The 166,493-nt window shown below is 62.2% G+C and carries 142 protein-coding genes, 1 tRNA gene, 1 pseudogene and 1 riboswitch; of the genes and pseudogenes, 57 read left to right on the top strand and 87 right to left on the bottom strand.

The genetic code is table 11. The features are described from left to right. Window positions 1-86 precede the first annotated feature (86 nt). On the bottom strand, window positions 87-1,454 hold the full coding sequence (ltrA, locus tag BCY88_RS12750) for a group II intron reverse transcriptase/maturase (RefSeq protein WP_120343410.1): 1,368 nt from the start codon (window positions 1,452-1,454) through the stop codon (window positions 87-89). Between the two features lie 1,054 nt (window positions 1,455-2,508). On the opposite strand from ltrA, the gene proP reads away from it, so the two are divergent. Next, window positions 2,509-4,011, top strand: coding sequence for a glycine betaine/L-proline transporter ProP (proP, locus tag BCY88_RS12740; RefSeq protein ID WP_259461373.1), 1,503 nt, complete (start codon window positions 2,509-2,511; stop codon window positions 4,009-4,011). A 141-nt stretch (window positions 4,012-4,152) separates the two neighbouring features. Here the strand turns inward: proP and BCY88_RS12735 are convergent, their stop codons facing one another. The 10 genes from BCY88_RS12735 to BCY88_RS12695 all read right to left on the bottom strand — a co-directional run bounded on the left by BCY88_RS12735 (window position 4,153) and on the right by BCY88_RS12695 (window position 12,127). Further along, entirely contained in the window at window positions 4,153-4,641 is a 489-nt protein-coding gene (locus BCY88_RS12735) for a metallophosphoesterase family protein (RefSeq protein WP_120344593.1), read from the bottom strand. Next, window positions 4,638-4,769, bottom strand: coding sequence for a hypothetical protein (locus BCY88_RS40325; RefSeq protein WP_259461372.1), 132 nt, complete (start codon window positions 4,767-4,769; stop codon window positions 4,638-4,640). Before BCY88_RS40325 ends, BCY88_RS12735 begins: the two co-directional genes overlap by 4 nt. A 2-nt stretch (window positions 4,770-4,771) precedes the next feature. Further along, window positions 4,772-5,347 (bottom strand): TMEM175 family protein, encoded by a 576-nt coding sequence (locus tag BCY88_RS12730; protein WP_120344592.1) that lies wholly within the window; start codon window positions 5,345-5,347, stop codon window positions 4,772-4,774. 148 nt (window positions 5,348-5,495) lie between these two features. After that, window positions 5,496-5,882: a DUF488 domain-containing protein gene (locus tag BCY88_RS12725; RefSeq protein WP_120344591.1), complete on the bottom strand. Its 387-nt coding sequence runs from the start codon at window positions 5,880-5,882 to the stop codon at window positions 5,496-5,498. A 143-nt stretch (window positions 5,883-6,025) separates the two neighbouring features. Further along, on the bottom strand, window positions 6,026-6,343 hold the full coding sequence (locus BCY88_RS12720; RefSeq protein WP_120344590.1) for a hypothetical protein: 318 nt from the start codon (window positions 6,341-6,343) through the stop codon (window positions 6,026-6,028). Between the two features lie 61 nt (window positions 6,344-6,404). Further along, complete coding sequence (locus BCY88_RS12715) at window positions 6,405-6,764, bottom strand: cupin domain-containing protein (RefSeq protein ID WP_120344589.1); 360 nt, start codon at window positions 6,762-6,764, stop codon at window positions 6,405-6,407. Window positions 6,765-6,884: 120 nt separating this feature from the next. Continuing rightward, window positions 6,885-8,285, bottom strand: a complete 1,401-nt coding sequence (locus tag BCY88_RS12710) for an FAD-containing oxidoreductase (protein ID WP_120344588.1) — start codon at window positions 8,283-8,285, stop codon at window positions 6,885-6,887. A gap of 190 nt (window positions 8,286-8,475) precedes the next feature. After that, window positions 8,476-8,664 (bottom strand): hypothetical protein, encoded by a 189-nt coding sequence (locus tag BCY88_RS12705; RefSeq protein WP_120344587.1) that lies wholly within the window; start codon window positions 8,662-8,664, stop codon window positions 8,476-8,478. 227 nt (window positions 8,665-8,891) lie between these two features. After that, window positions 8,892-11,201 (bottom strand): putative bifunctional diguanylate cyclase/phosphodiesterase, encoded by a 2,310-nt coding sequence (locus BCY88_RS12700; RefSeq protein WP_120344586.1) that lies wholly within the window; start codon window positions 11,199-11,201, stop codon window positions 8,892-8,894. A gap of 359 nt (window positions 11,202-11,560) precedes the next feature. Further along, the gene (locus tag BCY88_RS12695; RefSeq protein ID WP_120344585.1) at window positions 11,561-12,127 is read right to left on the bottom strand and encodes a DUF4865 family protein; all 567 of its coding nucleotides are present in this window, start codon (window positions 12,125-12,127) and stop codon (window positions 11,561-11,563) included. Window positions 12,128-12,222: 95 nt separating this feature from the next. On the opposite strand from BCY88_RS12695, the gene BCY88_RS12690 reads away from it, so the two are divergent. Next, window positions 12,223-13,089: a LysR family transcriptional regulator gene (locus BCY88_RS12690; protein WP_120344584.1), complete on the top strand. Its 867-nt coding sequence runs from the start codon at window positions 12,223-12,225 to the stop codon at window positions 13,087-13,089. A gap of 46 nt (window positions 13,090-13,135) precedes the next feature. On the opposite strand, the gene BCY88_RS12685 is transcribed toward BCY88_RS12690, so the two are convergent. Next, window positions 13,136-13,945, bottom strand: a complete 810-nt coding sequence (locus tag BCY88_RS12685) for an SH3 domain-containing protein (protein ID WP_120344583.1) — start codon at window positions 13,943-13,945, stop codon at window positions 13,136-13,138. Between the two features lie 174 nt (window positions 13,946-14,119). Between BCY88_RS12685 and BCY88_RS12680 the strand changes: the two genes are divergently transcribed. Further along, window positions 14,120-14,668: a lysozyme inhibitor LprI family protein gene (locus tag BCY88_RS12680; RefSeq protein WP_120344582.1), complete on the top strand. Its 549-nt coding sequence runs from the start codon at window positions 14,120-14,122 to the stop codon at window positions 14,666-14,668. Window positions 14,669-14,683: 15 nt separating this feature from the next. Here the strand turns inward: BCY88_RS12680 and BCY88_RS12675 are convergent, their stop codons facing one another. The 4 genes from BCY88_RS12675 to BCY88_RS12660 all read right to left on the bottom strand — a co-directional run bounded on the left by BCY88_RS12675 (window position 14,684) and on the right by BCY88_RS12660 (window position 18,446). Further along, window positions 14,684-15,232: a nucleoside deaminase gene (locus BCY88_RS12675; RefSeq protein WP_120344581.1), complete on the bottom strand. Its 549-nt coding sequence runs from the start codon at window positions 15,230-15,232 to the stop codon at window positions 14,684-14,686. A 43-nt stretch (window positions 15,233-15,275) separates the two neighbouring features. Then, window positions 15,276-16,415 carry a BMP family ABC transporter substrate-binding protein gene (locus BCY88_RS12670; protein WP_120344580.1) on the bottom strand — a complete coding sequence of 380 codons (1,140 nt, stop codon included), beginning with the start codon at window positions 16,413-16,415 and terminating at the stop codon, window positions 15,276-15,278. A 219-nt stretch (window positions 16,416-16,634) separates the two neighbouring features. Next, entirely contained in the window at window positions 16,635-16,940 is a 306-nt protein-coding gene (locus BCY88_RS12665; RefSeq protein WP_120344579.1) for a winged helix-turn-helix domain-containing protein, read from the bottom strand. Window positions 16,941-17,012: 72 nt separating this feature from the next. Beyond that, window positions 17,013-18,446, bottom strand: a complete 1,434-nt coding sequence (locus tag BCY88_RS12660; protein ID WP_120344578.1) for an aminotransferase-like domain-containing protein — start codon at window positions 18,444-18,446, stop codon at window positions 17,013-17,015. 170 nt (window positions 18,447-18,616) lie between these two features. Here BCY88_RS12660 and BCY88_RS12655 point away from each other — a divergent pair, with 170 nt between their 5' ends. Beyond that, complete coding sequence (locus BCY88_RS12655; protein WP_120344601.1) at window positions 18,617-20,935, top strand: FdhF/YdeP family oxidoreductase; 2,319 nt, start codon at window positions 18,617-18,619, stop codon at window positions 20,933-20,935. Window positions 20,936-20,974: 39 nt separating this feature from the next. Here the strand turns inward: BCY88_RS12655 and BCY88_RS12650 are convergent, their stop codons facing one another. The 10 genes from BCY88_RS12650 to BCY88_RS12605 form a co-directional block, all read right to left on the bottom strand. Then, complete coding sequence (locus BCY88_RS12650) at window positions 20,975-21,478, bottom strand: M48 metallopeptidase family protein (RefSeq protein WP_120344577.1); 504 nt, start codon at window positions 21,476-21,478, stop codon at window positions 20,975-20,977. Between the two features lie 97 nt (window positions 21,479-21,575). Beyond that, the gene (locus tag BCY88_RS12645) at window positions 21,576-22,220 is read right to left on the bottom strand and encodes a hypothetical protein (RefSeq protein ID WP_120344576.1); all 645 of its coding nucleotides are present in this window, start codon (window positions 22,218-22,220) and stop codon (window positions 21,576-21,578) included. A gap of 133 nt (window positions 22,221-22,353) precedes the next feature. Further along, window positions 22,354-23,724: a sensor histidine kinase gene (locus BCY88_RS12640; protein ID WP_183081352.1), complete on the bottom strand. Its 1,371-nt coding sequence runs from the start codon at window positions 23,722-23,724 to the stop codon at window positions 22,354-22,356. Beyond that, window positions 23,711-24,433, bottom strand: coding sequence for a response regulator transcription factor (locus BCY88_RS12635; RefSeq protein ID WP_259461371.1), 723 nt, complete (start codon window positions 24,431-24,433; stop codon window positions 23,711-23,713). The genes BCY88_RS12640 and BCY88_RS12635 overlap by 14 nt, the downstream gene beginning before the upstream one ends. Then, complete coding sequence (locus BCY88_RS12630) at window positions 24,423-25,979, bottom strand: alkaline phosphatase family protein (RefSeq protein WP_120344574.1); 1,557 nt, start codon at window positions 25,977-25,979, stop codon at window positions 24,423-24,425. The genes BCY88_RS12635 and BCY88_RS12630 overlap by 11 nt, the downstream gene beginning before the upstream one ends. Further along, the gene (locus BCY88_RS40705) at window positions 25,976-26,707 is read right to left on the bottom strand and encodes an energy transducer TonB (RefSeq protein ID WP_120344573.1); all 732 of its coding nucleotides are present in this window, start codon (window positions 26,705-26,707) and stop codon (window positions 25,976-25,978) included. Before BCY88_RS40705 ends, BCY88_RS12630 begins: the two co-directional genes overlap by 4 nt. A 1-nt stretch (window position 26,708) precedes the next feature. Beyond that, a complete protein-coding gene (locus BCY88_RS12620) occupies window positions 26,709-27,107 on the bottom strand; it encodes an ExbD/TolR family protein (protein WP_120344572.1) in 399 nt (132 codons plus the stop codon). A 2-nt stretch (window positions 27,108-27,109) separates the two neighbouring features. Next, the gene (locus tag BCY88_RS12615; RefSeq protein WP_120344571.1) at window positions 27,110-27,802 is read right to left on the bottom strand and encodes a MotA/TolQ/ExbB proton channel family protein; all 693 of its coding nucleotides are present in this window, start codon (window positions 27,800-27,802) and stop codon (window positions 27,110-27,112) included. Between the two features lie 15 nt (window positions 27,803-27,817). Then, on the bottom strand, window positions 27,818-29,989 hold the full coding sequence (locus BCY88_RS12610; protein WP_120344570.1) for a TonB-dependent receptor: 2,172 nt from the start codon (window positions 29,987-29,989) through the stop codon (window positions 27,818-27,820). Window positions 29,990-30,210: 221 nt separating this feature from the next. Beyond that, window positions 30,211-31,902 (bottom strand): glycoside hydrolase family protein, encoded by a 1,692-nt coding sequence (locus tag BCY88_RS12605; protein ID WP_147408514.1) that lies wholly within the window; start codon window positions 31,900-31,902, stop codon window positions 30,211-30,213. Between the two features lie 569 nt (window positions 31,903-32,471). Between BCY88_RS12605 and BCY88_RS12600 the strand changes: the two genes are divergently transcribed. Together BCY88_RS12600 and BCY88_RS12595 are read left to right on the top strand one after the other, a co-directional pair. Beyond that, the gene (locus tag BCY88_RS12600; RefSeq protein ID WP_120344568.1) at window positions 32,472-33,128 is read left to right on the top strand and encodes a peroxiredoxin; all 657 of its coding nucleotides are present in this window, start codon (window positions 32,472-32,474) and stop codon (window positions 33,126-33,128) included. A 36-nt stretch (window positions 33,129-33,164) separates the two neighbouring features. After that, window positions 33,165-34,235, top strand: coding sequence for an MBL fold metallo-hydrolase (locus tag BCY88_RS12595; RefSeq protein ID WP_120344599.1), 1,071 nt, complete (start codon window positions 33,165-33,167; stop codon window positions 34,233-34,235). Between the two features lie 22 nt (window positions 34,236-34,257). On the opposite strand, the gene BCY88_RS12590 is transcribed toward BCY88_RS12595, so the two are convergent. Both BCY88_RS12590 and phnA read right to left on the bottom strand, forming a co-directional pair. Next, on the bottom strand, window positions 34,258-35,547 hold the full coding sequence (locus BCY88_RS12590; RefSeq protein WP_120344567.1) for an MFS transporter: 1,290 nt from the start codon (window positions 35,545-35,547) through the stop codon (window positions 34,258-34,260). 51 nt (window positions 35,548-35,598) lie between these two features. Continuing rightward, the gene (gene phnA, locus BCY88_RS12585) at window positions 35,599-36,828 is read right to left on the bottom strand and encodes a phosphonoacetate hydrolase (protein ID WP_120344566.1); all 1,230 of its coding nucleotides are present in this window, start codon (window positions 36,826-36,828) and stop codon (window positions 35,599-35,601) included. A 98-nt stretch (window positions 36,829-36,926) separates the two neighbouring features. On the opposite strand from phnA, the gene BCY88_RS12580 reads away from it, so the two are divergent. Next, window positions 36,927-37,826 carry a LysR substrate-binding domain-containing protein gene (locus BCY88_RS12580; RefSeq protein WP_120344565.1) on the top strand — a complete coding sequence of 300 codons (900 nt, stop codon included), beginning with the start codon at window positions 36,927-36,929 and terminating at the stop codon, window positions 37,824-37,826. Window positions 37,827-38,037: 211 nt separating this feature from the next. Here the strand turns inward: BCY88_RS12580 and BCY88_RS12575 are convergent, their stop codons facing one another. Further along, window positions 38,038-38,943 (bottom strand): LysR family transcriptional regulator, encoded by a 906-nt coding sequence (locus BCY88_RS12575; RefSeq protein ID WP_120344564.1) that lies wholly within the window; start codon window positions 38,941-38,943, stop codon window positions 38,038-38,040. Between the two features lie 97 nt (window positions 38,944-39,040). On the opposite strand from BCY88_RS12575, the gene BCY88_RS12570 reads away from it, so the two are divergent. Beyond that, window positions 39,041-42,637: an indolepyruvate ferredoxin oxidoreductase family protein gene (locus BCY88_RS12570; protein ID WP_120344563.1), complete on the top strand. Its 3,597-nt coding sequence runs from the start codon at window positions 39,041-39,043 to the stop codon at window positions 42,635-42,637. Here BCY88_RS12570 and BCY88_RS12565 read toward each other — a convergent pair. After that, a complete protein-coding gene (locus BCY88_RS12565) occupies window positions 42,584-43,474 on the bottom strand; it encodes a LysR substrate-binding domain-containing protein (protein ID WP_120344562.1) in 891 nt (296 codons plus the stop codon). The two genes, BCY88_RS12570 and BCY88_RS12565, sit on opposite strands and share 54 nt — an antisense overlap. Before the next feature lie 132 nt (window positions 43,475-43,606). Between BCY88_RS12565 and BCY88_RS12560 the strand changes: the two genes are divergently transcribed. Further along, a complete protein-coding gene (locus BCY88_RS12560; protein ID WP_120344561.1) occupies window positions 43,607-44,827 on the top strand; it encodes an MFS transporter in 1,221 nt (406 codons plus the stop codon). Window positions 44,828-44,865: 38 nt separating this feature from the next. On the opposite strand, the gene BCY88_RS12555 is transcribed toward BCY88_RS12560, so the two are convergent. Next, window positions 44,866-47,316, bottom strand: a complete 2,451-nt coding sequence (locus tag BCY88_RS12555; RefSeq protein WP_120344560.1) for a penicillin acylase family protein — start codon at window positions 47,314-47,316, stop codon at window positions 44,866-44,868. A 67-nt stretch (window positions 47,317-47,383) separates the two neighbouring features. After that, entirely contained in the window at window positions 47,384-48,541 is a 1,158-nt protein-coding gene (locus BCY88_RS12550; RefSeq protein ID WP_120344559.1) for a porin, read from the bottom strand. A gap of 200 nt (window positions 48,542-48,741) precedes the next feature. Between BCY88_RS12550 and BCY88_RS12545 the strand changes: the two genes are divergently transcribed. After that, on the top strand, window positions 48,742-49,632 hold the full coding sequence (locus BCY88_RS12545; protein WP_120344558.1) for a LysR family transcriptional regulator: 891 nt from the start codon (window positions 48,742-48,744) through the stop codon (window positions 49,630-49,632). Between the two features lie 99 nt (window positions 49,633-49,731). Here the strand turns inward: BCY88_RS12545 and BCY88_RS12540 are convergent, their stop codons facing one another. From BCY88_RS12540 to BCY88_RS12450, 18 genes are all read right to left on the bottom strand, one after another. Next, complete coding sequence (locus tag BCY88_RS12540) at window positions 49,732-50,517, bottom strand: cyclase family protein (protein ID WP_120344557.1); 786 nt, start codon at window positions 50,515-50,517, stop codon at window positions 49,732-49,734. A gap of 88 nt (window positions 50,518-50,605) precedes the next feature. Further along, complete coding sequence (locus BCY88_RS12535) at window positions 50,606-52,228, bottom strand: indolepyruvate oxidoreductase subunit beta family protein (protein ID WP_120344556.1); 1,623 nt, start codon at window positions 52,226-52,228, stop codon at window positions 50,606-50,608. Beyond that, a complete protein-coding gene (locus tag BCY88_RS12530; RefSeq protein WP_120344555.1) occupies window positions 52,221-54,467 on the bottom strand; it encodes a thiamine pyrophosphate-dependent enzyme in 2,247 nt (748 codons plus the stop codon). The genes BCY88_RS12535 and BCY88_RS12530 overlap by 8 nt, the downstream gene beginning before the upstream one ends. Window positions 54,468-54,562: 95 nt before the next feature. Next, a complete protein-coding gene (locus BCY88_RS12525) occupies window positions 54,563-55,987 on the bottom strand; it encodes an FAD-binding oxidoreductase (RefSeq protein WP_120344554.1) in 1,425 nt (474 codons plus the stop codon). Window positions 55,988-56,001: 14 nt separating this feature from the next. Beyond that, on the bottom strand, window positions 56,002-57,336 hold the full coding sequence (locus tag BCY88_RS12520) for an MFS transporter (protein WP_120344553.1): 1,335 nt from the start codon (window positions 57,334-57,336) through the stop codon (window positions 56,002-56,004). Between the two features lie 88 nt (window positions 57,337-57,424). Beyond that, window positions 57,425-58,171 carry an HpcH/HpaI aldolase family protein gene (locus BCY88_RS12515; protein ID WP_120344552.1) on the bottom strand — a complete coding sequence of 249 codons (747 nt, stop codon included), beginning with the start codon at window positions 58,169-58,171 and terminating at the stop codon, window positions 57,425-57,427. A gap of 70 nt (window positions 58,172-58,241) precedes the next feature. Beyond that, window positions 58,242-58,943 carry a GntR family transcriptional regulator gene (locus BCY88_RS12510; RefSeq protein ID WP_120344551.1) on the bottom strand — a complete coding sequence of 234 codons (702 nt, stop codon included), beginning with the start codon at window positions 58,941-58,943 and terminating at the stop codon, window positions 58,242-58,244. 60 nt (window positions 58,944-59,003) lie between these two features. Beyond that, window positions 59,004-59,558 carry a flavin reductase family protein gene (locus BCY88_RS12505; protein ID WP_183081351.1) on the bottom strand — a complete coding sequence of 185 codons (555 nt, stop codon included), beginning with the start codon at window positions 59,556-59,558 and terminating at the stop codon, window positions 59,004-59,006. A gap of 11 nt (window positions 59,559-59,569) precedes the next feature. Further along, entirely contained in the window at window positions 59,570-60,667 is a 1,098-nt protein-coding gene (locus BCY88_RS12500) for an LLM class flavin-dependent oxidoreductase (RefSeq protein WP_220669666.1), read from the bottom strand. Beyond that, a complete protein-coding gene (locus BCY88_RS12495) occupies window positions 60,664-61,410 on the bottom strand; it encodes an ethyl tert-butyl ether degradation protein EthD (RefSeq protein ID WP_120344548.1) in 747 nt (248 codons plus the stop codon). The genes BCY88_RS12500 and BCY88_RS12495 overlap by 4 nt, the downstream gene beginning before the upstream one ends. Before the next feature lie 13 nt (window positions 61,411-61,423). Further along, window positions 61,424-62,842, bottom strand: a complete 1,419-nt coding sequence (locus tag BCY88_RS12490; RefSeq protein ID WP_120344547.1) for an amino acid permease — start codon at window positions 62,840-62,842, stop codon at window positions 61,424-61,426. A 49-nt stretch (window positions 62,843-62,891) separates the two neighbouring features. Next, complete coding sequence (locus BCY88_RS12485; RefSeq protein ID WP_120344546.1) at window positions 62,892-64,034, bottom strand: aminotransferase class V-fold PLP-dependent enzyme; 1,143 nt, start codon at window positions 64,032-64,034, stop codon at window positions 62,892-62,894. 60 nt (window positions 64,035-64,094) lie between these two features. Further along, window positions 64,095-65,180, bottom strand: coding sequence for a porin (locus tag BCY88_RS12480; RefSeq protein WP_120344545.1), 1,086 nt, complete (start codon window positions 65,178-65,180; stop codon window positions 64,095-64,097). A gap of 122 nt (window positions 65,181-65,302) precedes the next feature. Continuing rightward, window positions 65,303-66,691 carry an MFS transporter gene (locus tag BCY88_RS12475; RefSeq protein ID WP_120344544.1) on the bottom strand — a complete coding sequence of 463 codons (1,389 nt, stop codon included), beginning with the start codon at window positions 66,689-66,691 and terminating at the stop codon, window positions 65,303-65,305. 81 nt (window positions 66,692-66,772) lie between these two features. Continuing rightward, window positions 66,773-67,957, bottom strand: coding sequence for an acetylornithine deacetylase (gene argE, locus BCY88_RS12470; RefSeq protein WP_120344543.1), 1,185 nt, complete (start codon window positions 67,955-67,957; stop codon window positions 66,773-66,775). Between the two features lie 100 nt (window positions 67,958-68,057). Then, window positions 68,058-69,260, bottom strand: a complete 1,203-nt coding sequence (locus BCY88_RS12465; RefSeq protein ID WP_183081350.1) for a pyridoxal phosphate-dependent aminotransferase — start codon at window positions 69,258-69,260, stop codon at window positions 68,058-68,060. A gap of 905 nt (window positions 69,261-70,165) precedes the next feature. Next, on the bottom strand, window positions 70,166-71,440 hold the full coding sequence (locus tag BCY88_RS39845) for an EAL domain-containing response regulator (RefSeq protein WP_183081349.1): 1,275 nt from the start codon (window positions 71,438-71,440) through the stop codon (window positions 70,166-70,168). Beyond that, the gene (locus BCY88_RS12450) at window positions 71,437-74,184 is read right to left on the bottom strand and encodes an ATP-binding protein (protein WP_120344540.1); all 2,748 of its coding nucleotides are present in this window, start codon (window positions 74,182-74,184) and stop codon (window positions 71,437-71,439) included. Before BCY88_RS12450 ends, BCY88_RS39845 begins: the two co-directional genes overlap by 4 nt. 277 nt (window positions 74,185-74,461) lie before the next feature. Between BCY88_RS12450 and BCY88_RS12445 the strand changes: the two genes are divergently transcribed. The 4 genes from BCY88_RS12445 (at window position 74,462) to BCY88_RS12430 (ending at window position 78,171) form a co-directional block, all read left to right on the top strand. Beyond that, window positions 74,462-75,613: a LuxR C-terminal-related transcriptional regulator gene (locus tag BCY88_RS12445; protein ID WP_120344539.1), complete on the top strand. Its 1,152-nt coding sequence runs from the start codon at window positions 74,462-74,464 to the stop codon at window positions 75,611-75,613. 285 nt (window positions 75,614-75,898) lie between these two features. Beyond that, window positions 75,899-76,411 (top strand): AmiS/UreI family transporter, encoded by a 513-nt coding sequence (locus tag BCY88_RS12440; protein WP_120344598.1) that lies wholly within the window; start codon window positions 75,899-75,901, stop codon window positions 76,409-76,411. A gap of 104 nt (window positions 76,412-76,515) precedes the next feature. Beyond that, a complete protein-coding gene (fmdA, locus tag BCY88_RS12435) occupies window positions 76,516-77,748 on the top strand; it encodes a formamidase (protein ID WP_120344538.1) in 1,233 nt (410 codons plus the stop codon). 90 nt (window positions 77,749-77,838) lie between these two features. After that, window positions 77,839-78,171 (top strand): FmdB family zinc ribbon protein, encoded by a 333-nt coding sequence (locus BCY88_RS12430; protein WP_120344537.1) that lies wholly within the window; start codon window positions 77,839-77,841, stop codon window positions 78,169-78,171. On the opposite strand, the gene BCY88_RS39535 is transcribed toward BCY88_RS12430, so the two are convergent. Further along, entirely contained in the window at window positions 78,161-78,421 is a 261-nt protein-coding gene (locus BCY88_RS39535) for a hypothetical protein (RefSeq protein WP_147408513.1), read from the bottom strand. The genes BCY88_RS12430 and BCY88_RS39535 overlap by 11 nt on opposite strands. Before the next feature lie 807 nt (window positions 78,422-79,228). Between BCY88_RS39535 and BCY88_RS12425 the strand changes: the two genes are divergently transcribed. Next, complete coding sequence (locus BCY88_RS12425) at window positions 79,229-80,197, top strand: alpha/beta hydrolase (RefSeq protein ID WP_120344536.1); 969 nt, start codon at window positions 79,229-79,231, stop codon at window positions 80,195-80,197. 520 nt (window positions 80,198-80,717) lie between these two features. Here BCY88_RS12425 and BCY88_RS12415 read toward each other — a convergent pair. After that, on the bottom strand, window positions 80,718-81,617 hold the full coding sequence (locus tag BCY88_RS12415; RefSeq protein ID WP_120344535.1) for a LysR family transcriptional regulator: 900 nt from the start codon (window positions 81,615-81,617) through the stop codon (window positions 80,718-80,720). Between the two features lie 119 nt (window positions 81,618-81,736). Here BCY88_RS12415 and BCY88_RS12410 point away from each other — a divergent pair, with 119 nt between their 5' ends. Continuing rightward, window positions 81,737-81,922: a 4-oxalocrotonate tautomerase gene (locus BCY88_RS12410; RefSeq protein ID WP_120344534.1), complete on the top strand. Its 186-nt coding sequence runs from the start codon at window positions 81,737-81,739 to the stop codon at window positions 81,920-81,922. A gap of 132 nt (window positions 81,923-82,054) precedes the next feature. Here the strand turns inward: BCY88_RS12410 and BCY88_RS39840 are convergent, their stop codons facing one another. After that, entirely contained in the window at window positions 82,055-82,216 is a 162-nt protein-coding gene (locus tag BCY88_RS39840) for a hypothetical protein (RefSeq protein WP_183081348.1), read from the bottom strand. Between the two features lie 123 nt (window positions 82,217-82,339). On the opposite strand from BCY88_RS39840, the gene BCY88_RS12405 reads away from it, so the two are divergent. Further along, window positions 82,340-82,591, top strand: coding sequence for a hypothetical protein (locus BCY88_RS12405; RefSeq protein ID WP_183081347.1), 252 nt, complete (start codon window positions 82,340-82,342; stop codon window positions 82,589-82,591). A 64-nt stretch (window positions 82,592-82,655) separates the two neighbouring features. On the opposite strand, the gene BCY88_RS12400 is transcribed toward BCY88_RS12405, so the two are convergent. Next, window positions 82,656-83,024 (bottom strand): winged helix-turn-helix transcriptional regulator, encoded by a 369-nt coding sequence (locus BCY88_RS12400; RefSeq protein ID WP_120344533.1) that lies wholly within the window; start codon window positions 83,022-83,024, stop codon window positions 82,656-82,658. 113 nt (window positions 83,025-83,137) lie between these two features. Here BCY88_RS12400 and BCY88_RS12395 point away from each other — a divergent pair, with 113 nt between their 5' ends. The 6 genes from BCY88_RS12395 to BCY88_RS12365 all read left to right on the top strand — a co-directional run bounded on the left by BCY88_RS12395 (window position 83,138) and on the right by BCY88_RS12365 (window position 90,203). Next, window positions 83,138-84,328: an enolase C-terminal domain-like protein gene (locus BCY88_RS12395; protein WP_120344532.1), complete on the top strand. Its 1,191-nt coding sequence runs from the start codon at window positions 83,138-83,140 to the stop codon at window positions 84,326-84,328. A gap of 746 nt (window positions 84,329-85,074) precedes the next feature. Further along, window positions 85,075-85,932 carry a hypothetical protein gene (locus BCY88_RS12390; protein WP_120344531.1) on the top strand — a complete coding sequence of 286 codons (858 nt, stop codon included), beginning with the start codon at window positions 85,075-85,077 and terminating at the stop codon, window positions 85,930-85,932. A gap of 690 nt (window positions 85,933-86,622) precedes the next feature. After that, a complete protein-coding gene (locus BCY88_RS12385) occupies window positions 86,623-87,432 on the top strand; it encodes a hypothetical protein (protein ID WP_120344530.1) in 810 nt (269 codons plus the stop codon). Between the two features lie 716 nt (window positions 87,433-88,148). Continuing rightward, window positions 88,149-88,562 carry a hypothetical protein gene (locus tag BCY88_RS12375; RefSeq protein ID WP_183081346.1) on the top strand — a complete coding sequence of 138 codons (414 nt, stop codon included), beginning with the start codon at window positions 88,149-88,151 and terminating at the stop codon, window positions 88,560-88,562. A 755-nt stretch (window positions 88,563-89,317) separates the two neighbouring features. Continuing rightward, on the top strand, window positions 89,318-89,650 hold the full coding sequence (locus BCY88_RS12370) for a YciI family protein (protein WP_120344528.1): 333 nt from the start codon (window positions 89,318-89,320) through the stop codon (window positions 89,648-89,650). 277 nt (window positions 89,651-89,927) lie between these two features. After that, the gene (locus BCY88_RS12365) at window positions 89,928-90,203 is read left to right on the top strand and encodes a hypothetical protein (protein WP_120344527.1); all 276 of its coding nucleotides are present in this window, start codon (window positions 89,928-89,930) and stop codon (window positions 90,201-90,203) included. 199 nt (window positions 90,204-90,402) lie between these two features. Here BCY88_RS12365 and BCY88_RS12360 read toward each other — a convergent pair. Both BCY88_RS12360 and BCY88_RS12355 read right to left on the bottom strand, forming a co-directional pair. Then, window positions 90,403-90,592, bottom strand: a pseudogene (locus tag BCY88_RS12360) (Arm DNA-binding domain-containing protein); the annotation flags it as partial. A 227-nt stretch (window positions 90,593-90,819) separates the two neighbouring features. After that, window positions 90,820-90,904: transfer RNA gene (locus BCY88_RS12355), tRNA-Leu, on the bottom strand. Between the two features lie 183 nt (window positions 90,905-91,087). Here BCY88_RS12355 and BCY88_RS12350 point away from each other — a divergent pair. From BCY88_RS12350 to BCY88_RS12325, 6 genes are read left to right on the top strand one after another with little or no spacing between them, the layout of a single operon-like run. After that, window positions 91,088-92,158: a LacI family DNA-binding transcriptional regulator gene (locus BCY88_RS12350; protein WP_120344526.1), complete on the top strand. Its 1,071-nt coding sequence runs from the start codon at window positions 91,088-91,090 to the stop codon at window positions 92,156-92,158. A 59-nt stretch (window positions 92,159-92,217) separates the two neighbouring features. Then, window positions 92,218-93,297 (top strand): ABC transporter substrate-binding protein, encoded by a 1,080-nt coding sequence (locus BCY88_RS12345; RefSeq protein ID WP_120344525.1) that lies wholly within the window; start codon window positions 92,218-92,220, stop codon window positions 93,295-93,297. After that, window positions 93,294-94,118 (top strand): ABC transporter permease, encoded by an 825-nt coding sequence (locus BCY88_RS12340; protein ID WP_120344524.1) that lies wholly within the window; start codon window positions 93,294-93,296, stop codon window positions 94,116-94,118. The genes BCY88_RS12345 and BCY88_RS12340 overlap by 4 nt, the downstream gene beginning before the upstream one ends. A gap of 32 nt (window positions 94,119-94,150) precedes the next feature. Beyond that, complete coding sequence (locus BCY88_RS12335) at window positions 94,151-95,065, top strand: ABC transporter permease (RefSeq protein ID WP_120344523.1); 915 nt, start codon at window positions 94,151-94,153, stop codon at window positions 95,063-95,065. Beyond that, window positions 95,062-96,108, top strand: coding sequence for an ABC transporter ATP-binding protein (locus BCY88_RS12330; RefSeq protein ID WP_120344522.1), 1,047 nt, complete (start codon window positions 95,062-95,064; stop codon window positions 96,106-96,108). The genes BCY88_RS12335 and BCY88_RS12330 overlap by 4 nt, the downstream gene beginning before the upstream one ends. A 46-nt stretch (window positions 96,109-96,154) precedes the next feature. Further along, window positions 96,155-96,982, top strand: a complete 828-nt coding sequence (locus BCY88_RS12325) for a phosphodiesterase (RefSeq protein WP_120344521.1) — start codon at window positions 96,155-96,157, stop codon at window positions 96,980-96,982. A 21-nt stretch (window positions 96,983-97,003) separates the two neighbouring features. Here BCY88_RS12325 and BCY88_RS12320 read toward each other — a convergent pair whose 3' ends face one another. After that, window positions 97,004-97,489, bottom strand: a complete 486-nt coding sequence (locus BCY88_RS12320; protein ID WP_120344520.1) for a DUF2569 domain-containing protein — start codon at window positions 97,487-97,489, stop codon at window positions 97,004-97,006. Between the two features lie 186 nt (window positions 97,490-97,675). On the opposite strand from BCY88_RS12320, the gene BCY88_RS12315 reads away from it, so the two are divergent. Next, window positions 97,676-98,869 (top strand): MFS transporter, encoded by a 1,194-nt coding sequence (locus BCY88_RS12315; protein ID WP_120344519.1) that lies wholly within the window; start codon window positions 97,676-97,678, stop codon window positions 98,867-98,869. A gap of 837 nt (window positions 98,870-99,706) precedes the next feature. Here the strand turns inward: BCY88_RS12315 and BCY88_RS12310 are convergent. From BCY88_RS12310 to BCY88_RS12290, 5 genes are all read right to left on the bottom strand, one after another. Beyond that, window positions 99,707-100,138: a response regulator gene (locus BCY88_RS12310; RefSeq protein ID WP_120344518.1), complete on the bottom strand. Its 432-nt coding sequence runs from the start codon at window positions 100,136-100,138 to the stop codon at window positions 99,707-99,709. A 21-nt stretch (window positions 100,139-100,159) separates the two neighbouring features. After that, window positions 100,160-100,792, bottom strand: a complete 633-nt coding sequence (locus BCY88_RS12305; protein WP_120344597.1) for a response regulator — start codon at window positions 100,790-100,792, stop codon at window positions 100,160-100,162. A 171-nt stretch (window positions 100,793-100,963) separates the two neighbouring features. After that, complete coding sequence (locus BCY88_RS12300) at window positions 100,964-101,536, bottom strand: ferritin-like domain-containing protein (protein ID WP_120344517.1); 573 nt, start codon at window positions 101,534-101,536, stop codon at window positions 100,964-100,966. 115 nt (window positions 101,537-101,651) lie between these two features. After that, window positions 101,652-101,813, bottom strand: a complete 162-nt coding sequence (locus tag BCY88_RS12295; protein ID WP_006052455.1) for a DUF1328 domain-containing protein — start codon at window positions 101,811-101,813, stop codon at window positions 101,652-101,654. Between the two features lie 138 nt (window positions 101,814-101,951). Beyond that, window positions 101,952-102,128: a DUF1328 family protein gene (locus BCY88_RS12290; RefSeq protein WP_120344516.1), complete on the bottom strand. Its 177-nt coding sequence runs from the start codon at window positions 102,126-102,128 to the stop codon at window positions 101,952-101,954. A gap of 257 nt (window positions 102,129-102,385) precedes the next feature. Here BCY88_RS12290 and BCY88_RS12285 point away from each other — a divergent pair, with 257 nt between their 5' ends. Further along, window positions 102,386-103,831 (top strand): sensor histidine kinase, encoded by a 1,446-nt coding sequence (locus BCY88_RS12285; RefSeq protein WP_120344596.1) that lies wholly within the window; start codon window positions 102,386-102,388, stop codon window positions 103,829-103,831. A 232-nt stretch (window positions 103,832-104,063) separates the two neighbouring features. After that, the gene (locus BCY88_RS12280) at window positions 104,064-104,198 is read left to right on the top strand and encodes an entericidin A/B family lipoprotein (RefSeq protein WP_120344515.1); all 135 of its coding nucleotides are present in this window, start codon (window positions 104,064-104,066) and stop codon (window positions 104,196-104,198) included. A 256-nt stretch (window positions 104,199-104,454) separates the two neighbouring features. On the opposite strand, the gene BCY88_RS12275 is transcribed toward BCY88_RS12280, so the two are convergent. Next, window positions 104,455-105,252 carry a DUF4397 domain-containing protein gene (locus BCY88_RS12275; RefSeq protein WP_120344514.1) on the bottom strand — a complete coding sequence of 266 codons (798 nt, stop codon included), beginning with the start codon at window positions 105,250-105,252 and terminating at the stop codon, window positions 104,455-104,457. Window positions 105,253-105,452: 200 nt separating this feature from the next. Here BCY88_RS12275 and BCY88_RS12270 point away from each other — a divergent pair, with 200 nt between their 5' ends. Then, window positions 105,453-107,582: an NADPH-dependent 2,4-dienoyl-CoA reductase gene (locus BCY88_RS12270; protein WP_120344513.1), complete on the top strand. Its 2,130-nt coding sequence runs from the start codon at window positions 105,453-105,455 to the stop codon at window positions 107,580-107,582. Window positions 107,583-107,690: 108 nt separating this feature from the next. Here BCY88_RS12270 and BCY88_RS12265 read toward each other — a convergent pair whose 3' ends face one another. The 6 genes from BCY88_RS12265 to BCY88_RS12240 form a co-directional block, all read right to left on the bottom strand. Further along, on the bottom strand, window positions 107,691-108,620 hold the full coding sequence (locus tag BCY88_RS12265; RefSeq protein ID WP_120344512.1) for an EamA family transporter: 930 nt from the start codon (window positions 108,618-108,620) through the stop codon (window positions 107,691-107,693). Window positions 108,621-108,986: 366 nt separating this feature from the next. Then, complete coding sequence (locus tag BCY88_RS12260; protein WP_120344511.1) at window positions 108,987-109,235, bottom strand: pentapeptide MXKDX repeat protein; 249 nt, start codon at window positions 109,233-109,235, stop codon at window positions 108,987-108,989. Window positions 109,236-109,356: 121 nt separating this feature from the next. After that, window positions 109,357-110,160 carry a molybdopterin-dependent oxidoreductase gene (locus BCY88_RS12255; protein WP_259461370.1) on the bottom strand — a complete coding sequence of 268 codons (804 nt, stop codon included), beginning with the start codon at window positions 110,158-110,160 and terminating at the stop codon, window positions 109,357-109,359. A 42-nt stretch (window positions 110,161-110,202) separates the two neighbouring features. Beyond that, on the bottom strand, window positions 110,203-110,841 hold the full coding sequence (locus BCY88_RS12250) for a cytochrome b/b6 domain-containing protein (RefSeq protein ID WP_120344509.1): 639 nt from the start codon (window positions 110,839-110,841) through the stop codon (window positions 110,203-110,205). 45 nt (window positions 110,842-110,886) lie between these two features. Then, window positions 110,887-111,750: a DUF1223 domain-containing protein gene (locus tag BCY88_RS12245; protein ID WP_120344508.1), complete on the bottom strand. Its 864-nt coding sequence runs from the start codon at window positions 111,748-111,750 to the stop codon at window positions 110,887-110,889. Window positions 111,751-111,924: 174 nt separating this feature from the next. Next, complete coding sequence (locus tag BCY88_RS12240) at window positions 111,925-112,386, bottom strand: hypothetical protein (protein WP_120344507.1); 462 nt, start codon at window positions 112,384-112,386, stop codon at window positions 111,925-111,927. A gap of 520 nt (window positions 112,387-112,906) precedes the next feature. Between BCY88_RS12240 and BCY88_RS12235 the strand changes: the two genes are divergently transcribed. From BCY88_RS12235 to BCY88_RS12210, 6 genes are all read left to right on the top strand, one after another. Continuing rightward, entirely contained in the window at window positions 112,907-113,317 is a 411-nt protein-coding gene (locus tag BCY88_RS12235) for a GreA/GreB family elongation factor (protein ID WP_120344506.1), read from the top strand. Window positions 113,318-113,471: 154 nt separating this feature from the next. Continuing rightward, window positions 113,472-113,590, top strand: a riboswitch (TPP riboswitch). 90 nt (window positions 113,591-113,680) lie between these two features. Beyond that, on the top strand, window positions 113,681-115,612 hold the full coding sequence (gene thiC / locus BCY88_RS12230; RefSeq protein WP_120344505.1) for a phosphomethylpyrimidine synthase ThiC: 1,932 nt from the start codon (window positions 113,681-113,683) through the stop codon (window positions 115,610-115,612). 278 nt (window positions 115,613-115,890) lie between these two features. Beyond that, window positions 115,891-116,103, top strand: a complete 213-nt coding sequence (locus BCY88_RS12225; protein WP_120344504.1) for a glycine zipper 2TM domain-containing protein — start codon at window positions 115,891-115,893, stop codon at window positions 116,101-116,103. Window positions 116,104-116,294: 191 nt separating this feature from the next. Then, the gene (locus tag BCY88_RS12220) at window positions 116,295-116,798 is read left to right on the top strand and encodes a hypothetical protein (protein WP_120344503.1); all 504 of its coding nucleotides are present in this window, start codon (window positions 116,295-116,297) and stop codon (window positions 116,796-116,798) included. A 402-nt stretch (window positions 116,799-117,200) separates the two neighbouring features. After that, window positions 117,201-118,799 carry an L-lactate permease gene (locus tag BCY88_RS12215; RefSeq protein ID WP_120344502.1) on the top strand — a complete coding sequence of 533 codons (1,599 nt, stop codon included), beginning with the start codon at window positions 117,201-117,203 and terminating at the stop codon, window positions 118,797-118,799. Window positions 118,800-119,218: 419 nt separating this feature from the next. Further along, the gene (locus tag BCY88_RS12210; protein WP_120344501.1) at window positions 119,219-120,145 is read left to right on the top strand and encodes a DMT family transporter; all 927 of its coding nucleotides are present in this window, start codon (window positions 119,219-119,221) and stop codon (window positions 120,143-120,145) included. Between the two features lie 878 nt (window positions 120,146-121,023). Here BCY88_RS12210 and bamC read toward each other — a convergent pair. Beyond that, entirely contained in the window at window positions 121,024-122,256 is a 1,233-nt protein-coding gene (gene bamC, locus BCY88_RS12205; RefSeq protein ID WP_120344500.1) for an outer membrane protein assembly factor BamC, read from the bottom strand. 515 nt (window positions 122,257-122,771) lie between these two features. On the opposite strand from bamC, the gene BCY88_RS12200 reads away from it, so the two are divergent. The 3 genes from BCY88_RS12200 (at window position 122,772) to BCY88_RS12190 (ending at window position 126,580) form a co-directional block, all read left to right on the top strand. Further along, window positions 122,772-123,191, top strand: a complete 420-nt coding sequence (locus tag BCY88_RS12200; protein WP_404935689.1) for a DUF2844 domain-containing protein — start codon at window positions 122,772-122,774, stop codon at window positions 123,189-123,191. 63 nt (window positions 123,192-123,254) lie between these two features. Further along, entirely contained in the window at window positions 123,255-124,526 is a 1,272-nt protein-coding gene (locus tag BCY88_RS12195) for a DUF3443 domain-containing protein (protein WP_120344498.1), read from the top strand. A 182-nt stretch (window positions 124,527-124,708) separates the two neighbouring features. Then, window positions 124,709-126,580, top strand: a complete 1,872-nt coding sequence (locus tag BCY88_RS12190; protein WP_120344497.1) for a glycosyl transferase family 1 — start codon at window positions 124,709-124,711, stop codon at window positions 126,578-126,580. A gap of 102 nt (window positions 126,581-126,682) precedes the next feature. Here BCY88_RS12190 and BCY88_RS12185 read toward each other — a convergent pair whose 3' ends face one another. After that, entirely contained in the window at window positions 126,683-127,225 is a 543-nt protein-coding gene (locus BCY88_RS12185; RefSeq protein WP_120344496.1) for a hypothetical protein, read from the bottom strand. 289 nt (window positions 127,226-127,514) lie between these two features. Here BCY88_RS12185 and BCY88_RS12180 point away from each other — a divergent pair, with 289 nt between their 5' ends. The 3 genes from BCY88_RS12180 to leuA all read left to right on the top strand — a co-directional run bounded on the left by BCY88_RS12180 (window position 127,515) and on the right by leuA (window position 131,174). Then, window positions 127,515-128,159 (top strand): cadmium resistance transporter, encoded by a 645-nt coding sequence (locus BCY88_RS12180; RefSeq protein ID WP_120344495.1) that lies wholly within the window; start codon window positions 127,515-127,517, stop codon window positions 128,157-128,159. A 95-nt stretch (window positions 128,160-128,254) separates the two neighbouring features. Then, the gene (locus BCY88_RS12175; protein ID WP_120344494.1) at window positions 128,255-129,133 is read left to right on the top strand and encodes a class I SAM-dependent methyltransferase; all 879 of its coding nucleotides are present in this window, start codon (window positions 128,255-128,257) and stop codon (window positions 129,131-129,133) included. 322 nt (window positions 129,134-129,455) lie between these two features. Further along, window positions 129,456-131,174 (top strand): 2-isopropylmalate synthase, encoded by a 1,719-nt coding sequence (gene leuA / locus BCY88_RS12170; RefSeq protein WP_120344595.1) that lies wholly within the window; start codon window positions 129,456-129,458, stop codon window positions 131,172-131,174. A 408-nt stretch (window positions 131,175-131,582) separates the two neighbouring features. On the opposite strand, the gene BCY88_RS12165 is transcribed toward leuA, so the two are convergent. The 8 genes from BCY88_RS12165 to BCY88_RS12130 form a co-directional block, all read right to left on the bottom strand. Next, window positions 131,583-132,356: an amino acid ABC transporter ATP-binding protein gene (locus BCY88_RS12165; protein WP_120344493.1), complete on the bottom strand. Its 774-nt coding sequence runs from the start codon at window positions 132,354-132,356 to the stop codon at window positions 131,583-131,585. Further along, complete coding sequence (locus BCY88_RS12160) at window positions 132,356-133,033, bottom strand: amino acid ABC transporter permease (RefSeq protein WP_120344492.1); 678 nt, start codon at window positions 133,031-133,033, stop codon at window positions 132,356-132,358. The genes BCY88_RS12165 and BCY88_RS12160 overlap by 1 nt, the downstream gene beginning before the upstream one ends. Before the next feature lie 39 nt (window positions 133,034-133,072). Then, on the bottom strand, window positions 133,073-133,855 hold the full coding sequence (locus BCY88_RS12155; protein WP_120344491.1) for an amino acid ABC transporter substrate-binding protein: 783 nt from the start codon (window positions 133,853-133,855) through the stop codon (window positions 133,073-133,075). 353 nt (window positions 133,856-134,208) lie between these two features. Beyond that, on the bottom strand, window positions 134,209-135,660 hold the full coding sequence (gene hydA, locus BCY88_RS12150; RefSeq protein WP_120344490.1) for a dihydropyrimidinase: 1,452 nt from the start codon (window positions 135,658-135,660) through the stop codon (window positions 134,209-134,211). 80 nt (window positions 135,661-135,740) lie between these two features. Continuing rightward, window positions 135,741-137,252 carry an NCS1 family nucleobase:cation symporter-1 gene (locus tag BCY88_RS12145; RefSeq protein WP_120344489.1) on the bottom strand — a complete coding sequence of 504 codons (1,512 nt, stop codon included), beginning with the start codon at window positions 137,250-137,252 and terminating at the stop codon, window positions 135,741-135,743. 113 nt (window positions 137,253-137,365) lie between these two features. Further along, a complete protein-coding gene (gene preA / locus BCY88_RS12140) occupies window positions 137,366-138,694 on the bottom strand; it encodes an NAD-dependent dihydropyrimidine dehydrogenase subunit PreA (RefSeq protein ID WP_120344488.1) in 1,329 nt (442 codons plus the stop codon). Between the two features lie 93 nt (window positions 138,695-138,787). After that, the gene (locus BCY88_RS12135; protein WP_120344487.1) at window positions 138,788-140,137 is read right to left on the bottom strand and encodes an NAD(P)-dependent oxidoreductase; all 1,350 of its coding nucleotides are present in this window, start codon (window positions 140,135-140,137) and stop codon (window positions 138,788-138,790) included. Between the two features lie 130 nt (window positions 140,138-140,267). Beyond that, window positions 140,268-141,548 carry a Zn-dependent hydrolase gene (locus BCY88_RS12130; protein ID WP_120344486.1) on the bottom strand — a complete coding sequence of 427 codons (1,281 nt, stop codon included), beginning with the start codon at window positions 141,546-141,548 and terminating at the stop codon, window positions 140,268-140,270. Between the two features lie 302 nt (window positions 141,549-141,850). Between BCY88_RS12130 and BCY88_RS12125 the strand changes: the two genes are divergently transcribed. Next, complete coding sequence (locus tag BCY88_RS12125; RefSeq protein WP_183081345.1) at window positions 141,851-142,615, top strand: TetR/AcrR family transcriptional regulator; 765 nt, start codon at window positions 141,851-141,853, stop codon at window positions 142,613-142,615. Window positions 142,616-142,691: 76 nt separating this feature from the next. Here BCY88_RS12125 and boxA read toward each other — a convergent pair whose 3' ends face one another. From boxA to BCY88_RS12105, 4 genes are all read right to left on the bottom strand, one after another. Beyond that, entirely contained in the window at window positions 142,692-143,930 is a 1,239-nt protein-coding gene (boxA, locus tag BCY88_RS12120; RefSeq protein WP_120344485.1) for a benzoyl-CoA 2,3-epoxidase subunit BoxA, read from the bottom strand. A 58-nt stretch (window positions 143,931-143,988) separates the two neighbouring features. Continuing rightward, window positions 143,989-145,416: a benzoyl-CoA 2,3-epoxidase subunit BoxB gene (gene boxB / locus BCY88_RS12115; RefSeq protein WP_120344484.1), complete on the bottom strand. Its 1,428-nt coding sequence runs from the start codon at window positions 145,414-145,416 to the stop codon at window positions 143,989-143,991. 98 nt (window positions 145,417-145,514) lie between these two features. Then, window positions 145,515-147,191 carry a 2,3-epoxybenzoyl-CoA dihydrolase gene (boxC, locus tag BCY88_RS12110; protein ID WP_120344483.1) on the bottom strand — a complete coding sequence of 559 codons (1,677 nt, stop codon included), beginning with the start codon at window positions 147,189-147,191 and terminating at the stop codon, window positions 145,515-145,517. A 117-nt stretch (window positions 147,192-147,308) separates the two neighbouring features. Beyond that, window positions 147,309-148,301, bottom strand: a complete 993-nt coding sequence (locus BCY88_RS12105) for a helix-turn-helix transcriptional regulator (protein ID WP_120344482.1) — start codon at window positions 148,299-148,301, stop codon at window positions 147,309-147,311. Window positions 148,302-148,485: 184 nt separating this feature from the next. Between BCY88_RS12105 and BCY88_RS12100 the strand changes: the two genes are divergently transcribed. The 4 genes from BCY88_RS12100 (at window position 148,486) to BCY88_RS12085 (ending at window position 153,119) form a co-directional block, all read left to right on the top strand. After that, complete coding sequence (locus tag BCY88_RS12100) at window positions 148,486-148,977, top strand: DUF4863 family protein (protein ID WP_120344481.1); 492 nt, start codon at window positions 148,486-148,488, stop codon at window positions 148,975-148,977. After that, window positions 148,974-150,572: a 3,4-dehydroadipyl-CoA semialdehyde dehydrogenase gene (locus BCY88_RS12095; RefSeq protein ID WP_120344480.1), complete on the top strand. Its 1,599-nt coding sequence runs from the start codon at window positions 148,974-148,976 to the stop codon at window positions 150,570-150,572. Before BCY88_RS12100 ends, BCY88_RS12095 begins: the two co-directional genes overlap by 4 nt. A 103-nt stretch (window positions 150,573-150,675) precedes the next feature. Further along, window positions 150,676-152,280, top strand: a complete 1,605-nt coding sequence (locus BCY88_RS12090; RefSeq protein ID WP_120344479.1) for a benzoate-CoA ligase family protein — start codon at window positions 150,676-150,678, stop codon at window positions 152,278-152,280. An 8-nt stretch (window positions 152,281-152,288) separates the two neighbouring features. Further along, window positions 152,289-153,119 (top strand): alpha/beta fold hydrolase, encoded by an 831-nt coding sequence (locus BCY88_RS12085; RefSeq protein ID WP_120344478.1) that lies wholly within the window; start codon window positions 152,289-152,291, stop codon window positions 153,117-153,119. A 56-nt stretch (window positions 153,120-153,175) separates the two neighbouring features. Here BCY88_RS12085 and BCY88_RS12080 read toward each other — a convergent pair whose 3' ends face one another. The 3 genes from BCY88_RS12080 to BCY88_RS12070 all read right to left on the bottom strand — a co-directional run bounded on the left by BCY88_RS12080 (window position 153,176) and on the right by BCY88_RS12070 (window position 157,105). Continuing rightward, on the bottom strand, window positions 153,176-154,546 hold the full coding sequence (locus tag BCY88_RS12080; protein WP_120344477.1) for a GntT/GntP/DsdX family permease: 1,371 nt from the start codon (window positions 154,544-154,546) through the stop codon (window positions 153,176-153,178). A gap of 80 nt (window positions 154,547-154,626) precedes the next feature. Further along, on the bottom strand, window positions 154,627-155,745 hold the full coding sequence (locus tag BCY88_RS12075) for a porin (RefSeq protein ID WP_120344476.1): 1,119 nt from the start codon (window positions 155,743-155,745) through the stop codon (window positions 154,627-154,629). A 157-nt stretch (window positions 155,746-155,902) separates the two neighbouring features. Then, the gene (locus BCY88_RS12070) at window positions 155,903-157,105 is read right to left on the bottom strand and encodes an aminotransferase class V-fold PLP-dependent enzyme (RefSeq protein ID WP_120344475.1); all 1,203 of its coding nucleotides are present in this window, start codon (window positions 157,103-157,105) and stop codon (window positions 155,903-155,905) included. A 118-nt stretch (window positions 157,106-157,223) separates the two neighbouring features. Here BCY88_RS12070 and BCY88_RS12065 point away from each other — a divergent pair, with 118 nt between their 5' ends. From BCY88_RS12065 to BCY88_RS12040, 6 genes are all read left to right on the top strand, one after another. Continuing rightward, window positions 157,224-158,099 (top strand): IclR family transcriptional regulator, encoded by an 876-nt coding sequence (locus tag BCY88_RS12065; protein ID WP_120344474.1) that lies wholly within the window; start codon window positions 157,224-157,226, stop codon window positions 158,097-158,099. Between the two features lie 71 nt (window positions 158,100-158,170). After that, window positions 158,171-158,632, top strand: a complete 462-nt coding sequence (locus BCY88_RS12060; protein WP_120344473.1) for a RidA family protein — start codon at window positions 158,171-158,173, stop codon at window positions 158,630-158,632. Between the two features lie 137 nt (window positions 158,633-158,769). Then, window positions 158,770-159,108 carry a hypothetical protein gene (locus BCY88_RS12055; RefSeq protein ID WP_120344472.1) on the top strand — a complete coding sequence of 113 codons (339 nt, stop codon included), beginning with the start codon at window positions 158,770-158,772 and terminating at the stop codon, window positions 159,106-159,108. 81 nt (window positions 159,109-159,189) lie between these two features. Continuing rightward, window positions 159,190-161,301 (top strand): phosphocholine-specific phospholipase C, encoded by a 2,112-nt coding sequence (locus tag BCY88_RS12050; protein ID WP_120344471.1) that lies wholly within the window; start codon window positions 159,190-159,192, stop codon window positions 161,299-161,301. Between the two features lie 348 nt (window positions 161,302-161,649). Beyond that, window positions 161,650-163,449 (top strand): methyl-accepting chemotaxis protein, encoded by a 1,800-nt coding sequence (locus BCY88_RS12045; protein ID WP_120344470.1) that lies wholly within the window; start codon window positions 161,650-161,652, stop codon window positions 163,447-163,449. A gap of 21 nt (window positions 163,450-163,470) precedes the next feature. Further along, on the top strand, window positions 163,471-165,054 hold the full coding sequence (locus tag BCY88_RS12040; RefSeq protein WP_120344469.1) for a methyl-accepting chemotaxis protein: 1,584 nt from the start codon (window positions 163,471-163,473) through the stop codon (window positions 165,052-165,054). A 9-nt stretch (window positions 165,055-165,063) separates the two neighbouring features. On the opposite strand, the gene BCY88_RS12035 is transcribed toward BCY88_RS12040, so the two are convergent. Next, the gene (locus BCY88_RS12035) at window positions 165,064-165,444 is read right to left on the bottom strand and encodes a DUF5594 family protein (protein ID WP_120344468.1); all 381 of its coding nucleotides are present in this window, start codon (window positions 165,442-165,444) and stop codon (window positions 165,064-165,066) included. A gap of 321 nt (window positions 165,445-165,765) precedes the next feature. On the opposite strand from BCY88_RS12035, the gene BCY88_RS12030 reads away from it, so the two are divergent. Continuing rightward, window positions 165,766-166,493: IS30 family transposase (locus tag BCY88_RS12030; protein WP_147408512.1), on the top strand; the 728-nt coding region annotated here is incomplete at its 3' end.

The following is a 166,493-nucleotide window of genomic DNA, read 5'->3' as shown; positions in this document are numbered from 1 at the left end:
ATCGGCATAGGGGACGGCCATGAGGCCGTACCCCTGCCACACCACCCGGCATGCGGGTCCGCACCGGGCGGTTCGGGAAGTTGAGGTTAGGAGAGCCGGGGTACACCCAGCCGGTCGAAGTAAGCGATGCTCAGCACACTCTTGAGCAGCCGGTCACTATTGCGCCACCAGCGACGACTGTTGGCCGCCACCTGTTGTGCCACCGTGAACGGCGCACCCAGCACACGCAGCGCCCGGTAAATCGTCGTGCCACGGCGCCAGTGTTTAAGCTGGATAGCCCGCAGCCGGTGACGCACCCATTTGTCCAATTCCAGCCAGACTCGTGGCGTTTGCGCCAGCCGGAAGTACGCTTTCCAACCCTGCACATAAGACCGTAACCGCTCTACCACTTCCTTCATGCTGCGCCCGCCAGAGCGACGGGTCAGTTCACGGATACGGTGTTTGAACGCCTGCAGCGGTTTGGCCGCCACCTTGCGCTTCACTACACCGCCCCGAGCGACCCACAGGCTGTAGCCCAGAAACTTGCGACCGAACACACTCGCGACCGCACTTTTGGTCTCGTTGACCTTCAGACGCAGTCGACCATACAGGCGTCGCAGCAGCGCCATCACCCGTTCGCCCGCACGACGGCTCCGAACGTAAACATTCGCGTCGTCGGCGTAGCGTGCGAAGCAGTGACCCCGCCGCTCCAGTTCCTTGTCCACCTCGTCGAGCAGTACGTTGGCCAGCAGTGGGGATAGCGGGCCGCCCTGCGGCGTGCCCTGATCCCGCTGCTGGACCACGCCGTCATCCATGATGCCGCTGTTCAGGTACGCACGGATCAGCCGGATTACGCCAGCGTCTCCAATCCGCTTCTGCAAACGGTCGATCAGGATGTCGTGGTTGACCCGGTCGAAGAACTTCTCCAGATCAACGTCCACCACGATTCGCCGGCCTGACTGCACGTACGATTGCGCGGCGAGTACTGCGTCGTGCGCACGCCGTCCGGGCCGGAAGCCGTAGCTGTGCTCGCTGAAGGTAGGGTCCAGAACCGGCTGCAAGACTTGCAGCAACGCCTGCTGGATCAGCCGATCCGTTACCGTCGGGATACCCAGCTCGCGCTCGCCCCCGTCTGGCTTTGGAATCGTCACCCGACGTACCGGACTGGGCCGGTACCTCCCCTTCAGCAACTGCTCTCGGATCACAGGCCACGCCGTCACCAGATGACGCGACGTCTGGTCAATATCCAGACCGTCCACGCCCGCGGCTCCTCCGTTAGCCCGTACCCGTTTGAACGCCTGCTTCAGGTTCTTTCTCGTCAGCGCCGCTTCCAGCAGCGCTGACCCTGTGTTCCCGAGTTCATGCCGCGGGCAGTAGGCTTCGTCGCTCACGGGTACACGCGCGGCTTCACCGCGCCCTACTCCCACTCGCCCCGTTTGCACGGGCATCTGACGCATTACCTGTCGCATCGACATGACGTTGAACACTCCTTCCCGTTCGGCCCTTCGTCACCAGCTTCAGCCTCCCCGGCTTATCCTGTGACTACTATGGCCTCTGCTGACTTCTCGCTCCGGCTCGACACCGTCGCCCTTTCAGGCATGAGGCGAGATCTCCCCAGGTAAGAACGCACTCCTTCACTGCACAGCCGCCGGATCTACGCCACCGCCCCTTGATCACGAGAGCTTTGCGGTTACATGCCCGCTCGCCCTGATCGGTAACGCCTTCTATCCGGTTCTTGTCCATCGGCTCGCAGTTTCGCTCCACGCTTCCTCCCCACGTCGGGTCGCCCTCACGCAGTTGCGCTTCGCTTCGCTCGCTGTGATCAACTTACGGTGGGACTTGCACCCACTGGAGTGCGCCCATGCTGGGCGCACATGCGAAAAAAACCGCGCCGCGTGCGCGGTTTTTTTTTGTCCCGAGAGACCCGCGAACTCTCCAGACAGTACATTTTCAACAATTTTTAAGTCTTTTTTTCATACCGCCGCGATCCGCTGAATCCCCCACCCGGCAAGGGATTGGGCGCCGTTCCGGGGCTGTCCGGCGCACCCCGGGTTTGCACGATCCTCTGTCATCGTGCTAACATGTGCCTCGTTCCAACAGCATTTCACCTTCATTCGCGTTCTTTTCAAAGTGGTGCGCATGTACCTTGGGTGTGTCTTTCCCGGTACGCCGTCACGCTGAATCGAACAGTTTTTATACAAGAAGGCTTGTCGGTCGTTTCCCCGCTTTATCTCAGCATGAGCGGCAAATAAAGCACCGGCCTTTTTCGTTTCAAGCCTTTCAGCGGCGCGTGGGCCAGCTTCCAGCCACCCCAGCGTCCTCATGCATCTGCCCCCCTTCCACGGCCACGCAGATGCAACAGTCAGCACAATCTAGACGAGTGTTTTTTCGCGAATCGTTCGCGAGGCACGGGCGTTTTATTTTCTTTTTTCGCCCACCTTCCATCGCCTGCCGGCGAGGGAGACGCCATCGCGCTGCTCGCGAAACTGCACTTCCCCAGCACCCGTGGCGGAACGTTCATGCGTTTTCATGAGTTTCGTCGCAGTCATTGGAGTTTTCACCTTGACCGCTTCCAGCAACGGCTTCTGGCGACACCACAAAGAAGAACAACGCCTCTCCCTCGACGACATCACCGTCGTCGACAAATCCCTCCTCAAGCGAGCCGTCGGCGCCATGGCGCTCGGCAACGCGATGGAATGGTTCGATTTCGGCGTGTACAGCTACATCGCGGTCACGCTCGGCAAAGTGTTCTTCCCGTCGTCGAGCCCGTCCGCCCAGTTGCTCGCCACCTTCGGCACATTTGCCGCGGCGTTCCTGGTGCGGCCGATCGGCGGCATGGTGTTCGGGCCGCTGGGCGATCGCATCGGCCGCCAGCGCGTGCTGGCCATGACCATGATCATGATGGCGGCCGGCACCCTCGCGATCGGCCTGATTCCGAGCTACGCGACAATCGGCATTTTTGCGCCGGTGTTGCTGCTGGTCGCGCGCCTCGTGCAAGGTTTCTCGACCGGCGGTGAATACGGCGGCGCCGCGACCTTCATCGCCGAATTCTCGACGGACAAGCGCCGCGGTTTCATGGGCAGCTTTCTCGAGTTCGGCACGCTGATCGGCTACGTGCTCGGCGCGGGAACGGTCACGCTCCTGACGGCAACGCTCTCGACCGACGCGCTGCTCTCCTGGGGCTGGCGTGTGCCGTTCCTGATCGCGGGTCCGCTGGGACTGATCGGTCTGTACATCCGGATGAAGCTCGAAGAAACGCCCGCGTTCAAGAAGCAGGCCGAGCAACGCGAAGCCGAAGACAAGGCGATTCCGAAACAGTCTTTCCGCGAATTGCTGATGCAGCAATGGAAGCCGCTTCTGCTGTGCGTCGGCCTCGTGCTGATCTTCAACGTCACCGATTACATGGCGCTCTCGTATCTGCCGAGCTATCTGTCGGCCACGCTGCACTTCAACGAAACGCACGGTCTGTTCCTCGTGCTGCTCGTGATGGTGCTGATGATGCCGATGACGCTGGCAGCCGGCCGCCTGTCCGACACGATCGGCCGCAAGCCCGTGATGCTGTTCGGTTGCGTGGGTCTGCTCGTGCTGTCGATTCCCGCGCTGTTGCTGATCCGCATGGGCGCGATGCTGCCGGTGTTCGGCGGCCTGATGATCCTCGGCGTGTTGCTGTCGTGTTTCACCGGCGTGATGCCCTCGGCGCTGCCGGCGCTGTTCCCGACGAAGATCCGCTATGGCGCCCTCGCGATCGGTTTCAACATTTCGGTGTCGCTGTTCGGCGGGACGACGCCGCTCGTGACCGCCTGGCTGGTCGACAGCACCGGCAATCTGATGATGCCCGCGTACTACCTGATGGGCGCGTCGTTGATCGGTATCGTCTCGGTGCTCGCGTTGCGTGAAACGGCGCGCAAGCCGCTGCTCGGCTCTGGCCCGTGCGTGGCCACGCGTGCGGAAGCGCATGCGGTGCTGCGTGGCGAGCGTGAGGCCGCAGAGATGGACGAACGCTACGCGGCCACGGCCACAGCACGTGCCTGATCCTGGGTTGCGCGGCAGCCGGTTGCCGGAGTTGCACGCGTACCGCCTGCGGCAATCATCGGCGGGCGAAGGCAGGCAAGCGCGGCAATCCGCATGAGTGTGTTCAGAAACGGGCCGGCAAGAATTTGCCGGCCCGTTTTTTTATGCCACCAGGGAATCGAACGTCGCACTTGCACGCGCGCCTTCGATGAGCAGCATGCCGGCGGAAATCGGCAACTTGAAGCGCCTCGGCCCGGCACTGCCTGGATTGACGAACAGCACGCCGTCGCGCTCGCTGATCGCGGGCTTGTGCGAGTGTCCGGTCACGACCACGCCGATACCCTCTCGACGCGGATCGTCACCCACATCGGCAATGTCGTGCACCACGAGAATCGTCACCTGTTGCACGGTCAGCTTGACGTGAGTCGGCAACGAAGCGACGGCCTCGCCGATGTCGTTGTTGCCGCGCACGGCGGTGAGTGGCGCGATTCGCGCGAGTGCATCGAGCACCGCCTGATTGCAGATGTCGCCCGCGTGAATGATCGCGTCGCACCCGGCGAGATATTGCAGGGCTTCAGGACGCACGAGGTTGTGCGTGTCGGAGATCAGGCCGATCCGGGTGATTTGGGAGCGATGAGTAGGCGAAGTCATGGCGCCAGGTATCGGTCAACCGGCCTTAGTCTGCCGGTGGCAGCGGGTTCCCGCTGCGATATCCTCACGCTCACGCTCAGCGCGGCAAGGAACGCGAACGCCAGCACGAGCCAGAGCGTCAGCAACATGCCTACACCTCCATCATGTGTTCGATACGCCGGTCGGGCACCAGCCACCACGCCGCGGCGAGCGTGTAGAGCGCGGCCGAGAGCCACGGCTGCACGAATGCCAGCACAATGCCCGCCAGATAAATGACGACCGAAACCTTGCCCTTGAAGTCGTTGCCGACCGCCTTCGCGATCGTGGACTCCGCGCCGTGCTCGCGGATCAGCATGCGGGTCAGAATGAAATATGCAATCGCCGACATGAACAGCACGATGCCGTACATCGCGGCCGGCCACGCGGCGAGATGACTTTCGCCGATCCAGTGTGTGACGGCCGGCAGCAGCGAAAGCCAGAACAACAGATGGAGATTGGCCCAGAGCACCGCGCCATTGACCTTCTGCACGGCATGGAACATGTGGTGATGATTGTTCCAGTAGATGCCGACGTAGATGAAACTCAGCACGTAGGCGCAGAACACGGGAATCACAGGGCGCAGCGCGGCGAGATCGTGACCTTCCGGCACCTTCAATTCGAGCACCATGATCGTGATGATGATGGCGATCACGCCATCGCTGAAGGCTTCGACGCGTCCCTTGCCCATCGGTCGGTTTCCTGATTGTGTAATCGCGATTTTGAGGCTCGTTGTGAGGTCCGTTGCGAGGCTCGTTGTGAAGCCCGGTCGGGCCACACGCCGCCGATTATCGGCGATGACAACCGGACTTGTCGAATACCGGCCGCGCAGGCACGTCTCACCGGATCAGCGCACCCCGCTCGTTTAACAATTGACGAAGAATGCTGCGATGGCACCGGTTTTCGTCTTCGCAGTAGCAGCCGACGGAAAAGTGCGTCGTTTTTGACAATGCGGCAAGCACGTCCAGCACCTTGGCGGTATCGCCATCGTTCATCTGCGCGCGGAATTTTTTCGCAAACGCGGCCCACGCGGCGTCGCTGGCGGCCGCCTTGGCTTCTTTTATCAATTCCGCATCGGGCGACAGATTCGGCAGCCACACATCGTAATAGTCGCGGCTGGCGAATTCCGTTCGAGGTACGCCGCGCGGCGGCCGCCGAACCGTGCCGATCCGCAAGCCTTCGTCGGCGGCTCTCGGCGAACCAAGCTGGACGATGCTAATGCTCATTCTGTTTCCCCGATCGTTGTTTTCCCCGATTCGTTACGGACCGTAGCGGACTCGCGACCGTCCTGCGGCGGGTCGGCGTCGCGCCGATGCCAAGCCAGCCCAGGCCAATCACCGCCGCTCGCCGGTGGTTTCGTGACGCAGGCTCAACGCCTCAGGCCCTTCATCGCCTCGATTTCCATGGCTGCGGTCCGCTCTTCGCTGGCTTCGATCGGGTCCATCGACTCGTCGATCGAAGCCGCCGCACGTTCCGCGACCGCCTTCGTTTCGTCGAACACGGGATCGAATTCCGCGTCGTCGTCGCCCGGCGGTTCCAGCATGTCGCGAAGCATCGCCGCCAGCTCCGGCGTGTCCCATTCCGCGCCCTGCTGCTTTTGCTTCTTGATGTAGTGTCTGACTTCCGCGTCCTGTTCCGGGGTCAACGGAAGACCGCGGAACGTGCTGTTGGGTTCGGCATCATTCATGATCTCGCTCCAGGATACGTGCCAGTTCGAGTGTAATCCCGTTAGGGTGGCGCAATCTCAGCTATCGGTCATTGCCCGTCGATCCGCCTGGCGTGTACACCGCCAGCCACACACTCGGCTCCGTGTCGCTAGTCCACGCCACCCGGTGCCGGCAATGCGCGTCGATGAGCACGTGGTCGCCCGGTTTCATCGGATACGGCTCACGCTCGCCTTCGAATTCCAGCGCCGCCGCCCCGCTCAGCAGCACGACCCACTCGGCGCGCGGACTGTCGTACCAGAAGTCCGGCGGGCTTGCGTGTCCTCGCGAGACGATCCGCTCGATGCTCACGCCGGCCTCTTCCACCAGCGCGTCGACCTGTTCGTCGGGGCCTGCCGGCGCGCTGAGATCGAAGACATTGCCACTGCTGCTCACGCGTTTCATCTTTCATGCTCCGGATAGGTCCTTCACCACGGTTATCACGGTTATCACGGCGCGCTGCGGGTCCTCCTGTCCGTCGCGGCCCATTGCACCCGTCACCCCGGTTGCCATCAGGTGGGCCGCTCATTTCATTGGTTTGAGTCCATCGAGCAAGGTCGGCACCAGTTCGCTGATGGTCGGATGAATGTGCATGGCGTACTGCAAGGTCGGATACGGTGCGCCCGCGGTCATGATGTCGATGAACGTGTGCAGCGCTTCGTCGCCTTCGATGCCATGGATCGCCGCGCCAAGAATCTGCTTGCTCCGCGCGTCGACCAGCACCTTCATGAACCCGTCGGTCTCGCCGCGTTCGCGGGCGCGGCCCACCCGCGTCATCGGCATGGTGGCGATCAGCGCGTCGTGCCCGGCCTTGCGCACGTCAGCCTCCGAGAGCCCGACGCGCGCGAGCGGCGGGTCGACGAACACCGCGTACGCCATGATCCGCGTGTCGACGCTGCGGGTGCCGCCGTCGAGCAGATTGGCCGCAACGATCTGGAAATCGTCGTAGGACGTGTGGGTAAAGGCGCCTCGTCCGTTGATGTCGCCGATCGCCCAGACGCCCGGCACGTTGGTGCGCAACTGGCCGTCGACGGGAATCGTGCCGTGTTTGTCCCGCGTGATGCCGGCGGCGTCGAGCCCGAGGTCGTCGGTATTCGGTTCACGCCCGGTGGCGAACAGCACGTGCGACGCTTCGAGCGCGGGAATGTTCTGCTCGAAGCCGATACACACCTCGTTCTCGTGATGCGGATGCGGCTCGACCCGCGAGGGTTGCACACCGAACATGAACTCGATGCCTTCGCGCGCCAGCACCTTCTGCACGGAGGCGGCGAAGTCGGAATCCTCGCGCGTGAGCAGGCGCTCACCGCGCACCAGCACCGTCACCCGGCTGCCGAAACGGCGAAAAATCTGCGCGAATTCGAGCGCGATATAGCTGCCGCCAACAATCGCCAGATGCTCCGGCAATTCCGTCAGTTCGAGCAGGTTGGAGTTGGTGTAGTAGCGAATTCGCTCGAGCCCCTCGAGCGGCGGCACGACGGCACGCGTGCCGGTATTGAGGAAGATTTCGTCGGCGCTAAGTTCGTGGAGCAGCGTGCCGTCCGGGCCGCTGATAGCGAGCGCATGCGCACCGGTAAAGCGGGCGTGGCCGTTGAAGACGGTGACATTGTCCGTGCCGCGCAGCCATTTCTCGACGCCGTCGCGCGCCGCGCCGATGATCCGGTCCTTGCGCGCCTTGACCGCCGCCAGATCGACGCTGACCGCGCCGCTCACCTGCACGCCCAGCTCCGCGGCATGACGCGCCACGTGGGCCGCACGGGCGCTCGCCACATACGACTTGGTCGGCGTACAACCGACATTCACGCAGGTCCCGCCGAAAGCCGCCCGCTCGATCACCGCGGTTTTACGCCCGCTTTGAGCCAGACGCACGGCGAGCGGCCCACCGCCCTGTCCCGTGCCGATCACAACTGCGTCGAAGTGCTGTGGCATGGCAAATCTCCCGAAGCTGGGGATGCTGGTCGTAGCATCTTACGCTCAGCGCCTCGGGTTGCCTTTATCGCTCTTTCTGATCGTTTCTGTTGCGTTGTCCAACTGGTGGAACCGGCTCACGATCCAGGTTCGCCCCACCGGGGGGGCCTGCACCGGCCGATTGACGGGAATTGCGCCTGACGGATGACGTTCAGGCGTCGCAGTGCACCGCACAGAACAATTCGCGCGAGCGCTGCAGCGCGGCTTGCGCGCCGCGCGTCGCAACGACCCAACCGACCTGCCCGAGGTTGAAATCCTGCGACACCATCACCTGCATGAGGGCAACCATCGGCAGAACCACCGACGGCCGGTAAAGCTGGTTCGTAATCAAGGCTGGCATAACGGCTCCCATCGCGCGGGGCCGCTTCGGCACAGCGCGGAAATAACATTCGATGGGAGGATTCTAGGGAGACTGGAGGCGCGGATAAATACCGGGAACGCGAAGGCACTTGTTCGTCAAACTGAACAATCGGATCTGGGCACCCGCGGCAGCGAGGCAATTTGGATAACCCGCCCGCGGATGAGGTTTTGCGGCGCTTGCGGCCATGTCCGCAAGCGCCTTGCCAGTCATGACGCGCCGGCCATCCCCACCTGCGCGTCACACAAACTGCGCGCGTAAGCACTCGCCCCAACCGGGCGGCTGTAAAAATATCCCTGCTGCTTGTCGCAAGCGATTCCGCGCAAAAACGCCGCCTGTTCGGCAGTCTCCACACCCTCAGCAGTGACATTCATGCCAAGCGAATGGGCCATTGCCACCACCGCCTGCGTAATCGCAATCGAATCGCGGTGATCCGGCAACCCGGCGACGAAGGAACGATCGATCTTCAGGTTATGCAGCGGAAACCGCTTCAGATACGACAACGATGAATAACCGGTGCCGAAATCGTCGACGGAAATCCGCACGCCCAGCGCGCTCAACGCAGTGAGCATCGGCAAGACAGCGTCGCTGTCGCTCATCAACAGCCGCTCGGTAATCTCCAGTTCCAGCGCCCCCGGCTCGAGTCCGGATTGCTCCAGACAGTGCTCGATCCGTTCCACCAGGCCGCCTTTGAACTGGCGCGGCGACAGGTTCACCGCGACGATCAGATCCGGCGCCAGCGTGCGCCGCCAGAGCGCAACCTGCTCGCAGGCCCGCGCCAGCACCCACGAGCCGATCTCGACGATCAGGCCGGCGTCTTCGGCCACGGGGATGAATTCCACCGGCGAGACATTGCCCAGATCGCTGTTGTACCAGCGCAGCAGCGCCTCGGCGCCGATCGTGCGGCCGCACTGGCTGTCGACGATCGGTTGATACACGAGGCTCAGTTCGTCAGTGGCGAGCGCGCGCCGCAATGCCTGTTCGATCATGAAGCGGCGTTGCAGACGCTGGTTCAGTTCGGCCGTGAAGAACTGGAAATTGTTCCGGCCGCATTGTTTCGCGTGGTACATCGCCGAGTCGGCGTTGCGCATCAGCGTGGGGACGTCCTGGCCGTCTTCGGGAAAGAGACTGATGCCGATCGACGCGCCCATGTAGTACTCGTTGTCCGCCACCGCGAACGGCACCGCGATCGTGTCGAGAATACGCTGGGCGAGCGCGATCAGATGCCCGGTGTTTTCGTATGCGCTGACCACGATCACGAACTCGTCGCCGCCCACGCGCGCGAGCGTGTCGCCCGGCGCAACACATGCCGACAGCCGCTCTGCCACGCTGCACAGAAGCGCATCTCCGGCCTCGTGACCCGCGGTGTCGTTGACCTTCTTGAACCCGTCCAGATCGACGAACAGCACCGCAACCCGCGCCAGCTCGCTCATCCCGGCCACCCCGGCCGGCGCGAACAGATCGCGCATCCGCTCGGCCAGATAGGCGCGGTTGTAGAGCCCGGTAAGCGGATCGCGCGTGGCCAGAAACTTGAGTTGCCGTTGCGCCTCGCGCACCGGCCCGATGTCGGTAAACGAGATCAGCACCGAACCGGGTTCGCTGTCGCCCGGTTTGATGATCGGCACAACATTCTCAGTAATCCAGACGACATCGCCGTCGATCAGCTCCAGACCGATCGTGACGCCAAGCAGGGGTTTGCCGCTTGCCAGCACCCGGGTGGTCGGGCGATCCGCCTCGGTAACGAGCGAGCCGTCCTCGTGATATGCACGCACCATCACCGACAGAATGTCGTGGCCGATCAGTTCGGCGCTCGCCCGCAGAATGCGCTGCGCACTCGGATTGCAGGCCAGCACCACACCGTCGCGCGACTGCACGATGATGCCTTCGTTCAGATGATCGACCACCAGCCGGTGATGCTCCTCGCTCTGCGCGAGACGTTGCGCCATGGCGTCCTGATGCACGGCGAGACCGACGCTGTGACTGATGTCATAGAGTATCGCCGCCTCTTCGGCACTCGGCCGGCGCGGCGTTCGGTGGTAGACCGCGAAGGCGCCCAGCACGGTACCGGAATCGTTTTCAAATGGCACCGACCAGCACGCGCGCAGGCCGAGCGGCAGCGCGAGGTGCCGGAAGTCGGCCCATAGCGGATCGGTTTCGATGTTCTCGACCGTCACCATGCGACGCTCGAACATCGCGGTGCCGCAAGACCCTACCCCCGGACCGATCGCGACGCCGTCGATCGCGGCACTGAAATGCGCCGGCAATGATGGCGCGCCGCCCACGCGCGCACGTATGCCGTCCGCATCCAGTAGCAGGATCGAACAGGTCGCGCCATCGCCGAGCAGCGCTTCCGCGCGGCGGCATACTTCATCGAGCAATTCCGGCAGCGGGGTGTTGCGCGTAATCAGCCGCAACACCGTACGCTCCGAAGCCAACACCCCCTCGGCCCGATCCGGCCCATAGCGGGTGCTCTCAGGCGCTGCTCCCATCGTGTAATCTGATGTCGCTTCGCGTGTCATTTGTGCGCCCCCTAACCCCACATCGGCAAGTTAGTGTACGCGGCGCACCGGGGTTTACGCGAGGCCGGCGCACTTTAATCGCGATGCATAGCGCGAAATACATGACCCGGCCCGCTACCTCATCAGCCAATGAAACAACAGCACCATTAACACGGTGAATCCAACGATCGAGCCCGCCGTCAGTGCGAGCCCTGCCAGATGCGCGGACAGCGCAACGCGGGCATCGAGCGGTGCGGGTGACGCGGGTGACGCGATTGAATCATGAGCCGCCCGCCCCGCTGTCGAACCACTTTCAGCCGCCCTGCTATTGGACGACGTGCCGCGCCTGAGCGTCGCACAACTGGACGCACCACACGCGCTCACGTCAGGCTCGCGACGCCCGGCCGCGCGAGATGCAGCACCTCGTAGACCGTGCGGCCCGCGCTGGCAACCGGCGCCGACGACGACAGCGTGAGACGGATCAGCTTCCAGTTGGCGACATCGAGCGCGGAGACCACGGCGACTGTATCGTCCTGCTCCGCGATGCGTCGATTCTCTTCGGTCAACGCGGCGCGCAACTCGGCGCGGTTGTCCTGTTCGCCGATCGGCCGTTCGTCGCGATACAAGGAGAGCGCCCGTTGCGCCGGCCCTTTGCGGGCATCGAGCGGTAGCCAGGTTTCGACGTCGGGACGGCCGAAGTCGTCGATCACGTTCTGAAAGCGCGACCCCATGAAGAAGTCGGCGGTTTGCCCGGCGTCGAGCCACAAGTACACGGCTGCATACACGTTCGCGGTGGCGCCATAGCGGCCCTTTTCACGGACGACGAATGCCTTGAAACCCAAACCCTCGGTCTCGTCCCACAACGGACCACGCCGCGTCGCGCGCTCGCGGATGATCCCCATGTCATAGGTGGAGGGCAGACGGTGCGAATACTGTTTGGCAAACATGGTGAACTCCTCATGGTTTCGACTCACGGTGAGCTTGCGCCGGCGCGATCATTACATCAAGATATGGTGATTTATATCTGCGATAAATTTTCGATATGACAGCCCTCACCCGTCCTCTCGATCTGGATGCGATTCAGGCCTTCGTGCTGGTAGCGGATCTCGGCAGCTTCACGCGCGCGGCCGAAGTCATGGACACCTCACAAGCCGCGATGAGCCTCAAGCTCAAACGGCTCGAAGAGCGTCTGGGTTACCGCTTGCTGGAACGCACGCCGCGCGTGGTACGGCTCTCGCCGCGCGGCGATGTCTTCATCGGCGCCGCCCGGAACCTGCTGCTCGCGCATGAGCGGGCTCTCGCGGGCAGCGCCGCCGACACGCCGGAGCGCCGGCTCAAGCTGGGCATCAGCGACCACGTGGCGGGACCCAATCTGCCGGCCTTGCTGGGCAGGCTCGCCACGTATGATCCGCTGCTCGTCATCGAAGTGCGCATTGCCGCGTCACGCGACGTGCTGGCCTGGTTCGAGCGGGGTGAAGTAGACGCGGCCATCGGCCGTCGCGAGGGCGATCGGCGCGATGGCCAACTGCTGGCCGAGGAGCGGCTTGGCTGGTTCGCGGCGCCAGGCTGGCAGCAGCGCGAGGGCCAGCCGCTGAGACTCGCGACGCTCGCCGCGCCGTGCGGAATCCGCGCGATTGCCACGGACGCGCTCGATGCAGCCGGAATCGCGTGGACCGAGGTATTCGTCGGCGGCGGCGTAATGGCCGTCGGCGCAGCCGTCAGCGCGGGGCTCGCCGTGGCCGCACTGGCGCAGCGCGTGGCGCCGGCAGGCGCGGTCGAGGTCGGCGAGCAACTCGGGTTGCCGCCCCTGCCGACCTCGAAGGTGGTGCTGCATACGCGGCTGAGCGACCCGCGCTCGCAGGAAACCCTGCGAGCCGTCAGTTCGGCGTTTCTGAGCGCGGCGTACTGAAGAGCATGCCCGGGCCGGAGGGACGGCAGGGGCGGCCCGCCACGCCTCAACCGTTTCCGCCGCCTGGGGGCCTGCCGCCGCCACCAGGCGAAGACCCGCCTGGCGGGCGATTATTCCCACCGCCTTGCTGGCCGCCCGGTGGCCGGCCACCGGGTGGACGGCCGCCTGCATTCCCTGGCGGCTGACCGCCCGGTGGACGCCCTCCTGCGTTCCCCGGCGGACGCCCTCCTGCATTCCCTGGTGGCTGTCCGCCTGGCGGCCGCCCACCCGCATTCCCCGGTGGCTGTCCACCTGGCGGCCGCCCACCCGCATTGCCTGGCGGCCGATTACCCGGTGGACGCCCGCCAACATTGCCGCCTGGCGGCCGGCCCCCCACATTCCCGGGCGGCGGCCCTCCCGGGGGACGGCCGCCAGGCGGCCGCCCGGCACCGGGTCTCGGCGGTGGCGGAGGCGGATGGTGCGCCCAGCGCGAGCGCTGGTTGTACCACGGCCGGCCCCGATAATAGTTGCCCCAATAAGTCCCGATCGAGAACGTCACGATCGGCAGGCCGATCACCGTGCCGTAGCTCATCACCGGCACATTGCTGCCCTGATAGGGATAGCTGAGCCGTCCCGCATAGACCCAACCGCGCAGATTCGGCGCGGCCACGTCACACCATTGGTAACCGCTGATGCAACCCATCACCGTCACCGGCACGCCGCCCGGCAACTGCGTCACGACCGGGTAGTCCCTCGCAGGCCCGGCGCGTACGTTGACACTGCTGTTCGTGTACGCCTGCGACTGCGCTGAAGCCACTGCGGGCAGCGCCAGCAGGCCGGCCGCCGCGCAAAGCCATGGCATGAGGTGTTGTTTCATTGTGCCTCCCGTTTTCGCGTTCCGCATTTGTTAGGTGCAAGCCTTGCGGGCGGCGTGCGCCAGGCAAGATTTGGTAATCACCCACCCGAACTCACGCTGTTCTCGGCCATCTGTGTTCCGGCGACTCGACCGATCATCTATCGCATGAAAAACCCATGCGCTGCCGGAACCACCATGAAAATTTTCCGCCTTGTCTTTGTCGCCGCACTGATGCTCATGCATCTGCCCGCTCACGCTACCAGCTTCGACTGCAACCGCGGACGCTCGCTCACCGAACGGATGATCTGCAACGACCCCGCGCTCTCGAAACTCGACGACACGCTTGGACAACTGTACTGGAAAGCACGGCGGCGGGTCATCGACCGTCGCGCGTTTCTCACCGACAGTGACAGCAAATGGGCGTGGCGGGAAGCGAATTGCCGCGATGCGGCGTGTCTGGGGACGTGGTATGAAACGCGGATCGAGGAACTGCAGCAGCTCATAGAAAGCATGCAAACAGGAACACCGGATGGGCCGGGCAAACCGGACCCACGGCGTAAGGCAGTCATGCCCGTGCTACAACAAACCGAAACGGCGATGCTTAGCTGCACCGCCGCGAATCCGGGGATCGTTGTGAATGAGCAATGTCCCACGGTGCTCAAGGAGAACAACGGCCGGTGGAAATATCAGCCACATGGCGGCGACTGGTTCTGCGGACTGGCGATGCTCTCCTCAGCGCAATAGCAATAGCTACAACAGCTACCTTAAGCTCCAGAAGCGCCGCTGCACCTCCATCACCTCCGCCTCCACTTCCACCACAGGGCCGATCACCTCGACGGGTTTCTGGCCGTGGTCGAACACATAGCGGCAATCCACGCTCATGGTCGGATTCTCGGCGTGATCCCCGGTTGCTTCCAGCAGGCGGTTCTCGGTCATGCCGAACACAATGCGGCCAATGTTGGCCCAATACATCGTGCCGGCACACATGCAGCAAGGTTCGACCGATGTGTACAACGTGCAACTCCACAAGTATTCCGGCGTGAAGTTCAACGCCGCCACGCGAGCCAGCACCGATTCAGCGTGATTCACCGTGTCGACATTGCCCTGCTCCATCAGCACGGTCTCCTGATCCGGGCCGATCAGCACCGCGCCGAACGGGTGGTGCCCCAGCAGCGTCGCCCGCTCGGCCACCCGGCTCGAATGCCGCAAATGCCGCACGATCTGCTCGTGAGTCGGCGTCAATCCCTGCTTCGGATAGGTCGCCGCCGTGCCTGCGGCGCCGGTATCGGTCGGAGCGGTAAGACTCACGGGCGGCCTCCTTCAACAATAGTTAGCTAACCAGATCAATTTCTTACTTCGGCAGCGAACCGTCCACGCCTTGCACGAACCAGTTCAAACGCAGCAGTTCCGCATCGCTCAACGATTTGCCCGCAGCGACCTTCACCGTGCCGGACTGGTCCGCGATCGGACCGGCAAACGGATTGAACTTGCCTGAGATGATGTCATCACGTTTCTGGCTCAGCGCCTTTTGCGCCGTCGGCGACACCGCGTCCGTGTTGATATTGGCCAGATCGATCGCCTTCTCTTTCAGCCCCCACCACACCGGCGAGTTGTTCCACGTGCCCGCCATCACCTGCTGCACCAGATGGGTGTAATACACGCCCCAGTTGCTCACGCATGCGCCCAGCTGCGCGTTCGGTCCGAATTTTTTCATGTCGGAGTCCCAACCGAATGCGTGGACTTTCTTCTGTTCGGCCGTTTGCATCGTCGCCGTCGAATCGGTGTTCTGGATCAGCACGTCGGCGCCCTGACCGATCAGCGTCTCGGCGGCCTGCTTCTCGCGGCCCGGGTCGAACCAGCTGTTGATCCACACGACCTTCACGCGTGCATTCGGATTGACCGAACGCGCGCCCATCGTGAACGCGTTGATGTTGCGCACCACCTCCGGCACCGGTACCGAGCCGACAAAGCCGAGCGTGTTCGACTTCGTCGTATAACCGGCGACCAGCCCGGCCAGGTAGGCGCTCTGGTAGGTCCGCACGTCATAGGTGGCGAAGTTCGCGGCCTTCTTGTAGCCGGTCGCGTGCTCGAATACGGCGTCCGGAAAGTCTTTGGCGACCTTCAGTTCGAAATCCTGAAAGCCGAAGCTCGAACCCACCACGATCTTGTTGCCCTTGGACGCCAGATCGCGGAATACCCGTTCCGAATCCGCCGATTCCGGCACATTCTCGACGCGCGTCACCTTGATCTTGTCGCCGAATTTCGCCTCGACCTCTTTCACGCCCTGCTCGTGCGCATAGGTCCAGCCGGCGTCGCCCGGATTGCCGAGGTAGACGAAGGCGATGCCAAGCGGCTGTGCGCTCGCGGCGGCCGCCGTCCCTGCGCTGAATGCGAGGGACACGCCGAGCGCTGTGGCAAGAACAGTGCGAACGGTCCGGACGGTTTTGATACGCAATGAGTGATGCAGCACGCGCGCCAGCTTTGCTTTCATGAATTCTCCGAAGATGGTTTCCAGGTGCCGGCCACAGCGCGGGCGTGTCCCGGGCAAGGCTTCAGCATAAGGGGCCATATTCGAAGGTCAATTTCAGCGCAAAAAATATTTCCCGTTATCCCGTTTATAACGAATTCCATATTTTGGTCGCCGAAAAACCTGTTCGATGTCATCGAACCCGTGCACCAGCAAAGCCCTCGCGCCGAATCCCGCTGTCACTCAATGAACCTGCGGCGGCGAGCCCGCCTCGTCGTCTGGCGCACCGGCCTCGCCGAACAGGTCCGCACACAGGCCCTGGCCGATCTCGCTCAGACGCGCCGTCCCCGTGCCTTCCTCATTGAAGGTGGTGTCCACGAGGCCGCCGTCGGCGAGCGCCGTCAACTGCCGCCGCAGGGCACTCATCGGCACGTCGGCCTGCTTGGAAAGCTTGGCGAGCGACCACGCGCCGCCAGGCGTTTCCTGATACGCGCGCCACAACTGCGCCAGTATGGCGGCCAGCACCGGATCGAGTTCGTCGTCTTCCATCGTGAATGTCTCCTCGTTTTTCTTAAACACGGCCACGCCGCACCAGACTGCACCAGGTCCTGCGTGGCGCTATCAGGCCATCTGCGCCACCAGTTCTCCCAGCGTCTTCAAGGCCGCCTCGGTCTGCGCCGTCCACGGATAGCTGTAATTGAGCCGGATGAAATGGCGAAAATCGTCGCGCATCGAAAACATCATGCCCGGCCCGACCGTAATGCTGCGCGCGAGCGCCGCCTGATAGAGTCGCATCGAATCGACCCGTTCGGGCAATTCCACCCACAGCACGTAGCCGCCCTGCGGCGTCGACATGCGCGTGCCCGCCGGGAAAAACCGCTGCACCATCGCCATCATGATGCTCGCCTGCTGCCGGTACGCCTTGCGCACCTGCCGCAGATGCCGGTCGTAGCCGTCCTGCCGAAGGTAGTCGGCAACGGCGACCTGCGGTACCGAGGGCGTGGTCAGCGTGTTGAGAAACTTCAGCTTCTCGACCTGCGCGCGGTAGCGCCCCGGCATGGCCCAGCCAATCCGATACGACGCAGTCAGGCTCTTCGAAAACGACGCGCAATGCAGCACCAGCCCCTTCGTATCGAAGTTCTTCAAGGTCGACGGCCGCGCCTCGCCGAAATACAGCTCCTGATAGACATCGTTCTCGATGGCCGGAATCTCGTGCGCGGCGAGCAGGTCGACCAGTTGCTGCTTGCGCGCGTCCGGCATCTGGAAACCGAGCGGATTCTGGAAGTTCGGCATCACCATGCACGCGGCGATCTTCTGCCGGGCGATGACCTGCGCCAGCGCCTCGATATCGATGCCGTGGACCGGATGCGTCGCCACTTCGATGGCGCGCATGCCCAGACGCTCGATGGCGTGCAGCATCGCGTAGTAAGTCGGCGACTCGACGGCGACCGTGTCGCCCGGCTTGGCGACCGCCTGCAAGCTGAGGTTGATGGCCTCGGTCGCACCGAGCGTGATGACGATTTCGTCGGGATCGACGGGCACGCCGTTCTCGGCATAGCGCCGCGCGATCTGGCGGATCAGCTCGGGATTGCCGGGCGGCAAATCGTCGATCAGATTCCAGCTCGCCTGGCGCCGGGCGATCGCATTCGCGTACTGGTTGATGCGCCGCCACGGGAACAGCGACGGATCGGGGTACGGCGAGCCGAGCGGCACTGCGTCGTGCGCGCGGATGCTGCGCAGGGTCGACAACACCAGCCGGCTCACATCGACCGCGGCCGCCACCGGTGGCGTATCGCCCGTCGGCGGACGGCTCAGGCGCGGCTCGTCGAGCGCTGCCGCCGTCGCCACCGCGTCGCGTACGAAATAACCCGACTGCGGCCGGGTCTCGACAAGCCCGCGGCTTTCCAGCAACGCGTACGCGTGCAACACGGTCTTGATGCTGACGCCGTGCTGCTGACTCGCCTGTCGCACCGACGGGATCCGCTCGCCCGCCGCGAAGACGCCGCGGCGCACGGCTTCGGTCATTTCATCAGCGAGTTTTTCGTAGAGTTTCAAGGACCTGGCTCAAACAAACGTGTCGGCGGGAACGTCAGTCTATGACAAATATCAGGCAACTGTATCCCTCCGCTTTCCGATTTTCTGTATGCTGCGCTGCGTTTGGAACACAGTAGGCTTCCATGCATCGGCATAAAAGCCTCGTCCAGGCCGCATCCGGCGGCAAGATCATGAAGAAACCCGAAGCTCGCATCGAACCGTACACGCACCCCGCCGCCGGCTGGGGCGCGCTCAAGTACGTCGCCATCAACCTGATCAAGGAAAAGGTGACGGGCGGCGACTACCGCATGCTGTTCAGGCAGAACCAGCCGGACGGCTTCGATTGCCCGGGTTGCGCGTGGCCGGACCGCGAACATGCGTCGACCTTCGAGTTCTGCGAAAACGGCGTCAAGGCCGTGGCCGCCGAGGCGACCAGCAAGCGCGTGACGCCGGCCTTCTTCGAGCAGCACACGGTTGAAGAACTGATGGCGCAGTCGGATTTCGAACTGGAACAGCACGGCCGCCTGACCGACCCGCTCGTCTATGACGCCATGCGCGACCGTTATGTGCCGATCGGCTGGGACCAGGCCTTCGATCTGATCGCCGATCACCTGAAGCGCCTCGACCATCCCGACAGCGCCGCCTTCTACACGTCGGGCCGCGCCAGCAACGAAGCCGCCTTCCTGTATCAGTTGTTCGTGCGCATGTATGGCACCAACAACTTCCCCGATTGCTCGAACATGTGCCACGAAGCGACCAGCCGCGGCTTGCCGCACACGGTCGGCATCGGCAAGGGCACCGTTACGCTCGACGACTTCGAGCACGCCGACACGCTCCTGATCTTCGGCCAGAATCCGGCGACCAACCATCCGCGCATGCTCGGCGAGCTGCGTGAGTGCGCAAAGCGCGGCGCGACCATCGTGTCGATCAATCCGCTGAAGGAACGTGGACTCGAACGCTTTGCAAGCCCGCAACATCCGGTCGAAATGATCACGATGGGCAGCACGAAGATCAGTTCCGTGTTCATCCGGCCGAAGGTGGGCGGCGATTTCGCGTTGATCAAGGGCGTCGCCAAACGCGTGATCGAGCTCGACGACGAAGCGCTGGCCTCAGGTCTCGATCGCGTGCTCGACGTCGCGTTCATCGCCGAACACACGGTGGGCTTCGATGCGTTCGCCGACGATCTGCGTGCCGAAAACTGGGACACCATCGTGGCCGAAGCGGGCGTGCCGTTTGAAGACGTGCTGAAGCTCGCCGACATCTACGTGAAGGGCCGCGCCGTCATTTCGACGTGGGGCATGGGCCTCACCCAGCACAAGAACTCCGTGCCGACGGTGCAGATCCTCTCGAACCTGATGATGATGCGCGGCAATATCGGCCGCCGCGGCGCCGGCCTGTGCCCGGTGCGCGGACACTCGAACGTGCAGGGCGACCGCACGGTCGGCATCGAGGAAAGGCCGACTCAGGCGTTTCTCGACCGGCTCGGCGAAGTCTACGATTTCGAGCCGCCGCGCGAGCATGGCCTCGACGTCGTCAACACGATCCAGGCAATGCTCGACGGCAAGGTGAAGGTGTTCATCGGCCTCGGCGGCAACTTCTCGATCGCAACGCCGGACACGCCGCGCACATGGGAAGCCATGCGCTCGTGCGAACTGACCGTGCATATCACGACCAAGCTGAACCGCAGCCACCTCATCCACGGCCGCGACGCGCTGATTCTGCCGACGCTCGGGCGCACCGAAATCGATCTGCAGAATGGCGTGGCGCAAGGCGTGAGCGTCGAGGATTCGATGAGCATGGTGCACATCTCGTACGGTATGAACAAGCCGGCTTCCGGGAACCTGTTGTCGGAGATTGCCATCGTCGCGCGCATGGCGCACGCCACGCTCGGCAGCGGCAAAGTCGACTGGCTCGCCCAGGCAGCCGACTATGCATTGATTCGCGACGGCATCGCGCAGGTTATCGAAGGTTTCCAGGATTACAACGAGCGCCTGAAAAACCCCGGCGGTTTTCACCTGGGCGTGGCGTCGCGCGAGCGGATCTGGAAAACACCGAGCGGCAAGGCGCAATTCCTGGTGCACGCAATCGACGTCGACACGCCGATTCACCAGGCGCGCGCCGCGCACGGCGAGCGTCTGATGACCTTGATGACGACGCGCTCACACGACCAGTACAACACCACGATCTACGGCCTCGACGACCGTTATCGCGGCGTGTACGGGCAGCGGCGCGTGCTGTTCGCCAATAAGGACGATCTGGCGATGCTGGGCTTCGCCGCGGGCCAGCGCGTGGATATCACGAGCGTGTGGGCCGACGGGGTCGAGCGTCACGTGGCCGGGTTCCTGCTGGTGGAGTACGACATTCCGCGTGGCTGTCTCGGTGCTTACTACCCGGAAACCAATCCGCTGGTACCGCTCGCCTCGGTCGCCGACGGCGCGGGCACGCCGACGTCGAAGTCGATTCCGGTGTTGTTGACGGCCTCGGCGGTGGTCGACGCGGTTGCTGCCTGACGCGATGCCGCGCAACGCGCCAGACCTGAAGCGTGAAGCTCAGGTCTGGTTTTTTGCCAGATCGCGGTAGGTGAGGTACAGGCGCAGATCGAATTCGATCTGGTGGTAGCCCGGTTGCATGAACTCGCAGAGGCGGTAGAACGCCTTGTTATGGTCGCTTTCCTTCAGATGGGCCAGTTCATGCACGACGATCATTTTCAGGAATTCCGGCGCGGCGTCCTTGAATAGCGAGGCGACGCGGATTTCCTTCTTTGCCTTCAGCTTGCCGCCTTGCACGCGTGAAATGCTGGTGTGAAGGCCGAGCGCGTGACGCACGACGTCGAGCTTGCTGTCGTAAGCGACTTTGTCGATTTGCGCGCCGTTGCGAAGGTGTTCGCGCTTGAGCTCCGCGCAGTATTCGTACAGGGCCCGGTCAGTTTGCACCTGGTGAGTGCCGGGATACCGCTCAGTGAGATAGTCGCCGAGCCGCTCGTCGGCTATCAGCTTTTTCACTTTCTCCTGCAGAGGTGCGGGGTAGCCGGTGAGGTATTTCAGGTGTTGCATGGTGGTGTTCGTTGCGATTGGCGGCCGCTCGGGTTGCCTGCTTCATAGCAAAGGCAAAGACAGTAGCAGTGCGGTGCTGATAGTCGGTACCCCGAACTCAACCCAGATTGTCTTCGCAATCGCCCCAGAGCCGCAGCGGATCGCGGTGAAGCGGATACTGCCTGTCGAGCCAGGTCGACAGCCGGGTCCAATCAGGGTGATTCGTTCCGCTCTGAGCGGACCAGGTCGACGACCGTTCAAGAATCTGTCCGTTCTCGCGATCACGGACCACCAGGCTGCCGAGACCGCTTGAACTGTTCTCCTGCGATTCGACCCGATAGCGCGGCAAAAGCCTCAATTCCGCGTCCCCTGCCCAGCCGTACACGGCCCGCACCACGCCGGTCGCGTCCCGCAACTCCACGGCCCCGCTCGCCGGCCGAACCGCCGACCAGCCTTCAGGAAACTCCGCGACCACTTCGTTGCCGCTTTCCCTGACCCATTTCATATGCCACGCCTTCTCCATCGCCTCGCGCAGCTGCGACACCGACTTATACCCCGGAGGCAACTCGATCCCGATCGGCAAGGTCACGAGGTTGTCTTTCCAAAGCGTCGCCTCATCACGATCGCGCCGCTCGGTGGTTCTGGATACATCGTCCCCGAATGGATTGTCGGGCCGGCTGGCAAGATGGGCGCCGCTTTGCTGCAGGTCGGGGAAAAGACCGTCCGCATCCCGACGAGTCAGTTTGGATTTTCCGTTTTTCATGGATCTGTGCGCTGAAAAGCATGCTCGAAGACGACCAATTTACATTAATCGTGAGCCTGAGGTATCGCTTTCAGCGAACAGCCGGCAATGCGTATCGCTCAAGCCATGCCGCAAAGGCACGGCTGCATGAACCTCAATCCTGTCCAAATCGCATCAGCATCCTGCAGCCCGGCTGGTTGTCGCTGATCGAAATGTCCGCGCCGTGTACCCGCGCAATCGCCGCAACAAGACTCAGCCCGAGGCCATGCCCAACCGTTGCCTGCGTTTTCGCGCCACCGCTGCGATAGAACGGCCGGAACACCGCCTCGCGCTCGCCGGGTTCGATACCGGGCCCCGTATCCGCCACCTCCAGGACCACGAGCGCGTCGACCCGGCGCGCTTCGAGCGTGATCTCGCCGCCTCGTGGCGTGAACTTCAGCGCATTGTCGAGAAGATTTTCGACCACGCCAAAGAGCAGATCCGCATCGCCGATGACTTCCACCGGCGCGACTGCTTGCAACTTCATCGTCAATCCCCGCTCGAACGCCAGCGGTTCATAGAGTTCGACGACATCGCGCAATACGGTGTCGAGCGATACCGGTCCGAAACTCGCCCGGCGTCCGCCCGCTTCGATCTCGGCGATCCTCAGCAGCGCCGTAAAACGATTGAGCACCACGTCCGATTGCACGATCGCGCTATCGATCGCGCTCGCATAGTCTTCAGTCGTTCGCGAGCGCCGGCCGGCCCGTTCGAGCCCCGCGCGCAAGTGCGTCATCGGCGTGCGCAGATCGTGCGCGATGCCGGCACAAACGCCGCGCACCTCTTCGACGAGGTGTTCGATCTCGTCAAGCATCGTATTGACGATCACCGCCAGCCGGTCGAGATCGTGGTTCGTGCCGCGCGTCGGCAGACGGCGGTTCAGCTTGCCCTTCATGATTTCACGGCTGGCTTCGCTGATCGCGCGAATGCGCCGGTTCGACATCCAGTTGAGCGCGGCGCCACACCCGATCGCCAGCAGAATCGTCAGCGCGAGACCCGCGCATAGCGTCTTCACCAGGGTGCGGTCGAAAACGATGATCTCGTCGATCGAATGTCCGACCACGATCAGCACACCGCTGGTGGTCGGCACAATGATGCCGCGATAGTGGCCTTCGACCTGCGCGCCGCCGTCCAGGAACGTCTGCGTGTAGTTGAAGGGTTTGCGCTCCGGCTCGGCTGGCAGGGTCGCCACGTTGCCCGCGAGCCACGCACCGTTTGTATCGAACACGCCATACGGCCTGCTGTTGGCGATATCGCGCCGGCTCAATGCCGCGATGCTCGCAATCGCCTCGGCACGGCCGATCGTGTGGAATTCGGCCACCTCGCCACGCAGACGTTCGTCGACTTCATGCAGCAGATAGCTGGTCGTCAGCCAGTACAGCAGCGCGAACAGCGCGATCGCGGAACCGACGAAAACGATCACCAGCCAGCCGACGCTGCCCGCGCGGCCGGCGCTCAGCCGCGCCGGGCGCTTAACTGTCGGCATGGATGATGTAGCCGGCATTGCGCACCGTCACGATCATGGCCGGCAGGCGCCCATTGCAGCTGACCTTGCGGCGCAAATTGGAAATATGCATATCGACGACATTCGTCTGCGTATTGAAGGGGTAATTCCACACCGACTCGAACAGCATCGCGCGCGTGACGACTTGCCCCGCGTGGCGCATCAGGAACTCGAGCAGCGCCAGCTCGCGTGGTTGCAGTTCGAGCGTTTGCCCGGCACGCTGAACGACGCGCGTGGCGGGATCGAACGTCAGATCGCCGACGCACAGCAAGGACGGCTCGCCCACCGACGAATGGCGGCGCAGCAATGCGTTCAGCCGCGCGGTCAGTTCGAGCGCGTCGAACGGCTTGGTCACGTAGTCGTCTCCGCCGGTTCGCAGTCCCCGCACGCGTTCGTCGACGGCGCCCAGTGCGCTGAGGATCAGCACCGGCGTGCGCTTGCCGACGTTGCGCAAGGTGGACAGGATCGACAGGCCGTCGATGTCCGGCAGCATGCGGTCGAGCACCACGGCGTCGAAGTCGCCGTTCAGCGCGCGCAGCAAACCATGGTGACCGGTCGGCACGCATTCCACTTCGAAACCGTAGTCTTCGAGCGCCGCATGAATTTCGAGCGCGACGTGCTGATCGTCCTCGACGACCAGCACGCTCGGCGTACCCCCGCAGAGCAGGGAAATCGGCAGGTCACTTGCCAAGTGGATGCGTTCCTCGTTGATCCTGAGCCAGTTGCCGCGGCTGCGCCCACGTCGCGGCCGGCAGCACCGCGGTGCCTTCCTGCGCGACCGCCTGCAGCGCGGCGGGTGGCAAGCCAAGCGCGGCCAGAATGGTGGGGGCGACCTGGGTTGTCGAAACCGGGTAAGTCACGTGGCGCCCCTGATCCGCAAGCCGCGGACTCGCGAGCAGCAGCGCCACCGCCGTGTCGTCGTTATGAAAACCGCCGTGTTCGGCGAGCTTGCCATCTTTTGGTGGCGTAAATATGACACCGTCGCGCGACACCACGACGATGTCGGGCGTGCGGCTGTCCTGCAGCGGGGTGGGAAACCGCAGCGCGAGGCGCTCGCCGCTCAGCACGTCAGCAATGCCCAGCGCTTTCGCCTGGCTGCGCAACGCGGCGCTGATGCGCTGCGTCGCGGATGCATCGTGCAGCCAGATCAATGCGCCGTGATCGGTGGTCAATTGCGCAAGCGCACCGGGCGCGGCGGCGTCGATCACCTTCTGGAGACGGCGCTCGTCGATCTTGCTCAGACGTGCCGGGTCGATCGGCCCGTTGCCGTGCTTGGCAGTCACGATCACGAGCGTTTCGTCGAGCAGATGCTGTTTCCCAAGTTCGCCGACGAACTGGCCGATCAACCGGTCCGCATGGCCGATCGCGCGATCGACACCCGGCGTCAGGCCGCCTTCGGCATCGCGATAGCCATACAGTTTTTGCGCGACGTTCACCGCCTGCAGATTCAGCCCGAACACGTTCGGCACGGCTGTGTGCCGGCTGGCATCGTGGCTCAAGCCGTCGATCTCATTGATGATCGCGCGCGCTTTCAGATCGTCGTAGTCTTCCGTCTTGCCGAGCGAACCGGTGATCTCACGGGTCGTCACGTTGCTCAGGCCTTCGTAGTTAGCGCCGATTTCCGGCAGGAACAGATCGTCCACGCCGTGACCGGATGGCCCCTCGACCAGTTCGTAAGTCGGGTGCTTGTCGGTCCAGGCGGTGTAGCCACCCGCATCGCGCACCGCCTCGAAGATCGTATTGACGCGCAGGAACGCGTGCGGATAGACCGGCGCGCAGGCGTGCTGCGGATCGCGCGGCAGTTTGGCCGGATCGATTGCATCCCGCCCGTCGGGGCCGGTCATGTCGAGCGACTCGTCATAACGCACCCGTGTCCCCGTGCGGCTGCAATCGCTGCCCGGTGGCGCAAGCTCGCGATCGTACGAGTCGTCGTAATACACGCCGGTCACCGCGGGCGTGCCGCCTGTAACAAGAGCCAGCAGGCCCGGAAACGAATCAGCCGGCTCGACCGTATGGGCGTTGGTGTAGTCGACGCCCTGCTTCGACAGATTCGCGAGCGTGCTATCGGGGTGCGCCTGAATGAAGTTGGCGAGGTCGCTGGTGTGCAGACCGTCGACGCTGATCAGCAGCACGTGTTGCACCGGTGCCCCCGGCGGCAGTTCCCCCGCGCAGGCTGTGCCTGCGGCGGGAACGGACAGCGAGAGTGCGATTGTCAGAGCGGAAAGAATCGGTTTCATTCGGTTTCGTTTAGATTGAAAGTGACCCACAGTTGTTCGGAAAGCGTCTTTCCCGCGAAGGCCGGCTCGGGCTTCGGACACACGGCGTCGCGCACCGCCGCCAGCGCGGCGCGATCGAGCAGGCCAACGCCGCTGGAAACGACGACCCGCGCATCGGAAATCGCGCCGTCGCGGTAGTCGAACGACACCCGGGTGCGCCCGGCGATACCGCCCATGCGTGCCGACTCCGGGTAATGCAACGCGGACTGGATGGCCGCCCGCAAAGCGGCTTCGAAGCTCGCGCCCGGTTTGGCGGGTGTCGCGGCCGCAGTCACAGGCGGTGGCGCTGCCGGATGAGGCTCAGCAGGCGGCTCCGTTGGTGTCGCCGACGGCACGCTGGGTGCGGGCTGCGGCGCAGGTGGCGTTGCCGGCGCGGGCGCAGGCATGGCCGGGCGCTGTGTCACCGACCGCTCGAGGCGATGCACGGGCTGAGGCGGGTGCGCTGCGGGCTGAGGCTGCGGCCGAGGCGCCGCCGGCGGCACGAGTGGTAGCGCTGCGGGCGCCGGCGCCGGAGCTGCGGGTGCAAGCGTCAACGCCATCGCCGGCGGCTCGGCTTGCGCCACCGGCCGATGCGTCAACAACAGATAGGCGCCGGCGAGCACACCGGCCTCCACGGCGAGCGCAAGCGCCGCCGCCAGATAGATACGCCGCCGCTCGGGCGCACGGACATATGCTGAGATCGTCGCCATCTCACTGCGCCACGGGTTGCGCGGCCAGCGCGATTTGCGACACGCCCGCCGCGCGGCACGCGTCCATCACGGCCACGAGTTTCTGGATCTGCGCCACCTTCGAGCCGGCGATGGTCACCGCCGTATGCGCCGCATCGGGACGCGCCGACAGCATCGCCGTGAGTTCCGCGGCCGTCAGCGTTTTGCCCTCGACCGACATCGCCCCGTCGTCGGACAGTGTGACGAGCACCTTTGCCGGCGGTAACGCCTGAGTGCTCGCGCTCGACGGCAACTGCGTTTTCAGACCTGCGTTCGGAATCATGTGCAGCGTGATCATGATGAAGAACACCAGCAGGAAGAACATGATGTCGATCATCGGGATGATCTCGATGCGTGCTTTGCGCGCTTCGAAATACTTCATCGTCATGCTCCTTGCGACACCGGCTTTCCAGCCACGGCGCGCAGCCCTTCCCGTTCGCCTCTCGCCACCGGCTCATGGGCGAGGCCGGTCATGCGATTCACGAGCGCTGCCTTCAACGTTTCCAGTTGATGCACGACGGAGCGGACCCGGTTATGCAGCCCGTTGAAAAACACCAGCCCCAGCATCGCCACAAACAGGCCAGACGCGGTAGCGACCAGCGCCTGGGCGACGCCGCCCGTCACCTGGGTCGGCGCGTTGCCCGGATTCGACAACACCTGGAACGCGTTGAACATGCCGATGATCGTGCCGAACAGGCCAAGCAACGGCGCGAGCGTGACAATCGTGTCGAGCACCCACAGCAGCCGGTCGATGCGCGGCGCCTCGCGCATGATGACCTCGTTAAAACGCGCGTCGAGTTCCTCGCGGTTGTGCGTGGCCTGCAAGCGCGTGGCCGTCGCGAACAGCCGTGCGACCGGCAGATCGCCATATTGCCGAGTGAGCGAAGCGAGCGTCGCCGCGTCGAGATGATCGACCCGGTCGATCTGGTCGAGCGCGGCACGACCGCATGCCGCGAGGCGATGCAGAAACCAGAAGCGCTCGAGAATCACGGTCAGCGCGACGAACAGCATCGCCGCAATGGCATACAGCACGCCGCCGGAGTCGTTCGCGAGATGCAGCAGGGTGTCGACATTCATTGAATCAATCTCCAGTTAGAAGTCGGTGGACAGCGTGGCGACGAACGCACGACCGGGAATCGTCCAGTACAAGGGCGTGTTGTCGGCTGCGGTATAGCCGGCCAGGCCGTTGATGCTGGTGCGGTTGAAAAGGTTGTCGATTTCGAGGCCGATGCGCGTGTTGTGCATCCAGGCGGCCGGGCTCTTGATCGTGTAGACGCCGGACAGGTTCGTCACCGCGAATCCGCCGAGCGGCTGCGTGTCGCCCGTGTCGCCGAACTGATGGCCGACGAACTTGGTGATCAACGAGCCGTACAGCGGACCGCGTTCATAGATCAGACCGAGAGCGGCGGTGGATTGCGGTGCGTTCGGCATCCACGTGTCGGTGCTTTTCTGTTTGGCCGAATTGAACGTCAGGTTGCCGTACAGGCTGAAACCGAGTCCGGCATAGAACGTCGCTTCCGATTCGAAGCCTTTGTAGACCGCGCCGCCCGCATTCGAGAACGTCGCGTTGCCGCCCACCACGCGGCTCGTCACCGCGTTGCGGAAGTTGATGTAGTACAGGTCCGCGGAGACGGTGAGCCGGTCGGTCCTGTAGGTGGTGCCGATCTGATAGTTGTCCGTCTGCTCGGGGTCAGGCTGGCCGGAGACGGATGGGTTCTGCACGTAGAACACATTCAGGTTCGGTGCGAGAAAACCTTGGGCGTACTGGATATAGGCACTCCAGTTCGGGTTGATCTGCTCATGCAGGGTCAGCGACGGCAGCACCTTCGTCCACGTATGGCTGAAGTCCACCGCCGCGCCGGAGCCTTGATCGATCGGCGAATCGATACTGCGATTGAACGACACGTACTTCACGCCCGGCGTCACGGTCAGACCGTGCGGCAATTGCCACTCGTACTGGATGAACGGTTCGAATGTGAGGAACGTGTCGTGCATCGTGAAGTTCAACTGCTCGAGCGCGAAATTCAGCGAATCGTCCACGTTCATGTTGTCGCGGAAATTCGACTGATGCGTGAGCCACGCGCCGAGTTGCAGCTTGCCCGGGCCGATCTGCCGCTCGGCGTTCACCACGTCGCCAAACGCGCGATAGTTGTTGGCCATCTGCTGGCCCGGCACGTTGTTCGGCCCGAACGTGGTGCCGTTCGGCGTTTCTCCGTTCGGGTCCAGACCATTGAAGCCGTCGTGGTAATACGCGTAGGTGTACAGCTTGTTTTCGATCTTCCAGTCCGCGAGTTTCGTTTTGATGCCGATGTACTCGAAGTCCGTGCTGATGCGATCGAAGTTGTAGCCGTAGTACGACTGGCTCGACGGATCGCCGCTCAGGCCAAAGTTCGGCCCGAACTCGCGAATCTGCGCGGCCGTCGCGCCGAGCGACACATTCTGGTGAATGCGGCTGTAGTCCGCATACAAGGTGAGCAGCGTGTCGTCGCCGAGCGGCTTGTCGAGCTTGAAGAAAAAATTGTCGCGGCGCTGCGCCCCGTTGGTCAGGTATCCGTCGCTGCCGACGTGGTTGTAGCCGACCACCGCGCGCGCATCGCCCCACTGCTGCATGTCGCCCGTGTTGAGTTCGGCGCCGCTCGTCCAGGTGTTGAAACTGCCGTACGAACCGAAAACCGTGAACTTCGGTGTCAGCGACGGTTCCACCGACTGCACGGCGATCGTGCCGCCGAAGGTCGCAAAGCCGATCTGCGAAGCGTCGCCTGGACCGCGATCCACCGCGATCGAACCGATATTGCGCGACGAGAAGAACGATGTCGAATGATGGGTGAAGTCGTTCGAGTCGCCAAACGGAATACCGTCGAAGGTCACGTTGTATTGACCGTCCTGAAAGCCGCGAATCGACAGGCTCTGCGACTCCATCAAACCCGCACCGTTAGGGTCGATATTGGACACGCTCGGGGAAATCTGAATGATGTCGCTATAGTTCGCGCTCGGCGCCGTGCTGTTCTCGATGTAGTGGCGGCTAACGATCGACTTCGGCTCGCTTGCGCTCAACACCCCTTGCGACGGCGCCTGGGCCGGTGCCGACTGCACGTTGCCGGAGGGCGCCGCGGCGCCGGCGGACGACCCCGTCGCCGTGCTTTGCACCGAGCCGAGATCCCCGGAGGCCTGAGCGAAGGAAAGCTGCGTGCCGGCTGCGCAAAGCGAGGCCAGAACGAACTGCGTAAGCGGTTTCTTGCGGAACCTTGAACGTACCCGTTGCATGTTTCAGCATCCTTGTCTTGAATGACCGTCGAGTGATCAGCGAATAAGGCCATGCTAAAGACCGGGCGTTAATCGACCGTGATGGATACCTTACGAACCTAATCCGGTTGCATGCGCAACAAAAACGGGAAAAGCCGCCGCGGTTTGCCAACCGGGGCGGCCTGCTCTGCCATCCATTCAGGCACGGCGCCACCGCGCCGCGCCTGAATCGGGCCAGTTCCTTACTGGTTGTTGATGTTGTTCGGTGCTTTCGGCAGCGCCTTGCTGGCCGTCAGCACCACATTGCCGATCTGACGGTAGTTCAGCAGATTGGTGTTCGGCGACTGCACGCCATAACCGGCAAACGTCACGCTCAGGTGTGTCGCATCGATCTGAATGGCGGTCGGTGCATAGAGACGCTGAGCAAACCATGTTTGCGTCGGGATGATCGGCGCCTTGGCAGGAATCGTCACCGTGGTCTTCGCGCCACCCTGGTTGGTCGTCGTGATCGAATTGATCGACGCGATCGGGCTGTTGATGTCGTTATAGACCGTCCACGTCTTCAGGTCGCTCGACTCCGCATAGCCGATGTAGTGGAACGCGTCCGAGTCGCCGTCCAGACAGTTGCCACCCGAGAAGTACAGGCCCCAGCGGCTGCCGTCGCCGTTGATATCGATCAGCGTGCCACGCGGGCTGATCCAGCGGGTGCCGTTGTAGTCCACCGTGGTCGGATCGTTCAGGCCACTCACCACACCCAGATCGGTGAAGTTCACGCCGTCCTTCGTCGTGGCCAGACGCACGTTCGAAATGTCGTGGTTGGTCTTGCCGCTAAACGGCGCCTTCGCGCACTGGTTGGCAACCGGCATGGCGGTGCTGCCCGTGTTGTCGCCATTCAGGATCTTTTGTACGTACAGCACCGTGGTCGGCTTGGTCGGGTCGGTGTTCGGCACGACCGCCATGATCCCGTCCGGGTTCAGCAAACCGCTCGTCTGCTGCACGACGACCGGGTTGACCGCACCCGCCGTGTTGGTGGTCGCCGTCGCGACGGCGGCGATGTCCTGACCGCCCACGTTGGTGTTGTTGGTGTTCCAGATCGGGAACTTGGCGCTGGCGAGCGGCAGCGAGATCACGTTCAGCGGCGCCACGTCGACCTTGGCCGGGTCGCGATTGAGCGTGTAGAGCATCTGACCGGTCGCGGCCTGCGTACCCGGCAGTTGCAGCAGCGATGCATGGCCCCAGCCGTTGTCGGCGGTGGTCGCTGCATTGGTGCTCGTGATCGTGGCGGGACACACGCCAGGGTTGAGTTCCAGCACGTTCTGCATGAAGTACCAGGTCTTGCCGTTGTCGTCCGATTCAGCTGCGACAACCGATTCGTTGATGTCCTTCGGACGCCAGTCGAACAGGCCGATGATCGGCGTGGTCGTGCCGTTCACGTTGCCGGTCGTCGTCAGGTTGCTGGTGTACACCAGCGGGAAATAGAACGGCGCCATGTTGACGAGCGGATCGGTCGGCGGCATGACGAACTTCGAGCCGGTCGCATAGGTCTTCCGAACCGGCGGCGTGACGGTGTAGTCGCAATAGCCGGCGGCCGTGTCGGGCACGTTGCCCGTCGTCAGAAACGGGTTGCTCGTGTTCTGCGTGTTGTTCGGATCGAGCGCCAGCTTGTCGAGCGTAAACGGCGTCGCGCCGGCGCCCTTGCCGATCGACGTGCCCACGTTGATCTGGGCCGCCGCCGGTTGCACGCCGCTATCCAGCGACCACTTGACGCTTGCTGCCGCAACCGCCGGCGTTGACGCCGCAACGGGCGCCGACGCGCCGGCCGGCGACGTGGCGGCGGTGGGTGCCGGGTCGTTGTTGAGACTGCCGCCGCAGGCGGCCACTAACGCGCTTGCCAGCGTTATCGCCGACAGCGCCATGAACGAGACTTTCCTCATACTTCCCCTCTGCATGTTTTGATTGATGGAGCCGACAGACCAAACACAAGCCCGCAGCGCACGCCTCGAGCGCGCACCGCGGGGTACTGAAAAAATGCGTAGAACTGTCTGGACTGCAGAGGTGCGATGTTTGACCGGTGTGTCGCGCGTCGCGAGGAGGGTTCTGCAGATCCGCTGTCTAACGTGAGCGCATGATGCGAAAGCGCCATGTCGATGACGGGTCACGGATCTTACGAACATAAACTGGGCTGGCAGCGAGACGGCTGCGCCCACGTATCGCAGCAATCCGGGCACGAAGCGGATCAACCTGCGGGGGTGTTTCTTCGGTGTGCCAGCAAAGCTGGCCGCCATAACGGCGGATTCACCCTAACGTCTGCTGATAGCGAAAGTCTTTTTTTGTTCTACGCTATATGGGCGACCCGCGAATGGTCCGCCAGGGCGATGCCATGCAACCGGCCTTGGGGCGATCTCGAGTCGGATCAATCGAAACCCAACCCCAGGTAGCCCTGGCGTACCCCGCTCCACCGCGACACGGGCACCCTGATGCACCCACCCTATGGAGGCTAATGATGTCAATTCGACTGGGAGAAGACGCGCCCGATTTCACTGCCGAAACCACGGAAGGAACCATTCACTTTCATGAATGGATCGGCGACCAGTGGGCGATCCTGTTTTCGCATCCAAAGGATTTCACCCCGGTTTGCACCACGGAACTCGGATACCTGGCGGGCCTCAAGCCGGAATTCGACAAGCGCAACACGAAAATTATCGGGCTCAGCATCGATCCGGTCAGTGACCATAACGAGTGGGTCAAGGACATCGCGGAGACGCAAGGCCACGCGATCAACTACCCGCTGATCGGCGACGCGGACCTGACGGTCGCGAAGCGCTACGATATGATTCACCCCGAGGCAAGCGGCGGCGGACCGCGCACCGCCGTGGACAATGCCACCATCCGCTCGGTGTTTCTCATCGGGCCGGACAAGAAGGTCAAGGCAATGCTCGTCTATCCAATGAGCGCAGGCCGCAATTTCGACGAAGTGCTGCGCCTGCTCGATGCACTGCAGCTCAACGCGAAACACTCGGTGGCAACGCCGGTGAACTGGAAACCGGGCGAAGACGTGATCATTCCAACCTCTGTTTCAAACGATGCCGCGGCGCAAAAATATCCGCAGGGCTTCAAAACGGTGAAGCCTTACCTGCGCTACGTTGAGCAACCCAAGTAAAGTACCCGCAAACGCGAACCTCGGAGCCAAACTGTGTTGATCTTCCGGCAGCTATTCGATCAGCAGTCTTCAACTTACACGTATCTTCTCGCCGACAGCACGACGCGAGAAGCCGTGCTGGTCGATCCGGTATTCGAACAGGCGCGCCGGGACACCGCCTTGATCAACGAGCTTGGATTGCATCTGCTCTACACCATCGAGACCCACGTCCACGCCGATCACGTGACCGGCGCGTGGATGCTCAATCGCCGTACAGGTAGTCAGATCGCGATATCGGCGGCGAGCGGCGCCGAAGGCGCACAGCGCTATCTGAGCCATGGCGACAGGGTCGAGTTTGGTCCGAGGTACCTCACCGTACGCGCGACACCGGGTCATACCGATGGCTGCATCACGCTCGTGCTCGACAACGAAACCATGGCGTTTACGGGCGATTGCCTGTTGATCCGGGGCACGGGGCGCACGGATTTCCAGCGCGGTGACGCACACGCCATGTTTCGCGCGATCCACAATCACATTTTTACCCTGCCCGCCGCGTGCCTGCTTTACCCGGCCCACGACTATCGCGGCTTGACGGTCACGAGTGTGGACGAGGAGCGGCGCTTCAATCCGCGCCTTGGCGGCGAACTGTGTGAAGACGATTTCGCCGGCTATATGACGAATCTGCGCTTGCCGCATCCGAAGCAGATCGACATAGCCGTGCCCGCAAACCTGAAATGCGGCCTGGCGGCGAGCTACCCCGCGCAGATGGCGGAACCCGATTGGGCGCCGCTGACATGCAGTTTCGCGGGAATCTGGGAAATCAACGCCCAGTGGCTCGAGGAAAATCTGCATGCGGTGGAGATCGTCGACGTGCGTGAGCCCGACGAGTTCGACGGACCGTTGGGGCGCATTCAGGCCGCCACGCTCATCCCATTAGGCGACCTGGCCGGGCGCGCCGCCGAACTCACGAAGGAGCGCCCGATCGTGACCGTTTGCCGGGCCGGCGGGCGCTCCGCGCAAGCCACGATCATTCTGCGGCAGGCCGGATTCGAGCGGGTTGCCAACCTGCCCGGCGGCATGCTCCGCTGGCGCGCAGAAGGCCGCGCCGTCGAGAACGGCAGCATCTAAGGGTTTCTCCGGGCGCCGCGCCTCAGCGCCGGATCGACATCGACAGCACCGCGCTTGCTGCGCAAAGCCCCGCGACAATCGGAAAGATGATCCCCGTATGACCGGTCGCATCGATGATGTGGCCGATCACCGGCTCGCCGATACCGGCGAACATGTAGGACATGGTGTTGAGCACGCCTGTCGCCGTCCCCGCCGCGCGACGTCCGAAAATGTCAGGACACAGGGCCCAGAAAGAAGACGCCGGGCCAAACACGAAAAAGCCGCACAGGAACAGCAGCACGATCGCAAGCATGCTGCCGTGCGGTACGAACATCATGAAGATAGCCGTCGCGCAGGCCAGCACCATGTACCAGACGATCGCCATATAGCGGCGCCCCTGAAACAGCACGTCCGAGATCCAGCTATTGGACAGCGAACCCAGCGCCATGCCGACCGGCAACGCGACCGTGATCCACTTCGGGTCGATCAGCGCCGACGAGTTCTTCCAGTCCATGCCGAGAAAATGGACCGGCACCCAGACAACCAGCGCATACCGTGCGGCGTTCTGAAAACCGATTGCGAAACCCGTGACGTAGAGGCGCCAGTTTTTCATCACGAGCGCATAGCGCTGCGCGCTCGTCAGTTCGTCGCCCGGCTCCTCGGAAGAAGCGGCGTCTTCCGAATGGTCCGCAGCGGGCAGATGCCGGGCCTCCGGCCGTTCAGAAACGAATAGCAGCAACACCAGCGCACCGAGCAGCATGGAAAGCGGCGCGAGACGGAAAATCCAGACCCAGCCAAGCTGCATCGCCCCCAGAATGACGACCGGAAAAATATAGGCGAGCACCGAAGAGAATCCGGAAAAGCCCACATAGATGCCATATACGAAGCCGCGATGTTTGTGATCCCACCAGTTCGAAAGCAGGCGGCTGCCTGGCGCGAAACCCATCGACTGGAAATAGCCATTGAGCCCCCACGCCAGCAGAAAGAACAGGAACGTATGGCCGAAACTGAATAACCAGTTCGCGGCCAGCGACAGGACGGCCCCGGCGATCATCATCGTCTTGCCACCCAGCTTGTCGCCCAGATTTCCGTTGATGAACTGGCCGCCGGCATAGCACCAGAGCATCGTCGCGCTAATCCAGCCGATCTCGTACTTCGACAGACCGTAGTCATGCTGAATACCGGCGACGGCAAAACCCAGCGTCTGCCGGCCGGTGTAGTAGAACAGGTAACAGAAGGTCACGCCGATCAACGCACGCCACTTGTATTGCGCGAACGTCGTGCTCCCTTTGATCGACGCGTACTGCAACGCGTCAGGCGTATCTGTGGGCATTGCTGTCTCCATGCGGCGCGCGGTCTTCGCCGCGCTGGCCGTTTTTCGTTATCAGGCGAGGTGATTGAGTGCGAGATCGATGACGTCGAAATTGCGCAAACGCCGCGCGTCGTCGATACCGGCCAGCTTGCGGTTGAAAATGAGCGGCACTTTCTGTTCGGACAGACCGCCGTGCGAGCGCAACGGCACGGTGAGCCCGGAGAGATCATGTTTGTCGGCAGCGCTGCCGAGCGCCGTGAGCCTTTCGCCGAGCACCACGAGTTCGCCGATCCGCTCGGGCGGCAACTCGAATCGCTCGCTAGCCTGGGCGCGGGTCAAAACCGCCTCGACGCCGCGGATCGCCGCGATAAACGCGGCCACGTCGCGCTGTTTCTGCTCGTCGTGATCGGGCAAATAGACCGTGGCGTAAGAGCCGAGCGCGCCGTGATGCACGACATACGGGTCGGTGATCGGCAGGAGCACGCGTGTCGTGTGCGCGCCGTATCGCTCGTCGAGCCGGTCTTGCAGAAACACGATATTCGGCCGGCCCACGGCATCGGTCTTCGCATTCATGCCATGGTCGGCCGTGATCGCCAACACGGCGCCTTCCGCGTGATAGCGCGCCAGGTAGTCGTCCATCATCGCGTAGAAACCGTTCGCTTCCGGCGTGCCGGGCGCGTGCTTATGCTGGACGTAATCCGTCGTCGAAAGATACATCAGATCGGGGCGCTCTTCACGCAGGATGGAAAGCCCTGCCGCAAATACGAATTCCGAAAGCTCAGCGCTGTACACGGACGGCACCGGCATGCCGACTCTCGCGACGATGTTCTCGATGCCGTGCTCGCCGAGGTTCACCTGGTCGGCCTTTTCAGCCGAAAAACAGATCCCGTTCAACTGATGTCCGAGCAGACTGCGCAGTTTGTCCTTCGCAGTCACGACGGCCACGCGCCGGCCGGCACGGGCCATCTCCGCGAGAATGGTCGGCGCGCGCAAGTATTTGGCGTCGTTCATCAGGACTTCGGCCTGAGTCTCCTCGTCGAAGAAGAAGTTGCCGCAGATGCCATGCACCGAGGGCGGCGCGCCGGTGACGATCGAGAGGTTGTTCGGGTTGGTGAAGGAAGGGACCACGCAGTCCCCCGCCAGCACCGTGCCCGACGACAGCAACCCGGCAAGAAATTTCGCTTCGCCAGCCAGGATGGCCTGGTTGATGTATTCCTGTTCGCATCCATCAATGCAGACCACGATCGTCGGGGCGGTCGGCAGCCGATAGGCTCGGGAATTAACAGTGATCGATTTGCTCATGGGGGGCACCTTTCTGGGTCAGTTTGCATCAGCGTATGATGTTCAATCTGCTCACACAATCGACAAATTTGTGCCGAACTTGCTAGATAAACTCACACATGCGATCCAAACTCCCTCCGCTCAATGCTTTACGTGTGTTTGAAGTCGCCGCGCGCGCGGGCAGTTACTCCGCCGCTGCGCGAAAGCTCAACCTGACTCACGGCGCCGTGAGCCGTCACATCGCCATCCTTGAGGACTGGCTCGGCCAGCCGCTATTCGTGCGGGACGGACAAAGCATGGTGGCGTCCGGGCACGCACGGGCCTTCGCCCGTGAGATCAGCGTCGCTTTCGATCAGATTGCGGACGCGGCGGAACGGTATGGAAAGAGCCAGCACCTCAAGGTGATTCGCGTCAGCGCGTCGGCGACGGTTGCGATGCGCTGGCTGATCCCGCGCCTGCCCTCCTTCAAGGCGATCTGTCCGGACGTGGACGTGCGCGTTTCCACGGCGCTTTCCACCGATTCCACCTTACGCGGCAGTTTCGATCTGGCGATTCGCCGCGAGGTCCCTGCCGACGGGCAATTTCAGGCGTGGCCATTGTTCAGGGAGCGCAATACGGTGATCGCCAGCCCGAAGCTGATCGCGAAAACCGGCATTCTGTCGATTGAACAGCTTGCCGACGAAACCTGGCTCACCACGGAGTCGCGTCCCCGGGATTGGGAGATGTGGGCCGAGACAGCCGGTCAGCCGACCCTTCGAGCCGGCCGAACCTTGCGGTTCGATCATTTCTTTGTGACCGTGCAGGCCGTCGTCGACGGTCTGGGTTTCGGTATCGGGCCGTTCCCTACGCTCGAGGCGGAATGTACTTCGGGGCGTCTGCAAAAGCCGTTTCCCAATCTGACTTCAGCGGGATCGACTTACTATGCATTGGTGCCGCTGGACGCCGACAAGCCCACGCATATGCGGGATTTCGTCGAGTGGCTGCGATCGAGCAGCGAGAGCGATCGTCCCGGCAAGTAAGCGCCAGACGGGTTAAATCATTCGGATCACCAGGTTCCCGGGCCACCGTTTCCGCCATCGTATTTTCGCCAAGTCTCGACGTGGTGAAGCGTGGGTTACGCAGCGCCCAGGCCACGCATCCGGGTATGCGAAAAACGGATAGTTCCGAAAGCACCGGCGTCATGACAGCATCGTCACGGCGCGAATCAGTCTGTAACTTCGCCTCCCGTCCTCAACTTCCGCAGGCATGAATCAGGAACTGTTGAAACGCCACCGCCGGCGTATCCAGCGTCGAGCCCTTGCGCCACAACATGCCCGCATCCATCTGCGGAATCGCGTTGAGGATAGGCCGCGCTTCGATCCGCTTGCCTTCCAGCGACCACGGACGAAATACCATATCGGACAGAATCGTCACACCGAAGCCATACGCCACGAGACCGCGTAACGCCTCCATCGAACCCGTGCGAAACGCGATATTCGGCTCGATTTCATTGCGCCGCCAGTAGCGCAGCGTGGACTCTTCGCCTTCGTCCACGGTGATCAGGATATACGGATAGTTCGCAATATCCGCGAGCGACGGCGCATTGAGTTTCGCCAGCGGATGCGTGGGCGACGTCCATAACTGCCGCCGCGAACGAATCAGCGTGTGGTGCTGAAAACGCCGGATATTCTCCACATTCGAGAGCAACGCAATGCCGAGATCGACCTCGCCCTCGAGCACCGCCTGTTCGATCGACGCACGGTCCGTATCGTGCAGATCGATCTCGACATCGGGGTAAGTCGCGCGAAAGCGCGCCATCAGTTCCGGCAGAAAATAGCCCAGCAGCGTATAGGAGGCCGCGATACGCACCGTCCCCTTCAGGTCGTGCGAACGGAACGGGGCCTTGTAGACCGCGTCGCGCACGGAGTCGAGTATGTGCCGCGCGTGATTCAGGAAGTCCTGCCCGTCCGGTGTCAACGCAACACCCTGCGGCAAACGTTCGAACAGCCGCGTCCCCAGGGTTTCCTCTAATGCGAGTACAGCGTTCGTAATCGCGGATTGCGATACGTGTTCGACCGTCGCCGCCATCGAAAACTGCCCGCTTTGCGCGGCTGCCACGAAGTAACGCATCTGCCGCAGGGTGATGTCTTTTGACATGTGTTTTTCGAATAGCAGGATTCGGTATTCGTGATTTTACGATGGAAATTCCGCTTCCTATACTCGGGCTGAAATAAAGCCATCGGAGACATGGACCATGAACGCCCCGCTATCGCCCGAGCTACGTGACGCACTCGCCACCGTTTCGCTCGACGACAAATACACACTCGAAAAAGGCCGCGTCTACATGAGCGGGACGCAGGCGCTGGTCCGTCTGCCGATGCTGCAGAAGGCGCGCGACCAGCGAGCCGGCCTCAAGACGGCGGGGTATGTGTCCGGCTATCGCGGCTCGCCGCTCGGCGCGCTGGATCAGGGATTGTGGAAAGCGAAGAAGCATCTCAAGGAACACGATGTCGTGTTCCAGCCTGGGGTTAACGAGGATCTCGCGGCCACCGCGGTATGGGGTACGCAACAGCTCAATCTCTGGCCTGGCGCCAGGGTGGATGGCGTATTCGGCATGTGGTACGGCAAAGGCCCGGGCGTCGACCGCACAGGCGATGTGTTCAAGCACGCGAATTCCGCCGGCACCGATCCGAACGGCGGCGTGCTGGTTCTGGCGGGCGACGACCATGCGGCGAAGTCGTCGTCGGTTGCGCACCAGTCCGAGCATATGTTCGTCGCGAGCGGCATTCCGGTGCTCTATCCGTCGAGCGTGCAGGAATATCTCGACTACGGACTTCACGGCTGGGCAATGAGCCGCTATTCCGGCCTGTGGGTCGCGATGAAATGCGTGACCGACGTGGTCGAATCGAGCGCGTCGATCGATATCGATCCGGACCGCCTGCAGATCGTCTTGCCCGACGATTTCGACATGCCCGACGGCGGACTCAATATCCGCTGGCCCGATCCGCCGCTCGCGCAGGAAGCGCGTCTGCTCAATCACAAGTGGTACGCGGCCCTCGCCTACGTGCGCGCCAACAAACTGAACCGCGTGGTGATCGACAGCCCCACGCCGCGTCTGGGCATCATGACCGCGGGCAAGGCTTATCTCGACGTGCGGCAGGCGCTCGCCGATCTGTCGCTCGACGACGAGACCTGCGCGCGCATCGGCATTCGCGTATTGAAAGTGGGCTGCGTGTGGCCGCTCGATGCGCAGAACGCGCGTGACTTCGCCACCGGACTCGACGAAATCCTGGTCGTGGAAGAGAAACGCCAGATCCTCGAATATGCGCTCAAGGAAGAGTTGTACAACTGGCGCGACGATGTTCGTCCCAAGGTATTCGGCAAATTCGATCAGCGCGACAACGCCGGCGGCGAATGGTCCGTGCCGCGCGGGCAGACGCTGCTGCCGGCGCATTACGAACTCTCGCCCGCCCTGATTGCGAAGGCGATCGCGCGGCGTTTGGCACAGGCCGATCTGCCGGCCGACGTGCGCGCGCGGATCGAAGCGCGCGTTGCCATTATCGAGGCCAAGGAACGGGAAGCCGCCACGCCGCGTTCAGTGGCCGAACGTCAGCCGTGGTTCTGCTCCGGCTGCCCGCACAACACGTCGACCCGCGTGCCGGAAGGCTCACGCGCGCTGGCCGGTATCGGCTGCCACTACATGTCGATGTGGATGGACCGCAATACGGAGACGTTCAGCCAGATGGGCGGCGAAGGCGTCGCGTGGACCGGGCAGATGCATTTCACGAATGAGCGGCACGTATTCGCCAATCTCGGCGACGGCACCTACTTTCACTCCGGTCTTCTCGCGATTCGCGCATCGATTGCGGCGGGCGCGAATGTCACCTACAAGGTCCTCTACAACGACGCGGTCGCGATGACGGGCGGCCAGCCGGTCGACGGCGTGCTCACGGTTCCGCAGATCGCGTTTCAGGTGACGGCCGAGGGCGCGAAACGGGTGCTGATCGTCACCGACGAGCCCGAGAAATACGATGCGAAGGTCCGTCTTCCGGATGACGTGAAGGTCTACCACCGCGATGAACTCGACCGGTTGCAGCGCGAGTTACGCGAGGTGACGGGCACGACCATTCTGATCTACGACCAGACCTGCGCAACCGAAAAGCGCCGGCGCCGCAAACGCGGCACTTATCCCGATCCGGCCAAACGCGCGTTTATCAACGACGCGGTGTGCGAAGGCTGCGGCGACTGCTCGGTGCAATCGAACTGCCTCTCGGTCGAGCCGCTGCAAACACCGCTCGGCACCAAGCGCAAGATTAACCAGTCGTCGTGCAATAAGGACTTCTCATGCGTGAATGGCTTTTGCCCGAGCTTCGTGACGGCGGAAGGCGCGCAGCTGAAGAAGCCCGCTAAAGCCCGTCCGGACACCGCGCTGCCCGATTTCGCGGCGCTGCCCCGGCCTGTGATGGCCCCCTTGTCGAAGCCTTATGGCGTGCTGGTAACCGGTGTGGGCGGCACCGGTGTCGTGACGATCGGCGGCTTGCTGGGCATGGCCGCTCACCTCGAAAACAAAGGCGTCACCGTACTCGACATGGCGGGTCTCGCGCAGAAAGGCGGCGCGGTGCTCAGTCACGTGCAGATTGCCGCGACCCCCGATCAATTGCACGCCACGCGCATTGCCACCGGCGAAGCGCGTCTGATTATCGGCTGCGATGCCATCGTTTCCGCGTCCGCTGAAGTGCTTTCCCGCACGCAATATGGCGTGACGAGAGCGGCGATCAACAGTAGCGCGACGCCAACCGCACAATTTGTCCGCGACCCGCAGTGGAGTTTCCCCGCCGACGAGACGCGGCACGACCTGTTGAAGAGTGTCGGCGCCGACTGCGATTTCATCGACGCAAATCGTCTTGCTCTCGAACTGCTCGGCGACACGCTCTACGCCAATCCCTTGCTGCTCGGTTTTGCGTGGCAACGCGGCTGGCTGCCGGTCGGCTACGAAAGCCTCGACCGGGCAATCGAGCTTAACGGTGTCGCGGTGGAGAAGAATCGACTCGCGTTCGCGTGGGGCCGCTATGTCGCGCAGCATGGCGAAACCGCAGCCGATGCGTTTGCGCCGCGTGCCGGAAAGCAGCAGGCGATCGTGGTGCAAATGCCGGAATCGCTCGACCGTCTCATCGAACGCAATGTGGAACGGCTTGGCCTCTATCAGAACGCGCGCTATGCGGCTCGTTACATGGAGGTGGTCACCCGCATGCGCGCCGCCGAAACGAAGCTGGCAGCGGGTGCGAAGCTACGCCTCACGCCGGTGGTCGCGCGCAATCTCGCCAAGCTGATGACCTATAAGGACGAGTACGAAGTTGCGCGTCTCTACGCGGACCCCGCTTACCTGGACAAACTGCGCGCGCAATTCGAAGGCGAACCGGGCCGCGATTACAAGCTCGCTTTTCATCTCGCGCCGCCGCTACTGGCGAAACGCGACGAACACGGCCACCTGAAGAAACAGCGCTTTGGTCAATGGACGCTGAGCCTGTTCCGCGTTCTCGCCAAACTCAAAGTCCTGCGCGGCACCACCTTCGACGTGTTCGGCAAGACGTCCGAGCGCCGCAATGAACGTGAGTTGATCGAACAGTACGTCATGCTGATCGATGAGTTCTGCGCAACGCTCGACAGCACGCGCTTCGAGGCGGCGATGAAGCTTGCCAATCTGCCCGATGAAATTCGCGGATTCGGGCACGTCAAGGAGCGCAATGTCGTCGCGGCCGCGACGAAACGCGAACAGTGGCTGCGCGATTATCGTGCCTCACCGAGTCTCGAACGCTTTGACCAGGTAGTCGACAAACGAAGCAATTCTTGAGGAAATAGCGGTGTTCCGATAATAGACGGCGTGGATCGGCTGCCGGATGTCCTGGGTCTGGCGGCCGAGAATCTGCACGAGGCGTCCCGATTCCCGATCCTGCCCAGTCATGAAGTCCGACAGGCAGACGATACCAACGCCATCCAGCGCCAGCTGCCTGAGCGTCTCGCCGCTGGACGACCAGACCGTAGGCTCGATGCGCTGCAGCTCGCCGTCGGCGCCGAGCACGGGCCAGACATTCAGCGACTCCGGCTGGTTGAATCCCAGCAACGCATGTTTGCCGAGATCTTCGACCTTGCGTGGCTGGCCGTGCTCCGCCAGAAAACCGGGACTCGCCAGAATACGAAGCCGGCTGTTGCCAATGAGCCGGCTATGCAACGTCGAATCCTTCAGCCTGCCGATCCGGATCGCGACGTCGGTGCGCCGCTCCAGCAGATCGATGATCCCCTCGTTGCTGTTCAGTTCCAGCTCCACATGCGGATAGCGCTCCCGATACCCCCGCACGAGCGGCACGATCACGTGGAGCATGAACGGCGACGCGGCGTCGACCCGCAACCGCCCGGACGGCATGTCGCGCCGCGCCACCATCTGTTCCTCCGCGCTCTCCACCGATTCGATAATCGCCCGCGCATTCTGCAGAAACGCCCGCCCCTCCTCGGTTAGCTCCAGCCGGCGCGTGGTTCGGCGCAGCAAGGTCGTCTTCAGCTTCTCCTCGAGTCTCGCGAGCGTGCGGCTCGCCGCCGAGACCGTCAGGTCAAGCTGCTGGGCGGCCGCCGTGATCGATCCCATGTCGACCACGGTCGCGAAGGTTTGCAGTTCATCCAGTGTGGTCTTCATTGTTGATTTGAAATCAAAATAATTTCGTTTATAGACCACTTTTTCCGCAAAAGTAAAGCGCGCACACTTCAGGCCATATTCTGATCCTGACCTGAGCCGTCTTTCGGCCGGTCTTCCTGTGAGGCATGAAGCATGATCTCCACGACTTCCTCCCGCGAGTCCACACGCGGTAGCGCGGCGTTGCCGCTCTTTGCGCTCGCTGTCGGCGCGTTTGGCATCGGCACGACCGAATTCTCCCCGATGGGGCTGCTGCCCGCGATCGCCAGCGGCCTGCACGTATCCGTCCCTGGCGCGGGCATGCTGATCAGCGCCTACGCGATCGGCGTCATGATCGGCGCGCCGCTGATGACACTCGCGCTCGCGCGCTGGCCGAAACGCTCCGCGCTGATCATGCTGATGGGCATCTTTACGCTCGGCAATCTGCTCTCGGCAGTGGCGCCGAACTACACCACGCTGCTGCTCGCGCGGCTCGTCACCAGCCTGAACCACGGCGCGTTCTTCGGACTCGGCTCGGTGGTTGCAGCGAGCCTCGTGCCGCGCGAGCGGCAAGCAAGCGCAATCGCAACCATGTTCATGGGGCTCACCATCGCGAACGTCGGCGGCGTGCCGGTCGCGACGTGGCTCGGCGAGGCGATCGGCTGGCGCATGTCGTTCGCGGCAACGTCCGGGCTTGGCGTGATTGCCATGGCGAGCCTGTTTGCCGTACTGCCGAAGGGCGAAGCGGGCCGCCTGCCGGACCTGCGCAGCGAACTCGCGGTCCTCACGCGCCCCACCGTGTTGAGCGCACTGGCGACGACCGTGCTCGGCGCGGGTGCAATGTTTACGCTTTACACCTACATCTCGCCGACGCTGACGCAGATCACCGGCGCATCGCCCGTGTTCATTACGGCGATGCTCGCGTTGATCGGCATCGGCTTTTCGATCGGCAACGTCGTGGGCGGCCGATTCGCCGACCGCTCGCTCGACGGCAGCCTGATCGGCTTCCTCGTGCTGCTGATCGCGGTCATGCTCGCCTTCCCGACGATCGCGACAAGCCACCTCGGCGCCGCCATCGGCCTGCTCGTGTGGGGTATTGCAACGTTCGCTGTCGTGCCGCCGTTGCAGATGCGTGTGATGCGCGCCGCAGCCGAAGCGCCGGGGCTCGCGTCATCGGTCAACGTGGGCGCGTTCAATCTCGGCAATGCACTGGGTGCGGCCGCGGGCGGCGCAGCCATTTCGGCGGGGTTCGGCTACTCAGCCGTCCCCATTGCCGGAGCGCTCATCGCCGCGGCGGGCCTCGCGCTCGTCTTGATTCAGAAAATGACGCCGCGCTCGAGTCACCGTTCAGAGGCGATTCCACCGCGGGCATGCTGATTGCCGGTCGGCGACCGGCAGACTCACAACCGACAATCTCACGGCAGCCGCGATACCCCTCCGTCGTACTCGAGCGTCACCGAAGAACTCCGGCTGCGCCGGACATCCTCCGGATCGAGGTCGATCCGTTTGAGATGGTTCTGCGCGTGCATCTGCACCTGATCGGTAAGATGCGGCGTTCCATGTCCCGACGGATCGATGAACTGATTCTGTCCGCCGGCCTCGGTCACGGAATAGAGCACGGGGTGGCCGTTGCCCAGCTCCATCAATCCGACCCACTGCTCGCCGCCATTCAACGGCACCATCTTCGGTCCGAGACCGAGCTCCGCCCATGTCGTGCTGCTTCGTTCATCGTCGTCGGGAAGCGGCAAACGCGCCGGGTCGTCAGCTTGATCCGTAAAGTATTTCCAGTAAATCGGCATGCGCCAGGCGGCCATCGGCTTGCCGGGGAATTGCTTGCGTGCCGTTGCGATCGTTTGCCGGATGGTGTCGATCACGACCGAATCGCGTGAACGTCCATTGAAATAGTCGAATTTGACCGGCAGACCGGCCTTCGATCCCTGCAGCGCACGATACAGCAAGCTCGTCTGATACTTGAGATAGCGGTCGGCATCGATCTTGTTCCACCAGTCTTGCGTAGCACCGCTGAAGATCATCTTGGGGGCGACCTCCAGCCACGTGCGAAACAGGGTGAGGCCCGGGCTATCGTAGTAGCCGTCGCCGTCGCGATCTTCATAGAGGCCGTTCCACGAGAGCATCAGATCCACGGCCTGCGAGACCTGGGGGTCATGTGCTTCAGCGGCCGCCGCGCGCAGGACCGGTGCGAAAAAGTCGGGGGAGGTCTGATTCCGGTCGCGCGCGCCCATCGCGTTCCAGATCTGCTGGTTGTAGTCCTCCATATCGAGCAGCGTGACCGATGTGGACGAGGCGCCGAGACGATTTCCCAACCAGGTGCGGAAAGTCGCACCGAAGCGCCCCTCGTCCCCTTCGCGCGACCAGGTGGTCGCCTTGCTATTCCAGCTGTGGATGTACCCCTGCTTCGGATTGAGCATGTGCGGGCGCTCCGCGAGCGACAGAAAGCCCTGCCATTCGTAGTCGCCGGTGCCGGGCGTGGGCAGTCGCGGGTCGGTGCCGGGTGCGCGCTTCGGCTGCAGACCGGTCTCCCAGAAACCGATCTGTCCGCTCTCGTCGCCGTAGCAGATGCCGAAGTCGGTTGAAACCCGTGCGATTCCTTTGGTTTCGAAATCGGCGAGCGAACCTGCCCGCTGCATTTCGACGACGGCGACCCAGTTGTCCAGTTCGTGGCCACGTTCGGCGAAGCGCTGCGTGTAGGCCACGCCATGCGGTTTGTCCCAGCTGACCACTGTCCCGTGAATCGTGCGCGCCACTTCGTGATCGACCGGCGCCGCGCCTTTGACCAGGATTTTTTCGTTGTGGACTTCCATCTGACGCCACTGGCCCTTGTACCAGTACTGATGAGGGTCCTGCGGATTGAGACGTTCGGCGAAGGTGTCCGTCGTGTCCTCCTGGCCGGAGGTGATGAGCCAGCCATGATGCGGGCCGCGTCCCATGATCGGGATGCCCCAGGAGGGCAACGTGAAGCCGGCGCTGTCAAAACCGCCGCCATGCAGATGAATCTCAGCGCCGTCGGCGGTCGACTCCAGCATCAGCACCTTGCCGCTCGCGGATCGCTGCGGGCCGATCACGAGGCACCGGCTATGGTTGTTGCTCGGCGCCGGGGCCGCCGCGGGTGGCGTGCCCTCTTCGGTCTGCGCCAGCGTCAGATAGGTCGCCTGCGGCATAGGCCGCGCCGGTGCGAGATCCTCGCCCGCCGGTATCGCGGTCGGGGATTCGGGGTCGCTCACCGGCACGACGTCGTCGAATATCTCGCGCCCGGCCGTCTGGCCGTGGCGCGCCACCATCGCGTTATAAAACGCCTGGTTCTGCAGCTCGAATCCGCCGCGATCACGCGGGAAACCGGAAATCATCGACAGGTAATCGAGGAGCGTCCAACGCTCCGGTTTCACACCCCAGTGCGCGATTTCATAAGGCGTCCTGTGAGCCGGGTCCTGCTCGATCTCGGCGATCTCCTGGTTCACGCCGTCGACATAGGCCTGCATCATGCGTTGATGCTCGGGCGGAATCTCGTGATACATACGCAGCAGTTCGGCACTGTCGAGCTTGCGATCGCGCGAGATGATGTCCGACTGGACCGCCGACGGCCCCAGCACCTCCGCCGTGCGTCCCAACGCCCGCCGGCGCGAGAGTTCCATGTCGGCGAGCCGGTCCTGTGCTTCGGCGTAACCCGCTCCATACATCACCGCCGCCGAGGTGTTGCCGAAAACATGGGGAACGCCCATGGCATCGCGATCGATACGAACCTGTTGCGCGCCCTGAGCGACGACGGGTTCGGACCTGGGCGCCTGCGCGCATCCCGCCGCGAGCGACACGGAGATAAGCAGTGGAGAAATGACAACGGTGCGATTCATAGTACCTTCTGGATTTTTTCAGTTATTGGAAAGCACGTGAGGAAGACATTGAACGGCTTCAGGCCGTTCAGAATCTGTGACGGATCGCGGCGCGCAACGCGATCTGACTCGAGGTCGACGAAATCCCACCGGCCCCGGTGATATAGGCGTAATCGAGTACGGTGCCCGTCTTGTCGCCCGCGACCTTTTCATAGGCGCCTTGCACATAGATGTCTGTGCGCTTCGACAGGACGTAATCCGCCATCAACCCAGCCGTATGAAATTTCAGGCTCATGTTTCTCGCCGCCGTATTGGCGTCAAGCAGCGTATAGACGTATTGCGCGCCGACGAAGAAACTCGGCGTGACCTGATAGGTTCCGGTGAATTCCAGGTTCTGAAACCTCAACAGGCTGAACGCATCCGGCCCGCTGCCGGCCAACTGGGTCGTGCCCGACGAACCGGTGTACCAGCTCGAACTCACCGGTTTCCCGACATTCGTATTGGAATAGACGAAACCGAGCGTTGCGGACCCGATCTGATAGTTGATGCCGGCGCCGAAGATGCGTAACCGTGCTGCCGTGAAGTTCACGTCGCCAACCGGTGTCGCGCCACTGTTTTGCGCGCCGGGGTTGTCGGCCTGCAGGTAGGCCGCGGCAAGCTGCAGTGGGCCGTGCACATACTGCGCCCCAAAGCTGTACAGACGGTCGTCGGCAAATTTCGTGTCGTTGCTAAAACCGTACATGCCGCCGAACTGGAAACCGGCAAACTCCACGCTCGCGTACTTGATAGCGTTGTTCACCAGAAACGACCCGTCCGTATTGTCGTTATCCAGCGGGTGTGAAAGCAGCACGCCGCCCCAGTTGCCGTTGGCTGTCACGGGGGCAAGATAATCGAGGACGGAGTCGTACTGACGGCCGAGCGTGACGGTGCCCAGCTTTTCATCCGACATGCCGATATACGTTCGAGCCGGAGCGGATAGCCCACTGTTGATATCGAACGAAGTCTTGCGCACGAACGTGATCTTTCGTCCGCCACCGAGATCTTCCGTGCCACTGAGCGTGACGATGTTGCTTTGCGCGTAGCCGCTCTGGAACTGATAAGCGGCATCGCCGTGCGGATTCGCGTGGTTGGTGACGACGAGGCCCTCGTCCATGACGCCCGACAGTGAAAGACTGCTTTGTCCGAAAGCCGGAACGGCGAATGCTGGCAATCCTAACGTGGCGATCAAGATGATTTTTTTCTTCATTGTGGTTGAGACGCTCAGTTCAATTAACAGATCGGATCCTGATTCGGTTTCAGTCGATGCGATGTGTCACGTTGTCGTGCGTCGTGCACAATTCGGGTCAACGCGATCAAGTGGCGCTCAATATATCGGCGCCATTTTGTTCAAATAAGATGCTTTTTTATTCACCCCGATCACCAGACCTTATCTCCCGCGTTAACCCTATGAAACTTCAGCAGCTACAGGCATTCGTCGCCGCCGCGCATCACGGCAGCCTGCGAGGCGCCGCGCGCGATCTCGACCTCACGCAGCCGGCGGTCACGCGCACGATCCGCGAACTGGAAGGCGCATTGAAAGTGGAACTGGTAACGCGCGGCGTACGGGGCATCGAACTCACCGAATGCGGCCGCGCGCTGCTGCCGCGCGCCGAGCAATTGCTGGCCGACATGCAACGCACCATTGAATCGGTCAAGCAGGTGAGCGGCGAATTGATGGGAAAGGTCAGTATCGGAACCATGCCGTCTGTTGCGCTGACCTTCCTGCCAAAGGCGGTGACGGCGTTTCGCCGTGCCATGCCGCTCGTCAAGCTGCATATGCAGGAAGTCACCGTGCTGGACGCGTTGGCGCAACTGCGCAGCGGCAAGATCGACATCGCGGCGATTCGCCATGTCCCTGAACTCGAGAGCGATCTGGTCCAGGTGCCGCTTTATTCAACGCAGTTCGTGGTTGCGATGCGCGCCGGTCATCCGCTTGAAAACTCGACCCGGCTGGAGCAGTTGCTCGACGCGGAATGGATTGCCACGGGCGGCTCCGACCATTTCTCCCAGAGCGTGCTGACTACCATGTTCACGACGCATGGCCTGCCTGTACCCAAACGCTTGCTGCATGCGCCTTCGTCATTTGCGGTGGCGCTCGGGCTCGTCTCGCAGACGGATATGATCGGCTGCTTCACCAAGGCGCTGGCGACCATGGTGACGCCGCTCGGGATTCATGTGGCGAATATCGAAGAAACCATGCCTGGTTACGATCTGAGCATTATTTCGCGGCGCGATCTGTTGCCGACACCTGCGGTTGCGCAGTTCGTGTCGTGTCTGGAGAGTGCGGCGCGCAGATGACGCGCCGTGCTCCAGCGATCGAGTGGAATACAACCTGGTGCGTGCCCTGGAACCGGACCCGGCCGCACGTCAGCACGTCAGCACGTCAGCGCATCAGCATCAGACTCCGCGCTCAACGAGCGCGAGCACCCGGCAAGGGCTTCCCGAGCCGCCAACGATCTTCAGTGGCGGCGTAATCAGCATCGCGCCGGTCGCGGGCAATCGGTCCAGGTTGACCAGGCTCGCGAGCCCGAATTTGTTGTTGCCGTGCATCGTCGAATGACACGGGAATGGCTTCGAGAACGCATAAGCCTGACCCGCATCGGTTCCCACACCTTCGGCGCCCCAGCCGAGCACATCGCGCTCCCGCGCCAGAAACTCGGGCAGATCGGGATGCGGCCCCGGCGTATGACTACCGTCCTCGCGCGCATTCAGGAACGCGTCGGGATCGGTGCGCCGCGACCAGTCCGTGCGCATCAACACCCATGAGCCCGCGGGAATGCGGCCGTGCTCCGCCTCCCACGCCTCTACGTCGGCAACGGTCAACAGATAGTCGCTATCCTCCTTCACGCGCGCCGACACGTCGATCACGCAGGCCGGCGCGATAAAGTTGCCGACCGGAATCGTGTCGGTCGTATTGTCGGCAAAGTCCTTGCCCGTCACCCAGTGAACCGGCGCATCGAAGTGCGTACCGGTATGTTCGCCGCAGGACAAATTGTTCCAGTACCAGCCAGGGCCGCGTTCGTCATAGCGCGAAATCTCCTCCATGCGAAATGGTGCGCTTTGTCCATACTGAGGCGGCAGCGAGATGATCGGCGTGCGGTGGTGAAGGCTCTGGCTCAGATCGATCACCTGAATCGTGCCCTGTTCGAGCGCGTGGGCAAGCTGGTTCAGCAGAGTCGGCATGACGGGTTCCTTTGTACGGTCGAGTGTCAGTTCGATACGGGCGGTTGCGGATCGCGCTGAATGCGTCTGCAACCGGTTGTGCAAGCTGTCAATGCGTGGCGGAACTCACAGTGGCGGACGCCACGTCCGCGCTGTCCTGCCCGGTTCGCCGGTCGTTGCGCCGCAGCTCATCGAGAAGCGCGTCGAGACGCTCGCCCTCTTCGTCGGCCAGCGCGGCTTCGCAGAGCGCTTTCAGACGAGCGGCCGGCGCGGCGGTTCGGGCCACGAGCGGTATGACGGCCTCGATCTTTCTGTAGTTACGCATGCCCCGCGCGTGCGTGTCGCCGTAGCCCTTCACGAGACGCTGACTGCGCGCAATCTCAAGCGCGAGCGAATAGTCGCGAGCTGCGTAGCGCAGCGTGCGTGCCAGCCACGCGTCGATTTCCGCGTGCTCGCGCTGGTAGCGCAAGGAACGGCGCCGCGCGCCACGCAGCGAAGCTACGCCATACAGCATCAGGAAACCGCGCAACGAAGTGGTCCGCACAACGCGTCCGCGCGATGTCAACCGCTCGACCATCGAACGCAGTGCGCCTGGCTTCAGCAGCCAGCGGCCCAGCGCGGCTGGCAGCGTGTCGGCAATCTCCTCGACCCGGGGATGCAGAAATTCGTTGATGTGCAACAGTTGTTCGGGCGTAGCTTTGACCTCGTCTCGCACACGGGTGAACCGGGTAGCGCGGATTTTCAGTTCGGCGACTCGCACGGTGTCTTCATACGACATCCAGAGCGCAAGATGCCGCGCCGTTTCGGCGAGCAGCAATTCGTCGCCGCGCACCGCGTAGGTGGCAGCATCGTCCGCGGCATGCAGTGGTTTGAGGCGTTCCAGATACGCGTGCGCGTACCCCGCGTCCTGATAGTCCGCGAGTCGGCGCACCGCACGGTGCAGAATGTCCGCGACTTCAACGGGAAATTCGCTTTGTATGCGTCGATCAAGCGCGGCGATCTCCGGATGGTTCGCCGCACCGATATCGAATGGCTGACTCCGCCGTGCCGGCACAGCATCGCCCGGCAGCCGGGCCTTTTCCTGAGCCGTATTGCTGCCCGCCCCCACCGCCGTTTCGAATCCCGCAGCAAAGGCCTTGAGACTGCTTTGCACACCGACGCCCGCCCGTTTGATCGCGGCTTCGAATTGCTCACGCGAAAAAGGCAGCGCGTTGGCGCCCGCCAGTGCACCGAACAAAGCCGCACTGATCACGCTCCCGTTGTTCTCGGCGATCCGTGCGAAATCGGCGTGGACGAAATGCTTCGCGGCTTTCTGCGCCTGCGCGACAAATGGACGAGGATCGACGCGGCCGTCGCTCATCGACGTCTTCTCGGTCATCGAATACACGCGGTGAGTGGAGGCGATCAGCGTGGTCCTGTCCGGCGTGACGAGTCCACGCTGGATCGCACGCCCCATCTCCATCAACTCGGATGCCAGCACAATGTCGACGTCGCCCGGCGTCGGCACGAGCGACAGAACCGGCTCGTGCGCGCGGTCGTGAGCATCGAGCGCGCAGGGACGAAACTCGACGTAGTAGATCGTCGCGCCGGTGCGCTGCGCAACGCCCGGCACCGACGTGGTCTGCGCCGGATAGCCCTCGTGTTCGGCCAGATCGACGATCCAGTCGGCGAGCACGCCGCCGCCCTCGCCTCCCATCGCCAGAATCGCGATACCGATCGGACGCTCAGACATAGCGGATCTCCCGTGCAGCCACGCGTTTCTGCAACCAGCCGATCACGGCACCCGCCAGGCGCGCCGACAATCTGTCCCACCAGCCCGGGTTCGTAATGACTTCCGCGCGATAGAACGACGGGCACAGCACCGCCGAGTGCGACACCTCTCCGCACAAGCCGCAACCCACGCAACTGTTCAGCACGGCGGCAACGGGTTCGCGCCGCAGCGGATCGGGATTGTCCGCCACCGTCAGCGAGGGACAGCCTGACAGGCGGATACACGAATGATCGCCCGTGCAGGTATCGGCATCGACGCCGAAGCGCTCGCGCACTACGCGCTTACCCTCGCTCGCCAGTTTCTTCATCAGCGGCTTGACGCGGCGCTGCCGGTTCAGCATGCATTCGGATTGCGCGATGATGACCTTCGGCCCGGTCTCGGGCGTGGTGAGCGCGTCACGCAAGGTGTCGCGCATCTGCGCGACGTTGTAGGTATGCGTGATCGTCCTGACCCATTTCACGCCGACGCCGCGCACCGCTGTTTCAATCGGATTATTGGTCGCGCGGATCGCGTTGGCCGCGCGCGACGACAGGATGTCCTGGCCACCCGTTGCAGCTGAGTAGCCGTTGTCGACGATCACCAGCACGTTATTGTTTTTGTTGAACACGGCATTGCCGACACCGCTCGTCAGCCCGTTGTGCCAGAAGCCACCGTCGCCCATCATGCTGATCGTGCGGCGCTGCGTTTCGCGGGTATTGAACGCGGCGGAGCCGGCCCAGCCGAGCCCGTAACCCATCGTTGTCGCGCCGAGATTGAACGGCGGCAGAATCGAAAACAGATGGCAGCCAATGTCGCAACTGACATGATGTGCACCGAGTTCGCGTTCCACCAGTTTCATGGCGGTGAAAATCGGCCGTTCAGGACAGCCGGTGCAGAACGACGGTGGCCTTGGATGCAACTCAGGCGCCGGCGCCGCTACGGGCGGTTCGGCCACCCGTGCCACGGCCTGCCCGGCCACCTCATCGTCCGCCGCCCCGCCGGCGGCTGCGACGCGCACCGGCACGGACACCGGCCGCTGCGGCGCGATGGCCGCAAGCACGCCCTCGGACAGCGCCGCCCGGCCGTTCCAATTCAGCCAATAGCGTTCGAAGAACTTCAGTAGCCCCTTCATCACCGCAACCGGCGTGTATTCGCCGGCGCGCGGCAACATATCCTTGCCGTGCAGCCGCGCGCCGATATCCGCCTGTCTGAGAATCAGGTTGACGGACTGTTCGACGAACTCCGGCTGACCTTCCTCGATCATCAGCACCGCACGTTTGTTCTCGCAGAAGCCGCGGACCTCGTCGTCGACCAGCGGATAAGCGACGTTCATTACATAGAGCGGCACATCGGTATTGCCGTGAATGTCCGCGAGACCGAGCAATTGAAGCGCGCGCATCAGCGTGTTGTACATGCCGCCTTGCGTGACGATGCCGATATCGCCGTGTTCGTCGCCGAAGAACTCGTTCAGCTTTTCGCGTTTAATGAATTCGATCGCGGCCGGCCAGCGGCGCTGGATCTTCTCCTCTTCATGAAGAAAACTCGCGGGCGGCAGGACAATCCGGCTGACGTCGCGCACCGGATTCTCGATCGCATCCTTGAGCGTGAACGCGGGCCGGATATTCTCGCTGGCGATGAAACGTCCATGGACATGGCACGCGCGGATCCGCATCTGCAGCATGACCGGCGTATTGCTCGCTTCGGACAGTTCGAAACTCTTTTCGACGGCATGGACGATCGAAGGCAGGTTCGGGCGCGGGTCGAGCAACCAGATCTGCGACTTCATGGCGAAGGCATGTGAGCGCTCCTGCATGATGCTCGAGCCCTCGCCGTAATCCTCGCCCACAATGATCAGCGCGCCGCCTGTCACACCGCCTGAGGCGAGATTGGCCAGAGCGTCCGAAGCGACGTTGGTGCCCACCGTCGCCTTGAACGTGACCGCGCCGCGCAGCGGATAATTGACGGAAGCTGCGAGCGTCGCCGCGGCCGTCGCTTCGCTCGCGCTGCTCTCGAAGTGCACGCCGAGTTCTTCGAGAATGTCATTGGCATCCGCGAGCACGTCCATCAGATGCGAAATCGGCGCCCCCTGATAACCGGCCACATACGACACACCCGATTGCAGCAGCGCCTTGGTGACGCCCAGAATACCTTCGCCGCGAAACTCCTCGCCTGCCGGCGTGCGCAGTTTCTCCACTTCAGCCTTAAACGATCTTTCAGCCATGTCGATGCTTTCCTTGCGATGAGCGTGCGGGCCGCGGCATACAAGGCGGTCTGCTGCGCGCAACAGCCCCCTTGTGCTGCGCCGTCCGGTACGGCTCAGTCAGTACCAAACAGTTTGTGAGGGTTCAGAATGTTGCAGGGATCGAGCGCGGCCTTGATGGCACGCATCGATCTGACATGCTCGGGCTTGCGCGTATGGCCGAGAACATCGCGCTTCTTCAGCCCGATCCCGTGCTCGGCCGATACCGAGCCGTTGTATTCGCGTGTGAGGCCGTATACGAGCGTTTCGATGTCCCGTGCCGTTTCCTTCGAGATACCTGGGCGATGCACGACGACATGCAGATTGCCGTCGCCGAGGTGGCCATAGACCAGCGCGACGCAGTCCGGCCAGCGCGTTTTCAGCGCCGTCTCGCAGCGTTGCGCGACCTCGCCGATCTGCGCGATCGGGAAGCTGATATCGAACGCCACCATGCCGGGAATCAGCTTGGGGTACTCGCCCGGTGCGTCGCGGATCGCCCAGAACGCGAGCGCATCGCGCTCGTTCGACGCGATCGCGGCGTCGGTCACCGTGCCGTCTTCGAGTAGACCAGCAAGCGCGTTCTCGAAATCCTCCGTGTGGCGCGCCGCATCGCCTCCCGTGCTTTCGAGCAGCACATAGAACGCGTGACGCTGCGCGAGGGGAGCACGCAACGCGGGCAACCGGTCGAGTACGAAGTCGTAGTAGCCCGGCCACATCACCTCGAAGGCCGATACGCCGGCCGGCAATTCCGCCTGTGCAACCGTCAGCAGCCGCGTCACAGCCGCGTAGTCGGCGAGCCCGCACCATGCCGTGGCCACCGAGCGCGGCCGGGGCCGCAAACGCAACACCGCGCGTGTCAGCACGGCTAGGGTCCCTTCGCTGCCGATCAGCAGGTTCCTCGTGTCGTAGCCGCAGTTGTTCTTGATCATCGGCTGCAACTCGCCGATCACGGCACCGTCGGCACACACCGCTTCGACGGCGAGCACCTGGTCGCGCATCATCCCGTAGCGGATCACGCGATTGCCGCCCGCGTTGGTAGCCAGATTGCCGCCGATCGTGCAACTGCCCCGCGCGCCCAGATCCAGCGGGAAGAACCATCCCGCCGCGAGAGCCGCCTCCTGGACGGTTTGCAGCAGGGCGCCGGTCTGAACCGTCATCGTGCCCGATACCGTATCGAGCGACTCGATCGCGTTCATGCGCTCCAGACTCAGCGCCACTTCGCCGCCGCACAGACAGGCGCCGCCGGCCAGCCCGGTCAAACCGCCTTGCGTCACGACAGGCTGCCGGTGCCGCTGGCAGATCGCCAGCGCACGCGCCACTTCGGCTGTATTGCGTGGGCGGATCAGCGCGCGGGGCTGCGCACCCGCCACGCCGCTCCAGTCCGTGAAATTACGGCTGCCGAATGCGTCCGGCAGCGTCACGACTTCGGCGCCAAGCTGGGCGATCAATTCACCGATGGCGTCGGCCGGCAAGGCAGCGTCTTCATGTGCAAGCTGGATCATGATGGTCTGGCGTATCAGGTGGCAGGTTGTGAGCGGGCCGCCTCACGCGGGTCATCGCGCAGCACGGCAAGCAGGATTGCGCCCAGCAAGGTGACGGCGGCGAACAACGCCATCGCGAGGTTCATCGAACCGGTGGTCTGCTTGATCCAGCCCACGATATAGGGCGAAAAGAATCCCGGCAGATTGCCGAGCGACGTGATCATCGCGATCGCCGCGGCCGCCGCCGAGCCGCGAAACAGCGTGGTCGGCAGATTCCAGAACACCGGCAACGACGCCATCAAACCGAACATCGCCAGCGTCAGCACGGACATCGACAGCACCGCGTTGTGCTGCACCAGCGGACTCAACCCCCACGCGAACGCGGCCAGCACCGCAAGCACGATCAGCACGGATCGCGTGTTGCGATGGCGATCCACGTAAGCGGCAACGCGCATCATCGCGAGTACGGCGACCGCCCACGGTATCGCCGTCAACAGACCGATATGCAGCGGGTTATCGACGCCGGCGGATTTGACGATCGTCGGCAGCCAGAATACGAAACCGAAAAACGACATGCCGTAGCAGCCATAAATCGCGCTGAGCAGCCAGACGCGCGGCGAACGGAACACGTCGGCAAGCCGCGAATCCGCCGCACTGGTTTGCTCCGCGGCGAGCGCCTCGTTGAGCGCGAGCTTCTCCTCGGCGCTCAGCCATGTCGCATGCTGCGGCGTGGCGTCGAGATAGATGAGCGAGGCAAGGCCGAGCGCAACCGCGGGCACGCCCTCGATCAGAAACAACCACTGCCAGCCGTGCAAGCCGTGCCATCCCGGCATGCCGCGCAGAATCAGACCCGACACGGGACCGACGAGCAACCCCGCCACTGCGATCGCCGTCATGAAAATCGCGGTCATACGCGTGCGATAGCGCGTGGTGAACCACTGGGTCAGATAGAAGATGATGCCGGGGAAGAATCCCGCTTCCGCCACGCCGAGCAGGAAGCGCATGAAGTAGAACTGAGTGGGCGTGGTGACGAACAGCGTGGCGGCCGACAGCAGCCCCCACGAAATCATGATGCGCCCGATCCAGCGATGCGCGCCGAAGCGCTTGAGCATCATGTTGCTCGGCACCTCGAACAGCACATAACCGGCGAAGAAGATGCCCGCGCCGAGGCCGTACACCGTTTCCGAAAAGCCGAGATCCTGCAGCATTTCGAGCTTGGCGAAGCTCACGTTCATCCGGTCGATTTGCGCGATCAGATAACAGCAGAACAGAAACGGCATCAGACGCCACGCGATCCTGGTGAACAGCGCCCGCTCGACCCCGTGCTCGAGCGTCGGCGCGGATGCGAGAACAGTGCTTCGTGCAGTCATCTCGACTCCTGACGAAAAGAATGGACGTGCGCAGACCGCAGCGCGTGCATCACGCATCGCCGCCAAACTGCTGCTTCTGCCGGTTTCGTTATGTCGTGCGTGTCTTCAACGCCGCGCGTGCATCGGCCACGCCGCGTCTGACCAGTTCGATATCGTTGGCGACCACCGCCAGCGTGTAGCCGGCTTCGAGGCGCATCGCGGCATCGGCGGCGCTGGACGTAAAAATGCCGCACGGCAGGCCGCCTTCCAGCGCGGCCCTGCGGACCTGTTCACAATCGCGTTCAATGTCGGCAGGCGGGTTTGCGCCGCGCGACATGGCCAGATCGCCCGTGCCGATGAAGATGTAGTCGACGCCCTTTGCCCGCGCGATCGCATGGGCCTGTTCGACCCCCGCGACGGTTTCGATCATCACGCCGACCGCTACTTCGCGATTGGCTTCGAGCAGTGTCTCGACGCCGCGCAACAGGGGCCGCACACCGCCCGCCGAGCGGGTGCCTTCCGGCGGATAGCGGCTCGCCGATGCGGCATCCGCCGCCGCACGCCCGCTTTCGATCAAGGGAATCAGGACCGAATGCGCGCCCGAATCGAGCGCCTGCGCGATCGAAGTCGGCGAGTCGTCGGCGCAGCGCACGATAACGCGGGTGCTGTTACGCACGATGCCCACCGCCGCTTCGAGCGATGCACGGTCCCACAAGCCGTGCTGCATGTCGATCACAATCGCGCCTGGCCGCGCCTGCGCGGCGATCTCCGCGATGGCCGGACTGCCCAACGCAAGCCAGATGAGGTCGATCGCCTGTCTGTCATGCAGCATCGAAAGAATCGGGGTGTCGTGCACACTGTCTCCTGCTCTGGTTCTGAAATTCGGCGCTTGCAGCGCCCGTAGCTTCGTAGTGCTGCCTGTGGCGTTATTCGTCCGACTTGTCACCGTTAAGCAACGCGAAATACTGTTGCTCGGCGTTCAGCATGAATTCGAGCATGGCCACCTTGATCAGCTTCGGGTCGCGTTCGACAAATGCTTCGAGCAAAGCCCGCATGCCGTCGATCACGATCTTCTGCGTCGAGCGGTTGTTGAGCGTGCCGATACGGACCTGCTGCGCGTGATCCACGAAGCGCAGGATGGTGGAGCGCAGGCGCGCGTTCTGGACCGCCTCGAGCCACGTCGCACGAAACTCGACGTTGGCCGAAATCATCTGATCGACATCCTGCTTGTCGTACGCACGGCGCGCCTTCTGGTACGCCTTCTTGAGTTCGCCCTCCTGCTTGTCCGTCAGTACCGCGGCAGCGCTCGCCGCTGCGGCCGGTTCAAGCAGCCGGCGTACTTCGAAAATCTCGTGGATGTCGTCGCCGGTAATGGTCGGCACAACGAAACCGCGCGTGGTGCCGACCAGATAGCCTTCGTTCGCGAGCCGCAAGAGCGCCTGGCGAACCGGCATGCGGGTACAGTCGAATTCCGCGGCAATTTCGTAGTCGAGCACACGCTCTTCCGTGCCGATCTCACCGCGCTGCAGACGGCCACGCACCTCCTGATAAATGCTCTCGCTAAGCGTGGTTGGCTTGAGAGCGGTTCGCCGCGGAAGTTTGACAACCTTGTCGTCGGACTGGGCCACAGTGGTTCCTTGTTTGATTTACGAATTCTGAATTCAGATTATGGTGAAGGGGCGCGTTAGTCAAGCAGTAGATGCGCGACTTTCTGTCTGTATCGCAGGAAGAGGATGAAATGCCCCGTCGCGATAGACCAGTGCCGCCGCGGCCTCGCCCAGCGAGACCGCATCGACAGCGCCTATCACCACGCGATGTGTACCGTAATCGGTGGTTCTCGCAACGCTGCACTGGAAATTCGCCAGCGCATCCGCGAGATGAGGCGCGCCGTCCGCACCTTCACGCCATTCGCCATGATCGAAGCGCGCTTCGCGTGGCACACCGGCCATCCCGCCGAATACGCGCGCCAGTCTTTCATGGTCATGACCGAGCAGATTGACCGAGAAGCCGGCACCCGTTGTAAGCCACTGCGCGAGTGGAGAACTCAGGTTCACGCACACCAGTAATGCGGGCGGCTCGATCGTCAGTGAGCACAGCGCGGTCGCCGTAACGCCGAGCGGGATACCCGCTCCATTGCGTGCAGCCACCACGCACACGCCGGCAGCGAGACGGCGCATGCCGGCGCGAAAGGCTTCCGCCAGCGGCTGATTCGTAGAAGGAAGCGTGGGGGGTGTTGGGTTCATCGTATGCCTCATCAATCGACCCGCAGACCGGCCTCGCGCATCAACGGCACGACCCGCTCGCAAAAGAACGGCAGTTCGTCGGCATAGTTCACGAACGACAGCGCGGCGCCGGCAAAACCGGCGCGATGCATCTGCACCAGCGTGTCGACAATCTGTTGCGGCGTGCCGACCAGCGGGAAAGTGCCCGTGCCCGCGGCAAAGCGCTGCCGGTAGAGACGGTAGGCCGCGTCGTCGTGGCTCTGGCTAAAGCCTTTCTTCTGGCGCATGTGATAGTCGAGCGCGGCTTCGTCCGCATGGTCGCGCGAATAGTGGTCGTAGTAGGCGCGCGCTTCCGCTTCGGTCTCGCGGCAAACCACATGCCCTACCGTGTAGACCAGCACCTCGCGTTGCACCGCCTGCGCGCGTTGGCGAATATCGTCGATATGCTGGCGCCCCGCCTCAAGTTCGGAGAACGTCGTGAACAGGCAATCGCAATGCCGTGCGGCGAAATCGCGTCCCGGCGGCCCGAACGCGGCATTCATCGTCACCGGGCGCGGTGTCTGCACCGCCACCGGCCGCGAAATGGCCTCCTTCAACTGATAGAACTGGCCGTCGAAATCGAACGGTTCCGCGGACGTATAGAGCCGCTGGAGAATCTCCGTCCATTCTGCCGCCTGTGCGTAGCCCTGCGGATTCAGTTGCATGCCGAACATCGCGAACTCGTCGGGGTTCCAGCCGCAGACGATGTTCAACCCGGCGCGCCCATGGCTGATGTGATCGACGGTCGCCAGCGCCTTGGCCGCGTAGAGCGGATGCACGAGCGGAACGTGCACCGTCATGAACAACGCGATCCGTTGCGTTACCGCAGCGAGCGCGGCGGCAAACGTGAACGTTTCGAACGACCACTGGCGCACGTCGGTCGCGCCGCCGAAACCGCGCCAGCGTGCAATCGGCAGGAAGAAGTCGAGACCGCCTTCGTCGGCGATCCGCGCCGCGCGCTGCACGTCGTCCCAGCCCGCGCGCCAGCGCTCGGGAACGGTGGTGAAACTCAAACCGCCGTCGGCGTTGGCCGAGAAAACACCCACCTTGAAAGGATTGGGTCCACGCATTGGATTCAAAGTCAGGCTCACGTTGTCTCCCTGTCGTTGACCGGCCGCAGCTGCAGCGACCGGCTGGTCATCGGATAGTGGGTACTGCCGCCGCCCAGCGACGGGGCACGTCGCGAATGCTCACGCAACGCGTGACGTACCGGCGAATGGAGTGCGTCACTCAGCGCGGCGCTGTCGGCGAAGACGACCTTGTTACGCTGTGCGGCTTGCGCGCGCGCAAAGGGTAATGCGCTCGTCCAGTGGACCGGTGTGTACACCTCCAGTTCGAGAAGACCGGGAAAGGCTTGCAGCAGCGGCACATGATGCGTCAGGTAGTCCGCGAGCCACGCGTCGAAACCGGTGGATGAAGCCTCGCCTCTTTCGTATGCGACCAGATAGGTGCAACGCTGCGTCTCGCACGGCGCTTCGTCAGCAGGCGGCGTATAGCGGCGCACAAGCATCGCCTGCTGCGACACTTCGCACGCCGATGCTTCCTGTAGATCGCGGAACACATCGTGTTGCAGCAATCGCTCGAATGCGCCGTGTCCGGCAAGCGCGAGATCGAGCGCCACGGGGTTGTCGAAATAGCATTGCAATACCAGCGTGGGACCGTCGACATCGTCACCATAGGGATCGCTGCCGGCACCCGGTATATGCAAGACGTAACGGCTCAGATGCGGCACGTCGCGAGACCAGGCACGCAGGCATCGATACGCGGCCTCGACGTCGAGCACCGGCGGCCGCGCAGCGCTCGCCTGCCACAACAGGAAGTAGCTGATCTGCATGACGGCATCCGGCTCAGGTCGATACAGCGGCAAGTCCGCTGAGCCGCTTACGGAACATGAAATACACGAGCGACACCAGCAGCAGCCACGGCACGCCGACGATCCACGAAATGTTCCAGAAACCGGTATCGAGCCCCATGGTGATCAGAATGGCCGCCAGCAAACCAATCCCGAGAATCTGCGCATACGGAAAGAACGGCATGCGCACCAGCAGCTTGCGGCCACGCCATGCACGCCGGAACTGCAGGTGCGTCACGAGAATAACGATCCACACCATGATCCCGCCGAACAGCGCAATACCGAACAGATAGTTGTACGCCAGCGGACTCAGGAACGAGATGAGAGCGGCCACCAGCACGCCGAGCCCCGACACCAGCGTGGCGGCGAGCGGCGTGCCGCGCGCCGTCAGCGTGCCCAGCCAGCGCGGCGCGAAACCGCCGCGGGCCAGCGAGAACATCATCCGCGACGACAGATACAGATTCGTATTCATGCTGGAGAGCGCCGCGGTGACGACGACGAAGTTCATCAGCCCCGCGGCATGGCGCACGCCGGCGTGTTCGAACAGCCTGACGAACGGGCTTTGCTGCACGATCTTCGCACCGGCTTCCGTCCACGGCAGATAGGTAATCATGATGCCGAGCGCGAGGAGGTAAAACAGCGTGAGACGCAGCACCATCGAGCGCAATGCATGCGGGATCGCTTTCTGCGGATCGCGCGCCTCGCCCGACGTCACCGCGACTACTTCGACGCCGTAGAACGAGAAGATCGCCATCAGCACGCCCATCCACACGCCACTGAAACCGTGCGGCATGAAGCCACCGGGCAATCCGGTCAGGTTATGCATCCCCACCGGTTCCGTATGCGCACCTGCACCGAATATCCCCAGGCCGCCGAAGCCAAAGATCGCGGCAAGGCCGAACACGATGAACGCGATGATCGCCACCACCTTGATCAGCGCGAACCAGTACTCGAACGAACCGAAGTTGGTCACCGAACGGCAATTGACATAGACCAATACCGCGCCGAAGGCGAGCGACCACCACCACACCGGTATGCCGGGAAACCAGAAACCCATGTAGATGCCGACCGCGATCGCCTCGCCGCCCACCGCGACGACTTCGATCACCCAGTACGTGTAACGCACGACGAACCCGGCCCACTTGTTCAGATACATCTCGGCATAGGTGCCGAACGATCCCGCCGACGGATGGGCAACCGCCATCTCGGCAAGACTGAACACCATGATGACGGCTACCAGCGCGGCGATCGCATAGCTGATCAGTACAGCCGGGCCGGCATAGCCGATCGCAATACCGCTGCCCATGAAAAGCCCAGTGCCGATCGCGCCGCCAATGCCGATCATCGTGATCTGACGCTGGCTCAGTGCTTTTTCGAGGCCGGCTTCCCGGTTTGTTGCGGGTGTGACTTCCATCTGAAGACTCCCTTTAACAGGCGCAAAACCACGTCGACGGAAACGCGGGTCAGTCAGGCAAAAGCGTCGCGAGCCGGCTCGCGATCGAGTCGTGCGTCAGCACGCCCGGCGAAAAACGCATCACGCGGCCACGCGTATCGACCACGACGCCGGCTTGCACAAGCCTTGCCTCCAGCGTTTGCGGATCGATATGCACGGGCAGCGTCGCCATCACGCTGCCGCCGCGAGCCGCGTCGGCACGTGGCGAATGCAGTGCGTAGCCTTTGGCTTCGAGCACCTCGATCACCGCGCGGCACAAGCGCAGGTTGCGCTCGCGCAGCCCATCGGCCGCGCCGGACAGCCGCCATGCGAGGCCTGGCGCCGACGCCACGAACGGCAGGAACGACGGCGTGCCGGTGTCGAACCGGCGAGCTTCCGCCGCCAGCGAAAAACGCGTGATATCCCAATTGAACGGATCCGGCTGACTGAACCAGCCGGTCATCTGCGGGGCGAGCCCGCTGTCGAGCAACGCGGGACACACATAACCAAGGCCGGTTCCGGGCGCCCCGCACAGCCATTTCAGCGTGGTCGTCGCGGCGAAATCGACGGCCGGCCTCGTCACGTCGAAGTCGAGAATGCCGGCGCCCTGCGTAATGTCGACCGCGATCAGGCTGCCCTGCTTGCGGCCGTGCGCAACGAGCCGGTCGAGATCGGCGCGCTTCGACGCGGTCGACGTGACCCATGTGACGACCGCGAGCCCGACGTCGTCGCGCCATGCTTCAATGAAAGCGTCGTCCGTGACCCACGCCGCACCGGCTGCCAGCGGCACGGTTTCGAGCGTGAAGCCGAACGTGCCGGCCAGACCCGAGAGCAGGAAATGCAGGCTCGGAAAACAATCGGCGGCAATCAGCACCTTGCGGCCAGTAAGCCGCGTACCGAGCGCCGCGACGAACTTGCCGAACGCATCGGTCACGTTCTCGGCGCCGAACACGTTGCGCGGGTCCGCATTGACAAGGCGTGCCCAGTTGTCGAGCACGCCTTGCCGCGCCGCGAGCCCTTCGTCCCAGCGCTTGAGACCGGGTGCGCACCAGCTCGACGCGAACTGCGCCAGCGCGTCGCGCACCACCGCTTCCTGATCGGGAAACAGGCCGACCGAGTGGTACATCAGCCAGCCGTCGTATGTGCCCGGCGATGAATTTACGTTCGATTGCATGAATACGTGTGTGTGAGGTAGTGCGACAGAGGTTAGAGGTCGGGGCGCCGTGCAAGCCGTTCAGAACTTGTGGCGCATACCGAGCCGCAGCAACACCTGATTGCCATTCGACGATGCAGGAATGCTGATGATCGCGGCGGTTGGGGAGTCGCCGGTCGCGTGCATGATGATCGACTGCACGTATACGTCGGTCCGTTTCGACAGGAAATAGTCGAAGGTCAGATTCAGCTGGTGGTACCTGTTCGCGCCCAGGGTCGTCAGCCCATAGCCGATACCATAGACCTGCGCGACATTCGTGTAGGAGACGCCACCCTGGTAATTGCGGAACATCGCGGAAGGCAGCCCGTTCGCCGACTCGTACTGCGCCTGCGAATAGACGCCGTACACCGTCACTTTGGAGAACTGATAGTCGGCGCCCGCCCCCCACGTCCGCAGCTTGCTGCCGCCGACATTGACCGGCGTAGCCGACCCCACCAGCGGCGAAATATCGAGGGTGGTCCCGCTAACCTCCGTATAGGCCGCGCCCGCGCTGAAGTTGCCGCGCGAGTAGACAGCGGTGAAGCTGTAGGTGCGCCCCTTGCCGTTGATATCGCCGGCAAGATTGGAGAAGCCGTACATCGCCCCTAGTTTGAAACCAGCCAGATCGGGCGACATGTACTTGACTGAATTGTCGACGCGCTGCCCACTCATCCGGTCGTTATCGAGCGGATTGTTTGCATAGCCGCCCGCCGACCAGGTCGGTGTGTAGTAGGACTCCAGCGTGTCGCACATGAAGTCGTACTGATGCCCGGCGGTCAGCACGCCCCAGCGATTGCCGGACAAGCCCACCCATGCCTGGCGGCCGAACAGCGCGCCGCCCTGCCCCAGCTTGCCGTTCTGCAACTGGTAGCCGTTTTCGAGGACGAAGATCGCCTTCATGCCGCCACCCAGGTCTTCGGCCCCTTTGAAGCCGAGACGGTTGCCCTGCATGACGCCGGTGTCGAGAAACGGCACGGAGTGGCCGCCCTCGTTGCTGGCCCAGGTAATGCCGGCATCGATGATGCCGTACAGCGTGACTGTGCTTTGCGCGTGTGCGGCCATCGACATGCCGGCACAGGAGCCGGCGAGGAGCGTGGAGGCGGCAATTTTTCTAGGCGTCGGTTTCATCGATCGCGATCAGGTTAGGGTGAGACGAATGCGTCAGGCGAATTGAAGGAGACGCGCAACAGCGCCGCGCGTCGGCGGGTGAACCGGCTGCTTTTTCAAAACGAAACGTCTAACTGCGCGTCTTACTGCGTCCTGCTGTGATCCGTGACCTGCGGCGCGCCGCCTGTGTCCGGGTGAAAACGTGCGTCGTGCTGGTCCGCGAGGCGCCGCGGTGCGGGCAGGAACAGCACGATCAGGCTGCCGGCCACCGCGCAGGCGGCCACGCCGAGCATCGACACTGCCGTGTTGCCGGTGAGGTCCTGTGCAACCCCCATCAGATAGGGGCCGAATAGACCGCCGAGTGCCGCGAGCGCATTCATCAGCGCGAAGCCGGCCGCCGCGGCGCGGTCCTTCATGAAGTTCGAGGCCAGCGCCCACACGAGTGGCGTCGCGCCAATGAAGGCCGCGGTGGCCAGCACGATGCCCGCGATCGAGAACAACGGCCGGCCGGTGAACATCACACTGAAAACGAGCCCCAGCGCGCCGGCGACACATGCGCCGGCGATGTGCCAGCGCCGTTCGCCAACCCGGTCGGAGCTGCGTCCAAGCAGGAGCATCGCCACCCCGGAGGCGAGATAGGGAATCGCGGAGATCAGACCGATGGTCCGGTAGTGCACAAAGCCGGCGGCCTTGATGATCGTCGGCGTCCAGAACACCACCGCATAGATGCCGAGATTCAGCGCGATGAGCACCGCGCCGAGCAGCCAGACCTTGCTTTCGCCGAACGCGTCCCGGATGCGCGCGCGCTGATGCGTGCCGGTGCGATCCGCTTCGACGATGGCGAGCAGGCGTTCCCGCTCGGCCGCGCTCAGCCATTTCGCCCTGGCCGGCGAATCCGCGAGGCCGATAAACACCACTGCTCCGACGATCAGCGCAGGGATGCCTTGCAGCAGGAACAGCCATTGCCAGTTACGCAGCGAACCGACGTCGGTGAACACATCCATCATCCAGCCCGACAGCGGACCGACGACCACGCCGCCGGCCGCCGCCGCCGTGATCAACAGCGAGATCACGCGCCCATGCCGGTGTTTCGGATACCACTGGGTCAGGTAATAGACCACCCCCGGCAGAAAACCCGCCTCGGCCGCACCGAGCAGAAAACGCATTGCGTAGAACGCCGCCGGGGTCTTCACGAACAGCGTCAACATCGAAATCACGCCCCACGTCACCATGATTCGCGCAATCCACGCTCGGGCGCCCACGCGGTACAGGATCAGATTGCTCGGCACCTCGAACAGCAGGAAGCCGACGAAGAACACGCCCGATCCGAAACCGTAGACTGCCGCGCTGAAATGCAAATCGTCGAGCATCTGCAATTTGGCGAAACCGATGTTGACGCGATCGATATACGCGACGATGTAGCTGATGAAGAGAATCGGCATCAGGCGCCACGTCACCTTGCGGAACAGGTCAGCGTCGCGTGCGGTTTCAATGGCGTCAGGCATCGGCAGTGAGGAATGGGCGGTTGGCATGAATGCTGGTCGTGCGGCTCGAAATGGAACGACGAAGGAAACAGCGGCGTAAGAACAGAACCCCGGATGCAGCGGCAACGTTCAGGCCATGCTCACCCGTTCGAACAGACGGCCGATGAAGCGCTCGCACTGGTAAAGCTGGTCGAGCGACACATATTCGTCGGCTTTGTGCGCCTGATCGATCGAACCCGGTCCGCACACGATTGCCGGCACCCCGGCGTTCTGGAAGAACGACGCTTCGGTGCCGTAGGCCACCTTGCCGCCGCGGCCATGCACGTCGCCGATCAGCGCCATCGCAAGACGGTGAATCTCGTCCGCATCGCTTGCATCGAGCGCGGGGATATTGCCCACGCATTCGAACGAGACGTCGGCTAGCCGGTTACGGGCGCGCATTTTTGGCAGCACGGTGCCGTCGACATAATGTTTGAGCGCGTCGATGAAGCGCTCCGGCGAGACGCCCGGCAGGAAGCGGTACTCAAAGTAGAACTCGCAGTCGGCGGGGATGATGTTGCGGCCGTTGCCGCCTTCGATCGTGTTGGTCGAGATGGTCGAGAACGGCACGTCGAAACCGTCGGCACGCTCGCCATGCGCCTCTTCCTCTTCCGCGAGATCCTGAATGCGCGAGATGATCCGCGACGCGTATTCGATCGCGTTCAAGCCCTTCGGCGTCAGCGACGAATGCGCCGCGCAACCCCGCACGTGACACCGGTAGATGCGTCCACCCTTGTGGGCCGCGATCACCCGCATGCCGGTCGGTTCGCCGACGATGCAGCCCGACGGCGTCAGTCCCGCGTCTTTCATCGCCGCGATCAGGCCCGGCACGCCGAGACAGCCCACTTCCTCGTCATAACTCAAAGCGACGTGCAGCGGCTCACGCAGCCTGGCGGCACCGAAACGCTGCGCCTGCGCCAGCACGACACCGATGAACGCCTTCATGTCGCACGCGCCGCGGCCATACAGGCGGCCATCGCGAATCTGCGCCGCGAATGGATCGCTGGTCCACGCCTGGCCATCCACCGGCACGACGTCCGTATGCCCCGACAACACGACGCCGCCGGGCCCATTGCCGAAGGTGGCGAACAGATTCGCCTTCGAGCGCTCCGCGTTGTAGTCGTAACGCAGCGTCGCACCGGCCGACTCGAGACGCTCGGCGGCCCACTCGATCAACGCCAGGTTGGAGTTGCGGCTCGTGGTGTCGAAACTGATCAACTGGCTCAGGCAATCGAGGGTTGCTTGCGATGGTCTGGCGTTGGCAGTGTCTGTCATCTGGAATCCTCAATACGGTCGAACTGCATGCGTGCCGCACCCTCGCGGACGCGTGGCGCCTGCGATCGATGCGAATCAGAAGGAACAGCGGCGAGAGCCGCTAGCCGGTCTGTATGACGGGTTGCGCGACGCGTGCGATAAACGGTGCGAGACGGTCCATGGCTTCACTCAGGCTGGCGTCGCTGCGCGCGTAGCAAAGCCGGATCTGGTGCGCCGACTCGGCACCGAAGGCCATCCCGGGTGCGAGACCGACGCCGGCCTCGAGCACCGCCCGCTTGCAGAATTCGAGCGTGTCCGTGACGCCTTCGATCTCGAACATCAGATAGAACGACGCGAGATTGGGCACGACCTGCACGCCGGGCATTCGGGCGAAACGATCGAGCACGATCTGGCGTCCGCGTCTGCACCGCTCGACGAACGACTTCACGAACGGCTCGCCTTCGGTCAACGCGAGTGCAGCGGCTTCCTGCGAGAAGACCTGGCCGCCGCTCGTATTGAACTGGATCAGTTTTTCGAAATCCGCCGTCATGCTTTCGGGGAAGATCATCCAGCCCATGCGCCAGCCGGTCATCGCCCAGGCTTTCGAAAAGCTGTTGACGATAAAGACGGGGTCGTCGGGTTGTGCGATTTCAACCATCGAAGGCGCGTAATCGCGGTCATAGACAATGCGCTGATAGACCTCGTCGGCGATCAGCGCAATGCCGCGCTGGCGCGCAAAGTCGAGCAGGCGCTGCTGCTCAGCGCGCTCCATCATCCAGCCGGTCGGATTGCCGGGTGAAGCGAAGTAAATGGCGCGGGTACGGCCGTCGCAGGCCGCGAACAAAGCCTCCAGATCGAGCGACCAGCCGCTTTCGTCGTGGCCGAGCGGCACTTCGCGCACCTCCCCGCCCAGGATCGAAATCGCGCGCAGGATGTTCGGCCACGAGGGCGTGATGCAAACAACGTTATCGCCCGCGCCGACTATCGCCTGCGCAACCAGCATCACCGCGTTCATCCCGGACGATGTCGCGGAAATCCGGCCATCGTCGATCTCGACGCCGCACAGCCGCGCGTAATAGTCGCGAATGGCCTGACGCAGCGGCGGGATGCCGCGATTTTGCGAGTAGAACGTCTTGCCTTGCGCAAGCGCCGCGCTGGCAGCCTCGCAAATGAACGCCGGGGTCGGCAGATCGCTCTCCCCGGCCCACAGACCGATCACGTCCGGGCGGTCGATCCCGAGCCGCCATACGTCGATGATGGGTGAATCCTCAAGCGCTGAGATCGTCGGCTTCACGATGCGCGCAGCCTGCAATGCGTCTGGCACGGATAGTCCTTTCCAGTTTGACGGGGTGATCCTTTACGAGGACACCAGCCGGGGTCTCGAACTAAATTCAACATTCTGAATTCAGATTATTTGCACATAATTTAGGTGTCAAGCTTTTCCCGGCTAGGGGTCTCTACGGATAGGCGGCCGTCAGCGGGCCAGACGGCCTATGCGGCGTGACTTGTGAGGAAGATGGCGGCCGCTGTTCGGTCGCACGGAGGACTTGAGGTGGAGTTGCACCGGCTCGACATCGGCGCGGTCAGTCAGCCGATGTCAGCCGATTATGCGCAGCGCCCGAATAGGGTGTGGCGAACCACTCTTCCGGCGCACTTGCTCGCACCGCAGCAGAGCTGCAGACCCTCAGGCTGGCACGGTGACGCATCGACCCGATGGCCGATTCTCAGCGCCGCGCTGCCTGATGAAACGGCTGCTGCAAGTCTGGTGGGCGACGTGACGTGACCCGGCACACCGGCGGACAGAACGCCGCCCCCTGCTTTGCTGGATGTGCGGCGATCGGCGGCGGCACCGAAAAAAGGGGCACGCTCTCCGTCTGGGAGCAACGGTGGTTTCGAAAGCCGACGAGGAATGAAGGTAGCCAGTATCTGCTCGTGGCTCGGGCGGTTGCCCTGCTACCTGGTGGTGGGTAACGGCGTCAGGCAATCAGCAGCGCGACGAGACACGCAACGGCCAAAGCCAGACAAAAACCGCCCGAAATCAAGTCGTATGGGTAAGTCATGAAATCCCCCGATTCGTTAGCCGTCAAGCATAAGACGATCGCGGGTGACGTAGTGTTAAGGATGGTCAGGCAGTCAATGTGAAAAAGCCCAGGGGGCACCTTCACTTTCCCCGCTGGGGGCCGGAACGAAATCAGCCCCCAGATTCTTCGCCCGGCAGGCGCATAGGGTTCAGAGACTCCACGCAGCGGCGAGCGCCTCACCCTGGCCGAAGTCGCAGCCTTCCCAGCGGAAAAACTGAAGATCGTCGTCGCTGGCGATGCCATCGGCAATCACGCTCATCCCGAGCGTGTGCGCAAGCGCCACAATCGAGCGTGCGACCGCGGCCCGCTCTGGTTCGTGCGTCACGTCGCGCACGAAAGTCGGGTGAATCCTGATCCGGTCGGGTCGCAGGCCATGCAGGCCCGACAACGAGATCAACTCAGGACCGAAATCGACCAGCGTGATCGACACGCCTTCTGCCTGCAACGCGCGCGCCGCCGTGCGCATCCTGCGCAGAACCGCGCCGCTCAACTGCAAATCCAGCGCGGCGCCATCGAGGCCGGTGTCGTCAAGACATTGCTTGACCAGCGCCGTCAATTCGACATCGTCAAGGCGCGTCGACAGCAACGGCACCGAGACGCGCGGTGCGGGTGTCCTGTTGTTGCGCCAGTCTCGCGCGAGCTCGCATGCGCGACGTAACAATAGCGTGTCGAGCGACAGATGCAGTCCAACGTCGTCTGTCAGCGCGACGATTTCCGCCGGCCTCAGCACACCTTCGCGCGTTGTCCATGCCGGCTGTATCTCGACCCCAAGCACGGCGCTGGAGGCGAGCTCCACTTGCGGCAAAGCCTGCACGCCGACCAGCCCGGTCTGGGCTGCCGTCACGAGATCTGCGACGATCCGGGCACGCCGTTCCTGTTCCTGCGGTTCCACCAGACTGCGCGCCGCCGAAGTTGCCGGCGATGCGTGACCCGGCTGGAGCGCCTTGATGTACTGATACGCGCGCAAGCCCGCGACCACGATCGACGTCAGCTTTTGCGCCGTCAATTCGGTCTTCAGGAAGTAGCCGTTGATGTCGTACTGCACAATGACGTCGCGCTCGGGCGCCATGCCCGGCTGCCCTGTGCGCAGCACGATCTGTACGTCCCGGTTGCGGATGATTTCGCGGGTATGGCGCACGAGTTCGAGCCCGGCATGATCCGCCTCCATGACCACGTCCAGCAGGATCAGCGCGGTGTCCGGATGGGTCGCAAGGTAGGTCTTCGCCTCCGCCGCCGAGAATGCGCTGGCCAGTCCGATAGGCCGGTTTGCAAAGGTGGCGTCGGCCAGCACCATTCGCGTGACCTCGTGAATCTCCGGATCGTCGTCGACGAGCAAAACTGTCCAGCCCGGTTCCGCCGGCATGCTCCGGTCTTGAGCGGCATCCGTTGCCGCCACCTGGCGCAGCCACGAGGGCGTATTCATCGCGTTCTCCCCGGCATGATCTGAATTACGTTCGACGTGCCGCTATGGGTCGCGGCAACGCGCGGCAGGCACATGACGAACACCGCGCCCGACGGCGTCCCGTTGCGGACCGACAGACTGCCGTTCAGTGTACGGGTCACGAGCGCATAGGCGAGATGCAAGCCGAGACCACTGCCCCCTGAGCCGCGCCGCGTGGTAAAGAACGGTTCAAAGACCTTTTCATGCAATTCGTCGGGGATGCCGCAGCCGTCGTCCCGATGTTCGATCAGCACGTCGTGGTCGCCCGCCCTGCGCGCCGAGATGACGATCTGGCCGGCCTCCCCAGGCGCGAACGCATGCACCAGCGAATTGACGACGAGATTGGTCAGCACCTGTGCAAGCGGTCCTGGAAACGTGTCCATGCGGATGCCCGGTGGACAGTCGACGCGCAGCGACACCTGCGCCTCCTTGAGCTTCGGTTCGAGACTGAGCACAGTTTCGCGCAGATAGTCGCTCAGATCGAACTGACGCCGTATTTCGCTCGTCTGGTCGACCGCCACCTGCTTGAAGCTTTGCACCAGCCGGGCAGCGCGGTCGGCGTTCGAGAGCAGCAGCCGGGCCGACTGCGCGGCATCGCGCATATAGTGAGCCAGTTCGTCCGCGGTGAGCTCCTGACGCGCCAGCTTGCCGCTGGTCGCCTCGGTGCGGTCGCGCAGATAGGACGCCGCGCTCACCACGATCCCGACCGGTGTATTGATTTCGTGGGCGACACCCGCCACCAGACCGCCGAGCGACGCCATCTTTTCCGACTCCACAAGATCCTTGCGGGTTTCCTCGAGGTTATGCAGAGACTGGATCAGGTCGCCCTGCGCGAGTTCACGGCTTTCCTGCGACAGCACGATCCAGCAGACGCCGAATGCGAGCAGCGGCAAGGTCGCGGCGTACGTGTGCAGGAGCACGCTGGCGAGTTGCGCCCGTGTCGCGGCATCGGACATCTCGATGAGTCGGTACGACAGCAGAAACACCGCGCCGGTCGCCGTCGACGCAATCACGAACAGGCCGAAGAAACGCCCGATACGGCGGCCGAAATCCGGCGCCAAGGTCGCGGGCCCCGGCAACGCGTTAGCGGGCACAGTCGCGCTGGCCGCTTCCGGCTCCTTGCAGCTATCGCGGCAATGGTTGTCGAGCCCGCAACACAGCGAGCAGATCGGCCCCTGGTTGAAAGGGCAATGGGCCATGTCCGCGGCTTCGTAGTCGCGCTCGCAGATGCAGCAACGGACCAGTTCGTCACGGCGCGCCTCGCCGTAGCGCAGATCGGCACGCGCGATGTAATACCGGCCACCGGTTGCATAGGCGATCGCAATCGCGCTGACAAACGCCAGCAATAGCGCGATGAACGCGGCATACGCGCGTGCGTAGTCGCCGAACAAACCCGCAAAGGCACAGGTCGACACCACCGAGGCGATCAGCATCGCGCCGCAGCCAACCGGGTTGATCTGGTACAGATGCGCGCGCTTGAACTCGATCTTGCGCGGGCTGATACCCAGCGGCTTGAGCACCACGAGGTCGGCGACGAGCGCGCCGAGCCACGCTATGACGAGATTCGAGTAGACCCCGAGGACCGTTTCGAGCGTTTTGAAAATACCCAGCAGCGTGAGCAACAGGGCAATCAGCACGTTGAAAACCAGCCACACCACCCGGCCCGGGTGATAGTGCGTCAGGCGTGCAAAGACGTTCGACCACGCGAGCGAACCCGCGTAGGCATTCGTGACGTTGATCTTGACCTGCGATATCACAACGAAGACGGTCGCAACGGCGAGTGCGATCGCATGGTTGTCGAACACATGCTCATAGGCCGTCACGTACATGCGCACCGGGACCACCGCGTCGCCGACAGAAACGCCGTCCTGCAGCGCGAGTACCGCAAGCAAACTGCCGGCCAGCAATTTGAGTCCGCCGACCACGATCCAGCCCGGACCGGCAAGCAGCATGGCGCTCCACCACGCCCACCGGTTGTGAGGCGTTCGCTCGGGCAGAAAGCGCAAATAATCGACCTGTTCGCCGATCTGCCCCATCAGCGAAAACAGCACGCCGGCGGCGGTGCCGAAAAGCAGCAGGTTGATGCCATGCCCCGCTCCCGGCGCGCCGCCGGTGCCGAGGCCCGGAAACGCAGCCCAGCGGCTCAGCACACCGGGTTCCCGATACAGGATGAAGACAAACGGCAATAGCAACAGCACCACCCAAAGCGGTTGCGTCCACATCTGCAGCTTGTTGATCAACGTGACACCAAAAAACACCAGCGGAATGATCAATAGCGACGACAGCAAATAGCCCACCACGATGTTGATGCCGGTGGCCAGTTCGAGCGCCTGCGCCAGGATCGCGGATTCAAGCGCAAAGAAAATGAACGTGAACGACGCGTAAATCAGCGACGTAATGGTGGAACCCACGTAGCCGAAGCCCGCGCCGCGCGTGAGCAGGTCGATGTCGACATTGGCTTCGCTCGAGTAATACGCAATCGGCAGGCTGACCAGAAAAATCAGCGCGCACACCAGCAGAATGGCGGGAAACGCGTTGTGAAAACCAAAGCTCAGTGTGATGCTGGCGCCGATCGCCTCGAGCGCGAGGAACGAGATGCCGCCCAGCGCCGTGTTGGCGAGCGCGAATGGCGACCATCTCCGGTAGGACCGCGCTGCGTAGCGCAACGCGTAATCCTCCAGCGTTTCGTTGGCCACCCAGGATTGATAGTCGCGTTTGATTCGCATGGCCCTACGATAAAAGATCGGCTCAAAGCAGGTGAAAGGGCATCGGCAAGTCTCCGGGCCGATCCGATTATTCGCTGAAACAGGCCCCGCAGCAACACGCCGCCAGCATGTCCGGCACAGCCCGCTCACAGCCTGCCGGGTTTTTGCGGGTTGACTTCTGAAGGTCGACTCGAAACACTGGCGGCAGCGTATTCCGGTGCCGGTATGACGTCATGTTTTGCGAACCTTTGCGAACCATACCGCGCCAGTCGGACCTCTAACCTGTATCAGGACAGACATGACGACGCGGCTATCCGCCAGCGCCTTTGCCCCCTTCGCAAGCGACGACCTTGTCTACCGTGTCCACGCAGCCGGCGACTCGGAAGACGCCTGGCACGCGGTATTCGCGCAGATCCGGGAGCGTTTTCAGGTTCGCTGGGCCGCGCTCGCCCAACACGATTTCGTCAGCCGGCAAGGCGCCGCGTTGTATGCAGCGCCGCGCGATCCTGGCTTGTGCGCGGCCTTGTCGGATTACGCCTCGCGTAATCCGTGGTTCCTGTCGAGCGACGCTTACCGTCCCGGCCGCGTGATGGCCGGCGAGGAACTGCTGAGCAACAGGGACCTCGTCAAAACCGATTTCTATCACGGCCTCCTGTTGCCGCACGGCCTCTATCACCGCCTGTGCGGCGTTGTTGCACGACGCGGAGAGCTCGTCTACTACGTCGACCTGCATCGCGGCCCGGACGACCCCCGTTTCGGGCCACGCGAGAAAACAGCATTCGGCTCGCTGCTGTCGCATCTTGCGCTCGCTGTCGAGAATCGCTGGCGGCGCTGGGAAGCCGACGGCCTGAACACCGCGCTCAAGCGCATCGTCGATACCCATGCTCACGCGGCCATGCTGGTCGACGCCAAGGCAAGAATGGTCTTCGGCAATCGTGGCGCGCAACGCATCTGCGAGCGCGGTGCGGGCTTGCGCGTCGACGGAGGCCGCATTGCCGCCGCGACGGCCGCCGACGATCGCATCTTCCAGCAAGCCATTGCCAGCGCCACGCATCCCAATGCGGACGAGCACACTGACGCGACGAAAGTGCTGTCGTTGTCCGCGCCAGGCGGTGTTCAACCGATGGTCGTGTCGATACGTCCGGCGGGCGCGGCATTTTGCGCCGAGCTCGGCGAAGTTCGCGGCCTCGCCATTGTCAGCGCACTCAATACACGCCCCGAGGACGATCATGTCGATTGTTCGTTCGCACGCCAGTTCGGCCTGAGCCCGGCGCAAGCCCGGGTGAACGCGCTGATCGTCACAGGGCATTCGATCGCCAGCGTGGCGCACGAATTGCACGTATCCGAAAACACCGCGCGTAGTCATCTCAAGCAGATCTTCCTGAAAACCGACACTCACGGCCAAATGGAACTCGTGCACCTGCACGGGCGAATCTGCCTCGCCATCTGAGCTTCACTCCCGCCACGCCCCCTCGCTTAACCACGCTACCACGATAGCCGACGCCGCGCCTCACCCAACTGGGTGAATCTGCCTCCCCTTTCAAAGGGACAAGAGAATCATTGCGGCGGGGGATTCGAGCGAGCTGCCACCTGCCTATGATGGCTTCTGTCCCGGCGCCGTCTGGCGATTTCGAAACTTGCCAGCGGACGTCCCACGCCACCGGGACACGCAGTGTAGCCAGGCATAACTTATGACCTGCCGGCACCGCGGTGCGTGGAAGACATGGAGGTCACCATGCTGGGTCTGAGTCTGCTTTATGTCGGCGCCGTACTGTTTTTGAACGGCCTGTGGCTGCTCGGACGAATCGGCGATCGCGAGATCTGGGTGATCAACGTGTTCTCAGGCGGCATCACCCTGCTCGTTTCGCTGCACCTCGCATTCGGCACCGGTGCCGACCTCGCGTCGATCAAGGCCGCGGCGCTCACGCTGCTCTTCACGTTCACCTATTTCTGGGTGGCCATCAATCGCTATAACGGCGCCGACGGCCGAGGTCTCGGCTGGTTCAGTCTCTTCGTCGCCATCACCGCCGTTCCCGTCGCCATCGACGCCCTGCTGCACGCCTCATCGATGTGGGGCATCTGGTTTGCGCTGTGCTGGTTCGGCTGGGCTTTCCTGTGGCTGCTGTTCTTCATCCTGCTGGCCATGCAGCGCCCCATTGTGAAACTGACCGGCGCGGTCACCGTGATTACGGGGATCCTCACCGGCTGGCTGCCAGGTTACCTGTTGCTGAGCGGCACGCTGAAATAGCCGCTGCCAACGCGTTCCCGACGAATCCCCAACGTGCTTCGCAAGAAGCCTTCTTCCACGGCGGCAGGCACGCCGGATCGATCCAATGCAAGGAGACACTAGCCATGGCTGAGACGCTCATCAAAGTCGACCTGAAGCAGTCGGCGTACGAAAACGAACAGGTTCACAATCGCTGGCACCCGGACATTCCGATGGCATGCTGGGTCAAACCCGGCGAAGACTTCATCCTGGAGACTTATGACTGGACCGGCGGCTTCATCAAGAACAACGATTCCGCCGACGACGTACGCGATATCGATCTCTCCATCGTCCACTTCCTGTCGGGGCCGGTGGGCGTGCATGGCGCCGAGGCAGGCGACCTGCTGGTCGTGGACCTGCTCGACATCGGCACGAAGGCGGAGAGCCAGTGGGGTTTCAACGGCTTCTTCTCGAAGCAGAATGGCGGCGGCTTCCTGACCGAGCACTTTCCGCACGCGCAAAAATCCATCTGGGATTTTCACGGCCTGTTCACGAAGTCTCGCCATATTCCGAACGTCGAATTCGCCGGTCTGATTCATCCGGGCCTGATTGGTTGTCTGCCCGATCCGAAGCTGCTGAAAGCATGGAACGATCGTGAGATCGACTTCATCAAGACAGAGCCGGATCGCGTGCCGCCGCTTGCGAATCCGCCCTTCGCATCCACCGCTCACATGGGTAAGCTGACAGGCGATTCGCGCAAGAAAGCAGCCGCGGAAGGCGCACGCACCGTGCCGCCGCGCGAGCACGGCGGCAACTGCGATATCAAGGATCTCTCGCGCGGCTCGAAGATCTACTTCCCGGTTTATGTCGACGGCGCGGGACTGTCTGTCGGCGATCTCCACTTCAGCCAGGGCGACGGCGAAATCACGTTCTGCGGTGCGATCGAGATGGCGGGATGGGTCCACATGAGGGTCAACCTGATCAAGGGAGGCATGGCCAAGTACGGCGTCAGGAACCCGATCTTCAAGCCGAGCCCAATCACACCGCGCTATGACGACTACCTGATCTTCGAAGGCATTTCCGTCGACGAAGCGGGCAAGCAGCATTACCTCGACGTACATGTCGCCTACCGCCAGGCGTGTCTGAATGCCATCGAGTATCTGACCAAATTCGGTTATTCACGCGCACAGGCCTATTCGATCCTCGGCACCGCGCCGGTTCAGGGGCATATCAGCGGGGTCGTCGATATTCCGAACGCCTGTGCGACCCTGTGGCTGCCCACCCAGATATTCGACTTCGACATTCGCCCCAACGCCGACGGTCCGATTCGCCATGTCAAGGGCGGTGTAGACCTGCCCTTGTCGCTCGACCGGACCTGAAGCGGCGTTCCATCGATCCATGCTGTGCGAAGGCACGAAGCCTCGGGCTTTGCGCCTTCGCCAGCGTCAAACTCACGGAGAACAGTGACGATGCCGATCTATCAATACGAATGCCACTCCTGCGGCCGCTTCGATGCGATGCGCAGTATCGCCGATCGCAACCTGCCCCACCTCTGCCCGCAATGCGGTATCCAAACGACGCGGGTCGTCACGAGCGGTGCAATGCTGGCACTGATGCCGCAAGCACAGCGCGCGGCACACTCGACCAACGAACGCAACGCGCATGCCCCGGTGAGCTCGAAGGATTATGGGCATCGGCATGGACCGGGTTGCGGCTGCGGTGCGGCGAAGCCGGCGAAAACCGCCAATGCCGGCAGCACGCGAACGTTCCCCGGCACGCGGCCGTGGATGATCAGTCATTGAGTTGGGACGACGGGCCGCAGTGGCGCAGATGCAAAAGCGGCGCGACAGGGCCGTTGAAGGTCGGCGTATCGTCCGTGCCTGGAAAATAGGCCTGCGTTTGATTGTAATTTGACAGGACTTCCTTGATGCCTTTGGTATCCAATAGTCGCGGCATGATGCCCTCTTCTTTAGTGAAAAGCCTGGAGTTGAATGAGCGAGCGGCATGTATTCCCGTGGAGATTCCGATACAGTCGCCGCCCTGAGTCTTCATCCGGATACGGACTCATCTGGGCGTAACACCTGGAGTCGTATGAAGAACTGATCTGGGAGCGTCGTGAAGGTCTTTGTTTTGGGGTTTCCCATAGCCTTGGCGTACGCGAACTCAATGCCGAACTCGGTGCGGATAACGCGGATGTCGATCCCCCAACTCAGAATTCTCAGGGTGTCGGCGCAATGCCATTACCCATGGTTTTCCTTTCGAATTGAATATTCGCACTACCGATTACCTAAGAAATTGCGGGTCAGTGAACGTATCGTCGTATCGCAGTCACCCATGCTGCCAGCGTTCGTGCGTGTCGAGGTGCATCCTGCCGCCGGTGCCTCTGCATCGTTGCGCACGTCTCTTCCACCTGGAAATCGGTCGTTGCATCGAAATCCGTCGAGCAACCATTCCGGGCTAAAAAGGATCAAAAAGGGGTGAAGTACTCAAGTCGCACCTTTACCTTAAGAGAGCAACGTTCCCCAACCGTTTCCCACCGCCGGCAAAGCATCGGAGCCGGGTCCTCGTCGAGAATCCGGCGTTCTGCCACGCGCAACGTTGCTTTGCACTTCAGGACATATGCGCCTCCGCGCTGCCAATTTATGATCCGTACACAGGTCCGGTCACAGACATCTGGTGTCCGCGGGTATCTCGCCTTTGCAGGCTTCCTCGCCCTGCCACGTCGCAGGATTGGGGAATGTAAGAAGGTGATTGGTCAAGCAGGGAACGCTGGTGTCGAAGTTCTCGCCCGGAGCCACATCCGTGCCCGAAGCGCCGTGAGAGCGGCGACATGTCTCTTACACGACGAAGGTGTTGACAATGGAAAATTCACCCGCTAACGACGTATCGAACCATTTTGTCGTGACGCATCCACTCGATCATGACGATAGGAAGCTCACTGACATGATGCGAGCCGGCGCCAGTTCCACCAAGGGCATGACGTTAGGGATCGAGGCACGCGGGGCTTTCGACGCCATGATGGAAAGCGTTTTGCCGCACGAAAATGTGAGGTTCGAACATGACACCGTGGGCGGCGTCCCAGGAATCTGGGCGATTCCTGAGCACAGTCGGCCGGGCGAAGCCATCCTCCACCTACATGGAGGATGGTTTAACTTCGGCTCCGCCAACGCATTCCGTCACCTTGTTGCACATATCGCGGCGAGGGGTGGAGCGAAGGCCTTTGTGCCGGACTATCGGCTGGCGCCAGAGCACCCGTTCCCGGCAGCCGTTGATGATGTGCTAGCCTGTTATCGCGGACTCGATGGGAGAAACATTTTCCGGATTGCCATAACCGGGGACTCGGCCGGCGGCAACCTCGCCTTGGTGCTCGCATCGCGCATCGCCGAAAGCGACGTCTCTGCGAAGGCGACTCTCGCTGGGGTGGTTGCGTTGTCACCCGTTACCGATCTGACGCTCTCCGGTGCGTCGTACGAGACGCGTGCGGATGCCGATCCGCTTTTCACGCGCGCGCAAGTGTCTGAGCTTGTGAATGCCTATTTGCGTGGCGCCGATCCCAAACACCCCCACGCTTCGCCGCTCCATGCCCGGTTGACCGGCTTACCTCCTGTCCGCGTTCACGTGGGAGACGATGAAGTGCTACTTGACGACTCGCTTGAATATGTCAAACGTGCCATCGCCGCAGGTGTAGACGCGCGAGTTGATGTCTGGATGGGGATGCCGCACGGATTCGCTGGCAGGATCGGGGCGTTGAAGGCATCGGGACAGGCTCTTGAGGCCATCGGTGTGTTCCTGAGGGAGAGGCTGCGATCGGGGATCAGATCGCAATGAATCTGCAGCTTTTCCGTTGCGTTATGGTGAAGCTGAAACCCTTGCCGTGTCAGCGCGGAATTGATTTTCACAAGAGCCGAAGCGTATCGCCGCACGCGACGCCGCTGCCAGAAAGGAGGCGTAAATACGCCCAGCGGCAACATCCTCACGCGACGACCATTCAATCTGAATGAGACGTCAACATGTGTGCCGTCAACATCATGTCCATTGCTTCCGAAAATATCGGCTAACTCGTGGCGTCTCGCGGGATAGAACAAGCGGAACAGACCAATGCCCATCGCGCGGAACCGACTGCGGGCAAAACCAAGACTGGACGCCGGCGGCTCGTAGCCACGTGTCAGGATCAACGTAATCTCCGCAGGCAGCTCAGTCTGGACAGACTGAAGCCTACCCAGAACTCGTGCGTCCACGTAGACGTGTCGTGCGGGCCAGCGCGGCCGGATCTGCAAGCCGGCTTGAACACCGCGAGCGAGCGTAAGCAAGTTCAAATTCTCCACCTATAGATCGACGGGTTATATGATCAAGGAGTACGAACAACTTCGAATCGCGCCAGCAGGAAATCAATGATACTGCGCAACTTTGCCGTGGGCCGGCGATCCTGCGCGTAGATCAAATGCATAGGCGTATGCATATACGACCAGGCCGGCAGTACGTGGACCAAACGACCGGCAGCAACATCGTCGGCCAAAGACGCTTCGGGCTGAAGGACGATGCCGGCACCGTGCAACGCGGCAACGCGCAAAGCACTCCCCTGGTTCGAGCTGAATCGGCCTTTTACCGGCACCTCACAAGATTCTCCACCAGGTCCACTCAGATACCAGCGGTCGTGATGTCTCCAGTAGGACAAGCCCAGGCAGACATGCGAGCCCAACTGTTCGGGATGCTCTGGCTGCCCATGCTGGGCCAGATAGGCCGGCGCAGCAGCCAGTATCCTGCGATAGGGCTGCAGCGGACGCGCGACCAGCCCGTCGTTGTCTATTGCGCCGATATGAATCCCGAGTTCGTAACCTTCGTTGATCAGGTCGGGGACGCGATTGTCGAGTGTCAGTTCGACACTGACCTCAGGGTGACGATCCAGGTAGGCGGTCAATACCGGCACAAGGCTCTGGCTACCAAAGCTGACCGGCGCCACCAATCTGACCTGACCGCGTGGGCTGGCCTGCAACTCCGACGCACTGGCCTCGGCAAGTTCCACTTCCGCTAACACACTCTTGCAGCGCTCGTAGTAAAGCCGGCCTACTTCAGTAAGCTGTTGCCGGCGCGTAGTGCGATGAAGCAAACGTGCACCAAGTCGTTGCTCGATTGTTCTGACATGCTTGGCAACCATGGTCGGGGAAACGTCGCTGATCACGGCAGCCGCTCTGAAGCTGCCGCTTTCCACCACTCGCACAAACATTGCCATGCCCGCCAGTTTGTCCATGATTGAGAACCACGAGGTTTTGAATGACTCAAATCATCGCATGTTTATCCGGCGTCCGAAGTGCGTGACACTGAAGGTATTGACGCTCCATTCGGGGTGTCGCCTACAGAGGAACTGTCATGCCTGTTTTACATCTGGAAATGCATCCTGGCCGGACGCTGGAACAAAAGCGCGCCTTCGTTCGCGAAGTGACGCGGGTCACGGTTGAAACCCTGGCTTGTCCGCCCGAGAGCGTGGAAGTCGTGATCACCGAAGTGCCGCGCGACGCCTGGGCTAAAGCGGGTAAGCTGCTTGCGGACGGATGAACCCGATTAGCCTGTAGGCGCCAGGTTGCGCGCGGTCGCGAGCATCGTGGCGCAAAGTTTTTCCTTGCCATTCCGGTACGAATAAACGTGAGGTTCCGCGATTGTCAGCAGCCTGGCCGCATGAAGCACGCGTCAACGCGCCACGAGCGTGTCGCCGTCGGGCGGACCGACAATCTTGAGCGTGCAGTCGATGGTCGCGTTGCCCCAGCCCGCGGGCAACAAGGTGCCGGCCGCCGACACCGCGGCGAAGTCCGCCGCCGCGAAAATAGGCGTGATCAGAATAAGTGATTGCATAGGAAAGGATCCTGCGACTCTCGCACCACCAGAAGCGACCGTTTGCGCCAACTGCCAGAATTCGCACTCCCCGCGCGCTTTACTTTTTAAAGCACGATGTCTACGCTGTCAACCAGAACACCGATGAATAGACTCGCAATTGCGCAGGCGTTAGCGGTCCAGACCGGGAACGCGCAGTACTTCGAAGGAACGCTTATCCCGACGTCGATCGTCATCGTGCTGATGCTCTGCATTGCCACCTTGTGCAATGGGATCGGCCCGTCTATGTGGTTCGGCGAGATAGCGATGGGAGGCGGAGTGCGTCACTTGTTGACGCTCGTCATCGGACTGTCGGGCTCACTCATGATCAGCCGGATACGGATCCCGAAAATTTGATGATGGTTCGATGTTCCGCTGGGCCAATGAGAGGATTGCATTTCCTACTGAGTTCGCCAACCGATCATCCATCCCGGCTGGATTGTTCGCGATCGGCGGCGTCGAGTGCATCGGGGTCCCGTTTTGCCCATTGCCGGGCCCATCCCAGCAGAGGCTGGAGCGCGGCTTCCAGCCGCCGGCCTTCGGCGGTCATGCAATAGCCGCCTTCGCCATGCTCGACCAGACCGGATGCCTTCAGCTCCGTCAGCCGGATATTCAGCAAACGCGCATTGGTGTCGCAGGCATCCTGCAGGGCTCGAAACGTCATTGCCGGACCGCGCAACTCCCACAAAATGCGCAGCGTAGTGCGGCGCCCGAGCAAATCCAGCACAACCATGATGGGTCGGCCCGACTTCGATCCGCGAACGGCTTGTCCAATTTTTGGAATCTTCATGCTTTACTTTTTAAAGCAGCCTATCTAAGCTGTCAATCGGCAGTACCGACCAGCATGGAGAGAAGTATGGCGGATTTTTTCCGGGAGACGAACCTCCGTAAGGCGAACCGTTAATGCGAATCGAGAATGTGTTGGAGTCTCCCGTTCCCGTATCGCGTTACGCCGATCCCACGATCGCCTCAGGCGGTCTCGATACCAGCGTGGTAGCCGTCGTGACGGATGTCATGCGCAACGGGCGTCCGATTGTCGGACTCGGGTATGGGTCTGTCGGGCGTTATGCGCAGAGCGGACTGATCCGCGAGCGATTCGCGCCGCGCCTGCTGAGCGCGCAGGACGGTGCGTTAGCGGATGCGTCCGGCACGAACCTGGACCCGTTCGGCGCGTGGCGCGTGATGATGGCCGGCGAGAAGCCGGGCGGCCACGGTGAACGCTGCGTTGCGGTCGGCACGCTCGACATGGCCATCTGGGACGCCGCCGCGAAGATTGCCGGCGAGCCTTTGTATCAGCATATCGCTCGACGTCAGGGGCGCGTCCCCCTGCAGTGCGCGAGCGTGCCGGTGTATGCAGGCGGTGGCTATCGATATCCCGAAGACGACCTCACGAGACTGGCGGACGAAATGCGTGCATGCGTCGATCTCGGTTTTACTCGCGTCAAGATCAAGATAGGCGGGTCGACTCTGGAGATCGATCGCCGCCGTATCGAAGTTGCAACCGCGCAATTGCCGTCGGGCGCCCGTCTGGCCGTCGACGCAATGAACACATATACAGCCACCACCGCTGCATCGGCTGCCCGGATGCTGTCCGGGTTCGATCTCTGGTGGTTCGAAGACATTTGCGATCCTCTGGACTTCTCGACACAGGCCGATGTCGCCGCCATTTACGCGAATCCGATTGCCGCGGGAGAAGCGCTCTTCTCGCTTCCGGAGGCGCGCTTGCTGAACCGGTACGGCGGTTTGCGCAAGGACCGCGATGTGCTCGTGTTCGATCCGGTGCATTGCTACGGGCTGACCGGCTTCGTGCAGATCGTCGACTACTTCGAAGGCGAAGGCTGGCCCGCGCGCGCGTTCTGGCCGCATGGCGGGCATCTGTTCAGCTTGCACGTAGTGGCAGCACTTGGCCTGGGCGGCGCTGAACTCAATCCGTTCGCGTTCTATCCGTTCTCGACGGGTACTGACGTCATGCGTATCGACGGCGGTTTCGCGGAGGTACCCGATGCGCCAGGAATCGGCTTCGAACAGCATGCCGACTTCATGCGCACGTTTCATCGCGTGTTCCCTGAGCTGCGGAACTGGGTGGGCGATTGATCCGCGTCAGGCGCAACCCGGCAATACCGCTCCAATGAACAGTGCCCTTTTGACACGTATGCCGCTGTGAGCAATCCATGATGTTAACCCTGCTCGATGTGATCGGCTCGCTTGCGATCCTCGCGAGCCTAGTCACTCAATTTTCATCGCATCGGACAACGTGGGAAAGGAGTGCGGCGCGTTGGAAACGGCTTCTTGCGAAAGTTTTCTGCCGCCGCTAGTGCGCCGGCAGCGGACGGCCGCCATGAACGACGAACGTCGGTATCCCTCGGGAAGTTTGACGGGGCGGGCGCTGACGCCGAAGACCATGGGGCCCGCTGGAAACAAAAAACCCTCGAAGCATTGCTGTATCAAGGGTTTAGGCAATATCCGGGAAGTCGACGGAATACAACTTGGTGCCCGGGATCGGACTCGAACCGACAAGCCGTGAGGCGGCGGATCTTAAGTCCTTTACAGCTGTGAGTAAACACAGGCTCTTGGCATGCCTTACATGATGCTATAAGGGTTTGCTGAGCAATCGGATACTGTATATGTGAACGGTAATTCATAGCTTTGAGGCAGAAAAACCCACACCCTTTTTAGCCTGATAGAACATCTGCACCCTATGCGCGGTTTCGCTGGCCTAGAATTTGTCACACGTAGCGCGATCGTAGCGCGGCATCTAATTTTGTCTTTTTTTATGGGCACAAGTCTGGTTTCTGGCTTAGTTGTACCATTGCTGATTAGACGAAATATTGAGAGAAAAAATGAGTGATTTCCTCGGGGTTCCAGATGTTGTCTGGTCAGGCGCAATCGGCTCGTCCATCGCTTTCATCGGTGTCTGGATGTCCAACAAAAGCAATACAGACAGGCTGACGCAACAACTTCGCCACGATGCGCAGGAGAAGTCAACACAACGGCGTGCTGATGTCCGCAAAGCTGTTTATTTGGAGTTGTTGGAGCAATTTTCCACGGTCAACGCGTACATAGGTGGCATGAGCAACGAAGACATAAAGGATGGTCAGAACGTATCTGATGCGTTAAAGCCGTTTCATGCGGCAGCCGCTAAAGCTCAGTTGGTCGCTAATATCGAGACATCGGATGCGATCGCGGACTTGATGGGGATACACACCAAGTACTTTGTGAAAGCCGTAGCGAAGCTGTTGCCCATTCAGCACATAAAATCTCAGATAAAGTCGCAAACGCAGGTATTTGAGAACGCCCAAGCAGAAATGAAACGCATACTTTCCGAGATGGCCGCATTCAATGAAGCAGCAAGAACCGAAAAACACATCTTCGAAGCGCTAAATCGATCCTTCACGATACAGAAAGGAGTCTCCGACGTCGCGATCGCGGAAAGATCCAAGCTTTACGACTCGGTCAATGCGTTGCATAGAGGTTATCTAGAATTCGCGACATCGAATATTGGGACCATCATGCGCGCGAGTGCACCGGTGATGGCGGCTATGCGAAGGGAATTGGAGATTGACGGATACGATGTTAACTACGAACAGCGCCTGATCAAGCGCTTCGAAAAAATCGAAGCAGACGTGGCGCGCACGGCTACTGAATTCGTGGCCGATGTCACGGGGTCGAAGCAAACTGCAAGCACTGATCGTCAGTAAGGTTTTTGAAACGCGTCAAGGGATACCGACACTGAACTTGCCATATGCGTCCATGCATACGGTCAGTATGACTCTCGCCCGTCGCGAACCACGTTGAACGAGTGCGAACTAGGATTCAGCGGGTCAGGCGGCAATCTGATGCTCGTAGTATGGGCGCTCGCGAACTACTTTCGCGCTTTCGTTGGTAACACCAAAGCACTATCGCGCTAGAGCCGAAAACGATTCCGCCACAGTCGGCGAGTGTGTAATCCGATATGACCACAAGTTATGTCCATTTGTCGCCTAAATGACACGGAGGTTACGGATACAGCCGCTCTGCGGCGAGCGCAGCCGGATAGGATCGGCGAGGAATTCGGCTAGCAATGCGATATGGTCGCGGTACGTATGCGACCAACTGCGACGGAGCATGACTAATGAAAGCGTTCGGCTAGCTCGCGAGAGTGTGTTCGGAGGAAACGTGACAGCTGAGCACTCCACGCCAAAGATGCACCATTGTTAGAATCAGCTTATTACCAGCCTCATTGTTCCTATAATAGGCATAACAAGAACGAAGACGGTCGCAACAGCCACTTGAGCTTGATCGAACCAAAAAATAGACGCGGGGGAATAATGTTTCGAATTGCCTTCTATTTTATTGCAATTTACTTTCTATCATGTTCTCTGCAGGGGTGCAGTTGGTGGATTCAGCGCATGCAGAAATCAGAAGCGCTCCTCACGACGGCGGCACCGTTGTCGCTAAAAAATGCGTACGGCGATTTGGGCCAACCGCAGGTCGCGCCACAACAAGGTACAGCCGCCGCGACTGGATATATCAATCCCGACGATCGGAAAAACTATGTCGGCGCGGTCTTAGCCGACTCCGCAAACAAGTGCGACGTTTTCGTCGGTTCGCTGTCGGCCGGGCAACGGATAAACGACCTGACGTTTGATTTTCTGACCACGACGCTGAATGCAGTGGCGACGGTGTTTACTCCGGTGACTACTATCCATGCGTTGACTGCGGGGGCAACCGTTTCAACCGGAAGCAAACTAGCGATCAATCAGGATGTTTATCAGAAAGAGACGGCGCAGCTACTTGTTCAAGCAATCGACGCGACGTATTACAAGGACTACGCTGATTACGCCAAACAACTGGAGGGTGCCAAGGACCCTACGCAGATTTCGCCGCCGCTCGAGGTCGCGAATATCGAGACGTTTCATCGGGAATGTTCGCTGGATCGCGCGTTGACGTACGTTCTCGCAAATCAGCCTAAGGCGGTGCAGACATCGGTACCAGGCCCGCAGTCGAGTACACCAAAGCCCGCAGTGAAAGCCGAGGACGTTACGCAAGGGGCGCACTTCATGCTGGGTGATGGAACCGTGTATGTCGTGACTCAGCCCCCAAGCGCCGCGAACAATCAAACTGTTCAGTTTTTGATGCTACCGTCAAAAGGTGTCACCCCATCTGGCACTCAGTCTGCTCCGATTGACATGTTCACCAAGGTAATTTCCGGACCCTAGGTATTCCGGTCGGAGCCAATTCCCGCGGTAAAGACAAGGCCTATTGCGGCGTGCGTTGCTGCACAGAGTTGGTTTTGCGGTCGACATTGTTCACGCTGATCTGAACCGTATGCTCGTGCGATACAGCAACGCCCAGCGCTCGACCAGTTTCGGAAAGCGCGTGACCGGCAGCGGCCGGGTCGAAACGTATAACTTCGGCAGCGAGGTCGCAGCCGACCATGCATGAGCGAACGGCTGTAGGACTTTGAGAGCGCTCATTGGCACGCTGGCGAGCAGACTGAAGGTAACAGGGACCATCATCGGGCAGAGTTCGGCCAGTTTCGACGCTCAACGTTACCAGCTAGATTGGCGACAATCTGTGTCCACTTGCACGATTGCAGCGAGGGGGAAATGCCTGCAGGGTTGGCATTGATAATGGTGGACGGACTACTGGCGCTGTGTACGGGAGCAAGTCTCGTTCATATTCCAAACTGAAACCGAGCAACACGAGAACGCTAAAGGAATCATCTCCCACAGCCGATATTCAGTCATCAGGCCGATGACGACACCGCAGCTCCCGCGGTCTGAAAGTTCGGATGCTCTGCGTGGCTGAGGCATTGACCGCGGCACTGCCGTTATCAATTTTTGAACAATAGATTCGGAAATACAAAATGCGTTTTATCTCGCTTTCAGCGATCTGCGTTCTCCTCCTCGCCGCGTGCGCGGGAGCGCCCACCATGAATCCTTTACCCGCCGACCGGGGCCACGATGTAAGCGTCGCACTTACTGGTGGTGTGAGTGAATTGCAGATCGATACGGGATCGTTCGACATTTCTCCTGAAGCGAAGGCGGACCTTCTCGGGGCCTTCCATGCAGAGATGACGAAGATCGGTATTCCGGTTACGGCGTCGGGCGTTCCGGTCGCACTTCACGTAAACGAATTCAAGACACGCCCCGTTGCGGCACGGATACTCTTTGGCGCGCTCGCCGGCAGCGACCACATCAAGGGGACGGTCACGGTCGCCGGAACGGAGTTCGAGGTGGCCGACACAGGCGTCACGGTGGTGGGCGGACTAGGCGTTGTCGCGAGGAACGTGGGCGTACAGGCGGCAGATGGGATTGGGCATCTGGCTGCCGTTGCTGTCAAGTAACAAGCGCGGGATTGTCCGGGGCGATCACGAGGCCCGTGCCACAAGCGCCTTTGATTGCGGCGCGGGCAACGAAATTGTGTCCCGAAGAGGTGAGCATTCGTAGCGCGCCGTTCGGCTAATCGCGAGCGCTGGACCATTGCACCGGACTTGGCGACAATGCGACTGCTACCAGGGCTAACTATGGGGTTCAATTCATGGGTCGTCCAACTAAGAAAATGATCGGAGCAGCATTGGCGATCTGCGTGATATGCATTGTCATTGGCGTTTACTATTTCAGGTGGCAGGGCGTCGACACCTCAATTGCCAATGCCGCTGGCTACCCATCTGCGGGCGGTATCCGCTGAAGCGGATCGCTGCCAAATTGCGAGGCGATAGCCGCGGACGCATCTACGACCTGGAAACTTTGACGGGGTCGTTCCAAGATATGCTCCACTCTGCCTGGCTTCTGAGGTGTCCAATGACGGGGAATTCGTGAAGGACACGATAGCCTCGCAGATCGCTAGTTCGCATGGGCGTCGACCATGCCGAACGACCGCTCTGGAGGAGACCGAAGGTCCCTTATAGGTCGACTAGAGCCGGTCGTCGTCGGGCTCAGTTCGGCCACGATCGGAAGGTCGACACTCGCAGCCAAATGGTCGACAATTCTTACATGGTGCAGCATTACCTTGATCTGGCAAGTGCCGTTTGGGACAGCATTGAATCGCTCCCTTACTCGGAGTTCGAGAGGGGTGAGGAGCAACCAAGGAGACCGATACATGCCTAAATTCATAACGATCGGATACGGCGACCAGGAAGGGTACGATCGGACCGATGCGCGCGCTCGAGATGCAGCGCACGCGCATGACGCTCAGCTCATCGAATCAGGGGTTTTGATGGGGATCGCTGGCACACCCGTCCAGGTTCGAAACCCCAATGCGGGACGTGTTGAGACCAAGGCCGGTCCTTTTATGTCTTCCTCGTTGCCTGTAGCTGGTTTTGCAATAATTGAAGCCGCGACGTTGGCGGAGGCGGTGGAGATTGTGTCGAGGACGCCGTGTGCCGTCGCACACGGCGTGGTCGAGGTGTGGCCGCTCGAGCAAGCACAATAAGCGTGCTGACGCGCTGGTCTCGTTCTGGCATGGAATTGACGGGTGAGTTTCGAGCAACAGCTAACCGCCAATTGACATAGCTGACGCCCACAAACGACCGGTACCGGGAAAGTTGAGGGTCTCTTGCGGGTCGAACGCGGAAGTTTAGAGTTGGGTCGGGGAGGTTGATCGTCGGCCGACGACGAACTTCCGCGTTCGACCAATTACGGACCTTCAACAAAGCACCATGAATCGTCAACAATATGACTCAGCTTAACTCCCGTGCCTTCGGACGGATGTGATCTACGAATACGACCTTTCGGTAGTCTTGCCTCGTCTCACTGGCTCGCTTCGCGAAATACTCGACGCCGAGCTTGCTGGCGGGAATGTTATCGTGGAGATCAGCAGTAGTTGGCCGATGCCAAACGTGAATGTGTGGTTAAAGAGCCCCTTGGGCCAGAAGTATGCGCGCGATTACCCAAGTCTCGAATATACCTATTTGGGAGACGCGATGAACTGGTTGGAGCATTACATCGATATCGAGGCCGGAGCTATGGTCGCGGCAAAGTGCTAGGGAGTACTGTCCTCAAACATGCGGACCGTCTCCGGCCAATAAGCGACGGTCGTCATGAAATTCGAATTTCTACTTCCATGCCATCGGCAGCGCGCTGCGGTGTTGCCGGTGAATTCGCCGACAGGCAACGCCTAGTTTCGCCACCGATTCAGGCACGCTGCCGGGCGATGATTGCGGTGATCAGTGCTCGCGTGTACTTCTCGGCCGGATCAACGCCTACCGCTAACTTCTTGCGGGCAGCATCCCTTTTCCCCGTGCCACCGCAAGCGTAACGTCCGGATAGACGCCGAGCGCCAGCAACTTCTCCTTTCCGGCAAAGCGGAACTTGAGCCGCCAGTAACGCTGCCCAGCAGGCGTGACAAGCAGGAACAAGCCGCGCCGTCAAACAGCTTTTATGGCGTCTCGCCCGGCTTGGTGTTTCAGATGGCAGTATCGGTCAGCGACATGGGGCTATTTTTTAAGATGATGGCAAAAAGCTCAGTGCCCCCCCAAACGTACCCCCACATACCCCCGGATGTCCACGCTAAACCGTAGAATATTCTGGAAACAAAAACCCCATCGGGTCCTTCCGCTCGGCGGGTTTCAGGACTTCTTTGGAATTATCTAGAATACGTTCTGGTGCCGGGGACCGGACTCGAACCGGCAAGCCGTGAAGCGGCGGATTTTAAGTCCGCTATGTTTACCAATTTCATCACCCCGGCAGGGGTAGAACCACGCGTGGACGCGAATTCTACCATTGCCCGGCGAGCGCACCAAACCGGCGCAATCCAGCCCCGGCCCTCGCCTCGCTATCCCCCACCAGCAAGCAGAATCGGAGTCATGAGCAGGTCATAAACGTTCCCGATAATCCGCTCACGAAAACGTTTACATCTCGAGCGGAAACCATGATTCCAACGATCAAAGATGTCGCCGCCCACGCGGGCTTCTCCATCGCTACGGTCTCGCGTGCAATCAACGCGCCGCATACCGTGAACCCGGTCACGCTCGACAAGGTGCGTCAATCCATCGAAGCCCTCAACTTCCGTCCCAGCCCGCTGGGCCGGCAGCTGCGCGGCGAGCGCACGCGCCTCATCGGCGTGATCCTGCCGACGCTCGCCAACCCCGTGTTCGCCGAGTGCCTGCAAGGCATCGACGAGCTCGCCGCGGCGCAAGGCTACCGGCTCATGCTGATGACCACGCAATACGACGCCGACCGCGAACGTCACGCCATTGAAACGCTGCGCGAGCATCGCGTGGAAGGCCTGATCCTGACCGTCGCCGATGCCGACACGCATCCGCTGCTCGACGAGCTCGACCGCGACGGCCTGCTCTACGTGCTGATGCATAACGACACGGTACGGCGTCCGGCGGTCTCGGTCGACAACCGCCTCGCCGCATTCGACGGCGTACGCATGCTGATCGCCCACGGCCATCGCCGCATCCTGATGCTCGCCGGCACGCTCGCCGCCTCGGACCGCGCCCGCCAACGCCATCTCGGCTACGCGCAGGCGATGCAGCAGGCCGGCCTCACCCCCTCGCCCGCGCTCGAAGTCGATTTCAACGCCGACGAACTGTCGCCGTCCGTGCTCGCGCATCTGACCAGCGGCCCGAACCGCCCGAGCGCCCTCTTCTGCAGTAACGACCTGCTCGCCATGGTCGTGATGCGCGGACTGCGACGGGCGCGTCTGCAGATTCCGCACGACATGTCGATTCTCGGCTTCGACGGACTCGCCATGGGTGAGTTGCTGTCGCCGCCGCTGGCAAGCGTCTGTGCGCCGAATCGCGAGATCGGCTGCGCCGCCTGGCGTCGCTTGCTGGCCCGCGTAACCGGCACCTATGAATCGCTCGGCGAAACGTCGCTCACCCTGACGCTGCCGCACAGTTTGCGTGAAGGCGCCACCATCGCGGCGATTTCGAACCGCGCCGACAATCCGCCCGCGCGTGCGTCGACCTCGGCCGAAGAACCGTTTGCATAAGCCGTTACTACTACGTTGAACCTCAAACCACCCGCTCTCTTCTCTTCAGGAGACCCGCAGTGATCCGCTCTTCAACACGTCTTGCTTCTTCGCTCAAACCGCTCTGGCGCTGCCTTGCCCGCAGCACGGCCGGCGCGCTGTCGGCCGGCATGATCGTTACCGCCGCGTTCGCCGCCTTCACGCCGCTTGCGGCCCATGCCGACGAAACCGCGATCTGCTACAACTGCCCGCCTGAATGGGCCGACTGGGCGAGCCAGATCAAGGCAATCCAGCAAAAGACCGGCATTCGCGTACCGTTCGACAACAAGAACTCCGGTCAGTCGATTGCACAACTGATGGCCGAACAGAAGAGCCCTGTCGCGGACGTGGTGTATCTCGGCGTGTCGTCGGCGTTCCAGGCGAAAGACAAAGGCGTCATCCAGCCGTACAAGCCCGCGCACTGGGACGACATTCCGGCGAACATGAAGGACCCGCAAGGCTACTGGTTCACGATCCACTCGGGCACGCTGGGCTTTTTCGTCAACAAGGACGCGCTCGAAGGCAAACCGGTCCCGCGTTCGTGGGCCGACCTGCTCAAACCTGAGTACAAAGGCATGATCGGCTACCTCGACCCGTCGAGCGCGTTTGTCGGCTACGCGGGCGCGGTTGCGGTGAATCAGGCGCTCGGCGGCACGCTCGATAACTTCGAGCCAGGTCTCGACTGGTTCCGCAAGCTGAAGGCCAACGCGCCGATCGTTCCGAAGCAGACCGCCTATGCGCGCGTGATGTCCGGCGAAATCCCGATCCTGCTCGACTACGACTTCGACGCTTATCGCGCGAAATACAAGGATCACGCCAACGTCGAATTCGTGATCCCCAAGGAAGGCACGATCTCCGTTCCGTACGTGATGAGTCTTGTGAAGGGTGCGCCGCATGAAGCGAACGGCAAGAAGGTGCTCGATTTCGTACTGTCGGACGAAGGCCAGAAACTGTGGGCCGAAGCCTACCTGCGCCCGGTGCGGGCGAACGCGATGACCCCGGATATCGCCGCCAAATTCCTGCCCGCAAGCGATTACGCACGCGCCAAGCCGGTCGACTTCGGCAAAATGGCCGAGAAACAGGCCAGTTTCGGTGAGCGCTATCTACAGGTGATGCATTGAACGACGTTACGTTCCCGCTGCGCTGGCGCGTCGCCCTGATCGCGCCGGCGCTGGCGGTTTTCATCGCGTTCTGGCTGCTGCCGATGGGCGTGCTCGCGCAAATCAGCGGCGACGGCCACGCGTTCGCGACCTATCGCGCGATGCTGACGAATCCGCGCTACATGTCGAGTCTCGGCGCGACCGTCATGTTGTCCGCGGCGGTCACGGCGGCGACTCTGGTGCTTTCGGTGATCGCCGGTTTGCTGCTGGCGCGCCGCGAGTTTCCGCTCAAGCGCACGCTGCTCGCGCTGCTGACGTTTCCGTTGGCATTCCCAGGCGTCGTGGTCGGTTTCATGGTGATCATGCTGGCGGGACGCCAGGGGTTGATCGGCGCGTTGTCGTTGAAACTCACCGGCGACCGCTGGGTGTTCGCCTACTCGATGAGCGGCCTCTTTCTCGGCTACCTGTACTTCTCGATTCCGCGCGTGATCGTTACCGTGATGGCGTCGGCAACCAAGCTCGATGCCTCGCTCGAAGAGGCCGCGCGTTCACTCGGCGCCTCGTCGTGGCGTATCACGCGCGACATCGTGTTGCCCGCGTTGTCGCCCGGTCTGATCGCAGCGGGCGCGGTATGTTTCGCGACCGCCATGGGCGCCTTCGGCACCGCCTTCACGCTGGCCACCGACATCGACGTGCTGCCGATGACCATCTACACCGAGTTCACGCTGAACGCGAACATGGTGACCGCGGCGGGCCTGTCCATTGTGCTCGGCATCGTCACGTGGGCCGTGCTGGCGTTCGCTCGTAGCGTGAGCGGCTCGACAGTCGCTGCAAGCGCATGAGCCGCACGTCCAAACCGGATGACAGGACTTCGATGAATTCCATCAGTACTCCCCTGACGCCCGCTGCAAAGCCGCGCGCGCGGCGTCTCAGGCTACCGGCGTCGCGCACCTGGCTGGCAGCCGGCCAGTGGTTCGTTACGCTGCTGCTGTGTGCGTTTCTGATCGTACCGGTCGTGATGTCGATCATGGCCGGGCTCACGGTCAACTACTTCAAGGGCGTATCGAGCGGACTCACGCTGCGCTGGCTCGGCGAAGTGTGGACGCAGTATCACGGCTCAGTATTTCTCTCGCTCGAAGTAGCCGCGGCGACCCTGCTGATCACGCTGCTGACTGGCGTGCCCGCCGGCTACGTGCTGGCGCGCAGCAAGACGCGGATCTCGCGCCTCATCGAAGAGTTTCTGGTGTTGCCGATCGCACTGCCCGGCCTCGCTTCAGCGCTTGCGCTGCTGGTGGTGTATGGCGGCTTCACGATGTTTCGCATGAGCGTCGCGTTTATCGTCGTCGGACACGTGGTGTTCACGCTGCCGTTCATGGTGCGTGCGGTTGCCGCCGTCTGCGCGAGCAGCGATCTGCGCACGCTCGAAGAAGGCGCGGCGAGCCTCGGCGCGAGCTTCTTTCAGCGCTTCGTCACGATCGTGCTGCCGAATGCGAGGCCAGGAATCGTCGCCGGCGCGCTGGCGGTGCTGACGCTCTCGATCGGTGAATTCAACCTGACGTGGATGCTGCATACGCCCGACACTAAGACACTGCCGGTCGGTCTCGCCGATACCTATGCCTCCTTGCGTATCGAAATCGGCAGTGCCTACACGATTCTGTTTTTCATCATGACGATGCCGCTCCTCGTCGCAATGCAATGGCTCGGTGTCGATGCGACTGGCCAGCGCAGCGCGGGAAAGAAACGCGTCGCCGACTCCCGCTCGAAGCCTACCCCGACGTCCACGACATGAAACTCGACTCCGTTTCCATCACGCTCACGCAATGCGCGAAAACGTTTCGCGGCACGCGTGTGCTCGAACCGCTCGATCTGCAGATCGGCGCCGGTGAGACGCTGGTCCTGCTCGGGCCGTCCGGTTGCGGCAAAACCACCACGCTGCGCATGATCGCGGGCCTCGAAACACCCGACGCCGGCGGCGGCATCGCATTCGGCGACGAAGACGTCACCGCGCTGCCGATCGAAAAACGCCAGGTCGGCATGGTGTTTCAGAGCTACGCGCTGTTTCCGAACCTGACCGTGCGCGGCAACATCGGCTACGGTCTGAAAATCAAACGCGTGCAGGCTGAAATCGCACGGCAGCGCGTCGACGAATTGCTCGCGATGATGCGTCTTACCGCCCACGCGGATAAACCGATCGATCAGCTGTCGGGCGGCCAGCGTCAGCGCGTTGCGCTGGCGCGCGCCCTCGCCGTGCAACCCCGCGTGCTGCTGCTCGACGAACCGCTGACCGCGCTCGACGCGCGTTTGCGCGACACCTTGCGCAGCGAGATGAATACGTTGCTGCGCGAGTTGGGCATCACAACCGTGTACGTGACCCACGACCAGGCCGAAGCAATGGAACTCGGCGACCGTATCGTCGTGATGAGCGCCGGGCGCATCGAGCAGATCGGGTCGCCGCGCGACATCTATTACCGCCCGGCGAATCGCACTGTCGCGCAATTTGTCGGCACCATCAACCGGCTGGCGGGCGAGCGGCGCGACGGCCTGCTGACCACGATCGGCGGCGCCGTGCCGCTGCCCGCAGGCTCCGGGCGCGCAAGCGCGGCACATGAATTTTTCTTCCGACCCGAAGACGCGTATCTTGCCGACCCGGCCAACGCGCAACTGCGCGGCAATATCGAAAGCTCGGCGTTTCTCGGTGAGCGCACCCGTCTGACGATCGGGGGCGCCGCACCGGACGCCTTGCTGATCGACGTCGCCGGCCGCGTAGAACTCGCGCGTGGCACGCCGGTCGGAATTTCGATCGCGCAGGACGCGCTGATTGCGCTATCGTAATGACACAGCGCTGCGTTTCTGGTGCGCCATAAAGAAGGACATCCCCATGCTGCTGGCTCAAATTAGCGACCTGCATATCAAACGGCCCGGCGCGCTGGCATATCGCCGCGTCGACACCGGCGCTTATCTCGCGCGCACTGTCGCCGCGCTCAATGCGCTGGAGCCGCGTCCCGACGCGGTGATCATGACCGGCGATCTCGTCGATCAGGGCGATCCGGAACAGTACGCGCACCTGAAGACGCTGCTCGCGCCGCTCGAGATCCCCTACTTCCTGCTGGTGGGCAATCACGACGAACGGACCGCGCTACGCGCCGCATTTCCCGATCGCGCCGAATTGCACAGCGGCGGCGAGTTCGTGCACTACGCGGTCGATATCGGACCGCTGCGCGTAATCGCGCTCGACTCGATGGTGCCGGGTGAAAGCGCCGGCAATCTGTGCGACACGCGGCTCGCGTGGCTTGCCATGCAACTCGATGCGGCACACGGCAAACCGACAGTGGTCGCGTTGCACCATCCGCCATTCGTTTGCGGCATCGGACACATGGATGAGTTACGGCTCGATCCCGTTGCCGCCGACAAGCTCGCCGCCTTGATCGCACGTTATCCGAACGTCGAGCGGGTGATCTGCGGCCATGTGCACCGGCCCATGTTCGTGCGTTTTGGCGGCACGATCGCCTCGGCGGTGCCGGCGCCCGCGCATCAGGTCGGGCTCGATCTGCGCGAGGACGCGCCCTCGGGATTCATGATGGAGCCGCCCGCGTATGCCTTGCATCGCTACGATCCGGCGACAGGCATCGTCACCCATCATGCGTATGTCGACAAGGCCGACGGCCCGTATCCGTTTTACGAGCCTGAAGGCGCGTTGATCGATTGATGACGCCGCCGCTTCGCCGGATCAGGCGGCGACAAAGGTTTGCCGTACGCGCCTGGATAGCCTGAAATACGGTATCCCCAGCGCGGCGGCGGCGACGGCTTGTACGAAACCGTCGAACGGGATGGCGATGTCGATGCCGATGGTCTGCGTCATGTGATCGCCCAGCAGGTAGGCGATGGTTCGCATGATGACGACTGCTAGCAACCACGCCTGCGCCTGTATGGGAAACCGCGCCGATTTGCGCCGCACGAGCAACGCCAGCCAGCCCGCGCCGGCAACGATGAACGAGCCGATGAGCACGTCGCAGCCCACCATCGCGACCACGGTGCGATACCAGCCGTGCGTTTCGGGGCGCATGAATACGGCCAGCAGTTCCCATTCGAGCATGAACCTGAGCGGATCGCGCAATGCGAGCGCGGTTGAAAGCGCCCATGCGGCGAGACAGATCAGGGCGATGAGCAAGCAGCCGCCGATTTGCCGGGGTTCGGGTTTCGAGCTTGTATTCATAAAATCGGTCACGTGATGGATCTGGTTGCGCGTATTGAGCGCGCCGATTCTACGAATGAAAACCGAACGACCATCTCATTTTTACTGAAAGGCACCCTGGGTGCCGTCAGCACGATCCGGCCTGCTCCGGTATGATCGGCACGCTTGAGGACTGCGCATGGGCCGGTCCACCGATGGTCTTCTCTCATGTCCACATCCGAAGCGTCCACTCCTGTTTCCGCCGACCGCTCGTTGCGCGGCTTGCTGCTTCTGCTCGCGACGATTGCCGGTGTAGCGGTCGCGAACATCTATTACAACCAGCCGCTGCTCGACAATTTGCGGCAGTCGTTTCCGAACAGCGCGTCGTGGGTCGGCGCGGTACCCGCCGTGACGCAGCTTGGCTACGCGGCCGGGATGCTGTTGCTGGCGCCGCTCGGCGACCGCTTCGATCGCCGCCGTCTGATCCTGCTGCAGATCGCGGGCATATGCGTTGCGCTGGTGCTGGCGTCCACGGCGCCTACGTTGACGGTGCTGATTGTCGCGAGCCTTGCGATCGGTGTGCTCGCCACTATTGCGCAGCAGGCGGTGCCCTTCGCGGCCGAACTCGCGCCCGCATCCGGGCGTGGCCATGCTGTTGGCACGGTGATGAGCGGACTGTTGCTGGGGATTCTGCTGGCCCGGACCGCGGCGGGGATTGTCGCCGAGTATTTCGGCTGGCGAGCCGTGTTTGGCGCTTCGGTCGTTGCGTTGCTGGCGCTGGCGGTGGTGATCATTTTGCGTCTGCCGAAGAGCAAGCCGACCTCGACGTTGCCGTACGGCAAGCTGCTGGTTTCGATGTGGCACCTGGTGGTCGAGCATCGGGCGCTGCGTGAAGCCTCGCTGACCGGGGCGGCCATGTTCGCGGCGTTCAGCATTTTCTGGTCTGTACTCGCGTTGTTATTGGCGGGCGCGCCGTTTCACCTTGGGCCGCAGGCCGCCGGCCTGTTCGGGATTGTCGGCGCGGCGGGGGCGATGGCTGCGCCGCTTGCCGGCAAGTTTTCCGACCGACGCGGACCGCGGGCGATTATCACGGTGTCGATTGTGCTGGTGGCGATTTCGTTTGTTGTGTTTGCCTTGTCGGCGAAGAGCATTGTTGGGTTGGTGATTGGTGTGATCGTGCTCGATATCGGTGTGCAAGCGGCGCAGATTTCCAATCAATCACGGATTTACGCGTTGAAGCCGGAGGCGCGGAGCCGTGTGAATACTGTCTATATGGTGGCTTATTTTATTGGCGGGGCCGTTGGGTCTGGGGTTGGTGCTGTGGTTTGGCCGGCTTTTGGATGGGTTGGGGTTAGTGTTGCCGGGGTGGCTTTTGCAGGGCTTGCAGCGTGGAATCATTTGAGGCTTCCAGCCAGGGGGTAGGAGTTAGGGGTTTTTTGCCTGCTCGGCGGGTTGGGTTGTTTGTGGTGTGGTTTGTATTTGCACCTGCGGTGTTGGCCTTTTCTTGTTCTGACTTCTTGGGCCTTTTCTTGATTTTTTATTGGTCTTGTTTGGCTGTGCGCTTACGGCGTTGGCCTTTCCTTGATTTCTTATTGGTTTATTAGCGTTGCCCCTGTGCGGGGCGGCACTTACTTTCTTTGCCGCCGCAAAGAAAGATAAGCAAAGAAAGCGGCTTACCCCGCCAGCTCATAAGCGGGTCCCCCGCACAGCCACGGTAGTGGTGCATCTGGAATCCGTGCTCTCGCACATTCGGCTTTAGTGACACAGGGCTCATCCGCTCCCACTCCGCACTGCGTGCGTCGCGGACGGGTCTGCATGGGAAACCAGGGGGGTCATTTCGCGTAGCGGGGGCCATCGGCTTCGCCTCGGCGATGTGTCGAAAAACGCGCTGGTTCTCGAACCGCGCTTCGGCGCGCGCAGCGCCGCCGGAAGTATGACACCCTTGTCACTAGCGCCGAATGTGCGGGAACACAGATTCCAGATGCACCACTGCCCCCTCCAAGCCAGGGGACCCGCTTATGAGCTAGCGGGGTAAGCCGCTTTCTTTGCTTATCTTTCTTTGCGGCGGCAAAGAAAGTAAGTGCCGCCCCGCACAGGGGCAACGCTAATAAACCAATAACAAAACAAGGAAAGGTCAACGCCATAAGCACACAGACAAACCAGACCAATATCAATTCAAGGAAAGGCCAAAGAAGTCAGAGCAAGAAAAGGCCAACGCCATAAAGAACACAACCAAACCAACGCCACGCGAACACCCCCCTACCCCCCAGCGCCCCGCGCAAAAGCATACTCATGTAACGCATCAATAACCCGATCAAACTCAAACGACTTGTCGTAAAAATGCCGGACACCATACTGTTCACACCGCTCCCGATAAGCCGGCAACGCATGATTCGTCAACACAGCAGCGAAAATCGAATCGATCATCCCCTCGCGCTGCAAGTAAGCAAGCACCGGCACCCCTGAGCCCTGCTTCAGTTGCAGATCCACAATCACCGCATCAAAAGCTTCATCGATCAACAAGGCAATCGCCTGATCGGCAGAATCCGCATACGCGGCCACCTGCAACATTCCCGATGCATCGATGGCCTCGACAAGGCTCCTGCGGATCAGCGGCGAATCCTCGATCAGCAGCACTCGCAACGGCGCGCGGCTGGCTGGATTGGCGTCACTGTTCGATTCGCTGTTCATCGGCGTATCTCGACACGTCCATTATTCGATCAAACCATTCTTGATCGCGTAATAAGTCAGATCGGCATTGTTAGCGAGGCGCATCTTCTCCAACACGCGAGCCCGATAAGTACTCACGGTCTTCACCGACAAATGCAATTCCTCGGCAATGTCGGTCGGAATCTGTCCCGCCGCGAGCTTGCAGAATATCTGGAACTCGCGCTCAGATAGTGCTTCATGCGGCCGCCCCGCCGAAGGCTTGTCGAGGCTGTCGGCTAGTGAATCGGCCACCGCCTCCGACAGGTAACGATGCCCACGCGCCACCGCTCGGATCGCCCGCACAATCTCCTCAGGCTCGCAGTCCTTGTTGAGGTACCCATTGGCGCCCGCGCGCAGCAGGTTGATCGCGTACTGGCTCTCGGGATAACCCGACAGAATCAGCACGCCCTGCTCGGGCCTCAACTGCTTGATGACCCGCAACGTGTCGATGCCGTTCTTGTCCGGCATCGCGATGTCGAGCAGCACCACATCGAACGCCTGCTCCCGCACGAGGCCAATGGTCTCGTCGCCGGTGGCCGCTTCAGCCGCGACGCACATATCCGGCTCGTCAGCGACGAACTGTCTGAAGCCACCTCGGACGATCGCATGGTCGTCAGCTATCAACACTCGAATCATCGGTCTCGTGTCCCTGCTAAAGGATTGCTCCAATGCAGACATTGTAGTGATCTCCGGCAACGCCCGCGCCGACGACGCGAAGCCACTGTAGTAAAAGTCGCGGACGGCGCCGCGACGCAAACCATCCAGATCCTTCAGCGCGAGCAATCGCCGCCCGCGCTTCAACCGTTGTTACCCACGGCCTTCGAGCAGGTCCGCCATATCGTCGGCGTGCTCTTCTTCAACTGCGAGGATTTCCTCGAACAGCCGGCGTGTCGTCACGTCCTTCTCGCCAAGATAACGCACGATCTCGCGATACGTATCGATTGCAATGCGCTCGGCAATCAGGTTCTCGCGAATCATGTCCGTGAGATCGCCGCCTTCGTTGTATTCCGAATGCGAACGCGTCTTCAGACCGTCCGGTGCGAAATCCGGCTCGCCGCCAAGTTGCACGATACGCTCGGCGATGCGGTCGGCATGCTCCTGCTCTTCTGCCGCGTGCGCCGCAAATTCCGCGGCGACGGACTCGGAGTTGATGCCCTTGGCCATGAAATGATGCCGCTTATAGCGCAGCACGCAGACGATTTCCGTGGCCAGCGAGTCATTGAGCAGTTTCAGCACTGTCTTGCGGTCAGCCCCGTAGCTTTGCGTAACCGGACCATCCGACATGTGCTTGCGCGCGTCGTCGCGGATCTTTTTCAGGTCCATCACGAACGCATCGCCAGATTGAGGTGCGGCGCTCTGAGCGCCAGAAGACTTCGCCATTGAGATTCTCCTTTATCCGGTATGGGGGAACTGCGTATCCCGCACGAATCGCGCCTGATAAGCGGGTTCGGATAACGCGGGGTTCAAATAACGCAGCCCAAGGATGGCTATTCGTCTACGTTCGAAACACGCCGAGCAGCAGCGTCACCACGAACACGACAAGGAAGATGTAGAACAGAATCTTCGCGATTTCCGCCGCACCCGCCGCAATACCGGTAAAACCGAACACGGCGGCAATGATCGCAATCACGAAAAAGACGATGGCATAGTGAAGCATGGCGACACTCCCTGTAGATATCTGCGTAAAGAGGCCTTGGAGGCCTTGGAGACCCTGAGCCGCACCTGGTATGAACCCGAAGCGAACCACGCCCTCACAACCGGTGGGAACGGCACGCACGCGTTTCATCGAGCGGCGCTAGTCGATAATTTTCTTCGTCACCACGAAGCCAAGAACGAGGAACACCACGCACAGAACCACGAACACGACAAACAGGAACTTCGCAATCGCCGCTGCGCCCGCCGCCACGCCGGTAAAGCCGAGCAGCCCGGCGACTATCGCCACGACGGCGAAGAACAATGCCCATTTCAACATGATGGCCTCCTCCAGAATCAGTCAATGAACGGTCAGGTCCATCCTATCGAGCGTCGGCAGTCGGCGCATTCCGACATGCTCCGTTTTTCGTGTGAGAATCCGCTTACATGGAATTACGGCCGCGTTACGCTGATTGCATCGGCCGAGGCGCACGGAAATTGCAACTCGTGAGGCCACGCGGGCACACAATTGCGAAGCCCAGCGCACGTTAGACCGATGCCCCACCTAAGGAGCCGAATGTGCCGTACGCGTCGAAGATGCAGAAACCCGGGGCCGTAGCGCGATTGGGCGACTGGATGCGCAATCGCAGTTGGGCAATCGCAATGACCGTGGCCATTGTCATCACCGTAGGCGGGCTCGTGATTCTCGAAACCGCGCGCGAGCGGATTGCCGCGGAGTACGAAACGGCGCTCGAAGCACGCGGCGTCACCGTGCAATTGAGCACGCTCGCAAGCCAGCTATCCCGCCTGAGCGCGTACCAAAGCGATTTTCTTCTGACGAAGCGGGATGTGTCCGCTCAGGGTTTCTGCGCGAGCGCCGCGCAGATCCGGCAGAACGAACAACAGCTCGGCAGGTTCTACCGCAGCGGCAACGCAGACAGCGCCGAACTCGCGAGTTTCACGCAGATCGTCGCGCTGATCGAGGCGCGTATCGGAGCGGGGGCTGCTGCGGTGCAACGCGCCGCGCCGCATCCGCTCGATCTCGCCGCCTGCGGCAGCGCGAGCGCGGCCAATCCCGCCGATGCCACGCTGGTTGATAGCACGCTCACTTTGCTGCGCGACAACGAGGAACGCCGCGCGCAGCACGCACTCGATGCAAGCCGCGCCGACCAGCGTATCTCCACGCTGTGCGCGGCCGGGCTATCCGCGCTGAACATCGTGCTGTTCATCCTGCTGTTTCGCAATCTCGGCATCCAGATGGACCGGCAGGCGCGCGTGCAGCGTCAACTGATCACCCAACAGGAAGAACTCGACCAGCTCGTCAATGAACGCACGCGTCAACTCGAAGCACTAGGCTGGCACTTGCAGGCCGTCAGCGAAAACGAGAAGACCCAGCTCGCGCGCGAACTGCACGACGAACTCGGGGCCATTCTGACCGCCAGCAAAATGGATGTCGCCTGGGCCCACCGCAAGCTGAAAGACAACGAGCCGGACATCGCGGAGAAACTGAAGCGCGCACTCGCCAATCTCGACCAGGGCATCGCCCTGAAGCGCCGCATCATCGAAGACATGCGACCCACCGTGCTGACGAACTTCGGCCTCGTCACCGCGCTGCGCACGCTCGCCGACGAAGCCGCACAGCGCAACAACTGGACGCTCGAATCGCATTTGCCCGCCGACGATGTCCAGCTCGACGAGCAAACCGAGATCGCACTCTTTCGCGTCGCGCAGGAGTCGCTCACGAATGCCGCCAAGTACGCGCGAGCTTCGAAGGTATCGATCGCGCTGCAGGTCGGCGATGGCCAGGTGGCGCTGCATATCGCGGACAACGGCGTCGGCATCACGCCGGCCGATCTGAAGCGCACCCATACTCACGGGCTGCTCGGCATGCGCCAGCGGGTCGCCGCGCACGGCGGGCGCTTCGACATTCAACGCGGCGTGCCGGGCGGCACCGACATTCGTGTGGTGATGCCCAGTGTCAGCACGGCAACACCGTCGCTGGATCTGCCTGCGTCGTCTTCGTCGAAAACACCTGTCCAGTAAGGCCCTACGGCACATTGGAGCAGCCCGTGTAGGAGTGCGCCGACGCAAACACGGGAGCACGCCTACAACAAAATCGCAGCGCAACTGACAGCGCGGCCCCCGCCCTTTTTTTAACATGCAATCAGACCGGATCGACTGGCGCACGCCGCGGTCGGACGACAGCTAGCCACGCTAGCGCGTGCCCTTAAAGAATGGCACGTCAACCGATGCATTCTCGACAAGGAGAACTCTCATGAATCGACTGATCGCTTTGCTTCTCATTGCGGGGACAGCGGCACTCGCGGGTTGCAACACGGTGGCGGGAGCCGGGCAGGATATTTCGAAGGGTGGTAACGCCATCACCAATTCGGCCGATCAGGCCAAATAGGCTGGCGGCAACTCAACGACTTCCTGGCGCCTTACGGCGCCTTGGGTCTCTTGAGATGCCGGATCTCCATGGCTCGTCGCGGGAAACCGCGGCGGGCTTTTTTTATTGCGAGCCACGCGAACAACAAACAAGGAAAGCGGCAATCCACTTAAGTGAATCGCCGCATGGTCCTTCTAGCGACTGGCTCGCTGGCATGTACCGCAAGCCACGCACTCGCGCTGGCACGCGGGTTTATAGGCCTGGGTTCATAGGCCTATTACTGGCCCGTCAGCGTGTTCGACAGCTCGACACTCGGCGTGCCGGTGTTGCCGTTCTGGGCGACCAGCAGATGGATCTGTCCCGGCACAAGCTGGCTCAAGGTGCCGCCGATCGGCACCGACGTCACGAGCCAATCCGCGTTATTCGACAGCGAGAAGGATGCCGACTGGAAGATCGGCGTCTTGCTGCCCGCCACCGTCGCGATCAGCACATATTCCCCGCCGGACACATAGATCGAGTCCTGGCCGCTTGCCGGCACGGCGTTCTTGAATGACACGCCTGCCATTGTCGGGCTGATGCCGGTGATGGCCGTATTGGTCGACTGAACCAGATACAGATCGAGATTGCTCGCGTTGGCCGATGCGTTAAAGCCGCGCAGACGCGCGCTGTTGGACAACAGGCCCTTGTCGAACGGGTCGTCGATCAGGCCGATATCCGGTGCGGCCAGGCCCGGCAACGCCAGTACCGTGTAATCGTGACCCTTCGCGACATCGGGGAAGTTGCCGCTCGCGAGCGCGGTCGTCGTCCCGGTGGGCGCATATGCGACCGTGGTCGAACCCGTGTTGATGTTGGTGAGGTTCGTCACGCCTTTATAGCTGACGTTCGTCTGTCCCGAGGGCGCGGAGCCGTTCACGAGAAAGTCGACTGCCGGCCCGCCTGGAATCGCATTGATGAAATGGATTTCCGGATTCGTCAGACCGAGCTCCTTGCCGACGTCGCTGCTGCCGCCGCCACCGCATGCGCTCAGAATGGATGTAGCAGCAACTACAGCCGCCATGGTTCGGATCATTTTCATTGTGTTCACCTCTCTGTATCGAGCCCGCGGCCCGTGCATCCGCCTTCAGCAATGCATGTGCCGCTCGATGCGGCAGGCTTCCCCGATCCGCAGAAGCCTTTATGGAGCGGAGCGCGACGCGGATTAGAATTTTTCCTCGGAGAGTTGGCACGTCCGGCAGTGTATTGTTCGCGCACAACCCATACTTACACGGTCCCTGCATGTCTTACCAACACTTGCTCGCCGAGCTCGATCTCGGCTTCACTCGCTTGCGCAATCGCGTGGTGATGGGTTCCATGCACACCGGCATGGAAGACCGTTTCTGGAATTACCCGAAACTGGCCGCGTATTTCCGCGAGCGCGCGAAGGGCGGAGTCGGCCTGATCGTCACGGGCGGAATCTCGCCGAACCGGCAAGGCTGGCTGCTGCCTTTCGGCGGCACGCTGAATTCGGTATTCGATCTGCGCAATCACCGCCTGCTCACCGAGGCCGTACATGCCGAAGGCGGCAAGATCGCGTTGCAGATCCTGCATGCGGGACGTTATGGATACCAGCCGTTTGTCGTGTCGGCATCGGCGCTCAAATCGCCGATCTCGAAGTTCAAACCGCGTGCGCTCACGGAAGCCGGTATCGCGCGGACCGTGCGCGACTATGCCCGCTGTGCGCGCCTCGCCCAGCGCGCCGGTTACGACGGCATCGAAATCATGGGCAGCGAGGGCTATCTGCTCAACCAGTTCCTGTGCCCGCGCACGAACCGGCGCACCGACCGCTACGGCGGCAGCATCGAGAACCGCATGCGGCTCGCGCGCGAAATTGTCGAGCGCGTGCGTGCCGTATGTGGCGAACGCTTTATCGTCGTGTACCGACTTTCGCTGATTGACCTGGTCGAAGGCGGCAACACGTGGGAAGAAACCGTGCAGGTCGCCCAGGCGCTCGAAGCCGCGGGCGTCACGATGTTCAACACGGGAATCGGCTGGCACGAAGCGCGGGTGCCGACCATCGTGACCTCGGTGCCGCGTGCAGCGTTCGCCGCGCTGAGCGCGCGGCTCAAGGCTGCGGTCAAGGTGCCGGTGATCGTGTCGAACCGCATCAATACGCCCGAGGTCGCCGAAGCACTGCTCGCCGAGGGCGCGGGCGATCTGGTGTCGATGGCAAGGCCGCTTCTCGCCGACCCGGAGTTCGTGCAGAAAACCGCTGATGGACGCGCGCACGAAATCAACACCTGCATCGCCTGCAATCAGGCCTGCCTCGACCACACGTTCAAGAACCAGCGCGCGACCTGCCTCGTGAATCCCCGTGCAGGACGCGAAACCGAGTTGATCTACCGGCCGGTCGCAAGCCCGCAGGCCGCGCGTTCGATCGCGGTGGTCGGCGCGGGGCCAGCGGGACTTTCCGCGGCGACGGTTGCGGCCTCGCGCGGCCATCGCGTCACGTTGTTCGATGCGAGCGCAACCATCGGCGGCCAGTTCAATCTGGCGATGCGCGTGCCGGGCAAGGAGGAGTTCAGCGAAACGATCCGCTATTTTCAGAGCCAGTTGCAGCGGCATCGTGTCGACGTGCGGCTCGATACGCGCGTCGATCCGGCGCTGCTCGCGGCAGGCGGCTACGACGATGTGATCGTCGCCACGGGCATCGTGCCGCGGAGCCCGGCGATTGCCGGCATCGACGGCGCCAACGTGCTGTCTTATGTGGACGTATTGCGCGGCGTGCCGGTGGGTCGGCGTGTCGCGGTGATCGGTGCGGGCGGGATCGGTTTCGACGTCAGCGAATTCTTGCTGCACCGTGCAGGCGACCCTCTGCCGATGCCGCGCGACGCATGGCTCGACGAATGGGGCGTCGATCTCACGGTGCGGGAGCGCGGCGGCTTGAAAGCGCCGGCGCCGGCACAGCCGCCCCGCGAAATCTGGTTGCTGCAACGCAAGCCGGGCAAGCTCGGTATGGGGCTCGGTAAAACCTCGGGCTGGGTGCATCGCGCCACGCTGGCAAGAAACGGGGTGAAGATGCTCGGCGGGGTGTCGTACCTGGAAATCAGCGCACGCGGGTTGAGGATTGCGCGCGAGGGCGTCGAAGAATGGCTCGAAGTGGATACGGTTGTGGTGTGCGCGGGACAGGAATCCTTGCGCGACCTGGTTCCGCAGACGTCCGCACACACTGCTGACACGTCAAACGCCGCGAATCAGGCCGGTGGCGGGGCTGGCAGCGCGAGCGGTACAAACGGTGCAAACGGCACGAATGGCACAAATGGCACGAACGGCCCGCGCTATCACGTGATCGGCGGCGCCAAGGTGGCAACGGAACTGGACGCGAAACGCGCGATACGCGAGGGTGCGGAAGTGGCGGCGGCGCTTTGAAGCAGCAGCGAGACGCGCAGGTGGCGACAGCATGCTGAGCGGCGGAACGCTGAAACCCAAAGACCGGAGAACCGGCGACGGGCAACACAAGCCCGCCGCCGTCTCTGCTCAGGCGAGCCCCTTCTTCCGGTAGTCGAACCAGAAAGACAGGCCCACGCTGGCCAGAATCACAATCGTCGCGATGACCGTGGAATGCGTGACCGGCTCGCCGAGCAACAACGCGCCGAGCGCCACCGCGACCACCGGATTCACGTACATGCAGCTGCTGGCGATAATCGGACTCGTATGCCGGATCAGGAAACCGTACGCGACGTAGGCGGCCATCGTCCCGATCAGCATGAGGTAGACGAAAGCCAGCACCGGCAGAAAATGCACGTCCATCATCCGCTCGCCGGACACCCAGGCGACCATCGTCGACATCGCGCCGCCGAGGCCGATCTGCAGCGACGTCGATAGAAACAGGTCCGACGGCAGCTTCAGCCGGCCGGCCAGATGCGCGCCGCCGGCCCAGAAAAGCGCACCGCACAGAATGGCGAGACTACCGCCCGCCGATCCCGGGGCGCTGTCGCCGTGACTCAGGATCGCGATGCCCACCAGCCCGAGGCCGACCGCGAACCACTCGCCGCGGCCGATCTTGCGCCCCGCCACCGCCGCGATCACCGTCGCGAACAGCGGCACCGTCGCCACCATCACGGCCGCGGTGCCGGTGCCGACCGTGCGCATGCCATAGGCCAGCATGCCGCTCGACAAGCCGACCAGCATCGTGCCGACCAGGCCCGCATTGCGGATTTCGCCCGCAGTCGGCCAAACCGGATTGCGGCGCGCCGCGAAAATGAAGAGCCCTACCCCGGCAAACAGATTACGCAACCCCGAGAGCAGCAGCGGCGGAAACGAGCCGAGTGCGACATGCACGGCGAGATAGGTCGAGCCCCAGACGAGATAAACGACAGTGAGCGCGAGCGCGATCTGGCCGTTGCGGGACTGCGGCAAACGGATCGGAAAACCACGCGGGAAACGGCTTGGGAGCTGCGGCGACATGCGTTAGCCCGCCCAAGCCGCTCGAGGTGCTGCGCCCCCGCTGAAAACCCGGTGGCGGGATGGCGGACACCGCATCGGCGATGCGGTCTGACGGGCGAGGCTGGCGGACATGTCGGTGGAACGGAAAGACGATAGATGGCCAATGGGGCCACAACGCCGTGGCGGTCGCAAGGAATCGACCCACGGCTGACACGCGCTAAACATCGGGCGCGACGCCGCATTATGCAGTAAGCGTCCACCGCGTCGCTTGAAAGAATCGTAACTTTTTGCGTACATGCAACAGAAAAGCCGGGGACGCATCCCCGGCTTTCGCTTGACGTGTGAAACCGGCCGCTCAGACTATGCGAGCGGCATCGCCGGCCACGCTCAGTTGGCCATCGCGCCCGATGCTTCGTGCTTCATACCCATCGCGTCGCCGCTTTTCTTCATCTTGTCGTGCTTCATCGCGTCCTTTTTCATGCTGTCTTTCGACATGGTGTCTTTGGACATCGAGTCCTTCGACATCGTATCCTTGGACATCGCATCGTTGGACATTGCGCCGCTTGCCTGAGCGAACGCGGCGCCGCCGCTGGTCAGGAGAGCGACGGCCATTGCTGCAATTGCGAACTTTTTCATGGGAAAACTCCGTTTCGTTATGGATCAATCTGAACCGGCATCGCATTGATGCCGGGGTACTTCCGAAGCTTCTGCCGCCCGGGGTCGCGCGCGCGAGCTGGCACGCGCCGACCCGCGCGCGTCAGGAGCCTCCGAACCAGTTGTAGCCCTGGTCGACCCAGTAGCCGCCAGGGTACGTGTTGGTGACGAACATCTCGACAATGTGCTTCGGATTCTTGTAGCCGAGCTTGGTCGGCATGCGCAGCTTCATCGGGAAACCGTATTTCGCGGGCAAGCGCTCGCCGTCGTACGAGAACGTGAGCAGCGTTTGCGGATGCAGCGCGGTCGGCATGTCGATGCTTTCGTAGTAGTCGTCGGCGCATTTGAAGCCGACGTACTTCGCGCTCGTGTCCGCGCCGATGCGTCGCAGAAAATCGGCAAACGGTGTGCCGCCCCAGCGGCCGATCGCGCTCCACCCTTCCACGCAGATATGCCGCGTGATCTGCTCGGCATGCGGCAACGCGTAGAGTTCGGGCAAGGTCCATACGCGCTGGCCGGTGACGAGGCCGCTGATTTTCAGCTTGTAGTCGGAGGCGTCGACATCCGGCACGTCGTCGATGCCGTAGAACGCGTTGAATGGGAACGGCCGTGTGATCTGCGCTTCGGTGTAGGTCGGCGCGAGTTGCTTCGGATCGAACAGCGCGGCTTGCGCGCGGTCGTTCAGACGCGACACGGCCGTGAGGAATGCGTTGACCGAATCGTTGTCGGTGAGCGAGCAGCCGGTCAGCATGGACAGGCCGCCGAGCGTCAGAAGCCGCTTGCCGAACAGGCGCCGCGAGGGCATCGCGAGTTCGCGCCGCGCGTCGATCAGGATCGATTCGCGGTCGAGCTTACTGCCAGTCATCAGGGCAAGCTTTCGCTCGCGTTGTGTATCGGGTCGGGTCATGATTCGATGTCCTTAAGCTTTGCGTATCCGTGAATCAGCCGCTTAGCGTCCGCGCAGCATCGCCAGCAGCGAGCGCGGGACGAGCGCCACCATCACCAGATGCACGGCGATGAACGCAGCCATGAGCGACATGGCGCAGAAGTGGACGATGCGCGCGTTGTCATAGCCGCCCATCAACTCGCGTAGCAGCGGAAACTGCACCGATTTCCAGATCGCGAGGCCGGAAAGCACCAGCACGATCAGATCGCAGACGACAAACAGATAGGCCAGTTTCTGCACCGCGTTATAGACGCGCAGATCGGCGTGCGAGAGCTTGCCGGTCAACGCGGCAATGAAGTCGTGCAGTACGGCGCGCGGCGAGACCGGCAGGAACTTGCGCACGAAGCGCCCGCTGACCAGATTCAGCGCGAGATACAGCAGGCCGTTGAAGACCAGCAGCCACATCGCCGCGAAGTGCCATTGCAGCGCGCCGCCGAGCCAGCCGCCAAGCGTGATTGCTGTCGGAAACGTGAAGTCCTTGAAGATCGGCGACGCGTCATAGATGCGCCAGCCGGACAGCATCATCAGAATGGCCGCGAGCGCGTTGAGCCAATGCGTGACGCGCACCCACACCGGGTGAATCGTGCTGCCCTTCGGCAACGCGGGTGGCGCGGTTTCACTGAGAACATGAGGCGTTGCCATGACAATCTCCAAGGGAATGGGAAGCGCTGCGGGATCGTCGCGCGATCAATGGCACACGGCCAGTTCGCCGACCTGCAATACGTCGCCGGTCGCGGCGTTTTCGACGAAAGCGACAACACCGAAGGTGCCGGCCGGCGCGTTGGCATCGGCGTCGTCGATACGGATATCACGGCGGATTTGTGCCTGGCCGGCAACCAGCGGCACGGGGCCGATCCATTGCCGGACAACGCGTTCGTGATGCAGCGTGACGCCGCTGTTTTCGCCGGCTTTGACCTGGGAGCTCAGCGCGTTCTGATAGAGCGCGACGTAGGCATTCAACGGGTCTGCGGGGCTCTTTGTGTCGGCCGCCTTGCTGGTGAATTGCGCATCGACGTTGAAGGCATCCTTCGCCTGCGATTTCAGTTCGAGCGCCACGTTGGCCTGCGCCGGTTCGGCGACAAGCTTCTCGACGCGGCTCTGAAAGCTGTCGCGTTGCGACCAGCCGCGCAATTCACGGCCCGATACGAAGATCTCGGGTGTGTAGATGGTGTGGCCGCCGGCGAGGTCGGTGAGGGTTTGCTGACGTTCGGTGAAGCGATGCTGCGAGAAGCGGTCGGTCCAGCCGAGGCTGTTCCAGTAGTCCACGTGCAAGGCCAGCGGCACGATGCTTTGGCTTGCGCCGCTGTTTTTCCATTGGCTGAGCCAGGCGTCGGCCGGCGGGCAGCTGTTGCAGCCTTCGCTGCTGTAAAGCTCCACGAGCGCTACCCGATGCGACGGGCTGTGCGACGCGCATACGGCGCCAGCCGCGGCTGCAAGACCGCTGGCCGAGAGGGTCGCGAGCGCGACGACAAGGGCGATCGCGCGGGTGACGCGGCGGGCGACAGCGCGGTCGGCATATCGGTTGGCTCGGCGGGTTCGGGTAATTCGCATGGCGTGCTCCATCAGGATCTGCACGTTTGTCGAACCACGAGACCAGTTATGACAGCCGGTTCCGATTTTTATTTTGATTCGGGGTGTCCGCCCACCGTTCCGGCCGTTCCGTACCGTCGATGTCCGCGGGAAGCCTGCGGGCGAACTGCCTGCCGGCGTCCCACGGAAGGTGCATCAATCGTAGCTAACGACAACGATCACCTGAGTATCCTGCGCGGCACGCTTCGAAGCCAGCGACAACACTCCGCCATCGCGGCCAACCCGGTAGTGCCCGTCACTGGCGGCGCTGAACACATGGCCACTGCCATCGACAAAACGCTCGGCCAAGGCATCACGCGCCTTCGCGCCGTTGATCACCTGAAGCGCGACATTGGCGCCCGCAACCACGCCAGGCTCTGCGCTAAAAGTCAGGGTAACCGCCGAACCGGCCGCCGCCAGCCGCCCGCCGGCAGCATTGACACGTGCTCCGGCCTGAACAGGCGCCGGGGCCACCGATACCTCCAGCTGCGGCGCCACGATCATGCCCGAGAAGGTGATCGTTCCACCGCTCGCCATTGCCTGCATCGGCACCGCAACCAGCGCCGCCGTCGCCGCTACCGCGCCGAGTACCGCAAACCGCCCGATTCCCGATTTCATCAGCACATCTCCTTAAGCCGTCTCACATCGCACCGCGCTATTGGCGCGCCGCCCACCGCTGCTTCCTCGACCAGGCAACGGCCACCCCTACAGGCGCATTAACGGCCGCGCCGCGTCTGCCTTGAACGCTCCCACGGGATCTCAGACGCGCCGCACCGCGCATCCCCCAGCGGCAATTAAAGAGACGCGCCGGCCGTGCTAACATTCACCTTTCGATTGTGTCGATTAAGCTTTCTTTTCGGCGCTCCCTAATCTCTTTCGTTATCCGCCGGCTACTCCAATGCGTTTTCCGTTTTCCCGTGCCCTTTCCCGTTTGCGCCCCCGCCGCGCAACCGGTTGCGCGCGCGCGGAGATCGCAGCGCCTCACGCCGGCCAGCCGACCCGAACGCTCCCGCTTCTCGCCGCCCGGCGCCCGATCTAACGCAGGTCCCCTCCATCGCCGGGGCCGCGTCGTCGGGCTCCGGGCTGATCTCATCCGCACGCTGTCCCCTTACATGCAGATCGAAATGGAGAACCCGTCATGAAAAAGACGAAAACCTGTTACCTCACCGAACTCGACGTCGCGCGTCTCGAAAAGCACGCAGCCGCGCCCGGCGCCGACGCCAGATTGCAGGACATGCTCGACGACGTCCTCGCGCGCGCCGCGATCGTCGAATCGCGCGACATCCCCGCAAACATCGTCACGATGAATTCGCAAGCCACGCTAGTCGACGAAACCAGCAACGAGCAGATGACGTGGACCGTTGTCTATCCGCCCGATGCGGACTTCGCGCAAGGCCGCCTGAACGTGTTTTCCCCGCTCGGTCTTGCGCTGCTCGGCGCCAAACGCGGCGGACGCATCCGCTTCACGCCGCCAAGCGGCACGGAAAAAGTCCTGAAGCTCGAGAAGATCCTGTTCCAGCCCGAAGCGGCCGACGACTTCACGCTGTAAACCACGCACATTCGCGACGCAGAACTGCTGCGCCGCATCATTCCCGGCAGCCCTATCACAATCAGAATAGTGCGAGGCTGACCGGCGTTATCTCCGATATCTGACTTTTTCAAGACGGGTTGCCAAGCACTACCCGGGCGGTGTATCGTGTGCGCTGCTAACGCGGGGGTCCTGCGTGGCACGGAGGTTGGAGGTCCGTGTTGCGTGGGTGAGAAATACCCTTTGAACCTGATCTGGATAATGCCAGCGCAGGGAAGCGTACGGATTTCGCAGCTGGTCTACCGTTTCATCTCTCGCGAATCCGACAACTTCCATCTCGTCTCCTGCTTAGCGGCCCCACATAGCTTTGCATGGAGATAACGCATGAACGCCAACCCGAAGTTCCTTTCCGCCGACGCCCACGTCGATGCCGCCGCTGTCGCGCCGCTGCCGAATTCCCGCAAGGTCTATGTGACCGGCTCGCGCCCCGATATCCGCGTGCCGATGCGCGAAGTTTCCCAGGCGGATACGCCGGATAGCTTCGGCGGCGAAAAGAACCCGCCGGTCTTCGTCTACGATACGTCGGGCCCCTACTCCGATCCGCAAGCGCAGATCGACATCCGCGCGGGCCTGCCCGCGCTGCGTCAGGCCTGGATCGAGGAGCGCGGCGACACCGAAGCGCTCACGGGCCTGTCGAGCGACTTCAGCCGCGAACGCGCCGCCGATACCGCGACTGCCGAGTTGCGCTTCAAAGGCCTGCATCGCACACCGCGCCGCGCCGTCGCCGGCAAGAACGTGTCGCAGATGCACTACGCGCGTCGCGGCATCATCACGCCGGAAATGGAATACATCGCGATTCGCGAGAACCAGCAACGCGCCGCGTATCTTGAGAGCCTGAAGACGAGCGGTCCGAACGGCGAAAAGCTCGCCGCGATGATGGGCCGCCAGCATCCGGGTCAGGCATTCGGCGCGAGCGCCTTCGGTCCCGACGGTCTGAAGGAAATCACCGCGGAATTCGTGCGCGAAGAAGTCGCCCGCGGCCGCGCGATCATCCCGAACAACATCAACCACCCGGAAAGCGAGCCGATGATCATCGGCCGCAACTTCCTCGTGAAGGTGAATGCGAACATCGGTAACTCGGCGGTCACCTCCTCGATCGGCGAGGAAGTCGACAAGATGACGTGGGCGATCCGCTGGGGCGGCGACACGGTGATGGATCTGTCCACCGGCAAGCACATTCACGAAACGCGCGAGTGGATCATCCGCAATTCGCCGGTGCCGATCGGCACGGTGCCGATCTATCAGGCGCTGGAGAAGGTGAACGGCAAGGCCGAAGATCTGACGTGGGAAATTTTCCGCGACACGCTGATCGAACAGGCCGAGCAAGGCGTCGACTACTTCACGATTCACGCCGGTGTGCGTCTGCAATACGTGCCGCTCACGGCCAAGCGCATGACGGGTATCGTCTCGCGCGGCGGCTCGATCATGGCGAAGTGGTGCCTCGCTCACCACAAGGAAAGCTTCCTGTACGAGCACTTCGAAGACATCTGCGAAATCATGAAGGCGTATGACGTGGCCTTCTCGCTCGGCGACGGCCTGCGTCCCGGTTCGATCTACGACGCCAACGACGAAGCGCAACTGGGCGAGTTGAAGACGCTGGGCGAACTCACGCAGATCGCGTGGAAGCACGACGTGCAAACGATGATCGAAGGCCCGGGCCACGTGCCGATGCAACTGATCAAGGAAAACATGGACCTGCAACTGGAATGGTGTGACGAAGCACCGTTCTATACGCTCGGACCGTTGACCACGGACATCGCGCCGGGCTACGACCACATCACGTCGGGCATTGGCGCGGCAATGATCGGCTGGTTCGGCACGGCAATGCTTTGCTATGTCACGCCGAAGGAACACCTGGGGCTGCCGAACAAGGACGACGTCAAGACCGGCATCATCACGTACAAGCTCGCCGCGCACGCCGCCGATCTGGCGAAGGGCCATCCGGGCGCGCAGGTGCGTGACAATGCGTTGTCGAAGGCGCGTTTCGAATTCCGTTGGGAAGACCAGTTCAATCTCGGTCTCGACCCGGACAAGGCACGCGAATTCCACGACGAAACGCTGCCGAAAGATTCGGCCAAGGTCGCGCACTTCTGTTCGATGTGCGGCCCGCACTTCTGCTCGATGAAGATCACTCAGGACGTGCGCGAGTTCGCAGCGCAACAGGGCGTCACCGACGACGAAGCGCTGAAGAAAGGCATGGAAGTGAAGTCCATCGAGTTCATGAAGAAAGGCGCTGAGATCTATCAGCGGCAGTAAGGTAGGGATCGCGGGTGCACTGGCGTGCGCTCGCCATTCGAACCTCTTGCGTCACTGTATTGCAGCACCGAAGCCCGCCACTGGCGGGCTTTTGCATTTCTGCGCGCCGGGAACGCCGCATGCTGCGAGAGGAGAAACATTTGATTACGAAACCGACAATCCACTGACAAGCTCACACATCTGGATACGGGTTGCGGCGATAAGATCAGCAGTAAGGACGGCGTAATCCGTCCATTTCAACCCAACCCTTTCCAGACACAATGAACGGAGTCAGCATCATGAAATCGATTCGTCAACTCGGCGCGCTCGCGGCAATCGTCGCGGTTGTCGCAAGTCTTTCCGCGTGTGACGGCATGACCACGCGACAGCGCGATACGGCGATCGGCGCGGGCGTAGGCGGCGCGGCAGGCGCGCTGATCGGCGGCAATGCCCTGACCACGCTTGGCGGCGCGGCGGCAGGCGGCATTATCGGTAATCAGGTCGGCAAGTAAGCAGGCACAAGCGGACACAAGCGTGCACGACACCAGGAAGGCGGCCGGCGCCATGCCGGCCGCTTCACGCAATGCTTTGCAATGACGTGAAATAAGCCGTTACGGTTTTGCAATCCTGCGAACGCGACGCGGGCGTAAGCTCAAGCCAATACGCCCCGCATGGCGGCGTCGGTTTGAAACAGGAGCGCGTCATGAAGTCCCGCATCATCAACACGGTCGGCACGATCGGCCAGCAGCTGCCGCGCCGTTTCCCTCGCATTTCACAAGCAGGGCTTGCGCTCACCGGTGCGGCCTGCGCGCTGGCACTGTCCGGCTGTTATTACCCGTACGGTTACTATCCGGGCGGCTACTATCCGTATTACGCCACGGTCCCCGCGAATACAACGCAACAGGACGTGCAGGTCGGACCGCCCGATTCGCAGGCAGCACAACTCACGCAACAACCTCCCGTTTCAGCGCAACAGCGGGCCCAGAACGCCCAGCAGAACCCGCCTCCTGCTTATACGGTTGCCGCGGTACCGCCACCTGTTTATGTTGCTCCGGCCTATCCCGCCTACTATCCACCGCCGGTGTATCCCGCTTATTACGGCTACCCCGGCTGGTACGGCCCATCGGTCTCGATCGGCTTCGGATTTGGCGGTTATTGGGGCGGCGGACGTGGCTATTGGGGCGGTGGGCACGGCCACTGGCATTGAATCTCGCACTTGGGTTTCGCTGAATCTCGCTGAGTTGTCTTAGCCGTCCCGTGCTCGCCGCGATCAGGGCACGAGACGGACCTGTGCCGTATCACCTGCACTGCACGGGCTGCCTGAAAGCCGGCATAGCCGCCATACCGCGTCGGCCTCGCTTCACGCGCATCATGCCGCGGCGATCCCCGCTCACAGGACGCCGCGCCCCCTCTCTCCTTCGCCCGTACTTACCCTTCTTGACGGCTCCCAACCGGGCTCTATGCTTGGGAAAGCCACACGCAGTACTCGTTTAAATAAGCCGACCCGGCGCGTCCTGCACGCGCCGCCGACGCCCATCCGTCCTGCCAGAGCGACGCGCCCCGCAGTGCGTAGTCCGCGTCGATCTCGAACAACAACGAAGGAGACGTGATGTTTCACCAACTACTCACTCCAGTCGGCAATTCGCTATTGCTTTCATTCATCGTCGCCGCCTTACCGATCATCGTCGTGTTGCTGCTGCTCGGCTGGGCGCGCCGGCCGGCCTGGCAGGCGTCGCTCGCGGGCCTGATCGTCGGGCTCATCGTGGCGATCTTTGTCTGGCAGTTCCCGGTCGGGCTTGCGGCCGCCTCCGTGGCCAACGGTGCAGTATTCGCCTGCTGGCCGGTGATGTGGATCGTGTTCAGCGCGATCCTGCTCTACAACATCTCGCAACGCTCGGGCCGCTTCGCGGCCTTTCGCATGTGGATGATCGACAACCTGCCGAACGACCGCCGCGTCGTGCTGGTCGTGATCGGCTTTTCTTTCGGCGCGCTATTCGAAGGGATTTCCGGCTTCGGCACGCCGGTCGCGATCACCAGTTCGCTATTGATACTGCTCGGTTTCCCCACACTCGAAGCACTCACCTTCACGCTGATCTTCAATACCGCACCGGTCGCGTTCGGCGCGCTGGGCGTGCCGATCACGGTGCTCGGCGCGGTCACCCACCTGCCGGCCGACTCGCTCGCCAAGATGGTCGGACGGCAGCTGCCGTTTTTCGCCTTGCTGCTGCCCTTCTACGTGATCGGCGTGTATGCGGGCTTTCGTAACATGCTGCGCGTGTGGCCGGTGCTGCTGGTGTCGGGCGCAAGCTTCGCGCTGACCCAGTTCGTCACGGCGAATTACGTGAACTACAGTTTGACCGACGTGCTGTCGTCGCTGGTCTCGCTGATCCTCACGATCGCCTTCCTGCGCGTATGGAAACCCGCCGTCGATCCAAAGTTTGCGATCAACATCGATCGCGTGGGCGAGGTACGCGGCAAGATCAGCGGCGGCCAGGGATGGTACCCGTGGATCATCGTCTCGGCAGTGGTGATCGTCTGGACCGTCGCGAAGATCTTCCTGATCGGCGACGTCAAGGTACCGTGGCCTGGCCTCGACAAGGCCGTGTTCATCACCCTGTACAACACGCCGTATGGCGCGGTGTGGGACTTCCAGCCGCTTGCTACCGGCACGGCGATTCTGGTGGCCGCCATCATCACGTCGCTCGTGACGGGTCTGGGCCTCAGCGAATTTGGCAAGGCCATTGTCGACACCTGGGTCCAGACGCGCATCGCCATTCTGACGGTGGCAACCATCGTCGCCCTCGCCTATCTGATGAACTACTCCGGGCTCACCTACACGCTCGGGCTCGGCGCGGCATCGGTCGGACCGTTCTTTCCGCTCGTGTCGGCGTTCCTCGGCTGGGTCGCGGTGTTCCTCTCCGGCAGCGACACCTCGGGCAACGCGCTGTTCGGCAACCTGCAGGTGGTGGCGGCTCACCAGCTGAACCTGAACCCGATCCTGATGGCGGCGACCAACTCGTCGGGCGGCGTGATGGGCAAGATGATCTCGCCGCAGAACATCTCGACCGGCGTGGCCACGACCGAGCTCAAAGGCAAGGAAGGCGTGGTGTTCGCCAAGACCTTCAAGCATTCGATTCTGTTGACGGTGATTCTCGGCGTATTGGTGTGGGTGCAGCAGAACTTCCTGCAAGGGATGATCCCGCACTGAGGCGTGCATTCGAGCCGCGCAAGGCAGCGTGGGCGGCGGTTGCTGCTCACGCCGATGGCGCGGTTAGGTGCCACGGTTAGGTGCCACGGTTAAGTGCCACGGTTAAGTGCCGCGGTTAGGCGGCGTTGTCAGCGTTGCCAAAGCTCGTGCAGTGCCGCAAAATAACTCACGCTCTATGGGCGCCAACCCCGCCAGGGTTGGCGCTACATCCTTACCACTTCCATCTCATCGCAATTTTTCTCACATCAGCGTGAGAATTGCTCGTTTTGCGGGCGGCTCGATCGCGCTTAGGATGACAATAGCCTGACGCCCCACCCTCTCCCGCATTTTGCTGTTTCATTCCAACCTGAAACGTTTCGCGCAATCGCGCTGCTACGATGCAAATGCGTCTCGACTAAACCGCGCGCGGCGCCACGACAATGAATACCAGAAACCTCCTCCAGTTGCTGATCCTCGCCGCCCTATGGGGTGCCTCGTTTCTCTTTATTCGCGTCGGCGTGTCCGACTTCGGCGTCGCGCCGCTGATGGCGCTGCGGGTCGGCATCGGCGCGGCCTTCCTTGCCGTCGTACTGATCGCGCGGCGCCCGCTGCGCGAATCCGCAACGATCCTGCGCACCCATGCCTTTCCGCTGCTGGTGGTCGGCATTCTGAATTCGGCGGCGCCGTTCTGCCTGTTCGCGTATGCCGAGTTGACGCTGTCGGCAGGCGTGACGTCCGTGATCAATGCAACCACGCCGCTGTGGGGCGCACTCGTCGGCTTTCTGTGGCTGCGCGACCGCCTGAGCGCGCTGCGCACGGTCGGCCTCGTGATCGGCTTTCTCGGCGTGCTGATGCTGGTATGGGATCAGATCGCCGCGCCGGACGGTTCGGCCGCTACGCCGCTGAGCGCCGCACTCGCGGCCGCCGCGGCGCTCGGCGCCACCCTGCTGTATGGCATCGCCTCCAATTACACGAAGCGCCGCCTGACCGGCGTCGACGCCTTGACCGTCGCGACCGGCACGATGACGGGCGCCACCATCGTGCTGCTGCCGCTCGCCGTCATCTACTGGCCGGCTGCGCCGATCTCGGCGCACGCGTGGGGCGCGGTCATCGCGCTCGGTGTCGCGTGTACCGGTATCGCCTACATGCTGTTCTTCCATCTGATCGCGGCGGTCGGACCGACGCGCACGATTACGGTGACCTTCGTGATTCCGGTGTTTGGCATTCTGTGGGGTGCGCTGTTTCTCGGCGAAACCGTATCGCCGGGCATGCTGGAAGGCTGTGGCGTGATTCTCGTGGGCACCGCGCTCGCCACCGGTGTGATCAAGCGCCTGCCCTGGAGCGGAACGCGCCGCGCCGACACCTGAAAACCGCCTCGCGCGACGCCTGGCTTGAGGCTTGAGCGTCGCCACGTTCCTGTCACGTACGGCTCGCCGCGTCGGCGAACCGGCACTGCATTCCGCACATTCCGCACATTCCGATTACCCAAAAAAATAGCCCGCACTCCGTTGGAGTGCGGGCGAAACCGTCGCCCTACGAGGATAGGCGACGGGGCCACCGAGGCCGCGCCACGCGCGCAGGCCATCATCGGGCTAAGCACCGGTTCGTTCACCGGCGCCGAAAGGGTCTGGGACTCGCCGTTTCGAAACTCGCCGCCAACTCACGTCGAATGTTACGAATCCGGCCCCATGAGTCTTTAAAAGCAGATTGCGTGCCAGTTATGCAGCTTCACGAGAAATCGTTCGCAAACTGTTGATTGTTATTGTCATTTTTTGCACGGAAAGGAATTGGAAAGGATTTGCTGAAGGGGTTTTGCGAGTTACGTCACCGGGGTAACGTCACGTTACATGCGGCCGCACAGTGGCGGCCGCGCGGTCTCGCTTCATGCGTTTGAAGCGGGACCGACCTCACCGCACCGGCCATTTCGTGCGCTGCGACGTCCTATGCCTGATTCGCAGATCCATTGGCCGTCGCGTCTCGCGCGGCGCCAGGGCCGCGCCGCACACAAGCGCCAGGACGAGCAAGCTCGCCGCCCACATCCAGTAAGGAATCACATCGAACATAGCCATCTCCCCGTTGAGCGCCGGTTCATACCGGTGTTTCAGACAAGAAGCAAAACGCGTGCACGCCTTGACGACGCTCGAATGGCTTGCGGTACGGGAGATGGAACGCACATAAAAAAACCCGCCCGGGCTTACGCACCGGGCGGGTTTCTGACAGCGTTCGCTGCGTGCTACAACTTCGTTCAGTGCAGCTGGTCGACCATCAGACTCATGATCTGCTTGGCCTGCGGGCTCTCGTCGATCGCACCCTTGCTGTCGACCACGGCCACGCGGGTCTGGTCAGGCGTCACCGCGCGAACGTTCACGAGATACTGCTTGGCGACCTTTTCCTTCTTGCCGTGGAACACCTGGCTCCAGAAGCCTTGCTCCGCCGAGGTCAGATCCTTCGGATCGACGTAGCGCACGAAGTACAACCCGCGGCTTGCATCGCGATCGTCAACGGTGAAGTTGCTGCGATCGAGCGCGAGGCCCACACGCAGCCACGCACGGTCATACGGCTCGCCGAGCGTCAACTCGGTAGACGAGAACTGGGCCGACGTGTTGTTGGCCGAGTCGTCAGGCACGGGCTGCTGAGCCGACAGCGCGACATTCTGCGCCGCCGTGGCCGCAGCCGCCGACTTCGCACCCGCCGCAGCCGCGTTCGGCGCCGTTTGGGCACCCGCCGGCGAGAGCTGGGCACTTTGCGTGTCGCTCGACTTGGCGCGCGAATCGGCCAGCGCCAGCGCCGCCATCAAGCGCTTCAGGTATTCCTGTTCGAGACCCGGATCATTCGGCTTGGCTTCCCATTTGGTCGAATCGTTGTTCGTGCCGGTGATCGCCTCGCGCATGCCCTTCTGGCTGATGAACACGTAAGTGCCGCCGTTCGGCGCCGCTTCGAGGCGCGTACGGTACTTGTTGCGCTCGGAACTCACATAGCTGTTGCCCATTGCTTTGGACAGCGTGTCGCGGATCAGGCCGTCGTTGATCTGCGCGTGGGTTTCGTTCCAGTCCGTTTCCATCACGCCCTTGTCGCGCTGGTCGACCACCAGCAGGAAGCCCTGTTCCTGCCAGAAACGGCGGATCTGGGCCCACGCCTGATCGGGCGCCTTGTTGTCGATCACGAGCCAGCTTTCCGTACCGTCGCGCTGGATGTGCATGCCGTTCACCGGCGGCACCACCGTGAGCGTATTGGCGGCCGGTGCTTGCGCCTGGACCTGCTTGAGCGTGGACAGCGAGGTTTCGCCGCCTTGCGGGGGCAACGAACGCTGATCGGACGTCTCATCGATCATGTTCGGCGGTACGGCAAGTGACACCTGCTTTGACTTGGAGTCGCTTTTGTAGTCGATTTTGGTCGGCGACGAGGTACCGCAGCCGGCGACCAGACCGCCTGCCATCAGCATTACTGCAAACCGCTTGGTAAGACGAAGATCAGTCATGTTCGGGGAATCCTTCCGCTACGCCACGGCAAGTTTCCGTGGATCAACCCAACATTTTACCGATCCCGGCGAGACATGTGCAAAAAGCCGGGTTTGCTCATGAATTAAGCAGCACGCCGACGGCAACCGACACCCCACGGCGAAGGGCAGCGATACCGGCGAATCCCTGCGCGGCGCGCAGCCTCCTATTGCACAAAAACGCCATGCATAGCGACGGCGTTCCCCTCCCGCAAGCGCAAATTTAACAGTTCACAACACTTCTCAAACGCTTGTAGGTCGCGCCCGGCTTGATTGTCAGATCATTGTTTTAAAAGGCACTTTTCACGTCTGCTACACCCTGTTTTCGAGATTAACCAGATCGCCACAACCCCCGCCTGATAACGATAAGGAAACCTGAGTGTTATCTTGAATTAGACATCTCAATAAAACGTCAGCGTTCCGAGTTTCTCCTTATAGCGAGGCAGGTTGCCATGCAGATTCCTTGTTTTTCACCGGCCTCCGCCGTCCTCGCAGTGATGGCCGCCCTGCTCTTCACCAGCACCGGCGCGCACGCCGAATTGGGCGGCACGATGTCCAGCCAGGCGGATTCGCCGGGCGCCGCGCCTCAGGCCTTGCTGAACGCAGCCTTACGCCTGCGCACGCTGACCGATGCGGGCCACACCACCATCAACGAGTACGCGACCAGTACCGGCCAGATCATCGCCTACACGTGGCAAGGCCCAACCATGCCGGATCTGCGCGCGCTGCTGGGGCCCTACGCCGACTCCTACCGCTTGGGAGCCGCGGCCTTGGCGCCGGACGGCAATCTGCACGCTTCTCGGGTGGTTCGCCAGGACGTGATCGTGGAATCCGGCGGTCCGATGCGTGGCTATGCAGGACGTGCGTGGCTGCCGGCGGCCTTGCCGCCGGGCGTCACGGCCAGCGATTTCCGCTGAGTTCGCGCTGACGCCGCGCGCGCCATCAAAAAACCCCTCCCCTATCCGATTGCCGACTGCATCATGAAGACCTCTTCTCATCTCCGCGCCCTGTTGCTCGTCTGTTTGGCGCTCGCCGGTTGCGGCGGCGGCGGTAGCAGCGGCGGCAGCGCCGCCTCGTCACAGGCGGGCGCAGCTAGCCCGGCCAGCAGTCCTGGCGCGGCCAGCGCACCGTCCACAGCCCCCAATGCCGGCATGCCCACGAGCGTGCCACAGTCAACCACGCCGAACGTTCAGCCGATCGCGGTCACTACCGCACCGGGTCTGACGCGCAATATGCTGACCACCAGCGTCACCGTCTGCCAGCCCGGCACCAGCAATTGCGCGACGATCGACAACATTCAGGTCGACACTGGTTCGCAGGGCCTGCGGATTCTCGCGTCCGCGTTGCCGGCCAACCTTGCGCTCGCGGCGATCGGTTCAGGCAGCGGCGTAGCGGGCGAATGCGCGGTGTTCGGCGGCGGCTATGCGTGGGGTTCCGTGCGCAGCGCGGACGTGCGGATGGCCGGCCAACTGGCCGCCTCGATTCCGATCCAGTTGATCGCCGACCCCACACTGCCCACCGTGCCCACCGGTTGCGCCGGCTCCGGCCCGTCGATGCTGAACGTGGCGAGCCTGCGCGCCAACGGCATACTCGGGGTCGGCCTGTTCGCAGCCGACTGCGGCAGCGCTTGCGTCAACGCCGCCTTGCCCCGGTGGTATTACAACTGCGATGCCAGCGGCGCCTGCGTCTCGAGTGCGCAAGCGCTCGCGCAACAGGTCACCAATCCGGTCAGCCAGTTCCCGCTCGACAACAATGGCGTGGTGATCGACCTGCCGGCGATCGCCGACGCCGGTGCGGCGAGCGTGTCGGGTTCGATGATTTTCGGCATCGGCACCCAGGCGAATAACAGGCTCGGCGGCGCCAGTGTGGTCAAGGCGAATACGCAGACGGGTTATGTGGTTACCAGCAGCGCGGGGCAGACATATGCGCAGAGCTACGTCGATAGCGGCTCGAACGCGCTCTTCTTCAACGACAGTCAGTTGCCGCGGTGCGGCTACTGGTACTGCCCGAACTCGACGCAAACCACGAGCGCCTCGATCGTGGGTACCGACGGCGCAACAAACACGGTGTCGTTCGCGATCGGCAATTCAAGCGCGCTGTTTGCGTCCGCGAATAACGCGTTCAACAATCTGGCCGGAATGGCCAGCAATAGCTTCGGCTGGGGCTTGCCGTTCTTTTTCGGACGACGCGTCTACACGGCGATCGAGTCGCGCGCCACCTCGGCCGGGCCGGGTCCGTATTACGCCTTCTGAGCGTCCGACATCGAGGATTCGTCCTGCGCAGAATTCCTACAGACCGATCAGATTTTCCCGGACGGAAAATTCCGCAATCCTCACTCCGGGCTTATTTGATACGTCCTGACTGCAATAATCATCGTTTCTGACTAGCGGCATCTCAGCATCGTTAGTCCTGCATATCTAAAACCAGTCAAACGATGGAAATCACCTTCTCGCTCGACCGTTTCGAGCAACTCGTTTATACGCAACAGCATGGCAAGGCGTCCCTCCAGCTCATCGTCCTACTCGCGCGCCTTCAGCAAACGCGCGGCGAGCTGGACGAAAGCTTTGAGGCTTCGGGGCTGATCGGCCTGTCTCCCAAAGCGCAACGCCAGCGTTTCTGCACGCGCCTGACGAGCGCCGTATCAACCCTATTCGCCGACCCGGACTTTCAACTCCCAACGGAATGCTTCAGGCTGTTTCTCACGCTGCACGAATGGATCGGCCTGCTGTTCTCGGCCACCGCGTCGGGCAATGCGGACCATGTCGCCCGTCACCTGAATCCGCGCGGCCCGGAGAACGCACAGTTTCTGCCGGGAGACAGCTTCGTCGAGAAGCTATGCGTGCTCTACTCGACCGAGTCCGAACTGGAGCTCGACTTCGCCGCCCTCTGGGCGTATGACAAAACGCTCGCGGCCTGCCTTGCCCTCGTTTTACTGGCGCCGATTTCCAAGTGCTCGCCGGGCGCGCACCTCAAGCGCGAGGCGCTGCTGGAGTGGCTGCCCGGCAAGCTTCAGCAAATCGACGACCTCGACGACCTGCCCTCGGCCGTGCTGCACAACGCCTATATGTTCTGCAGCTATGCCGATACGCCACGGCGTCATGCCATCAAGCAGGACATCAATGTGCTGGTGCGCCGCAAGCTCGCGCAACTCGGCCTGACCGACCTGCCCACGCTGCAACGCACGCCCGCCAAAGGTAAATCGCGGCGCGGCAGAAAGCCCGTGATGTTTGTCATGCTGGAGTGGTTCACCGGCGCCCATTCGATCTACCGCACGCACTCGCGCACGCTCGAAGCCGCGCGCGAACATTTCGAGCTGGTGGGCTTCGGCTTCGATTACGCGGTCGACGAAGCGGGGCGGAAGATTTTCGACCGCTTCATCGAACTGAAGGAGCCGGAATACATCGGCGAATGCCTGAAGACGATTCGCGACCTCGCCGAGACCGAACAGCCGGATGTGCTGTACATGCCAAGCGTCGGCATGTTCGTGCTGACGGTGTTCATGTCCAACCTGCGCATCGCGCCGTTGCAAATCGCGGCGCTCGGCCATCCCGCCACCACGCATTCCGACAAGATCGACTACATCAGCGTCGAAGAAGATTATGTCGGCGACCCGGCCTGCTTCAGCGAACAACTCATGAAGCTGCCGAAGGATGGGCAACCGTACCGCCCGTCCGTCGCGCTGCCGGATATCGTGGCGCAGATTCCGCCGCCGCGCGAGACACTCCAAGTCATCATCACCGCGAGCGCGATGAAGCTCAACCCCGGCTTTCTCGATGCGTGCCGCGAAGTCGGTGCACGCGCCGCGACACCCGTCGAGTTTCACTTCATGAGCGGGGTGCCTTCGGGTCTGCAGTTCGATCAATTGCGCAGCGTCGTAATGGGAGCGGTGCCGGGCGCCGTCGTGCACGACTTTCACGGCTACGCCGAGTATCTGGCGCGCGTCAATCAATCCGATCTGTTCCTCAGCCCGTTTCCGTTCGGCAACACCAACGGTATCGTCGACGCATTGACGCTCGGCTTGCCGGGCGTATGCAAACGCGGGCCGGAGGTGTTCGAGCAGATCGACGGCGCGCTATTCGAACGCGTGGGCATGCCGTCGTGGACCACCACGGACAGCGTCGACGCATACATCGCCGCAGCCGTGCGCATGATCGACCAGCACGACGAGCGCACCGCGTTGCGGCAACGTTTGATCGATACGCAAGCCGTGCAGCGCTGCTTCGAAGGTCGGCCGCAGGCGTTCGGTGAAAGCGTGCTGAATCTGCTGCGCGAAAACAAAAGCCGCCTCGCGAACGGGGCGGCTTGAGATTCTGCTTGCACTAGCTGGATCGCGCCATGTTCGTTGTTGAGCACGGCATGGGGTACCCGGGAGGCACTCGCCGCGCGGCAACGAGCGCGAAAGGCATTGCTACTCGGTGGCCTCGCTGGCCGGATTCGGCGGCGAGGCAAGGTTTGCCGGCGCCAACCAGCTGAATACGGCCAGTGACGAGCCGTGGAACGTGCACTCGGCGGCGGCTGCCGTGCTGGTCGTCTTGGGCTTCGCCGATTTGAGCGAGGCTGTAACAGGACTCGAAGCGGCAGCAGCATTCGAAGCCGCGCCAGGCGCTGTGCCGGAAGCCTCCGCAGCCGAGGACGCCGATGACGACGCACCTGCGCCCGAAGCCGATCGTGCCGCCTTCGCCGCCGACGCCGCCTGCACAGCGGAAGCAGCCGAAGCGGCCGCAACCTCCGAAGCCGCCTGCACATGTTCGATCGATCCTTCGACGATCACCCGCGAACCATCGATACCGACGCCTTTATGGCTCACCTTGAGCGTATCCTGGGACGATTCAGCCAGCTTGCTTCGCATCAACTGCTCGCATGCATCCGAGTTCTTGTAGACGGCCGTGCAGGCTGCCAGCAACACGGCAGCGGTCGTCAAGCAGGCGATAGAGATAATCCGAATCTTCATTGATGTTCCGTTTTTCAAGCCGTCGGCAATTGTAGCTTACGGGCTGACGGACCGGCATCGCACCGGCCACTCAAGACGCACAGACTCGGCACGGCGAGACGCACGAACGGACTGGATCGCAACGCGCACGCAGCACGTCGAACGAAGAGACGGCTTGACCACGACGCCCGGTATCGGCATCGTGTTGAGCGGCCGCCATCCATGTCTGCGGCGCCCACCGTCCCTTCGGCTGGACCTGCTCCGTGGGTACAGATCCGTTTTCCCACTGTGCATCGACCGGCTTTCCCGCATGTTCAGCCTTGCCCTGCTCGCCATCGCGGCCTACGCCGCCACCAATATCGACAACCTTTTCGTGCTGCTCGCCTTCCTTGCGGAAGCAGGCGGTCAGCGGCGACGCGTGATCTTTGGGCAGTTCGCAGGTTCGCTGGCCCTGATCGCCGGCGCGATTCTGCTCGCCGCCTTGTTGACACAGTTACCCACCGGCTATGTCGGTTTGCTCGGTATCTTGCCGATTGGCGTGGGTCTGAGCAAAGCCTGGACGCGGTTTCGACCCGGCAATACGGATCGGGAGAAAGCGGCGCGAACCATGGCGCCCATGAGCACACCGGCCGTGGCAGCGACGCCGACTGCGGCGGGCGCAGGTTCTTCATGGTGGACAGTGGCGTGCGTGGCGGTGGCCAATGGCTCGGACAACATCGCCGTCTATGTGCCCTTGTACGCGAGTCATTCGCATAGCGCGGGCATGTTCATCTCGCTGGTGTTCGTCGCCATGATTGGCATCTGGTGCGCGGGCGCGGTCTGGCTGGTGGAGCATCCCTTGCTGGGCGCGCCAATCCGGCGCTACGGCACCGCACTTCTGCCGCTCATCCTGCTGATCATCGGCGTCTCCGTGATCGCGCAAAACGATACATTGCGGATCGTGTTCGGCATCTGAGGCAGACTTGACTGCCGATCCGGACGCGGCAAATAGCGCCGGCGCATATCGTTATGCCGATTGGCGATTTCTTTCCAGACGGATCGCGCCCGATAATGTGCCCCATGAACCCCGCCCTCAATCTCCAATCCCGCGCGCTGCGCGCCACGCTCGCGGCCCTCGGCGTGACATTGCTGCTGGCCGCCTGCGCCGCCCCGACGGCATCCACCTCCTCCGCGACCGTCGATTCCGCCGCGCTCGAAGCGGCAATTTCCGGGCCGCAGCGTAGTGACAGGAACCGCGCGCGCGATGTCTACCGCCATCCGGAGGAAACGCTGCGGTTCTTCGGTGTGGCATCGTCGCAAACCGTTCTGGAGATCGCACCCGGCGGCGGTTGGTACACGGAAATACTCGCACCCTATTTGCACGATCACGGCAAGCTGTATGAAGCCCAGTACGACAGCCCGGACGCCGGGTCGGCGGCTGAGGAGCAGGCCGGGCGGGCTTCGTTTGCGCGCAAGCTGGCGGCCACGCCGGCTGTCTACGGCAATGTGATGGTCGGCACGCTGCGAGCGGGCCAGTTCAGCGGCTTTCCGGCCAATGGCAGCGTCGATGAGGTACTGACTTTCCGCAATATCCACAACTGGATCAAGGACGGCGAGATCGACGCAAACCTGCGCGCCTTCTACGCGGCACTTAAGCCGGGCGGCGTCCTCGGTGTCGAGGAACATCGCGCGACGCCGGGCACCACCCTGCAACAGACCATCGACGCCGGCTATGTGACCGAAGCCTATGTCATCGAACACGCGCGCGCGGCGGGTTTCGAACTGGCCGCGCAAAGCGAGGTGAACAGCAATCCGCGCGACACGAAAAATTATCCGCATGGCGTGTGGTCGCTGCCGCCCACGTATGAGGGTCACGACGTCGATCGGGCGAAATACGCAGCGATCGGCGAATCGGATCGCATGACCTTGCGTTTCGTGAAACCCCGGTGACTGCCTTGCCGGGCTTGGGTTCCGACGCCCTGCGGGCGCGCAAGGCCGCCCTGCTGGGCACCCGCCTCACCGCACTGCGCTTGACGCGGCCACAATAGTATGGTCTTATCGCCCACTATGTACCGCGCCCAGACCATCCTATCGCTACTACTAGCCCGCTCTACCGGGCTAGGTCTGCTGCTGCGCGCTTCCATCTGAAACACCCGAAGCACCGCTCAATTCCCCAGTAACTGACCCAGCCCCGGTTTCCGACCGGCGGCCATGCATTTTTCTGTTCGTCGTCCGGTCGACACCAGGTTGATCGATCCCAAGGATGATGAAAATGTTGAAGAACCCTGCTACCCGATATCGCTCGTTCAAGCCGATCAATTTGACGGATCGACAGTGGCCGTCACGCACCATCACGCGCGCGCCGATCTGGATGAGCACCGACCTGCGTGACGGCAATCAGGCGCTGTTCGAGCCGATGAACGCGCAACGTAAGATGCGCATGTTCAAGACCCTGGTGCAGATCGGCTTCAAGGAAATCGAAGTCGCGTTTCCGTCTGCCTCGCAAACCGACTTCAATTTCGTACGCGAGTTGATCGAAGGCGGCCATATCCCCGACGACGTGACGATCGAGGTATTGACGCAAGCCCGCGACGACCTGATCGAACGCACCTTCGAATCCTTGCGTGGCGTGCCGCGCGCAATCGTTCACCTGTACAACGCCACCGCGCCGGAATTCCGCCGCATCGTGTTCGGCCTTGAAAAAAACGGCGTGAAAGAACTCGCGCAAAACGCGGCACGTACCATGAAGCGTCTCGCCGACGCCGCACCGGAAACGCACTTCACGCTGCAATACAGCCCGGAAGTGTTTAGCGGCACCGAACTCGAATTCGCCAAGGAAGTGTGCGACGCCGTGTTCGATATCTGGCAACCGACGCCCGCTCATAAAGCAATCGTCAACCTGCCCGCTACCGTGGAGATGGCCACGCCGAATGTCTACGCCGACCAGATCGAATGGATGCACCGCAATCTCGCGCGCCGCGATTCGCTGGTCCTTTCAGTGCATCCGCACAACGATCGGGGCACCGCGGTGGCGGCCGCGGAACTGGCGGTGATGGCGGGCGCGGATCGTATCGAAGGGTGTTTGTTCGGCAACGGCGAACGTACCGGCAATGTCGATCTCGTGACGCTTGCGTTGAATCTGTACACGCAGGGTGTCGATCCTGAACTCGACTTTTCGAATATCAACGAAGTCGCGCGTACCGCCGAGGAGTGCACGCAGTTGCCGGTGCACCCGCGTCATCCGTATGTCGGCGATCTCGTGTTCACCGCGTTCTCCGGCTCGCATCAGGATGCGATCAAGAAGGGTTTTGCCGTGCAAAAACCGGACGCGATGTGGGAAGTGCCTTATATGCCGATCGATCCCAGCGATCTCGGGCGGACTTATGACTCGGTGATTCGCGTGAATAGTCAGTCTGGCAAGGGTGGGATTGCTTACCTGCTCGAACAGAGTTACGGAGTGGTGTTGCCGCGGCGCCTGCAGGTCGATTTTAGCTCTGCTGTACAGCGGTTTACTGACTCTAGCGGTCAGGAAGTCACGCCCTCGCAGATCTGGGAACTGTTCCAGCAGGAGTACGTACAGAATGCTGCGCCGATTCACTACATTGGACATAGTCTGTCTGAGAGCGATGGGCGTGAACATATCAAGCTCACTGTTGAGATTAATGGCTCGCGGTGCGTGCTGAACGGTGAAGGGAACGGGCCGCTCGATGCGTTGATGCATGCTATCGGTGTGCCGGTGCGGATTCAGCACTATGAAGAACGGGCTTTGACTCAGGGCGCGGATGCTCGCGCTGTGGCTGTGGCTGAGATGGCCGGCGCTGATGTGGTTGGGAGTGCTTTTGGGGTTGGTATTGATGCCAATCTGGTGACGGCTTCTATTCGGGCTGTGATTAGTGGGGTTAATCGGGCTTATGTGAGGGCGGGTGCTGAGGCGCAGGGGCGGTTTTTTGAGGTTGCGCTGAGGGGGGAAGCGGAGCGGGTGGTGGTTTAAGGTTTTGGGTTTTTCCCTGTTCTGGCTTTTGGCTTTTGGCTTTTGGCTTTTGGCCTTTGCTTGAATTGTTAGTGGTCTATTAGTGTTGCCCCTGTGCGGGGCGGCACTTACTTTCTTTGCCGCCGCAAAGAAAGATAAGCAAAGAAAGCGGCTCACCCCGCCAGCCCATAAGCGGGTCCCCCCGCACAGCTACGGTAGTGGTGCATCTGGAATCTGTGTTCTCGCACATTCGGCGTGAGTGACACAGCAGTCATTCCTCCCGACTCGCACTGCGTGCTCGTCGGAAGGGTCTGCTGGCAGACCTCTACCCGTTCAAGGTTTGAAGGCTGTCGTACGTTTTTTGGGCGCTTCGCGCCCTTCTTCTCTTTTGCTTTACGCCGTCGGCGGATGTTGTTGTCCTACCCTCGGTCAGCCTTGTGCTGTCCATGCGTCCGGCAAGCTATGTGTCAGCGTCGATACGAAACGCTCGGTCTCCCGTTCGCGCGGTTGCATGAAAATGTCCCTCGATGGACCCGCCTCCACCACCACGCCGTTATTCAGGAACACCACGTCTCGCGCAATCGTCGCGGCAAGACGCAAATCATGCGTCGCCATCAACATCGTCATGCCCTCCGTCGCCAGCTGCTTGAGGACGTCCACCACCTCCGCAGCAAGGCCAGGATCAAGCGCCGAAGTCGGCTCATCACATAACAACACTTCCGGCGAAGGCGCCAACGCTCGCGCAATCGCCACGCGTTGCTGCTGGCCGCCGGACAGCGTGGCCGGCCATGCGTCCGCTTTGTGCGCGATGCCGACCTTCTCAAGCAATTCGTCCGCGCGCACGCGCGCTCTCTCCTTGTCCCACTTCAGTACGGTCAGCAAACCTTCCATCACGTTCTGCCGTACCGTCAGGTGCGGAAATAACTGGAAATTCTGAAACACCATGCCCGTGCGACGGCGAATCGTCAGCACCGTCTCGCGCGATGGTTTGTGGTCCCGGCTGAATTCGAGGCGCTGATCGCCTAGTTCAAGTGATCCGGCCTCCGGAATTTCCAGCAGATTCACACAACGCAAAAGCGTACTCTTGCCGCTGCCCGACGGGCCAATCAGCGCAGTCACGTTGCCCGGCGCAAGTTGCAGGTCCACCGAGCTCAATACGCGGTTCTCGCCGAAATACTTGTCGATTTTTTCCAGTCGAATCATCAGTTGCTCGCCTGAAAAAGTGCATGACGGCCAAACTTGCGCTCAAGCCGCACTTGCGCCGACGACAACACCGAACTGAACACGAGATAAACGAGTGCCGCCTCCGTGTACAGAATCAACGGCTCGTACGTCACCGACGCAATCCGCTGCGCCGCCTGAAACACCTCGGGCACCGTCAGCACCGCGGCAAGTGAGGTGTCCTTCACCAGCGCAATAAACGAGTTCGACAGCGGCGGCAACGCAACGCGCGCCGCCTGCGGCAAGATCGCGCGGCGCAGCGCCTGTTCACGCGTCATGCCCATCGAGTACGCCGCTTCCCACTGCCCCTTCGGAATCGACTCGATCACGCCGCGTATCACCTCCGAGTTATACGCACCGACATTCAGCGAAAAACCGATGATCGCCGCCGTCAACGGATCGAGTACGATGCCTACGTTCGGCAGTCCGTAGAAAATCACGAACAGTTGCACCAGTAGCGGCGAGCCGCGAAACAGCCAGACGTAGAAGCGCACGCACGCCACCGCCCACCGCGGCCCGAATAACCTCACCAGCGCGACGATAAACGCCACGACAATGCCAATGGCAAACGATGCCAGGGTGAGCGGCACAGTAAAGACAAGCCCCGCATACAGCAGGGGCCATAGCGACTGCGCCATCAGATGCAACCATGCCGGCATAATTCAGACTCGCACTTAGCGCTTATTGGTTTACCTGGCTTACTGGGAAACGTCTTTACCGAAGTACTTCTCCGAGATCTTCAGGTACGTGCCGTCTTTCCTCATGTCGGCGAGCGCTTTGTTGATCGCCGCCTGCAACTCCGGGCTGCCCTTGCGAATCAGCACCGCGGACTTGTCGCTGCTGTCCGTCGACGTATCGAGCGCGGCGATCTTCACCTTCGCGTCCGGCTTGTGCTTCTTGAAGTCGAGGAACGACAGCGAATCGTTGACGGTCGCGTCGACTCGGCCCGACGTCAACAGGTCGATCGATTCATTGAAGCCCTGCACCGGAATCACATCCGCGCCGTGCGCGGCCGCGATCTTGCCGAAGTTGCTGGTCAGCGTATTCGCCGATTTCTTGCCCTTCAGGTCGTCAAACGTCTTGATCGTGGTGTTGTCCGAACGCACGATCAGCGCCGCGTGCGAAGTAATGTACGGGTCCGAGAAATCGTACTTCACCTTGCGCGCGTCGGTCACCGCCACTTCATTGATCACCGCGTCGTAACGGTTCACATCGAGACCGGCGATCAGACCGTCCCATTTACCTTCGACGAATTGCGGCTTGACGCCCAGGCGTTGCGCGATTGCCGTGCCGATCTCGACGTCGAAGCCGGTCAGCTTGCCAGACTCATCGTGGTACGTGAACGGTGCGTAAGTGCCTTCGGTGCCGATCTTGAACACGCCCGCGGACTTGATCTGCGCGAGCTCATCTGCAGCGAATGCCGGGCTCAAGGTCACCGCTTGCAGCAGTGCGATCAGCAGAATGGAACGAATCGACTTCATCAGGTGGCTCCGTAAAGTTTGCTACGTCGTTTGCATGGTTTGGTGTGCGGCGTTCCGCCGGCGGTCAGGCCCGGCAGAGTGGGCGGACTGTAGCAAACGGCCTGCGTTTTTACAAAGGATCAGCTCTCCGATCAATATGCGCTTGCGTGCTAAGCGAACAGCCGGGGTATCTCATGCGACGTCGAACTCGGCTCTACAACGGATAGTACGGATGCGGCATGCATCGCACCACGGAATACGTACCGAGCGCCATCGGGGAAAACGCGGGAGGGGTATCGCCACGGCGAGCGCGTGACGTGGAAGAACAATCTGCCGGACGGCGCTGCAAGGCCGCCCGGCAGATTGCAAACAGCTTACCGTTCCACCGGATGCGGCTCCTTGCGCTTGTTGGCGACCCGGATCGCATCGAAGTAAGCGGGATTCGGCGGACGCTTCAGATAGCGCCCCGCACCCCGCACGGCCCGCAACTCGCCATCGGTCCATGCCAATGCGCCACGCGTGAGCGTGTGCATCGCCACGCCCTGCACCGTCATCCCTTCGAATACGTTGAAGTCGACCTTCTGATGATGCGTCTTCACCGAGATCGTTTTGCTTGCCGCCGGATCCCACACCACCAGGTCGGCGTCCGCGCCCACCTGCACCGCTCCCTTGCGCGGATACAGGTTGAAAATCTGCGCCGCATTGGTCGACGTGATGCGCACAAACTCATTCGGCGTAAGACGCCCCGAATTCACCCCGTGATGCCAAAGCACCGCCATACGATCTTCAACACCGCCACAGCCGTTGGGGATCTTTGTGAAGTCCTCGCGCCCCATGGCCTTCTGCGACGCGCAGAACACGCAGTGATCGGTCGCCGTGGTGTGCAGCTGCCCCGCCTGCAGACCCCGCCACAAAGCCTCGCGATGCTCCGCGGAGCGAAACGGCGGGCTCATGACATGCGCTGCCGCGCGGGTCCAGTCGGGATCGCGATACACCGCTTCGTCGATCACCAGATGGCCCGGCAGTACCTCACCGAACACCCGAAGGCCTTCGCTGCGTGCGCGCGCAATCGCGTCGACCGCGTCTTTCGAGGACACGTGGACGATATATACCGGCACACCCAGCACCTGCGCGATGCGAATCGCGCGGTTGGCGGCCTCGCCCTCCACTTCAGGCGGCCGTGACAGCGGATGCGCCTCCGGCCCCGTAAAGCCTTTCGCCAGCAACTGACGCTGCAACTGAAACACCAGCTCGCCGTTCTCCGCATGCACGGTAGGCAACGCGCCGAGTTCGAGCGAACGCGAGAAGCTGTTCACCAGCACTTCGTCATCGGCCATGATTGCGTTCTTGTAGGCCATGAAGTGCTTGAAACTCGACACGCCATGTTCGTGCACCAGCGTGCCCATGTCACGATAGACCGAATCGTCCCACCACGTCACCGCAACGTGAAAGCCATAGTCCGATGAAGCCTTTTCAGCCCAGCCGCGCCACTCCTTGAAGGCCTCCATCAACGGTTGCTTCGGACTCGGAATCACGAAATCGATGATGCTGGTCGTGCCGCCCGATAGACCCGCGGCCGTGCCAGTGTAGAAATCGTCGCTGGCCGTGGTGCCCATGAAAGGCAACTCCATGTGCGTGTGCGGATCGATGCCGCCGGGCATCACGTACTGCCCGCCCGCATCGACGATCGTGGCGCCGGCCGGCGCCGCCAGGTCCGCTCCGATCTGCAGGATCGTACCGCCGTCCTGCGGGTCCGCACACAACACGTCCGCACGATACGTGTTGTCCGCGTCGATAATCGTGCCGCCGCGAATCAGGGTCGTCATGTTGCCGCCTCCTTATGAACTGCTGGTTTCGGTGCTACGTACTACGTACTTCGTTCGCCGCGCGCCTCGCTCATCCGCACTCAGGCACTCGCCACGCGCGCGCTCGGTCCTTTGCTCAGCTTCATCCATGCGCTATAGACGATCGACGCCAACGCGAGTCCGACAAACCAGGCGTACGTATAAAGCGTGTTGAAAATCGCCGGAACGTTCGGGAACGATGCCGGAAACGCGGTATGTAAAAAGCCCGGCAGATTCGGCAGCACGCCGACCACGAGCGCCACCACCGCGCCGATATTCCAGCCGCCGGTGTAGCTGTACTCGCCATGCTCGTCGAACAGTTCACGCGGATCGAGCCGGGTGCCGCGAATCAGGAAGTAGTCGACCATCAGAATGCCCGCCACCGGACCGAGCAACGCCGAGTAGCCGACCAGCCACGTGAAGATGTAGCCCTGTGTGGTGGCGAGAATCTTCCACGGCATCATCACAATGGCGATGGTCGCGGTAATCATGCCGCCCACGCGATACGAAATACCCTTCGGCCACAGGCTCGAAAAGTCATAAGCCGGGCCGACGAGATTCGCCGCCAGGTTGCAACACATCGTATCGAGCGTCAGGATGATCAACGCAAGGCCGACGCCAATGCCCGTCATGCGGCTCGTCAGATCGATCGGATCCCAGATCGCCTTGCCGTAGATCACCACCGTCGCCGACGTCACCACCACGGAGATCACCGAGAGCAAGGCCATCGGCACCGGCAAACCAATCGACTGGCCGATGATCTGGTCGCGCTGCGTTTTGGCAAAGCGGGTGAAGTCGGGAATATTCAGCGCGAGCGTCGCCCAGAAACCCACCATGGCCGTGAGACCGGGCCAGAAGGTCACCCAGAACATGCCCTCCTTCTTGCCGCCCGGCACGAACTGCGACGGCGCCGACAGCATCGAGCCGAGCCCGCCCGCCTTCGAGGTGGCCCACCAGACCAGCGCGATGCACATCACGATCTTGATCGGCGCGGACCAGCTTTCGAGCCAGCGGATCGAATCGGTGCCGTGAATAATGAAGTAGATCTGCAGTGCCCAGAACACGAGAAAACAGGCCAGTTGCGCGAGCGAGATATCGAGGAACGGCAACGCCGCGCCGTGCAGCGCGTTGCCGGTCAGAATGTTCAGGAGCGTGTAGATCGCGCTGCCGCCAAGCCATGTCTGAATGCCGTACCAGCCACACGCGACGATCGCCCGCAGCATCGCCGGCAATTTCGCGCCCTGCGTGCCGAACGAGGAACGCACCAGCACCGCATACGGAATACCGTGCTTCGCACCGGCATGCCCGATCAGCAGCATCGGCACCAGTACGATCAGATTACCAAGCAGCACCGTCGCCACCGCCTGCCAAGGCGACATGCCCTCCTCCGTCAAACCGGCCGCGAGCATGTAGGACGCAATGTTCATCACCATCCCGACCCAAAGCGCAGCAAAGTGATACCACCGCCACGTTCGCTGAGCGACGCCGGTCGGCGCAAGGTCGTCGTTGTAAAGACTGCTGCCCTGCGCGCCGGCCGCAAACTGCGGATCGACGGGTTGCGCTGTCTGCTTCATCAAAAGATCTCCACTGATCGTTGAGGCCTGCGCGGCTTCTGGCGGCGCGTCAGGCCTTGGGGAAAATTACAGGTTCAGTACAAGCGCTTCGTTTTCTACAGGTAGCTCGCGTTTCAGGCCGCTTTTGCGGCATGGGCGTGTTCGGCGATCTCAGCGGCGTCCGACCTGTCGCTCTCACCAGCGCCCACCCGCGCGGGGTTGTTCGGATGCGTGGTCCAGTTCGCGTACTCGCCACTGTCCACCCGTTCCATCGTGATGCACTGTTCGACCGGGCAGACATGCATGCACAGATTGCAGCCGACACATTCGGAGTCCATCACTTCAAAATGCCGAACGCCATCTTTTTCTTTCATGATCGCCTGGTGAGCCGTGTCTTCACATGCGATATGGCAGAGGCCGCACTGGATGCACTTGTCCTGATCGATGCGCGCCTTGATGTCGTACTTGAGGTTCAGATACTTCCAGTCGGTGACGTTCGGCACCGCGCGGCCGCGGATGTCGTCGAGCGTCGCGTAGCCTTTTTCATCCATCCAGTTCGAGAGGCCATCCGCGAGATCGGAGACGATACGGAATCCATAGTGCATCGCCGCCGTGCAGACCTGCACGCTGCCCGCGCCGAGCACCATGAATTCGGCCGCGTCGCGCCACGTCGAAATGCCGCCGATGCCGGAAATCGGCAGATTCGGCGTTTCCACGTCGCGCGCAATTTCGGCCACCATATTCAGCGCAATCGGTTTGACCGCCGGGCCGCAATAGCCCCCGTGCGTGCCTTTGCCGTCGACCATCGGCAGCGGCGACATCGCGTCGAGATCCACCGCGACGATCGAGTTGATCGTGTTGATCAGCGACACGCCGTCCGCGCCGCCCTTGTAGGCCGCACGTGAACCGAGGCGGATGTCGCTGATATTCGGCGTGAGTTTGACGAGGCAGGGCAGCTTCGAGCCTTCCTTGACCCAGCGCGTGACCATCTCGATGTATTCGGGCACCTGACCGACCGCAGCCCCCATGCCGCGCTCGCTCATGCCGTGCGGACAGCCGAAATTCAACTCCACCGCGTCGGCGCCGGTGTCTTCGACGAGCGGCAAGATCCACTTCCAGTCACGCTCGTTGCACGGCACCATCAGCGAGACGATCATCGCGCGGTCGGGCCAGTCGCGTTTGACCTGGGTGATTTCCTTGAGGTTGACGTCGAGCGGACGATCGGTGATCAGTTCGATGTTGTTCAGGCCCGCGATGCGCTGGCCGTTCCATTGCACTGCGCCGTAGCGCGAGCTGACGTTCACGACGTGCGGGTCGAGGCCCAACGTCTTCCACACGACCCCGCCCCAGCCCGCTTCGAAGGCGCGGTTCACGTTATAGGCTTTGTCGGTCGGCGGCGCGGAGGCGAGCCAGAAAGGATTCGGCGACGTAATGCCGGCAATCGTACAGCGCAGATCGGCCATGTTCGGCTCCTTGGGGACTGCTGTTTTTTGTCTGGTGGCTCAAGTGAGATCAGTGACTTCAGTGACCTCGGCGACTCGAGCGATTTCAACCACTCATGCGGCTTTGACGGCGGTACGGGCAAACCGGGCGTCAATCGCCGCGGCGGCGATCTTGCCGTCCTGCACCGCTTGCACCGTCAGATCGACGCCACCCGTCGCCGCGCAATCGCCGCCTGCCCACACGTCCTGCAGCGAGGTCTGTCCGTTTGCGTCGACGGCAATGCGGCTGCCGTCCAGTGTCAACAGTTCGCGTTCAATACCGACGGGCACGAGGGTCTGCCCAATTGCCTTGAGCACCATGTCGGCTTCGACCACGAAGCGCTCGTGACTGCCGTCGCCTGACGTGCGTTCGAACTCGACGCCGGCAACCACGCCGCCTTCTCCGATCAAACGCACCGGCTTTGCGTGCGTGACGAGCGTAACGCCACTGGTTTGCGCGAAATCGCGTTCGGCCCATGTCGCGCTCATCGACTCGACGCCGCGCCGGTACACCATCGTCACCGAGGTCGCGCCGAGTTTGCGGCTTTGCACGGCTGCGTCCACTGCCGTATTGCCGCCGCCGATCACGACGACCCGGCGGCCCACCGGCACCGTGCCGAGGTCATGCGCGGTACGCACCTGTTCGATGAAATCCACTGCGTTCAACACGCCGCCCAGGTCCTCGCCTTCCATCTCCAAGGCACGCACGCCCGTGAGACCGATCGCGAGGAAGACCGCATCATGGTGCTTCCTCAGCGTGTCGAGATCCACGTCGCGTCCCAGCGCCACGCCGTGTCTGATCTCGATGCCGCCGATCGAGCACAGCCACGCCACTTCGCGTTGGGCAAAATCGTCGACCGTTTTATAGGCCGCGATGCCGTATTCGTTCAGGCCACCCGCTTTCTCGTGAGCGTCATAGACGGTCACGTTGTGGCCAGCCAATGCGAGCCGATGCGCACATGCAAGCCCTGCCGGCCCCGCGCCGACTACAGCGACATGCCGTCCTGTTTCGGCAGCACGCTTGAACAGCGCTTCGCCGCGCGCCATCGCCCAATCGGTCGCGTGCCGTTGCAGCGCGCCGATTGCCACGGGTTTCGCATCCTGATGGTTGCGCACGCAGGCCCCCTCGCACAGAATTTCAGTCGGGCAAACGCGCGCGCACATACCGCCTAGCGGATTCGCCGACAGAATGTCGACGGCCGCGCCCTTCAGATTGCCGTTGCCGATCTTGCGAATGAAACTGGGAATGTCGATCTGAGTCGGACACGCGTTCACACAGGGCGCGTCGTAACAGTAATGGCAGCGGCTCGCCGCCGCGGCTGCGGCACTCGCGTCGAGCAGCGGCGCGATATCGGAGAACTCGCACGAGAGTTGCTCGGCCGATAGGCGCTGGGGCGCAATATCGCCGGTTTGCTTGATGGCCATACACGTTCCTTCTTCGATGTGAGGACGTAGCCGATCCCGCCGGCTGCGCTGACGCGGAGCCGGGACGGCTTGTTTTATGGGCACTACGGTGAGGCCGATGAATCGACGACAACCTGCAACCGCTAAAGCGTTATGAAACCGGCTCGCACGCTCGTCCGAGCATCGCGTGCAACAGGACGTTGGCGCCCGCTTCAATCCATTCGAAGGTCGCGTCTTCGATCTCGTTGTGACTGATCCCGTCGACGCACGGCACGAACACCATCGAAGTCGGCGCGACTTGCGACAAATAGCAGGCATCGTGTCCCGCACCGGACACCATGTTGCGATGCGGATAGCCGAAGCGTTCGGCCGCGGCGCGCACGGACTTCACGCAGGCTTCGTCGAACGCGACCGGCGCGTAGTAAAAGATCTGCTCGAGTTCTGTTTCCAGGCCGATCGCGCTCGTGATATCCGCCACGCCCTGCCGCAGCGCGGCGTCCATCTTTGCCAGCACGGCATCGTCCGGATGACGGAAATCGACCGTGAAGAACACGCGGCCCGGAATCACATTGCGCGAGTTCGGATAGACCTGCATCATGCCGACCGTCGCGCAGCCGAACGGTGCGTTGTCGAGGCCAATGCGGTTGACCAGATCGACCACGCGCGCGGCGCCGAGCAACGCATCGCGACGGCGCGGCATCGGCGTCGGACCCGCATGCGCCTCCTGCCCGGTCAGCGTGATTTCGTACCAGCGCTGACCTTGCGCATCGGTCACCACACCAATGGTTTTATGCTCGGCTTCGAGAATCGGCCCTTGCTCGATATGTAGTTCGAACGCGGCATGCAGGGGGCGGCCACCGCAAGGAAGATCGCCGGCATAGCCAATCCGTTTGAGCTCCTCGCCAATGGTCTTGCCGTCCACGTCCTTGCGCGAAAGGCCATAGTCCAGCGTAAAGACACCCGCGAACACCCCCGAGGCGACCATGGCGGGCGCGAAACGCGAGCCCTCTTCGTTGGTCCAGATCACCACTTCGACCGGATGTTCGGTCTCGATTCCGTGATCGTTCAGACTGCGAATCACTTCGAGTCCGCCCAGTACGCCATAGATACCGTCGAAGCGGCCACCGGTCGGCTGCGAGTCAGCGTGCGAGCCGGTCATGACCGGCAATGCCGCGGGATTGCGTCCGGCACGGCGCATGAACACATTGCCCATCTGATCGACACTGACCGTGCAACCTGCTTCTTTCGCCCAACTGGCGATCAGGTCGCGCCCCTCCTTGTCGAGGTCGGTCAGCGCCAGCCGGCAGACGCCGCCTTTGGGTGTCGCGCCGATCTTCGCCATCGTCATCAGGCTCTCCCACAACCGCTTGCCGTCGACCTTGATCGACGTAGTGGGCTCTGCGCTCTTCAGCGCTTCAGATACCGCGTTCATTCGTCTCGCTCCTTTCGGTGAACCGACATGAAACTGGTGCACGGGCGGCGGGTTTTGGGGCGTGGCCGCACGGCGGCGGTGCACCTTCGATGCTTTCGATTGCCTCTTGCCCAGAGGGCAAACCCTAAGGCATCACCCGCTCTCTCAATCCTGTCCAGTTGGACAGGTTGTAGACGATTAAGCCCGCCAAATCAACACCTTTCGTACGGCAGGAAACATAGCGAGAAGCGTGCCATTGCAGTGCAGCACGCGTGATCGGCCAGCATCGAATGCGTGTGTCCATCCGCGCTCAAACGACTAGAATGAAGCGCGACGCGGCACACATGCCGATGAAGGCCAACATGAGAGACGACAACGTGGCTGCCGACATCACGGAAAACAACGAGACACAGGACGAAACGCGCGCACCTTTGCGGCGGCGCAAGGCGCACATTCGCGAGTCGAATGAAGCGCATTTGCTGGCCTGCGCCGAAGCGGTTTTCGCGGAACGAGGACTCGACGGCACCAGTACGGCGATGATCGCGGAACGCGCAGGCTTACCGAAAGCTAACTTGCATTACTACTTCCCAACGAAACTCGCGCTGTACCGGCGTGTGCTGGAAGACCTGTTCGAAGACTGGCATCGCGCGGCGGACACGTTCGAATGCAGCGACGATCCGGTCGAAGCGATCGGCGGATACGTGCGCGCGAAAATGGAATTGTCGCGCCGCCGGCCGTTAGGCTCGAAGGTGTGGGCGAGCGAGATCATTCACGGCGCGGAGCATATGGAGGACATTCTCACGGGCCGCGTGAAGCCGTGGCTGGACAGTCGCGTGAAGGTCATCGACAACTGGATCGCACGCGGGCTGCTAGCGCCGGTGAATGCGCAAACGCTGATGTACATGATCTGGGCGACCACCCAGCATTACGCCGATTTCGACGCGCAGATTCGCGCGCTTAGGGGCAAACGCGCGTTGACGCAGAAGGCGTTCGAGACGACAACCGAGGAGGTCGTGCAGTTGGTGATTCGGGCGTGTGGAGCGGTGTCGCCGGCGCAGGCGGAAGATGGCGCAGATCCGTCCAGATAAAACACCCCGGCTGCGTCGTTGAAAAGCAGCCGGGCTTGTACGCTCTTGTTTGATGTCTCGCTCGATGCGTGGCAGCTCAATACGTCTCCAGATGCAGCCGCCCTTCCCGCTTCAGCTTCATCCACAGCGCGTCCCAATCGAGTTGATGCTGTTCGCCGATTTCCTTGAGCGCCTGTAACACGCCGTCTTCCATCCCCTTCAATCCGCACACGTAGATATGCGTGTTGTCGTCCTTGAGCATGTGTGCGACGTCGACCGCGCGCTCGCGCATCGCATCCTGCACGTAGCGTTTGGGTTGGCCCGGTGTGCGCGAAAACGCCAGATTCGTATCGATGAAATCCTTCGGCAGATTCGTTAGCGGCCCGAAGTACGGCAGCTCTTCTTTCGTGCGTGCGCCGAAGAACAGCATCAGCTTGCCCGTCGCGCCTTTCAGACGGCGCCGCCTGCGATATTCGGTCATCGCGCGCATCGGCGCGGAGCCAGTGCCCGTGCAAATCATCAGCAGATGCGAGTTCGGGTGATTCGGCATCAGGAAGGTGCCGCCGAACGGCCCGATCACGCTCACCACGTCGCCCTTCTTCAGGTCGCACAGGTAGTTCGAGCAGACGCCGTCGAGCGCGTCGCCGTGCTGCTGGGAAACACGTTTCACGGTGAGAGAAACGTTGTTGTAGCCAGGTCGTTCGCCGTCGCGCGGGCTGGCAATCGAGTATTGCCGCGCGTGGTGCGTGCGGCCATCGGCGCTCGTGCCCGGCGGCAGGATACCGATCGACTGGCCTTCCAGCACGGGAAACGGCATCGACCCGAAATCGAGCACGATGTGATGGATATCGCTATCGGTCGAGCCGTCGGTCAGCCGGTAGTTGCCGACCACCGTTGCGGTAGTCGGCGCCTTGTGGGTATAGAGATTCACGTAGGGCTTCGCGGCGGACCACGGCGGCACGACCGACCCGCGCGCCGTGTCCACTTCGATACCGCTCGCAGCCACCGGTGCATCGCCCGACGATCCTGCCTCGCTCTCCTCCGGCGCCGGCACGGCCATCGTGTTCTGCTCCGGCAACACGTCCCATTTGAACTGCTCGTCGATGGGATACGCATCGGCTTTCAGCACGGTGCGCCAGTTGTCGATCGCGCCGGTCGGACATGGCGGCACACACGCCATGCAACCGTTGCAAACGTCCGCCTTGACCACATAATTGTTCTCGTCGTGCGTGATCGCATCGACCGGGCAAGTCTCTTCGCAGGTGTTGCAGCGAATGCAGATTTCCGGATCGATCAGATGCTGCCTGAGAACTTCGATCGATACTGGGCCGTTCATGACTTCCTCCAACCTGGATTCGCGCGAATACGACACCGCACGTTTTTAATCACCGTACTCAGTTAAAGCGTACGTATTCGAAATCGACCGGCTGACGGTTCACACCCATGGCCGGCGGCGCAATCCAGTTCGCAAACTTGCCGGGCTCGGTGACCGGTCCCATCAGCGACGCGACATAGGCGCGATCTTCCGGCGTCGCGAGCCATTTCGCTTCATTGACAGCCCATTCAGTCTCGCTCACCACGCGGCCATCCGGCGACACGCGAGTCCCCGCAAACGTGCCGATCTGCCGGTTGAATGCTTTATGCGGCACCGTCATACGGAAATCGATGCCGGCCTTCTCGAGCACCTTGTTCCAGCGGCCGACGCCCGCCACCGAATCTTTAATATAGTCGTCGCGCAGCACCTCGTTCATTGCATTGAGCATCGGCACTTCACGCTCGACCAGTTTGCCGTCCTGCACGTCGAGCAGCTTGTAGCTTTGAGCGTTCAGTTGATGATCGTCGTCGCGCTTGTTTTCTTCATAACGCCCCTTCAGACCCGAGCTATAGAACGTCGCGGCATTCGATGAATGATCGGCGCCGAACAGGTCGATCGTGACCGAGTAATGGAAGTTCAGATAACGCTGGATAGTCGGCAAATCGATCACCCCGGCCGCGCGAATCTTCGCGACGTCGTCCGTGCCCAGTTCGTTCATCACCTGCGCGGTGCGCTGGATCACGCGCGACACGCCCGATTCGCCGACGAACATGTGATGCGCTTCTTCGGTCAGCATGAACTTCGTGGTGCGCGCAAGCGGATCGAAACCCGACTCGGCGAGCGCCGACAACTGGAACTTGCCGTCGCGGTCGGTGAAGTACGTGAACATGTAGAACGCCAGCCAGTCCGGCGTCTTCTCGTTGAAGGCGCCGAGAATACGTGGATTGTCTTCGTCACCCGAACGGCGGCCGAGCAGTGCTTCGGCTTCCTCACGGCCGTCGCGGCCGAAATAGCGGTGCAGCAGGTACACCATCGCCCACAGGTGGCGGCCCTCTTCCACGTTCACCTGAAACAGGTTGCGCAGATCGTACATCGACGGCGCGGTCAAACCCAGATGCCGTTGCTGCTCGACCGATGCCGGTTCCGTGTCGCCTTGCGTCACGATGATGCGGCGCAGATTCGCACGGTGTTCGCCCGGCACGTCCTGCCACGCGGCCTCGCCCTTGTGCTCGCCGAAATGAATCTTGCGGTCCTGCTCACCGGGTGTGAGGAAGATGCCCCAGCGATAGTCCGGCATCTTCACGTGATCGAAATGCGCCCAGCCGCCCGCGTCGACACTCACCGCCGTGCGCAGATACACGTCGTAGCCATGCGAGCCTTCCGGGCCCATATCGCCCCACCACGACAGAAAATTCGGCTGCCATTGTTCGAGTGCACGCTGCAATGCGCGGTCGTCGGCGAGATTGACGTTGTTCGGAATCTTTTCGCTGTAGTTGATCGTAGACATGGTCGGTTCCTTGGTCGGAAACTGCAGTGCTTGAGTATGAGAGGCGCGTATCGGCAGGCGGCGTCGCTATCGGTTGCGTCGCGTCGCGTCGTGAAGCATCAAACGCGCGAGACGTCGAATTGCGCCTTGCTGCCCTTGCCGTACACCTTGAGCGCGCCCTTCTCGCCCACTGCGTTCGGCCGGTTGAAGATCCAGTTCTGCCAGGCGGTGAGACGTCCGAAAATGCGCGTCTCCATCGTTTCCGGGCCGTTGAAGCGCAGATTCGCTTCCAGACCGGTCAAGGCATCCGGCGACATGGCCGCGCGTTCTTCGAGCGCGATGCGGATTTCGTCGGCCCAATCGATATCGTCGGGAGACGCGGTCACGAGACCCAGGCGTTCGGCTTCGACCGGCTTGATCGCCTGGCCGATCTTCGAACGCACCGCATCGAGCGGTTCGGCTTCCTCATAGAAGCGGCGAGCAAGACGCGATTGATGCGTGACCATCGGATAGAGACCGAAGTTGACTTCCGACAGCGTGATCGCCGGTTCTTCGTCCTCGTTGCTTGGCAGTGCCGCCATATAGCTGCGGTCGCAGGCAAACGCGAGTTCCGCGAAGGTGCCCGCAAAGCACGAGCCTGGTTCGATCAGCGCGAACAGCGAACGCGAGGACACGTCGATGCGCGCCAGCGTGCGGCGCAGGAGACCGATGGTCTCGCGCACGAACCAGTGGTTCCTGTGCTGCATGAGTGTGGCGTCGGCGGCGAGCAGGTTGCGTGCATCGCCTTCGGTCTTGAAGACCCAGGTGCCGACTTCGAGCTCGTTGGTGCGCATCGACAGGATGGCGTCGTCGAGTTCGCGGGCGAACTGCAACGGCCACCAGCTCGTGCCGGCGGCGACGATCGCGTCGATTCCGGTCGGTTGTCCGGCCTGCGGCGCCCTGGCCGTGAAGGTGGCGATACGCTTTGCACGGTCGATCGTGACGTCGAGCGTCTTGTAAGTCAGGCCGTCTTCGCGATCGGTGCGTTCAATACGTGTGAGCACCACACCTTGCGCGTCCGCCGGACGATCGCTCTGTTCGGCGAGTTCAAGCGCACGCGCCTGAATCGTCTGATCGAACTGATTCGGCTTCACCACTTCATCCACGAGACGCCATGCTTTTGCCCGCTCGCCGCGGATGCCTTCCACTACCGTGCAGAAAATGTCCGCACGATCGTGACGCACCTTGCGTTTATCGGTCACGCGCGTGAGGCCGCCGGTGCCCGGCAGCACGCCCAGCAGCGGCACTTCCGGCAGCGATACCGACGACGAGCGGTCATCCACCAGATAGATTTCGTCGCAAGCGAGCGCGAGTTCATAACCGCCACCGGCGCACGCACCGTTTACCGCGGCAAGAAACTTCAGACCTGAATGACGCGACGAGTCTTCCAGACCGTTGCGCGTTTCGTTGGTGAACTTGCAGAAGTTGACCTTCCACGCATGCGTCGAGAGACCCAGCATGAAGATGTTCGCACCCGAGCAGAACACGCGGTCCTTCAGGCTCGTCAGCACCACCGTCCTGACTTCGGGATGCTCGAAGCGGATGCGCTGTATCGCGTCGTGCAATTCGATATCGACCCCGAGGTCGTATGAATTCAGCTTCAGCTTGTAGCCGTCACGAATGCCGCCGTCCTCGGCGATATCGATGCCGAGGGTCGCGACCGGACCGTTGAAACTCAGCTTCCAATGCTTGTACTGCGAGGGATCGGTGCGGTAGTCGACCGGCGCGATTGCGGTTTCTGCTGTTGCTGTGGACATGGGGCGTCTCCTGGCTGGACGATGCAAAACTTGTTTTTTGAACAATAGTGCATCGTCACTCCCATGTAAAGCACTTTAATGCATGTTTGCTAGTAAACCCTGACACCTCACTGCATGTCAGCTCACTCGTGCGTCGTCCGGCGATTCGGCCGCGAGCCTTGCGGCGAGCCGGTCGCGCAGCTGCAAATAGGCGTCGGCCAAGGTTTTTTCGCTGGTATCGAAGGTCATGTCGGCGCGGCCGTACAGCTCGCCGCGCCCCGCCAGGATGCGCTTGAGGTCGTCCATCGCTTCCTTGTTGCCCGACATCGGGCGCAGGTCGCCTTGCGCGACGACACGGCGCATATGCTCTTCCGGCGTGGCCTGCAGCCATACCGTGAAACAGTGCGACAGCAGCGCGTTAAAGGTGCCGGACTCCGACACCAGACCGCCCGGCGACGCAATCACGGCGCGCTCATGCTCCTGAATCACCGCCTCGAGCGCCCGGTGCTCATAGCGCCGGTATGCACTCGCGCCATAGAGGGAATGAATCTCCGAGGGCGGGCAGCCGGCAAGTTGCTCGATCACGCGCGTGAGTTCGACGAACGGCACCTTGCGCTCCTGTGCCAGCATCCGTCCAAAGGTCGACTTGCCGGCCCCGCGCAAGCCGATCAGCGCGATCCGGTCCTTGCGATGCGGGTCGCGCGGTGCCTGCGCGAACATCTCGGCCAGCGCCACGCGAGCGCGCTGCAACGCGGCCTGGTCACGGCCTTGCAGCAGTTCGCGGATCAGCAGCCATTCAGCGGAGGCGGTTGTTTCGTCGCCGATTACCTCGGCCAGTGGACAGTTCAGCGTTGCCGCGATCTGCCGCAGCACCAGCACCGACGCATTCCCCACGCCCGACTCCAGGTTCGCCAGATGACGTTCGGACAACCCGGTTTCAGTGGCCAGCGTCTTGCGCGTCATGCCGCGGCGAGCGCGCAGCAGCCGCACACGCTCGCCCATCGCCGTCAGAAACGGATCGCGTTCCTCGCGCTCGCCGCCGCGCTCGGCCCCGCCATCCGCCCGCCCCGTGCGGCTTGCCTCTTCATCAGCAGAATCATCCAGCGGCGTGGAAGAGTAATTTTGGTTCATGTTTAACTGCCTCTTGAATGCGTTACATGTACTATAGTGCTTGACAGGTGCTGAGTGAACGGTTAATTTTCGCCAAATATTGATCCAATAACAAACGCTGTCGAGGTTTTTCGGCAGCGTCACGGAAACGGTGCGGCGACACACATGAATTAACGTGCGTGCGCGTGCCGATCTGGAGGCTTGTATGTCCCCACATGACTTTCAACGCCTGATTGCGGGCGTGACTGAGCAACTCGCCGGCCGGCCGCTCGACGGCACGCTGGCCACCTGGCTCAACAGCACTTATCCCGCGGACGGTTCGACCTTCCGCGATCTGGCCGACGCCTGCCGCACCGGCGTGGCTGAAGGCTGGTTATGCAACCGCGAAGGCGGCGGCATTCGCTATGGCCGGATCTTCAAGGCCTTGCCGGACACCCACGGCTTTTCCGTCGACGTCGTCGATATGAAGGATATTGCCGGTCCTCATCACATTCATCCGAACGGCGAAATCGATCTGATCATGCCGCTCACCGAGGGCGCCACCTTCGACGGTCATCCGGCCGGCTGGTGCGTGTACGGCCCCGGCAGCGCACACCGCCCGACCGTCGCAAATGGGCAGGCGCTGGTGCTGTATCTGTTGCCGCAAGGCGCGATCGAGTTCACCACCCCATCACCTTCCGCCCGGGCTTCATCATGACCGAACTATTGAAAAACTACCTTGCAGGCCAGTGGGTTGCGGGCAACGGTGACGGAATCACGCTTACCGACCCGGTCACCGGCGAAGCACTCGTGCGCGTGTCGAGTCAAGGTCTCGATCTCGCCCATGCATTTGGCTTCGCGCGTGAAGAAGGCGGCAGCGCCCTGCGCGCGCTGACCTATGCGCAGCGCGCCGCCCGTCTCGGCGAAATCGTCAAACTGCTGCAGACGAAACGCGAGGACTACTACGCGATCGCAACCGCGAACTCGGGCACCACGCGCAATGATTCGGCGGTCGACATCGACGGTGGCATCTTCACGCTGTCGTACTACGCGAAGCTCGGCGCTTCGCTCGGCGACGCGCATGCGCTGCGTGACGGCAACGTCATATCGTTGAGCAAGGACCAATCGTTCAGCGTGCAGCACGTGCTTACGCCCACACGCGGTGTCGCCCTCTTCATCAACGCGTTCAATTTCCCGTCGTGGGGCCTGTGGGAAAAAGCAGCACCTGCGTTGCTATCCGGTGTACCCGTCATCATCAAACCCGCCACGGCGACGGCATGGCTCACGCAGCGAATGGTCGCCGACGTGGTGGATGCCGGCATTCTTCCGCCCGGCGCCTTGTCCGTCATTTGCGGCAGCTCCGCGGGTCTGCTCGATCAGATTCAGACATTCGACGTGGTGTCCTTCACCGGCTCCGCGCAAACCGCTGCAACATTGCGCGCGCATCCGGCTTTCGTCGAGCGCGGCGCGCGTCTGAATGTCGAGGCCGACAGTCTCAACAGCGCGATTCTCTGTGCCGACGCAACGCCCGACACTCCCGCCTTCGACCTGTTCATCAAGGAAGTGGTGCGGGAAATGACCGTGAAGTCCGGTCAGAAATGCACGGCGATCCGGCGCGCGTTTGTGCCGGAAGCATCGCTCGAGGCGGTGCTCGACGCACTCAAGGCAAAGCTGGCGAAAATCAGCGTCGGCAATCCACGCAACGAGGCCGTGCGCATGGGTTCGCTCGTCAGCCGCGAGCAGCACGATAACGTGCTGGCCGGCATCGCCGCGTTGCGAGAGGAAGCGGTGCTCACATACGACGGCTCGGTGGCAGCCTTTATCGATGCGGACGCAACGATTTCGGCTTGCGTTGCGCCACATCTGTTCGTGGTCAACGACCCTGATAACGCGACACTGCTGCACGACGTCGAAGTGTTTGGACCGGTGGCAACCGTGGCGCCGTATCGCGTCGCCGCCGCGGCCAGCGGCACCCTCCCCGAAGCTCATGCAATTGCGCTCGCGCGACGCGGTCAGGGTTCGCTCGTCGCATCGATCTATTCGAACGACGACGCGCATCTCGGCAAGCTCGCCCTGGAACTTGCCGATTCGCACGGACGCGTCCACGCGATCTCGCCTTCGGTCCAGCAGAGCCAGACCGGCCACGGCAACGTGATGCCGATGTCGCTGCATGGCGGGCCGGGCCGCGCGGGTGGCGGCGAAGAACTCGGCGGCTTGCGTGCGCTGGGTTTCTATCACAGGCGCTCGGCCGTTCAGGCATCGGGCGCCGCACTGGACGCGTTGACGCAAACCACGCATCTGCCCGCCGCGTAGCAGCACAAGACAGAAAAGAAGGAAGGAAGCAATCAGACAGTAAGCATCGCGCGGATCATGAGCATATAAGCGCCGGACCGCCCCCACCCGTTGGAGGAGACATATGGAAGCCCTGCTGGAACCGGCTGCGCATCAGCCCGCCGTGACGGTCGAAGCGCCGCCCGCGCTATTTAACTTCGCGGCCTACCTGTTTCAACTGAATGAAACGCGCGCCGCTAAAACTGCTTATATCGACGACACCGGCATCACCACTTACGGCGAACTCGATGAGCGGGTCCGGCGCTTCGCGAGCGCATTGCGCACACTCGGCGTGCATCCGGAAGAACGCGTACTGCTGGTGATGCTCGATACCGTCGAGCTGCCGGTCGCCTTTCTCGGCGCGCTCTATGCGGGCGTCGTGCCGGTCGTCGCCAACACGCTGCTCACGGCGGCTGATTACGTTTACATGCTGACGCACAGCCACGCGCGTGCCGTCATCGCATCAGCTGCGTTGCTGCCGAATGTCGTCGAGGCGATGAATACCGCCGAACATGACGGTTGCCAGTTGATCGTCTCGCAGCCGCCGGAAAACCAGCCGTTGAACGGGCCGCGAGACGCGCCGTTGCTCAACGAACTGATCGACGCGGCCACGCCCGCTATCAAGCCATGCACGACCGGTTGCGACGACATCGCCTTCTGGCTGTATTCGTCCGGCTCGACCGGCAAGCCGAAAGGCACCGTCCACACGCATGCGAATCTGTACTGGACCGCTGAGTTGTATGCCAAGCCGGTGCTTGGCATTGTCGAAAGCGACGTGGTTTTCTCCGCTGCCAAATTGTTCTTTGCGTACGGTCTCGGGAATGGTCTGACGTTCCCGCTTTCAGTCGGCGCGACGGCTGTATTGATGGCCGAGCGCCCCACCGCCGACGCCATCTTCACGCGCCTCGTGCGGCATCGTCCAAGCATTTTCTACGGCGTACCGACGCTTTACGCGAGCATGCTCGTCTCGCCCAACCTGCCTGCGCGCGCCGATGTCGCGATGCGTGTGTGCACGTCCGCGGGTGAAGCGCTGCCGCGCGAAATCGGCGAGCGCTTTACCGCCCACTTCGGCTGCGAGATTCTCGATGGCATCGGTTCAACCGAAATGCTGCATATCTTCCTGTCGAATCGCGCGGGCGCGGTCGAGTACGGCACCACAGGGCGCCCCGTGCCCGGTTATGAAGTCGAACTGCGGGACGAAGCCGGCCATGCGGTGCCGGACGGCGAAGTCGGCGATCTGTTTATCAAAGGGCCGAGCGCGGCACTCATGTACTGGAGCAATCGCGAGAAATCACGCGCGACGTTCCTTGGCGAGTGGATCCGCAGCGGCGATAAATACCGCCGTCTCGCGAACGGCTGCTACGTGTATGCGGGCCGCAGCGACGACATGCTGAAAGTGAGCGGCCAGTATGTATCGCCCGTTGAAGTGGAAATGGTTCTGATGCAACACGACGCGGTACTGGAAGCAGCCGTGGTCGGCGTGGATCACGGCGGTCTCGTCAAGACACGTGCGTTCATCGTATTGAAGCGTGAATTCGTGCCGTCTGAGATACTCGCGGATGAGTTGAAGGCCTTCGTCAAGGAGCGGCTCGCGCCGCATAAGTATCCGCGCGATATTCTGTTCGTCGACGATTTGCCGAAAACCGCCACCGGTAAGATTCAACGCTTCAAACTGCGCGAACAGTCATAAGGTAAGCCATGCAGAACCCCGCCACTCCGGCCGTTGTCAGCCGCTTTGCAGAACTGCCCGCCACGGCATCGCATGGGCCGTTGCGCATCGAGTACCGTTGGGTCAATGAAACGGCGGGCAATGCACCCATCGCCGTATTTCTGCATGAAGGGCTCGGCTCGATTGCAATGTGGCGCGACTGGCCGCTAGCTTTGAGCGAGCGTCTCGGTATGCGCGGTCTCGTCTATTCGCGGCCTGGCTATGGATTGTCCACGCCGCGCGCGCATGAGGTCAAATGGCCGGTCGATTTCATGACTGCGCAAGCGCGCGATATTCTGCCCGCTTTGTTGGACGCGCTCGATATCAGTGCTCAGGAACGCAAGCGCATGTGGTTAATCGGCCATAGCGACGGCGGTTCGATCACGCTGCTCTACGCAGCGTTGCATGCGAATGAACTGGCCGGCGCGGTGGCGATCGCGCCGCATGTATTCGTCGAAGACATCTCGGTGGAAAGCATCGCGCAGACCAAACAACTCTATGAAAGCACGGATCTGCGCGGCAAACTCAGCCGCTATCACGCCGACGTCGACTCCGCGTTCTACGGCTGGAACGATATCTGGCTGAATCCGGCTTTCAGGCAATGGCGTATCGTGGATGAACTGAGCGCCATCAGGCAACCCCTGCTTGCGGTGCAGGGGCACGACGACAACTACGGCACGATGGCGCAGATCGATACGATCGGAGAGCATGTACCGCATGCGCAACTGGTCAAGCTCGATGCTTGCGGACACTCGCCGCACCGCGATGCGCCGGATGCGCTAAACGAAGCTATCGCAGCGTTTATTTCGCACCAACGCTGAACCGCAGGAAGATCGCGGCGCGCCCCCAGGACACGCCGCGACAGGATTTCTTCCGCTCAAACCACGGTCGAAAGCCCCAACGTCAACACTAGCGCCGTCACCGAAATAATCGTTTCGCAGACGGTCCACGTCTTGAAGGTTTGCGGCACCGTCATGCCGAAGTACTCCTTCACCAGCCAGAAGCCGCCGTCGTTCACGTGCGACAGGATCAGCGAACCCGCACCGGTGGCCAGCACCAGCAACTCGGGCCGCACACCGCCTACCGTGCCCGCCGCCGCTGCGGCAATCGGCGCGATGATGCCGGCCGCCGTCGCCATGGCTACCGTCGCCGAACCGGTCGCCACGCGAATCAACGCCGCCACCAGCCAGGCGAGAATGAGCAGCGGCACGTGCGCGCCCGTCGCGACATCGACGATCGCCTTCGACGCGCCGCTATCGATCAGAATGCGCCCGAAACCCGCACCCGCTCCCACCACCAGCGTGATACTCGCAGTCGGCGCAAGACATTCGTTGGTGAACTTGAGGATCTGCTCGCGGTTAAAGCCGCGCGACTTGCCGAACGTATAGAAGCTCAACAGCACGGCGAGCAGCAGCGCCATGTCCGGATGACCAATCAGGCGCAACGCGTTGTTCAGCGACGATTTGGCCGGCACGATCAGATCCGCCCAGCTACCGATCAGCATCAGCAACACCGGCAGCAGCACCGTCAACAACGTAATGCCGAAACCCGGCAGTTCCTGCTGCGAGCGCTTCGCATCCTGTTCGATGAACTGCTGCGCCATCGGATTAATGCCGTCGAGCACCACAAAGCGCGCGATCAGCTTGGAGAACAACGGCCCCGCAACGGCTGCGGTCGGGATGCCGACAATCAGCGCGTAGAAAATCGTATGACCGATATCCGCGTTGTACGCCGTGACCGCAAGCAGCGCAGCCGGGTGCGGCGGAATCAGACCATGTACGACGGACAAGCCGGCCACCATCGGAATGCCGACGCGAATCATCGACGTGCCGGTCCGCTGCGCGACATTGAACGCGATCGGAATCAGCAGCACAAAGCCCACTTCAAAAAACACCGGCAAGCCGACGAGGAATGCGATGCACATCATCGCCCAATGCACGTTCTTCGGCCCGAACAGGCTGATCAGCGTGCGCGCGATCCGCTCCGCACCGCCCGACTCCGCCATCATCTTGCCGAGCATCGTGCCGAGCCCGACCACGATGGCGATATGGCCAAGCGTGCCGCCCACACCGGTCTCGAACGACTTGAGAATCGACGTCGCCGGCATGCCGACGGCGAGTGCCAACGCCACCGACACCATCATCAGCGTAATGAACGGATTCATCTTGAAGCGCGCAATCAGCACGACTAGCGCGATGATGGCAATCAATGCATAGACGAGTAACAGACTTCCTTGAACGGTCGCCATAAGTGCTCCTGAAAAGAAAGATCCGCGCCGCGGTTTCCGTTAAGCGGAATGTTGTATGAGCAGCGGCGCGGGCGGCGGGCTTAGAACTTGTGGCGGATACCGGCAACGGTCACGAACTGGCCGTTGTTGCTCGACGGATTCGAAATGCCTTCAACCCATGCGTGCGAACCGGATCCACGTTGATAGATGCCGTTCAGATAGAGGTCGGTGGTCTTCGACAGGAAGTACTCACCGCCCACGCTCACCTGGTTGTAGTGCGCGTTGGTGGCCGTGGTGCCGTTGGCCTTCTGCGTGGTGTAGATGTAGCCGAGCGCAAGCAGTGTGGCCGGCGTGAGCTGGTACTTCATGGCGGCTTCGTAGTTGGCGAAGTGCAGGCTGCCGCCGTTGAGCAGCTGGAATTGCGAGTTCGTGTACAGCAGCAGGACGGTTGCCGGACCGAATACATACGAGCCGCCCGCGCCCCACACCTGATTGCGCTGCACGCCGCTAATGATCGACGAGCCGGTGCCGTAATAATTGTCCGACGGCGCCGCGCCCGCAGTATTGCTAGCCGGCTGATTGACCAGCGAATAGGCCGCGTCGAGGTGCAGCGGACCGTTCACATAGTCGGCGCCCACGCTCCATGCGCGATTGTTGGCGAACTGGCCTGCCGTATTCGAGAACGCGTACATTGCGTTCGCGGTAAATCCCGCATAGGTAGGCGTGGTGTACTTGATCGCGTTGTCGGTGCGGTACGTGTTGTTGATGTCGTCGTTGTCGTAGATCGCATTGCCGTACTGGCTCATCGCGCCGACGCCATTGATCTGCATGTTCGACAGATAGTCCTGCACGCTGTTGTACTGACGGCCGAGCGTGACTGTGCCCGCCGTGTTGTTGGAGAGCGCCACCCATGCGCTGCGGCCAAACATGCGGCCGCCCTGGCCGGATGCGCCACTCTCAAGGCTGAAGCCATTCTCGAGCTTGAACAGGACCTTGTTGCCTCCGCCCAGATCTTCACTGCCGAGCAGGCCCCAGCGCGAACCCTGCACATTGCCCTGGGTTGCCTGATACGCCTTCTCACCTTTCTGATTATTGGTGAAAGTAAAGCCGGCATCGACGATGCCGTACAGCGTCACGCTGCTTTGCGCGTGGGCAGCCTGGGCAGCCAGTCCGGCTGCAGCCAACGCAATGGCCGTACGGAGAATGTGTTTGTGCTTCATGGTTTCCTCAAGTCGAAAGAGAGACGGACGCCGGTTGCACGATCGTGTTCCGGCGATATAAGTAGTACTAAACAGGCAAGTCAAAGCAACACCGGAACCTGGTCCGGTGCTACGGTCAAACAACGGTCATCGGTAAAGCAATATGAGCCGGAGAAAATCAGTCTGGCCAATTCCGGCGCGCGGCAATGCGGCGTGCGTCGCGCTGATGGAACGGTGTGACGACGGGTTCGGGCGACTGCCGCGCGCGCTCGAGTTCGGCAATGAGCCGCGCCAGTACGATCTGTTCTTCACCCGGATGCAGATTGCACGGGTCGAGGAAAAAGAAATGCAGCTCCGCCTCATGATCGCGCACGATCACCGGCGCTTCGCCTTCGGGCGGCCGCGCGAGCGCATCGGCGAGATCCCACGCCGTGATACGAGCCTGCCTGGGATCGATATGCAATTTCAGACGGTCGAGCGGATTGCCGGTCGGGTCGGCGTCGATCTCCGCCCAAACGCCGTCGCAGCGATTCAAGGTTTCGCGCCACAGTGTGAGGTAGCCGCGTTCGCGGGCGCGCACCGCGACCGGGTCGCGCCGCTGCCACTGCTCGAGCGCGGCCATTGCGCCCACGATACCTTCCTTGCCCACTTTCATGCCGCGACCAATACCGCCATTCTGGAAATACGCGGCACGCACCAGCGCTTTCTTGCCCGCAACAATTCCGGCGGTCAACCCACCGAGAAACTTGTGCGCCGAGTAAAGCGCGAAATCGGCGCCGGCTGCGATAAAGCGTTGCAGGTCGTATTCGGAAGCCGCATCGACGATCACCGGCACGCCCTTCGCATGCGCGATCGCAATAAATTCTTCGAGCGGAATCATGCCGAACTGCACCGTATGATGCGAAACCACGTAAAGCGCCGCGGCGGTGCGTTCGGTGATGGCGGTGTTCAACTGGTAGCCGTGCGCTTCGGTCGCCGCGCCCACCGGCACGACGCGCGCGCCGGACAGACGAATCGCCTGGTCCACCGGTGCGCCATAATTGACGAGGTGGCCGGTTTGAATCACGACTTCATGGCGCGGCATGGCGCTCGTGTCAGGCAGCCGTTCGATCAGACCGAGGTCGTCACCCGTCATGGTGGCGGCAATGGAAAGCGTGATGGCAGCCGAACACGACGCGGTGATGTACCCGGCTTCGCTGCCGCACGCCTCGGCAATCGCCGCCGAGGCGCGGCGCTGCAGATCGTCGATCTCGACGAACTGCGGCAGTACTTGCGCCACCGCGTCGATTACCGGTGCGCTGACACTGGACGCGCCGAGACCCGTCATCGTGCCCGAAGCATTGATGACAGGGCGTAAGCCAAAGCGAGAGCGAATGTCCATGAAGCGCCTCCAACCCGGTATTTCTTAATTATGGAATATATGTTGTAATTGCGGATCAGTCTAGCATACAATCAAGCTGCGTCAACTGGACAAAAACATCCCGCGTCAGAGGAGCACGATGGCTCGCACGTCCCGACCTTCCGCGTCCGAAGCAGTACCCGCCGCGGCCCCCGCCGGCACCGAACCCCAATCCGCAGGCCGCGAGGAAAGTGCCGCGCCGCGCACACGCACCAGCGCGATAGATCGTGCCGTGCAGATTCTCGACGCGCTCCAGCAGGCGAACCGCCCCGCCACCGCCTATGAAGTCGCACGCATGGTCGGCGCGCCGCTGTCCACCGTGTACTCCATCATCAACGATCTGGTTGAGAAGAACCTGCTGGCGCGGCGCATGGACGGCACCATCTGGCTCGGCTCGCGTCTGTATGGTTATGGTTTGACGTACGCGAGTTCGCTCGACTACCTCGCCGTCGCCAATGAAGAAATGCAGCGGCTCTCGGCGGAAGTCGAAGAAACCGTACAAGTCTGCGGACTCGAAGACGGCATGATGGTCGTGCAGCAGATGGCTGAAGGCCCCGGGCATTTTCGGGTGACCTCGCGAGTCGGCAGCCGCGTGCCGCTCAACTGGACCGCGTCCGGCCGTTTGCTGGTCGGGCATCTGCCGGATGCCGAACGGGTCGCGTTCTTCGCACAGCACGCGCAAAGCTCGCCCACCGGCCGCGCGGAGACCCGGCCGCAAGTGCTCGCGCAGATCGCACGCGAAGCATTGGAAGCACGGCTGTCGATCCAGATTGGCGAATCGGATGCGTCCGTGGCATGTCTCGCGGCGCCCGTGCTCGACAACACCGGTGCGTGCGTCTTCACGATTTCGATCGTGATGCCCGAGGCGAAAGCTGCGCTCGGCACCGAGCGTTTCGCGCAAGCCGTGCAGGCGGTAGCCGCCCGTATCGAAGCACGCCTCGGCTGGCGGCATCGCGAGCAGGAGCCGGCGGCGTAAGGCCACCTTAAGCTTCGCCTCTGCACGCCACGCTCACTTCTTAAAGACCGCTCACCATCACATCCCAATCGATGAACTGCTACGACCGGCTGCACACGCGCGGCCTCAAGCTCCCGCAAGTGCCGACGCCGATCGGCAATTTCACCCACTGCACACGCGAGGGCAATCTGCTGTTTCTGTCCGGCCAGGGACCGCTCGACGAAACCGGCTCGCTGATGACCGGCAAGGTTGGCGCCAACGTCAGCGCGGACGAAGCGTACCGGCACGCGCAAATGGTCGGCCTGAATCTGCTCGCGGTGCTGCATAACGAACTGGGCGATTTGCGGCGCGTGAAGCGCGTCGTCAAGCTGCTGGGCATGGTCAACGCGGCGCCGGATTTCACCGAGCATCCGCGCGTGATCAACGGTTGCTCTGATCTGTTCGTCGACGTGTTCGGCGATGCCGGTCGGCATTCCCGCTCGGCGGTTGGTGTCGGTTCCCTGCCGGGCAATATTACCGTCGAGATCGAGGCGATCGTAGCGATCCAGGATTGACGGCAGCCCAATTCTCAACAAATACCCAAATTTCCACATCTTCACAAAAGTTACACAGGTAAGCGACTATTCTTGCGCATCGCTGACCTGGGCGCGTGGATGCCCTGGCGCATCCTCCCCGTGCCGGAGACATTGCCATGTCTGTTGTGTCGAAGCCGACTACTGCCTTACATCGCAAACGTTTGGCAGGCGCATTGGCCGCCGTGTCGCTCTGCCTGCTAGTCGGCGCCTGCGGCAACGACGACCATGCATCGGATACGAGCACCACGAGTTCTACCGACGCAGCCGCCGATAACGGCGGCGCTTCACAGGTCCTGTCAGCGAACCCGTCCGCTTCATCTGCATCACCAGCCGCATCTGCACTACCCGCACTCACGATTCAAACCCCAGCACTGCCCGCATCAAGCGCCGACGCGGCGTTGTCCGCTGCCGCGTCGACGCCGCTCGTCGCACCCGTCATTCACACCGCAGATTGAGTTTCGCGCCCCATACGACGCGCGGCTCACGCTCGCGCGCCGTATGGTTCGTTCATCTTATGAAGATCGAAAGCCAAGACCATGACTTCAAAAAATCGCCGTGATTTTCTGCGCTCCGCCGCGCACGCCGCCGGTTCCGCCACCGCGTTGAGCATGTTGCCGCTGGGCATTCGCAACGCCCTCGCGATTCCCGCCAACAACAAGACCGGCAGCATTCGCGACGTCGAGCACATCGTCGTGCTGATGCAGGAAAACCGCTCGTTCGACCACTACTTCGGCACGCTCAAGGGCGTACGCGGTTTCGGCGACACCCGCGCGATCAACCTGCCCAACGGCAAGCCGGTGTGGTATCAGCCGCTCGCCGCGGATCTCGGCTATGTGCTGCCGTTCCGCCCCACCGCGCCGAACCTCGGCCTGCAGTTTCTGCAGGATCTGGCGCACGACTGGACCAGCACGCACGCAGCGTGGAACGGCGGCCGCTACGATCAATGGGTGCCCGCCAAGGGCACCACGACGATGGCCTACCTCACGCGCGACGACATTCCGTTTCACTATCAACTCGCCGACGCGTTCACGATCTGCGACGCGTACCACTGCTCGCTGATGGGCCCGACCGACCCGAACCGCTACTACATGTGGAGCGGTTGGGTGGGCAACGACGGCAGCGGCGGCGGACCGGTGATCGACAACGCGGAAGCCGGCTACGGCTGGTCCACCTATCCGGAAGTACTGCAGAACGCCGGCATCACCTGGAAGATCTATCAGGACATCGGTACGGGACTCAACGCCAGCGGCTCGTGGGGCTGGACGCAGAACCCGTACATCGGCAACTACGGCGACAACTCGCTGCTCTACTTCAATCAGTACCGCAACGCGCAGCCGGGCAATCCGCTGTACGACAACGCCCGCACCGGCACGAACGCGGCCAACGGGGACGGCTACTTCGATATCCTCAAGCGCGACGTGCAGAACAACGCCCTGCCGCAAGTCTCGTGGATCGTCGCGCCGGAAGCGTATTCCGAGCACCCGAACTGGCCGTCGAACTACGGTGCGTGGTACGTCGACCAGGTCCTGCAGATTCTCACGTCGAATCCCGAGGTGTGGAGCAAGACGGTGCTGCTGATCAACTACGACGAAAACGACGGCTTCTTCGATCACATGGCCCCGCCGTTCGCGCCGGCATCGAGCGCAAACGGTTTGTCGACCGTCGACACCAGCAACGAGAACTACGCGGGCAATGGCAGCACGCCGGCGGGTCCGTATGGACTCGGCCCGCGCGTGCCGATGCTGGTGGTCTCGCCGTGGTCGAAAGGCGGCTATGTGTGCTCGGAGTTGTTCGACCATACGTCGGTGATCCGCTTTATCGAAAAGCGCTTCGGCCACCAGCACAATCTCGGCGAGCCCAACATCACGCCGTGGCGCCGTGCGGTGTGCGGCGACCTGATGTCGGCGTTCAACTTCAGCACCCCGAACGATGCGTTCCCGACGCTGCCGAGCACGAGCGGCTACGTGCCGCCCGATCAGAACCGGCATCCGGACTATGTCCCGTTGCCGCCGCTCGTGCAGGCCGTGCCGAAGCAGGAACCCGGTGTGCGCCCGGCGCGTGCGCTGCCGTACGAACTGTTCGTGCGCGTGCACGGTGAAGGCGCGGAGAACAAGCTGACGATGCGCTTCGTCAATTCGGGCCGCGCGGGCGCCGTGTTTCTCGTCTACGCCGCAAATGGCCTCGCCGCACCGCTCACGTATACCGTCGAAGCCGGCAAGCGCCTGCAGGATCAGTTGCCGCTGAATGCCGACGGTACGTATGACTACACGGTCTACGGCCCGAACGGATTCCTGCGCCGCTTTGCGGGCAAGCCCGTCGCGAGAAGCTGGTGGAACGGTTCCGATATCGCGCGGCCGGAAGTCGCTGAAGGCTACGACGTCGCGAACGGCAACCTGCAATTGCGGCTGGAAAATGTGGGCAGCGCGCGTTGCCAGTTCACCATCGTCAATGCCTACGACGCCGGCAACGTGGTCAAGCATTCGGTACGCGGCGGCGACACCGAACAGTTGTACCTCGATCTGCGCAACGCTTACGGCTGGTACGACCTCGCGATCACGGTCGACACGGACCCGTCGTTCGCGCGACGCTTCGCCGGACACGTGGAAACCGGCAGGAGCAGCATGAGCGACCCGGCACTGGGAAGTTAAGTTTCCGCTCATCAATTCAGTTCAGGCAAAACGAAACGGCCGCTGCGATAGAACGCAGCGGCCGTTTTTTTTCAGGCATTCGCGTCGCACTACATACGCGATATCTTCATACGAATATAACGCCTCACAACCCCTTGCTCATGGTGCTGTTTCGGTATCCATTGAAAACCTCGCCTCGCTCGCAAAACTGTATGACATCGCGACGCGCCGCCACACGCCGTTCTCCCGGCGCTTGTCATAAACCGAAAGCATTGCCCGCTCAAGTCCGCACGACCCACGCCGTATACCGCGTATGAGGCCCCCGCCTCGCCGGCCACGGTTCACTGCTTACTCCGAAAAACTCCCTACATGTTCTCTTCCATTCGCGCGCGCATCGTCGCCCTGTGCGTCGCCATCGTTGTAGTCGCACTCGCTGCCAACACCGTTCTCAACTATGTCGTCGCCAATTCGTACAACGCCGATGCCATCGAAAGCAGTTTGAATGCTGTTGAAAGCGGTCATGCCGACGGTATCGAAGACTGGATCGCCTCCAATAGCCAGATGATCAACTCGCTGCAGGACGCCGTGTTGCAACCCGACCCGTCCGCCGCTTTAAAGCAGATCGCCGCTGCCGGAAAATTCTCTAATGTGTATGTCGGCTACGCGGACAAAACCGCGAAGTTCTCCGATCCGACCGGCATTCCGCCCGGCTACGATCCGACCGGCCGCCCGTGGTACAAGCAGGCCGCAGCAGCCGGCAAACCGGTAGTGACACCGCCGTATGTGGACGTGGGCACTGGAAAGCTCGTGGTCGCGTTCGCGGCGCCCGTGGTGCGCGACGGCGCGGTGAAAGGCGTGGTGTCCGGCGACGTCGCGATGGACAGCGTGATTGCCAACGTCAAGGCGATTCACCCGACACCCGCGAGCTTCGGCATGCTGATCGACACGAGCGGGCATATCGTCGCCCACCCCGATGCCAAGCTGACCTTGAAGCCGGTGACGGATCTCGCACCCGCGCTCACCGGCGACAAGCTGGCCGCGCTCTTCAGCGCCGAGCACCCTGTCGAAGTCGAGATGAGCGGCAGCACGAAGCTGTTGCGCGCCGAAGCCATTCCCGGCACCGACTGGTACGCGGTCGTCGCGCTCGACAAATCGGAGGCGACCGCCGGCATGCGATCGCTGTTGACGGCTTCGGTCATCGCCTTGATCGTGATCGCCGCGATCGCCGCGGCAATCGTGGCTGCCGTCACCGCCGTCTCGTTCCAGCGTCTCTCGACAGTACGTGACGCGATGGACGCAATCGGCTCGGGCGAAGGCGATCTGACACAACGTCTGCCGGCCACCGGCAATGACGAAGTCACGCAGATCGCGCGCGCGTTCAATACCTTCATCGACAAACTCAGCCACGTGATGCGCCAGATTCGCGACGCCAGCGAATCGGTGCGCGTGGCCGCGAATGAAATCGCCGCGGGCAACGTCGATCTGTCGGGTCGCACGGAGTCTGCCGCGGCCAGCCTGCAACAGACCGCTGCATCGATGGAAGAAATCACCTCGACGGTCACGCAGTCGGCCAGCGCCGCAAAGCAGGCCGACGACACCGCCGTGTCCGCGTCACAAGTCGCTTCACGCGGCGGCGTGGTGATCTCCGACGTGGTTACGACGATGGGCGAGATCGAACACGCGTCGGTGAAGATCTCCGACATCATCGGTGTCATCGACGGCATTGCGTTTCAGACCAACATCCTCGCCCTGAACGCGGCGGTCGAAGCGGCGCGCGCCGGCGAACAGGGCCGCGGCTTCGCGGTGGTGGCGGGCGAAGTGCGCAGCCTCGCGCAACGCAGCGCGCAAGCCGCCAAGGAAATCAAGGCGCTAATCGAATCGACGGTGGCGAGCGTGGCCTCCGGCTCGGGTCAGGTCCGCCAGGCCGGCAAGACGATGACGGAGATCGTCAGCAACGTCGCCAACGTGACAACCATCATTTCCGAAATCACCCAGGCGGCCAACGAGCAAACGCGCGGGATTCAGGAAGTCAATCGCGCGGTCAGCCAGCTCGACGAAATGGTTCAGCAGAACGCCGCATTGGTCGAGCAATCCACGGCCGCTGCCGCCGCATTGCAAAGCCAGGCCGTGAGTCTTGCCGGTGCCGTTGCGCAATTCAAGTTGGACTAAGGTGCATCCAGGGAAATCGCAGTGACGTTCTATAGAAATCTGAAAATCGCCGTTAAATTGGCGCTCCTCGGCGCGGTGCTGCTCACGGCAACCATGGTGGTGGGTCTGGAGGGCTGGCACGCCTTGTCGACGACACATGCGTTGCAAATTCAGTCCGCGCAAACGCTCGGCCAGTATGCGCAAGCTGCCGACACGGCGCGCGTCGCGCAGGTCGAATTCAAGAAGCAGGTGCAGGAATGGAAAGACCTGCTGCTGCGCGGCGCCGATCCGGCCGCGTTCGCCAGGTACCGTGACGCCTTCAGCAAGGAAAGCGGCACGACGCATGCCGCTTTGCTGCGACTGAAGGATCAGCTCAATGCGCTGGGTGCTAACGTGGACGGTGTCGACAAGGCGCTCGCCACCCACGCCTCCCTGCAGGAGAGCTACCTCGACGCGCTCAAGCGCTATGATGCGGCCGATCCGAATACGGCACACGTTGTCGACGGTCTGGTCAAAGGCATCGACCGCGCGCCGACCGCCGCGATCGACGATATCGTCGCTTCGGTGATGCAGCAGGCGCAAGATTCCAGCGTGCGCACGAGCGCGGCCGCGGAACGCGCGTACACGCTCGCCTGCGCGCTGCTTCTGTCGGTCGTGACGGGCTCGCTCGGCGTAGGCACGTTCGCGATCTGGTTCCTGAGCCGCAGTATCACGCTGCCGGTCAGGCAGGCGGTGGGCGTCGCGCAGGCGGTTGCGGCCGGCGATCTGCGCGCCGATGTCGCCGTGGTGAGCCGCGACGAAACCGGCCAGTTGCTCCACGCGCTCAACGACATGAATCATCGCTTGCGTCACATCGTCAGCGAGATTCGCGAAGGCGCGCACACCATTTCGTCGGCCACGCAGGAGATCGCCGCAGGCAATCTCGATCTGTCCGCCCGCACCGAACAACAGGCGGCGTCACTCGAAGAAACCGCCGCCTCGATGCAGCATTTCACCGATTCCGTTCAGCGCAACGCCAGCAACGCACGCGAGGCCACCACGCTCGCGCAAACCGCGGCGCAAGCGGCGCGCGACGGCGGCGCCGTAATGACCGACGCGGTGCGCACCATGGGCCAGATCGATGCAGCGTCCAAGCGTATCGTCGATATCATCGCGGTGGTCGAAGCGATTGCCGCGCAGACCAATATTCTGGCGCTCAACGCAGCCGTCGAAGCGGCGCGCGCCGGCACGCAAGGGCGCGGCTTCGCGGTGGTCGCAAGCGAAGTGCGCAGTCTGGCGCAGCGCTCGGCCGATGCCGCCCGCGAGATCAAGGCGCTGATTCGCGAATCGGTTGCCACCATCGACGCCGGTACACAGCTGATCAACCACGCAAGCAATACGATGGACGGTGTGGTGCAAAGCGCGGGCAGCGTCACGCGTATCGTCGAGTCGATCGCGACGGCCAGCGTCGATCAGGCTGCGGGCATTGCGGAAGTGAACGATGCGGTGACGCAGATGGACCAGGTGACGCAGAGCAATGCGGCTCTGGTCGAGCAGGCGGCCGCGGCAGCCGATGCGGTGCAGAGCAAGGCATCGGGTCTGGTGCAAAGCGTGAGTTTCTTCCGGATCGGCGCGGCGGCTTCTTAAGAGCTGAAATCAGGAGCCGAAATCGAGGCCACCGATCAATACCGCCGGCTCGCCCTGCGTGTGCGAGGAGAAATCCAGTTCGCGCACGTGGCGCCAGGCTTCCAGCTTGCGTGGCAATGCAGCCAGATAGCCGGCGAAGCGCGCGGGTCCTTCCGGGCCCATCAGCCGCTCGATTTCGTCGCTATCCCAGGTCAGGAACAGGTTCAATGGGTGCGGATAGTGACCGAGACCTTCGAGCGGCACTGCGTGAATCCGCACGCTCGTGGGGTGGCCGTGGCCGCCGTAAGGCAGTACTTCGGTATGCACGGTGGTGGCGAAGCATGCGGCGATCGCCTCGGCAATGCGAGGTGCGAACTGTTCGTCGAAACGGGCGGCACTCTCTGGGCGCATCTATGTCTCCAGCGGTTTATCTGATATTGCGGAGCATCGTAGCATGGGAGTGGGGGGGTGCCTGTGGCGTGCCTTTTGTGGGTTTGTTGCATCGGTGTGCCGGTTTTTATGATCTGCGTCTGTACCCTGCAACTCGAGGCTGTCGTTCTGGATTTTTTGGCCTTTCCTTGTTTTGTTAGTGGTCTATTTGTGTTGCCCCTGTGCGGGGCGGCACTTACTTTCTTTGCCGCCGCAAAGAAAGATAAGCAAAGAAAGCGGCGGCGGATTCAACCGGTCGTTGCAACACCTCTGTTCCAATAGGGAAATGGAGAGTGGAGCACGATGGGACGACAAAGAAGACCGTGGTTGAACACCGCACAGAAGGCGGAAATCTGGAAGCTGTGGCGCGAGGGCGAGTCGCTGAGTGAAATCGCGCGGATGCTCGAGCGCCAGCCGAGTGCCGTTTATCACGTTGTGAACAGGAACGGCGGATTTTCCCCGCCCGTGCGCACACGATCTGCACGGGCACTGACGCTGGCCGAACGCGAGGAGATATCGCGGGGCCTTGTCGCAGGCGGTACGATGGGCGAGATTGCGTTGCAACTGGGGCGCTCGAAATCGACCATCAGCCGGGAGATTTCGCGTAATGGCGGCAGCCACCGATATCGGGCGCACGAGGCCGATGTGAACGCCTGGGAGCGTGCACGGCGGCCCAAGGTGTGTGCGTTGTCAGGCAATGCGCGGCTGCGCCGGCTGGTGGCGGCCAGACTCAAATTAAAATGGGCCCCTGTACAGATAGCGGGATGGCTCAGGCGCGAGTTCCGGGTCAACAAGGACATGCAGATATCACACGAGACGATCTACCGGAGCCTGTTCATCCAGGCACGCGGGGTCCTTAAAAAGGAACTCGTCGAGCATCTTCGTACCAATCGTACGATGCGTCAGGCGAAGAGCGCCTCGGCAAGCGGGCAGAACAGGGGCAGGATAATCGGGGCCGTGTCGATCAGCGAAAGACCGGCCGAAGTGGAAGACCGCGCGGTGCCCGGGCATTGGGAAGGCGATCTGCTGGC

Source organism: Paraburkholderia fungorum, assembly GCF_003610895.1.
Lineage (GTDB): Bacteria > Pseudomonadota > Gammaproteobacteria > Burkholderiales > Burkholderiaceae > Paraburkholderia > Paraburkholderia fungorum_B.
The sequence above is the reverse complement of the archived record's forward strand: the minus strand, read 5'-3'. Positions and strand labels throughout refer to the sequence as shown.

Coding starts and splice junctions, on each gene's coding strand:
- ltrA (WP_120343410.1), bottom strand. CDS start 1,454: ATGTCGATGCGACAGGTAATGCGTCAGATGCCCGTGCAAACGGGGCGA.
- proP (WP_259461373.1), top strand. CDS start 2,509: ATGAGTTTCGTCGCAGTCATTGGAGTTTTCACCTTGACCGCTTCCAGC.
- BCY88_RS12735 (WP_120344593.1), bottom strand. CDS start 4,641: ATGACTTCGCCTACTCATCGCTCCCAAATCACCCGGATCGGCCTGATC.
- BCY88_RS40325 (WP_259461372.1), bottom strand. CDS start 4,769: ATGTTGCTGACGCTCTGGCTCGTGCTGGCGTTCGCGTTCCTTGCCGCG.
- BCY88_RS12730 (WP_120344592.1), bottom strand. CDS start 5,347: ATGGGCAAGGGACGCGTCGAAGCCTTCAGCGATGGCGTGATCGCCATC.
- BCY88_RS12725 (WP_120344591.1), bottom strand. CDS start 5,882: ATGAGCATTAGCATCGTCCAGCTTGGTTCGCCGAGAGCCGCCGACGAA.
- BCY88_RS12720 (WP_120344590.1), bottom strand. CDS start 6,343: ATGAATGATGCCGAACCCAACAGCACGTTCCGCGGTCTTCCGTTGACC.
- BCY88_RS12715 (WP_120344589.1), bottom strand. CDS start 6,764: ATGAAACGCGTGAGCAGCAGTGGCAATGTCTTCGATCTCAGCGCGCCG.
- BCY88_RS12710 (WP_120344588.1), bottom strand. CDS start 8,285: ATGCCACAGCACTTCGACGCAGTTGTGATCGGCACGGGACAGGGCGGT.
- BCY88_RS12705 (WP_120344587.1), bottom strand. CDS start 8,664: ATGCCAGCCTTGATTACGAACCAGCTTTACCGGCCGTCGGTGGTTCTG.
- BCY88_RS12700 (WP_120344586.1), bottom strand. CDS start 11,201: ATGACACGCGAAGCGACATCAGATTACACGATGGGAGCAGCGCCTGAG.
- BCY88_RS12695 (WP_120344585.1), bottom strand. CDS start 12,127: ATGTTTGCCAAACAGTATTCGCACCGTCTGCCCTCCACCTATGACATG.
- BCY88_RS12690 (WP_120344584.1), top strand. CDS start 12,223: ATGACAGCCCTCACCCGTCCTCTCGATCTGGATGCGATTCAGGCCTTC.
- BCY88_RS12685 (WP_120344583.1), bottom strand. CDS start 13,945: ATGAAACAACACCTCATGCCATGGCTTTGCGCGGCGGCCGGCCTGCTG.
- BCY88_RS12680 (WP_120344582.1), top strand. CDS start 14,120: ATGAAAATTTTCCGCCTTGTCTTTGTCGCCGCACTGATGCTCATGCAT.
- BCY88_RS12670 (WP_120344580.1), bottom strand. CDS start 16,415: ATGAAAGCAAAGCTGGCGCGCGTGCTGCATCACTCATTGCGTATCAAA.
- BCY88_RS12665 (WP_120344579.1), bottom strand. CDS start 16,940: ATGGAAGACGACGAACTCGATCCGGTGCTGGCCGCCATACTGGCGCAG.
- BCY88_RS12655 (WP_120344601.1), top strand. CDS start 18,617: ATGAAGAAACCCGAAGCTCGCATCGAACCGTACACGCACCCCGCCGCC.
- BCY88_RS12650 (WP_120344577.1), bottom strand. CDS start 21,478: ATGCAACACCTGAAATACCTCACCGGCTACCCCGCACCTCTGCAGGAG.
- BCY88_RS12645 (WP_120344576.1), bottom strand. CDS start 22,220: ATGAAAAACGGAAAATCCAAACTGACTCGTCGGGATGCGGACGGTCTT.
- BCY88_RS12640 (WP_183081352.1), bottom strand. CDS start 23,724: ATGCCGACAGTTAAGCGCCCGGCGCGGCTGAGCGCCGGCCGCGCGGGC.
- BCY88_RS12630 (WP_120344574.1), bottom strand. CDS start 25,979: ATGAAACCGATTCTTTCCGCTCTGACAATCGCACTCTCGCTGTCCGTT.
- BCY88_RS40705 (WP_120344573.1), bottom strand. CDS start 26,707: ATGGCGACGATCTCAGCATATGTCCGTGCGCCCGAGCGGCGGCGTATC.
- BCY88_RS12620 (WP_120344572.1), bottom strand. CDS start 27,107: ATGAAGTATTTCGAAGCGCGCAAAGCACGCATCGAGATCATCCCGATG.
- BCY88_RS12615 (WP_120344571.1), bottom strand. CDS start 27,802: ATGAATGTCGACACCCTGCTGCATCTCGCGAACGACTCCGGCGGCGTG.
- BCY88_RS12610 (WP_120344570.1), bottom strand. CDS start 29,989: ATGCAACGGGTACGTTCAAGGTTCCGCAAGAAACCGCTTACGCAGTTC.
- BCY88_RS12605 (WP_147408514.1), bottom strand. CDS start 31,902: ATGAGGAAAGTCTCGTTCATGGCGCTGTCGGCGATAACGCTGGCAAGC.
- BCY88_RS12600 (WP_120344568.1), top strand. CDS start 32,472: ATGTCAATTCGACTGGGAGAAGACGCGCCCGATTTCACTGCCGAAACC.
- BCY88_RS12590 (WP_120344567.1), bottom strand. CDS start 35,547: ATGCCCACAGATACGCCTGACGCGTTGCAGTACGCGTCGATCAAAGGG.
- phnA (WP_120344566.1), bottom strand. CDS start 36,828: ATGAGCAAATCGATCACTGTTAATTCCCGAGCCTATCGGCTGCCGACC.
- BCY88_RS12580 (WP_120344565.1), top strand. CDS start 36,927: ATGCGATCCAAACTCCCTCCGCTCAATGCTTTACGTGTGTTTGAAGTC.
- BCY88_RS12575 (WP_120344564.1), bottom strand. CDS start 38,943: ATGTCAAAAGACATCACCCTGCGGCAGATGCGTTACTTCGTGGCAGCC.
- BCY88_RS12570 (WP_120344563.1), top strand. CDS start 39,041: ATGAACGCCCCGCTATCGCCCGAGCTACGTGACGCACTCGCCACCGTT.
- BCY88_RS12565 (WP_120344562.1), bottom strand. CDS start 43,474: ATGAAGACCACACTGGATGAACTGCAAACCTTCGCGACCGTGGTCGAC.
- BCY88_RS12560 (WP_120344561.1), top strand. CDS start 43,607: ATGATCTCCACGACTTCCTCCCGCGAGTCCACACGCGGTAGCGCGGCG.
- BCY88_RS12555 (WP_120344560.1), bottom strand. CDS start 47,316: ATGAATCGCACCGTTGTCATTTCTCCACTGCTTATCTCCGTGTCGCTC.
- BCY88_RS12550 (WP_120344559.1), bottom strand. CDS start 48,541: ATGAAGAAAAAAATCATCTTGATCGCCACGTTAGGATTGCCAGCATTC.
- BCY88_RS12545 (WP_120344558.1), top strand. CDS start 48,742: ATGAAACTTCAGCAGCTACAGGCATTCGTCGCCGCCGCGCATCACGGC.
- BCY88_RS12540 (WP_120344557.1), bottom strand. CDS start 50,517: ATGCCGACTCTGCTGAACCAGCTTGCCCACGCGCTCGAACAGGGCACG.
- BCY88_RS12535 (WP_120344556.1), bottom strand. CDS start 52,228: ATGTCTGAGCGTCCGATCGGTATCGCGATTCTGGCGATGGGAGGCGAG.
- BCY88_RS12530 (WP_120344555.1), bottom strand. CDS start 54,467: ATGGCTGAAAGATCGTTTAAGGCTGAAGTGGAGAAACTGCGCACGCCG.
- BCY88_RS12525 (WP_120344554.1), bottom strand. CDS start 55,987: ATGATCCAGCTTGCACATGAAGACGCTGCCTTGCCGGCCGACGCCATC.
- BCY88_RS12520 (WP_120344553.1), bottom strand. CDS start 57,336: ATGACTGCACGAAGCACTGTTCTCGCATCCGCGCCGACGCTCGAGCAC.
- BCY88_RS12505 (WP_183081351.1), bottom strand. CDS start 59,558: ATGAACCCAACACCCCCCACGCTTCCTTCTACGAATCAGCCGCTGGCG.
- BCY88_RS12495 (WP_120344548.1), bottom strand. CDS start 61,410: ATGCAGATCAGCTACTTCCTGTTGTGGCAGGCGAGCGCTGCGCGGCCG.
- BCY88_RS12490 (WP_120344547.1), bottom strand. CDS start 62,842: ATGGAAGTCACACCCGCAACAAACCGGGAAGCCGGCCTCGAAAAAGCA.
- BCY88_RS12485 (WP_120344546.1), bottom strand. CDS start 64,034: ATGCAATCGAACGTAAATTCATCGCCGGGCACATACGACGGCTGGCTG.
- BCY88_RS12480 (WP_120344545.1), bottom strand. CDS start 65,180: ATGAAACCGACGCCTAGAAAAATTGCCGCCTCCACGCTCCTCGCCGGC.
- BCY88_RS12475 (WP_120344544.1), bottom strand. CDS start 66,691: ATGCCAACCGCCCATTCCTCACTGCCGATGCCTGACGCCATTGAAACC.
- argE (WP_120344543.1), bottom strand. CDS start 67,957: ATGACAGACACTGCCAACGCCAGACCATCGCAAGCAACCCTCGATTGC.
- BCY88_RS39845 (WP_183081349.1), bottom strand. CDS start 71,440: ATGAATACGCCCTCGTGGCTGCGCCAGGTGGCGGCAACGGATGCCGCT.
- BCY88_RS12450 (WP_120344540.1), bottom strand. CDS start 74,184: ATGCGAATCAAACGCGACTATCAATCCTGGGTGGCCAACGAAACGCTG.
- BCY88_RS12445 (WP_120344539.1), top strand. CDS start 74,462: ATGACGACGCGGCTATCCGCCAGCGCCTTTGCCCCCTTCGCAAGCGAC.
- BCY88_RS12440 (WP_120344598.1), top strand. CDS start 75,899: ATGCTGGGTCTGAGTCTGCTTTATGTCGGCGCCGTACTGTTTTTGAAC.
- fmdA (WP_120344538.1), top strand. CDS start 76,516: ATGGCTGAGACGCTCATCAAAGTCGACCTGAAGCAGTCGGCGTACGAA.
- BCY88_RS12430 (WP_120344537.1), top strand. CDS start 77,839: ATGCCGATCTATCAATACGAATGCCACTCCTGCGGCCGCTTCGATGCG.
- BCY88_RS39535 (WP_147408513.1), bottom strand. CDS start 78,421: ATGAAGACTCAGGGCGGCGACTGTATCGGAATCTCCACGGGAATACAT.
- BCY88_RS12425 (WP_120344536.1), top strand. CDS start 79,229: ATGGAAAATTCACCCGCTAACGACGTATCGAACCATTTTGTCGTGACG.
- BCY88_RS12415 (WP_120344535.1), bottom strand. CDS start 81,617: ATGGACAAACTGGCGGGCATGGCAATGTTTGTGCGAGTGGTGGAAAGC.
- BCY88_RS12410 (WP_120344534.1), top strand. CDS start 81,737: ATGCCTGTTTTACATCTGGAAATGCATCCTGGCCGGACGCTGGAACAA.
- BCY88_RS39840 (WP_183081348.1), bottom strand. CDS start 82,216: ATGCAATCACTTATTCTGATCACGCCTATTTTCGCGGCGGCGGACTTC.
- BCY88_RS12405 (WP_183081347.1), top strand. CDS start 82,340: ATGAATAGACTCGCAATTGCGCAGGCGTTAGCGGTCCAGACCGGGAAC.
- BCY88_RS12400 (WP_120344533.1), bottom strand. CDS start 83,024: ATGAAGATTCCAAAAATTGGACAAGCCGTTCGCGGATCGAAGTCGGGC.
- BCY88_RS12395 (WP_120344532.1), top strand. CDS start 83,138: ATGCGAATCGAGAATGTGTTGGAGTCTCCCGTTCCCGTATCGCGTTAC.
- BCY88_RS12390 (WP_120344531.1), top strand. CDS start 85,075: ATGAGTGATTTCCTCGGGGTTCCAGATGTTGTCTGGTCAGGCGCAATC.
- BCY88_RS12385 (WP_120344530.1), top strand. CDS start 86,623: ATGCAGAAATCAGAAGCGCTCCTCACGACGGCGGCACCGTTGTCGCTA.
- BCY88_RS12375 (WP_183081346.1), top strand. CDS start 88,149: ATGAATCCTTTACCCGCCGACCGGGGCCACGATGTAAGCGTCGCACTT.
- BCY88_RS12370 (WP_120344528.1), top strand. CDS start 89,318: ATGCCTAAATTCATAACGATCGGATACGGCGACCAGGAAGGGTACGAT.
- BCY88_RS12350 (WP_120344526.1), top strand. CDS start 91,088: ATGATTCCAACGATCAAAGATGTCGCCGCCCACGCGGGCTTCTCCATC.
- BCY88_RS12335 (WP_120344523.1), top strand. CDS start 94,151: ATGAATTCCATCAGTACTCCCCTGACGCCCGCTGCAAAGCCGCGCGCG.
- BCY88_RS12330 (WP_120344522.1), top strand. CDS start 95,062: ATGAAACTCGACTCCGTTTCCATCACGCTCACGCAATGCGCGAAAACG.
- BCY88_RS12325 (WP_120344521.1), top strand. CDS start 96,155: ATGCTGCTGGCTCAAATTAGCGACCTGCATATCAAACGGCCCGGCGCG.
- BCY88_RS12320 (WP_120344520.1), bottom strand. CDS start 97,489: ATGAATACAAGCTCGAAACCCGAACCCCGGCAAATCGGCGGCTGCTTG.
- BCY88_RS12315 (WP_120344519.1), top strand. CDS start 97,676: ATGTCCACATCCGAAGCGTCCACTCCTGTTTCCGCCGACCGCTCGTTG.
- BCY88_RS12310 (WP_120344518.1), bottom strand. CDS start 100,138: ATGAACAGCGAATCGAACAGTGACGCCAATCCAGCCAGCCGCGCGCCG.
- BCY88_RS12305 (WP_120344597.1), bottom strand. CDS start 100,792: ATGATTCGAGTGTTGATAGCTGACGACCATGCGATCGTCCGAGGTGGC.
- BCY88_RS12300 (WP_120344517.1), bottom strand. CDS start 101,536: ATGGCGAAGTCTTCTGGCGCTCAGAGCGCCGCACCTCAATCTGGCGAT.
- BCY88_RS12295 (WP_006052455.1), bottom strand. CDS start 101,813: ATGCTTCACTATGCCATCGTCTTTTTCGTGATTGCGATCATTGCCGCC.
- BCY88_RS12290 (WP_120344516.1), bottom strand. CDS start 102,128: ATGTTGAAATGGGCATTGTTCTTCGCCGTCGTGGCGATAGTCGCCGGG.
- BCY88_RS12285 (WP_120344596.1), top strand. CDS start 102,386: ATGCAGAAACCCGGGGCCGTAGCGCGATTGGGCGACTGGATGCGCAAT.
- BCY88_RS12280 (WP_120344515.1), top strand. CDS start 104,064: ATGAATCGACTGATCGCTTTGCTTCTCATTGCGGGGACAGCGGCACTC.
- BCY88_RS12275 (WP_120344514.1), bottom strand. CDS start 105,252: ATGAAAATGATCCGAACCATGGCGGCTGTAGTTGCTGCTACATCCATT.
- BCY88_RS12270 (WP_120344513.1), top strand. CDS start 105,453: ATGTCTTACCAACACTTGCTCGCCGAGCTCGATCTCGGCTTCACTCGC.
- BCY88_RS12265 (WP_120344512.1), bottom strand. CDS start 108,620: ATGTCGCCGCAGCTCCCAAGCCGTTTCCCGCGTGGTTTTCCGATCCGT.
- BCY88_RS12260 (WP_120344511.1), bottom strand. CDS start 109,235: ATGAAAAAGTTCGCAATTGCAGCAATGGCCGTCGCTCTCCTGACCAGC.
- BCY88_RS12255 (WP_259461370.1), bottom strand. CDS start 110,160: ATGACCCGACCCGATACACAACGCGAGCGAAAGCTTGCCCTGATGACT.
- BCY88_RS12250 (WP_120344509.1), bottom strand. CDS start 110,841: ATGGCAACGCCTCATGTTCTCAGTGAAACCGCGCCACCCGCGTTGCCG.
- BCY88_RS12245 (WP_120344508.1), bottom strand. CDS start 111,750: ATGCGAATTACCCGAACCCGCCGAGCCAACCGATATGCCGACCGCGCT.
- BCY88_RS12240 (WP_120344507.1), bottom strand. CDS start 112,386: ATGAAATCGGGAATCGGGCGGTTTGCGGTACTCGGCGCGGTAGCGGCG.
- BCY88_RS12235 (WP_120344506.1), top strand. CDS start 112,907: ATGAAAAAGACGAAAACCTGTTACCTCACCGAACTCGACGTCGCGCGT.
- thiC (WP_120344505.1), top strand. CDS start 113,681: ATGAACGCCAACCCGAAGTTCCTTTCCGCCGACGCCCACGTCGATGCC.
- BCY88_RS12225 (WP_120344504.1), top strand. CDS start 115,891: ATGAAATCGATTCGTCAACTCGGCGCGCTCGCGGCAATCGTCGCGGTT.
- BCY88_RS12220 (WP_120344503.1), top strand. CDS start 116,295: ATGAAGTCCCGCATCATCAACACGGTCGGCACGATCGGCCAGCAGCTG.
- BCY88_RS12215 (WP_120344502.1), top strand. CDS start 117,201: ATGTTTCACCAACTACTCACTCCAGTCGGCAATTCGCTATTGCTTTCA.
- BCY88_RS12210 (WP_120344501.1), top strand. CDS start 119,219: ATGAATACCAGAAACCTCCTCCAGTTGCTGATCCTCGCCGCCCTATGG.
- bamC (WP_120344500.1), bottom strand. CDS start 122,256: ATGACTGATCTTCGTCTTACCAAGCGGTTTGCAGTAATGCTGATGGCA.
- BCY88_RS12200 (WP_404935689.1), top strand. CDS start 122,772: ATGGCCGCCCTGCTCTTCACCAGCACCGGCGCGCACGCCGAATTGGGC.
- BCY88_RS12195 (WP_120344498.1), top strand. CDS start 123,255: ATGAAGACCTCTTCTCATCTCCGCGCCCTGTTGCTCGTCTGTTTGGCG.
- BCY88_RS12190 (WP_120344497.1), top strand. CDS start 124,709: ATGGAAATCACCTTCTCGCTCGACCGTTTCGAGCAACTCGTTTATACG.
- BCY88_RS12185 (WP_120344496.1), bottom strand. CDS start 127,225: ATGAAGATTCGGATTATCTCTATCGCCTGCTTGACGACCGCTGCCGTG.
- BCY88_RS12180 (WP_120344495.1), top strand. CDS start 127,515: ATGTTCAGCCTTGCCCTGCTCGCCATCGCGGCCTACGCCGCCACCAAT.
- BCY88_RS12175 (WP_120344494.1), top strand. CDS start 128,255: ATGTGCCCCATGAACCCCGCCCTCAATCTCCAATCCCGCGCGCTGCGC.
- leuA (WP_120344595.1), top strand. CDS start 129,456: ATGTTGAAGAACCCTGCTACCCGATATCGCTCGTTCAAGCCGATCAAT.
- BCY88_RS12165 (WP_120344493.1), bottom strand. CDS start 132,356: ATGATTCGACTGGAAAAAATCGACAAGTATTTCGGCGAGAACCGCGTA.
- BCY88_RS12160 (WP_120344492.1), bottom strand. CDS start 133,033: ATGCCGGCATGGTTGCATCTGATGGCGCAGTCGCTATGGCCCCTGCTG.
- BCY88_RS12155 (WP_120344491.1), bottom strand. CDS start 133,855: ATGAAGTCGATTCGTTCCATTCTGCTGATCGCACTGCTGCAAGCGGTG.
- hydA (WP_120344490.1), bottom strand. CDS start 135,660: ATGACGACCCTGATTCGCGGCGGCACGATTATCGACGCGGACAACACG.
- BCY88_RS12145 (WP_120344489.1), bottom strand. CDS start 137,252: ATGAAGCAGACAGCGCAACCCGTCGATCCGCAGTTTGCGGCCGGCGCG.
- preA (WP_120344488.1), bottom strand. CDS start 138,694: ATGGCCGATCTGCGCTGTACGATTGCCGGCATTACGTCGCCGAATCCT.
- BCY88_RS12135 (WP_120344487.1), bottom strand. CDS start 140,137: ATGGCCATCAAGCAAACCGGCGATATTGCGCCCCAGCGCCTATCGGCC.
- BCY88_RS12130 (WP_120344486.1), bottom strand. CDS start 141,548: ATGAACGCGGTATCTGAAGCGCTGAAGAGCGCAGAGCCCACTACGTCG.
- BCY88_RS12125 (WP_183081345.1), top strand. CDS start 141,851: ATGAAGCGCGACGCGGCACACATGCCGATGAAGGCCAACATGAGAGAC.
- boxA (WP_120344485.1), bottom strand. CDS start 143,930: ATGAACGGCCCAGTATCGATCGAAGTTCTCAGGCAGCATCTGATCGAT.
- boxB (WP_120344484.1), bottom strand. CDS start 145,416: ATGTCTACGATCAACTACAGCGAAAAGATTCCGAACAACGTCAATCTC.
- boxC (WP_120344483.1), bottom strand. CDS start 147,191: ATGTCCACAGCAACAGCAGAAACCGCAATCGCGCCGGTCGACTACCGC.
- BCY88_RS12105 (WP_120344482.1), bottom strand. CDS start 148,301: ATGAACCAAAATTACTCTTCCACGCCGCTGGATGATTCTGCTGATGAA.
- BCY88_RS12100 (WP_120344481.1), top strand. CDS start 148,486: ATGTCCCCACATGACTTTCAACGCCTGATTGCGGGCGTGACTGAGCAA.
- BCY88_RS12095 (WP_120344480.1), top strand. CDS start 148,974: ATGACCGAACTATTGAAAAACTACCTTGCAGGCCAGTGGGTTGCGGGC.
- BCY88_RS12090 (WP_120344479.1), top strand. CDS start 150,676: ATGGAAGCCCTGCTGGAACCGGCTGCGCATCAGCCCGCCGTGACGGTC.
- BCY88_RS12085 (WP_120344478.1), top strand. CDS start 152,289: ATGCAGAACCCCGCCACTCCGGCCGTTGTCAGCCGCTTTGCAGAACTG.
- BCY88_RS12080 (WP_120344477.1), bottom strand. CDS start 154,546: ATGGCGACCGTTCAAGGAAGTCTGTTACTCGTCTATGCATTGATTGCC.
- BCY88_RS12075 (WP_120344476.1), bottom strand. CDS start 155,745: ATGAAGCACAAACACATTCTCCGTACGGCCATTGCGTTGGCTGCAGCC.
- BCY88_RS12070 (WP_120344475.1), bottom strand. CDS start 157,105: ATGGACATTCGCTCTCGCTTTGGCTTACGCCCTGTCATCAATGCTTCG.
- BCY88_RS12065 (WP_120344474.1), top strand. CDS start 157,224: ATGGCTCGCACGTCCCGACCTTCCGCGTCCGAAGCAGTACCCGCCGCG.
- BCY88_RS12060 (WP_120344473.1), top strand. CDS start 158,171: ATGAACTGCTACGACCGGCTGCACACGCGCGGCCTCAAGCTCCCGCAA.
- BCY88_RS12055 (WP_120344472.1), top strand. CDS start 158,770: ATGTCTGTTGTGTCGAAGCCGACTACTGCCTTACATCGCAAACGTTTG.
- BCY88_RS12050 (WP_120344471.1), top strand. CDS start 159,190: ATGACTTCAAAAAATCGCCGTGATTTTCTGCGCTCCGCCGCGCACGCC.
- BCY88_RS12045 (WP_120344470.1), top strand. CDS start 161,650: ATGTTCTCTTCCATTCGCGCGCGCATCGTCGCCCTGTGCGTCGCCATC.
- BCY88_RS12035 (WP_120344468.1), bottom strand. CDS start 165,444: ATGCGCCCAGAGAGTGCCGCCCGTTTCGACGAACAGTTCGCACCTCGC.